211 protein-coding genes and 4 tRNA genes (1 of these 215 running past the window's edge) are annotated in these 230,686 nt (G+C 59.3%); 132 read left to right on the top strand and 83 right to left on the bottom strand.

Annotation, left to right across the window (positions count from 1 at the left end; translation table 11 throughout):
• Positions 1 to 639, top strand: the 3' portion of a protein-coding gene (gene recO / locus L0U79_RS14420) for a DNA repair protein RecO (protein WP_233842963.1). 72 nt of this gene lie to the left of the window's left edge; only the last 639 of its 711 coding nucleotides appear in the window; its start codon lies off the left edge, out of view; it ends in the stop codon at positions 637 to 639.
• 19 nt (positions 640 to 658) lie between these two features.
• Here the strand turns inward: recO and L0U79_RS14415 are convergent, their stop codons facing one another.
• Positions 659 to 1,390 (bottom strand): response regulator, encoded by a 732-nt coding sequence (locus L0U79_RS14415; RefSeq protein ID WP_233842962.1) that lies wholly within the window; start codon positions 1,388 to 1,390, stop codon positions 659 to 661.
• A 48-nt stretch (positions 1,391 to 1,438) separates the two neighbouring features.
• Here L0U79_RS14415 and L0U79_RS14410 point away from each other — a divergent pair, with 48 nt between their 5' ends.
• From L0U79_RS14410 to L0U79_RS14380, 7 genes are all read left to right on the top strand, one after another.
• Positions 1,439 to 3,454, top strand: a complete 2,016-nt coding sequence (locus L0U79_RS14410) for a hypothetical protein (RefSeq protein WP_233842961.1) — start codon at positions 1,439 to 1,441, stop codon at positions 3,452 to 3,454.
• Positions 3,455 to 3,587: 133 nt separating this feature from the next.
• Positions 3,588 to 4,901: a 23S rRNA (uracil(1939)-C(5))-methyltransferase RlmD gene (gene rlmD / locus L0U79_RS14405; protein WP_233842960.1), complete on the top strand. Its 1,314-nt coding sequence runs from the start codon at positions 3,588 to 3,590 to the stop codon at positions 4,899 to 4,901.
• Positions 4,902 to 4,910: 9 nt separating this feature from the next.
• Positions 4,911 to 5,450, top strand: coding sequence for a CYTH domain-containing protein (locus tag L0U79_RS14400; protein ID WP_233842959.1), 540 nt, complete (start codon positions 4,911 to 4,913; stop codon positions 5,448 to 5,450).
• The gene (gene nagZ / locus L0U79_RS14395; protein ID WP_233842958.1) at positions 5,450 to 6,451 is read left to right on the top strand and encodes a beta-N-acetylhexosaminidase; all 1,002 of its coding nucleotides are present in this window, start codon (positions 5,450 to 5,452) and stop codon (positions 6,449 to 6,451) included. Before L0U79_RS14400 ends, nagZ begins: the two co-directional genes overlap by 1 nt.
• A gap of 9 nt (positions 6,452 to 6,460) precedes the next feature.
• Entirely contained in the window at positions 6,461 to 7,024 is a 564-nt protein-coding gene (locus tag L0U79_RS14390) for a hypoxanthine-guanine phosphoribosyltransferase (protein WP_233842957.1), read from the top strand.
• A gap of 150 nt (positions 7,025 to 7,174) precedes the next feature.
• Positions 7,175 to 7,924, top strand: coding sequence for an S-methyl-5'-thioinosine phosphorylase (locus L0U79_RS14385; RefSeq protein ID WP_233842956.1), 750 nt, complete (start codon positions 7,175 to 7,177; stop codon positions 7,922 to 7,924).
• A gap of 163 nt (positions 7,925 to 8,087) precedes the next feature.
• Positions 8,088 to 8,294, top strand: a complete 207-nt coding sequence (locus tag L0U79_RS14380; protein WP_115496080.1) for a cold-shock protein — start codon at positions 8,088 to 8,090, stop codon at positions 8,292 to 8,294.
• A 167-nt stretch (positions 8,295 to 8,461) separates the two neighbouring features.
• Here L0U79_RS14380 and L0U79_RS14375 read toward each other — a convergent pair whose 3' ends face one another.
• Together L0U79_RS14375 and L0U79_RS14370 are read right to left on the bottom strand one after the other, a co-directional pair.
• On the bottom strand, positions 8,462 to 10,234 hold the full coding sequence (locus tag L0U79_RS14375; protein ID WP_233842955.1) for an ABC transporter transmembrane domain-containing protein: 1,773 nt from the start codon (positions 10,232 to 10,234) through the stop codon (positions 8,462 to 8,464).
• Positions 10,235 to 10,299: 65 nt separating this feature from the next.
• Positions 10,300 to 10,896, bottom strand: coding sequence for a YigZ family protein (locus L0U79_RS14370; protein ID WP_233842954.1), 597 nt, complete (start codon positions 10,894 to 10,896; stop codon positions 10,300 to 10,302).
• 76 nt (positions 10,897 to 10,972) lie between these two features.
• Between L0U79_RS14370 and L0U79_RS14365 the strand changes: the two genes are divergently transcribed.
• Positions 10,973 to 11,731 carry a YdcF family protein gene (locus L0U79_RS14365; protein WP_233842953.1) on the top strand — a complete coding sequence of 253 codons (759 nt, stop codon included), beginning with the start codon at positions 10,973 to 10,975 and terminating at the stop codon, positions 11,729 to 11,731.
• Positions 11,732 to 11,782: 51 nt separating this feature from the next.
• On the opposite strand, the gene L0U79_RS14360 is transcribed toward L0U79_RS14365, so the two are convergent.
• Positions 11,783 to 12,844, bottom strand: coding sequence for an NAD(P)-dependent alcohol dehydrogenase (locus tag L0U79_RS14360; protein WP_233842952.1), 1,062 nt, complete (start codon positions 12,842 to 12,844; stop codon positions 11,783 to 11,785).
• A 176-nt stretch (positions 12,845 to 13,020) separates the two neighbouring features.
• Here L0U79_RS14360 and L0U79_RS14355 point away from each other — a divergent pair, with 176 nt between their 5' ends.
• Complete coding sequence (locus L0U79_RS14355) at positions 13,021 to 13,977, top strand: AraC family transcriptional regulator (RefSeq protein ID WP_233842951.1); 957 nt, start codon at positions 13,021 to 13,023, stop codon at positions 13,975 to 13,977.
• A gap of 20 nt (positions 13,978 to 13,997) precedes the next feature.
• Here L0U79_RS14355 and L0U79_RS14350 read toward each other — a convergent pair whose 3' ends face one another.
• From L0U79_RS14350 to xseA, 3 genes are all read right to left on the bottom strand, one after another.
• On the bottom strand, positions 13,998 to 15,428 hold the full coding sequence (locus tag L0U79_RS14350) for an aldehyde dehydrogenase family protein (protein ID WP_233842950.1): 1,431 nt from the start codon (positions 15,426 to 15,428) through the stop codon (positions 13,998 to 14,000).
• Positions 15,429 to 15,430: 2 nt separating this feature from the next.
• On the bottom strand, positions 15,431 to 17,080 hold the full coding sequence (locus L0U79_RS14345; RefSeq protein WP_233842949.1) for an acetolactate synthase large subunit: 1,650 nt from the start codon (positions 17,078 to 17,080) through the stop codon (positions 15,431 to 15,433).
• 90 nt (positions 17,081 to 17,170) lie between these two features.
• Positions 17,171 to 18,538 carry an exodeoxyribonuclease VII large subunit gene (gene xseA / locus L0U79_RS14340; RefSeq protein WP_233842948.1) on the bottom strand — a complete coding sequence of 456 codons (1,368 nt, stop codon included), beginning with the start codon at positions 18,536 to 18,538 and terminating at the stop codon, positions 17,171 to 17,173.
• A gap of 255 nt (positions 18,539 to 18,793) precedes the next feature.
• Between xseA and L0U79_RS14335 the strand changes: the two genes are divergently transcribed.
• On the top strand, positions 18,794 to 20,788 hold the full coding sequence (locus L0U79_RS14335; protein ID WP_233842947.1) for an acyltransferase family protein: 1,995 nt from the start codon (positions 18,794 to 18,796) through the stop codon (positions 20,786 to 20,788).
• Between the two features lie 3 nt (positions 20,789 to 20,791).
• Here L0U79_RS14335 and L0U79_RS14330 read toward each other — a convergent pair whose 3' ends face one another.
• Positions 20,792 to 22,249: a phospholipase D-like domain-containing protein gene (locus L0U79_RS14330; RefSeq protein ID WP_233842946.1), complete on the bottom strand. Its 1,458-nt coding sequence runs from the start codon at positions 22,247 to 22,249 to the stop codon at positions 20,792 to 20,794.
• Between the two features lie 73 nt (positions 22,250 to 22,322).
• Between L0U79_RS14330 and L0U79_RS14325 the strand changes: the two genes are divergently transcribed.
• Positions 22,323 to 24,293, top strand: coding sequence for an acetyl-CoA hydrolase/transferase C-terminal domain-containing protein (locus L0U79_RS14325; RefSeq protein WP_233842945.1), 1,971 nt, complete (start codon positions 22,323 to 22,325; stop codon positions 24,291 to 24,293).
• Here L0U79_RS14325 and aat read toward each other — a convergent pair.
• From aat to trxB, 3 genes are all read right to left on the bottom strand, one after another.
• Entirely contained in the window at positions 24,283 to 25,026 is a 744-nt protein-coding gene (gene aat, locus L0U79_RS14320) for a leucyl/phenylalanyl-tRNA--protein transferase (RefSeq protein ID WP_233842944.1), read from the bottom strand. The genes L0U79_RS14325 and aat overlap by 11 nt on opposite strands.
• Positions 25,027 to 25,301: 275 nt before the next feature.
• Positions 25,302 to 26,447, bottom strand: a complete 1,146-nt coding sequence (locus tag L0U79_RS14315) for a GNAT family N-acetyltransferase (protein ID WP_233842943.1) — start codon at positions 26,445 to 26,447, stop codon at positions 25,302 to 25,304.
• A 252-nt stretch (positions 26,448 to 26,699) separates the two neighbouring features.
• On the bottom strand, positions 26,700 to 27,659 hold the full coding sequence (gene trxB / locus L0U79_RS14310; protein ID WP_233842942.1) for a thioredoxin-disulfide reductase: 960 nt from the start codon (positions 27,657 to 27,659) through the stop codon (positions 26,700 to 26,702).
• A 282-nt stretch (positions 27,660 to 27,941) separates the two neighbouring features.
• Between trxB and L0U79_RS14305 the strand changes: the two genes are divergently transcribed.
• The 3 genes from L0U79_RS14305 (at position 27,942) to L0U79_RS14295 (ending at position 31,768) form a co-directional block, all read left to right on the top strand.
• Complete coding sequence (locus tag L0U79_RS14305) at positions 27,942 to 30,227, top strand: DNA translocase FtsK (RefSeq protein WP_233842941.1); 2,286 nt, start codon at positions 27,942 to 27,944, stop codon at positions 30,225 to 30,227.
• 200 nt (positions 30,228 to 30,427) lie between these two features.
• Positions 30,428 to 31,084, top strand: a complete 657-nt coding sequence (gene lolA, locus L0U79_RS14300) for an outer membrane lipoprotein chaperone LolA (RefSeq protein WP_233842940.1) — start codon at positions 30,428 to 30,430, stop codon at positions 31,082 to 31,084.
• A 9-nt stretch (positions 31,085 to 31,093) separates the two neighbouring features.
• On the top strand, positions 31,094 to 31,768 hold the full coding sequence (locus L0U79_RS14295) for a YoaK family protein (protein WP_233842939.1): 675 nt from the start codon (positions 31,094 to 31,096) through the stop codon (positions 31,766 to 31,768).
• Between the two features lie 26 nt (positions 31,769 to 31,794).
• Here L0U79_RS14295 and L0U79_RS14290 read toward each other — a convergent pair whose 3' ends face one another.
• Together L0U79_RS14290 and L0U79_RS14285 are read right to left on the bottom strand one after the other, a co-directional pair.
• Positions 31,795 to 32,541, bottom strand: a complete 747-nt coding sequence (locus L0U79_RS14290; RefSeq protein ID WP_233842938.1) for a phosphatase PAP2 family protein — start codon at positions 32,539 to 32,541, stop codon at positions 31,795 to 31,797.
• Positions 32,541 to 34,793 carry a TonB-dependent receptor gene (locus L0U79_RS14285; RefSeq protein ID WP_233842937.1) on the bottom strand — a complete coding sequence of 751 codons (2,253 nt, stop codon included), beginning with the start codon at positions 34,791 to 34,793 and terminating at the stop codon, positions 32,541 to 32,543. The genes L0U79_RS14290 and L0U79_RS14285 overlap by 1 nt, the downstream gene beginning before the upstream one ends.
• 497 nt (positions 34,794 to 35,290) lie before the next feature.
• On the opposite strand from L0U79_RS14285, the gene L0U79_RS14280 reads away from it, so the two are divergent.
• On the top strand, positions 35,291 to 36,622 hold the full coding sequence (locus L0U79_RS14280) for a replication-associated recombination protein A (protein WP_233842936.1): 1,332 nt from the start codon (positions 35,291 to 35,293) through the stop codon (positions 36,620 to 36,622).
• A gap of 1 nt (position 36,623) precedes the next feature.
• On the opposite strand, the gene L0U79_RS14275 is transcribed toward L0U79_RS14280, so the two are convergent.
• Positions 36,624 to 38,093, bottom strand: a complete 1,470-nt coding sequence (locus L0U79_RS14275) for an asparagine synthase-related protein (protein WP_233842935.1) — start codon at positions 38,091 to 38,093, stop codon at positions 36,624 to 36,626.
• An 850-nt stretch (positions 38,094 to 38,943) separates the two neighbouring features.
• Here L0U79_RS14275 and L0U79_RS14270 point away from each other — a divergent pair.
• The 9 genes from L0U79_RS14270 to L0U79_RS14230 all read left to right on the top strand — a co-directional run bounded on the left by L0U79_RS14270 (position 38,944) and on the right by L0U79_RS14230 (position 46,947).
• A complete protein-coding gene (locus L0U79_RS14270) occupies positions 38,944 to 39,519 on the top strand; it encodes a hypothetical protein (protein WP_233842934.1) in 576 nt (191 codons plus the stop codon).
• A gap of 84 nt (positions 39,520 to 39,603) precedes the next feature.
• Entirely contained in the window at positions 39,604 to 40,884 is a 1,281-nt protein-coding gene (serS, locus tag L0U79_RS14265; RefSeq protein WP_233842933.1) for a serine--tRNA ligase, read from the top strand.
• On the top strand, positions 40,881 to 41,258 hold the full coding sequence (locus tag L0U79_RS14260; RefSeq protein WP_233842932.1) for an LrgA: 378 nt from the start codon (positions 40,881 to 40,883) through the stop codon (positions 41,256 to 41,258). The genes serS and L0U79_RS14260 overlap by 4 nt, the downstream gene beginning before the upstream one ends.
• Positions 41,259 to 41,481: 223 nt before the next feature.
• Positions 41,482 to 41,571 (top strand) — tRNA-Ser (locus L0U79_RS14255).
• Positions 41,572 to 41,877: 306 nt separating this feature from the next.
• The gene (locus tag L0U79_RS14250; RefSeq protein ID WP_233842931.1) at positions 41,878 to 42,762 is read left to right on the top strand and encodes a DUF2806 domain-containing protein; all 885 of its coding nucleotides are present in this window, start codon (positions 41,878 to 41,880) and stop codon (positions 42,760 to 42,762) included.
• A gap of 50 nt (positions 42,763 to 42,812) precedes the next feature.
• The gene (locus L0U79_RS14245) at positions 42,813 to 43,301 is read left to right on the top strand and encodes a hypothetical protein (RefSeq protein WP_233842930.1); all 489 of its coding nucleotides are present in this window, start codon (positions 42,813 to 42,815) and stop codon (positions 43,299 to 43,301) included.
• A gap of 7 nt (positions 43,302 to 43,308) precedes the next feature.
• On the top strand, positions 43,309 to 43,824 hold the full coding sequence (locus tag L0U79_RS14240) for a DUF6650 family protein (protein WP_233842929.1): 516 nt from the start codon (positions 43,309 to 43,311) through the stop codon (positions 43,822 to 43,824).
• Positions 43,808 to 44,794 carry a restriction endonuclease gene (locus L0U79_RS14235; protein ID WP_233842928.1) on the top strand — a complete coding sequence of 329 codons (987 nt, stop codon included), beginning with the start codon at positions 43,808 to 43,810 and terminating at the stop codon, positions 44,792 to 44,794. Before L0U79_RS14240 ends, L0U79_RS14235 begins: the two co-directional genes overlap by 17 nt.
• 1,649 nt (positions 44,795 to 46,443) lie before the next feature.
• Positions 46,444 to 46,947 carry a nuclear transport factor 2 family protein gene (locus L0U79_RS14230; RefSeq protein WP_233842927.1) on the top strand — a complete coding sequence of 168 codons (504 nt, stop codon included), beginning with the start codon at positions 46,444 to 46,446 and terminating at the stop codon, positions 46,945 to 46,947.
• A 27-nt stretch (positions 46,948 to 46,974) separates the two neighbouring features.
• Here L0U79_RS14230 and L0U79_RS14225 read toward each other — a convergent pair whose 3' ends face one another.
• Positions 46,975 to 48,516, bottom strand: coding sequence for a phospholipase D family protein (locus L0U79_RS14225; RefSeq protein ID WP_233842926.1), 1,542 nt, complete (start codon positions 48,514 to 48,516; stop codon positions 46,975 to 46,977).
• A 358-nt stretch (positions 48,517 to 48,874) separates the two neighbouring features.
• On the opposite strand from L0U79_RS14225, the gene L0U79_RS14220 reads away from it, so the two are divergent.
• The 7 genes from L0U79_RS14220 to L0U79_RS14190 all read left to right on the top strand — a co-directional run bounded on the left by L0U79_RS14220 (position 48,875) and on the right by L0U79_RS14190 (position 57,340).
• Positions 48,875 to 49,033 carry a hypothetical protein gene (locus L0U79_RS14220; RefSeq protein ID WP_233842925.1) on the top strand — a complete coding sequence of 53 codons (159 nt, stop codon included), beginning with the start codon at positions 48,875 to 48,877 and terminating at the stop codon, positions 49,031 to 49,033.
• Positions 49,034 to 49,120: 87 nt separating this feature from the next.
• Positions 49,121 to 50,233, top strand: coding sequence for a hypothetical protein (locus L0U79_RS14215; RefSeq protein WP_233842924.1), 1,113 nt, complete (start codon positions 49,121 to 49,123; stop codon positions 50,231 to 50,233).
• 289 nt (positions 50,234 to 50,522) lie between these two features.
• The gene (locus tag L0U79_RS14210) at positions 50,523 to 50,945 is read left to right on the top strand and encodes a YciI family protein (protein ID WP_233842923.1); all 423 of its coding nucleotides are present in this window, start codon (positions 50,523 to 50,525) and stop codon (positions 50,943 to 50,945) included.
• A 31-nt stretch (positions 50,946 to 50,976) separates the two neighbouring features.
• Entirely contained in the window at positions 50,977 to 51,648 is a 672-nt protein-coding gene (locus L0U79_RS14205) for a dihydrofolate reductase family protein (RefSeq protein WP_233842922.1), read from the top strand.
• A gap of 291 nt (positions 51,649 to 51,939) precedes the next feature.
• Positions 51,940 to 53,439: a GGDEF domain-containing protein gene (locus tag L0U79_RS19315; protein ID WP_233842921.1), complete on the top strand. Its 1,500-nt coding sequence runs from the start codon at positions 51,940 to 51,942 to the stop codon at positions 53,437 to 53,439.
• A gap of 148 nt (positions 53,440 to 53,587) precedes the next feature.
• The gene (locus tag L0U79_RS14195) at positions 53,588 to 54,136 is read left to right on the top strand and encodes a hypothetical protein (protein ID WP_233842920.1); all 549 of its coding nucleotides are present in this window, start codon (positions 53,588 to 53,590) and stop codon (positions 54,134 to 54,136) included.
• Positions 54,137 to 54,343: 207 nt separating this feature from the next.
• Positions 54,344 to 57,340: a glycoside hydrolase domain-containing protein gene (locus tag L0U79_RS14190; RefSeq protein WP_233842919.1), complete on the top strand. Its 2,997-nt coding sequence runs from the start codon at positions 54,344 to 54,346 to the stop codon at positions 57,338 to 57,340.
• 27 nt (positions 57,341 to 57,367) lie between these two features.
• Here L0U79_RS14190 and L0U79_RS14185 read toward each other — a convergent pair whose 3' ends face one another.
• Positions 57,368 to 58,441, bottom strand: a complete 1,074-nt coding sequence (locus L0U79_RS14185; protein WP_233842918.1) for an alkene reductase — start codon at positions 58,439 to 58,441, stop codon at positions 57,368 to 57,370.
• Positions 58,442 to 58,543: 102 nt separating this feature from the next.
• On the opposite strand from L0U79_RS14185, the gene L0U79_RS14180 reads away from it, so the two are divergent.
• The 3 genes from L0U79_RS14180 to L0U79_RS14170 all read left to right on the top strand — a co-directional run bounded on the left by L0U79_RS14180 (position 58,544) and on the right by L0U79_RS14170 (position 60,791).
• A complete protein-coding gene (locus L0U79_RS14180) occupies positions 58,544 to 59,419 on the top strand; it encodes a LysR family transcriptional regulator (RefSeq protein WP_233842917.1) in 876 nt (291 codons plus the stop codon).
• Between the two features lie 122 nt (positions 59,420 to 59,541).
• The gene (locus L0U79_RS14175; protein ID WP_233842916.1) at positions 59,542 to 59,979 is read left to right on the top strand and encodes a YciI family protein; all 438 of its coding nucleotides are present in this window, start codon (positions 59,542 to 59,544) and stop codon (positions 59,977 to 59,979) included.
• Positions 59,980 to 60,173: 194 nt separating this feature from the next.
• Entirely contained in the window at positions 60,174 to 60,791 is a 618-nt protein-coding gene (locus L0U79_RS14170; RefSeq protein ID WP_233842915.1) for a hypothetical protein, read from the top strand.
• 160 nt (positions 60,792 to 60,951) lie between these two features.
• Here the strand turns inward: L0U79_RS14170 and L0U79_RS14165 are convergent, their stop codons facing one another.
• Positions 60,952 to 61,341 carry a hypothetical protein gene (locus L0U79_RS14165; protein ID WP_233842914.1) on the bottom strand — a complete coding sequence of 130 codons (390 nt, stop codon included), beginning with the start codon at positions 61,339 to 61,341 and terminating at the stop codon, positions 60,952 to 60,954.
• 551 nt (positions 61,342 to 61,892) lie between these two features.
• Between L0U79_RS14165 and L0U79_RS19310 the strand changes: the two genes are divergently transcribed.
• From L0U79_RS19310 to L0U79_RS14130, 7 genes are all read left to right on the top strand, one after another.
• Positions 61,893 to 64,220: an EAL domain-containing protein gene (locus tag L0U79_RS19310; RefSeq protein WP_233842913.1), complete on the top strand. Its 2,328-nt coding sequence runs from the start codon at positions 61,893 to 61,895 to the stop codon at positions 64,218 to 64,220.
• Positions 64,221 to 64,501: 281 nt separating this feature from the next.
• Positions 64,502 to 65,878: a serine hydrolase domain-containing protein gene (locus L0U79_RS14155; RefSeq protein WP_233842912.1), complete on the top strand. Its 1,377-nt coding sequence runs from the start codon at positions 64,502 to 64,504 to the stop codon at positions 65,876 to 65,878.
• A 140-nt stretch (positions 65,879 to 66,018) separates the two neighbouring features.
• Positions 66,019 to 66,342 (top strand): AraC family transcriptional regulator, encoded by a 324-nt coding sequence (locus tag L0U79_RS14150; RefSeq protein WP_345778437.1) that lies wholly within the window; start codon positions 66,019 to 66,021, stop codon positions 66,340 to 66,342.
• Between the two features lie 105 nt (positions 66,343 to 66,447).
• A complete protein-coding gene (locus L0U79_RS14145) occupies positions 66,448 to 66,738 on the top strand; it encodes a hypothetical protein (protein WP_233842910.1) in 291 nt (96 codons plus the stop codon).
• Positions 66,739 to 66,951: 213 nt separating this feature from the next.
• A complete protein-coding gene (locus tag L0U79_RS14140) occupies positions 66,952 to 67,596 on the top strand; it encodes a glutathione S-transferase family protein (protein ID WP_233842909.1) in 645 nt (214 codons plus the stop codon).
• Positions 67,597 to 67,675: 79 nt separating this feature from the next.
• The gene (locus L0U79_RS14135) at positions 67,676 to 68,329 is read left to right on the top strand and encodes a glutathione S-transferase family protein (RefSeq protein ID WP_233842908.1); all 654 of its coding nucleotides are present in this window, start codon (positions 67,676 to 67,678) and stop codon (positions 68,327 to 68,329) included.
• Between the two features lie 108 nt (positions 68,330 to 68,437).
• Positions 68,438 to 68,800, top strand: a complete 363-nt coding sequence (locus L0U79_RS14130; protein WP_233842907.1) for a hypothetical protein — start codon at positions 68,438 to 68,440, stop codon at positions 68,798 to 68,800.
• Positions 68,801 to 68,873: 73 nt separating this feature from the next.
• Here the strand turns inward: L0U79_RS14130 and L0U79_RS14125 are convergent, their stop codons facing one another.
• Positions 68,874 to 69,716 (bottom strand): helix-turn-helix transcriptional regulator, encoded by an 843-nt coding sequence (locus tag L0U79_RS14125; protein WP_233842906.1) that lies wholly within the window; start codon positions 69,714 to 69,716, stop codon positions 68,874 to 68,876.
• A 93-nt stretch (positions 69,717 to 69,809) separates the two neighbouring features.
• Between L0U79_RS14125 and L0U79_RS14120 the strand changes: the two genes are divergently transcribed.
• Positions 69,810 to 70,700 carry an SDR family oxidoreductase gene (locus L0U79_RS14120; RefSeq protein WP_233842905.1) on the top strand — a complete coding sequence of 297 codons (891 nt, stop codon included), beginning with the start codon at positions 69,810 to 69,812 and terminating at the stop codon, positions 70,698 to 70,700.
• 54 nt (positions 70,701 to 70,754) lie between these two features.
• On the opposite strand, the gene L0U79_RS14115 is transcribed toward L0U79_RS14120, so the two are convergent.
• The 4 genes from L0U79_RS14115 to L0U79_RS14100 all read right to left on the bottom strand — a co-directional run bounded on the left by L0U79_RS14115 (position 70,755) and on the right by L0U79_RS14100 (position 73,067).
• On the bottom strand, positions 70,755 to 71,099 hold the full coding sequence (locus tag L0U79_RS14115) for a metalloregulator ArsR/SmtB family transcription factor (protein ID WP_233842904.1): 345 nt from the start codon (positions 71,097 to 71,099) through the stop codon (positions 70,755 to 70,757).
• Positions 71,099 to 71,965 carry an MBL fold metallo-hydrolase gene (locus L0U79_RS14110; protein ID WP_233842903.1) on the bottom strand — a complete coding sequence of 289 codons (867 nt, stop codon included), beginning with the start codon at positions 71,963 to 71,965 and terminating at the stop codon, positions 71,099 to 71,101. The genes L0U79_RS14115 and L0U79_RS14110 overlap by 1 nt, the downstream gene beginning before the upstream one ends.
• A gap of 16 nt (positions 71,966 to 71,981) precedes the next feature.
• Complete coding sequence (locus L0U79_RS14105) at positions 71,982 to 72,401, bottom strand: YeeE/YedE family protein (RefSeq protein WP_233842902.1); 420 nt, start codon at positions 72,399 to 72,401, stop codon at positions 71,982 to 71,984.
• 249 nt (positions 72,402 to 72,650) lie between these two features.
• A complete protein-coding gene (locus L0U79_RS14100; protein ID WP_233842901.1) occupies positions 72,651 to 73,067 on the bottom strand; it encodes a YeeE/YedE family protein in 417 nt (138 codons plus the stop codon).
• A 542-nt stretch (positions 73,068 to 73,609) separates the two neighbouring features.
• Between L0U79_RS14100 and L0U79_RS14095 the strand changes: the two genes are divergently transcribed.
• Complete coding sequence (locus L0U79_RS14095) at positions 73,610 to 73,879, top strand: hypothetical protein (RefSeq protein WP_233842900.1); 270 nt, start codon at positions 73,610 to 73,612, stop codon at positions 73,877 to 73,879.
• 188 nt (positions 73,880 to 74,067) lie between these two features.
• On the opposite strand, the gene L0U79_RS14090 is transcribed toward L0U79_RS14095, so the two are convergent.
• Together L0U79_RS14090 and L0U79_RS14085 are read right to left on the bottom strand one after the other, a co-directional pair.
• Positions 74,068 to 75,255 carry a tyrosinase family oxidase copper chaperone gene (locus L0U79_RS14090; protein WP_233842899.1) on the bottom strand — a complete coding sequence of 396 codons (1,188 nt, stop codon included), beginning with the start codon at positions 75,253 to 75,255 and terminating at the stop codon, positions 74,068 to 74,070.
• A gap of 581 nt (positions 75,256 to 75,836) precedes the next feature.
• Positions 75,837 to 76,247, bottom strand: a complete 411-nt coding sequence (locus tag L0U79_RS14085; RefSeq protein WP_233842898.1) for an H-NS histone family protein — start codon at positions 76,245 to 76,247, stop codon at positions 75,837 to 75,839.
• Positions 76,248 to 76,594: 347 nt separating this feature from the next.
• Between L0U79_RS14085 and L0U79_RS14080 the strand changes: the two genes are divergently transcribed.
• Positions 76,595 to 77,095, top strand: a complete 501-nt coding sequence (locus L0U79_RS14080) for a hypothetical protein (RefSeq protein ID WP_233842897.1) — start codon at positions 76,595 to 76,597, stop codon at positions 77,093 to 77,095.
• A gap of 65 nt (positions 77,096 to 77,160) precedes the next feature.
• Here the strand turns inward: L0U79_RS14080 and L0U79_RS14075 are convergent, their stop codons facing one another.
• A complete protein-coding gene (locus tag L0U79_RS14075; RefSeq protein ID WP_233842896.1) occupies positions 77,161 to 78,819 on the bottom strand; it encodes an MASE1 domain-containing protein in 1,659 nt (552 codons plus the stop codon).
• A gap of 589 nt (positions 78,820 to 79,408) precedes the next feature.
• On the opposite strand from L0U79_RS14075, the gene L0U79_RS14070 reads away from it, so the two are divergent.
• Positions 79,409 to 79,720, top strand: coding sequence for a 2-hydroxyacyl-CoA dehydratase (locus L0U79_RS14070; protein ID WP_233842895.1), 312 nt, complete (start codon positions 79,409 to 79,411; stop codon positions 79,718 to 79,720).
• A gap of 133 nt (positions 79,721 to 79,853) precedes the next feature.
• Here the strand turns inward: L0U79_RS14070 and L0U79_RS14065 are convergent, their stop codons facing one another.
• Positions 79,854 to 80,822 (bottom strand): zinc-binding alcohol dehydrogenase family protein, encoded by a 969-nt coding sequence (locus L0U79_RS14065; RefSeq protein ID WP_233842894.1) that lies wholly within the window; start codon positions 80,820 to 80,822, stop codon positions 79,854 to 79,856.
• Between the two features lie 109 nt (positions 80,823 to 80,931).
• On the opposite strand from L0U79_RS14065, the gene L0U79_RS14060 reads away from it, so the two are divergent.
• Positions 80,932 to 81,597, top strand: a complete 666-nt coding sequence (locus L0U79_RS14060) for a response regulator (RefSeq protein WP_233842893.1) — start codon at positions 80,932 to 80,934, stop codon at positions 81,595 to 81,597.
• Positions 81,594 to 82,991 (top strand): ATP-binding protein, encoded by a 1,398-nt coding sequence (locus L0U79_RS14055; protein WP_233842892.1) that lies wholly within the window; start codon positions 81,594 to 81,596, stop codon positions 82,989 to 82,991. The genes L0U79_RS14060 and L0U79_RS14055 overlap by 4 nt, the downstream gene beginning before the upstream one ends.
• Positions 82,992 to 83,173: 182 nt before the next feature.
• Here L0U79_RS14055 and L0U79_RS14050 read toward each other — a convergent pair whose 3' ends face one another.
• The 9 genes from L0U79_RS14050 to L0U79_RS14010 form a co-directional block, all read right to left on the bottom strand.
• On the bottom strand, positions 83,174 to 84,205 hold the full coding sequence (locus L0U79_RS14050; protein WP_233842891.1) for a YncE family protein: 1,032 nt from the start codon (positions 84,203 to 84,205) through the stop codon (positions 83,174 to 83,176).
• Between the two features lie 265 nt (positions 84,206 to 84,470).
• On the bottom strand, positions 84,471 to 87,491 hold the full coding sequence (locus L0U79_RS19305) for an autotransporter outer membrane beta-barrel domain-containing protein (protein ID WP_233842890.1): 3,021 nt from the start codon (positions 87,489 to 87,491) through the stop codon (positions 84,471 to 84,473).
• Between the two features lie 405 nt (positions 87,492 to 87,896).
• The gene (locus L0U79_RS14040) at positions 87,897 to 89,186 is read right to left on the bottom strand and encodes a S8 family serine peptidase (protein WP_233842889.1); all 1,290 of its coding nucleotides are present in this window, start codon (positions 89,184 to 89,186) and stop codon (positions 87,897 to 87,899) included.
• Positions 89,183 to 89,824, bottom strand: a complete 642-nt coding sequence (locus L0U79_RS14035) for a zf-HC2 domain-containing protein (protein ID WP_233842888.1) — start codon at positions 89,822 to 89,824, stop codon at positions 89,183 to 89,185. The genes L0U79_RS14040 and L0U79_RS14035 overlap by 4 nt, the downstream gene beginning before the upstream one ends.
• Positions 89,821 to 90,405: a sigma-70 family RNA polymerase sigma factor gene (locus L0U79_RS14030; RefSeq protein ID WP_233842887.1), complete on the bottom strand. Its 585-nt coding sequence runs from the start codon at positions 90,403 to 90,405 to the stop codon at positions 89,821 to 89,823. Before L0U79_RS14030 ends, L0U79_RS14035 begins: the two co-directional genes overlap by 4 nt.
• 324 nt (positions 90,406 to 90,729) lie before the next feature.
• On the bottom strand, positions 90,730 to 91,425 hold the full coding sequence (locus tag L0U79_RS14025; protein ID WP_233842886.1) for a hypothetical protein: 696 nt from the start codon (positions 91,423 to 91,425) through the stop codon (positions 90,730 to 90,732).
• Between the two features lie 154 nt (positions 91,426 to 91,579).
• Positions 91,580 to 91,930 (bottom strand): c-type cytochrome, encoded by a 351-nt coding sequence (locus L0U79_RS14020; RefSeq protein ID WP_233843912.1) that lies wholly within the window; start codon positions 91,928 to 91,930, stop codon positions 91,580 to 91,582.
• A 68-nt stretch (positions 91,931 to 91,998) separates the two neighbouring features.
• On the bottom strand, positions 91,999 to 93,363 hold the full coding sequence (locus L0U79_RS14015; RefSeq protein ID WP_233842885.1) for a cytochrome C: 1,365 nt from the start codon (positions 93,361 to 93,363) through the stop codon (positions 91,999 to 92,001).
• Positions 93,364 to 93,416: 53 nt separating this feature from the next.
• Positions 93,417 to 94,067, bottom strand: a complete 651-nt coding sequence (locus L0U79_RS14010; RefSeq protein WP_233842884.1) for a cytochrome b/b6 domain-containing protein — start codon at positions 94,065 to 94,067, stop codon at positions 93,417 to 93,419.
• 180 nt (positions 94,068 to 94,247) lie between these two features.
• On the opposite strand from L0U79_RS14010, the gene L0U79_RS14005 reads away from it, so the two are divergent.
• The 15 genes from L0U79_RS14005 to L0U79_RS13935 all read left to right on the top strand — a co-directional run bounded on the left by L0U79_RS14005 (position 94,248) and on the right by L0U79_RS13935 (position 109,246).
• Positions 94,248 to 94,685: an FdtA/QdtA family cupin domain-containing protein gene (locus L0U79_RS14005; protein WP_233842883.1), complete on the top strand. Its 438-nt coding sequence runs from the start codon at positions 94,248 to 94,250 to the stop codon at positions 94,683 to 94,685.
• The gene (locus tag L0U79_RS14000; protein ID WP_233842882.1) at positions 94,670 to 95,335 is read left to right on the top strand and encodes an acetyltransferase; all 666 of its coding nucleotides are present in this window, start codon (positions 94,670 to 94,672) and stop codon (positions 95,333 to 95,335) included. Before L0U79_RS14005 ends, L0U79_RS14000 begins: the two co-directional genes overlap by 16 nt.
• A gap of 7 nt (positions 95,336 to 95,342) precedes the next feature.
• Complete coding sequence (locus L0U79_RS13995) at positions 95,343 to 96,296, top strand: hypothetical protein (protein WP_233842881.1); 954 nt, start codon at positions 95,343 to 95,345, stop codon at positions 96,294 to 96,296.
• Entirely contained in the window at positions 96,283 to 97,215 is a 933-nt protein-coding gene (locus L0U79_RS13990) for a GNAT family N-acetyltransferase (protein WP_233842880.1), read from the top strand. Before L0U79_RS13995 ends, L0U79_RS13990 begins: the two co-directional genes overlap by 14 nt.
• Positions 97,215 to 98,327, top strand: coding sequence for a DegT/DnrJ/EryC1/StrS family aminotransferase (locus tag L0U79_RS13985; RefSeq protein ID WP_233842879.1), 1,113 nt, complete (start codon positions 97,215 to 97,217; stop codon positions 98,325 to 98,327). The genes L0U79_RS13990 and L0U79_RS13985 overlap by 1 nt, the downstream gene beginning before the upstream one ends.
• Positions 98,324 to 99,580 (top strand): O-antigen translocase, encoded by a 1,257-nt coding sequence (locus L0U79_RS13980; RefSeq protein WP_233843911.1) that lies wholly within the window; start codon positions 98,324 to 98,326, stop codon positions 99,578 to 99,580. The genes L0U79_RS13985 and L0U79_RS13980 overlap by 4 nt, the downstream gene beginning before the upstream one ends.
• A complete protein-coding gene (locus L0U79_RS13975) occupies positions 99,577 to 100,503 on the top strand; it encodes a glycosyltransferase (protein ID WP_233842878.1) in 927 nt (308 codons plus the stop codon). The genes L0U79_RS13980 and L0U79_RS13975 overlap by 4 nt, the downstream gene beginning before the upstream one ends.
• Positions 100,500 to 101,663, top strand: coding sequence for a hypothetical protein (locus L0U79_RS13970; protein WP_233842877.1), 1,164 nt, complete (start codon positions 100,500 to 100,502; stop codon positions 101,661 to 101,663). The genes L0U79_RS13975 and L0U79_RS13970 overlap by 4 nt, the downstream gene beginning before the upstream one ends.
• Positions 101,664 to 101,672: 9 nt before the next feature.
• Positions 101,673 to 102,494, top strand: coding sequence for a Wzz/FepE/Etk N-terminal domain-containing protein (locus L0U79_RS13965; protein ID WP_233842876.1), 822 nt, complete (start codon positions 101,673 to 101,675; stop codon positions 102,492 to 102,494).
• 152 nt (positions 102,495 to 102,646) lie between these two features.
• Complete coding sequence (locus tag L0U79_RS13960; RefSeq protein ID WP_233842875.1) at positions 102,647 to 103,498, top strand: class I SAM-dependent methyltransferase; 852 nt, start codon at positions 102,647 to 102,649, stop codon at positions 103,496 to 103,498.
• Between the two features lie 3 nt (positions 103,499 to 103,501).
• A complete protein-coding gene (locus tag L0U79_RS13955) occupies positions 103,502 to 104,737 on the top strand; it encodes an amidohydrolase family protein (protein WP_233842874.1) in 1,236 nt (411 codons plus the stop codon).
• Positions 104,734 to 105,432 (top strand): class I SAM-dependent methyltransferase, encoded by a 699-nt coding sequence (locus tag L0U79_RS13950; protein WP_233842873.1) that lies wholly within the window; start codon positions 104,734 to 104,736, stop codon positions 105,430 to 105,432. The genes L0U79_RS13955 and L0U79_RS13950 overlap by 4 nt, the downstream gene beginning before the upstream one ends.
• A gap of 22 nt (positions 105,433 to 105,454) precedes the next feature.
• The gene (locus L0U79_RS13945; protein ID WP_233842872.1) at positions 105,455 to 106,969 is read left to right on the top strand and encodes a radical SAM protein; all 1,515 of its coding nucleotides are present in this window, start codon (positions 105,455 to 105,457) and stop codon (positions 106,967 to 106,969) included.
• A 4-nt stretch (positions 106,970 to 106,973) separates the two neighbouring features.
• Positions 106,974 to 108,110, top strand: coding sequence for a glycosyltransferase family 4 protein (locus L0U79_RS13940; protein WP_233842871.1), 1,137 nt, complete (start codon positions 106,974 to 106,976; stop codon positions 108,108 to 108,110).
• Positions 108,107 to 109,246, top strand: coding sequence for a glycosyltransferase family 4 protein (locus L0U79_RS13935; protein WP_233842870.1), 1,140 nt, complete (start codon positions 108,107 to 108,109; stop codon positions 109,244 to 109,246). The genes L0U79_RS13940 and L0U79_RS13935 overlap by 4 nt, the downstream gene beginning before the upstream one ends.
• On the opposite strand, the gene L0U79_RS13930 is transcribed toward L0U79_RS13935, so the two are convergent.
• Together L0U79_RS13930 and L0U79_RS13925 are read right to left on the bottom strand one after the other, a co-directional pair.
• Positions 109,207 to 110,442 carry a nucleotidyltransferase family protein gene (locus L0U79_RS13930; RefSeq protein WP_233842869.1) on the bottom strand — a complete coding sequence of 412 codons (1,236 nt, stop codon included), beginning with the start codon at positions 110,440 to 110,442 and terminating at the stop codon, positions 109,207 to 109,209. The genes L0U79_RS13935 and L0U79_RS13930 overlap by 40 nt on opposite strands.
• Positions 110,399 to 111,913: a radical SAM protein gene (locus L0U79_RS13925; protein ID WP_233842868.1), complete on the bottom strand. Its 1,515-nt coding sequence runs from the start codon at positions 111,911 to 111,913 to the stop codon at positions 110,399 to 110,401. Before L0U79_RS13925 ends, L0U79_RS13930 begins: the two co-directional genes overlap by 44 nt.
• Before the next feature lie 201 nt (positions 111,914 to 112,114).
• On the opposite strand from L0U79_RS13925, the gene L0U79_RS13920 reads away from it, so the two are divergent.
• Both L0U79_RS13920 and L0U79_RS13915 read left to right on the top strand, forming a co-directional pair.
• A complete protein-coding gene (locus L0U79_RS13920; RefSeq protein WP_233842867.1) occupies positions 112,115 to 113,167 on the top strand; it encodes a serine kinase in 1,053 nt (350 codons plus the stop codon).
• Between the two features lie 5 nt (positions 113,168 to 113,172).
• The gene (locus L0U79_RS13915) at positions 113,173 to 114,900 is read left to right on the top strand and encodes an ABC transporter ATP-binding protein (RefSeq protein WP_233842866.1); all 1,728 of its coding nucleotides are present in this window, start codon (positions 113,173 to 113,175) and stop codon (positions 114,898 to 114,900) included.
• Here the strand turns inward: L0U79_RS13915 and L0U79_RS13910 are convergent.
• Positions 114,883 to 115,167 (bottom strand): hypothetical protein, encoded by a 285-nt coding sequence (locus tag L0U79_RS13910; protein WP_233842865.1) that lies wholly within the window; start codon positions 115,165 to 115,167, stop codon positions 114,883 to 114,885. The two genes, L0U79_RS13915 and L0U79_RS13910, sit on opposite strands and share 18 nt — an antisense overlap.
• 338 nt (positions 115,168 to 115,505) lie before the next feature.
• A tRNA-Leu gene (locus tag L0U79_RS13905) sits at positions 115,506 to 115,592 on the bottom strand.
• A gap of 581 nt (positions 115,593 to 116,173) precedes the next feature.
• On the opposite strand from L0U79_RS13905, the gene L0U79_RS13900 reads away from it, so the two are divergent.
• Positions 116,174 to 116,824, top strand: coding sequence for a response regulator (locus L0U79_RS13900; RefSeq protein WP_233842864.1), 651 nt, complete (start codon positions 116,174 to 116,176; stop codon positions 116,822 to 116,824).
• 77 nt (positions 116,825 to 116,901) lie between these two features.
• On the opposite strand, the gene rne is transcribed toward L0U79_RS13900, so the two are convergent.
• The gene (gene rne, locus L0U79_RS13895; RefSeq protein ID WP_233842863.1) at positions 116,902 to 120,045 is read right to left on the bottom strand and encodes a ribonuclease E; all 3,144 of its coding nucleotides are present in this window, start codon (positions 120,043 to 120,045) and stop codon (positions 116,902 to 116,904) included.
• A 336-nt stretch (positions 120,046 to 120,381) separates the two neighbouring features.
• Between rne and L0U79_RS13890 the strand changes: the two genes are divergently transcribed.
• Entirely contained in the window at positions 120,382 to 121,350 is a 969-nt protein-coding gene (locus L0U79_RS13890; RefSeq protein WP_255682803.1) for an RluA family pseudouridine synthase, read from the top strand.
• Here L0U79_RS13890 and L0U79_RS13885 read toward each other — a convergent pair.
• Together L0U79_RS13885 and L0U79_RS13880 are read right to left on the bottom strand one after the other, a co-directional pair.
• Complete coding sequence (locus tag L0U79_RS13885) at positions 121,328 to 122,839, bottom strand: CPBP family intramembrane glutamic endopeptidase (RefSeq protein ID WP_233842862.1); 1,512 nt, start codon at positions 122,837 to 122,839, stop codon at positions 121,328 to 121,330. The two genes, L0U79_RS13890 and L0U79_RS13885, sit on opposite strands and share 23 nt — an antisense overlap.
• Positions 122,836 to 123,177, bottom strand: a complete 342-nt coding sequence (locus L0U79_RS13880; RefSeq protein WP_233842861.1) for a 4a-hydroxytetrahydrobiopterin dehydratase — start codon at positions 123,175 to 123,177, stop codon at positions 122,836 to 122,838. Before L0U79_RS13880 ends, L0U79_RS13885 begins: the two co-directional genes overlap by 4 nt.
• Positions 123,178 to 123,322: 145 nt before the next feature.
• On the opposite strand from L0U79_RS13880, the gene L0U79_RS13875 reads away from it, so the two are divergent.
• Entirely contained in the window at positions 123,323 to 123,931 is a 609-nt protein-coding gene (locus L0U79_RS13875) for an NfuA family Fe-S biogenesis protein (RefSeq protein ID WP_233842860.1), read from the top strand.
• A gap of 83 nt (positions 123,932 to 124,014) precedes the next feature.
• On the opposite strand, the gene L0U79_RS13870 is transcribed toward L0U79_RS13875, so the two are convergent.
• The 6 genes from L0U79_RS13870 to L0U79_RS13845 form a co-directional block, all read right to left on the bottom strand.
• The gene (locus L0U79_RS13870) at positions 124,015 to 124,365 is read right to left on the bottom strand and encodes a cytochrome c (RefSeq protein ID WP_233842859.1); all 351 of its coding nucleotides are present in this window, start codon (positions 124,363 to 124,365) and stop codon (positions 124,015 to 124,017) included.
• A gap of 21 nt (positions 124,366 to 124,386) precedes the next feature.
• Entirely contained in the window at positions 124,387 to 124,716 is a 330-nt protein-coding gene (locus L0U79_RS13865; RefSeq protein WP_233842858.1) for a cytochrome c, read from the bottom strand.
• Between the two features lie 133 nt (positions 124,717 to 124,849).
• Positions 124,850 to 126,082, bottom strand: coding sequence for a TraB/GumN family protein (locus L0U79_RS13860; protein WP_233842857.1), 1,233 nt, complete (start codon positions 126,080 to 126,082; stop codon positions 124,850 to 124,852).
• Positions 126,083 to 126,172: 90 nt separating this feature from the next.
• The gene (locus tag L0U79_RS13855) at positions 126,173 to 127,063 is read right to left on the bottom strand and encodes a carbon-nitrogen hydrolase (protein ID WP_233842856.1); all 891 of its coding nucleotides are present in this window, start codon (positions 127,061 to 127,063) and stop codon (positions 126,173 to 126,175) included.
• Positions 127,064 to 127,156: 93 nt separating this feature from the next.
• Entirely contained in the window at positions 127,157 to 128,194 is a 1,038-nt protein-coding gene (locus L0U79_RS13850; protein ID WP_233842855.1) for an agmatine deiminase family protein, read from the bottom strand.
• A gap of 148 nt (positions 128,195 to 128,342) precedes the next feature.
• Complete coding sequence (locus L0U79_RS13845; protein ID WP_233842854.1) at positions 128,343 to 128,687, bottom strand: hypothetical protein; 345 nt, start codon at positions 128,685 to 128,687, stop codon at positions 128,343 to 128,345.
• Positions 128,688 to 128,891: 204 nt separating this feature from the next.
• On the opposite strand from L0U79_RS13845, the gene L0U79_RS13840 reads away from it, so the two are divergent.
• From L0U79_RS13840 to lysS, 8 genes are all read left to right on the top strand, one after another.
• A complete protein-coding gene (locus tag L0U79_RS13840) occupies positions 128,892 to 130,784 on the top strand; it encodes an ATP-binding cassette domain-containing protein (RefSeq protein WP_233842853.1) in 1,893 nt (630 codons plus the stop codon).
• Positions 130,785 to 130,791: 7 nt separating this feature from the next.
• Complete coding sequence (locus tag L0U79_RS13835) at positions 130,792 to 131,709, top strand: phosphoglycerate mutase (RefSeq protein WP_233842852.1); 918 nt, start codon at positions 130,792 to 130,794, stop codon at positions 131,707 to 131,709.
• On the top strand, positions 131,670 to 133,427 hold the full coding sequence (gene recJ, locus L0U79_RS13830) for a single-stranded-DNA-specific exonuclease RecJ (RefSeq protein ID WP_233842851.1): 1,758 nt from the start codon (positions 131,670 to 131,672) through the stop codon (positions 133,425 to 133,427). The genes L0U79_RS13835 and recJ overlap by 40 nt, the downstream gene beginning before the upstream one ends.
• Before the next feature lie 359 nt (positions 133,428 to 133,786).
• Positions 133,787 to 134,152 carry an STAS/SEC14 domain-containing protein gene (locus L0U79_RS13825; RefSeq protein ID WP_233842850.1) on the top strand — a complete coding sequence of 122 codons (366 nt, stop codon included), beginning with the start codon at positions 133,787 to 133,789 and terminating at the stop codon, positions 134,150 to 134,152.
• Between the two features lie 334 nt (positions 134,153 to 134,486).
• Positions 134,487 to 136,157 (top strand): asparagine synthase B, encoded by a 1,671-nt coding sequence (asnB, locus tag L0U79_RS13820; RefSeq protein WP_233842849.1) that lies wholly within the window; start codon positions 134,487 to 134,489, stop codon positions 136,155 to 136,157.
• A 145-nt stretch (positions 136,158 to 136,302) separates the two neighbouring features.
• A protein-coding gene (gene prfB / locus L0U79_RS13815; protein ID WP_233842848.1) for a peptide chain release factor 2 occupies positions 136,303 to 137,428 on the top strand; the annotation gives its coding sequence in 2 pieces (ribosomal slippage) (positions 136,303 to 136,377 and positions 136,379 to 137,428; 1,125 coding nt in all).
• Between the two features lie 41 nt (positions 137,429 to 137,469).
• On the top strand, positions 137,470 to 137,823 hold the full coding sequence (locus L0U79_RS13810) for a hypothetical protein (protein WP_233842847.1): 354 nt from the start codon (positions 137,470 to 137,472) through the stop codon (positions 137,821 to 137,823).
• A gap of 59 nt (positions 137,824 to 137,882) precedes the next feature.
• A complete protein-coding gene (gene lysS, locus L0U79_RS13805; protein ID WP_233842846.1) occupies positions 137,883 to 139,403 on the top strand; it encodes a lysine--tRNA ligase in 1,521 nt (506 codons plus the stop codon).
• A 171-nt stretch (positions 139,404 to 139,574) separates the two neighbouring features.
• Here the strand turns inward: lysS and L0U79_RS13800 are convergent, their stop codons facing one another.
• Both L0U79_RS13800 and sbcB read right to left on the bottom strand, forming a co-directional pair.
• A complete protein-coding gene (locus tag L0U79_RS13800; protein ID WP_233842845.1) occupies positions 139,575 to 140,261 on the bottom strand; it encodes a DUF2461 domain-containing protein in 687 nt (228 codons plus the stop codon).
• Positions 140,262 to 140,277: 16 nt separating this feature from the next.
• Positions 140,278 to 141,723 (bottom strand): exodeoxyribonuclease I, encoded by a 1,446-nt coding sequence (gene sbcB, locus L0U79_RS13795; RefSeq protein ID WP_233842844.1) that lies wholly within the window; start codon positions 141,721 to 141,723, stop codon positions 140,278 to 140,280.
• Between the two features lie 180 nt (positions 141,724 to 141,903).
• Between sbcB and orn the strand changes: the two genes are divergently transcribed.
• From orn to L0U79_RS13770, 5 genes are all read left to right on the top strand, one after another.
• Positions 141,904 to 142,473, top strand: coding sequence for an oligoribonuclease (gene orn / locus L0U79_RS13790; protein ID WP_233842843.1), 570 nt, complete (start codon positions 141,904 to 141,906; stop codon positions 142,471 to 142,473).
• Positions 142,470 to 143,375: a dihydropteroate synthase gene (folP, locus tag L0U79_RS13785; RefSeq protein ID WP_233842842.1), complete on the top strand. Its 906-nt coding sequence runs from the start codon at positions 142,470 to 142,472 to the stop codon at positions 143,373 to 143,375. Before orn ends, folP begins: the two co-directional genes overlap by 4 nt.
• A gap of 211 nt (positions 143,376 to 143,586) precedes the next feature.
• Positions 143,587 to 144,945 (top strand): phosphoglucosamine mutase, encoded by a 1,359-nt coding sequence (gene glmM / locus L0U79_RS13780; RefSeq protein ID WP_233842841.1) that lies wholly within the window; start codon positions 143,587 to 143,589, stop codon positions 144,943 to 144,945.
• Positions 144,946 to 145,109: 164 nt separating this feature from the next.
• Positions 145,110 to 146,063: a 2-oxoglutarate and iron-dependent oxygenase domain-containing protein gene (locus L0U79_RS13775; protein WP_233842840.1), complete on the top strand. Its 954-nt coding sequence runs from the start codon at positions 145,110 to 145,112 to the stop codon at positions 146,061 to 146,063.
• Positions 146,064 to 146,413: 350 nt separating this feature from the next.
• On the top strand, positions 146,414 to 147,121 hold the full coding sequence (locus L0U79_RS13770) for a VIT1/CCC1 transporter family protein (protein ID WP_233842839.1): 708 nt from the start codon (positions 146,414 to 146,416) through the stop codon (positions 147,119 to 147,121).
• Here L0U79_RS13770 and L0U79_RS13765 read toward each other — a convergent pair.
• Positions 147,118 to 147,933, bottom strand: coding sequence for an SDR family oxidoreductase (locus L0U79_RS13765; protein ID WP_233842838.1), 816 nt, complete (start codon positions 147,931 to 147,933; stop codon positions 147,118 to 147,120). The two genes, L0U79_RS13770 and L0U79_RS13765, sit on opposite strands and share 4 nt — an antisense overlap.
• 111 nt (positions 147,934 to 148,044) lie before the next feature.
• Here L0U79_RS13765 and tpiA point away from each other — a divergent pair, with 111 nt between their 5' ends.
• The 3 genes from tpiA (at position 148,045) to L0U79_RS13750 (ending at position 149,380) form a co-directional block, all read left to right on the top strand.
• A complete protein-coding gene (gene tpiA, locus L0U79_RS13760) occupies positions 148,045 to 148,797 on the top strand; it encodes a triose-phosphate isomerase (protein WP_233842837.1) in 753 nt (250 codons plus the stop codon).
• A 27-nt stretch (positions 148,798 to 148,824) separates the two neighbouring features.
• The gene (gene secG, locus L0U79_RS13755; protein WP_233842836.1) at positions 148,825 to 149,280 is read left to right on the top strand and encodes a preprotein translocase subunit SecG; all 456 of its coding nucleotides are present in this window, start codon (positions 148,825 to 148,827) and stop codon (positions 149,278 to 149,280) included.
• A 15-nt stretch (positions 149,281 to 149,295) separates the two neighbouring features.
• Positions 149,296 to 149,380, top strand: a tRNA-Leu gene (locus tag L0U79_RS13750).
• A gap of 208 nt (positions 149,381 to 149,588) precedes the next feature.
• On the opposite strand, the gene L0U79_RS13745 is transcribed toward L0U79_RS13750, so the two are convergent.
• The 8 genes from L0U79_RS13745 to L0U79_RS13710 all read right to left on the bottom strand — a co-directional run bounded on the left by L0U79_RS13745 (position 149,589) and on the right by L0U79_RS13710 (position 156,629).
• Positions 149,589 to 150,509 carry a Kiwa anti-phage protein KwaB-like domain-containing protein gene (locus L0U79_RS13745; protein WP_233842835.1) on the bottom strand — a complete coding sequence of 307 codons (921 nt, stop codon included), beginning with the start codon at positions 150,507 to 150,509 and terminating at the stop codon, positions 149,589 to 149,591.
• Positions 150,506 to 151,087, bottom strand: a complete 582-nt coding sequence (locus L0U79_RS13740; RefSeq protein ID WP_233842834.1) for a hypothetical protein — start codon at positions 151,085 to 151,087, stop codon at positions 150,506 to 150,508. The genes L0U79_RS13745 and L0U79_RS13740 overlap by 4 nt, the downstream gene beginning before the upstream one ends.
• Before the next feature lie 176 nt (positions 151,088 to 151,263).
• Entirely contained in the window at positions 151,264 to 151,920 is a 657-nt protein-coding gene (locus L0U79_RS13735) for a hypothetical protein (RefSeq protein WP_233842833.1), read from the bottom strand.
• A 3-nt stretch (positions 151,921 to 151,923) separates the two neighbouring features.
• Entirely contained in the window at positions 151,924 to 153,597 is a 1,674-nt protein-coding gene (locus tag L0U79_RS13730; RefSeq protein ID WP_233842832.1) for an adenylosuccinate synthetase, read from the bottom strand.
• A 4-nt stretch (positions 153,598 to 153,601) separates the two neighbouring features.
• Entirely contained in the window at positions 153,602 to 154,144 is a 543-nt protein-coding gene (locus L0U79_RS13725; RefSeq protein ID WP_233842831.1) for an AAA family ATPase, read from the bottom strand.
• Positions 154,145 to 154,543: 399 nt separating this feature from the next.
• Positions 154,544 to 155,044 (bottom strand): hypothetical protein, encoded by a 501-nt coding sequence (locus L0U79_RS13720; RefSeq protein WP_233842830.1) that lies wholly within the window; start codon positions 155,042 to 155,044, stop codon positions 154,544 to 154,546.
• Positions 155,045 to 155,509: 465 nt separating this feature from the next.
• A complete protein-coding gene (locus tag L0U79_RS13715) occupies positions 155,510 to 155,779 on the bottom strand; it encodes a hypothetical protein (RefSeq protein ID WP_233842829.1) in 270 nt (89 codons plus the stop codon).
• 622 nt (positions 155,780 to 156,401) lie between these two features.
• Positions 156,402 to 156,629, bottom strand: a complete 228-nt coding sequence (locus tag L0U79_RS13710; protein WP_233842828.1) for a hypothetical protein — start codon at positions 156,627 to 156,629, stop codon at positions 156,402 to 156,404.
• A gap of 226 nt (positions 156,630 to 156,855) precedes the next feature.
• On the opposite strand from L0U79_RS13710, the gene L0U79_RS13705 reads away from it, so the two are divergent.
• Positions 156,856 to 157,188 carry a hypothetical protein gene (locus tag L0U79_RS13705; RefSeq protein WP_233842827.1) on the top strand — a complete coding sequence of 111 codons (333 nt, stop codon included), beginning with the start codon at positions 156,856 to 156,858 and terminating at the stop codon, positions 157,186 to 157,188.
• 219 nt (positions 157,189 to 157,407) lie between these two features.
• Here L0U79_RS13705 and L0U79_RS13700 read toward each other — a convergent pair whose 3' ends face one another.
• Positions 157,408 to 158,361: a right-handed parallel beta-helix repeat-containing protein gene (locus L0U79_RS13700; protein WP_233842826.1), complete on the bottom strand. Its 954-nt coding sequence runs from the start codon at positions 158,359 to 158,361 to the stop codon at positions 157,408 to 157,410.
• Between L0U79_RS13700 and L0U79_RS13695 the strand changes: the two genes are divergently transcribed.
• The 16 genes from L0U79_RS13695 (at position 158,360) to L0U79_RS13620 (ending at position 174,846) form a co-directional block, all read left to right on the top strand.
• Positions 158,360 to 158,629, top strand: coding sequence for a hypothetical protein (locus L0U79_RS13695; RefSeq protein ID WP_233842825.1), 270 nt, complete (start codon positions 158,360 to 158,362; stop codon positions 158,627 to 158,629). The genes L0U79_RS13700 and L0U79_RS13695 overlap by 2 nt on opposite strands.
• Positions 158,630 to 159,401: 772 nt before the next feature.
• Positions 159,402 to 160,880: an NAD(P)/FAD-dependent oxidoreductase gene (locus L0U79_RS13690; protein ID WP_233842824.1), complete on the top strand. Its 1,479-nt coding sequence runs from the start codon at positions 159,402 to 159,404 to the stop codon at positions 160,878 to 160,880.
• 102 nt (positions 160,881 to 160,982) lie between these two features.
• A complete protein-coding gene (locus tag L0U79_RS13685) occupies positions 160,983 to 162,458 on the top strand; it encodes an asparagine synthase-related protein (protein WP_233842823.1) in 1,476 nt (491 codons plus the stop codon).
• Positions 162,459 to 162,637: 179 nt separating this feature from the next.
• A complete protein-coding gene (locus L0U79_RS13680) occupies positions 162,638 to 163,387 on the top strand; it encodes a DUF1080 domain-containing protein (protein WP_233842822.1) in 750 nt (249 codons plus the stop codon).
• Positions 163,388 to 163,443: 56 nt separating this feature from the next.
• Complete coding sequence (locus tag L0U79_RS13675) at positions 163,444 to 164,331, top strand: SGNH/GDSL hydrolase family protein (RefSeq protein ID WP_233842821.1); 888 nt, start codon at positions 163,444 to 163,446, stop codon at positions 164,329 to 164,331.
• Positions 164,332 to 164,438: 107 nt separating this feature from the next.
• A complete protein-coding gene (locus tag L0U79_RS13670; protein ID WP_233842820.1) occupies positions 164,439 to 164,813 on the top strand; it encodes a hypothetical protein in 375 nt (124 codons plus the stop codon).
• A gap of 95 nt (positions 164,814 to 164,908) precedes the next feature.
• Complete coding sequence (locus L0U79_RS13665) at positions 164,909 to 165,133, top strand: hypothetical protein (protein WP_233842819.1); 225 nt, start codon at positions 164,909 to 164,911, stop codon at positions 165,131 to 165,133.
• A 166-nt stretch (positions 165,134 to 165,299) separates the two neighbouring features.
• The gene (locus L0U79_RS13660; RefSeq protein ID WP_233842818.1) at positions 165,300 to 166,958 is read left to right on the top strand and encodes a PQQ-dependent sugar dehydrogenase; all 1,659 of its coding nucleotides are present in this window, start codon (positions 165,300 to 165,302) and stop codon (positions 166,956 to 166,958) included.
• A gap of 115 nt (positions 166,959 to 167,073) precedes the next feature.
• Positions 167,074 to 168,480, top strand: coding sequence for a nodulation protein NfeD (locus L0U79_RS13655; protein WP_233842817.1), 1,407 nt, complete (start codon positions 167,074 to 167,076; stop codon positions 168,478 to 168,480).
• Entirely contained in the window at positions 168,477 to 169,226 is a 750-nt protein-coding gene (locus L0U79_RS13650; RefSeq protein WP_233842816.1) for a slipin family protein, read from the top strand. The genes L0U79_RS13655 and L0U79_RS13650 overlap by 4 nt, the downstream gene beginning before the upstream one ends.
• 99 nt (positions 169,227 to 169,325) lie before the next feature.
• On the top strand, positions 169,326 to 169,487 hold the full coding sequence (locus L0U79_RS13645; RefSeq protein WP_233842815.1) for a hypothetical protein: 162 nt from the start codon (positions 169,326 to 169,328) through the stop codon (positions 169,485 to 169,487).
• A gap of 75 nt (positions 169,488 to 169,562) precedes the next feature.
• Positions 169,563 to 170,834: a bifunctional tetrahydrofolate synthase/dihydrofolate synthase gene (gene folC / locus L0U79_RS13640; RefSeq protein ID WP_233842814.1), complete on the top strand. Its 1,272-nt coding sequence runs from the start codon at positions 169,563 to 169,565 to the stop codon at positions 170,832 to 170,834.
• Positions 170,835 to 170,919: 85 nt separating this feature from the next.
• On the top strand, positions 170,920 to 171,879 hold the full coding sequence (locus tag L0U79_RS13635) for an SPOR domain-containing protein (RefSeq protein WP_233842813.1): 960 nt from the start codon (positions 170,920 to 170,922) through the stop codon (positions 171,877 to 171,879).
• A gap of 28 nt (positions 171,880 to 171,907) precedes the next feature.
• Complete coding sequence (locus L0U79_RS13630) at positions 171,908 to 172,510, top strand: CvpA family protein (RefSeq protein WP_233842812.1); 603 nt, start codon at positions 171,908 to 171,910, stop codon at positions 172,508 to 172,510.
• Positions 172,511 to 172,517: 7 nt separating this feature from the next.
• Entirely contained in the window at positions 172,518 to 173,993 is a 1,476-nt protein-coding gene (gene purF / locus L0U79_RS13625) for an amidophosphoribosyltransferase (protein ID WP_233842811.1), read from the top strand.
• 43 nt (positions 173,994 to 174,036) lie between these two features.
• Complete coding sequence (locus L0U79_RS13620) at positions 174,037 to 174,846, top strand: ferritin-like domain-containing protein (protein ID WP_233842810.1); 810 nt, start codon at positions 174,037 to 174,039, stop codon at positions 174,844 to 174,846.
• Here L0U79_RS13620 and L0U79_RS13615 read toward each other — a convergent pair.
• Both L0U79_RS13615 and L0U79_RS13610 read right to left on the bottom strand, forming a co-directional pair.
• Entirely contained in the window at positions 174,843 to 175,607 is a 765-nt protein-coding gene (locus L0U79_RS13615) for a class I SAM-dependent methyltransferase (protein WP_233842809.1), read from the bottom strand. The genes L0U79_RS13620 and L0U79_RS13615 overlap by 4 nt on opposite strands.
• A gap of 38 nt (positions 175,608 to 175,645) precedes the next feature.
• Positions 175,646 to 176,512 carry a transporter gene (locus tag L0U79_RS13610; RefSeq protein WP_233842808.1) on the bottom strand — a complete coding sequence of 289 codons (867 nt, stop codon included), beginning with the start codon at positions 176,510 to 176,512 and terminating at the stop codon, positions 175,646 to 175,648.
• A gap of 388 nt (positions 176,513 to 176,900) precedes the next feature.
• On the opposite strand from L0U79_RS13610, the gene L0U79_RS13605 reads away from it, so the two are divergent.
• Positions 176,901 to 178,379: a PLP-dependent aminotransferase family protein gene (locus L0U79_RS13605; RefSeq protein WP_233842807.1), complete on the top strand. Its 1,479-nt coding sequence runs from the start codon at positions 176,901 to 176,903 to the stop codon at positions 178,377 to 178,379.
• Between the two features lie 64 nt (positions 178,380 to 178,443).
• Here L0U79_RS13605 and L0U79_RS13600 read toward each other — a convergent pair.
• Positions 178,444 to 178,520 (bottom strand) — tRNA-Pro (locus L0U79_RS13600).
• A gap of 159 nt (positions 178,521 to 178,679) precedes the next feature.
• On the opposite strand from L0U79_RS13600, the gene hisS reads away from it, so the two are divergent.
• Positions 178,680 to 180,053 (top strand): histidine--tRNA ligase, encoded by a 1,374-nt coding sequence (gene hisS, locus L0U79_RS13595; protein ID WP_233842806.1) that lies wholly within the window; start codon positions 178,680 to 178,682, stop codon positions 180,051 to 180,053.
• 89 nt (positions 180,054 to 180,142) lie between these two features.
• The gene (locus L0U79_RS13590; RefSeq protein WP_233842805.1) at positions 180,143 to 182,038 is read left to right on the top strand and encodes an aromatic amino acid ammonia-lyase; all 1,896 of its coding nucleotides are present in this window, start codon (positions 180,143 to 180,145) and stop codon (positions 182,036 to 182,038) included.
• On the opposite strand, the gene L0U79_RS13585 is transcribed toward L0U79_RS13590, so the two are convergent.
• Positions 182,035 to 182,670, bottom strand: coding sequence for a DUF998 domain-containing protein (locus L0U79_RS13585; RefSeq protein ID WP_233842804.1), 636 nt, complete (start codon positions 182,668 to 182,670; stop codon positions 182,035 to 182,037). The two genes, L0U79_RS13590 and L0U79_RS13585, sit on opposite strands and share 4 nt — an antisense overlap.
• Before the next feature lie 165 nt (positions 182,671 to 182,835).
• On the opposite strand from L0U79_RS13585, the gene L0U79_RS13580 reads away from it, so the two are divergent.
• Genes L0U79_RS13580 through hisIE form a run of 9 tightly spaced genes read left to right on the top strand, consistent with a single transcriptional unit; the run spans position 182,836 to position 190,226 of the window.
• Positions 182,836 to 183,171 carry a YerC/YecD family TrpR-related protein gene (locus L0U79_RS13580; protein WP_233842803.1) on the top strand — a complete coding sequence of 112 codons (336 nt, stop codon included), beginning with the start codon at positions 182,836 to 182,838 and terminating at the stop codon, positions 183,169 to 183,171.
• The gene (hisG, locus tag L0U79_RS13575; RefSeq protein WP_233842802.1) at positions 183,168 to 184,061 is read left to right on the top strand and encodes an ATP phosphoribosyltransferase; all 894 of its coding nucleotides are present in this window, start codon (positions 183,168 to 183,170) and stop codon (positions 184,059 to 184,061) included. Before L0U79_RS13580 ends, hisG begins: the two co-directional genes overlap by 4 nt.
• A 10-nt stretch (positions 184,062 to 184,071) precedes the next feature.
• On the top strand, positions 184,072 to 185,379 hold the full coding sequence (gene hisD, locus L0U79_RS13570) for a histidinol dehydrogenase (protein WP_233842801.1): 1,308 nt from the start codon (positions 184,072 to 184,074) through the stop codon (positions 185,377 to 185,379).
• Positions 185,376 to 186,425 (top strand): histidinol-phosphate transaminase, encoded by a 1,050-nt coding sequence (gene hisC, locus L0U79_RS13565; protein WP_233842800.1) that lies wholly within the window; start codon positions 185,376 to 185,378, stop codon positions 186,423 to 186,425. The genes hisD and hisC overlap by 4 nt, the downstream gene beginning before the upstream one ends.
• Complete coding sequence (gene hisB, locus L0U79_RS13560) at positions 186,422 to 187,486, top strand: bifunctional histidinol-phosphatase/imidazoleglycerol-phosphate dehydratase HisB (protein WP_233842799.1); 1,065 nt, start codon at positions 186,422 to 186,424, stop codon at positions 187,484 to 187,486. Before hisC ends, hisB begins: the two co-directional genes overlap by 4 nt.
• Positions 187,486 to 188,076: an imidazole glycerol phosphate synthase subunit HisH gene (gene hisH / locus L0U79_RS13555; RefSeq protein ID WP_233842798.1), complete on the top strand. Its 591-nt coding sequence runs from the start codon at positions 187,486 to 187,488 to the stop codon at positions 188,074 to 188,076. Before hisB ends, hisH begins: the two co-directional genes overlap by 1 nt.
• Positions 188,073 to 188,801 carry a 1-(5-phosphoribosyl)-5-[(5-phosphoribosylamino)methylideneamino]imidazole-4-carboxamide isomerase gene (gene hisA, locus L0U79_RS13550; protein ID WP_233842797.1) on the top strand — a complete coding sequence of 243 codons (729 nt, stop codon included), beginning with the start codon at positions 188,073 to 188,075 and terminating at the stop codon, positions 188,799 to 188,801. The genes hisH and hisA overlap by 4 nt, the downstream gene beginning before the upstream one ends.
• Positions 188,795 to 189,586: an imidazole glycerol phosphate synthase subunit HisF gene (gene hisF / locus L0U79_RS13545; protein WP_233842796.1), complete on the top strand. Its 792-nt coding sequence runs from the start codon at positions 188,795 to 188,797 to the stop codon at positions 189,584 to 189,586. Before hisA ends, hisF begins: the two co-directional genes overlap by 7 nt.
• Entirely contained in the window at positions 189,579 to 190,226 is a 648-nt protein-coding gene (hisIE, locus tag L0U79_RS13540) for a bifunctional phosphoribosyl-AMP cyclohydrolase/phosphoribosyl-ATP diphosphatase HisIE (RefSeq protein WP_233842795.1), read from the top strand. The genes hisF and hisIE overlap by 8 nt, the downstream gene beginning before the upstream one ends.
• A gap of 58 nt (positions 190,227 to 190,284) precedes the next feature.
• On the opposite strand, the gene L0U79_RS13535 is transcribed toward hisIE, so the two are convergent.
• The 4 genes from L0U79_RS13535 to L0U79_RS13520 all read right to left on the bottom strand — a co-directional run bounded on the left by L0U79_RS13535 (position 190,285) and on the right by L0U79_RS13520 (position 193,317).
• Complete coding sequence (locus L0U79_RS13535) at positions 190,285 to 191,313, bottom strand: C13 family peptidase (RefSeq protein ID WP_233842794.1); 1,029 nt, start codon at positions 191,311 to 191,313, stop codon at positions 190,285 to 190,287.
• Between the two features lie 10 nt (positions 191,314 to 191,323).
• On the bottom strand, positions 191,324 to 192,010 hold the full coding sequence (mtnC, locus tag L0U79_RS13530) for an acireductone synthase (RefSeq protein WP_233842793.1): 687 nt from the start codon (positions 192,008 to 192,010) through the stop codon (positions 191,324 to 191,326).
• Between the two features lie 102 nt (positions 192,011 to 192,112).
• Positions 192,113 to 192,673, bottom strand: coding sequence for an acireductone dioxygenase (locus L0U79_RS13525; RefSeq protein WP_233842792.1), 561 nt, complete (start codon positions 192,671 to 192,673; stop codon positions 192,113 to 192,115).
• Positions 192,670 to 193,317: a methylthioribulose 1-phosphate dehydratase gene (locus L0U79_RS13520; RefSeq protein ID WP_233842791.1), complete on the bottom strand. Its 648-nt coding sequence runs from the start codon at positions 193,315 to 193,317 to the stop codon at positions 192,670 to 192,672. Before L0U79_RS13520 ends, L0U79_RS13525 begins: the two co-directional genes overlap by 4 nt.
• Positions 193,318 to 193,471: 154 nt before the next feature.
• Between L0U79_RS13520 and L0U79_RS13515 the strand changes: the two genes are divergently transcribed.
• Positions 193,472 to 193,804, top strand: a complete 333-nt coding sequence (locus L0U79_RS13515; RefSeq protein ID WP_233842790.1) for a high-potential iron-sulfur protein — start codon at positions 193,472 to 193,474, stop codon at positions 193,802 to 193,804.
• 391 nt (positions 193,805 to 194,195) lie between these two features.
• Here the strand turns inward: L0U79_RS13515 and L0U79_RS13510 are convergent, their stop codons facing one another.
• From L0U79_RS13510 to L0U79_RS13500, 3 genes are all read right to left on the bottom strand, one after another.
• Entirely contained in the window at positions 194,196 to 195,665 is a 1,470-nt protein-coding gene (locus L0U79_RS13510) for an amino acid permease (RefSeq protein ID WP_233842789.1), read from the bottom strand.
• Positions 195,666 to 195,740: 75 nt separating this feature from the next.
• Positions 195,741 to 197,225: an amino acid permease gene (locus L0U79_RS13505; RefSeq protein ID WP_233842788.1), complete on the bottom strand. Its 1,485-nt coding sequence runs from the start codon at positions 197,223 to 197,225 to the stop codon at positions 195,741 to 195,743.
• 218 nt (positions 197,226 to 197,443) lie between these two features.
• Positions 197,444 to 198,439, bottom strand: coding sequence for a transporter (locus tag L0U79_RS13500; RefSeq protein WP_233842787.1), 996 nt, complete (start codon positions 198,437 to 198,439; stop codon positions 197,444 to 197,446).
• Between the two features lie 288 nt (positions 198,440 to 198,727).
• Between L0U79_RS13500 and L0U79_RS13495 the strand changes: the two genes are divergently transcribed.
• The gene (locus L0U79_RS13495; protein ID WP_233842786.1) at positions 198,728 to 199,201 is read left to right on the top strand and encodes an NUDIX hydrolase; all 474 of its coding nucleotides are present in this window, start codon (positions 198,728 to 198,730) and stop codon (positions 199,199 to 199,201) included.
• On the opposite strand, the gene L0U79_RS13490 is transcribed toward L0U79_RS13495, so the two are convergent.
• The 3 genes from L0U79_RS13490 to L0U79_RS13480 all read right to left on the bottom strand — a co-directional run bounded on the left by L0U79_RS13490 (position 199,198) and on the right by L0U79_RS13480 (position 203,554).
• Positions 199,198 to 199,719 carry a 3-hydroxyanthranilate 3,4-dioxygenase gene (locus L0U79_RS13490; protein ID WP_233842785.1) on the bottom strand — a complete coding sequence of 174 codons (522 nt, stop codon included), beginning with the start codon at positions 199,717 to 199,719 and terminating at the stop codon, positions 199,198 to 199,200. The genes L0U79_RS13495 and L0U79_RS13490 overlap by 4 nt on opposite strands.
• Positions 199,720 to 199,751: 32 nt before the next feature.
• The gene (gene parE / locus L0U79_RS13485; RefSeq protein WP_233842784.1) at positions 199,752 to 201,641 is read right to left on the bottom strand and encodes a DNA topoisomerase IV subunit B; all 1,890 of its coding nucleotides are present in this window, start codon (positions 201,639 to 201,641) and stop codon (positions 199,752 to 199,754) included.
• 113 nt (positions 201,642 to 201,754) lie between these two features.
• A complete protein-coding gene (locus tag L0U79_RS13480) occupies positions 201,755 to 203,554 on the bottom strand; it encodes an aminopeptidase P family protein (RefSeq protein WP_233842783.1) in 1,800 nt (599 codons plus the stop codon).
• Positions 203,555 to 203,847: 293 nt separating this feature from the next.
• Between L0U79_RS13480 and cyoA the strand changes: the two genes are divergently transcribed.
• The 9 genes from cyoA (at position 203,848) to truD (ending at position 213,343) form a co-directional block, all read left to right on the top strand.
• Entirely contained in the window at positions 203,848 to 204,699 is an 852-nt protein-coding gene (cyoA, locus tag L0U79_RS13475) for a ubiquinol oxidase subunit II (RefSeq protein ID WP_345778452.1), read from the top strand.
• A gap of 3 nt (positions 204,700 to 204,702) precedes the next feature.
• A complete protein-coding gene (cyoB, locus tag L0U79_RS13470; protein WP_233842782.1) occupies positions 204,703 to 206,718 on the top strand; it encodes a cytochrome o ubiquinol oxidase subunit I in 2,016 nt (671 codons plus the stop codon).
• Positions 206,719 to 206,721: 3 nt separating this feature from the next.
• Positions 206,722 to 207,345: a cytochrome o ubiquinol oxidase subunit III gene (cyoC, locus tag L0U79_RS13465; RefSeq protein WP_233842781.1), complete on the top strand. Its 624-nt coding sequence runs from the start codon at positions 206,722 to 206,724 to the stop codon at positions 207,343 to 207,345.
• On the top strand, positions 207,345 to 207,722 hold the full coding sequence (gene cyoD / locus L0U79_RS13460) for a cytochrome o ubiquinol oxidase subunit IV (protein WP_233842780.1): 378 nt from the start codon (positions 207,345 to 207,347) through the stop codon (positions 207,720 to 207,722). Before cyoC ends, cyoD begins: the two co-directional genes overlap by 1 nt.
• Positions 207,723 to 207,943: 221 nt before the next feature.
• Positions 207,944 to 209,614 (top strand): CTP synthase, encoded by a 1,671-nt coding sequence (locus L0U79_RS13455; RefSeq protein ID WP_233842779.1) that lies wholly within the window; start codon positions 207,944 to 207,946, stop codon positions 209,612 to 209,614.
• Positions 209,615 to 209,729: 115 nt separating this feature from the next.
• The gene (gene kdsA, locus L0U79_RS13450; protein WP_233842778.1) at positions 209,730 to 210,563 is read left to right on the top strand and encodes a 3-deoxy-8-phosphooctulonate synthase; all 834 of its coding nucleotides are present in this window, start codon (positions 209,730 to 209,732) and stop codon (positions 210,561 to 210,563) included.
• Between the two features lie 56 nt (positions 210,564 to 210,619).
• Positions 210,620 to 211,918, top strand: coding sequence for a phosphopyruvate hydratase (eno, locus tag L0U79_RS13445; protein WP_233842777.1), 1,299 nt, complete (start codon positions 210,620 to 210,622; stop codon positions 211,916 to 211,918).
• A gap of 19 nt (positions 211,919 to 211,937) precedes the next feature.
• Entirely contained in the window at positions 211,938 to 212,273 is a 336-nt protein-coding gene (gene ftsB, locus L0U79_RS13440; RefSeq protein WP_233842776.1) for a cell division protein FtsB, read from the top strand.
• A gap of 53 nt (positions 212,274 to 212,326) precedes the next feature.
• Positions 212,327 to 213,343, top strand: a complete 1,017-nt coding sequence (gene truD, locus L0U79_RS13435) for a tRNA pseudouridine(13) synthase TruD (protein ID WP_233842775.1) — start codon at positions 212,327 to 212,329, stop codon at positions 213,341 to 213,343.
• Here the strand turns inward: truD and L0U79_RS13430 are convergent.
• Positions 213,340 to 213,885: a Smr/MutS family protein gene (locus tag L0U79_RS13430; protein WP_233842774.1), complete on the bottom strand. Its 546-nt coding sequence runs from the start codon at positions 213,883 to 213,885 to the stop codon at positions 213,340 to 213,342. The two genes, truD and L0U79_RS13430, sit on opposite strands and share 4 nt — an antisense overlap.
• A 167-nt stretch (positions 213,886 to 214,052) precedes the next feature.
• Between L0U79_RS13430 and surE the strand changes: the two genes are divergently transcribed.
• The 4 genes from surE to L0U79_RS13410 are packed head-to-tail and all read left to right on the top strand — an operon-like array spanning position 214,053 to position 217,114.
• On the top strand, positions 214,053 to 214,844 hold the full coding sequence (surE, locus tag L0U79_RS13425) for a 5'/3'-nucleotidase SurE (RefSeq protein ID WP_233842773.1): 792 nt from the start codon (positions 214,053 to 214,055) through the stop codon (positions 214,842 to 214,844).
• Positions 214,845 to 214,882: 38 nt separating this feature from the next.
• Positions 214,883 to 215,533, top strand: coding sequence for a protein-L-isoaspartate(D-aspartate) O-methyltransferase (locus L0U79_RS13420; protein WP_233843909.1), 651 nt, complete (start codon positions 214,883 to 214,885; stop codon positions 215,531 to 215,533).
• Positions 215,533 to 216,141 (top strand): VTT domain-containing protein, encoded by a 609-nt coding sequence (locus L0U79_RS13415; RefSeq protein WP_233842772.1) that lies wholly within the window; start codon positions 215,533 to 215,535, stop codon positions 216,139 to 216,141. Before L0U79_RS13420 ends, L0U79_RS13415 begins: the two co-directional genes overlap by 1 nt.
• Before the next feature lie 28 nt (positions 216,142 to 216,169).
• On the top strand, positions 216,170 to 217,114 hold the full coding sequence (locus L0U79_RS13410; RefSeq protein ID WP_233842771.1) for a peptidoglycan DD-metalloendopeptidase family protein: 945 nt from the start codon (positions 216,170 to 216,172) through the stop codon (positions 217,112 to 217,114).
• A gap of 40 nt (positions 217,115 to 217,154) precedes the next feature.
• Here L0U79_RS13410 and L0U79_RS13405 read toward each other — a convergent pair whose 3' ends face one another.
• Complete coding sequence (locus tag L0U79_RS13405) at positions 217,155 to 217,541, bottom strand: Mth938-like domain-containing protein (RefSeq protein ID WP_233842770.1); 387 nt, start codon at positions 217,539 to 217,541, stop codon at positions 217,155 to 217,157.
• A gap of 9 nt (positions 217,542 to 217,550) precedes the next feature.
• Entirely contained in the window at positions 217,551 to 217,847 is a 297-nt protein-coding gene (gene yhbY / locus L0U79_RS13400) for a ribosome assembly RNA-binding protein YhbY (protein WP_233842769.1), read from the bottom strand.
• A gap of 79 nt (positions 217,848 to 217,926) precedes the next feature.
• Between yhbY and rlmE the strand changes: the two genes are divergently transcribed.
• A complete protein-coding gene (rlmE, locus tag L0U79_RS13395; protein ID WP_233842768.1) occupies positions 217,927 to 218,577 on the top strand; it encodes a 23S rRNA (uridine(2552)-2'-O)-methyltransferase RlmE in 651 nt (216 codons plus the stop codon).
• Entirely contained in the window at positions 218,574 to 220,511 is a 1,938-nt protein-coding gene (gene ftsH / locus L0U79_RS13390; RefSeq protein ID WP_233842767.1) for an ATP-dependent zinc metalloprotease FtsH, read from the top strand. The genes rlmE and ftsH overlap by 4 nt, the downstream gene beginning before the upstream one ends.
• A gap of 89 nt (positions 220,512 to 220,600) precedes the next feature.
• Here ftsH and arsC read toward each other — a convergent pair whose 3' ends face one another.
• The 4 genes from arsC to L0U79_RS13370 are packed head-to-tail and all read right to left on the bottom strand — an operon-like array spanning position 220,601 to position 224,172.
• The gene (gene arsC / locus L0U79_RS13385) at positions 220,601 to 220,951 is read right to left on the bottom strand and encodes an arsenate reductase (glutaredoxin) (RefSeq protein ID WP_233842766.1); all 351 of its coding nucleotides are present in this window, start codon (positions 220,949 to 220,951) and stop codon (positions 220,601 to 220,603) included.
• A gap of 20 nt (positions 220,952 to 220,971) precedes the next feature.
• Positions 220,972 to 222,393, bottom strand: a complete 1,422-nt coding sequence (locus tag L0U79_RS13380; protein WP_233842765.1) for a pseudouridine synthase — start codon at positions 222,391 to 222,393, stop codon at positions 220,972 to 220,974.
• The gene (gene scpB, locus L0U79_RS13375) at positions 222,390 to 223,268 is read right to left on the bottom strand and encodes an SMC-Scp complex subunit ScpB (protein WP_233842764.1); all 879 of its coding nucleotides are present in this window, start codon (positions 223,266 to 223,268) and stop codon (positions 222,390 to 222,392) included. Before scpB ends, L0U79_RS13380 begins: the two co-directional genes overlap by 4 nt.
• A gap of 55 nt (positions 223,269 to 223,323) precedes the next feature.
• Positions 223,324 to 224,172, bottom strand: coding sequence for a ScpA family protein (locus L0U79_RS13370; RefSeq protein WP_233843908.1), 849 nt, complete (start codon positions 224,170 to 224,172; stop codon positions 223,324 to 223,326).
• Between the two features lie 791 nt (positions 224,173 to 224,963).
• Here L0U79_RS13370 and L0U79_RS13365 point away from each other — a divergent pair.
• The gene (locus tag L0U79_RS13365; protein WP_233842763.1) at positions 224,964 to 225,335 is read left to right on the top strand and encodes a PilZ domain-containing protein; all 372 of its coding nucleotides are present in this window, start codon (positions 224,964 to 224,966) and stop codon (positions 225,333 to 225,335) included.
• A gap of 45 nt (positions 225,336 to 225,380) precedes the next feature.
• On the opposite strand, the gene L0U79_RS13360 is transcribed toward L0U79_RS13365, so the two are convergent.
• Positions 225,381 to 227,066, bottom strand: coding sequence for a long-chain-fatty-acid--CoA ligase (locus L0U79_RS13360; RefSeq protein ID WP_233842762.1), 1,686 nt, complete (start codon positions 227,064 to 227,066; stop codon positions 225,381 to 225,383).
• Between the two features lie 147 nt (positions 227,067 to 227,213).
• On the opposite strand from L0U79_RS13360, the gene L0U79_RS13355 reads away from it, so the two are divergent.
• Entirely contained in the window at positions 227,214 to 227,648 is a 435-nt protein-coding gene (locus L0U79_RS13355) for a hypothetical protein (protein WP_233842761.1), read from the top strand.
• 59 nt (positions 227,649 to 227,707) lie between these two features.
• Here L0U79_RS13355 and acnA read toward each other — a convergent pair whose 3' ends face one another.
• The gene (gene acnA / locus L0U79_RS13350; RefSeq protein WP_233842760.1) at positions 227,708 to 230,446 is read right to left on the bottom strand and encodes an aconitate hydratase AcnA; all 2,739 of its coding nucleotides are present in this window, start codon (positions 230,444 to 230,446) and stop codon (positions 227,708 to 227,710) included.
• Positions 230,447 to 230,686: the final 240 nt, after the last annotated feature.

Genomic DNA, 230,686 nt, shown 5'->3' with positions numbered 1-230,686 from the left:
TGCCTGACGCGCGATTACGGGCGTCTCGGGATCGTTGCGCGCGGCGTGCGCAGTGAACGCGGGCGCACGCAGCGATCGCAATTGGAACCTTTCCAGGCGCTGGCGGTAAATCTGCAAATGCGTGGCGAGCTGGCGACATTGCGTGGTGTCGATTCGACGGCATTGCCCTTGCGCTTGACGGGCGATGCCGGACTGGCCGGCCTGTACGTCAACGAACTGGTGGTACGGCTGACCGAACGCCAGGACCCGCATCCAACGCTTTATCTCGCCTACGCGCAGACGCTAGAACGCCTTGCTGGCAGCCAAGCGCTGGCTTGGCATTTGCGACGATTCGAACGCGATCTGCTCGCTGCGTTGGGTTACGCCTTGCAACTGGATATCGACGCGGATAGCGGCCAGCCTTTGATGAGCGATGTGCTCTACGTCTACCGGCCCGAACATGGACCGGTGCGGTGCCGCGCGAATGAACCTTTTGCCGTGCGCGGCGGCGATCTGTCGGCCTTGCTCGAAGATCGCCAGCCGGATGCGCAAGCTTTGCATGCCTTGCGCGGCATGATGCGCGAATTGATCCGCTTTCATCTTGGCGGCATCGAGTTGCGCGCATGGCGCGTATTACGCGGGGCGCTCGCGCGTCGTTAATCAAAAAACGCGGCGGATGCTATCGCGGTTCCAAAGCGTCGATGGTTTGCAGCAACGACCGGCGAAAATCCGTCAATGGCAACATCACGCCACGATGCGCCAGCTTCAGGTGCCGCTGCAACGAAACGATGTGCTCCGACAACGAAGCGGCCCCGCAGAAACCGCACGATGAGCGAAGTTTGTGCAGACGCGCTTCCAATGCCTCCGAATCGGCGCTCAAGTCATCCAATTCTGCAGACACCGTAACCAGTTCCTGCCGCAGCAAACCACGAAGCGCTTGAACCACCGCAGGCGTGCCGCTGGTGGTCAACGCCATGCCATCGTCGAGAAGGGGAAGGCAGCGTTGGCTGGTATTGGCAAGGGTCAGAATGGTCTGCAGATCCTGAAGCGTGCACGGTTTGAGCAATACCGCGTGGAACCCTCGTGCCAGCAATGCCTGTTGCTCGTTGGTATCCAACTCGGCGCTGGTGGCGACAGCGGGGCTGCAGACGGATTGCGAATCTGAATCGTGGCGAAGGTTGTTCAAGATATCCACCGCGCCCGTATTGGGCATCCGGCAATCCAGCACCAGCAGGTCGAACATCTCGTCGCGCGCCAGCGTTTGCGCCTCGCCGCCATCGGAGGCAAGCGCGACGCGCGCGCCGAACTGGCGAAACGCATCGCCGAGAAACCAGCGGGTCGGCGCATCGTCGTCGGCGACCAATACATAGGGCGCGTCTGTGGTGGCGGGGGCTGTTGACGGATACGGCATGGTTCTGTGTCCACATCGTTCAGCTTAGTTTGGCAGAATGGTCGCCCGATGTTTTCATTTAGCCGCCCCTTTGCTGCCTGTGTGTTCCTGACCCTGCTGTGGGTGGCCCCCGCGTGGGCCGACACCGTGGTCGTGGCCAAGCGGATCGATATGCCGGGCGTGAGCCTGCAGGATGTGCGCGCGCAATTGACGCCGGGCCCGGTGCCGGACACGGTGCAAGTGACCTTGCGTGCCGGCAAAGCCGACGTGCCAGGGCTGGGCTGGCGCAAAGTCGGCATCACGCTGGCTGGCAATTTGCACCGCGATCTTCAATTGCGCTGGATGTTCGACGGCACCGTCCAACTCAACGGAGTCCCTGGCGCGGCGCTCGGTAATGCCACGGTCACCGTCGCCGTCGATCCGTCGGCCAATACGCTGGAAGTCAATGCCGACCAGGACGCCACGCACATCGGTGCAGCATTTCCGCTGGATCAGCCGACGCATGCGCAGATCAACGTGCGCAACCTCCCCGCAAGCTGGCTGCAGGGCTTGCTCGCAACGGTGACGCCTGGCCGCGTTACGGGCGGCAAAGTCGACGCGGACCTTGCCTTGGATGTGCGAGACGAAGGCTTCCAATCGTCCGGCGATGCTACCTTCGCCGATCTCAAATACGCGACGCCCGCCGGCGATGTTTCCGGCCAAGGATTGGGTGGACATGCGCGTTTCTCGCTGGACGCCACCGCGCGACCGGCGAAGCTCGAGCTCAACGGAAGCGTGCGCGGCGGCGAGCTCCAGTTGGGCCCCATCGTGGCAAGACTCCCCACGCATGACGTGGTGATGGATGTCGGGGCCAGCACCGAACACAGCGTGCTTACCGTCAGCCATTTGCGCATGGACGACGCCGATGCCCTTCAGCTCGAAGGCGGCATGACGATCGATGCCAAAGGGACCGTGCAGAAATTGCATCTGGATCGCTTCGACGCGCATTTCCCTGCCGCTTACGAGCGCTATGGCCAACCGTGGTTGGACAATCTCGCCGGCCCGCATTTGCAAATTGCAGGACAGCTCAGCGGGCATGTCGATTATGCCGCCGACGCCTTGCGCGACTTTGCGTTTCATACTGAAAAGCTCGATATCGCCGACAGCTCAGGTCAACTGCAAGCCAACGGATTGCGTGGCGATCTCGATTGGTCGGTGCAGGGCGAAAAAACTTCTACGACGTTGGCGTGGAACCAACTGGTTTTGCGTCAATTCGCATTCGGCGCCGAGCAATCGCGTTGGCGCAGCCGCGACGGCGCGCTCAATCTGCAATCGCCGCTGGAGCTGCCGACGCTGAAAGGGCGCACGCGCATCACCAAGCTTGAGTGGCGCCCTGCCGCGCCAAAGGCGGAACGTCTCGACCTTGCGGCAGATGTGCAAGGCATCGACACTGTCGCGCTCAATCAGGTGATGGGTTGGACGTCGTTCGCCGGGACGTTGAACGGCGCCATAACTTCCATGCACTGGACGGGCGATGGTTTTGCATTGGGCGGTGCGCTCACGCTAAAAGCTTTCGACGGCACAGCGTTGATCGATCACATCGCCGTGCAACAACCGTTGAGCAGCAGCCCAGCTTTCAGCGGGAACGTAACGCTTGAACAAATCGATCTCGCGCCATTGGCCGATACCTTCAACTTCGGTCCCATGTCCGGCCGATTGGATGGAACGATCGACAATCTCCAGTTGGTGGGCGGCAACCCCGTCGGATTCAAAGCATCGTTGCTGGCGCAGAACGGTGGACGCATCAGCTTGCGCGCCGCCAACAACTTGTCCATCGTCACCGGCGGAACGGCGGCCAACGGTTTGCAAGGCGCCGTGATGAAGTTGTTCAAGACGATGAACTATAAGCGCATGGGCATACGCGCAGATTTGCAAAACGGCGTCTGCACGTTAGCTGGGCTGGACGGCGACGTCAGCGGCTACTCCATCGTGGAAGGCAGCGGTCTGCCGTACTTGCATGTGGTCGGCGCGCAGACCCGGGTCGATTGGCCCGTGCTGGTTCACCGGCTCAAAGCCGCCTCCCAGAGCACCGTGGCGGACCGCTGACGGCCGTAAGCCGGAACGGGCAGGGTGGCTGGTATCATGGGCCGATCGCCGGGGCCGACAGGCCCGAGTCCTCCTTTCGCGTTATTGCCCGGGTCGCGCGCGATCCGGGTGTCCTATTTTCTCAAGAGTGCCGATGAACGAATTCGAAGCCGCCATTACCGATCTCAGTCACGACGGCCGGGGTGTCGCGCGCATCGACGGCAAAACGGTGTTTGTGAGCGGCGCATTGCTTGGCGAACAAGTGCGCATGCGCATCCGCAAACGCCACCGCAATTTCGACGAAGCGGAAACCGTGGAAGTTCTCACGCGTTCGCCGCACCGGGTCGAGCCGCGCTGCAGTCACTTTGGCCAGTGCGGCGGCTGTTCGTTGCAGCATCTGGATGCAACTGCGCAGATCGAAGCCAAACAACGCGTGCTGGTCGACAACTTCGCGCGCATAGGCAAAGTGGAGCCGGAAACCTGGTTGCCGCCGCTCACCGATGAGGCGTGGGGCTATCGCCGCAAGGGACGTCTCTCGGTGCGCGCCGTCGCCAAAAAGGGGCGCGTGCTGGTGGGCTTTCGCGAAGAAAGCAATCCGCGCTTCGTCGCCGACATTTTGCATTGCGATGTCGTGCATCCCGCGCTCGGTCCGAAGATCGGGCTGCTAGGCGAATTGGTAGGCAGCATGGACGCCGCCGCGGAGATTGCACAGATCGAATTTGCAGCAGGTGACGACACCATCGCATTGGTGTTTCGCCACCTCAAGCCGCTCAGCGACGGCGACCGGGCAAAGCTCGTGGCTTTTGGCCAAGAGCATGGTTTCGCCATCTATCTGCAACCGGGCGGCATCAGCACCGTGCATCCGCTGTGGCCCGAACATCCGCGTCTCGCTTTCCGCGTTCCGGCCGGCGAAGGTGTGCAGGATGTGGAACTCGAATTCCAGCCGCTCGATTTCGTGCAGGTCAATGCCGGCATGAATCGCCGCATGATGATGCGCACGTTGGAACTGCTCGATCCGCAGCCGCAAGATCGCGTGTTGGATCTGTTTTGCGGTTTGGGAAATTTCACGCTGCCGCTGTCGCGGCGCGTGGCCGAAGTGACCGGCGTGGAAGGCGAGCACGGTCTAGTGATGCGCGCGGCTGAAAATGCGGCGCGCAATGGAATTACCAACGCGCAGTTCCAAGTGGCGAATCTCTTCGAAGATCAGCGCGGCACGGACTGGGCGCGCAAACCCTGGGACAAACTGTTGCTCGACCCGCCGCGCGCCGGCGCGGACAAGGTGTTGGACTATCTGCCGCATAAGGAAACGAGCCGCATCGTTTATGTTTCCTGTCATCCCGCGTCGTTGGCGCGCGATGCCGGCATCTTGGTCAATCAGCACGGCTTTCGTTTGAAATCGGCGGGCGTGATGGACATGTTTCCGCATACCGCGCATGTCGAATCGATTGCGCTATTCGAACGCAGGTAATATTCCCCGATGGGCATCGAAATCGAACGCAAATTTCTGCTCGCCAACGATGCATGGCGCGCTGAAGTCGCATCCAGCAAACACATCGCCCAAGGTTATCTGGTGGATGTGCGTGCATTGCGCGAAGGCATGGCGCGCGCGTCGGTGCGTGTGCGGATCAGCGGCGATAACGCGTGGCTCAATATCAAGTCGGTGGAGCTAGGCGTTTCGCGTACCGAATATGAATTGCCGATGCCGCTTGTCGATGCGCAATCGATGCTCGACGGTTTGTGCGACGGCGTGCTCGAAAAGATTCGCCATCACGTCGAGATCGACGGCTGGCTGTTCGAGATCGATGAATTCCTCGGCAGCAACGCAGGCTTGTGGGTCGCGGAGATCGAATTGCCCGATCCGAATGCTTCGTTTCCGCGCCCGACGTGGCTGGGGCGCGAAGTCAGCAGTCTGGCGCGTTATTACAACGTCAACTTAATCGAGCATCCTTATTCCGCATGGAGCGCCGACGAGCGCAACGCGATTGACGCCGGAACAACGCAAGGGGAGAGCGCCTGATGTTGTTGGTGGGTATCGCCGGCAACGAATTGCTGCCGCACGAGCAAGCATGGCTCGCGGCGCCGGGCGTCGCGGGCGTGATTTTGTTTTCGCGCAATTACAAGGACCGCGAACAGTTGCTGGCCTTGGTCGAATCCATTCGCGTCGTCGCGGGCGAGGAGTTTTTGCTCGCGGTCGATCAAGAGGGTGGCCCTGTACAACGTTTCCGCAACGACTTCACGCGTTTGCCCGCGCTGTCGAAAATCGGCGAAATCTACGATCGCGATCCTGGCGAAGCGATCCGGTTGGCTGAAGAACACGCTTGGGTAATGGCCAGCGAGCTACGCGCGAGTGGTATCGATTTCAGCTTTGCACCGGTCGCCGATTTGGCGCGCGGCAATGCGGCGATCGGCACGCGCGCGTTTCACGCCGATCCGGAAATCACCGGCGAATTGATCCATGCCTACGTGCGTGGCATTCACCTCGGCGGCATGGCGGCGGTGCTCAAGCATTTCCCTGGTCACGGATCGGTGGCGGTCGATACGCACAAGGCGCAGGCGATCGACCCGCGCTCGCTCGACGACATCCGCCGGAACGACATGCGCCCGTTTCTGGAAGGATTTTCCGCCCACGCCGAAGCCGTAATGATGGCGCACGTGGTGTATCCGGCCGTGGACGATCAGCCCGCAGGCTATTCGCATCGCTGGATCCACGACGTGCTGCGCAAGCAGCTTGGTTTTCAGGGCGCGGTGATCAGCGACGACATCAGCATGGCTGCGGCCGGCGTTGCAGGCGGCGTCGCCGAGCGCGTGCGTGCGCACCTGCAGGCAGGTTGCGATCTGGTACTGGCATGTTTTCCCGATGTGGTCGAAGAAGCGATTGCCGCCGTGCCGTCGCCGTCGGACGCCACCTTGCAGCGTCTTGCCGCGTTGCGCGGCGCGATCGGCGCTACCTGGGATGGTTTGCTCGACAATCCGCAGCGCGACCGTTTTGTCGCGCGTGTCACCGCACTCGATCATTGAGGCATTCCGATGAGTTCTTCCCCCTCCTCAAAGGCCGCGCCGTCCCTGGCCGAAGCGCTCACCCACGCCGACGTGCTGTTCAAGCAGGGCGAACTGGAAGCCGCCATCGCCGATATCGGGCGCGCCGTCGACGCTGCGCTGGATGGCGAGCGCGCGGTGTTTCTCACGGTCATGAATGGCGCGCTGATGTTCGCCGGGCAGCTGGCGCTAGCCATCCGCACCGATCTGGAGTTCGACTACATCCACGCCACCCGTTACCGCGGTGCGACCACCGGCAACGAATTGCATTGGTTGCGCGAGCCGATGGTCTCGCTGCAGGGGCGCACGGTGTTGCTGGTGGATGACATCCTCGACGAGGGGTACACCCTCAAAGCCGTGCGCGACGATTGCTTGCGTCGCGGCGCAAAACGCGTGCTGGTGGCGACCCTTTGCCGCAAGCTGCACGATCGTTGTGTCGAAGGTATTCACTGCGATTTCAACGGCGTAGAAGTGCCGGATCGCTATGTCTTCGGCTACGGCATGGATTACTACGAGCAAGGGCGCAATCTTCCCGCGATCTATGCTTTGCGTTGATCGTCTTGCAAAGGTCGACGCTGGGCGAGCGATGATCTGTCAGAAAATCGCTTTACTGTGTATGAGTGCCGGCGCATTGGTAACGCTATCTTTTGATTGTTGCGGTGCTTCTTTTACCGTTTTCAAATTCACGCTTTGGGACCACGCATCATGAGTCACGCCATCGACCTCGCCGTAATCGGCGGTAGCGGGTTGTATCAATTCCCCGGTTTGGAGAACGCGACGCGGCAAAGCGTCGATACGCCTTACGGGCCTGCGTCGGGCGATGTCGTCATCGGCGATTTCGTCGGTCGCAAAATCGCCTTCCTGGCACGGCACGGCGAAAGCCACACCTTGCCGCCGCATCGCGTGAACTACCGCGCGAATCTGTGGGCCTTGCATCATCTGGGCGCGCGCAAGGTGGTAGGCGTCAATGCGGTGGGCGGCATTCGCCACGACATGGGACCGCGGGTGATCGTGGTGCCGGACCAGATCATCGACTACACGCACGGGCGCTACACCAGCTTCTGCGATGTCGAGGGCGCTCAGGTCAAGCACATCGATTTCAGCGAACCCTATACCGCATCCCTGCGCACCGCGTTGATCGATGCGGCCGAGCGGGCGGGTATCGACGTTATCGACGGCGGTTGCTACGGAGCGACCCAAGGGCCGCGCCTGGAAACCCGTGCGGAAATCGCGCGCATGAAGCGCGACGGCTGCGACCTGGTCGGCATGACCGGCATGCCGGAAGCCACCTTGGCGCGCGAACTCGAAATCGATTACGCCTGCCTGGCGCTGGTGGCCAACTTTGCCGCCGGTTGCGGCGACGAGGCTGAAATCAGCATCGAAGAGATCTTTGCCCACCTCGCGGCGGCCACCGCTGCAGTGCCTCCGATCCTTGCCGAAGTGCTCAAAGCCTAAGCAGTCGAACCGCCTCCTGGGTCACCCCTGACGCAGGCGCATATTGCGCTTTATGTGAAAACATGCAGATACTTTCTCTGTGCCAGGGGCGGCGGACCTAGGGGTAGAGGTGGTTCTCGCAGAGACTTGGTGCATCCAGTCCTTAGATTCAGAGGTTCACGCAATGCGTTTCGGTACGGTCAAGTGGTTCAACGATGCCAAGGGTTTCGGCTTTATCGCACCTGAGGATGGTGGGGAGGACGTGTTTGTCCACTTCTCGGCGATCAATGCCAAAGGCTTCCGCAGCCTGCAAGAAGGCCAGCGCGTGAAGTTTGAAGTAACCCAAGGTCCGAAAGGCGCCCAGGCTTCCGGGGTCGAACTCGCGAGCTGATAATGCCCTCGTTGTTTCCATGCAGTTCCAAAAGAAAGCCTTGCATGACGCAAGGCTTTCTTCTTTTCGGCGTATGTGGAATACGGTCTGCGAGTTCGATCGGATGATTTCTTTGGATCGATACAAAGCGATGTCGGCGCATTGCCTTTCGCCGTGCGAATGAAAACTCAGGCGACGAACTGCAATCGAGCCAGTTCGGCGTAAAGGCCGCCTTCGGCCAACAGACTTTCGTGCGTGCCTTGCGCCACGATTCTTCCGCCATCCATCACCACGATGCGATCCGCGCGTTGCACGGTCGCCAAGCGGTGCGCGATGACCAGAGTGGTGCGGCCTTTTTCCAGTCGTTCTAGGGCCTGCTGGATCGCCGCTTCCGATTGTGCATCCAGCGATGAGGTGGCTTCATCCAGCAACAGCAGCGGTGCGTTGCGCAGGATGGCGCGTGCGATGGCGATGCGTTGACGTTGACCGCCGGAAAGGCGCACGCCGCGTTCGCCCAGTTCCGAGTCGTAGCCGTTTTGCAGCATCTGGATGAAATCGTGCGCCTCCGCGGCGTGCGCGGCGGCGCGTACTTCGTCGTCGCTGGCGTCTTGCCGACCGAAGCGGATATTGTCGGCCGCGGTGCCCCCGAAGATCACGGTTTCTTGCGGCACCAGCGCAATCGCGCCGCGCAGCTCGGGAAGCGTCATCGCGCGCAGGTCGACACCGTCGAACGAAATACGGCCGCGCTGTGGATCGTAGAAGCGCAACAGCAACGCAAAAACTGTACTTTTGCCGGCGCCCGACGGGCCGACCAAGGCCACTGTTTCGCCTGGTCGAATATCGAGATTGAAATCATGCAGAGCAGGCGCGTCGGGACGAGTGGGGTAGTGGAACGCCACATTCTCGAAGCGCAGTGCACCACGAATCGGTCGGGGCAGGGCGAGCGGCTGCGGTGGATCGGCAATGGTCGCTTCTTCGGTAAACAATTCGCTGATGCGTTCCATCGCGCCCGCCGCACGCAGCACGTCGCCCCACACATCGGAAAGGCCCATCATCGAACCGCCCGACAAAAAGGCGTACACCACGAACTGCGCCAACACGCCGGCATCCAACGTGCCTGCAAGCACATCGCGCGCGCCCACCCACAACACCAGCGTGATCGCGCCGAAAAACAGCACAATCACCGCCGCCGTGAGCCCTGTGCGCGTACCGATGCGACGACGCGCCGTGGCCAAGGCGCGCGCAATGGCGCCGCCGTAGCGATCGCTTTCGATGCCTTCGCGCGCATACGCTTTGACGGCCGGCGCGGCGTTGAGCGTTTCATTGGCGATGGCCGCGGCGTCGGCGAGGCGATCCTGGCTGGCGCGCGATAGCTTCTGCACGCGACGTCCGAAAATCAGTATCGGCAGCACCACGGCGGGAATCACCAATGCAGTGAGTCCGGCCAAACGTGGGCTGGTCCAGATCATCGCCGCCGTCGCGCCAATCAACATCACCGCACTGCGCAGCGCGACGGAAATACCGGAGCCGACTAACGCTTGCACGACTTCCGTGTCGGTGCCGAGGCGGGAAATCAGTTCGCCCACGCGATTGCGTTCGAAAAAGCTGACGTCCAAGCGAATCACATGCGCATACAGCTTGGAACGCAGAGCCGCCAACGTCCGTTCGCCCAGCAGCGAGATGCAATAAAACCGTGCGGCGGTGGCGAACGCCATCACTACTGCGACGGCGAACAAACCGAGAAAGCTGGCGTTGATGGCGGTCGCGTTGGAGTTGCGAAACCCGTGATCGATCATGTGCCGTACGGCGATCGGTAAGACCAGCGTGGCGCTCGAAGAAATCGCCAGAAACAGCAACCAGCCCACCGCCAACATGCGATGCGGTTTAACGAACGGCCACAACAGCCGTAAAGACCCGATGCGTCGACGCGGCTTGGGATCGTTCGCAGGTGTGGTGCTCATGGGGTCTCGTCGCAGTCCTGATCGGTTTCACATGGGGCTGGCGCGGGGCGATTCAATTGTTGGCGCTAGTCGAGCACGTAAGCCTCGCTACGGCCTCGGCTGATGTCGACGACCCTGGCCTTGGCGTCAGCCAGTCGGTCCGCCGGTAGGCGCCAGTGCATGGTGACGCCGGTGGCTTCAAAGTTTTCCTGCTCGATCTCCGCGCCCAGTTCCTTGAGCCGCGCTTTGATCAGGGCCAGGTCGGCAAACTCGCAATGCATGCCCAGTCGGCCCATCGCCACGATCGGCGTGCGTTCGGCGATACGCAGGCATTCCGCCGCCGTGCCGCCGTAGGCGCGCGCCAGACCGCCGGCGCCGAGTTTGATCCCGCCGTACCAGCGCGTGACCACCACGACCACACGGTCCATGCCCTGGCCTTCGATGGCTTGCAGGATCGGGCGGCCCGCGGTGCCGCCGGGTTCGCCGTCGTCGTTGAAGCGGTAATCCTTGCCGATGCGATAGGCCCAGCAATTATGCGTGGCGGAGGCGTCGCCAGCGTTCTGCACATAGGCCAAGGCTTGTTGTGGCGTGTCGACGGGCGATGCTTGGGCGAGAAAGCGGCTCTTGCGAATGTCCTCGCTATAGCGGCAAGGGGCGAGAAGGGTGTGAAGCGTGGCGGTCATAGCGAGCAGGGTAGGCGAATCGGGTGCCGACTGCGACTTGCGCTAACCTTCCTGTTTTTGATCGGGACATGCGTGCATGCTGATTTTGTTGCTACTGCTTTGTGTGCTCGGTTACGTACTGGTCCGCAAACGTCGAACCCGTAGCGGATGGCTGATGTTCGGCTTGGCATTTGTGCTGATGCTTGCGAGCGGGTGCGGACCTTTGCCGGCGTGGTTGCTCGTCCATTTGCAAGCACCGTATGCGACGCGGCCCACGGTGACCTGGGCGCCTCGCAATGCGATCGTGATCCTGGGCGTCGGCACGTCGCGCGTGATCGGCACCAACCAAGTCGGCCCCACGGTGTTCGCGGGCAATCGGCTGGTCGAGGGCTACACGCTGTATCGCCAATGCAAGCAGAGCGGCAACGATTGCAAGGTGATCGTCAGCGGCGGCGATCCGTTCCGTAACGGCGTTCCGGAAGCGACGGCCTACGGCGAACTCTTGCTCGGCATGGGCGTGGACCGTTCCGATCTGCAACTGGAAACACGCAGTTTCAACACCTGGCAAAACGCACAATTTGTGCAGCCGATGCTTAAGGCATATGCGCCGCAGCGTGTGGTGCTGGTGTCGTCGGCGGTGCATTTGCGTCGCGCGCAAATGTATTTCGAACACTTCGGCGTCGATGCGCTGCCCGTGCGCGGCGATTACGCCGATGCGCGAATTTCGTGGTTCCCGAACGGCTGGAACGTCTCGCTTACCGAATTCGCCTTGCACGAATACCTCGGCATACTCACATTTCACGTCTACAACGTCATGGGATGGAACGCGCCGCCCAGCCGATACGGCGCGCCTTGATTCGTTCTTATGAGAATTCCCTCCTCGCCATCGAGGAGGGAATAAATCGCCTTAAGCCCCGTTTTTCAGCGACGCCATATCGATCACGAAGCGATAGCGCACATCGCTCTTGAGCATGCGCTCGTAGGCTTTGTTGATGTCCTTCATATCGATCATTTCGATATCCGCGCTAATGCCATGCTTGGCGCAGAAATCCAGCATCTCCTGCGTTTCGGGAAGACCGCCGATCAGCGAACCCGCCAGCGTGCGCCGCGCGAAGATAAGGCTGCCGGCATGCACGGGCGGATCCACCGGCTCGACCAAACCGACCAGCACATGCACGCCATCGATCTTCAGCGTGGCTAGGTACGGATTCAAATCGTGCTGATGCGGCACCGTGTCGAGAATGAAATCGAATTGGCCAGCCGCCGCTTCCATCTGCTTCGGATCGGTGGACAGCACCACGTGATCGGCGCCGAGGCGACGCGCTTCCGCTTCCTTGCCAGGCGAGCGCGTAAACAGCGTGACATCCGCGCCCATCGCCTTGGCGAACTTCAGGCCCATATGACCGAGGCCGCCCAAACCCACCACGGCGACTTTATGGCCTTTGCCGATTTTCCAGTGACGCAACGGCGACCACGTCGTGATGCCTGCGCACAACAGCGGCGCGGCGGACTTGGGGTCGACGCCTTCGGGCACGCGCAACACGAATTTGTCGGACACCACGATGCGCTCGGAATAGCCGCCGTAGGTCACCGTGCCGTCGTGACGATCGATCGCGTTGTAGGTGAACGTGGGGGATTCTTTGCAGTACTGCTCTAAACCCTGCGCACAGGGTTCGCAGTGCTGACACGAATCGACCAAGCAACCCACGCCCACCATATCGCCGGCTTTGAAGCGCGTAACTTTGTCGCCAACGGAAATGACGCGCCCGACGATTTCGTGACCCGGCACCACCGGATAGCGCGCGCCGCCCCATTCGTTGCGTGCAACGTGGATGTCGGAGTGGCAAACGCCGCAATACAGAATGTCGATGACCACGTCGTCCGCGCGTGGATCGCGTCGTTCGATCCGATGCGGCGCGAGAGGCGCGGTGGCGGATTGCGCGGCATATCCGCGAATGCTGCTAGCCATAGTGTTCTCCAAGGGAAATGACGTGGGCGAAAGCAAAAGTATGCGCATTGGAAACAAGCGGCAGGTAATCGATTCCTGCGAAATGCTTGCCCGATCCTGCAAATCCCGTGTGAAAGGCTCGCCAAGGCCTGCAGGAACAGGCAATCTCTACATGCGTCTGACGACTCCATTTCCGCATGAATACTCAGCTAAAGCCCGTAGAGATGTCCTCCCGCCTGGACCAGGATCGCGAGGAATTGACAGCCATCGTTGAACGATACGCCCGGTCCGAAGGCTTCACGGTCACCGATTGGCCGGCCTTGTCGTTCTTTCGGGCGGACATGCCCAGCGACCGTAGTTGCGCGTTGTACGAACCCTGTTTGGGGCTGCTGCTCCAGGGCAACAAGCACATTCTGGTCGGCGAGGATCGCTACGAGCAGGAGTTCGGCCATTACTTAATCAACTCGATCGATGTGCCGGTTACTGCGCAGGTGATGCGTGCTTCGCCACAGGAGCCGTGTCTGTGCATCACCTTGCGACTCGATCCGGTGCGCATCGGCGAATGGCTGTCCGAAGTGAAAATGCCCAAGCCGTCCACCGCTACCGCGCGAGGCATCGCCTTGAGTCCGGTGAGCGAGAGCGTGATCGACCCTTTGCTTCGCTTGGTGCGTTTGCTCGATTCACCCGACGATCTGCCGCTGCTCGCGCCGCTGATCGAACGCGAACTCATTTATCGATTGCTGACCGGCGAACAAGGCGCGCGTCTGGCGCAAATCGCGGCAGTAGGCGGGCAGGGACAGCAGATTGTGCGAGCCATTCATTGGCTGCGTCAGCATTTCAACAAGCCGTTGCGAATTAGCGAACTTGCCAGCATGGTGAACATGAGTTCGTCATCGCTACATCATCATTTCCGCGAAATCACGGCGATGAGTCCGCTGCAATATCAAAAGGTGCTGCGTTTGCACGAGGCGCGTCGCCTGCTGCTGACGGAAGGATGCGACGTGGCGACGGCAGCTCACCGTGTGGGCTACGAAAGCCCTTCGCAATTCAGTCGCGAATACAGCCGTCAGCACGGCGCGCCGCCGCTGCGCGATGTCACGCGTTTGCGTCAGGTGGGCGCGTGCCCGGTGGTCGAGGTCAGTGGCGTTGTCTAGAAAAGCGAGGCGTGTTCGCCTTACTTTTCCCGCATCACCATCAAGCGAATCTCGGTCATATCCTCAATTGCGTAACGGACGCCTTCGCGGCCAAGACCCGACAGCTTCACGCCGCCGTACGGCATATTGTCCACGCGGAAACTCGGCACGTCGTTGACCACCACGCCGCCTTGCTCCAATTCGTTCCACGCGCGCATCGCGTGATCGAGGCTGTCGGTGAAAATGCCGGCCTGCAATCCGTAGTCGGAATCGTTAACCATCGCGAACGCGTCGTCGATGTTCTTAAAGGGCGCGAGCAAGGCGAACGGCCCAAAGGCTTCGTTGCGATTGACCTTCGCATTGCCCGGAACGTTTTCCATCAAGGTCGCTTCCAGCATATTGCCCTTGCGCTTGCCGCCGCAAAGGATCTTGCCGCCGGCTTGTTGGGCTTCGTTGATCCAGCCTTCGAGTCGCTGCGCCGCCGCTTCGTCGATCATCGGACCGAGAAACACGGTTTTGTCCTTAGGATCGCCGGCTTTCAGCTTCTTCACCGCCTCGACAAAGCGCGTTTTCAATTCATCGTAAATCGACGCATGCGCATAAATGCGCTGAACACTGATGCAGCTTTGTCCGGACTGATAGAACGCGCCGAACACGAGCCGCTCGATCACTTTGTCCAGGTGCGCCTGTTGATCACCGTCCACAATGCACGACGCGTTGCCGCCCAGTTCCAACGTCACCTTCTTGCGTCCGGCGCGCGCTTTGAGATCCCAGCCGATCTGTCCACCGGTAAACGAAAGCAGTTTGAGACGCTCATCTTCCACCAGTGGCGTGGCGTGCTTGCCATCCAGCGTGAGTATGGAAAAAGCGCCTTTGGGCAGATCGGTTTCGGCCAAAACTTCGCCGATGATCAACGCGCCGATGGGCGTTTTTTCCGATGGCTTCAATACGAACGGACATCCCGCCGCAATGGCCGGTGCGACTTTATGCGCCACGAGATTCAACGGGAAATTGAACGGGGTAATAAACGACACCGGACCCAGCGGCACGCGCTTGGTGTAACCGTGATAGCCATCCAAACGCGAGGCGAGTTCCAGATTCAGCGTTTCGCCATTTACGCGCACGGCTTCTTCGGCGGCGATGCTGAAGGTTTCGATCAATCGCGTGACTTCGCCGGCAGCGTCCTTGATCGGTTTGCCAGCTTCGACGCATAACGCCATCGCCAGTTCGTCGTAACGCTCCTGGAAGCGCTTCACACAATGCTGCAACACCGCCTGCCGCGCCCACGGGCGGAAGTTCTTCATGGGAAGCGAAGCTTGCACGGCGGCGTTGATGGCCTTTTCGGTGGCGCCGTCATCCGGCACGGCGACGCGTGTGGCGACTTCGCCGCTGAATTTGTCGTACACCTCCATCATCGTGTCGGAGGTTTGCGGCGCGTTGGCCAGGAAATAGGGATAGGTTTTGTTGAGCATGATCACTCCTGGACCGCTGCGCTAAGGCGACGGATTTCCTCGTCGAGCACGCGATGATTGTCGGAATAGTCGATGGCAAGATCGATCAGATGAACGCCGCCTTGATCGAACGCGCGCTTCAACGTCGGCAAAAATTCGGCGGCGCGTTCGGGGCGATGACCGTGTGCGCCGTGTGCTTCGGCGAACTTCACAAAATCCGGATTATTGAATTGCATGCCGAAGTCGGCAAAACCCATATCCGCCTGCTTCCAGCGGATCATGCCGTACGCGTCGTCGCGCACCAGCAAGATCACCAGGTCTTGCTTCAAGCGCACGGCGGTTTCTAGCTCCTGCGCATTCATCATGAAGCCGCCGTCGCCGCAAATCGCCAACACTTTGCGATCTGGATAGACCATCTTGGCTGCCATCGCCGACGGCAGCCCTGCGCCCATGGTGGCGAGCGCGTTGTCGAGCAGTACGGTATTGGGCTGGCGTGCTTTGTAATAGCGCGCGTACCAAAGTTTATACATGCCGTTGTCGAGGCAAAGTATGGCGTCGTCGGGCATGTATTCGCGCGTGTCGTGCACGATGCGAACGGGATGCATGGGAAAGCGTTCTTCGTCGGCGTATTCGCTGAGCTGTTGTTGGAATGCTTCGCGCACTTTGTCGAAGTAGCGGAAATCCCAGTGCTCCTGCGGCGTCAACGCGTCGGTCAGTCGTTCCACCGTATGCGCGATGTCGCCGACCACTTCGATCTGCGGAAAATAGACGGTGTCCACTTCTGCCGACGAGAAGTTGATGTGAATGACTGTGCGCCGTCCACGTTGCATAAAGAAAGGCGGTTTCTCCACGACATCGTGACCCACGTTGATGATCACGTCGGCCGCATCGATGGCGCGATGCACGAAGTCGCCGTCGGATAGCGCCGCGTTGCCCAGCCACAGAGGATGATCTTCGTCGACCACGCCCTTGCCCATCTGCGTGGTGAAGAAAGGGATGCCGAGCTTGTCGATAAAAGCGCGCAATGCGACGGCGGTGCGCTGGCGATTGGCGGCTGCGCCGATCATCAGGATGGGGCGCTTGGCGCTGCTGATGGCTTCCGCGGCTTGCACGATGGCCGCATCGTCAGGCGACGGACGGCGTGCGTATTCCGTGGGCAACAGGATCGCGCCTTCGACCGTGTCGCGCGCAATATCTTCGGGCAACTCCAGGTGCACGGCGCCGGGACGTTCTTCTTCCGCGCGACGAAACGCTTCGCGGATGCGCGCTGGAATCGTCATGCCGGACACGATCTGCCGCGTGTATTTGGTCAGCGGCTGCATCATGTCCACCACATCCACCAGCTGAAACAAACCTTGCTTGTGGGTGCGGATGGGCTTTTGGCCGGTGATCATCAGCATCGGCATGGCGCCGAGCTGGGCATACGCGGCGGCGGTGACCAGGTTAGTGGCGCCGGGGCCGAGTGTGGATAGCGCGACGCCGCATTCGCCGGTCAATCGCCCCCACGTCGCCGCCATAAAGCCAGCGGCCTGCTCATGACGCGTCACAATCAGGCGAATCGAGGATTCGCGCAACGCGTCGACAAGGTCGAGGTTTTCCTCGCCGGGTACGCCAAAGATGCGATTCACACCTTCCGCTTCCAGGGCTTTCACAAAAAGCTTGGCCGCCTTCATGCACCGTCTCCAGCCAGATGACAGATGCTATATGTACCGCAATGTTCGATTCGTGCGGAAAAATGTTTAATTCGTGTAAGGAATGAATGCCTATTTTTTGGCGACGCGCAGCGGAATTTCGCCATCGGCAAGGCGGGCGCGCAAAGCGGTATCGACGGCAAGGTTTTGGGCCGAACGCAGTACTTTGCCGTCGGCGTCGAACAGAATGGCGTAGCCGCGTTCCAGCGTCGCCAGCGGACTGACCGCGTGCAGCGCGCGCGCGGTCTGCTGCAAGGTCAGGCGTTCGCGTTCGAGTTTGTGTTCGATGATGCGCCGCATATGCAGAGCATGCTGCTCCAGTTGTTGCCGCATCATGACAAGTCGCTGGCGCGGATGCTGCGCAAGCAAGCGTGCTTGCAAGCGATCCAGGCGTACTGCTTTTTGCGTAAGTTGTGCGGTGCGCGCGGCGAGCAGGCGGCGGCGCAATTGCATCAAGCGTTCGCGATCGCGAGCCAGTCGCGCTTGCGGTCGCTGCGCTTGCAAGCGCGCAAGCAGGTGATCGATGCGCTGCACGTTCGCGTGCAGCCGACGCTCTTGGATCGCCGTGATGCGTTGACGCCACTGATCGAGATGTCGCCGCTGCGCCAGGATATCGGGCACCAGCAATTCTGCCGCTGCCGACGGTGTGGGCGCGCGCAAATCGGCGACGAAATCCGAAATGCTGAAGTCGATTTCGTGCCCTACGGCGCTTACCACAGGCACTTTGCTGGCGTGAATGGCGCGCGCGACCTGCTCGTCGTTAAAGGCCCAAAGATCTTCCAGCGAGCCGCCGCCGCGCGTAAGCAGCAATACGTCGTAACGACCGCTGGCCGAGGCTTTGCGCAGCATCGAAACGATTGCGGGCGGTGCTTCGCGACCTTGTACCGGCACGGGTAGTACGTCCACTTCCACCAACGGCCAGCGACGCGCCAGCACGCTCAATACGTCGCGAATCGCCGCGCCGGTCGGTGACGTGATCACGCCGATGCGTCGCGCAAAACGGGGCAGGGCGCGTTTGCGTTCCTGCGCGAACAGTCCTTCGGCATCGAGTTGCGCTTTGAGCCGCTCGAACTCGCGTTGCAGGGCGCCTTCGCCAGCCGGCTCCAAATGTTCGACCACGAGCTGGAATTCGCCGCGAGGTTCGTACAGACCCACGCGCGCACGCGCCAGCACATGCATGCCATCGGCGGGCTTAAAGCGCAACCACGTGCTTTTCGGTTTGAACATGGCGCAACGCACCTGCGCGCCGCTGTCCTTCAAGGTGAAATACAGATGCCCGGAACTGGGTCGTGCGACGTTCGAAAGCTCGCCTTCGATCCACACCAGCGGCAGTGCATCCTCCAGCAGATCGCGCACCAGACGGTTGAGCGTGCTGGGCGTAAGGATGTGCCGAGGCGGCTGGCCGCCGGCATCGTCGCTGAAGTCGTCGGGAGAGTGCATGGAGGCGGGAGACTAGCACGAATTGTTTGAAGAACATTTCATTGGCCGGCAATGTGCAGGCGCAGCGTCACTGATATTTCGTAAGTGGCTGATATAGATATTAAGATGATCAAAAAAATCGGCATTTGGCCGCGTCTTGAATACGGTTGGTTCCTGGCGCTTGCCGTTTCCGCCCCCGCGTGACTGTGTTAGCTTCGCGGGCCATTTTGACGGTTGTTTCCAACAGCCTTATCTGCGATCTCTGGCCTGCCTTCGATGCGTTATCGGAAAGACATAAGTGGCCTGAGAGCCGTCGCCGTCGTGCTGGTGCTGCTGTTTCACGGCCGGCTGGCGGCGTTTCCGTCCGGATTTATCGGCGTCGATGTGTTCTTCGTGATCTCGGGGTACCTGATCACGTCGATCATCCAGTCGCAATTGAACAAGGGCAGTTTTTCGCTCGCGGATTTTTATGTGCGCCGCTTGTGGCGCATCCAGGTCGCGTTGTTGGCCGTCGTATTGGCGACGTTGCTGATGGCCTTCATCTTCTACCTGCCGTCGGATCTGAAGCCGTATCTGAAGTCGGCCATGAATACGGTGGGCTTCGTTTCCAATCGCTATTTCGCGCGCACGACCACCGCCTACGCCGCCACCGATTCGGACGTGTTGCCGCTCTTGCACACGTGGTCGTTGGCGATCGAGTGGCAGTGGTATTTGATCTTGCCGTTGTGGTTGATGGTGCTGCATCGGGTGATGTCGCCGGCGAAAGGCAAGGTTGCGGTGGGCGTTGTCGCGGTGCTGATGACAGCGGTGGGCATGTTGATCGTTCGTCGTAGCGGCAGCGACGCGTATTACTTCTTTACCCCGCGCGTTTGCGAATTTCTATTTGGTGCTACCGTCGCGTTGTTTACGTTGGGCCGCACACCGCCGAGGGCTGGCTTCCTGGCGAACGTCGGTGGCGTGGTGTCGCTGGGCGTCGTGATCGTCGTCGCCATGCTGGGCGGCGTGATTTCTAATTACCCGAACGGCTATGCGGTATTGATCAGCGCCGCCTGCGCTGGCGTGATTTGGGTTGGGGCCAACGAGCGCAGTTGGGTGGCGCGCGGACTGTCATGGCGCGTTCCGGAATTTCTCGGTGAAATCTCCTATTCGCTGTATCTGTGGCACTGGCCCATTTTCGCGTTGGTGCGCTATTTGGGTTTACGCGAAAGCGCATGGCTGCTGGTGGGTTGCTATGCGCTGACTGTGGCGCTTGCTTACGCTTCCTATCGCTACATCGAAGAGCCTTATCGGTCGAAGCGACCCGGGCTGCCGAAATCGTTGCTGTGGCTCGTACTCGTGCCATTGTTGATCGTGTCGGCGATTTACGGCGTCTGCGATCGCCTGAATTTTCTGCCGGGGCGATTCGGTAGCGAGATGGCGCGTATCGATCAGACGCTCCAGCGCTACACACCGGCGAACCGTCAACGCTGCATGCAAAGCGGCGGCGCGCGGATGACGGATATGAGCGGATGCGTGCTGGGCGATACGGCGGCGTCGCAAACCGCGCTGATGATCGGCGATTCCTATTCCAATGAGGGCTGGAATTTCATCGATGTGCTGGCGCGCGACGCCCATGTCGCGGTCACCGCGGTGTCGACGCCTTCGTGTCTGTCATTCCCGAATATCTCGATGGTAGGCTGGTGGAAGATGACCGACGCGCAGTATCAGGTGTGCGTCGATCATGTGAAATCCGACTATCAGCGCATCGAAGCTGGGCACTATCGCTACGTGATCATTGGCGAGAACTGGCGCTATTACGATCCGAACGTCATCGTCAACGCGCCTAGCGATGCGCATTCGCAAACACTGGGAAATGAACGTCTAGAGCGCGCGATACGACAGGCGCTCGATGCGATCACTAAGACGGGCGCCACGCCGGTATTGCTGAAAAGCCCCGCGTTGATGCCGCCGGACTATCTGACTTGCATTTATCGGCACTTCAAGCTGCGTGAATCGCAAGCCGCCAATGCATGCCCCGTTTCGGAGCCGGACGATGACACGACGCGCTGGTTCAATGGATTGTTCGCGCGGTTGAAGGCGGCGTATCCCGCCTTGATTGTGATTGATCCCAAGGATGCGCAATGCGACGCAAATAGCTGTCGATCCAATATCGACGGCATTCCGGTTTACCGGGATGCGGGACATATCACCGATTACGCGGCGTATCGTTTGGGCCAGCTTTACCTGCAACGAAAACCGAATCCGTTCGAATCCACGACGCCCGCGAAATAATCGTCAAATTTCGTCGCTATCGTTTACGTCGCGCATGCGCCGCCGATAGCTCCGGCGCATGCGCCATGCACGAATGCTGGTGTTGACGCCAAACCAAATCGCAAGCGCCGCGATCGGCCAGCCGATAACCGCAGGCCAGAGAATCGCCACCACGGCGAGTGCGGCTAGCAACAACGTGGCGCCGACCAGCGCGCCGGTTTCGGTATCGCCCAAAACACGGCGTTCGTTCAACGCCGCGCCCACCGTGTTGGCGATGCGTAAGGCGCCTGCCGCCGCGCGGCTGGAGCTGCCGCTCGCGTGGCGTGGCGGCGGCGTTCGCGATTCGGCGCTTTTTACGCGATCGCCGCGTCGATAGCGGCGCGGCGTCAGCACGATTTCCGTCGCATTCGCCAAATCTTTTTCGTATTGCTCGGCAAGTTGTGCGGCGAATCCGACATCTTCGATCGCTACGTCGATCTCCCGATTGCTCAACCAGCTCGCCAGGTTGAGATTGGACGACCCCACGCGCGCCCACTGACCGTCGGCGACGGCGGTTTTCGCGTGCAGCATTGAGCCGTTCCATTCGAACACGCGAATGCCAGCCTTCAACAGCGGTCGGTAGCCGGAGCGGGACATACTGGCGACCATTGGTACATCGCTAGTGCCGGGCACAAGCAGCCGCACATCGACACCGTCGCGTGCGGCGGCGCAGAGCGCTTGCACGTAAGGCGCCACGCCGACGAAGTAGGCGTCGGTCAGCCACAGGCTCTGGCGCGCCATCGCCGCGATCAATTGATCGACGCGATACATGCCGGTGGTGGAAGGTTGCGTGGCGATCACGCGCAGCGCAACGGCGCCGGCGGGCGGTTCTTCCGGTTCCAGCGCGAAGGGCGGCGGCGGCCCGCCGGTAACAAACCAACTGTCGGCAAAGGCAGCCTCCAGTTCCAGCACCGCCGGGCCGTATACGGCGACGCCGGTGTCGCGCCAGGGCGGCACATTGCGCTTGGCGTTACCCAACCACTTCGCGCTGATGCACACGCCCGAAAGAAATCCGACTCGGCCATCGATCACCAGTTGCTTGCGATGGTCGCGGCTGATCCAACCCAGGGCTTGCCCGAATTGCGGTGGATTGAAAACGCGTACCTCACCGCCGGCTTCACGCAATGGTCGCCAGAATGACGAACCCGATTGCCCAAGCGATCCCAACCAATCGGCGATGACGGCGACGTAAACGCCTTGACGTGCGCGCTTGATCAGCGCGTCGCGAAAGGCGCGCCCCACTTCGTCGTCGCGAATGATGTAGTTCTCAAGCAGGATGCGCCGTTGCGCGCTGTGAATGGCGGCAAGCCAGGCGTCGAAATGTTGTTGCCCGTCGATCAGCAACTCGACCTTGTTGCCGCCGATTAAGGGGGCGCCGGCGGCGCGGCTCAAGGCCTGTTCGGCCAGCAACCGGCTTGGGGTGGACGGTGGCGAGGTAAGCATTCGGGCCAGTATATCGACGGGGTAAATGAAGGCGACATGCGAAGCGCATGGCGCTTTCTGGCATGATCGGCCCATGTTGCCAGAGCAGCGCTTTACGGACACCGACGCTTGCGCGCAGCTGATTGTCGAGCGGCTGGGCGCGGACTTGCGCGTCGCTGCGCCGCTGGGGCTCGGCAAACCGCATGGATTGCTCAACGCGTTGTATGGTTTGATGCACGCCGACACGTGGCGGTCGATGACCTTGTACACCGCGTTGTCGCTCACGCGACCGCAACCGAGGCCCGGTCTTGAAGCGCGCTTTCTCGGACCGTTTCTCGAGCGCCATTTCGGCGCTGACGCCGTCGATCCGCAGTACGCGGTCGATCAAATGCATGGCAAATTGCCGGCGAACGTCGCCGTGCACGAGTTCTACATGCAGTCGGGTGCGTTGGTCCACGCTGGCGGCGCGCAGCGCAATTACATCAGCCAGAACTACACGCATGTGGCGCGCGATCTGGTCGTGCAAGACATCAATCTGCTGGTGCAGTTGGTTGCGCGTCGCGAAACGCCGACAGGCCCGCGTTACAGTCTTTCGTGCAATCCCGATCTGACGTTGGATTTTCTAGATCGCGTGAAAGCGGCGGGTAAAGCGCGTCCGTTATGCGTGGCGGTGGTTCATCCAGCCTTACCGTATATCGGCGGCGAAGCGGAGGTGTCGCAGGATTTCTTCGATATCGAATTGGCGCCCGCGCTATCGCCACCGTTATTTGCGGTGCCTCGATTGCCCGTCGACGATATCGAATACGCCTTGGGCATGCACGCCAGCGCTTTGGTGAAAGACGGCGGTTGTCTGCAGATCGGTATCGGCGCGTTGTCCGATGCGCTGGTCAAAGGTTTGTTGCTGAGGCATCAGGACAATGTTGCGTGGCGACAGGCACTGGTCGCGCTCGACGCGCGCGGTGCGACGCATACATTGGCTTCACGTATTGGCGGACTCGGCAACTTCAAAACCGGCTTGTACGGCTGCAGCGAGATGATCATGGACGGTTTCATGCATCTGGCGAAAGGAGGCGTGATCAAACGGCGCAGCTGGGACAATCTCGCGCTGGAACGCGCGGCGGCGGCGGGTCGTCTGCCGGGTGATGTGCCGGGCGGACACTATTTGCGCGGCGCGTTTTTCCTGGGATCGCGCGATCTCTACGATTGGTTGGAAACCACAGTCGGCAGCGATGAAGACGCGATCGATATGTGTCGCGTGTCCAACGTCAATCAACTCTATGGCGATCATCAAGCGCTCGCTATGTTGCAGCGACGCGGCGCGCGCTTCTTCAACACGTGCATGATGTCGAGCTTGCTTGGCGCGGCGGTATCCGACACATTGGAAGACGGCCATGTCGTGAGCGGTGTCGGCGGTCAGTACAACTTCGTGGCGATGGCGCACGAGCTGCCCGACGGCCGTTCCGTGCTATTGCAGCGAGCCACGCGGCAGGGCAAGAGCGGCGTCGAAACCAATATTCGCTGGCAATACGGGCAAACCACTATTCCGCGGCATCTGCGCGATATCGTCGTCACCGAGTACGGCATTGCCGATTTGCGCGGCAAGAGCGATAGCGAATGCATCGAGGCGATGCTGTCGGTCAGTGATGCGCGTTTTATCGATGCTTTGGCCGCTGAAGCCAAATCGCACGGTAAGCTGGCCGCGGATTTCAAGATTCCCGACGTATGGCGAAAGCATCATCCCGATGCATTGCGCGAAGCGCTCGCCAAGCCTAAGCGCAAAGGGCACTTTCCGAAGTTTCCCTTCGGTAGCGACTTCACCGAAGTCGAGCAGCGTCTGCTGCCCGCGTTGGAATGGCTCAGTGCATCGAGCACAACCTGGAAAGGTCGGTGGCAGCTGTTCAAAGCGCTATGGAAGCCCGGCGAGCCGACGACCGAAGAAATCGTAGCGTTGGAGCGCATGGGCCTGGTATCTCCGACCAAACTCGGCGATCGATTACAGCGTCGCTTGTTGCAGGCGGCGCTGCGACGAGAGATTTCGCCGCCGCCGCGCGTTCCTACTGCGTAAACGGGTGGCCGTCCAAAATACGCTGCGCGGAAATGGACGGAAGATTGCGCCAGCGATCTTGTGGAAAGGATGCGGTGCTTAGTCGCGCGACGTCGCGAAGAAACAGACTGCGCGGTATTTCTTCCGCGCCTAAGCCGAGCAAGTGCGGGTTGCTTACCTGCGCGTCGATAAGCGGAAAATCCCATTCCCGCAGCAGAGCGGCGAGCGCGCACAGCGCGAGCTTCGAGCCGCCGCTGGAAATGCTGAACATCGATTCGCCGCAAAACAGCCGCCCCAGCGACACACCGTAAATGCCGCCGACCAGACGATCTTGTTCCCACACTTCCACACTGTGCGCGTACCCCATGTCGTGCAGAATGCCGTACGCCGCGATCATCGCGGGGCTGATCCATGTGCCGGCTTGATCGACGCGCGGCGCGGCGCACGCTGCCATCACTTGGCGGAACGCACGATCGATCGTGATTTGCCAGGCCACGCCTTTCAGAGCTCGTCGCAAGCTGCGATTGGGCTGCAGATGATCCGTACGAAAAACGCAGCGCGGATCGGGCGACCACCACAAAATCGGCTCGCCTTCGTTGTACCAGGGAAAGATGCCTTGCGCGTAGGCGGTGATCAGGCGCAACGGAGAAAGATCGCCGCCGAACGCCAGCAAACCGTTGGGTTCTATCAGCGCGGTATGCGGATCAGGGAAGTGATCCGGAGAGTGTTCGTCCAGCCTAGGCAGTCGAATCATATGGGATGCTCTGATTAATTCTGCGCAGGCGTCACCGGTCCTGTCTGTTCGCAGGCCGCAGGGGCATCGGTGAAGGCAGACTGGACGTCTGTCGAGGCGATGGACCGAAGGCATGCGGACAGACAGGACCGGCCCCGGCGCATAGAGTTTAAATGACGGGGTGATGTCCAGAAGGCAGGCAGGCTGCGCCGCGCGGCTTGGCAAGACGGCCAGTCTTCCCGGCGCCGCGCAACACACCCTGCCTGCCTTCTGGACATCATGCCGCCTGCGCAGAATTAATCAGAGCATCCCTTGGCGTAAGGGCTATGACCAAGCAGTTCCTTGGCATAAGCGTCCATATCTTCGCGCTCGTGCGCAAGGGCACGGCTCACAGCGGCGCGAAAATCCTTGTTTACCAAGTAGTGACGCGAATGCGTGCGCACCGGCAGAAAGCCGCGAGCAAGCTTGTGCTCGCCTTGCGCGCCCGGTTCGAAGCGCTGCAAGCCTTGCGAAATCGCGTATTCGATGCCTTGGTAGTAACAGAGCTCGAAATGCAGATCCGGCAGATCCACGCTCGCGCCCCAATAGCGTCCGTACAACGTGCTCGCGCTGCGCAGCATCAGCGCCATCGCGACGATCTCGTCGTCGTGATACGCCAGCGCAAGCTGCACGCTGTTGCCCAATTCCTTGCGCAAATACTGAAAGAACGCCTCGGTCAGCGCGGGATGATTGCCTTTGGCGTCGAACGTGGATGTGTATAACGCATGCACGCGTCGCCAATCGCGGGCGCTCAATTCAGCACCGCCGACCATGTCGATACGCACGCCGTGCGCGGCGACGCGCTTACGTTCGTGTCGGATGTTTTTCCGTTTCTTGTGATTGAGCGCGGCGAGAAACGCGTCGAAATCGGCGTATCCCTGATTTTGCCAATGGAATTGCACGTCGCTGCGCGCCATCCAGGTGTCGTTGAATGCTGAAACATCGGCGTCGCTCAAAAAATTGGCGTGCACGGACGACAGCTGCAAGCGATGCGCTTGCTGTTGCATGGCCTCGACCAGCAGCTCCTGCAACGCGTGCGCCTCTGTCGCATCCGCACCCGCGAGCAGACGCGGCCCTGTAACGGGCGAGTAGGGCACCGCATTGAGCAGCTTCGGATAGTACTGGCCGCCCGCACGCTCCCACGCGCTGGCCCAGCTCCAATCGAATACGAATTCGCCGTGCGAATTGCCTTTTATGTACACAGGCGCGGCGGCAATCAATGCGCCGTTTCGATAAAGCCCCAGGTGATGCGCCTGCCATCCCCATTCGGGACGAACGCAGCCGGTGCGTTCGAGGCCGGCAAGAAAGGCGTGGGAGAGGAACGGATTGTCGTTGGGACGCAGGGTGTCCCAGGCTGCAGCGGGGATGTCGTCGATGCTGTCGTGGAAGCGAGCTTCAATCACGTTCTTTTCAACTTCATATCCGGGATTTTTACATACTTTCCGGAAGAGCTTATTAGTGCCTCACCGTCATTCCGGCGTAGGCCGGAATCCAGTTTGAATATGCTGTGCGAAGCACTCAGCATGAAAAATGTTGTGTCCTTTGGACGCATGTTTAGACTGGATTCCGGCCTACGCCGGAATGACGACAAGGTAAATATCAGCATTGTCGCTCGATGGATTCACCCCTCTTAACGGGGGGCGAGAGCAGAACCGTTACGCCGACTTGTTCTGATCCAACCAACGCTCCGCATCCAGCGCCGCCATGCAACCAAAACCCGCCGACGTCACCGCCTGGCGATACACATGATCGGCCACGTCACCCGACGCGAACACGCCGGGCACCGACGTCATCGTCGCCATACCTTCCAGGCCACTGCGGATCTTGATGTAGCCGTCGTGCATATCGAGCTGACCTTCGAAGATGCCGGTGTTCGGCGTGTGACCGATCGCCACGAAGAAACCGGTCGCTTCGATATCGCGCGTCGCGCCGCTGTTGATGTCCTTCACGCGCACGCCGGTCACGCCGCTCTGGTCGCCCAGCACTTCGTCGATGGTGTGATTCCACACCAGCTCGATCTTGCCGGCGGCGGCTTTTTCGAACAGCTTGTCCTGCATGATCTTCTCGGCGCGCAGCTTGTCGCGACGGTGCACGAGGTAAACCTTGCGACCGATATTGGCCAGGTACAACGCTTCTTCTACGGCGGTATTGCCACCGCCGACCACCACCACATCCTGATCGCGGAAGAAGAAACCGTCACAGGTCGCGCAGGCCGACACGCCCTTGCCTTTGTAGTGCTCTTCGCTGGCGATCCCCAGGTACTTGGCGGTGGCGCCCGTGGCGATGATCAGCGCATCGCAGGTGTATTCGCCCGAGTCGCCCTTGAGACGCAGCGGGCGCTGCTTCAGGTCGACAGTATGAATATGGTCGAACACCATCTCCGTTTCGAAGCGCTCGGCGTGCTCGGCCATGCGTTGCATCAGTTCCGGGCCTTGAACGCCCTTCACATCGCCGGGCCAGTTGTCGACCTCGGTGGTGGTCATCAATTGGCCACCCTGCTGCAAGCCGGTGATCATGGTCGGCTTGAGATTGGCGCGCGCGGCGTACACGGCAGCGGTGTAACCGGCGGGACCGGAGCCGAGGATCAGCAGGCGGCTATGCTTCGGGGTGGTCATTGCTATAATCCTTAAGGGTTTACCGACAATTTGTTAGGGTACTTCTGGGTTGCGCCCGGGGCCTTTGCCGGCCTTCCGGGAGTCCGCAAGGATGGGGAAGTCTGAAGGGCTATTCAAGGTTGACAGAAGCTTCATTTAGGAACCTTACCTGTTGACTGCGTCGGCCCTGGATCGCAGCGGCATCCTTTACACTGCATCGCGCACATTCATTCGAATCCAAGGAAACACACCACGGTGGCAGCGCGTAGCGCAAACGTACGAAAAGAAAAGGAAAAGACGGGCTTGAGCGAAGAGGTCAAGCGCCGCCTGCGCGAAGCCGGCGCCTTACTGCTGTTGCCGCTCGCTTTGTATTTGCTGGTCTGTCTGCTCAGTTACGACGGCTCCGATCCGGGCTGGTCGCACGCGGACACCGGCAACCACGTACACAACCTCGGCGGCACCGTCGGCGCCTATATCGCCGATCTGCTGCGCTATTTGTTCGGCAGTGTGGCGTATTGCTTCCCGCTGTTACTGCTGTTTCTCGGCGTGCAGGTGCTGCGCAATCACGGCGTGCGCAGTGCGCAGCCATGGGAATCGTCGCTGCGCCTGGTCGGCTCGGTGTTCTTTTTCATCACTGCGCCCGGTTTGTGCTGGCTGAACTTTCCCGACAGCACCATGGGGCCGGAAGGCGCGGGCGGCGTGATCGGTCACGCGGTGGGCCACGGCCTGTTGCGCGCCTTCGGCGACCGTGGCGCGCCGTTGCTGCTGCTGGCGCTGTTCCTGGTGGCGGTCACGTTCGCGACGGGCCTGTCCTGGTTCAAGGTGATGGACCTGACCGGGCAGGGCGTGCTCAAGCTGGTGAGCTGGTTCGGCGGCAAATTGCGCGCCGCGCCGGAAGCCATTGCCGCGCATCAGGCGCGTGCCGAGCGCGAAGTCGTCAAGAAAACCGAAGCGATCAAACAGGCCAAGCGCGAGCCAGTGCGGATCGAGGCGGCTGTCGCGCCCGTGGTGAAGAGCGAACGCGCGCGCGTGGAAACGCAGATCCCGTTATTCGTCGGCGCCGCTCAGCCCGGCGAGTTGCCGCCGCTGTCGTTGCTGGACGAAGCGCCGGAGCAGGGTCCCGGCTATTCGGAAGAAACGCTTGAAGTGCTCTCGCGTCAGGTTGAGTTGAAGCTCAAGGACTTCCGCATCGAAGCCAAGGTGGTCGGCGTGTATCCCGGCCCGGTTATTACCCGCTTCGAATTGGAGCCCGCCGCGGGCGTGCGCGGTAGCCAAGTGTCGAGTCTGGACAAAGACATTGCGCGCGGCCTCTCCGTGGTCAGCGTGCGCGTTGTCGACGTGATTCCGGGCAAGAACGTGATCGGCCTGGAAATTCCGAACGCCAAGAAGCAAATCGTTTATCTCTCGGAAATTTTGCGCTCCGACAAATACGATCAGCAGAAATCGCCGCTGACATTGGCGCTGGGCAAGGACATCGGCGGTCGCGCGATGGTGGCCGATCTCGCCAAGATGCCGCACTTGCTGGTGGCGGGCACCACCGGTTCGGGTAAATCGGTGGCGGTGAACGCGATGGTGTTGAGCCTGTTGTACAAGGCCAGCCCCAAAGACGTGCGCATGATCATGATCGACCCGAAGATGCTGGAGCTTTCGGTTTACGAAGGCATTCCGCATCTTCTCGCGCCGGTCGTGACGGATATGAAAGAAGCCGCCAACGCGTTGCGCTGGTGCGTGGCCGAAATGGAACGCCGCTACAAGGTGATGGCCGCCGTCGGTGTGCGTAACCTGGCCGGCTTCAACAAGAAGGTGAAGGACGCGGAAAACGCCGGTCAGCCGCTGTTGGATCCGTTGTTCCGCCCGAATCCCGACATGCCCAACCAGGTGGCGGAGCCGTTGCAACCGCTGCCGTATATCGTCGTGATCATCGACGAATTCGCCGACATGATGATGATCGTCGGCAAGAAGGTGGAAGAACTGATCGCGCGTCTCGCGCAGAAAGCGCGTGCGGCGGGCGTGCATCTGGTGCTCGCCACGCAGCGTCCGTCGGTGGACGTAATCACCGGCTTGATCAAGGCGAATATCCCGACGCGTATCGCGTTCCAGGTGTCTAGCAAGATCGACTCGCGCACGATTCTCGATCAGTCCGGCGCGGAAACGCTGCTTGGCCACGGCGATATGCTGTATTTGCCGCCGGGCACCGCCACGCCCGATCGCGTGCACGGCGCGTTCGTGGACGATCACGAAGTGCACAACGTGGTGAACTGGCTACGTGCGCAAGGCGCGCCGCAATACATCGAAGGCGTGCTGGAAGAAGTGCAAGCCACCAGCGACGGCAAGTTCATCAACGACTCCGGCCTCCCGCAAGACAGCGAGGAAGGTGGCGGGGATGCCGACGCGCAGCTTTACGACCGCGCCGTACGCATTGTCACCGAAACGCGTCGCGCATCGATTTCCGGCGTGCAGCGCCATCTGCGTATCGGTTACAACCGTGCGGCCCGTCTGATCGAACAGATGGAGCAAGAGGGCGTGGTCAGTGCGCCTCAGCACAACGGCAACCGCGAAGTACTCGCACCGCCGCCGCCGAAGCATTAAAGCTTTTCTCCCTCCCCTGCGCGCAGGGGAGGCCGGGGTGGGGTAAAGCAACCTCGCGACGAACTCACCTCGCGCGGCAAGCTCGTACAACCCCGCCCCAACTCTTCCCTGTAAACCGGGGAGAGAGCTATATCATCACCCCTGCATTAAGCCTCCCAGTTGCACACTTTGCACATCCGATACACCAGGAACGGGAATCCATGAAACGCTTCCGCTTCGCAGCCGTGCTTCTCTTGCTCGTCAGCAGCTTTGCCGGCGCGGCCACCGGCCCAGCCCGCACACGCCTCGACGCTTTCGCCCAAGGCTTGCACGCGCTCTCCGGCAACTTTACGCAAACGCTCACTGATCCGAACGGCAAAACCGGCCAAACCAGCAACGGCACGCTCGTGCTGGAGGCGCCGCGTCAATTCCGTTGGGACACGCTGGCGCCGTACAAGCAGACCATCGTCGCCGACGGCAGTCGCGTGTGGTTGTACGACCCGGATCTGGAACAAGTCACCGTCCGCCGACAGGACACGGAAGAATCGCATAGCCCGCTTACCGTGCTGACCGATCTTTCGCAGCTCGACAAAGAATTTCATGTGGTTGAACAAGGCGAGCACGACGGCCTGGTCTGGTTGCGGCTCACCTCTGCAGCCAAAGATCCGCAATTCAGCTACGCCGATCTCGGCTTCGACGCCAACGGTTTGGCGCGCATGCAGTTCAAAGATCAGCTCGGCGCCACCACCGATATCCGCTTTTCGAACTGGAAGCGCAATCCGGATATTCCGCCGCAGGATTTCAATTTCACGCCGCCCAAAGGCGCAGACGTGATCGGCGATCTGCCGGAAATCACCACACAGCCGATCAAGAACTGACACCTTGCCATGATCCGCCAGCTACCGCGTTGGGCATGGATCGGCGGTGGTTTGCTGGCGTTGGGCGCTGGCTGCATCAATGCGGTCGGTTATCTGTGTTTTAGGCATCAGCCGGTGACGCATCTCACCGGCACCAGCACGGTGCTGGGTATTTCGATCGCGCATGGCGATATGCCGGAGGCGCTTCACTGGGTCATGACCATCGCTGCGTTTTTGATCGGCGCGATGGTGAGCGGATTTATTGTCGAACAACGAACGCTGCAGCTTGGACGTCGCTACGGTGTCGTGTTGATGATCGAATCACTACTCCTGTTTGCTGCAGCGCCGTTGATTCATGACGCCAAGGATCTTGGACTTTATCTCGCGTCCGCCGCGTGCGGTTTGCAGAACGCGATGGTGAGCACGTATAGCGGCGCCACGCTGCGCACGACGCATCTGTCGGGCATCTTCACCGATCTGGGTCTTTATCTCGGTCAGCGCTTGCGCGGCTTGAAGGTGGACATGCTGCGCATCCATGTCTGTTTGCTGGTCGCCGGCAACTTTATTCTTGGGGCGACACTGGGTGCGCTGGGATTCGCGACTATCCAGGAGCGTGTGCTGCTCGTTCCGGCAACGCTGACTGGTGTAGTCGGTTTGAGCTACGCCATTTACCGACACTTTTTTCTACAACGACCGGCGAGCTGATTTTCATCAAGCTCGCCGGTTTGTTCTTAGTGTTCTACCACCGTTTCGGCGGCAGCCTTCGGCGCGGTTAGCGTCGCGGCAGGCGTGGCAGGCAGGCCCAATGCATGACGCAATTCGCTACGCACGGCTTCGTAATCCTGTTGCCATTGCGGATCTTGCAGCACTTGCGCGGCAATCACGGTGCCGGCAATCCGACCAGCTTCCACATCGCTAGGGAAATGCACGCCCATCACGATGCGATGCTGCCCGTACAGATCGGCGCGTGCAAAAATCGCGGCGCGCTTTTCCGGCAGCATATTGGCGAGCAGCACCGCGGTAGAGTAGCCGAAGGTGGCGTGTCCGCTCGGATAGCTCCAGTCGTTCGGCTTTTCCTTGGACAGCGGATGTACCTGATCGGAAACCACCGACGGACGCGCCCGCTGCCAGTAAAGCTTGGCGTCTTTTACTTCTGCCTTGTCGAGCTTGGCGACGCGATCGAAAAACGCCGCCGTCTTCGGCAAAGCCGCTGCTTGCATCGACGAACCCAGCACATCCGCAAAGCGGAATACGGAACGCTCCGAATCCGCCTTGGCCGCCGACATCTCGTCGGCGGTGCGTGATTTCTGTGCCGCAAGCACCGCTTGCAGATCTTGCTTGGCCGCAGCCGAACCTGCTGCCGGCGGAGGCGGCAGCAGGTTCGACAACTCGACGGTGGCGTGTGCGGCGCCACCATCGTCGGCCAGTGCGGGCTGGCCGATCAGTAACATCAACAATACAAGTGCGTAGCGCTTCATCAGAACAGGTCGGCCGTAATGGTGAAGTTGAAGTTACGCGCCGGGATTGTGTAATACAACGGCGTGCTATCGGCGCCCGTGGTGCCGGCCAGCGCGTTGATGTGCGTGTTGTTGAACAAGTTGTTGAGCTGCACGCCAATCTTGAAATCCTTCACATTGGAGATGTGCGGATCGAACTTGTAGCTGGCGGCAAAGTTGGTGATCGCGTAGCCGCCGATCGGCGTGTCGTCTTCCGCGTTGGCCGTGTAGTAGGTCTTGCCGACGAACTTGTCGACCAGCGATGCGTAGACGGGGCCGTCGTTGTAGATAAAGCCCAGCGCAGCGGTCTTGTGCGGCGTGTTCGCGTTCCACGCGCCGTCGGTGGTCTGCATGGCGCGATTGAGCGAGCCGTTGGCGTAGACGCTGAAACCGGCGCCCAGCATATACGTGCCTTCCAACTCAACGCCTTTGTAATGCACGCCGCCGCCGTTGTAGAACTCGGTGACGCCTGCCACTTTATGGCTCTGCACGAAGTTGTTGAAGTTGATCTTGTACACATCGCCCGACAGCGTCAGGCGATCGCTGCTCCAGGTCGTGCCGAGCTGGACGTTGGTGGTTTTTTCCGGAGCGACCGCGCTGTCGGAGACCGCCGGATTGGGCACGTACAACAGGTTGAGGTTAGGCGCCAGATAACCCTTGGCCCACTGCGCATACGCCGTCCAGTTCGAGCTGAAGGCATAGTGGAACGAAGCCGACGGCAGCGTGGCGTTCCAGTTTTTGGAATAAACCAGCGGTGTGCCCGTCTTCTGGTTGATCGGAGCGTTCAGATCGCGCTCGAAATTGTTGTACTTCACGCCACCGATGAAATACGCGTTGTCGGTAATGTTCCACTGGTACTCGATAAACGGCTGGATCGTGATCAGCGTGTCGTACATGCGGCGATCGGCTGACGCGTCTGCCAGCGTGGGCGCGCCAGGCGCGATGATCGGGTTCAGCTGCTGGGTCGTGACGTCGTATTCGTACAACCAGCGAATGTCGTCCTGATGGTCGTACCACAAGCCGGTGCGCAATTCGCCCGGGCCGAGTTCCTTGCCAATGCGGAAGATGTCGCCCCACGAGCGGTTCGTGTTGCGCATGTGCTGGCCAGGTACGTCGGTGGGGCTGTAGAACGTGCCGTTCGGCGTTTCGCCGTTCGGATCTTCGCCGTTGTAGCCGAAGTGGTTATAGCCGTAGGTGTAGGCCTTGTTGTCGATCGTCCAGCCGTCGAATTCCGAATGCAGGCCGATATAACCGAGGTTGGTGTTGATGTTGTCTTTGTTGTAGGCGTAGTAGGCCTGGCTGGTCGGGTCGTTGTTCAAGCCATAGTTCACGCCGTATTGCGCGATCTGCGCCTTGGTGGCGCCGAACGGCACGTACTGCGTGAGGTTATTCGCCATCGCGACGAAGGTCAGCGTGGTGTTCTCGCCCAGCGGCTGCACGACCTTGGCGAACACGCTCTGGCGGCGCTGGCCGGAATAGGTGAGATAACCGTCCGACGTGCTGTTCTGCACATTGAGCACCGCACTGGTGCCGCTGTTGGTGAATGCGCCGGTATTGAAAATCGCGCCTTCCACAGCCGTATCCCAGCTGCCGAAGCTCACGTACGGGCTGATGCCGAACTGTTTCTGCGGATTGATCGAATCCACCGAAATCGTGCCGCCAAAGGTGGCGTTACCCAGCGTGCTCGCCGTACCCGGACCGCGATCGACCGTGACCTGGCCGGTTTCCTGATTGGTGAAATACGACGTCGAGTGATGCGTGAAGTCGTTGGAGTCCATCCACGGAATGCCGTCGAACGTCACGTTGTACTGACCGTCCTGGAAGCCGCGAATGGAAACGACCGGCGCTTCCATCAAGCCCGAGCCGTTCGGCGTGACGGTGTACACGCTCGGCGCGATGGACGCGATGTCGGTGTAGTCGCCGGTCGGCGGAATATTTTCCTGGATATACGTGCTGCTGATGATCGACTGCGGTTCCGTGGCGATCGTGGAGCCTTGCGTCGGCGCGATCTGGCTCACGGCGGTATTGGCCGTTACCTGCATGCCGGCCAGGGTTTTCGCGTTTTTCGACGAGGTGCTGTCGTCGGAATTATCGACGGCGCTAGGACCATTGGTCGAAGCGGATACGCTGGGGGCGGTGTCCTGCGCATAAATCGGCAGAGCGCTGGTCAATGCAAGGCAAAGAGCGAGGTAAACCGGCGTGCGGCGGTACAGCGCATGTGTCGATGGCGTCATTGTTTTTTTCCGGTATCGGCAGGGTTGTAGTAAAGGCCGACACCGTAAGGACGCTGTATGACAGTTCTATAACAAATACATTAAATTAATCAAAATTATAATACGAAAGAAATAACGCTAAGGCTGATCTAAGCTTTGAATAATCCATGTAATACGTGGTTCAGAAAACGCTAATGAGTTAATCGAATTAAGCCTGATCTAAGGAATGAATAATTAGCGTAATAAATGATTATCTTGATAATAAACAGCTCGGATGTGCGCTGACAAGCCTTCTTTTTTCGAATCCCATATCGATGCTCGAGATTTACTCCCTCCCCTACGTGCAGTAGGGGAGGGTTGGGGTGGGGTGAAGCCAACCTCGCGATGGCCTAAAAAATGAGGCAAGCGCATGCAACCCCACCCTAACGCTCCCCTGCACGCAGGGGAGGGGATGATGTGCGTAGCGCGGCAGGCTTTCTTGACGAATGCCCTATCATCGCCCGATGGAACGACGCGACATGCACCACACCCCTCAGCTGTTCGCCGCCGAGGCGGAAGATCTAAAGCCGCTGGCCGAGCGTATGCGGCCTAACAGCCTGGACGAGATGGTGGGCCAGCAACGCCTGCTTGCGCCCGGCAAAGCCCTGAGGCGCGCGTTGGAAGCCGGCCGCGTGCACTCCATGGTGCTCTGGGGTCCACCGGGTTGCGGCAAAACCACGCTCGCGTTGTTGGTGGCGCGCTACGCGGACGCCGATTTCCGCGCCATCTCCGCCGTGCTTTCCGGTTTGCCGGAAGTACGCAAGGCGCTGGCGGAGGCCGAGGCGAACTTCGCGCAGGGCAGGCGCACCGTGCTGTTCGTCGACGAGGTGCACCGCTTCAACAAAGCGCAGCAGGATGCCTTTCTGCCGCATATCGAGCGCGGCGTGATCATCTTCGTCGGCGCGACCACGGAAAACCCCTCATTCGAATTGAATTCCGCGTTGCTCTCGCGTTGTCGCGTGCACGTGCTCGATGCTGTGTCGGTGGACGATATCGTCGCCGCCTTGCAACGCGCGCTGGCCGATGCCGAGCGCGGTCTGGGCGAACTGAAATTAGAAGTCGCCGAATCGGCGTTGCGATTGATCGCACAAGCCGCCGATGGCGACGTGCGCCGCGCGCTGACGCTGCTGGAAATCGCCGCGGAACTCGCCGACGGCCACGTCATCGACGACACCACGCTGGAACAAGTGCTCGCCGATCGCACGCGTCGATTCGACAAAGGCGGCGAGCAGTTTTACGACCAGATCTCGGCGCTGCATAAATCCGTGCGCTCCTCCGATCCGGATGCCGCCGTGTACTGGCTCACGCGCATGCTCGACGGCGGCTGCGATCCGCTCTATCTCGCGCGACGTATGACGCGCATGGCCGTGGAAGACGTCGGTCTCGCCGAACCGCGTGCCTGGCGCATGGCGTTGGATGCGTGGGATACCTACGAGCGGCTCGGCAGCCCAGAAGGCGAACTAGGCCTCGCGCAGCTTGCGATCTGGCTGGCGATCGCGCCAAAAAGCAATGCGGCGTACATGGCGTACAACAAGGCGCGCGAGGTGGTCGGCAAAACCGGCACGCTGGAGGTGCCGATGCATTTGCGCAACGCGCCCACCAAGCTGATGAAGGGCCTCGGCTACGGCAAAGGCTATCAATACGATCACGATGCGGAAGGTGGCATTGCGCTCGATCAGCAATGCCTGCCGGATGCCTTGGCCGACATGGAATTCTACGAGCCGGTGGAACGCGGACTCGAATTGAAACTGCGGGAAAAACTGCAGGCTTTGCGCGCAGCTCGAAAGCAAGCGCGCAACAAACATTCGTAACTTACGTCATGCGCTCCGCCGTTTCCGCGAGAACGGAGTGGGGCGTATGCATGCGATTTAGCAGCCAGGGCAGCGTGATCGCTAGCAAGTAAAACTTCGACGCGAAGTACTTGTTGCCCAAACGGTCGCGATGCGATTCCAGCCATTTTGTGGCGCCGGGCATCACAGCGCGCGCTTGCTCGGCAAACGCATACACCTGGTCGAACCGCTTACTGGCCAGGCCGCGCAGATCGAAGCGGAAACAGCCCTTCGATTGCACGTAAGGCAGCTCCTTGAAGCGCCGCGCGATGTACTTGCGCATCAGCACCTTATTCACGCCGCCTGGGCCGATCAGTTCGTCATCGGGAACGTGATGGAAAACCCAGTCGCGCAAGCTTTCGTCGCAATAGGGGTACGCCAGCTTAAGATCCATGGCCTTGGCGGTGTACATGCCTTTGCAGAGGTGAGCCGATTCCACGATGGTGAGCGAAATGCGGCGTATCGCTTCCTTCGATGGCGCCGCTTCGAGATCGGCGCGAAACGGCTGCATGCGTTGTCGTGAGCTGGCGGAAATATCCCAACCGAACAACTCATCCACTTCCGCATCGCTGAAACGCGAGCCGGGAAGGTAGCGCTCGAACGAATCCATTTGCAGTGTAGACAGCACAAAGCACAGCTTGAAGCTGCGGCTTATAAGGCTCGATTTGAACAGAGACTGCGGCACGCGGATGCCGCGCGCCAGCATCGCCAGTAGCCGTTCCCGGCTGTGCACGGGCGTACCGAAATATTCGTCGGCGCCAATGCCGTCGATGATGCCGTCGCCGCCGCGCTCGCGAACTTCCGTCGCTAAATCGGCGTAGGACAGCGCGGCGAAATCGGCCGTAAGCAAGGGCATGCGCGGAAGCATTGCGAGATAGCGATCGTAAGCGCGACCCGGATCGCACACCAGCGATTCGTGACGCAGGCCAAGCTGCTTCGCGACGAAGCGCGCCGACGCCATCTCGTTTTCTTCTCGGCCGCCGAGATAAGTGAGGCAGGTTGCGTCGGGGCGCGTTTCGGCCAGCGCGATAGCCATCGACGTGGAATCTTTGCCGCCGCTCTGGAACAACCATGGCGCGTGCATATTTGCCGTCGAGCGGGCGATCGAATCGCACAGCAGACGGTGATACGTCTCAAGCAGCGCGTTTTCGTCGACCGTTCCGGATGGCGGGCGCGAAGGCGCCATCGCCGACTGATATTCGTAGTGGTACTGCGGACTGCCGTGCATGTCCTGTGTCGGGTCGAAACCGGTCGCCACCACCTTCACGTTGCGATAGACGGAGTGCGGCGGATAGACGAACGTGGTGCGCAACAGATCTGCAATCGACACGGGATCGACCGAGGCATCGCTGCCTTGGAAGCTGTCGAGCTGCGAGAAATCGACTTCGCTTTGATAAGGCGATGTATCGATTTGGACGTTCAACCGACCGGAGGCACCTGATTCCAACTCCACGTTCGTTGCTCGAATTGTGTTCTGGCTAATTTTTGGATTTCTCATGATTCGAATGACTCAACCGTTTCCTTGTTGTTGTCGACTTGGTTGCGTTTGAGGTTGATCCACAACGTTGGATCAGGTCGCGGCGCGAACGAAAGCGCCGACGGCATAAGAAGAACGTACAACAAGACGCGACGTGAGCATGCGGTACTTCATGATCTCTCCCGAATGCATGGCCTTCGGCTACGTCGCGTTCGCGCGTAGCATGCGGCGATGGATGGTTCGCAAGCTCCGCTCGCGTCGCTGTTTTCGATGATGAGATGCATACGAGAGCCACACGACAAGTCCCCGTGAAGAATGCATGCGAAGTTGTGTTCGAAATGTGTGTTGAGCGTTTATGCTGCTCTGCACATACGTGGCCATCCCCGCGAATTTGCGGACAATTTCGCAAGTTTGACGTTAGCTTGAGCGCGCGCACGGCCGATTGCGCAATTGCGACTTGTCCCGACAATGTCTACGCAAAAGCAAAATCAAGTTATACGTCAGCCGAAAACGCCGTGTTTTTCGTTGCATGACGTGTTGTGCGATGACGTCATATAAGGGTCATGCGCGAAAGTGAATGCGCGCTGACAGCATGTGCTCCAGTCATGCGCCATCGCGATGCTCGATGGCGAACTTTCAACGACGCATGACGGGCGAGGGCATGTGAAGAAGGCCGGCGCCGATGGACCGACATGAAGCATAGAGCGCGCCACAACCGTTCGGCGTCAACGCTCGTTGCGTCGATCGCCCGATCGGCAAGCCCATTTGCACCCGCTGCCCACACCCTCTAGATTTCTTCTTCACATCCATCGTCGGGGGCAAGGCCATGCGTGTACTGATCGCAGCGATCTTGGGCGGCATCGTGATGTTCCTCTGGGGCTTCGTCGCGCACATGTTCCTAGGGCTTGGAAATCCGGGCATCCATCAGCCCGCGCACGAAGATGTCGTACTCAGCGCACTGCACGAGGGTCTTGGCGCCACGCCCGGCGTCTACATCCTGCCGTCGCTGGACTTCAACAAATGGAACGACCCGGCCGCCCGCGCTGCGTATTCGCAAAAGGCCAGCGCGTCGCCGTACGCGTGGGTGGTGTACCAGCCGCAGGGCAAGGACATGACCCAGATGACCGGCCAACTTCCGCGCGAATGGGCATCCAACACCTTGTCCGCGCTGGCTTTGGCCTTTCTGATGGGATTGAGCAGCTTCAGCTTCCGCAAGCGCTTGGGCATCGCCGTGGTCGCCGCCTTGTTTGCGTGGCTTAGCGCCTTGGCGCCCTATTGGAATTGGTACCGTTTCCCCGAGGCCCTGGTCTGGGCCGCGCTGGTTGAGCAGCTAATCGGCTGGTTGCTGGCTGGCGCGGCGATGGCCTGGTGGATCGGCCGCCAGGAGCGAAAATCGGCCTGAGGGCAGGGTAGGCGCCGCCGCGTTGCGACCGCGGCGGCCGCACGGCGATAATCCCGTGTTCTTGCCACCGATTTGGACCCCCACATGCTGGACCCCGCACTGCTGCGTTCGCGCCTGGCCGAGACTGCCGCGCGCCTCAAGGAAACCCGAGGCTTCACGCTGGACGTGAGCGCCGTCGACGCGCTGGAAAGCCAACGCAAGCAGCTGTCCACCGAAACGCAGGAGCTGCAAAACCTGCGCAATACACGCTCCAAAGCCATCGGCCAGGCCAAAGCCAAAGGCGAGGACGTCGCCCCGCTGATGGCCGAAGTGGCCGGCATCGGCGACAAGCTCAAAGCCAACGAACACGCCTTGGCCGACGTTCAAGCCAAGCTAGCGGATATCGCTTTGGGCATTCCCAATCTGCCCGATGAATCCGTGCCCGCCGGCAAGGACGAAAACGACAATAAGGAAATCCTGCGCTGGGGCACGCCGCGCCAATTCGACTTTGCCGTGAAAGATCATGTCGATCTCGGTGAGCGCCACGGTTGGCTGGACGGCGAAGCCGGCGCCAAGCTTTCCGGCGCGCGCTTCACGGTGATGCGTGGCCAACTCGCGCAATTGCATCGCGCGCTCGCGCAATTCATGCTGGACCTGCACACGCGCGAACACGGCTATCTGGAATGCAATGTGCCGTTGTTGGTGAACGCCGACACGATGCAAGGTACCGGGCAGCTTCCCAAGTTCGAAGAAGACCTGTTCGCGACGCAAGTCGGCGACACCAAGCGCTACCTTATTCCCACCGCCGAAGTGTCGTTGACCAACTTGGTGCGCGACACCATTCAAGATGCCGATGCACTGCCGTTGCGCCTAACCGCACACACGCCGTGCTTCCGCGCCGAAGCCGGCAGCTACGGTCGCGACGTGCGTGGCATGATCCGCCAGCATCAATTCGAAAAAGTGGAAATGGTGCAAATCGCGCGCGCCGAAGATTCGTTCGCGCAGCTGGAAGAAATGGTCGGTCACGCAGAAAAAGTGCTGCAGAAACTCGATCTGCCTTATCGCAAAGTGATGCTTTGCACCGGGGACATGGGTTTCGGCGCCGCCAAGACGTACGATCTGGAAGTATGGCTACCCAGCCAAAACACCTACCGCGAAATTTCCAGCTGCTCCAATTGCACCGATTTTCAGGCGCGCCGCATGCAGGCCCGCGTTCGCAACCCCGGCACCAACAAGCCCGAACTCGTGCACACCCTCAACGGCTCGGGCCTTGCCATCGGTCGCACGTTGATCGCTGTGATGGAGAACTATCAAAACGCCGACGGCTCCATCACCGTGCCGCAAGCGCTGCGTCCGTACATGGCCGGCGGCGAGACCATCGCATGACCGCACCGGCGAGCCGCACCTGGAGCAACGTGGAGTTTTACTCCAGCTATTTCCTCATGGTCGTGCTCGCCTCCGTCATCGGCACACGCCTGAGTTTTGCAGGCGTGTGGGAACTGCCCACGCTCGACCTCGTACTCAGCACCATCGCACTCGTGCTGGTCGTCGCAAGCTTCTGGATCGCCCGCAAACGCCGCAGCTGGCGCTTATGGATCATCGCCTTCGCCACGGCAACGCAATTGCTGCCGATGGTGCTGCGCCATCCCGCTACGTTGTTTCCGTTGCTGGGCGGTTTGATTCCCGTTGTGATCATGATTTGGGCGCTCGTTTCACTTTCGCGCAAAGGTGCCAATGGCACGCGGATGCGCGGTTCCTGATACGATTACGCCCCTCGCTCGATCGTCTGAAATCTCAGTCATCGAACGCAAAAAATCGGAGAGATGGCCGAGCGGTTTAAGGCAGCAGTCTTGAAAACTTATACTAAGAAAAATGTATTAAAAATCAATAAGTTACAAGTGATCTGAAACTGTCAATTAAACTGCTGACTTAGGTCGATTTTTTCAAGAAATTGCTCAAGTTTTGAGCAGCTGAAAACACCTTGGAAGGGTGGCAGAGTGGTCGATCGCTACGGTCTTGAAAACCGTCGGAAGGGTAACCTTCCCGTGGGTTCGAATCCCACCCCTTCCGCCATAAAACGCAAAAAAGCCCCTGGTTTCAGGGGCTTTTTTGTAGGCTTCATTTGCACTGGTGCGTGAAATGTCGACGCAGCGATGGATGATTTCTTTGCGTAACTCAGAGCGAAGAGTGCCCACACATAGGTTTTTTCAGTGCATCTGCGCAAGTCGAGCCGTCAATCAGGCGTCAATCATTCGAGTTGAACTTTGGTAGACGTAGAGAGACGTCTATGCCCCACCCGATTGACGGCATGGAACGGGTGCGTGTTAATTTTCGTTGCCAACAGGGGCAAAGTCCCGATGCCCAAATCGGAGCAGGGCTATGGCAGACGAAAAAAACGGGTTGATCGTCATTGACGGTAAACACTTCGGCAAAGCAGCCCAAGTGCTTATTGAAAAGGTCTCCCAAGGTATTGGTGGCCTTTATCGTCCAACTCAAATACGCCGGATAGCCAAGGCCGAGGCGGAGGCAGGTCTTATCGCGGCACAAAACAAGCTTGAAATCGACGAACTGCAAATGCGTGCGGCTCAGCGCTGGTTAGCGGAGGAGTCGCGAAAGCAGGAGAATATCGAGTCCATTACTGATAAAGCAATTCCATTGCTCCACGAACAATCTGATGCTTCAAACGTCGAGGATGACTGGATAGCTAATTTCTTCGAAAAAACAAAAATAGTATCGGATGGAGAGATGCAGAAATTGTGGGCAAAAGTGTTGGCCGGAGAAGCAAATAACCCTGGCACCTATTCGCGGCGGACTGTCAATATCATTGCGGATCTTGAAAAATCTGACGCGCAGCTATTTAGCCGCTTGTGTGGCTTTATTTGGAATGTTGCAGGTCGGGTTCCGTTAATTTTTGATACCCAGGCGGATATATACCATCAGCATGGCATAAGTTTCGATACGCTCAGTCATCTAGAAACACTCGGTCTGATTACTTTTAACGAAATGACGGGTTATTCGAAAATTCGGTTGGGCGGGCAGTTTCCGATCGTGTATTTCGGGAAGCCCATTCTCATCACGCCGAGTGCCGGAACGTTAGATATCGGTAAGGTCCTGTTGACGAACGCAGGCCACCAACTGGCCAGTGTAGCGAACGCAAGTCCAGTTGATGGCTTCTTCGAATATGTTGTCCAGCGTTACTCCTCCACCGCGGGCGTAAGCGTAGGTCCTGCGAACCTCGTGACCGTTAAGGTGCCTCAAGCCTGATTGGGTGTTCTGGGCGAATTTGCGGTTGTCATAACTTCGAGCGAGTTCCTATGGGTGAATTCTTAGATCGGGCTCGGCAGCATGAATTGCTTCTGCAATTGCGGGATGAGTATCCCCATTGGAAGGTCTTCGATCTCAAGGGAGACGAAGAAGGGCGTCGCGAGACAGTTAATTTGCACTACTTACTCGAACATAGACTGATCGATGGGCAGCCACGTTTTTCCAGCATGGGCGACAAATCAGTCCTTTGGAAAGTTCGCATAACGCATGACGGGCTCGATTTTCTCGCTGCGGATGGAGGTCTTGGCGCTATTCTTGGGGTGGTCACCGTCAAACTTCATGATGATACGGTGCGTGATCTTTTGATTGCGCGAGTCGAAGAAGATGGCACGAAAGACAACGCAACTAAGGTCAAGCTAAAGGAAACAATTCGCGGCCTGCCAGCAGAGATGTTGAGCACGTTGGTAAAAAAAGCAATGGAAACGGGGCTGGGGCACGTCGGTGATATTGGTGCTTGGATCCATCACGTGATCGGATAGCGATGTCATGAACTTCAGCGAGATTCTTTCCCGCATAACGGGCATCAGCGTCCCGGTGTTTGGTATCCAATGGAACCCACCAGAAGCCGAGATCGTCGTGGCACGAAGAGTGTTGGCATTCTTAGAAGATCGCCGCGTTCTTTATGTGCCGTCTGAAATGGAAGTGCCGGAACATGGCGTTCAGTCGGCTCTTCGGATTCGGGAGTTCCTGACTTCTGAACTGGGCCGATTGACGGGCGAGGGGCAGTTGGCGCAGAGCCTGCGAGCTATGCGCGCCGCATGTCGGAAGTTCTTAGACACCGTTGGACCCGAAGACGGGCCGATCGTCCGGCACGCATTCGATAGAGGACACTACGCCACGTGGGAATTCAACCAGGCTCTCGGAGAGATGAGGGGCGTCTTTGGTATTTACGTTGCCATCTTGGCGGCAACGCACGGCCTAGATGTCGAAGATGGGCTGGCAAGAATCATTCCCGGTTTGGACAGCGAGGGACGCTCGGTTGGTCATGAAGTGGAAAAATAGAAATCTACGCGAGCTTGCGGACATCATTTGCGGGAACGTTGCTCATTTCCACTATCGGTCGAGCAGCTACATCACCGAGTTCTTCGAGGACTGCGATCTGGGCTACGTTCATGATGGTTCGACCCGTTGGGCGTGGGTTGCTGACCGACTGGATGAGGTTCTGGGACAACCGCACCCAAGTCCAGCAGTTCCACCAGACGCATTCATTCGAATAATTCGCGCTGTGCTTGATAAGGGCGAGGCCCAAGAGGGTGATCCGGACCGAAGTAAAGCTCTGGCCGCTCTCAATGTCGTATTGGTTCGTGAGGGTTGGGAGGCTTTCTACGATGAACATGGCATCGGGCAACTTCGTCACATTGCAACTAATTCCGTTGCGCAGGTGGCAAACCCCCATCGCCCGATGACGCCAGCGGAACTCGAACGCCGCGATCAACTCACCGCCTATTTTGACAAATGTTCCGAAGACGAGCTAATTGAAGACGTTCTGCTGCCGCTGTTTCGTCAGTTAGGATTCCATCGCATCACTGCCGCTGGTCACAAGGACAAGGCGCTGGAGTATGGCAAAGACGTATGGATGAAATATACCTTGCCCACTCTTCATGTCCTTTACTTTGGGATCCAAGTTAAGAAGGGCAAGCTGGATGCGGCAGGCGTTGGCAAGAACGGATCTGCCAACGTCGCAGAGATTCACAATCAGGTCAACATGATGCTCGGGCACGAAATATTCGATCCAGAACTAAACCGGCGTGTTTTGGTTGACCACGCATTCATCGTCGCCGGTGGTGAAATTACAAAGCAAGCTCGGAATTGGATTGGTAATAAACTGGACGCGACAAAGCGCTCGCAAATTATGTTTATGGACAGGGATGATCTTCTCAATCTGTTTGTAGTGACGAATCTGCCTTTGCCGAAAGGAGCGGTTCCTAACTCAAATTCTGTCCCTGAGATGGGCGATGACATTCCCTTCTAGGTGATGTGAATTATGAATTCATGGGACCGCTTCAAGGTCGTTGAGAAAGTCAGGATTGCGGCTGACGAGTTTGGCTCGTCGAACCCACAGCAGCAGAGGCAGCTCATATTTGGCTGCCGAAACGCATCATCCCGGGAGGTCTATTTCGGTCTCTTATCGTTCTTCTTTGATGCTCAATTGCAGCAAAATCGATTCGAGAGGCAGAAATTAGCAGGCACAATCTTGCTAAGTGTTGCCCCTCCATCTCCCATGGCCCTGGACGCATCTGTATACGCGACTGCGCAACATTGGGATCTAAGTGTCAGTGAACTTCCTTCGTATTGGTGCAGGACTTTCGGACAGTCTGAGGTTGCGGCTTTTTTGGCAGACCTGGTCGGTGATTGCGTCGAGGCTACGCTAAAGCGTAGTGTCGAAACCATGCTCTTTTGGTCTCGACGATATGAGGAATGTATTCCCGGCGAGCCCGTGTAGTCGGTCCTGCGACCGTTACTTTGCCCTAGACAAAAGCTTCCTTAGCTCGTCCGTCGAAACGGCGATCCGCTCAATGGCTATTTCTTATGCTTCCGATGCACCGCTGTTTCGGTCTCGCGAACAAGATCTGCTGCGTGAACTCCTAACGCCTGGGCGATAACTATAAGCGTGGTTATTGTCGGCTGCCGTATGCCACGCTCAAGCCTCGACACGAATGTTCTGTCCACGTCGGCACGCAGCGCGAGTTCCTCTTGGCTGATGCCCGCATGCGTCCGATGGCGAAGTAGAACTTCGCCAAATAGGGCTGCGATGTCGGGAGGCGGCTGTGTGGTCACGCCGCAAATTTCGTGTCATTGTGGCCTATAGTCCACGGCCTATAGGCACGTAACTGTCATGACAGATATTGACGGGTTCAAGGTCAATCGGCGACGCGGACGTCCTGCAAAGAAGTCACCCGTGATTGAAAGTTCGATGCCCGTTCAAGCGATCATGGTCAGTGAGTCGGACGATGAATTGCTCACGACGACAGAAGCTGTCGCGCTGACGAAGATGAGTGAGTCCTGGTTCAAGAAGCAACGCTGGAAGCGATCAGGTCCACCGTATCGGAAGAGGGGAAGAGTAGTTCGCTATGTCAAAAGCGAATTGCTTCGATGGTTCACTGAGTTCAGAGCGACGGACTTCGGTGGAGCGCCATGACGTAATGCGTTTAAGACATCAGTTCTTTTTGCTTCACTTATGAAGTAACTCCGTCAATCAGGCGTCAATCACGCGAAGCGCAACGGCGGTATACCTAAGTCACCGCTGAGATACCGTGGTATACCAAAATATACCTTGAAAACAGGCGCGTCGATGATCACTCAGCGCTAACTTATTGTTTCGTATGGGCAAGGCAGGAAGTCTTGAAAACTGCCGTAGGTGTAAGCCTACCGTGGGTTCGAATCCCACTCTCTCCGCCAGATATGAAAGCGCCCCCGAATGGGGGCGTTTTCATATCTGAAGGTAAAGACTGGGTGAGAAGCCACTGGGTTCGGCGGGAGATGGACATGTGGGCGGTGACGCCTGATGCTTTGGCGCGGGACGGCTTTCCAGCGACATAGCTTCGGTTTGCAACCAACCGGGCATTGAGCGCATCACTGAAAGATCGTTGCCAGATACTTGGCCTTGAGGACGGGTAGGGAATGAATACGAATATTTTGTTGCCGAGTGTTTTCCTTGCTCTAGCCGCCGCTAGCGCGGGAGCCGCAACATCTACGACTTCGAATTTGCAGAATCCTGCGAGCTCCGATTCGTTGTCCAACACCATCCAGAAATTGGATGCCGAATTCTTCGATTCATTCAATAACTGCAGTGCGCCCGATCAGCTCAAAAAACACGAAAGCTATTTGAATCCCAATGTTGAGTTTTACCACGACAAAAGCGGTGTGACTTGGACAAGACAAGCCTATATGGAGAACACGCGCGCGCATGTATGCGGTAACTTTCGACGCGTGCTGACGGCGGGAAGTCAGGAAATTTATCCGATCAAGGATTACGGCGCGATCGAAGAGGGGCGCCATACATTCTGCGAGATCAAATCCGGTAAATGCTTCGGCGAGGCCAAGTTCTTAATTATTTGGCATCAATTGCCCAATGGGTGGGAAATTACGCGCATCATGAGCTACGCGCACGAAGCCATTCGCTGAATTCGTCTGAGAATTGGGCTGCCTTCGCTACAACAAACTATCGATAGGAAGCTGACGTAGGATCGTCACTTCCGTACGTCGCTTGGTGGTTGCGGCGGGCTCGCTCTGATAGATGACTGGCTTTCCGTCCTCTTCGGTTTGCCACTCGACGTTGTGAGACGCCGGATCGATCGCCACCTGATACGCATTGGAGGGTTGCGTCGCGGTATGGAAGAAGTCGCTGATGGCGCGGGCCAGCCCGGGCGAATCCACGATAACGCCCATTTCGGTGTTGAGCAGCTTGGATCGCTGATCCATATTGAGGGAACCGATAAAGACCTCACGGTCATCCACGACAATGGTCTTGGCATGGAGGCTAGTGCCTGACGATTTGCCGATGGATGTGGTGGGCTGACTCTGGCCCGAAGTCGGTTTGAGTTCGTAAAGCTGCACGCCGCCTTCGACCAGCGCCTTGCGGTAATGCACGTAGCCCGCATGCGCGGCGGTTTCGTCCGTCGACGCGAGCGAGTTCGTCAGTATCTTGATGGAAACGCCGCCCTGAGCGCGGGCCACGAGGTGTTTCGTGCCTTCATCGCCAGGTATGAAATAGGGCGTCGTCGCCAGGATCTCGTGCTGAGCGCCGTCGAGCATCGTCTTGAGCTGCGGACCGATGCGCAATGCCGGCACGTCGCCATCGGCCTCGATCTTTTCAGGCTGGTCGGCGACAAACTTGGCATCGCCCCAAAACCACGCTCCATGCTTGTCGGCAGTCGGCCCATTGGGCAATTCGTCCAGCACGGCCTGTGCATAGTCCGATTGCGCGAATTTGCGCACTTCTTTTTGCAGAATCACCCGAGCCTCGGCGAGGCGCTTGTCAGATTCGCTCGTCTTTTTGAGTTGATCTAGCGGATAGGCTGCATCGCAGTTCCAATACGAATCGAACGCATCGGAAGCCTGCTGCACGACAGGGCCGATGGCGATGACGTCGAGATCGCGGAAGTGCGTGTCGCTGCCGGCGTCGAAATAAGGATCGCCAATATTGCGTCCGCCAATGACGGCTACATCGTTGTCGACGATAAAAGCCTTGTTATGCATGCGACGATTGAGGCGTCGCCACTCCATCATAAACTGCACAGCGCGCGATATAACGGTAGGGTTCCGCGTGCGAAATGGGTTGAATAACCGAATTTCGATGTTCGGATGCGAATTCAACGCCTCGAACAAATGATCCTTGTCGTCGAAATTGTCGTCGTCGATAAGCATCCGCACGCGTACGCCCCGATCGGCCGCGGCAAGAAGATGCTGCATGATCAGGTGCCCGGTCATGTCGTTGGCGAAGATGTAGTACTGCAAGTCGATGGAGTGAGCGGCATGGTCGGCCAGCGCTACGCGACTGAGCAGTGCATTGGTGCTCAGTGTCATTAAGCGGAAGCCCGATTGATTCGGATGCTTGTCCACTTCCGCATGCGTGTATTTCGCCGTGGCCGTATCGGTCGCGGGCGGCAGATGGAGCGTCTGTTCCTTCTCCGCTTTGGGCGGGTGCGTGGAGCACGCCTGAAGGACAAGACAAAAAATTGTGAAGGCAAACACGACGATCCGGCGATCTGTTCGCATGCTCACACCTCAGGTTGACCGATCAGTCCGCGCTCGCGGACGTTTCTCATTCCAATTGTTATCGATGATTTAGCATATCCAAGCCCTATCTCGGCTGACTGTCGGTGTACAGGGCGTCGCCATATTCAGGCTCGTCAGCCCGCCGTGCGTCGCTCACGCGCGTCATGGCGCATACGCGTAGTCAAACGCGAGTCATAAGTGTCATGTCAGTTATCGCCTGCTCGATGGTTTGGGGTGTCGGCGCACGCGCATGCCTTCTCATAGCGCCATGACAAGCGTGAAGGATGCGTCGTCTCGAATGACGTGATGTTTGAAAAAATATTGAGGGGTAGGGATGTCGCAACTGATCGCGTTTTTATTAGGGCAGTCGAGATATGCCTCAGGGACAGGGCGTGCTGTTGTGTTGGTCGCGATCTTCTGGCAAGAAGTCGCGCGGCATCTTCGTCGCGCATCGACGCGCATCTCTGTGCTGCATTTGGAAAACGATTGCTGATGTTGATGTTTATTGACGTTGGTTGATGCATCGACTCCAGAGGGGAGGAGTGGATAAGTTCAAACATTTGCCTACTAGGAGAGAAGAATGCAGTCGAAAATGATTTTTCGCGTGCGCCACGCGGTACTTGCTTCCGCTGTAATGGGTGCACTTTGCTTGGTGGGGCTTACGTCGTCGAACGCCGCGCAGGCGGCAGACAATGTGGCGGCTCAGGCGCACAAAGAAGCATTGAACAACTGGCATGAATCGATCAAGCATTTGCCGCCGCCCACGGAAGGATGCTTCCATGCTTCGTTCCCCAGCACGGTATGGTCGCGCGTCGCATGCGGATCGGCGCCGCGATATCGCTCAAGAATTCATTGGAAGACCGTACGCACCGCAAACGGAACGCTACTACGGCCTGAAACCGCCGGCAACGGCACCGACTACGTGGCGCAAGCGCCATCGACCACGGTCTCTGCGGTGGGTAGTTTTCCTTCGGTGAGTGGCCTGACATCCGAACAAGGTGTCAACGTGCCTTTTGGCGGCGGCGAGAGCGACGGCATTACCGGCAATAACGAATACACGCTGCAGCTCAATACCGATATCAATTCGTCCTCCACGGCTTGCTCCAATTTCGGTTACTCAAGCTGCCAAGTGTGGGAGCAGTTTGTTTATTCGACCAACAACAACGGCACGCCGGCCGAGCCGCAGGTATTTATTCAGAACTGGGTATTTCCGTCGCAAAGCGATTATCAAAATGTCGGCTGTCCGAATGGTTGGAACGACGCCAGCGGCAATGGGCAATACGCATGCTTCACCAATAGCGACGCCACCAATGTGCCTGCCGTTTCAGCGACCGACCTTGGCAATCTGACGCTGACCGGTGCGGTAACGTCAGACGGCAACGACACCGTCACCTTTACCGACGGCTCGGAAGCCTATTCCGCGAGTGAGCCCGATAGCACCAACAGCCTTGGCTCGTGGTGGACGCAGTCGGAATTCAACGTGGTCGGCAATGCCGGCGGTTCCGAGGCGCAGTTCAATAGCGGTACGTCGCTTACCGTGAATCTTGCGGTCAACGATGGCAATGGCGATACGCCAAGCTGTGTTGGCCCGAACAGCTCAGGCACCACCGGCGAAACGAACAATCTGAATCTGGGCAGTTGCAACGCCGTAAGCGGATCGGCGCCGGCCATTCAGTTCACCGAATCGAACTGAAAATAGTCTCGATATAAACCAAAGCCCCGAGGGGATGTCTCCCTCGGGACTTTTTTTACGTTAATGATTGGAATATCGCCGCTGAGCGCGCTGCATTTTTTTACGCCGTCGCTTTTTTGCTGCTTGGAGTAATCTTTCAAGCCGATCGTGCTTGGGGGCGCTGAGCCGTGCGGAGATCAACGCCCAGCGGATCGACATTTAAAAAACGCCGGACCCTGTCGATTTTCGACAACTCAATTCGTCGCTCTCACAAAGACCGGACCTGCCGGTACTGAAAAGGAGACAGACCATGCGTGTGATCGTGATGGGGAAGGCCACTGACGGTACCGAAAATGGCGCGGCCATCGATCCGGCGGCGTTCGAGGCGATGAGCAAATTCAACGAGGAGTTGCTCAATGCCGGCGTCCTGGTCGCACTCGGCGGCCTTACACCGTCTTCGAGCGGCAAGCGCATGGTGATGGACGGCGACCGCCGTACCGTGATCGACGGTCCGTTCGCTGAAACGAAGGAACTGGTCGCCGGTTTCATGATCCTGGAAGTCGAAGACATGGACGAGGCGATTGCCTGGATGATGCGCGCCCCCCATTGCGCACCCGGACGAAGCGAGATGGAAATTCGGCCGCTGATGGGCATGGCCGAATTCGAAGCAGTGCAAACGCCGGAAACCAAGGTCATCCGCGATCGAATCCGCGCAAAGCTCGATCGCGCCTGAGCACATCGAATCCTATCTTGAGGGTGATCTCGTGAGAAAACTCATCGCATCCACATTTGTGTCGCTCGACGGTGTCATGCAATCGCCGGGCGAACCGGAAGAAGACCCCATCGGCGGTTTCGATCACGGCGGTTGGATGTACGCCTTCGGGGCGGATGAAAGTTTAGATTTTTCGGCGGCGGGTTTTGACGGCCATGAACGCGAGCTAGTGCTCGGGCGTCGGACCTACGAGATATTCGATGCATTTTGGCCTTACCAACCGGACGACAATCCCATTGCCAAGACCATTAATGCGGCGAAAAAGCACGTGGCTTCGCGCACGCTGACGAAGCTGGACTGGAACAATTCGACTCTGCTTGGCGACGATGTTGTCGCAGCCGTTTCAGCATTGAAAGCGCAGCCGGGTCTGAATCTCCAGATTATCGGCAGTAGCGATCTGATTCAGACGCTGCAGGCCGCATCGCTGATCGACGAATACGTCGTGTGGACCTTTCCTGTGGTGTTAGGTCATGGCAAGCGACTTTTCGGCGAGAAGGCCAAACCGTCGGCGTTTCGTCTCGTGCGCTCCCAGGTATCCAGCAGCGGCGTCGTGATGAGCACCTACGTGCTGAACGGCGATATTCAGATTGGCACGTTCGCACAAAGCGAACCAAGCGAAAAAGCGTTGGCGCTCCGCAAACGGATGGCGAGCGGCGCCTGGTAAGGCGGCGTGCGTCGCGGGGCCGGCTCGGCTGACGCAGGTATTTCCGCGCGCACAGTCAATGGTTCTTATGGCAGGTGCAATAATCGCCGGCGTGCGGGTTGGCGTTTGGCCGTCCATAGGCGGGGCGGCTTGGGCGGACATTTGGCACATTAAATTCCCCCGCATGTTAAAAAACGCTACCCCCGACGCGATTGAGCTAAGCGTGACCTGCCCCCGAGGTAACGCATGTTGTCCATTGACTCCGTAGACGCCGTGTCGTAGTTCTTAGAACGTGCCCAAGGAGCCGTACGCGTGGTCGTCGCCTTACTCATCATGCTGCTGACGGCCCATTTGGCGCTGGGGTACTGGAGCGGGCATGCGGAGGCCGTGCCACCCCAGCTGGCCATGTTGTTGGTGCAGGGTCTGGCGGTGTGGGCGGTGTTTACGCGCTATCGTCGCAGCCCGTCCCTGATTCGGCTGCCTTGGTTGCTGCTGGCCGTGGCCGTGCTGATGCAGATGCTGTGGGACAGCACGAATGTGCTGGCGGCGGTTGTTGGGGATAAAGGCGGCTATTTGGCCGCGCTCGCCACGGTGCTGTCGGGCTTGTACGTGGTCCCATGCATGTTCATGTCGACGCGCTCGTTTACGCAGCACGAACCGCGCAGCGTAGCGATCATGGATCTGGTGCTGTTGAGCATGGTCGCGGTGCTGGTGTACCAGGTCTTCACCACGCTCCTAAGCGGTCCGCTGGCGTCCGATCCAGGCAGCATCTATGTCGTGCTCCACATGGCGGACGCCATCGATTTTTCACTGGCCGCAATGGCGATTCTGCGCCTGATTGGCGCGCGAAGTTTTCGTTGGCGTTTCTTCTTTTACGTGGCCGGCGCCTATCTGCTGGTGAATGCGACGGCCGCCTATTTTTACAATCGCATCGAATTGCACGGTTTGCCTTGGTGGGCAGGCTCGTTGATCGACGTTCCTCATGCCTTGCTGGTAGTGGTGGCCTTGCGCCAGCCGCCACGATGGTTGCGCTCTTACCATCCGTCGCTGGGCGTCTCGCAAACGATCGCCTCGTTCGCGCCGATCATGCTGGCGACGATGGTCGTGATGCTTTGCATCAGCGCGTCGCGATTCAATTTCGTACCTAGTTTGCTGGTCGGCGCGATGGCCGTGCTGTTTTACGGATTGCGTGTGGCCTTTATCCAAAGCCGTCAAATCGACCAGCAACGTGCTATCGATCAAAGCACTTGGCGATTGCAACAGCAGGTGGGTCGTGACCCGCTCACGGGCATCGCCAACCGCGCCACGCTGGACCAAAGCCTGCGCGAAGCGATGGAAGAGGGGCGTAGGACCGGCCACTACTGTTCGCTGCTGATGATCGATATCGATTACTTCAAGCAGTACAACGATAGTCTTGGACACATCGCCGGCGACGCGTGTCTTGTGCAAGTCGCGGGCGCCCTAAGTCGCAGTCGGGTGCGCGCACACGACATGGTGGCGCGTTACGGCGGCGAGGAGTTCGCGATCGTGCTGATCGACACTAGTGCGGAGGTGGCGCAAGAGGTGGCGCGCCGTTTGATCACCGCGATCGAACACTTGCAGATCGCCCATCCGGCGTGTCCGCTCGGACGACTTTCCATCAGCATTGGATTGGCCACTCAAACCGAGCAAACACCGATCGATCCGGTCGCCATGCTCGCAGAAGCCGATCATGCGCTGTATCGCGCCAAGCGCAATGGCCGCAATCGGTTTGAAGCGGCGGCAGGGGATATCGATCCGCCGATGACGTTAGGCGACGCGAGCAAAGCCTAGCCGACGACGGGATTGCGAAAATTCATCGCGTCACGCAAGATTTGCCAGCGCAAACGAGCACGAATCGCGGCCTTGTAAGGCGCGAACCGAGCGTCGCGACGGATGCGAGCAATAGATTTCAGGTAACGGATTTACACAGGGGAAAAATATGTCCAAACGTAGGCTGTGGCTTTTGCCGCTGGTCATGTTGCTCGCAAGCTGCACGACAGATCCGACCATGAAAGACACGGCGGCGCTGCCCGCTGGGACTGGCATCATGGTCGCAAACGTGCTGGTAACGTCGGTCGGTGGCGTGGCGTATCCGCCGCTCAGCATCAAAGTCGACAAGCTTCATGGCATGTCGATGTCGACGACTCTGAAACTTCCCAAGCCCAACAACCTCATCGTGATCGAGCTTCCAGCCGGCGACTACAGCTGGACGACTTTGGAGTTGGGAACGCACGGTGGAGGCGCAACGATGTCGTATCGGATGCCATTCACTATCGAGCCCGGAAAAATCAACTATGTCGGCGACCTATTGCTTACTCTGAATAATTACTATCGACCGAACGGATCGCCGACTTACCGATTCCGTATTGCCGATCAGTCCAGCTACTGGCTCCCGATCGTCGCGAAATATTATCCCGAGATGTCGCACGCCTATCCCACTGTGGTTCATCTGACGGAAGACCAGCGGCCTATGAATCAGATTCGTTAGCAACGGCTTCGTCTCTCGGTTATAAGTCGTAAACCAGCGGGCGGCGAAAGTCGCCCGCTTTGGCATCTAAGGTGCATGTGACTAATTCGCATAAGCGCACCGTCTATGTTGAGAGTTTGTCGCGGTCCGCCAACGTGACTTACCGCGCTTGATTGCATTTTCATTACGCGCTACACCAGCACGATTGGCAATCGGGTGGAGAACGCGGTGAACAAGCGGTTTGTGTCGTGCATGTTGGCGCTGGTGACGGTGGGTTCGGTTTCATGTCTCAAGGCAGCGATCGAACCCGTGCCGTTGCGCTGGAATGCAGACCGCTTCGGCAACCATCGCTATACCGTGCAAGTGGACAAGCCTGCCAAGGCAGTTCGTGCGTTGCTCCCGTGGCATCGGCGCGATGCGCATCCCGATCAGGTCGCAACCATTGTTGTCGATCCCAGCGGAAAGATCGTCGACAACGTCGCACGCGTGCATATCGAGCAAACGTCGGGCGAGCTGGTATTTGAAGCAAAGACAGCCGGCGTTTATGCCATCTATTATCAGCCTTACCTGGCCAACGGTCGTTCCAATTATCCAACCGTTACCTATCTGGCGCCGCGCGACACCGCCGATGCGGCGTGGTTGCATGCTAGTGGCGCCAACGATCCTTCGCGCGAAGCAAAACTGCCGCAAGCAAAAGTGCTGGGTTACCAGGCAGTCGATGATTTCGACGCGTATACCGATATGGAACGCACGGCTGCGCCAAAAGATATCGACGCTTTGCTATCCGCCAATCCGAACGCACCATGGTTGCTGTTTCCGGAGACGCGCGAACACCCAGTGCGAATGTTCGATCAGATTCCCGAGCGGTGGGCGCAGCGCGGTGCGGGCGGAAATTTGGCCGATAGCGCGCTGCGTGGCGAATATCTGAGCTATCAGGTCGGCGCCTGGGCGGCGCGGCGCGACATCAAAAATGTGCAGGTAAACTTTTCCGATTTAAAAGGCACGGATGGCGCAGTGATTCCAGCATCGGCGCTTACGTGTTTCAACCTGGGTGGCGTCGACTACACGGGTAAATCGTTTGTTGCGCACGTCGATATCCCACGCGGTCGTGTTCAACCGTTATGGATGGGGCTGGATATTCCTGCAACGGCCAAACCCGGCGTCTATCGCGGCAGCATTACGCTCAGCGCCGATGGCGTGCCTGCGCAAGCGATACCGCTTGTGATTACCGTCGGCAGCGAAGAAGCCGTCGCACACGGCGATGACGATCCTTTCAAGCTCAGCCGACTGCGCTGGCTCAATTCGACGCTCGCGCAAGACGATAGCCTCGTCAGACCCTTTACGGCGGTGACCGTGCACGGCGCGAAACTCGGCATACTCGGGCGAGATATCACACTCGCTCGCGATGGCTTGCCGGCGCAGATCGACAGTCATTTCGATGAACGCATGACCGGTTTCGCCAAAACGCCAATGCCGCTACTCACCGCGCCGATGCAACTGACGGTGCAGGATGCGAGTGGTGCGCATGCGCTCACGTCGCCCACCGCGCCGCGTGTTCAGATCGATGGCCCAGCCAAAGTGCATTGGCAAACTGAAGGCGCCGCGGGATCGTTGCAAAGTGTCGTCAATGCCAGCCTCGAAGCCGACGGTACGCTCACGTATTCCATTGCGCTTACGGCGACCAAATCCGTCACGCTGAATGACATTCGCTTGGAAATTCCCTTGCGCAGCGAGGCGGCGCAGTATGAGCTCGGCTTTGGCCGAGCCGGCGACCACGCGCCGCAAGATTTCAATTGGCGCTGGAATGTGCAAAACAATCAGGATGGCGCCTGGATCGGTGCGGTAAACGGCGGCTTGGAATTCCATCTGCGCGACGAACATTACCGTCGCCCGCTCAATACCAACTTCTATCATGACCAGCCATTGGTGATGCCCACCTCGTGGGACAACGGCGGTCAAGGCGGCGTGACGTTCAAGCGCGATGGCGCGCGCTATCTGGTCACGGCATTCAGTGGGCCGCGTACGATGATCGCAGGGCAAACGTTGCATTACGACATCGTTATGCGCGTCACGCCCTTCAAGACGATTCACCCGGATCAGCATTTCGCGGAACGCTATTTCCACGCCTATGACGATCTGGACATGATCAAAGGGCAGGGCGCCAACGTGGTGAACATTCACCACGCCACGCCAATCAATCCGTGGATCAATTATCCGTTCCTTGAGCCTGCAAAAATGCGCGCATACGTGGACGCGGCGCATCAGCGCGGGATGGAAGTGAAGATCTACGACACCATTCGCGAACTCTCCGATCGCGCGCCGGAACTGCCGATGCTGGAAAGCCTGGGCCACGAGATCATCAGCACCGGTCCGGGTGGTGGATTTTCCTGGCTGCAGGAACACTTGGATGGCGATTACATCGCCGCCTGGCATGTGCCGGAGAATCGCGATGCCGCGGTGATCGACGCGGGGCAAAGCCGTTGGCATAACTACTACATCGAAGGTTTGGACTGGCTTGCGCGCAATATCGGCATCGATGGTCTTTATCTCGACGACGTTGCGTACGACCGCGTCACGATGAAGCGCGTGCGCAAAGTGCTGCAAGCGCGACGTCCGCATCCATTGATCGATCTTCATTCGGCGAGCCAGTTCAATCCGCGCGACGGCTATATCAACAGCGCGCTGCTGTATATGGAACTGTTTCCCTATATCGATCGCCTCTGGTTCGGCGAGGAATTCGATTACCAGCACACCTCGCCTTCTTACTGGCTAACGGAGATTTCCGGCATTCCGTACGGCTTGATGGGGGAGATGCTGCAAGGCGGCGGCAATCCGTGGCGCGGCATGGTGTTCGGCATGACCAATCGCTTGCCGTGGACGGGTGGCGATCCGCGCGAGCTGTGGAAGCTGTGGGACAGCTTCGGTATCGAGCAAGCCGACATGATCGGATGGTGGGTGCACGACACGCCGATACAAACGCGTCGTGACGATGTGCTCGCGACCAGCTATGTGCGCAAGGGCAAAACGCTCATTGCGTTGGCGTCATGGGCGCCAGATCAAACGCGCGTCAATCTGCACATCGATTGGAAAACGCTAGGCATCAAACCGGGAACCGCAACGCTGATGGCGCCTGCCATTCCCGGTTTTCAGCCTGCGGCGACGTTCAAGCCTGACGCCGCCATTCCTGTCGAACCTGGTAAAGGGTGGTTGCTGATTCTGCAATAGCCATCCGCCAGGTTCTCACGGCTCTCGTCACGCAACCGCGACTTCGCTCAATACAGGGTAGTCGGTATAGCCTGCCGCGCCACCACCGAAAAATGTTGCGGAATTCGCGGCGTTCATCGGTGCGTTGGTCTTTAGCCTGGCGAGAAAGTCGGGATTGGCGAGGACCATTTGTCCATAAGCTTCCAGATCCGCGAGTCCCGACGTAACGTCCGTGCCAATGTCTTCGCGCAATCGACCGGGGCGACTCAAGATCAGCGAATGCTTCCAAATCTCGCGCAGATCTTCGAGCAAGGTTTCGTTACCCAGATGCATGATGTGAATGTACGCGAGGCCGAGCTTGTCGAGTTCCGTCGTCAGGTAACGATAGAGATCCGGGCCTTCGGCGCCTTCATCGATGCCATTCATGGTCGAGCCGGGCGATAAGCGGATCGCGGTTTTCCCTGCGCCGACTTCGTCGGCAATCGCCTTGACGACCTCGATGGCGAAGCGTGCGCGGTTCTCGAGCGATCCACCGTATTCGTCGGTGCGATGGTTGGCGTTCGGCGCGAAGAATTGTTGAATCAAGTAGGAGTTCGCGCCGTGGATTTCCACGCCATCGGCGCCGGCGTCGATCGCGCGCCGCGCGGCATGGCGGAAATCTTGAATCGTTTGACGCACTTCCTCCGTGCTCAACGCGCGCGGCGCAGGAATATCTTGCATGCCCTTCACGGTAAACATCGGCGTGCCCGGCGCTACGGCGGAAGGCGCGACGCCTTGACGATGATGCGGCGTGTTGTCCGGATGCGACACGCGTCCGGCATGCATCAGCTGAATAAAAATACGTGCGCCTTTGGCGTGTACTGCCGTCGTGACCTTGCGCCAGCCTTCAACATGCGCGTCGGTATAAATGCCCGGCGTGGTGAGATAACCCTGGCCATCGTCCGACGGCTGCGTGCCTTCGGTCACGATCAAACCGAGATCGGCGCGTTGCCCATAGTATTCAGCGGCCAACGGGCCAGGCGTGCCATCGAGCTGCGCGCGGCTGCGCGTCATGGGCGCCATGACAACGCGATTTTGCAGGGTGTATTCGCCAAGACGGACGGACTGGAAGAGCTGATTCACGGGGAAGTCCTCGAAAAGTGGGTCGAGGAAATAATGGGTCAACTCATAATCGGGATAAAGGCGGTATAGTGGATTACATTGATCCACTCGTGGAGCAATTAAATGGAAATCCTGAATGACATGGCTTTATTCGTCGAGGTCGTTAAAGCCAAGGGTTTTCGCGGGGCATCCGAGGTGACCGGCGTTCCCAACTCAACGCTTTCCCGGCGGATCAGTGCGTTGGAAAAAGCCATCGGGCTTCGCTTGCTTCATCGCACGACGCGCAAGGTCGAATTGACCGAAGCAGGGCAGGTTTATTTCGACCGCTGCAAACGCATCGTCGATGAAGCCAAGCTTGCGCATCAGGAATTGGGCGAAATGCTTGAACAGCCCAGTGGCGTGCTGCGTGCATCGTTACCGGTCGATTTTGCGACGATTTACATCGCGCCGTTAATTGCCGAATTTGCGCAGTTGTATCCAGGCATTTCCTTCGACTTCGACCTGACGCCGCGTCAAGTAGACCTTGTCAGCGAGCCCTTCGATGTCGCGATTCGCATTGGTGAGCCGGAGAATTCGCATTTTATTGCACGCCCGTTGGCTTCGTTTGTGCCGCATATTTACGCGTCGCCGCAATATCTCAAGCGCATGGGAAATCCATCGGAACCCACCGAACTCGAAAAGCACGAATGCATGAATATTCTCCGAGACCGGCCTTGGATCTTGCATCAAGGAAAAGAAGCGATTCAGGTGACGACCCGCAGTCGTTTTACGCTCAATAACGTCGGCCTGATTCGCAGGCTTGCAACCCTCGGCATGGGCTTGGCGTTGCTTACCGATGAGTTGGTGGTGGACGAATTAGCCGATGGACGGCTCGTGCGCGTACTTCCGCAATGGCATGGCAAGCCGGTTCCCGTGTATGCGCTCACGGAAACCCGCTTGGTTCCTGCAAAAACGCAACGCTTTATCGAATTCTTGAAAGAACGGCTGGCACAGGCTTAAGGGAGAGCGATCAGCCGTGATTCGGGCAACCTTCGCCCGACGAGACGGCAACGACGGCTTGTTCGCGCGTTTCCACGCGTCGCGCGTATCCAGATAAACCCAACCCATTTAATTCGGACCACGTGTCGATTTCCGGTTTCGTCGTTCGTCCTTATAGTGAGGACTGGGGAACTGGCCCAATCGAATATCACTTTGGGGGAAACATGCCGCAATACCTGATTGCCTTATACCCGTCCGTCAACGACGACCCACGCGTTGATACCGAGGCGATGATGGAAGACATCCACGCGCTCAATCGGGAAATGATCGCGGCGGGCGTAAGAAGGTTTGCAGGTGGCCTGGACCCCGCCGCGACAACGCTGCGGTCGCAACCGGACGGTGATGTGCTTGTTACCGATGGACCGTATTTGGAATCCAAGGAACTAGTAGGCGGTTTATGGATATTGGAAACCGCAGATCGCGACGAGGCGCTGGCATGGGCGCGCAAGGGCGCCAAAGCCTGCCGCGCCGCTGTCGAGCTACGAGAGATTTTCTTTGTGCCGGCGCCCGAAAAGGGCTGAGCGATTCGGCATCACGTTTTTGTGTGCAGACGGAAACGATCGATTCCTAGGAGAAAAAGATGCGTGACGACAAATTTTGCGCAATGGCTTTCAAGTGCCTTTTACTGATCGCTGGGTTCGGTTTGGCAAATCAATTAATGGCGCAGGAAGCTACAAATCCGTATCCGAAAATAGCCCCGATCGATCAATACCTTATGGCCGATCGAAACGCAGAGATAGCGCTGGCGCGCAGCGCAGCGCCGGAATCCATCTCTCGTGATGCAACCGTTCTGGTGTTGGGACGCAAGGGCTACGAGACCGCCGTCGAAGGCAAGAACGGATTTGTTTGCATCGTGGGCAGAAGTTGGTCGGGACCGTTCGATTGGCCCGAATTCTGGAACCCGAAAATTAGGGCTGCCGATTGTCTGAATCCGCAAGCGGCGCGTTCGCTCATTCCCGTCTTTATGCTGCGCGCCAAGATGACGTTGGCGGGTCGTTCGAAAGCGGAGATGGTGTCGGCGCTCCAAGCCGCATACAAAAACAAAAAACTGCCAGACCTCGAAAACGGCGCGATGGATTACATGATGTCGAAATCTTCGTATCTCACCGACCAAGGCGGCCACAATATGCCGCATCTGATGTTCGATACCTTGGTTAAAGACGGCATAGATTGGGGTTCCGGCGCAGAGGGTTCGCCGGTGATGTCCAGCCCTTATTGGTTCTTTTATCCAGAGCAACACACCGAGATGAAAGGACTGCCGGCGATTCTGGTGTTTTTGGTTCCTGCGCCAACGTGGTCCGACGGCACGCCTGCGGAGATGCAGCATCATTGATGGTGAGGTGACTTCGCACCTTTGCGTGGTAACAACCGTGGGCAGCCATCTCAGCGCGACGGCTGCCCAATTCATGGGTCGAAGCGCGCAAAAAAACGAGCATCGACGAGCTGGAAGCCCAGTGGCTCAACCTTCGATCACTTTTTACGTCGTTTGACCGTTAGCGGGAGCGGATGCGTAACCAGTTTAGGCAGAGATTCTGCTCGCGATCCGTCGCTCGCTGGCCTTCGCGTTCTTCGATCACCACGCCGGAGCGCGTTCGGACGCTCTCACCTATCAGGCTTTGCACCTGCACCTCCTCGCCATGCGGCAAGGGGAAGCGGGTTGCCAGCACCATGATTTCATCGGCTTCGCAAAGCAGCAGCGCCGGCTTGCTGGCATTGCTGGCGCTCCACCCGCAGGTGACGCGGATCTGCACTTCCTGTGGAGGCAGATTGTTGCGGTTGTCGATATTCCAGCCGTCGACCTTCTTAAGCAGATCGTTCAGCTCAGGGGCGTTCCAGTCCACATCGCCGACTGAAACGTACGAACGAGTCTTATCGTGTCCCATGCTGCCCCCCTCGTTGCGGTCAGAGCTGGCGTAACCATGGGCAATCCGTGCGGGCAACCTCCAAGCCCTACCGTGCCGGAAAACAGTCGTCCGGTAGGAACGCTCGGCAACCACGCTAGCACGACGGTAGCCCGCGCGCATCTAAAGGGCATCATCCTCGACGTTTGATCACTTTCGACGCGAATAGTGCGAACAGGCCCTAGCCAACGCCGGATCAGTCCTTATTGTTACAGGGGAAGATAATTAACCTCGATTATCTCTGGCGGTGCGGTCTGAAATGGCTTCTCAGCCTCGCCAGGGCGACCTAAACTCCGGCCCTATGTGACCGATAAAGTTCCTGAGGATTTGGAGCAGGGCCAGGGCGAATGACGACACAGGTCATACAGTTAGTGAAAATGCTCGCGCGACTTTGGTGCGCCGCCTTTATGGCAGCCGTGCTGCGCAGCGTCTTCGTTGGCTGGGTGGCGCCTTGGTCGGCTGCGGTCTCGGAAAGGTTGCCGGCTCGACGCTCCGGCTTGCGCTGCATGTCATCAGGATAAGGATGATACGTAGTGCGAGTCGCCACCTCATTTCTGAAGACGCCGGCTTTATTTATCGTTTCCGGCTTTGTCATCACGCTCGCCACCACGGCCGTGATGGCTTTTTCGTTGTATCAAATGCGGCAGGACGCCATGTCGCAGGCAAGCGTCGCCACGCAAAATCTTGCCAATTCGCTTGAGAAGGAAACCGAGCGCAATCTCGATGTGTTCCAGTTGGCGATGCGTGAAGTTGCGACAAGCATCAAGACGCCCGCGCTCCAGCATCTTCCACTGAATGTGCGGGAGCTCGTCGAATTCGGCACGATCAGCGACGCGAAAGAACTCGGCACCCTGTATGCGACCGACGCCGAAGGAAATTTGATTCTCGACTCGCGCTCCGCCGTGCCGCGGAAGGTCAATGTCAGCGATCGGGATTATTTCCGTGTTCACCAACAGAACAAGGATGTTGGCCTGTATCTGAGCAAGCCTTTCTTGCCCAAGGCAGGCGATACCGATCAGCCGACCATTGCATTGAGCCTGCGGCTGAACCAAGACGATGGACAGTTTGCCGGCATTGTCGCCAGTACGCTTCGCCTCAACTACTTCCATGCCATGTTCAAGGACGCGATCCTGGGGCAGCACGGCACCATTACACTGTTGCGCACCGACGGAACTGTATTGATGCGGCAGCCATTCCATCCCACCGACGTCGGGAGCACGCTCGCTCGCGGCAACTCGCTTGCGCCGCTCGTTCAGTCGGATCAGGGCACCTATGTGGGCGTGGCGGTGCTCGACCATTTCCAGCGGCTGTACAGCTTTAAAAGGGTTGGTCAATATCCGCTGATTATTGTGGTCGGCTTCGCGACCGACGACATCTATGCAGGCTGGTACCGGCGCGCCGTCACCATCGGCACCGTGACTATCGTGATCGCCGTGCTGTCGATCTGGTTGTCGCTGATGTTCGCCAGCTTGTTACGTCGAAGAATTGAAATGGAAAGCCAGCTGCAACATCTGGCTTGGTTCGATTCCTTGACGGGCCTTCCCAATCGTATCCAGCTGCAGCGCGAGGCCAGCCGTGTCCTCGCAAACGCAAAGCAGAACGATTCGAACTTTGCGACGCTGTTTATCGACCTGGACCGATTCAAGCGCGTAAACGACACGCAAGGTCATGCGGTCGGCGACGAAGTGCTGCGCGAAATCGCCGAACGCCTGCGCGAATATATCCACGTCGGGGATTCGATCAGCCGCATCGGTGGCGATGAGTTTCTTGCCATTCTGCAAAATTGCGACGTGCTCAAAGCGATGCATGTCGCTGGACGCATTCTACAGACCGTGCGCCAACCAGTTGCCCTCGACTCCAAGCGAGGCACCAGCATCGCCATCAGCGCAAGCATCGGCATCGCGATCTATCCGTACGACGGACTGAACACCGATATTCTTCTGCGCAATGCGGATTTGGCGATGTATCAGGCGAAAAGCGCAGGGCGCAATCGCATCCATTTCTACGCGCCCGAGTACGAGCGCCGAGCCAGAGAACATCTTGATCTCGAAATCGCGTTGCAGCAAGACTTCAAAGCGAAAGCGCTCAGCGTCGCCTATCAGCCCAGAGTCGACGCGAATGGCGATCTGTATGGTGCGGAGGCGTTAGTACGCTGGCACAACGACAAGATGGGCTACGTTGCGCCGGATTGTTTCATTCCCATTGCAGAAGAAAGCGGGCTGATTGCGGAACTGGATGCCTGGGTGCTCGATGAGGCTTGCCGACAACTCGCAGCATGGAGGGCCATGGGTTTGTCGGTACCTAGCATTTCGGTGAATGTCTGCGCCACGGACCTTAAGCGTTCGGGTTATCCCAGCTTGATCGCCCATACGCTGGACGCTCACGGTCTCGCTCCGAAAGACTTGATTCTGGAGATGACCGAACGCGTTATGTTCGACGAGGCTGTCGAAGATATCCGCACATCCATCGATCAGATCCACGCCATGGGCGTTGCGCTCGCTATCGACGACTTCGGCACCGGATATTCGTCGCTCAATTACCTGCATCGGTTCCCCATCAAGGAACTCAAGATCGACAAACGATTTATCCAGGGCATCGGCGACAACGCCAATTCCGAATCTCTTGCGCAAACCATTATCAATATCGGCAAGACCTTGAAACTCATCGTTGTTGCCGAAGGCATAGAAACGCAAGCTCAGAAAGACTTTCTGCGCCTGCAAGGTTGCGACTTATACCAAGGTCATTTCATTTCACCACCCTTGTCGCCGGTTGACTTTGAACGCTGGATATCACCGCAGAGTCTTGCCGGGTCCGAACAGAGCTTTACGGTGGAAATGCGTGGGGGCTTCAAAGCCGAGTAACATGTCGATGCGGAGCGTCCGCTAGGGCGTGACGCGGACATAATGCGGCAGCACCAACCTGCGTACTGCATCCGATCAGTGAGTTGCCGTATCTAAGGGCTCGATACCGCCATGTCGGCGGCTGACCGAGTGAGCCCTTCATGATCGATCGCAACGTTGTCGTTCGAGCTAAGTCCCGCACCCGCTTATTTGCGCCCTTGTGGGCACCCGTCTGGCTGTTTTGTATTGCTGCGCCGTGCATGGCCGCGACACCGCTACACCCACAGTTGCCCGATACACCCGTGGGCCAACTCGCTGGCGACCTGATTCGTCATATCAACGCCGACACGCCCGAACATATCCAGGCGTGGGCGCAAACCATTATGTCGGCGTCTGTCGCGGCGGACGATAAGGCCGCGTTTGCGGCGGAATTGGCTTCGGCGGCGCGTAACAGCGGCGGCCTGGAGGTGTTCGACGTGCGCAGCGATCCGCATCAACCTGGAATGCTCGAAGTCGCCGTGAAAGCACATCGCAATGAGCAAGCGGCTCTGTTCTGGTTGGCCGCCGACACCGCTCATCCAGACCGACTTGCGCAGGCGATGCTGGTTCCGATGGACAATCCGTTATACGACCAGTGGCCGAAAGGCCCCGTTTCGCATGCGCAGATGGGGAAGCAGATACATGCGGTACTGGACAAACTCGTCAGCGAATCCGATTTCTCCGGCTGCGTGACGGTTTCCGATGGCGGCCAGATCGTGTTCGATGAATGCCGTGGCTTGGCGGAGCGTACCTTCAATGTACCGGTCGATCACCAGACGAAATTCCACATTGGCTCGATCGACAAGATGTTCACCGCGGTCGCCATTGCGCAATTGGTCGAGGCCGGAAAACTATCGTGGAACGACACGTTGGCGAAGCTCGTTCCGGACTATCCCGATCAGGCGATCGCGAAGAAAATCACGGTATGGCAACTGCTGCACCACACGTCAGGCTTGGGCGATTTTCTGGTGCCGGAGTTTTTCGAGCACTCCGAACGCTACGTCAACCCGGCGGATTATGTGGGGTTTATCGCCCGACAGCCGGTATTGAGCGAGCCGGGTAAGCAATTGAATTACAGCAATGCGGGTTACATGTTGCTTGGCCGCATTATCGAAAACGTATCTGGCGAAAGTTACTTCGACTATATCCAACGTCACGTCTTTGAGCCCGCGCATATGGTGTCCAGCGGATTCGACAGCGTTGATGAAATTGTTCCCGGGCTTGCCGTCGGCTATTACCGCGATACGGTGTTTTCCCAGACGTGGAAGGCGGATTGGCTGAAGATTGGGTACAAGAGCGGACCGGCGGGTGGCGGCTATTCGACTAATGCGGATTTGTTGCGATTCGCCGCCGCGTTGCACGAAGGCAAGCTGCTCAAGTCGGCGACGTTGGCGAAGATGTTCGACGACGAAATACCCTTCGGCCCCGGCGCTGTGGGAGCCGGATTCGACGAAAGGCTCTCGCACGGCCGACATATTCGCGGTCACCAGGGCGGCATCGCGGGCACGACCGCAAATCTGGAAATGGTTTGGGAAACCGGCGCGGCGGTAGCTTTAACGTCCAACGAAGGACAGTCGCAACATTGGTTGCTGGCCGAGCAAATTGCCGACTTGCTTGCCGTGGAAAACGCGAAAAACTGAGACTCCCAGAGCGCGCCTTGGAGGTCGATATCGTCGACCTCCAATCGCTTGGTAGATCGGGCAATGGCGTGCCAGTCCGGCGCCGTTTGCTGTAAGAATGGCGCGAATCGCTAGAGCGCTGTCGCGTTGCGATTCCTAGAGTGTGCATCACGGTGCGGCCCAAAGAGCGGCCCGCACTTCTCGAACTACTTCCCGGCGGCCAGCCCGGGATCGGAGCGGTCGCCACGCGATTGGCGATGAGCAGCCGCACATTACAACGTCGCCTGGAAGAAGAAGGTGACAACTTCCGAAGCGTCGTCAATCGAACCCGAGAAGACTTGGCGAAACACTACCTGACGCAAACGAAACTTTCGGCAAGCGAGATCGGTTTTCTTCTGGGCTTTGAGGATCCGAATTCGTTCTTTCGCGCCTTCAACGACTGGACAGGGAAAACGCCTGAAGCATTGAGAGAGTCCGGTCCCTAAATCGGATCTTAGTCGTGTCAATGATTAAGTCGGTCGGAGTGCGCAGCTTGACTGATTAAATCCACAAGACGACAGTATTTGCTCGCCCTAAAAAGGGGACTGCTTATGAGCCAGAGCACGTTTACGCATCCCAGCGCGTGGATTCCATTGGCAATGTCGTTGGCCGCATTTTGCGTGGTTGCCGCGCACCTCATTTTTGTGGGTACGGCGCGTGAGGTCGACGAAGGGCCGGCTGCGCATATTTTTCAGCTACTGATGGCAGGGCAGATTCCCATCATTGCGTTCTTTGCCATCAAATGGCTGAGGCCCACGGAAAAATACGCCGCCATGGTTTTGGCATCGCAGATATTGGCAGGCGCCGTGGCTTGCGCGCCGGTTTGGTATTTCAACGTGTAACGCATTGCGTGACCGGCGATGTCCGCTTTAATTCCATGTGGACATTTGCCGCACCGCTGACCGCGAAGCTCGCAGGCCGCTCGCTAACTCGAAGAAAAATAGATGCTTATCTCCAGATTCTCGAGGTGAAACGAGGTTTGTCGATTTCCGACATTCCCGTTCGTCGTTTGTGTGTTGAAGGGACAAAGCCGAATAGCAGAAGGGCTGCGAACGATGATTACCGTTTATGGCGAGGGTAGGGGCTTCCGCGTTGTCTGGCTGCTGGAAGAGATGGGCCTGGCGTATCGGCTGAGGCCGGTCGATCTTTTGGCCGGCGTCGAAAAAGACACGGAATTTTTGGCGATTAATCCAGCGGGTTTTATTCCGGCGATTCGGGACGGCGACGTCACCATGGTTGAGTCCATTGCGATTATGGAATACCTGATGGCGCGTTACGGACCAACGCCGTTAGCGCCGGAGTCGAGCGATCTTGCATTCCCCGCGTATCAACAGTTCCTTCACCTGGGCGAAGCCGGTCTTGCCGCGTCTATTTATTTTGTCGTCGGCGCGCGCAACTTCGCGCCGGAGTCCGCGCGACAGAATTGGAGCGCCGACCAGGCGCTGAGCGTTTTCGAAAGTCGCCTGGGCTTGGTGACGCGACAACTGAGGCGCACGCCGTTTCTTGCTGGCGATAGATTTACGGCTGCCGATATTTCCGTGACTTACGCGCTGGAATTGGCGCAGGCAAGCGCAGGCGTCACCCTAGGCGACATCGAGCTGTCGTATTTGGCCCGCACCAACGCGCGCGAAGGATATCAGCGCGCCATGGATACCTGCGAAGCCAGAAAGGCCTACCTCGCCAAGGCGCGCAATTCGTAGCAGCGCTGAGTGGCATGTAGCGCACATAGAAAACGCGGCTTTTTCTTAGCCGATAATCGTCTACAAACGGAGCATTACGATGACCATCACCATTACCGCATTCGAACGTTCGCCCGATGGCGGCAAGGGATTGGCGCGCGACACGCGCGTGCGCTGGGCGCTGGAAGAGGCTGGCCTGCCTTACGACGTTCGCCTTGTCTCGTTCCAAGCCATGAAGGAACCCACGCATATGCGCGTGCATCCCTTCGGCCAAATTCCCACCTATGAGGAAGGCGACCTTACGCTGTTCGAATCCGGCGCCATCATTCTGTATATCGCCGAGAACAATCCGGGACTATTGCCGAGCGACGCTCACGCCAGAGCGCGCGCGATCATGTGGATGTTCGCCGCGGTCAATAGCGTGGAACCACCGATCTTCGACCTCACAACCGCCAAAATTGTGGAAGGCGATAAACCTTGGGCCGAGCAACGCATAGCACTGGTCAAGGACCGCATTCGTCAACGGCTAGCCCAACTTTCTGATCGCCTGGGCGACGCGCAGTGGCTCGATGGCGAATTCAGCGCGGGCGACCTGCTGATGGTGTCGGTGCTGCTGCGGTCGAGACCTTCGGGCATTCTGGATGAATTTCCGAATCTCGCCGCCTACGTCGCCCGCGGCGAGGCGCGGCCCGCATACAAACGCGCTTTCGCCGCGCAATTAGCGGTCAATACGGCGCCTCTACCAACCACGTGATAATGCTTCGCGTAATTCTACGGATTGTTCGTCCCATCATGGCGTAGCGACATGACAGCACAGCATCTGACCATCGTTCATTACCCGCTGCATCAACGATGGCGTTGCGTGGAAATCACGTCGCCCGACTGGGAGCATGTTTCCGACGCCATTCGAAAAATGGACGACAACGAATACCCTGTTTTGGAAATGAGCTGGGCGGAAGTTGAAACCTGCGGCGACGATGAGGAGTCATTCCACATCGTTGGCGGCAGCAAGGTGGGATTTGCGCTGTCCAATTTCTGCGGCGATTGGCGGTTTGAAGACCCAGACGGAGGCGAAGAAGAAGTTCGACTCTGGCAAAGCGATCAAGGTTATTTCTGCAAGCGCAAAAACATCATCGCCGATATCGATGTAGTGCTGAAATTAGCCCGGATTTATTTCGAAACGGGCTCCTATGACGAAATTCGAAACGCCTGCGTCAAACTTTAATGCGTAGGCTGGGATGCCAATCCCAGCACCAACGAACGCCGGAAAGCTGGGATTGGCATCCCAGCCTGCATAATTAAGGCGACGACGCTTTCGCATCCATCAACGCCGCAACCCGCTCCGCATCCTCGGGCGTCGGGTTATAGACGATCATGCTGAGATCTTGCCGGCCATCCACCGCAAAGGCGGAATATTCAAATTCAATATTGCCGAGAATCGGGTGGCGGATATTTTTGACGCGTTCGCCGTGCGGGCCTTGCACGTCGTTGTCGCGCCACATCGCGCGGAACTCCGGGCTGAGGCGGCTCAGTTCTTCGACCAGAGGTTCAATTTCCGCGGCGGCGCCTGCGCGGGCGGCTTCTACGCGGAATGCGCCCATGACGAAGCGGGCCACGCTTTCCCAGTCGTACTGCGATGCGCGTGCGCGTGGGTCCAGAAAAATGTGGCGAAGAATGTTTCGCTCTTCAGGAGGTAGTGCGTCGTAGTCCATGATCATGGCGGTGGCGGCACGATTCCAGCCGACGACGTACCAGGTTGCGGTGCGAATAATGGCAGGCGTTGGATTTAATGCATCGAGAACACGCTGCAGTCGTGGCGTGATGCCTTCGTTCTTGTGATAGCGCGCTTCTGGCGGGCGACCGAGGCCGAGTAAGAAAAGATGTTCGCGTTCCACCTCTGTGAGCATGAGCGCATGTGCGATGCGATCGAGTACATCGGCTGATGGCGCGCCACCGCGACCTTGTTCGAGCCACGTATACCAAGTGGGACTGATGTTGGCGCGTTGCGCCACTTCCTCGCGGCGCAAGCCGGGTGTGCGACGGCGACCGGCGGGAAAACCAAGCGCGGCGGGGTCGAGTTTCGCGCGGCGGTTTTTTAAATAAGTGCCGAGCTGATTTTCATGCGTTGCCGGCGCGTCCATCCTATTAGCCTTTATAACAGGATAATTTCACTACTTTACTAGCATAATCCTAGCGTAGAGAGTTGTCTCCGGATATTTCTGGAGACTTAAATCATGCGCATATTCGTTACAGGTGCTACGGGCTTTATCGGCATGCCCGTCGTCAAAGAATTAATCGCGGCTGGTCATCAGGTGCTGGGTCTTTGTCGTTCGGAAGACAAAGCGGCCGCATTGGCGGCGACTGGCGCCGAGGTTTATCGCGGATCGATGGAAGACGACGATATTCTTAAAAAGGGCGCAGCCGATTCGGATGGCGTTATCCATTTGGCCTTCAATCACGACTTCTCGAAATTCGTGGCGAACTGCGAAGACGATCGACGCGTTATCGCCGCGCTTGGCGCGGGACTTAAAGGTTCGACTCGGCCCTTGATCGTGACCTCCGGAACCGGATTGGCCAATACCGTGCCCGGCCAACCGGCGAAGGAAGATAACGCGACGATAGGTTCCGATGTTATTCCGCGCGCTGCGTCAGAAGAAGCTGCAGCCGCTCTCGCCACCGAAGGCGTCAACGTATCCGTGGTGCGTCTCCCGCAGGTACATAATCCAGAGCGCCAGGGTCTTATCACGCAAGCCATTGCGATATTCCGCGAAAAGGGCGCATGCGCCTATATCGGAGATGGACATAATCGCTGGCCGGCAGCGCACGTACTCGATGTAGCGCGTCTCTATCGATTGGCGGTCGAAAAAGCCGAGCCGAACGCGAAGTATCACGCTGTTGCGGAGGAGGGTGTATCGCTGCGCGATATGGCGCAAACGCTTGGCGCAAGGTTGAACCTACCGGTCAAATCCATCGCAGCCGATGAAGCGCAAGCGTTCTTCGGATGGCTCGCCATGTTTGCTGGGCGCGATTCCCCTGCATCTAGTGAGCAGACGCGGAGAAAACTGGGATGGCAGCCGAATGGGCCGAAATTGATTGCCGATCTGGAGCAGTTGCAGGTTTCTTGAAGCCCGATCAAAAGCGGTAATCCGTAGGCTGGGATTGTCATCCCAGCCTATCTACTAGTCATCAGCGCAGAAAATAGTAAACAGCGTTTCCATCAAGGCATGCACGCGATGATCGCTGATGGAGTAATAAATCGACTGCCCCTCGCGCCGTCCTTTGATCAACTTGTCCCGACGCAGAACGGAAAGATGCTGGGACACGACGCTTTGCGCCAGGTCCAGCGATTCGGAAAGGTCGTTGACGGAGCGCTCTTCGTCCACCATCTGGCACAACAGCAACAGACGATTTTGGCTGCCGATAGATTTGAGTAGGCCGGCGGCGTCTTCAGAACGGTCTTGCATGGTCTGAATATCCAGCTTGCGCTTTTTGGTTTTGGCGGGGCGTTTTTTTGCGGTAGCCATTACAGCGTATCCATGGGGATCTTGATGTAGCGGATACCGTTTTCTTCGGCGGGCGGAAATTGGCCGGCGCGCATGTTTACTTGGATCGAGGGTAGCAATAGGCGCGGAACGGCGAGGGTTGCGTCGCGGGTGTTGCGCATTTGCACAAAGGCCGCTTCGGTAACGCCTGCGTGCAAATGGATATTGGCGCGTTTTTCTTCGCCAACGGTGGTTTCGTACGCGTATTCGCTGCGTGTCGCCGATTTGTAGTCGTGACACATAAAGAGCTGCGTGTCGTCGGGCAGTGCGTAGAGTTTCTGTATGGAGCGATAGAGGATGTGGGCGTCGCCGCCGGGAAAGTCGCAGCGGGCGGAGCCGCAGTCGGGCATAAATAAGGTGTCGCCGACAAAGGCACAGTTACCGATCAAATGCGTCATGCAAGATGGAGTGTGACCGGGTGTGGCAATCGCGGTGGCTTCGATTTGGCCTACGCGATATGTTTCGCCGTCTTTAAAGAGATGGTCGAATTGGCTGCCGTCTCGTTTGAAATCTGCGTCAGCGTTGAATAGTTTTCCGAAGACGTTTTGAACGGTTTGGACGTGCTCGCCCGTAGCGATTTTTCCGCCGACGAGCGCCTTGATATAAGCAGATGCAGATAAATGATCGGCGTGCACGTGGGTTTCGATTAACCACTGCACGTGGAGGCTGTTGGCATTGATGAACGCCACGATGATGTCCGCAGCGTTGTGTTTGGTGCGACCCGATGCGGGGTCGTATTCCAGTACGCTGTCGATAATGGCGGCTTGTCTTTCTTGCGGGTCCCATACGACATAGCTAAATGTATTGGTCGGTTCGTCGAAAAACGCTTTGATCTCTGGCGCTTTCATGTTCAATAACCTCGCATTACGAAGCGCTGTGGGACGAGATACGGCTTATAAGCCACCATCCGAATGCCATGGCGGCGACGAACAGCCAGACGGATGGCGCACCGCCAGAGAGTGACGTAAGGGCAGGGCCAGGACAATAGCCCGCGATGCCCCAGCCGATACCGAATAGTGCGGCGCCAACGATTAATTTCCGGTCGGCGTTTTTTGATTTGGGTAAATGGAATTCGCGTTCTAGCCACGGTTGTGGGCGGCGTAGAACAAGGCGGTAGCCGATCATGGTGGTGAGTACGGCAGCGGCCATGACAAACAGCAGGCTTGGGTTCCACTGGCCGGCAATATCGAGGAATGCTTGGACGATCGCGGGTTGCGTCATGCCGCCTAGCACGAGGCCAGCTCCAAACAATAGGCCTGCAATGAAAGCCACGATGTGGTTCATAAGTGCGGTGTCCCGAAGAGACGGCCTGATTCGCACTGAGTCTCGGCGCGCGCGTTTTGCTGCTTCCCCTACGTGTAGTAGGGGAGGGTTGGGGTGGGGTGAAGCGGTCTTGCGACGATGCATCGGAGATGCCTTATTCATGGCTTGCTTTGATGAAGGACGCGAGCGTTGCCCGCGTCATCCCACCCTAGCCCTCCCCTGCAAGCAGGGGAGGGGACTGTGCTTCGTGTTGTTGAGAGTTGGTGTTATTCAATGGATATGATGGGTTATGAAAACGGTGGCTATGCCGAAGAGCATGAAAATGAGCGTCGCCACGAGGGAGCGCGCTGACAATCGCGCGATACCGCATACGCCATGACCGCTGGTGCAGCCGCTGCCGAGCCGGGTTCCGACGCCAACCAAAAGGCCTGCCACTACCATCCACAGCCAACTTATGGTGGGTTGGCCGATGCCGTTTTCGCCGATGAAGAAACGCATGGCGAACGGCGCAAGAATAAGGCCGGCCAAAAACGCTAAGCGCCAGCCACGGTCGGATGTTGGAGGCGTGGAAACCAGGCCACCGACGATGCCGCTGATACCGGCGATACGTCCGAGCGCTCCCATAAGGAGTACGGCAGCGAGACCGATCAGAACGCCGCCAAGGCTTGAGGACAGCCAATAAGCCATAATTACATTAATTCGTATATTAGAAAGTATGAATATATAACCGGGAAGGCCAGGCGGGCAAGTGCCTCCCATTGGCGACAAAGGGGTCGGGAAATGCAGCTCTTATTCGGCGATGCATTTCGCTTACACGCGTCAGCTTTCCCGCCGACACAAATCCGCGTCCGCTTACAGATATCCGATTCGCGTTATGCGAAGGTTCGCAAGTCGGGTGTGCCTCCGTGCTAACGATCCCGGCACACCCGACATGGGTGGAGTAGCGCGGATCGCCTGGGTAGCAGCCCAAACGATCCGCTGGCCACAACCGACACTAAGGATGTTGATCATGGTTATCCCCGATCATACGGCACGCTCGCACCCGCGAGCCCCCGCCACGCCGCGTTTAGTACTACTCCACCGCCGTTCATACTGGACGGCGTCGGGACTAAGTGGGCACTAGTTAGGGAATGTAGTCGGATTACCCCTCTAATTAGGCAGGATTTTTCCTGTAGCCCTTCACGCCATGCGCAATGCATGGCGTGACCTACGCGTATGGACTAAAGCCCATGAAACACTTCTTGATCGATCTCCCTTCCGAGGGAGGCTATGTGCTGTCCCAAGGCGACTACAACCAATTGTGCGAGGCGCGGGATAGGTTGTTTTTGATGGCGCAGTTGGCTGGCGTGGCGTCGTGCGATGTCGACAACCAAGCGCTGCTGGTTATTCGGCGCATGCCCTTGGGGCATTTGTTTGGCGATTTGAGTTGTCAAATTGGCGAGGTGTTGGATGCTATTGCGCATGTCACACCGATTGCGAGTTCGGCGCAGTCGCAGTGAACACGCAGGTTGGGGCTAACCCCAGCCTGCGCATTCATTGGCGTAGTAAAGATTGCGAAAGTCGCTGGGTCCCGGCTTGACAAGCATTGCTGTTGAAAAGCACCTCGCCGGGAGGACGAGCAGAAAATGTGGAGAGATGGAGATGAGCGCGTCATCCGATCTCCCTGATCGAGTTTTCGCTTCTTCAACTACTCGTAGATATAGAGCCGTTTGTAGTCGACAAGATCGTTAGAAGTGACGCGACGGCCAATATCTTCGAGCCATGGTTCTAATGCTGCGTCGGGAGCGATGGGATGCATGTCACTTGGGTCTTCTTCGTAGTGTGGCGTGTCGGAATGACGTTCCTGCCAGTCCGCCCATGCTTTGTCGAGCATGCAGTGATGCATCCAAAAGATGGGGTCGTTGGGAGAAGCGTCACCTCCCATGTCGCCTCCAACTACGTTATGAGGGGGATTGTGCAGAATTTGGTTCGCCTGATGGTTGAACCCGCTGTTGTTCTGGTCGACAAATCGGTCGATGGCTAACAACCTCTGTAGTTCAGTCGGCTGGACAATAGTTTGTCCAAATAGCTGGTCCGCTCGCCGCCTCTTGAGGGAAGGTTCGGGGTTGGGGTCAAACATCGTCGGCCGGACAAAAGTATTCCATCGACCTATTTCATACGCGAACGGGCCCGTTAATACATTTCCTTGCTCCCCGTTATCCGGTATCTCGCCGCCGCCGCCGAGGAAGTTGTCGGTGAATGGCAATACACCGTTTTCAAGAGGCTGCGTCCAGTCCCAGTAAGGTACCGTGACGTTCTCGAAACCTGGAAGCGCACGTAGAAGGCTTTCAAAGTGATAGACATAGAGACGATGCCATGGGAGTAATGCATTGCCATGTGCACTCCATGAATGGTCAATCATGGTATCCACGTGCACCCTCACCATATCGTCGTAGCACCCGACATTGATGTTGTAGCGATGCTTCAATTCCAAGACCGCGTTGATGAATTGGTCACGTTCTTCTGCAGTCATCCGCAGAATATTTTTTCGAACTCGCAGTGGGCCTGGGTTATTCAGGTCGGGAAGTCCCTTTGGTAATTTGCCAACCCGGCCTTCGAGAAAAGGAGCTAGCTGCGAATCATCGAGCGCGACCACGGCGGCGTTGGCCGTGTTTTGCAGCGTGGCGAAGGCTTCGTAAAAATTGAAGGCGCTGTAGTAACCGCCGCCGTTTCTTCGACGAACGGCAAGGGGTTGTTCGTCAATGAAGATGGCATCTTTGAACAGTCCTCCGTCATCGGGTAGCGCATTGGGGTGGATTTCCACCTGACGACCCTCGAACTTGTAATTCAACGCTAGTGGGTTTTGTGTTCGGTTTTTCTCAGTGATGTCGTTCATGGACACTCCTTGGTCGTTTTGTTTGTTGCTTCCTGGATTTGTCTTGCTTTGCGCTTCGGGTAAATCGAACCAAAGAACAGACTGCTTTGGCATGCGAATCGCTTCGCACACACATTGGTACCATTACGAAATTGGATTTGAATGTCGTCGCGCGCCGGTTGGTGTGTGGGCGATTTCATTGTGTGCGTAGGCGCGTTGGATGCCTCGCCGAGAGAAGAGATTCGCCGGTGCTATCGCTAAAGCGCGAGATAGGAAGGTTTTGGGGTTGCTCTTAATCGTCATTCCAGCGAAAGCTGGAATCCAGCGTCTTTGCAGCCCGAAGTCACTTGATGATTCGCTTCGCTCCCCCTTCGGGGCCGTCCTTCGGACGTTCTTCGTGCTGCGCACTATGTCCAGCTTTCGCTGGAATGACGATTAGGCAAGTGTTGAGATCTCGGCTAGCAGGATTGGCCGGAATACTCACGGCCAATCCTTCTACCAGCGCGCCGCCATATCGGTGGAATGGCAGGTTAGTCTTTCATCGAACGAATGAAGCAAAAAGCATTTGGGCGTCAATGTGCCGACGCAAGCTTATAGAGCGATCAACCGCGCTTAACCTTACGACGACCCGCTTTTTTAGCGATGCGCTTTTTCGGTCCGGGTTTGGCTTTGGCAACGGCGCCTTCGATCAGCAAACTTTCCGCCGTGACGCCGCGTTTTTTAACGGCGGCAGCGAACCACAGCGGGCGCTTGCCGCGGCCGGTCCATGTTTGCGAGGGGTCTTCCGGGTTGCGGTATTTGGGGGCGACGGCGCCGCGCTTGCCGGTTTTGGCTTTGCCGCCGCGCGTGGGGTAGACGTCGGCGAGGGTGAGGTTGGCGTTGCTGAGCAGGGTGTCGATCTTTTTGCGAAGTTCTTGCACTTGGTTGGTTTTTGCTGCGTGCATCTGCGCTTCCGCGTTGGCGATAAGCGACTGGAGTTCTTTCGGTGAAAGGGCTTTCAAATCAATGGCCATGCGTTGTCCTTATTGTCGATTATTTCTACTGCTCAGCCTAAAAAGGCTAGTAAATATGAACAGGTTTTGCAAACCGCCACCAGTCGGTGCAGCGCCATGTCGTGCGTGGCTTTTTCTTACGTATTGTTAAAAATCGTACACAAGTGTGGGCCTATATAGACAAGTGCGTCGGTAATCGGGCGGAGGTTTTTTCAAAAGAGTGATCGGAGTCGCGATTAATAAATCGCGGCTTTATTTGAATAATGGGTTCGGATGCATACCGACGGTTGTTTGCGCGATTTACACACATGCTGGTGTTAGATGCGAGCTTGCGAGGTACCGCCGCTCGGACAAATAAGGGGGTTTATATGATCCGCAAGCCACTGGGTTTTGCTTTACGCACGGTCGCCGCAACGGCGCTGATGACGGCCATGTTGGCTACACCCGCCATGGCCCACCAAGCTGTCGTGACAGGTTTGGGTCAAGCGTGGCCGAACGCGGCGGATGTCAGCGTCAGCCCGCATTACCATGTTTATGTCTTTGTGCGGGACGGTATTCGTTACTTTCAAATCAATGATGCGAACGGCACGGTGCGTGCCGCGGTGGCGGTGGCGGACAACGTTGTCCTGGTGCTGCCGATCGGCGTGGATGCGGGCAATGTGAGCACGCTGCACGGAAATGGCCTATCCGCCACGCTCGACAATGCGCAAACGGTCTACAGCGACACGACCACGCGTATTACGGTAACGCCGACCGCGACGGGTGCGTCGCAAGTGAATGTGATTACACCGGCAGATTCGTCGGATACCGGCACGTGCACGGACCCGTTCAATTGCACGGGCCAAGTCGTTCGCCAGCCTAGTCATTGATGGCGGCTCCCAAATAAAAAGAGCGGTCGCTTCGCGATCGCTCTTTTTTTGCATTCGGGATTTGCTCAGCGAATATACAGTTCGCGCGGTTCGGGCGATTTATCGAAGGCCCCTTGCGCCCGCTGACTGACGTCGTGCACTAACGCGGTAATCCGCAATTGATTGTTTTCGGTCGCGCTGTGCAGGTCGCCGTTATATAGGCGAACAAAATCGCGCATGGCGACCAGGCCTAATCCGTTGGCGCCCAGTTTCGCCGCCAGATGCTGACTTTCCTGTTTGGTGTGGACGAGCGGCGCTGCGTGCGCATCGTCCCAGCTGCCGCAAATACGCAGCACCGCCCAGCGCTGGCCATGGGTGAAACCGCCGCGCAGCGTCATGGTCATGGTGGTGCACGCCTGTTGCGCGAATACGTGCACGGCTGCCTCGCAGGCCAGGCGATAAATGGCCGCATGCACACCGGGCGACAGCTGGCTCAAGCCACGGCCCTTCAGGTCGAAGCGGTAGGCGATATTGGCTTCGTCCAGCGAACGCCCGATGGTTTCGCGCATCGCCGCCGGCAAGCCGCGCTCGCGCCAGGCGATGGGATGCATGGATTCCACCAGTTGATGAACCTGGTGCTGCGTCGACGCCATTTGCTTGTAATAGGTTTGACCTTCGATCGGCGGCAACATGTGCTTGAACCGATTGAGCAGGCGGGCTTGCGTCAGCTGCAACGTGCCGCCGATTTGTTCCAGCGTTTGCGCAGCTTGGCGCATGCGCAGTTCGCAAAGATAGAGACCTTGCTGTGCGAGTTTTACGGCGGTGTGCGCGTCGAGGCGTTCTTGTTCTTCGGCGGCGTTTTGCACAGCGATACGTGCGCCCAATGCAAACAGACAAGTAGCGGAGAAGCCGACGAACGCTTGCGTGCCAAGCACGTCCAATGCACCGACACGCGATTCCAGATCCATAAAGATGGCGCTCAACACGGCCGCAATGCCTATCGCCGCCGCGCGCCAACCGTGTTTGACGGTGAGCCATGCGACTGGCAAGAACATCGCCATGCGAATCACTTGCTGCGCATCGGGCGAGGCGCGGTGATTCACCCAAAAAAGCACGGCGAGCGTCGGCAACAGCAGCACCAGCGATTCCATCGTCAATTGACTGCGTACCCAGCCCAGCATGCGTTGTCGCAGCGGCGCGGATTTTTGCAGCTTCAACACCAGCACCACCGGAAGCACCGTAAGGATGCCAGCGTATTTACCGAGAAAGACTTGCACCACTTCCAACTTATGGATGTGGTAAGGATGCGCCGCGGCGGACGGCGGCGAAACGGTGGCGAGCACGGCCACCGTGGTGATGGTCCACACCAGCGATACCAGCGCTACGCACAGCAGCAGCGCATTGGCGCGCACCAACCGCTTGGACGGGAACATCGCCAGTTTGTAGCGGCACCACCACACCACCGGCATGGCGAACAAAATCGGCGGGATCGAGTTGCAAATGGTCCAGGTGAGACCGTATTGCGGCAGGCACGGGATATTGTCGTAAATAAGCGGACCGGTGTCGGCCAAAATAAGCGCTGGCCAATAGCGGTAGGGAAGCAGCACCAATGCGCTCAGGCGCAGGCCGCCGGTAATCGCCCAAATACCGTTCGAATACGGACGCAGCAAAAGATAGGCAGCCGTATAAGCGACGAAAACCGCCAGCTGGCGCAACCACTTATTGTTGGCAATGGATGTGAGCATTTGTTGCATCCCTGGGCATTGGCTTACCGCACCCTGCCGTCCTTGGGCGGTATGACTTCCGATGATGCAAGACCATGCAATGCTTAGACCGTGCCATTCGGGCCGCGTCGACAGGCTGCGAAGGGTTACGTGTAGGGAATGATACGCAGCGAGGTGCTTTAAAACGTGAAGATGCGAGCCTAGAACGGGAGTTGCGTCACGCTTTCTTATGCTCCTATGAAAACGTTTTTTCGCCCGGTATTCCAAGGGATGCTCTGATCAATTCCACGTAGGCGGCATGATGTCCAGAAGGCGCGCAGGGTGTGTTGCGTGGCGCAGGGCAGACTGGCCGTCTGTTCAAGCCACGCGGCGCAGCCTGCGCGCCTTCTGGACATCACCCTTCGGGCCGGCTTGTCCGCTTGCATGCCTTCGGCCCATCGTCTCGACAGACAGCCAGTCTGCCTTCGCCGATGGTCCTATGGCCTGCAAACGGACAAGCCGGTGACGCCTACGTGGAATTGATCAGAGCATCCCAAGCAGTCAGCTTGGCGCATGGGTAAGCCATTCGCCGTATGAGATAATCACCAGTCCCGCCGCATCCCCCCACGCCATGAGCCTTCAGAAAGACGCTTTCCGCCGCTTCCAGGAAGAACTTGCCGCCCTCGATCAACAGATCGAAAAGCGCTCGACCGAGCAGCGTTCGACCAAAAAGCAGACGGCCAAACAAGCTGCCATGTCAGCTATGGAGAAGGCGAAAATGGAGTTTCTGGCGTTACGCGAACGGCATAAGTTGACGGTGGCCGACGTGGTGGCGTTTTTCCCTGAGGAAGAGGGCATTGCGTATTTGCAAAGCCTGATCGCCCAGGTGAACGCGAAGCCGAAGCGGGGGCGGAAGCCGAAAAGCAGTGGGTCTGACGCGTAGGGGCAGGTTTAGACCTGGGCGCACTTGCTCGCCGCTTTGCCTAAATGCTCGTCGCCCCGGCGTTCGCCGGGGCGACGGTACTTATATACGTAACCATTTTGGGGCCGCTTTCTGCGCTTAGAGAAATGAGCGCTCAGGGTTCGATGACGACACGCCCCAGCGTCCCCTTCGCCACCATGTCATACGCCTCGCGCGCCTGATCGAGCGCAAAACGATGCGCAATCACCGGCGCTTCGAATTTGCCATGATCGAATCCGCGCGCCACGCCCTGCATCAACGGTGCGGATTCCACCACGCCCAATTTGGCGCTATCGGCGCCGAGCAGTTGCGTTTCGTTGTGATAAAAATCGATAACGTCGAAGTCCACGCGACGTTTCCCGGTGGCGCTGATTTCCACCACACGTCCGCGACGCTTGGCGAGCCCCAGCGCGGTTTCGAACGCGACGCCGCCGACGCTATCGAACACCACATCGACGCCGCCCGAAAGCCCTGACATATCGCGCAGGTGCGTTACGGTGTGCTCATCGAACGGCACGAAACCGGCGATACGCTGGCCGGCAGGCGAGTGCGGATCGACCGGATGTCGATCGATGCCGATGACACGACAACCCAGCGCATGGGCGATCTGCGTGACCGCGCCGCCGACGCCGCCGCCGACGCCGATCACGGCGATGGTTTCGCCTTCTCGAAGCTGCGCGTAATCCATCACGCCCAACCATGCCACCACAAAATTGACGCCGATGGCGGATGCTTGCGCGTGATCGAGCGCGGCGGGTTTGCGCACCAAGGCGCCGACCGGCAGGCTGATGTATTGGGCATGCGTACCGTCGCGCGTAAAGCCGATATCGCCGCCGGTACCCCAGACTTCTGCGCCGATCCACGCCTCGGGCCCTTCTTCCACCACGCCGCTGAAATCCCGTCCGGGTATGCGCGGCAACGTGGTTTGCGGGAAATGGCCGGCGACATTTTTTACGTCGCTGGGATTGACCGAGGCGCCATGAACCCGCACCAAGGCGGAGCCATGGCCAGTGGCGGGCTTGGGCGCATCGATCAACTCCAGTACGTCGGGTGTGCCGTAGCGGCTGAATTGCAGGGCCTTCATGCAGTTCTCTCCCGTCAAAGAGGCTCAATAAGTCCGCCCTAAGCTAATCTCTACACAATACCGTTCTGGAACAATACCTCTTGCATGGTGGGTCGAAGGTAAACGAGGTATGCACATAATTTTGGTCGAAGACGATTTGCAGCTGGGCGGGGCCATTCAGCAGGCGCTGGAGCGGCTCTCCTATGCGGTGACGTGGCTGCGTGACGGCCGCGAAGCGCTGCTCGCCATGCGCGATCAGACGGCGGATTTGGTGCTGTTGGATTTAGGTTTGCCGAATAAAGACGGCCTGGAAGTGCTGGCCGAAGCGCGCCGCTCGCACGTCAACACGCCAGTGATCGTGATGACCGCGCGCGACGGTTTGGAAGCGCGCGTTCGCGGCCTGGATGCCGGTGCGGACGATTATCTAGTCAAGCCCTTTCACGTCGACGAATTGAGCGCTCGCATTCGCTCCTTGACGCGTCGTGCGCAGGGATTGGCGGCCAACCGCATCGACGTGGGTGTGATCAGTTTGGATATCGGCACGTGCGAGGCGGAGTATCGAGGTAAGCGCATCGAACTGACGCGTCGCGAGTTTTCGCTGTTGAGGATTTTGATGGAACGCGCCGGCCGCATCGTGCGTCGCGAGCATCTGGAAAATTCGCTGTACGGATTGGACAACGCCGTGGGAAGCAGCGCATTGGAAGTGCAGATTCATGCGTTGCGACGCAAGCTGAGTTTCGATGCCATTCGTACCATTCGTGGCGTGGGCTACATGATTCCAAGGGACCCGACGTGAGGACATTGAGTCTTAGCGGCCGCCTTCGCTGGATGATTATTGCGGTATTGATCGTCGTGCTGTTGCCGCTTGGTTTGTACAGCTATTACCGCTCGTTGAAGGAAACGCGCGAATTGCTGGATGGTCGTTTGGCGCAATCGGCGCGCACGCTGGATGTGATGATTCAGCACGCCAGTCTCGATGTGCTGCACCGTCCTGAGACAGAATCGTTGGTGGTGCCTATCCTCACCCGCAAGGCCGAAGAGCAGTTAATGCACGGGCGCACGTACGAAGCGGAAGTCGGCTATCAAGTGCTCGACATGCACAATCATGTGCATCTGACGACGGCTAACTTCACGCAATTGCCGTTGCCTTCTACGCCGATCTCCGGTTTTGAAAATCATTTCTTCAACGGCTACGGCTGGCGTATTTTCACCTTGGTCGACGACACCAATAATGTGGTGATTCGTATGGGTGAGCGCGACGACAGTCGGCGCGATATTACGCATGCGTTGTGGCTAGACCTTGGCTTACCGCAAGTGGTGGGTTTGCCGCTGCTTGCGTTACTCGTTGGTTGGGCTGTCCGGCGCGGTTTGCGCCCGCTCAATCGATTGCGACAAGCGTTGGCGTCGCGCGCGCCTGGCAGCCGCGAACCGATTCGTTTGGACAACGCGCCGCGAGAATTGCAACCCGTGGTGGATGCGCTCAATACGCAGCTCGAACGCTGGGAAGACGCGTTGGAACGCGAACGTCGCTTCAGCGCCGACGTGGCGCACGAACTGCGCACGCCGCTGGCATCCACGATGATTCATCTGGACAGCGTGAAGTCCAGCGACGTAACGCCGGAAGCATGGGGCGCATTGACGAGTGCGCATTCCGGTCTTGCGCGTTTGGCGCGACGTATCGAGCAACTGCTCGCCTTGGCGCGGTTGGAAGCAGGCGCTGCGGCAGGTCAACGCAGCGATGTGGATCTGATTGCGTTGGCGATGAATGTCATCGACGAGCTGGCGCCGCTGCTTGGCGAAAGCGGCGTGGATTTCGCCTTCGCCGAGCACAACGATACGTTGATCGTGAAAGGCTACGAAGCCGCGCTGGCTGCCTTGGTGCGAAATCTTATCGAGAACGCCATGCATCACGTACCGTTGGGCGGACAGGTGCAGTTGGCGATGTATCGGTCGAGGGAGTCGACGGTGATTGAAGTGGTCGACAACGGGCCTGGCATTCCTGTCGAACGACGCGCTGCCGTGTTTGCGCGGTTTCATCGCGAAGCGGCCAGCGGCGGCGATGGTTATGGTTTGGGATTGTCGATCGTGCAGCGCGCGGCGCAGTTGCATGATGCGGCGATTGAGTTGCTGGATGCGCCGACTGGGCGCGGGTTGCGGGTTAGGGTGGCGATTCCGGATGGGGGTAGTTAGGTACGCCCTACCATGACCATTCCAATCACCTCACCGTCGTCCCGGCGAAAGCCGGGACCCAGCGGCTTTCGATACACACAAGCGAAGACACTGGGCCCCGGCTTTCGCCGGGGCGACGAGAAATAAACTTTATCGCTAGGGCGGCCCTCTCCCTGCAGGGGAGAGGGAGCATAAGCGGCGGATTACGGCTTGCCGACGGTCAAAATCGCAAAGCTATCCGGCACGGGCTGCAGACGACCTTTCGCATTCTTCTTATCGCTAAGCTGCGCCGACGACAGATAAACGCGGTGCTTCTGCGTATCCAGCGCTTGCGTGCGCGCGCTCACTTGCGTCTTCACATTGGCGACCACGCTGTAGTGATCGGCGTCGTCTTCATGCACAACAGTCAGCGTGCCGCTTTCGCCGTTGGAGCTGTAGACCACGTTTTCGGTGGGATCGAACGTCACCGCGTCAGGGCCGTCGCCGATGGCGACTGTCGCGATGTGATGGCCGTTGGTGGCGTCGGTCACGGCCATCACTTGGTTATCGCACACCGAGAACAAGCGTTGATGCGCCACATCCATCGCTAAGCCGCTGGGCGATTCGCACGGCGCCAGCGTCCAGGTGTTCAACACTTTGTTGGCGCGGCTGTCGATCTGCACGAGTTCGGATTTGTCTTCGAGATTGACGTAGACGTGTCCTGCGCTATCGGTGGCGGCGAATTCGGGGCGGCCGGGCAGGGCGATGGTGGCGATAACGGCGTTCTTGGCCGGATCGATCACGCTGACGTTGCCGCCTTTGCCGTTGAACGTCATCACATGATGCGAGGCGTCGTCATACAGAATGGCGTCGGGCTTTTCGCCGGTGCCTTTGATGGTGGCGACAGTCTTGAGCGAATCGAGGTCGAACACGGTGACCGCGTCGTCCTTGCCGTTGCTGGTGAAGCCGCGATGCAGATCTTGCGCGATGGCGATGCCGTGCACGCCGTTGGTGTTGGGAATCGCGCCGATCTGCTTGTCTTGGTCGACGTCGATCACCAGCACGCGGTCACCGCGGCTCACGAACAAATGACGGCGTTGCGCGTCGAAATTCAGGTAATCCCAACCGCCGGCGCCGCCCAGCTTCAAGCGATGAGTTACCGCCATGGACGACGCAGCGGTATCGGCGGCCAGGGTAGGCGCGGCGGCGAGGCACGCCAGGGATGCGAGTACTGCAGTGGCTAGTGGCCGAAGCATAAGGGTAGGCTCGTGGTGGGAATGGTCTCGCAAGAGTGCCTTCGCTTACTTACTTCTAGCTTAGTGTCGCCAATGTCAGCATCGGGTGGCAAAACATCAGGATTTGCGAGGTTTGCTCCCTCCCCGACGTGTAGTAGGGAGGGTTGGGTGGGGTGAAGCGAATCTTGCGGAGAAGTTGAATAGGGCAGCAAGCGCATGCAACCCCACCCCAGCCCTCCCCTGCAAGCAGGGGAGGGAAACAAGAACGCCGCTTGGTGACTGACTCTCAATGGGGAGCTCCCCACAGCAGGCGTAAGCCCAGATTCGCGGTTGCGCCGCGTCGGTGGAGGCTGTCGATGTTGCGCAGATAGCTGGCGTCCCCGTAAACGCTGAGGCGAGGCGTCAACGTGGCGCTGACGCCCCCGCCGAGCTCGACGGCGGTGCTGGCGAGATTGGCGGGAACGACGTCTTCGCCGGCAAATACGGTGTTGTAGTTGCGATGGAAATTGCGCCAGAGGTTGAGCTTGAGATACGGCTCCAAGGTTTGCGTCTCGTTCGAGAAGCGCCCGAGCAAGCGGCCGCCTAGGCGACCGGTCGCGGCATTGATGGATGAGAATGCGACGCTCGATACAGGATCTTGAAAACCATCCATGGTGATGTGTTGAAAGATCGCTTGCGCTTGCGGTTCCAGCGCGAGGTGCGACGTCAGCGCGATGGGTACGCCGCCTTCCAGCGATGCGCTGAAGGAGCTTCCGTGCATGGCGTCGTCGAAATGCTGACTCGAATCGACATGCGTGTGGAACCAAGTGCCCATCAGCACCACGTCGATATAGGCGCGCGCTTCGGTAACATGCGTCCAATACGCGCCGACGCTGTCGCCGTTGATGTGCAGGCCGCCAGCGCGTACGTTGCTGAAACCATCGTCGCTGCCGTCGACCAAGCCATTGGCGTGCGTGTAGCCCACGAATGCGCCGAAGTGATCGCCTTGCCCGTTTTCGCTTTCGTGCACAAAAATATCGTGCCCGACTTGCGCGCCTTCAATATTGCCGTCGAATCGAGGCGTAGCGCCGCCACTTTGCTGTTGATTGTTGTGGGTGCTAAGCACGCGCGCCCATCCGGCGGGCATCCATCCGTCGCCATCGAGTAGCAGCTGACCTCCCTGGCGTTGATCGAAGGTTCCCAGTTGCGTCACGCCCATTTGCATGGCGACGGCGGGAATGGCCGAATCCATCGCAACTTCCGGACGGTATAGCCGATCGGGTGGCGATCCCGCGGGCAGCGGAGCCGGGAGCGGCGGCGTTCCCAATGCGGGAATAGGCGCGCCTTCGGAGGATGGTGTTGGTGTTCGCGTCGGCGTCGGCGTCGGCGTCGGTGTCGGTGTTGGTGTCGGCGTCGGTGTCGGTGTCGGTGTCGGTGTTGGCGTCGGTGTTGGCGTCGGTGTTGGTGTTGGTGTCGGTGTCGGTGTCGGTGTCGGCGTTGGCGTCGGTGTCGGTGTTGGTGTTGGTGTCGGCGTCGGCGTCGGCGTTGGCGTTGGCGTTGGCGTTGGCGTCGGTGCCGGCGTTGGAGCTGGCGTCGGAGCTGGAGTCGGAGCTGGAGTCGGAGCTGGAGTCGGCGCTGGAGTCGGAGCTGGAGTTGCCAAGGGCGCCGGTGCCGGTGGTAAGGTCGAACGCAAATACCAGTTATTAGAAGTACCAGGCGTCACACCGCCTTCAAACAAGTAGTACGTGTATGCGCCTGCTTCGACCTGTCCACCATTCAACGCGAACGCGGTGATCGGAATCGTTGCGCCATGGGTCGCTTCAACAAGCAGAATGCCGTTCACGACGGTCAGCCCACCGTCGCCACTTGCATTGGTGACATGGATGGTTGTGCTGCCGCCGGCGGTGCCGCCGCTGATGATCAATTTGTCGGATGGCGAGTTATCCGCGCCCAGAACGGTGTTGAGCAAAAGTCTGGCCGGATCGCCGGTGTAATTGCCGGTGATGGTGAATGTGTTGGCAGCGGTCGAACCACCGTTGGTGAGATTGATGGTGCCGGCGTTGGTGACATTCGCAAGTTGCCCGCTCGCGAACGGTGCGATGCCGCCATTTGCGCCGTTTCCCGCTAAAAGCGTGCTGGTCGCATCGATCGTTACATTGCCTGTGCCGGTGCTCGCGTTACCAACGGTCAATACGCCGTCCATGGTTACGGTGCTGTTGTTGGTGACATTCACTTTCGGCCAGTTGGTGAAGCCCGCTATACCCGTGACGGTGGCGCCGTTGAAGGTCAGCGTGTCGGTGGACACGCCCGCACCGCTTACCGTACCGGTGAGATTGAAGATACCTTGGAGTGTTGCGGTATTGAACGCGCCGCTACCGCTCCAGCTCCAATCGCTGCCTTGCCCCAACAAGGTTTTAAATCGCGTAAAAGCATTGGTGACGCTGCCGGTACCTTGAAGAATGACCGTGCTTGGACTCGTGCCGCCGCCGCCATCGGCAGAACCAATGATTGACGAACCGGTTTGCAGAATCAGCGTATTGGCGCCTAACCCCATCTGCACCGCCACGCCGCTGTTGCTTTGAAGCAAGCCGGCATTGACGATGGTGCTGGCGCCGTTGAGCGTGCGTACCGCTGCGCCGGATTGCGCAATGATCTTGCCGCCCGCCAGATTTTGAATATTCGCGGTAAAACTCGAACCCGCCGTATTGGAAAATACGGCGTCAGCGGTTGTGCCTTGCGCTTGAATGGTGCCGCTGTTGATCAGCTTGTCGTTATTGCCTTGCATGTACGCGGTCGTGCTGCTTGCGCCAGTGGTCAGCAACGTACCGGTGTTGGTGATCGTGCCGTTCTGTCCAAGAATCGACATCGCGCGCGCATTGCTACCGGATGTGCTGATCGATCCGTTGTTGATCAACGTGTTGTTGATCTGGCCCACGTTGGTTTGGCCCCACGCGGCGGTCATGCCGTAAGCGTTGGGGCCTCCCGTGGTGATCGTTCCGTCATTGGTGAGCGTATTGCCATTTCCGTTGGCGGCCATGCCGTCGTTGTAAGCGCCAGTGGTGGAGATGCTGCCTTGGCTGCCATTGGTGAGCGTGTTGTTGTCACTCGTGCCGAGCATCACCGCGCCGCGATTGGTGCCGGTGCCGCTGCCGCCCGTCAGCGAAAGAATGCCGTTGTTGGTGATCTGGCTGGCGTGGTCGACGCTGAAGCTGAGCGGATTGACGGTGCGCGTGTTAGCGAAATTGACGCCGCTGACGATGTTGATGATGACATTGGCGCTACCCGCTTGCGCGATCACCGGCGCGATGCCGCTGCCGCTGCATGTCACAGTCGTGCCCGTTGCGGGAGCCGTATTGGTGCACGTCGCGTAAAGCGCGCTAGGGTGGAGCAGCGACAGCAAAAGCGCGGGCGCTGTAGCAAATACATAACGTGGTACGCGCTGTGGATCGTGCCGGTGACGTCTTGTACAAACGTTGCGCGACATGCATACCTCCCCGCCATCCGTTAGCTGGAAATGCTTTGGGCGAGCACACGCTGGACGACGATCCGTCCGCTGGCGCGCAGCTCATGCAAGCTGTACCCCTTTGTTTTGTATAGTCCTTTTTTAAAGATTTGTGTAAAGAATGCGTGAAGGGGTGTCGGAGGTGGTTGCCCGGATGACATCCACGCCGCACTGAATGTACGGGTCATCGACAACGTATTCGTGGGGAATTCGCTCGTGCGAGCTAACCGATCATCCCTTGGTTTTCTGCGCTTCTTGCAGCTTGCCCACCGCGGCTGCGGCATTCACCTGCAGCATGCCGTCGGATACTTTGCTGTTCTGTAGCAGCAAATCGTGGATCGCGTGCGCGTCCAGCTTGGGAGCGATGGAAAGCAATAAAGCGGCGATGCCGCTGACATGGGCCGCCGCCATCGACGAGCCGGAGGTGAAGTCGTAACCACCCCCAGGTTGCGTGGTGAGAATGTCTTTTCCCGGCGCGCTCAACACGCCTGTCGGCGCGTTCGATGCTTCGCTGGTGCGAACCACGATGACGCCCGGATCGTGATCGGGAAAGCCGTTGAGTTTTCCGTCCGGCGGCATCGCCGCGATAATGATGCGGCCTTGATCGAGCAATTGCGTCAGCAGTTTGTCGAGCAAGGGATCGGGTGGGCCGCCCAAACTCAAGTTGATGATGCGCGTATCCGTATCGACAATCGCCGCAAGCGCTTTGGCGAGCGTGAAGGTATTGCAGCGCGCGCCCGCATGCGGCATCTGCGGATACCAGCAGGCTTTGTATACGCTGAGCGTGACCTTGGGCGCGATGCCGACGATGCCTTGATGATTGTCGCCATCCGCCGCGATGATGCCGGCGACTTCGGTGCCGTGGAAATCGTGATCGTAACCGGGCGCGTCGCCGTCGATGGCGTCGCTGGTGTCGTGAATACGGCCTTTCAGTTCCGGGTGCGTGGTGTCGACACCGGTATCGACGATGGCGACGCGTACGCCTTCGCCTTGGCTGATGGTGTGCGCTAGCGCGGCGTCGGTTTCGACAAAGCCGCGTTGCAGATTGGCGTAGGGATCGTTGTAGTGATGCGCATCGGACTGCGCATCCGCGTACACCGAATAATCCTGCAGCGGTTGCGCGAGCTTTACGCGCTCGTCTTTCGCCAACGTTTTGAGCAAGGCGTCGCGATCCGCGCCTGACGGCGGTTCCAATACGACGCAATACACGCCCAGCGCCTTGATCGGCCAGCCGGCGACTTCGTGCAGCTGATAGCTTTGCTTCAACGCGGTCAGTTGCGATATCGCGCGCTGACCGGCGCCGTAAAAACCGGGCGGAATGTAGCCAAGTACGCTGGAACCCGCATGCGTAGCCGGCGGATCGATGGGATTGGCGACGGCGAGCACGATATCGCGCTCGGGATTCATCGTCGTCGCAAGCGGTGCGTTATCGCGACGATCTTCGGATGCGGCGACGGGCGCATGCGCGCACGCGCCCAAGCCCACCATGGTTGCGGCAAACAGAAACGCGCGGTACGTCATGGTGTGCCGCTGACAGGCTCGGCAAGGCGGATGCCGCGTGTTGCGCGCAACTGTTGCAACGCGTGGTCTTGCGCCGACGGCGACGCCGATGCGGCGGGCGCGACGGTGTAAGCGCCGACTTCGTTGGGGCCGCCGACCACTTGCAATTGCAACGTGTGCAGCAGCGTGTTCCAGTCGGTAATCGTCATCGTGGTATCAGGCACCACGCGAATCGCACCCGCCGCCACCGGCGCGGAGACCTGGCTATAAGTGTGATACGCCGGGCTCGGATTGGCCGGCCACAGTTTTACGCCAAGGATGCCGATGCCGAGCGCTTGAATCAGCACCGTCGCGACCAACGCGCGGCTGAGCCAAGGCATTGCGCGCGGACGCACGGGTTGATCCTGCAGATCGGGCATATCCAGGCGGCCGAGCAAGCGTTGCAATCCGGCATTCGCATCGACCGGCACGTCCGACGGCAGCGCGAGCGCAAGGCGCAAACGCTGCTGCTGTTCGAATTCGGCGCGGCAGGCTTCGCAATGCTGCAGATGGTGTTTCAGTTCGTCGCGCTGCGCGGGTGTCGCGGTGTCTTGAATCACCCACGGCATGGCTTCCCACGCGTGCACGCATTCCTTGCTGGAGTCGATGGGGAACGTCATGACACCCGCTCCTTGTAAGTGGATGCGCCTTCAGCTAGTACCGGAAGCACATTGCGCAGTTTTACCCGCGCATGAAATAGACGCGCTTTTACCGTGCCGACAGGACAACGCATGATGGCGGCGACGTCGTCCAGCGAATGACCTTCGCCGTAGACGAGTTCGATCACCACGCGCTGATCCGTGGACAAACGGTCCAGCCCCTTGCTTAGCCAATCGCGCAATTCGCGGTCTTCTTCCGGATCGGTGGCGGGCAGGCGTTCTTCCGGCAGCGGCGATTCTTCCACCGGCTCGTCGCCGTGTTGGCGCAGCGCTTTCAATCCGCAGCGGTAGGCGATGCCCATGATCCACGTGGATACGCGTGAGTCGCCGCGAAAATCGGCGGCTTTCTGCCAGGCGATCCAGAAGCAGTCGTTGATCACCTCTTCCATGATGTCCGCGCGACGCGTGAGTCGCGACAGAAAACGGCAGAGACGTCCGTGATAGCTGTGATACAGCGTCGCCAGCGCCACGCGGTCGCCCTCGGCCATGCGTTGAAGCAGCATGCGATCGGCGGCGTCGGCTTGGTTGTCGGCTTCGTTCATAAGCTCAAGGACACATGGCGCTGTGGATGATCGGTCGGCTAAGGATGCAATGGCTAACGTCGCTTAGGCGACAGGATGTCCAGAAGGTTCGCAGGCTGAATCGCGCGGCACAGGGGAGGCCGGGTGCAGTGCCGGACCGCGTGGCGCAGTCTGCGAGCCTTCTGGGCATCGCTGGTTGGGCCGTTACTGTCTGTCCGCATCCCTTAGCCCCTATGGCTCGCCGAACAGTCAGCTGGTCTGCGAACGGACAGTAACGGTAACACCTAAGCAAAATTGACCAGGGCACTACTAAGTGCCGATCGGGCGCGAAAAGGTTGCCTCGCCTCAAAACGACCAGGAGACGGTGGCCACCCAGGGGGCGGCGACCAGGCCGCCCAACCGGCGCCGCGCCGCGGCATCCACGGCGACCCGGTCCAGTTCTACGCGCCAGGGGCCGTCGGCCCATAGCAGGCCGAACTGGCCGTAGCCGTATAACAGGGTCCCGCGCTCGGCGTATTCGTGCCGGAGATGGTCGTAATAGCCGGACGATGCAAGCGATTGGGTCGCGCCAATGCCGGCGGATAGAGAAAAGTGCCATGCCAGGGGCCAGTGGACATTGAGGTCGGCGGCGCCGCGCGGATGATGATCGCTTCCGTTGCCCGTCACGCAGATCGCCGATAGACCGAAGGTGAGAATGTCCCTGTATATCCAGTTCAACCCCGCTTCGGTTCGATCGAACGCTTTCGCGCGGGGATTATCGGGGTAATCGTAATAAAGCACGCCAGCCTGCATCTGCCAGCTGTTGGACAGCCACCACGCATGCGAGACGTCGGCGATGGTTTCGGTGATATGGCCAAAGGAGCGCGCTTCGGTGCTGCCTGAAAGCCCCAGCGACCAGCCGGACGATGTATTTACGGACGCGGCGGCTTGCACGATCGTCGTGACCGGCGTGACGGCGATGCCACGATCGACGAGTTGCGAACTGAGCGCGACGGTGCCGTTGAAGCTTGTCGATTGCGCATGCGATAACGCAGGAACCACGACGCCGAACCCCGCAAGGAGAGCGCCAACGTATGCGCGTCGATGCCGCATCACGTTCGCATGCATCCGATCAGGGGCCGATGTTTTCTGTCGTGGTGCCGCATTACCAAGGTATCCCTTTTCGTCGTGATTAGACTAAATCAAGGGAATGACCTCAATGAAGCGTGCTGAGATACGAAATAAGGTCGTCCACTTGTTTGGGATCGTCCAGGCCGTCGTACTTCATTTTCGTGCCGGGGTCCGCTTTTTTGGCGGGCTGGGAGATGTAAGTGCGCAGCTGGTCCTCCGTCCAGGTCCAATGGCGACTCCGCAACGCGTCCGAATAGTTGTAATCGGGCAGCGATGCTGATGGGCGCCCCACGATGCCAAACAAGCTCGGGCCTTTCTTGTTGTGGCCCTGCTTGACGGTGTGGCATTCGGCGCATTCGGACTTGAATACCTTTGCGCCGGCATTTGGTTCACCGGCCGCGGCGATCGTTGTCCCGAAGGCAAAGAGCGACGCCACGAGCGCGCCACGCAGGAAAAACCCTGTAATTCCACTCGTCACAACATGACTCCTGTACGTGTTTTTGTTCAGAACGCAATGCTTGCGGTAAACGAAAAGGCATTCAGATCCTTGGCGTTGGTAGCCAACGCGCCGGGACCGACGCCGAAAATATTGGTGGTGCTGCCGTTGAAGCGCGAGAAGCGGAACCACGTGGCGGCGAGTTTCAAATTCGCGATGCTGGTGAACGAATCGTCCTTGCCGAACGGCGTCCAGAACAGCGTCAGCAGATTGCTGGTGGTATTGGGATCGCCATACGGCACGTAGCGAACCGCATCGTGCGTACCTGTGCTTACCAAGTGCGCGTAGACGACGCCATAGCTTTGCTTGAACGTGTACGTGAAGGTAAAGGTTTGATCGTGCACGACGCCGCGCGGCAGCGCGACAAGACCGGGGAGGCCAGGAGCCGGCGGCGTGAATCCGTAGCGGCGTCGCTCGTAGATATTCACGTAGCTCAGCTGGATGATGTTGTCGCGATCACCCAAGTACTGATATGTCGCGTCGTAACCGAGATCCATGATGTCGTCGGCCTGCGCCGAGCGCGGGCGCTGTCGTTTGGTGGTCAACGCAACCACGCCGCCGGAAAAGAATTGCCGCTTCATGTCCTTCATATAGGCGAAGCGACCATAGACCGTGTCTTTGATTCGGCCGGGATCGCCGGAAAGCGAATAACCCAGATCGCTCTGCGTCGACGTTGGCATGGATGTGTACGTGCCGAGTTCGCCGTACCAATTGGAATCATAAAGGCCGTAGACGGTGGTGCCGATCACCCGGTCCGCCAATGCTTCGGTGCTGGAAAGATTGAGCAGCGTGCCTGACGTCGACGGTGGGCCGAGAATGGACGCATCCGGCAAGTCGGCGATCGGATCTTCGAAGCCGGGGCTATTGTTGACGCTCACCCCGAACACCGCATCCTTCTCGCCCACCTTCAAATCTTTGAGCACAAAACGCAGATCCATATTGCTCAACTTGGTGTTGTATTTATCGTTGCCGACGTTATCGGTTTCGACTTTGACAAAGCCGCCGAAGTGTTCGGTAAGACGGCCGGCCAGATAAATATCCGCTTCGGTCAGATCGTTCGTCACTTGCCCGCGCGTGGGGACGTTGTGCGTGCCGATCAGTTGCGCGGCGACCGGAATTTTCAGGCCGTTGCCATCGGTGTCGGTATAGCCGTTGAGTTTGAATTTCATGCCAAACGGCGTTAGCGCCGGGCCGTAAGCGCCCGCGTGGCAATCCGCGCACGATGAGCCGGTTTGTCGCGCAAATGCGGGCACCGCATGCGCACTGGTGCTGGCTAGCATCAATAGCGCCGTGGTTCCGTACCACATATAGGGATGCGTGGATGGCTGCCTCCTTGCTGCGCGCATCATGGGGCGAATCGGCGAAGGTGGCATGACGTCTCCTCGTTTCCTTGGGATGCAACCGCGATACGTGGCGGACGGCGCATTCATGCGCGGCGCCGTCCAGGCAACATGGCCCGCAGTGTTTGGTCGCGCAAAATAAAGTGATGCCAAAGCGCGGCGGCGATATGCAGCAACACCAGGGCGAGCAACACCCACGCAACATTCAAATGCCAGGCGGTCAAGGTGTCGGCGAGATCTTCGTCGGAGTTCACCAGTGCGGGCAGCGTGATGCCGAACAGATGCACCGGCTTGCCTTCCGCATCGCTGAGCGCCCAGCCAAGCAAGGGCTGCGCAAGCAAGATCGCGTAGATGGCGATATGGGTGAGCCCCGCCAGTACACGAAAAATTTTGGGCACGCGGTTGGTTAGCGGCAGCTTGCCGAGCTGGATGCGAATCGCTATGCGCACAAAAAACAATATCAACACGAACAGACCGAAATGGCGGTGTCCTTCCAGCAGCCATTGCCGTACGACGCGGCCGTCCATCTGATCGCGCACGAGAATAAAGGCCACGGCCGTCACCACGCAGAACACCGTGAGCCAGTGCAGATAGATCATCTTTGCGGGGCGTAACGTGGAAACGGGTTTGCCGAGGGAGGCAGTGCCGGTTTTGACGTTGGACGTGGAAGCCGCACCACGATGTCGCCCTGCTTGTGCTTCGTTCTCCCGCGCCATGTTCGAAGTGCTCTTTTGCATGTCATGGTTGGCTGTCTGCTCGCGGCGGAGCAGGGCGAAAGGCAAGGAACCTTATGCGGGTGAGTGCGTTGCGATGCGGGAAAGGTTGCTTTCGCAACGCGATGCACCGACGCAACCTTTGTCGATAGGGCCGGCACTCAAGCGTGTAGGTCACCATCACATTCCACGGCCGGCCCAAACATGGAAATCGAACGAGTCCAGTTGCAACAACATGGCGACAGCCGCGGCATGCTGATCGCGCTGGAGCAGGACCAAAACGTGCCCTTCGAAATCCGTCGCGTGTATTACCTGTTCGCGACGAAGTGCGATGTGCGTCGCGGCCAACACGCGCATCGTCATTTGCATCAATTGGCGATCGCGGTGCGAGGATCGGTGACGTTTCTGCTGGATGACGGCACGGGACCGGTGGAAGTGGTGCTCGACGATCCGACGCGCGGCTTGGTATTGGGTCGCATGGTATGGCGCGAGCTTTTCGATTTCAGCGACGACTGCGTGCTGATGGTATTGGCCGATCAGGTTTACGATCCCAACGACTACATCACCAACTACGCCGATTTCCTGCGTGAGGTCAACGGCGCCGTGTATCGGGAGAACATGGCCGCATGTCTCGCCCGCTAGTCATTATTGGCGCGGGCGAGTTCGCGCAAATCGCCTGCGAATACTTTACGCACGATAGCGACTACGACGTGGTCGCTTTCAGCGTCGAGCGCGAATACCTCACGCAGCCGACGCTCGCGGACCGTCCCGTCGTGCCTTACGAAGATCTAGAGGTGCGTTATCCGCCCGCCGATGTCGACGTGTTCGTCGCGATTCCGGCCAGTCAATTGAATCGGCTGCGTACGCGATTTTTTCTGGATGCCAAACGCCGCGGTTATCGGTGCGCCACGTATGTCAGTACGCGCGCTTTTGTGTGGCGCAATGCCGAAGTGGGCGAAAACAGCTTTATTTTCGAAAACAACGTGATTCAGCCCTTCGTTCGCGTGGGTAACAACTGCGTCTTGTGGAGCGGCAATCACGTCGGGCATCGGGTGGTGGTGAACGACCATGTGTTTATCGCATCGCATGCCGTGATATCCGGCTACTGCGATATCGGCGAGAGCAGCTTTATCGGGGTAAACACCACGTTTAACGACAAAGTGAAAGTGGCGCACGATAACGTGATCGGTTCCGGCGCCTTGGTGACGAACGATACCGAGCCGGGCAAGGTGTACGTCGGCTCGCCCGCCCGCGCGCTGCCCGGTCGATCAAGTTTCGATGTCAGGCTGTAAAACGCCCATGTTCGAATGGACGAAGAAAGGGCTGGTCTTCGAAACCACGCGACACAGCGTCGGCGCCTGGATGCGCCATTCCGCGCTGACGCCCACACCTTATCGCATCGACGAATACCTTATTCGCGTGTACGCGGGATTTCGCGATGACGAAGGCGTCAGCCGTATCGGCTATGTGGATGTAAACGCCGATAATCCCGCCGAAATCGTACGCGTCAGCCAAAGGCCAGTGCTGGATATCGGGCGAGGCGGCTGCTTTGACGATCGCGGAATGATTCTGGGCGACGTCGTGAATACGCCGCACGGCCTGCATATGCTCTATGTGGGTTTTCAGCACGTCGAAAAAGCCAAGTTCCTGGCATTCAGCGGTTTAGCGATTTCCAACGACGGCGGCGAACACTTTCGACGCGTGCAGGAAACGCCGATTCTGGACCGCGCGCGCGGACGCAGCACTATCGCGGCGATTCATTCTGCGACGTATGTGAACGGCCGATGGCGGCTCTGGTACGCCGTCGGCGACGACTGGGAATATATCGGCGGCCGTCCTTTTCCGCGTTATCACATCCGCTATGTAGAAACGGACGACCTTGCCGATATACCTCGCGAGGATCGCATTTGCCTGCTTCCGCGAAACGATGAATATCGCATCGGGCGACCGCGCGTGTACGAGCTTGGCGGGAAATACGTCATGTATTTTACGTGCGGCACTACATCTGGGCACTATTTTCCCGGCGTGGCGTATAGCGAGGACGGCGTCAACTGGGAGCGCCATGACGATGCGCTTGGCATCGCGCTTTCTGAGAAGGGCTGGGATTCGCGCACCCTGTGTTATCCAGCGTTGATCCGTCAGCACGACACGTTGCTGATGTTCTACAACGGCAACGATATGGGCGTGGATGGCTTTGGCGTCGCCGAAGCGGACGCCGCGCACGTACACGGTGACGCCGATGTTCTCGCTTAAGACTTACGCGCCGGCGGATGCGAAAGCGTGGGACGCCGTCGTGCGAAGCTCCCGAAACGGCAATCTGTTGCATCGGCGAAGTTATATGGATTATCACGCCGATCGCTTTGTGGATCGGTCGTTGTTGATCGAGCGAGATAATCGTCTGATCGCGGTATTGCCCGCCAGCCTGCAAGGCAAGACGGTAAGTAGTCACGGCGGACTCACCTATGGTGGTCTGATCGTAACCGAGGCGTTGCAGGCGGAGGCCGCGCTTACGGTGTTTCAGATGATCGGCGCGCATTATCGGGCCCAGGGCGTCGAGCGTCTGATTTACAAGGCGATACCGCATGTTTTTCATCGCTATCCGGCCGAGGAGGATCTTTTTGCGCTGCATTGGCTCGGGGCGCGATTGGTGCGCAGGGATATCTCCTCCGTTATCGCGATGAGCAATCCGCTGGGCTATACGACGATGCGCAAGCGTTCGATCAAGCGAGCCGGGCGTCATCACATGGCGATGCGCACGGTCTCAAATGTCGCGGCGTTTCACAACTTGCTTTCGGACGTACTGCGTCGGCACGATGCGGCGCCGACGCACAGCATGCAGGAATTGCAGCTGCTCCGCGGACGGTTTCCCAACGAAATCGTGCTGTATCAGGCGCATCATGACGAAGACCTGCTCGCCGGAGTCGTGGCCTACGATTTCGGGCATATCGTGCATATGCAATATATGGCCGCCTCGCAGCACGGGCGAGAGCTCGGTGCGCTCGACTTGTTGCTTGATACGCTGATTACGACGACCTACGCGTCCAAGCATTATTTCAGCTTCGGCATTTCTACCGAACGCGAAGGACGGTTTCTCAACGGCTCGCTGATCGCGCAGAAGGAACATTTCGGCGCGCGCGGCGTCGTGCACGATTTCTACGAGTGGAGCCTGTGATGCGCGTTCCATTCCTGAGTCTGCGAGACGTCCATGCGCGTTATGCCGATGAACTGAAAGCCGCTGCATCGCGCGTGATCGATTCGGGCTGGTATGTGCTGGGCGAAGAAGTGCCCGCGTTCGAGCGCGAATTCGCTGCCTACTGTGGCGTTCGCCATGCCGTTGGCGTCGGCAATGGACTGGACGCGTTGTCGCTGATTTTGCGGGGTTACAAGGAACTTGGCTTTCTTCACGACGGAGACGAAGTGCTGGTGCCGGCCAATACGTTTATCGCAAGTTTCTTGGCGATTACGACGAACGGGCTGGTGCCGGTTCCCGTCGAACCGGACCCGGCCAGTTTCAATATCGACGCCGCTTGCGCGAAAGCTGCCATCGGCTCGCGCACGCGCGCGGTCATGGCGGTGCATCTGTACGGTCAGCTGGCTGATATGACGGCGCTGACTGCGCTGGCGAGACGCCATGGATTGCTGTTGATCGAGGACGCCGCGCAAGCGCACGGTGCGATGTGCGATCGGCAGAAAGCGGGCGCGTTCGGCGATGCTGCGGCCTTTAGTTTTTTCCCCGCCAAGAACCTTGGCGCGCTTGGCGACGGCGGCGCTGTGGTCACGAACGACACGGCGCTGGCCAAGTGCGTGGCGGCCTTACGCAATTACGGATCGCAGACGAAATACCACCACTTGTTTCAAGGCCTCAATTCGCGTCTCGACGAGATTCAGGCGGCTATGTTGCGGGTGAAGTTGAAGTACCTGGACGAAGACACCGCGAGGCGCCGTCATGTGGCCTGCCGTTATCGCGAGGGCATACATCATCCGCATATCCAGCTGCCGAGCGCGATATCCGAAGAGCGCCACGTATGGCATTTGTTTGTCGTCCGCTGCGCTTATCGCGATGCGTTGCAGCGTCATCTGCAAGCAAACGGCATTCAGGCGCAGGTGCATTATCCGGTTCCGCCGCATCGGCAACCGGCGTATCCGTCGTTGCATGGATTGTCCTTGCCGCTGACGGAGGCCCTGCATCGTGAAGTGCTGAGCCTTCCCATCAGTCCGGTCATGAGCGAAGACGAGGTCGATGCAGTGATCGACGCGTGCCAAACCTTCGAGCCGCCGACATGAATGTGGTGCGCGCCAGTACGTATTCCGTGATCGCAACCGGCGCACGGCTGCTCGCTGCGCTGGTGGTGATCAAGTTGGTGGCGTGGTTTGCTGGCCCCGAAGGCGTCGGCAAAATGGGGCAGTTTATGAGCCTGATGTCGTTGCTTGCGGTGCTTGCGGGTGGCGGCATCGGCACGGGCGTCGTGAAATATGTAGCCGAGTATCGGCACGATACGGCGAAGCTTGCGCGTCTGCTTTCCGCAGCGTTGTGGTACGCCGTGTGTGCGTCGTGCGCCATGTGCGTGGTCACGCTTATTTTCAATCGCCCGATTACGCAGTGGCTGATGGGGGATCTGCGCTATCAAGGCGTGATCCAGGTGTTGGCGGTGGCTCAGCTTGGTATCGCGTTGGCGAACTACGGGTTGGCGGTGATCAACGGTTTTATGGACGTGCGCCGGTTGGCTTTGGTGCAAGTCGTCGGGTCGATGGGAAGTATCGTCGCGGTCGTGCTGCTTGCCCGCGCGTTTCAGCTCTATGGCGCGTTGCTCGCCTTGATCGTCGGTCAGCTGGCGCTGCTGGTGGTCGGTTTTCCGGCGCTCAAACGCAGCGGTTATTTCTTGCCGGTGATGTTTCGCGCGCGCTACGACCGCGAGATGGTGTCGCGGTTGGCGGCCTTTTCCGTGATGACCTTGGTTTCGGCGCTGTTGCCGCCGCTGGTCGGCATCGGCGTGCGCGACCATCTGGCGGGACAATTCGGTTGGCAGCAAGTCGGCTATTGGCAGGCCGTGAGCAAAGTGTCGGACGCGTATCTGCTGTTCGCGACGTCAGCGATCAATATCTACTATCTGCCCAAACTGGCTTCGACGCACGACCGCGCATCGCTGGTTGCGGAGCTTCAAAAAGCCTATCGCATCGTGCTCCCGGTTGTCGCCGCGTTGGCCGCGGTGGTCTATGCGCAGCGGAGTCTGGTAACTCGCGTCTTGTTCTCGGCGAATTTTTACGAGGCAAAAGCCTTGTACGCGCCGCAGCTGATCGGCGACGTGCTGAAAATCGCCTCGTTCATACTTTCCTACCTAATGCTCGCCAAGGCGATGACGAGACTATTTGTCGCCTCCGAATGCGTATTCGCGATCAGCTACGTGGCTCTCGTGTACGTATTTACGGCTTACTTCGGCCTGATCGGCGCGATGTACGCGTTCGCGGTCAACTATCTTTTGTATCTGACGTTCAACGTGGTGGTCGCACGGCGCTATCTGAGGGGAGTAGAGCGGTGATAGGCGAAACACCATTGGTTTCCGTATTGATTCCCGCGTTCAATCATGAACGCTTTATCGAGCGGTGCCTGGACAGCGTGCTGGAAGAACCCTATCCGAACAAAGAGATCGTCATCATCGATGACGGTTCCACCGACGGGACGGCGGAGCGCATCGCCACCTGGATCGATCGTCATGGCGACGAGATACCTGTCGAATACGTGCGCCGGGACAACCGTGGCGTCGCGGCGACGTTGAACGAGTTGGCGGCGCGCGCGCGTGGCGCATTTCTGCGCCTGGGCGCCAGCGACGATTATCTGCTGCCTGGCGGACTCGACGAGCAGGTTCGCTATTTGATGGCGCATCCGAACAAATGGGCGGTGATCGGCGACTCGGTGGTGGTGGACCAGGATGGCCGAAGGCTGCACGACAGCGGCATGCGCGATCTGCATCATGCCGACAAAGATCTCTATCGCTCGGACGACGGCATTCGTCATGCGGTGATCAGTCAGTGGGCGGTAGGCGGACCGGTTGCATTGCTGAGGAAACGGGCGCTCGATACCGTCGCCGGATGGAATGAGGGATTGTGCATTGACGATTGGGATTTCTTTCTTCGTCTTGCTGCCCACGATGCGGTCGGCTTTGTCGACGTCAGCGTCTGTGCCTACCGTATTCACGACACCAATATGAGTCGGACGCGGCACCGCGCAACGCGCATTCTCAACCTCACCGAGTCCAGGCAGGTAGCGATCCGCCGAATCGCGCTGTTTAGCGAGCCGTACCGAACTCTGCTTTGGGCACAATCACACTTTATCGCCGCGAAGATTTCGTTCTTGCAGCGACGGGCAGGGGCGTTGGCGTTTCATCTGCTGGCTTACGCATCCTTGCTGTTGGTTTCCAAAATCAAACCTTCCGCCTCGCACACGGTGGTGAGGGAAGTATGAGGTGGATGCTGCGGCTGCCGTCGGTATATCTGAGTCTGCCGATGCTGATCGCCTGCGGGTTGACGTTGCTTACCTACGACTTGCCGCAGGGATATGAAGAAGGGCTGCTATTGCTCATCATGGTGGCGTTTCTTTTTGTGGTATTCGATGGGCTATGTGGCATACGCCTTCCACGCGTCAAGGCTTTTCGCATGCGCGACTATGTCGGAACCCGCGAAGCCTTTGTGGCATTGGCGCTCGCTGCGGGTATCGCGGTGTTCTGCCTGCTCGATCTGGTTCTGTTTCCCGTTCCCTTGCTGGTCAATCCCACGCTGTATGCGTCGATGGAAGGCGGGCATGAACATATTCGGCATATTTCCGATATGTGCTGGGTGCTTTGCCCGATCGGGATGCTTTGTGCGGGAAGTCGTTTATTGCGCTATGTATTGATTGCGACGGGACTGTTGTTTCCCATTTTGGTGATCGACCGAAATCGCATCTTTGCATCGCTGTTTTCGTCCGCCTTGGTGATCGCGCTGCGCAGAGACGAGAGCAAACCGCTGCCTTGGAAAATCATCGTATTTCTTGCGGTGCTCGGCGCCACGGTCTTTTCGGTGCTCGGCATGTTGCGTTCGGGCACGTTGGAGTACGTCACACTGCCTTTCAGCGATATGTATCGCAACGCGCCGCAAGGCCTGAAATGGTTGCTGCTTTATATCAGCGCGGGACCTTATAACTTCGGTGCGATGCTGGCCAAGCATTATCACAATGCGAGCTTTCTGGTTAATCAGCTCGTGCCGATGAGCGGTTCGATCGCCACCGCGGGCACCGGCATTCCGCTGGATGCATCCAATATCAATGTAGGGACGGAATATTTCCCGTTCCTATTGGCGTTGGGTCCCTTTGGCGCGGTAGCGGCGATGCTTACGTTGTACGGGTTGCTGTTGTGGAGCGTGCGACGTCTTGGTTCGACGGTTTCGCTGTTCGCGTTATTGATTTTCCTGCGCGTTTCCTACGTATGCGTGATGGCGCCCTTTGCGCCACAGGCGTTCACCTGGACAAGCGGCGGTTTTATCGCGGTGTGCCTGGTGATGCAGGTCGTGGCGGCGTGGTTGCCCAATCGAAAAGCGCGCCGGTCGGATCATACGGTGCCGGCAGGCATCTTTCCTTCTCTTAAGTGAGTCCAAAACATGGAACAGGATGAAATCTATTTGATCGATCTGTGGCGGACGCTGTTGCGGGAATGGAAATGGTTTGTCGCGCTGCTGGTGCTGGTTTTGGCGGTCACGTTCGCGTTTATCCATACGGCGAAACGCCAATGGGAAGCGACCGCGTGGATACAGATCGGTCAGGTGGGATTGGCGCCGCCGGGACAGGACCCGAAAGTGGAACCGCTTGCGCGCGTACTCGAACGTTTGCAGTTGGTGCCATTTCAGAATGACGTGATGAAGCGTATGGGCTATTCGCCCGATACGCCCGAAGCACGGCTGTTCCGCAAGAGCCTGAAGCTGGAGCCGCTGCCTTATGCCGGCCCGCTGATCAAACTCAGCGTGAGAGGCCTGACGCCGCAACAAGCGCAACAGTTCGCGCAAGCGACCGTGGAGCAGCTGCGCGCCGTACATCAAGGTGTCGAGGCGGCGCCGTTGAAACTGGCGCATAAGCGGTTGGATGAGGTGCAGTCCGATTTGCAGAACGCGATGTCGTCGCGCGATCAGTTGCAGCAGTCCACAGGCAAAGGCGCCGGCGCCGATACGGCGCTAATCGAGAGCGCGCTGGCGCGCAAGGACGAGGAGATTCACAAGCTCCAGGAAACACGCAGCGATCTGGCCGCGCGCCTCAGCGCCAATTACACGTACGAGACATCGTTGATGTGGCCTATTTACGTGCCGGATCACCAGGCGTTTCCCAACCCGGTTTTGATGTGGGGCATCGGTCTTCTTGTTGGGTTGCTGTTGGGCGCGTTTGCCGCCGTGGCGAGAAACGCTGCGCGCCGTGGAGGGAGTCGTCCGTAAGGGCATTTTGGCTTCGCTTTACGCAACCAAAGCGGCACGCGCAGGCACTTACCGATTGAGCCGATAAGGATGGACCGATCCGTTGCGGGTTGTCTCCCGGCCCCTTTTTCCGATGCCAGCGTATGCCGCCTTCCGGTGTGACGGAGAGTGAAGTGAAAGGATCGACGAATCGCAAGTTCGAAGGCGACACCGCCGCGGCATTGAGCGATGCTCAATTGCTTCAGACACAGGCCGCGTTCGACAGCGTCGCGGCCGATTACGATGGCCCACGCGGCAACAACGATTTGATCCAACGGATGCGGCTGGCGATGTGGGACGCGGTATCTCGTGAAGTGTCGAAGGGGGCAGCGCTGCTCGACCTCGGATGCGGTACAGGTATCGACGCCATCGAGTTTGGTCGCCGCGGTTATCGTGTGGTGGCGAGCGACTGGTCGCCGCAGATGGTGGCGCGCACGCGTGCTCGTGCGTCATCGACCGGCCTGGATGATCGGGTGACCACGGCGCATGTCGGCGTCCATCAGCTCGCGCAACTGGAGGGACGATTCGACGGCATCTATTCGAATTTCGGTCCGCTCAATTGCGCGCCGGATCTACGTAGCGTCGCAGCCGAATGCATGCGTCTGCTTCGACCGGGCGGTAAATTGGTTTTCTCCGTCATGGGCCGCCTGTGTCCGTGGGAATTGGCGCACTACGGATTTCGAGGACGCTTCAAACGCGCGAGTGTGCGTGCGAAGCGCGGCGCGACGGCCGTGGGCATGAATCGCCACACCATTTGGACGTACTACTACTTTCCGCGCGAGTTCTATCGCGCGTTCAACGATCACTTTACGTTGGAAAGCTACCGCGCGCTGAGCTTGTTTATGCCGCCGCCCTATCTCGTGGAGTACTACCGCCGTCATCGCACATGGTGCGATCGCTTGGGCAGGCTGGACGACCGCTTCGACGGCCTGCCATTTTTTCGCGACATGGGCGATCATTTTCTGATGATCATGCGGCGGCGCTGATCTATGTACCCGCCTGACGCAGCGATGGATATCAGCATTCACGGCGCGGTATCGGTGACGCCCGAATGCGTATTGCGCGCGCCCTTGCCGATCCGGGCAGGGTGCATCGCGCCGAGTGCTCGGGCCAGGGCGTATCGCGTGGACCTACGCGATCATTGTGTGTTCCCAGGGCTGATCAACGCACACGAGCATCTGCATATCAATGCGGTGCCGCCGCTGCCTGCGGCGGAGCCGTTCCCGAGCAGCTACGCATGGATTTGCGCGTTTCAGGCGCACTTCGATACGCCCGGCGTAGTGGAAGCTTTGCAGGTGCCCAAGGCGCTGCGCTATCGCCATGGCGCGTTGAAAAATCTGCTCGCCGGCACGACCTGCGTGGCGCATCACGATCCGTGGCATCCCGCGCTCGACGCGATGGATTTTCCGGTCGCCGTGCTGCGCGACTACGGTTGGAGTTATGCGCTTGGATGGCCCGAATACGGCCCGCCTGCGCGCGCGAGTTTCGCCGCTACACCAGACGAATGGCCTTGGTTTATTCATCTGGCCGAAGGAACCGACGCCGCTGCGCAAGCCGAATTGGAGGCGCTGCATGAGTTGGGATGCCTGGGTCCAAACAGCGTGTTGATTCACGGCGTGGGATTGCGGGAGCAGGATATCGATCGCATTCTCGCGCGTGGCGCCGCCGTGGTGTGGTGTCCTCGCAGCAATCGCGCCTTGCTCGGCGCCACGCTCGATCCGCGTCGGCTGTATGCGGCCGGGAGGCTCGCGTTGGGCACCGATTCACGACTGAGCGGCGCGCGCGATATGTTGGAAGAGTTGCGCGAAGCCGATCGTCTTTCCGAGTTGTCATCCAAACAGTTGCTTGCTCTGGCGACGACGCACGCGGCGCGCATTCTTCGCTTGTCGTGGCGCGGCGATCTTCTGCCCGGAGCGCCGGCGGACCTGGTGATCGTCGAAGATCGTGGCGGCGAGGCGGCGAGCAATCTGGTCGGCATCGAACGCAGTCAAATTCGCGCTGTAGTGAGGGATGGCGTTCCGCGTATCGCCGATCTAGATTTTGAAGAATGGTTTGCATTCGCTGGCATCGACACCGTGCGCGTGTGGTTGGACGGAAAACCGAAATTGCTGGATCGTGCGTTGGCCGATCCTGCGTTGATGGCGCTTGAGCCTGGTTTGGAATCTGTATTCGAGCCCGAACGAAACAGCGAATCGGTTACCGCAGAGGCGAGGTATTGCGTATGACGCGCGTGCCGATTCTGGAGCCCAGCGAGGCTTATGCGTTGTGGGCGCCGAACTATCCGGCGCATGCGCACAATCCCGTGATGCTGGCGGAGCAACGCGCGATGTTGTCGTTGATGCCGACGACCATGCAAGGTCAATCCGTGCTCGATGCTGGATGCGGAAGCGGTCGCTATATGTTGCAGATGCTGCGGCGGGGCGCTACGCGTGGTACGGGAATCGATCTGTCCGAGGCGATGTTGGCGCGTGCGCGTAGCGAGATTGGCGCGCATCCGGATGGCGTACACGTCGCATGGATGCAAGGCAGTCTGATGGCGCTTCCAGTGTTGGACGCTTACGCAGATACGTCCGTGTGCGGTCTGGTGGTGGGGCATCTGGAGAATCTGCACCAGGCGTTGAGCGAACTGCGTCGCGTCACGCGTCCTGGCGGCACGATTTTATGCAGCGATGTGCATCCGATCGGTCACGCGCTGGGCTGGTTGCGCGACTTCAAGGCCGGTGGTCATCGCTACGCGGTACGCCATACGGCGCATCTCTATAGCCATTGGCACGCGGCGTGCGCGGCGCTGCGTCTTTCCATTGAGGATGTTTTGGAGCCGATGCTCGACCCGGCGGATATTCCCGACGGTGCGCGCTTCGATCAGGCGGCGTTGGAGGTTCCTGTCGCCTTGGTTTTTCGACTGAGGCGGATGCCTTGAACTACTTTCTGCGATTCACACCATGAGCCGTACGCCTAATACGCTGCTGATCAATCCCACGATCACGTCGCGCTCCAGCGCGAGGTTTCCGCTATCGCTGCTGCATGTATCGGCCGCGCTGGATAAAACGGGAACCAGCCAGATTATCGACGGCAATGTGGATCGCGATGTCGTCGCCGAAACCTTGAATGCCTTGCGTCGGCAGACGTTCGATGCCGTGGGCATCAGCGTGATGGGCGGACCGCAGATGGCGCCGGCGATTGCGGTATCTCAAACCATACGTGAACACTTTCCACGTATGCCGATTGTATGGGGCGGCTACTTTCCGACGTTGTATACGGATGTCGCGCTAACTGCGCCGTATGTCGATGTCGCGATACGCGGGCAGGGCGAAGACAGCATGCCTGAATTGGTGGCCGCGCTTGGCGGATATTCGGCGCGGCCGTTGGAAACCATCGCCGGATTGTCGTGGAAACGCGACGGCGAGATCGTGCATAACCCGAACCGACGTATTGCGTTTCACCCGACAGCCTCCGTGCTGAACTACGACAAGCTGGGTGACCCGCGGCGTTACTTGGCGCGCACGTTTCTCGGTAAGCGAACGGCGGCCCATCAGGCAGCCATCGGATGTCGCTTTCGATGCACCTTTTGCGGCGTGGCGGCGATGTTCGGCGGCGCGACGGCGTTACCCGCAGCGGCGCAACTCGAGCGAGATCTCGGCTATCTGAAATATCAGCTTGGCGCGGACTCGATTCAGTTTTTCGACCATAACTTCTTCGACCGCGAAGAAGACATGATTCCGCTGCTGGAGGTGATGGCGCGGCTGGAGTTGCCATGGTGGTGTTACGCCCGGTCGGACGCGCTGCTGAAGCTGTCCGAATCGTCGTGGAAGTTGGTGCGCAAAAGCCGATTGCGCATGGCCTACATCGGCGCGGAGTCGCCCAGCGGACAAATGTTGAAGGAAATTCGAAAGGGCACGCGGCCGAATCAGACATTGGAGGTGGCCGAGCTGTGTCGGCGTCACGGTGTGGTGCCCGAACTTTCCTTTATGGTGGCGCCGCCGGAAAACACGGAAGAGGAAACGGAGCGTACGTTCGAATTTATTCGCGAACTGAAGCGGATTAATCCCGCTTCGGAAATCATCGTCTATATCTATACGCCTTTGCCCGATAGCAGCCGACACGAGAAGGATCGCGGCAAGCATCTGTCGTCGCCGCTGCTCGATGTACATGGCGAACCGGTGATCTTTCCCAAAACGCCGGAGGAATGGACACAGCAACGCTGGGTCGATTACGCCTGTCATGCCGATGCGCCATGGCTCACCGACAAACTTCGCCAACGGATCCAGGATTTTGTGACGGTGTTGCGCTGCCGTTTTCCTACCGCGCAGGATATGCGCTCGCCGCCGTGGGCGAAACGCGCGTTAAGCACTGCCGCGTCGTGGCGTTATCGCTATCGTCGGTATGATCGTCCGTGGGAGCTGAAACTGGCGGATCGTCTCGTCAAATTGCGTATGCCTCAGGTATCGGGCTTGTAACGCGATGCCGGCATTGCATATCGCACAGGTGAATTTCTTTCCTGCACCGAGCGATCTCGCACTGGCCGAGGTGCTGGAGCAATGGCCGTCGCTGGGGGATATCGCCGAGGCCGTCGCAAGCGCCGGCATGCGCGTGTCGGTCATTCAGGCCGGCGCGAGCAGCGAACGGCTGACACGGGACGGGATCAATTACCACTTGGTGGATGTTCGCTCGTCGGAGACGGCTGCCGAAAAAGGACATCGGCTTGCCGAATACATCAATGAGATCGAGCCGGATGTTTTGCATGTGCACGGCTTGGGGTTTGCGGAGGAGGCATCGGCGGTATCGCGGTATCTGCCCGAGCTTCCCATTGTGCTTCAGGATCACGCCGACCGGCCATCGCCTTGGTGGCAGCGGAATCAATGGCGAAGCTGGTACAGCTGCGCCTCAGCGGTGGCGTTCACGGCGCCGGATCTCGCTAGGCCGTTTACACGTGCGGGCATGTTCAAAGCGCAAACAAGCGTGTTTGCGATACCGGAGTCCAGCAGTCGTTTTACGCCAGGAAGCCGTGCGCTGGCGCGCGCGGAGACCGGGCTCTATGGTGATCCGTGCGTGCTTTGGGTAGGTCATCTGAATGTGGGCAAGGACCCGCTAGTGGTCTTGGATGGTGTCGCCAGAGCGGCCACGCGCATGCCCGGCATGCGTTTGTGGTGTGCGTTCGGAAGTGGTGCGCTGCTAGACCGGGTGCAGCGACGGATTGATCGTGATCCGCAATTGCAAGGCCGCGTGCATCTGCTTGGCAAGGTGAACCATGCGCGGGTGGAATCGTTGATGCGCGCGGCGGACGTCTTTGTGTCCGCCAGTCGTTCGGAGAGTTGCGGCTATGCGTTGTTGGAAGCGATGGCGTGCGGTCTTCCGCCCGTGGTGACGGATATTCCCTCGTTCCGCGCATTGACGGGTAACGGGCGCATTGGTCGTCTGTGGCCACGCGGCGATGCGGAGAAGTTATCCGAAGCGTTGATTTCCGTGACCAGAAATCGACCGACGTGCAAGCAGATCCGTGCACACTTCGATGCGTCGTTGTCGTTTGCGGCCGTGGGGCGTCAATGGGCGCAGGCCTATGCGCAGGTGCTGGAAAGCCGTTGCGGGAGAGTAACGTGAAGATCGCGCTGGTGGTGCCGGGTGGCGTGGATCGAAGCGGTGAGTATCGCGTGATTCCGGCGTTTCTCGCCTTGATCGAACGACTGGCGCGCACGCACGAGCTTCATGTGTTTGCGTTACATCAGGAGAAGCGCGCCGCGAGCTGGCAATTGCTTGGCGCGACTATCCACAATATTGGCGACACGCGAACGCGGCTGCGTGCGATGCGCGCCATACGCCGAGAGCATTTGCTTGCGCCGTTCGATATCGTGCATGCAATTTTCTCCGGCTCGTGCAGCTTTGTCGCCGTGTCAGCGGCGAAATTGTTGCGCTTGCCTTGCCTGGTGCATGTCGCCGGCGGCGAGCTCGTTGCGCTGCACGATATTGGATACGGTGGGCGTCGGTCCTGGAAAGGGCGCTTGCGTGAGGCGGTGATATTGCGTGCCGCAGACGTAGTGACGGCCGCCAGCTCGCCGATGGTCGACGCGTTGCACGCACTGGGAATTGCGGCGGTGCGTGCGCCGTTGGGTGTGGATCTACGTAGCTGGCCGCCGATGTCTCCGCGCGCTCGGTGCGACACGCAAGCCAGGCTGATTCATATCGCGAGCTTGAACCGCGTCAAGGATCAGGAGACGTTGTTGTTAGCTTTGGCGGCGGTTGCGAAAACCGGCGTTGCCTTTCATATGGACATCGTAGGCGTCGACACCTTGGATGGCGAAGTGCATCGTCGTGTCGCCGAGCTCGAATTGGCAAGGCACGTCCGTTTTCTCGGTTTCAAGACGCAACACGAGTTACGCCCGCTCTTGGAGTCCGCCGATCTGCTCGTGATGTCGTCTTTGCATGAGGCCGGTCCGCTGGTGACGCTGGAAGCGGCGGCAGTGGGCGTGCCAACGGTGGGTACGGAGGTCGGGCATATCGCCGAGTGGTCGCCTTCTGCAGCATTGGCCGTACCTGTGCGCGATTGGGCGGCGTTAGCGAATGCCATCCATCAAGTGCTGGTGGATGAAGCATTGCGATTGAAACTGGCAGAGCGCGCACAACGTCGAGCAATGTTGGAAGATGCCGACTGCACCGCGCGCACGTTCGAAGCGCTGTATCGCCGATGCCTTGCGCGACGCTATACGGACGGAGATTCCAGGGCGGCGCGCACCACGTAAAGCGTATCCATGCGCGGCACGGGCTGTGTCAACCAGGTGAGAATGCGCCGCCGCTGCGAGCTGCGAACCCAGTGTTGTCCTTGCAGCCAGACCTGTGTGCGCATCATGTCGGCGCGCTCTTTCACAGCTTCTTCCGTGGGTCTGACGCGGCGAACGAGGTAGCGGCCGACTTCGCCGAGCGTACGGCACCATTCGATGCCAGGTAACGCTTGCAACCAAAGCGCCGAGCAGGACACCCGCGTCAACGTCTGGCGACGCGAGACGCTGCTCAACACAGGCGGACATTCGTGTTCGAGCCGTGTGAGCAATGCAGCGGGGACGGCATTCTTGTAATAACGCGCAACCAGGCGCAGCGGTGGCAAGGCCCACCAAGGATTGGCGTCGGATTCTTCTTCCCACAACACGTGCCAATCGCTCGCCGCCATGCGGGTTGCCAACAGTGAGATATCGTTCAAGTGCATCAGGCGAAGGCTGCGGGCGCAGATATTTCCGGCGGCATGAAGCAGAAGATGGCTCATCAATGCACCGGTCGATGGGTAGGCATTGATCCCGGGATGAGGTTGCAGCGGATAGATTTTCGCGGTGATGTCGACGATCGATATAGGCAGTCGCTCCTGGATATGCGCGTGGAGTTCGATGTTGACGGGAGTGTCGCGATGCTCGCCCAATCCGGCTTTTGGCTGGCAGTCCGTCGGCGCGAACGTGCGATGTTTCCATTGCGCAAACGACTCGCGATAGCCAAGCTCGTTCAACATGGCTGCCGCGCGATCCATATGGTCTTCGTGAACCAGCAGATCGATATCGGCCATCGGGCGATCGCCGGGTGCGTAGAGCCCCAGGGCGTGCAGCGCGGAACCTTTCAAGGGAACGACGGCGAGCCCCATCGCGTGGGCATGCGTGTCGATGTCTTTCAGCATGGATGCGATGCGCTGATAGCGGCACGCAACATGCTCGTGTTGCGCTTCTAGAAACTGCCGCCACGGCGCGTTTTGCCAGGTGGAAAACCTGGAGAGCAGTGGCGAGATGCCGTGCGCCGTCGCGGCGGCCATCGCCAATCGCCATTCGACGTCGGTCCAATCCGGTGTGGCGCCGCCGGGACGTGCAGCTGCCAGTTCCGCGGCGAGCGCTTCCGTCGTGCGATGCAGGCCGGACCTAACGAATTTGAGCGACGGCGAGACGGGTTGCGGGACGTTCATGATCGGACGCCGTGGTGAGTGATGAGGCGAGGACGGTTTGCGTACGATGTGCTTGTTCATCGGCGATCAGCGCGTCCCATCGCGCATCGAGTTCCGCGAGCTTGCACGCGTAGTCGTCGGGCGATTCGTGTATACGGGCTTGCTGGAGCGTTGTCTGCGCATGCAGAAGATCGCGCACATGACGGTAGAAGTCGGAGTTGTATGCGCCTCGAAACATCATGGAGAGATCGTCGCTGTCCAGCCAATGCGTTTTCTCGCCGAGTTGCGCTTTGACCTGCTCATAGAACTTGGTGCCGGGCAGCGGGTAGGACACGCTGACGCCGATATCGTCCGGCACGGCGCGCGAAACGAGATCGCGTGTCGCAAGCAGATCGTCCAGTTGCTCGCCGAGGTATCCAAGCTGGATAAAGAAACCGACACGAATGCCGTGACGGCCGAGTCGTTCGCGTGCTTCGATAAGGTTGGTGACGGTGGTGCCCTTGTTCATCGCGTTGAGTACGCGCTGACTGCCGCTTTCCGCACCGATCCATGCTTCCTTGCAACCTGCGTGCTTCAACGCAGCGGCCATGCGTTCGCTGATCAGATCGGCGCGTGTCTGAATGGTGAAAGGAATCGATCCGTCTTCGGCTTGTAGCGCGTCGCCGAACGCGGTGACCCAATCGATATGAAAGCCGAAGATGTCGTCGGCCATCCAGACATGGTCGGGATTGAAAGTGCGCTTGAGATAAATCATTTCCGCCGCGAAGTCTTGCGGACTGCGTTGTCGGTAGTGATTGCCCCAGATCGGTTTAGCGCACCAGTTGCAGCGAAACGGACAGCCGCGGGACGCGGCCATGTTGAGGCTGAAGTAGCCGTGCCGTTCCTGCCACATCGCGCGATAGCGTTCGATGTCGACCAGATCCCACGCGGGCGGATCGACCAAACGAAGATCGGGTGGCTGCACTCCAATACGCACCACTTGCGTTTGTTCGTTCTCCAACGTGGCGACGCCTCGGATGTCGGCCGTCCATGCGTTGGTGTCGATCGTCGGATTTTTTTCCAGTCGTTGCATTAGCTCGATCAGCGCTGCGATACCTTCGCCCAGCACAACGGCATGCGCGCCGGCTTTGAGAAACGCGTCGGGAAGATCGGACGCATCGGACCCTGCAACGATGACGCGGCAACCGCGCTTGCGCGCATGCGCAATCATTTCGCACGCGGCTTCGCGCATGCGGGTGAGGCACATCTTGGTGAGGTAATTGAAGTTGTCTTCGTAGATCACGACGACGTCGGGTCGTGCTGCCTCCAGCGACGCCACGTAGTCGTCGACACCTTCGGCAAGCATGCTATCGAAGAGCGACACCGCGTGTCCGCGCCCTCGGAGCAGCGCGGCGATCTGAATGGTGGCGAGCGGGGGATAAGGCTTGCCGCGCTCCCATTGCTTTCGGTCGAACCGCAGAAAATAGGAATGGCTGACCTGTATGTTGAGCATCGGGAATTAAGCCTCAGTCGCTACCGGGGTAAGCGATCGCCGTGCCGCTTCGGGGTAAAACGCGACGGGCGTGCGTTATGTTTGGTGGTGAGTGCCGTGGGGCGCGTGCGAGGTTGCGTCGACTGGTTTTCATGCAGAGCGTGCAACCTTTCGTTATGGCGACAGCACTCACCCGTCACAGATGGCGCTCGCTCAAACACCATGGCCTTGAACTTTCCACGCGACGCCTCGGCCGTCGCGACCGACCCGTTTGGCGAGCGCCGGCGTTACCCGTATGTGATGACGAAGGCGGTATTAGGTGCGCGCTTCCGCTTCGAAAGCACTAGCGTGGCTTTACTGGATTTGGTCGAGGCGGCCTACGGTGGTTTGCCGCCTTATGCGTGGGCGGATACATCGCCCGAATTTCGCATCGAGCTTCGCTTGCAGCACAGGGCGCCTTGTTACGGAAACGAACCGCCGCCGGTGCAGATGCAATCGGGCGGTGGCGCGCTGTGCGGTGTCGTGGATGCTTCCAATTATGTGGTGATGGTGCCCGGCGAGCATCGCGCCGTGATCGTGGCGACGGACGATATGCTCGCGCACGCGTATCACTTGCGGTATGAGCTGATCGAATTCGCCGTCTTTACGCTAGCGACACGAGGGCTTGGCTTGGTTCCGCTGCACGGCGCCTGTATTGGATTGGGCGGACGTGGTTTGCTGCTGTTGGGTGCGAGCGGAGCGGGGAAGTCCACGCTGGCGTTGCATTGTCTGCTGCAAGGGTTCGATGTTCTGGCCGAAGATGCGGTCTTTGTTCGACCCGATCATAGGTTTGCAGTGGGCGTTAGCAATTATTTGCATGTGCAGGCCGACGCGCTTGCTTTGATCGACGACGATGACGCGCGACGCTGGATCGGCGGGTCGCCGGTTATTCGGCGTCGAAGCGGTGTGGAGAAGTTTGAGGTGGACCTGAGGCGACGCCAATTTGCAGATGCGTCGATGGAGATTGCCGGCGCGGTCTTCGTGTCCAGTCGCATGGCGAGCGATCCCAATGTGCTGATGTCATCCATGTCCGCGATCGATGTTTTTCCACGATTTGCCACCGATCAACCGTATGCCGCAGGACAACCTGGATTCGAAGGTTTTGTGAGGCGAATCGAAAAGAAGGGGATTTACGAGCTTTGTCGAGGACGTCATCCGAACGAATCAGTTGAGGCGTTGCGTGAGGTTCTTTGCGATGTTGGCCGAATACCCCTCGAACAATCGGTAGCGAGCTGATGAGTATGTCGAATCGGCCGATGTCCGCGTTGAAGATGTTGCAGTCGCTAAGACGAATGCTGAGTTCGAGCGATGTGTCGAGAGTCGCGATGTATGTGGCGCTTTCTGTCGCGGGAGCGTTTGCGGGAAGCCTCGCCGCCGTATGCCTGGTGCCGCTGGTGCAGCCGGGTCGCGTGCTTGTATTCGGAAGCGGTTTCATCAACGCGCATAGCAGTATAGAGAGACAAATTGCCGTATTTGTCTTGATGACATGCGCCTTTGCTCTATGTCGATGGAAGGCGGCGCGACTTGGCGCCGACTTGGTCAGTCGTTGCGCGATCAACCTGCGCGGCATGGTTCACGCGCGGTTGATCGATGCACCGCTGGCATCGTTGTCGGACGCCACGTCGGCGGAGATTGCGAACGTACTTACTCACAATGTCGAAATCATCGTTCAAGGCTATAGCGCGTCGTTGCAGTTGCTGATTGCGGCGATCACGTCCATGGTCAGTCTCGGCTTCGCATTGTGGGTTTCGCCGCCGTTAGTGCTGGCGACGCCGGTGATCGCCGTGCTCGGCATCGTCGTTGCGCGCGCTTACGGTCGCGAGCAGTCCGAAGTGAGTCGCCAATACGTAACCGATTTGACGCGATTGTTTTGGCATAGCGAAGATTTTCCGCGACGTTTGCGCCATGTTCGCTCCTTCGAGCGGGAAACGGCGGAAAAGGGCAGTTACGGCGCCATATCCGCACGATTGGGTTACGGGTATAAGCGGCAATTGGAGATCGTTGCGTCCGGACGATTGCTACTGGAGCTCTTGGCCACTGTGGGCATCGCCGCATTGTTTGTTCTGGCGCATCGCTGGCGTGGTGTCGATCAAGCGTCGCTCATTGCGGTATGTCTGTTGTTGGGTCGATTGCTTCCGTATCTCGTATCGACAAAGCAAAGCTTTCAACAAGTGCGCTCAGCGGTGCCTGCGTTCGATCTGTGGGCGCGTTATATGCGGTTGGCGTCGGATCGTCCGCATTCGGGTTCCGTGAATGCGAATCGCATACACGAGCCGTTGCGTATGGAGCATATGCGAGTAACGCCGCCTGCGACGGGTCTGGACGTGCGGGACTTGGTGTTGGTTCCGGGCGAGATGACGCTGGTGTCTGGCGATTCCGGTATCGGCAAAAGCAGCCTAATCGATGTTCTGGCCGGGATGGTGAAACCGGACGTGTTCAAGGCACGCATCGGCACGCGATTGCTCGACTTCGACGACTATCGTGAGCGGGTTCGATGCGGTGCGTACGTGAGTCAGCAGGTTCGTCCGTGGCAACGCTCAGTGCGCGAATGCTTGTTGTGGGCGGCGCCGGAAGCGACCGACGATATGTTGCGGGCGGTGTTGACGGATGTCGGTCTCGATCGGCGTTTGGCGAACTCGCAAGATGGGCTCGAAACGGCCTTGCACAGCTCGTCGAGCCGGTTATCGGGCGGCGAGCTGCAACGTCTTTTGCTGGCCCAGACGATTCTGCGAAAACCGTTTATCGCTTTGCTCGACGAAGCAACCAGCGCGCTCGATTCGGCTGCCGAAATAGCGGTGCTTTCGGCGATAAAACGCCGCTTGCCGAATACGATCTTGATCGTCGTATCGCATCGCACCGGCGTGGCGGAGATCGTCGATCAATGCCTGTCGATAAACGGCGATTCGTCGATTGCTATCGCGAAGAGAAATGCAACGCCACGCAGCAATGCGTTAGTGGAAACCGGTTGAATCGGGAGCGACCGCATCGTCGCTAGCCCCGGATGGCAGAAGTTCGCCTTTGTAGGGCATCAGCCGGCAGTCGAAGGCGCGCCATCGGCCGTCGCTGCCTTCGATATTGATGACCGGTTCGCCTTCGGTTGCTCCATCTTGGTAGCAGCGGCGCATGACATACGACAACGCGTCTTTTCGGTTTCGGAAGCGCAATGGCTTCCCATCCGAAACAAGCACACAGCCGCTTGCTTTGTTCCCTGGTTGATGAAGATAGAAGTGGTGCACAGCGTCACCAAAAGAGTGCGGCGTCGTCACCAACTTTGAAGTTGCGTTCGTAGGGAAAGGGTGATGCCCGCGTCACCTCTATTTGAAGGAATTCGAAAACCATCACGGATTTGAAATCGAGGGAGTTTGTCCTCGACATCTGCGTCACGGACAGCTCGTTCAAACCATTGCGAATGCGCGCTCCGAGATCATGCAACAAAGGATTCGCACGAGGGCGCGAACGACGCCATCGAAGTATTTCACGATGCGCATTGGGCATTCGCTGCGGGAGAAGACAGGGTGTTACCGTGCGCCAAAAACGAAAAAACCAACGCCTGTCGGGCATTGGCTTGGTGATTTGGTGCCCGGAGCCGGAATCGAACCGGCACAACCTTGCGGTCGAGAGATTTTAAGTCTCTTGCGTCTACCTGTTTCGCCATCCGGGCTGGATGTAGCTGCCGAATGACCGGCTGCAGGCGCGGGATCGTAACATGCGCCTTAGCGGTAGCGGAGCGGAGTGTCCGCTTTTGTCGAATCGATATCAGGCCACAGCGCTTTCGATCGGCATCCCGGGACGCGCATATTGCGCGAGACGGATGGTGGAACTTGGACCCGGCATTTCCACGCACGTGCTCCGGCCCGAGCGGTTGTGCTCATCGCGGGCGGCTTCGCGCGCCAGTTGAATCGCAGGGCCAAGCCTAAGCTGGCTAAACAACGTCGCCGTATCTCGGCGGATGCTCCAGTCTCCATCCAGAGACTGCCTGAGCGAGTAAATCACCATCGGTACGCTCCATTCGGTTAGGACAGGGCTAGCCTTGCTGGGGTGATCGACGTACGTAACTTGCGACTTCTATTAGGTCAATGATGACATCAAAATTAATACTCGTATGTAGGCAATTTCCTACGGAGCATGTCGGTATTGGAGCAATATGGAAATTCCTTTTCAAACGAGGGTTTACGGACTTGCAATGCGTCAGCGACCCGCCTACTTTGCGGAAGCACAGTTCCTAACCAGGGAGGGCGCTCGATGATCGATGTTGTACTCGTGGATGACCACGAGCTTGTCAGAACCGGCTTCAGAATGATCCTGTCGCAGCCGGACATTCGCATCTGCGGCGAAGCGGGCACGGCCGAGGAGGGACTGCGTCTGATTCGGGCTACCAAACCGCATATCGCGCTGGTAGACGTACATATGCCGGGCATGAGCGGCATCGAGCTCACCGAGCGCGTCGCACGGTCGAACGTGCCGACCCACGTTATTGTGGTGACGGTGGTGGACGATGCGCGCTTTCCGAAACGCTTGCTGGATGCCGGCGCGCACGGTTATCTGACCAAAAGCTGCGCGGCCGAGGAATTGCTCAACGCCGTGCGCCAGGTGGCGGCCGGACGACGCTATCTGGCTCCGGCCGTTGCGCAGCAACTGGCGTTGGCTACGCTCGATGGAGAGGGGTCGCCGTTCGATCAGCTGTCCAGCCGCGAGCTGGAAGTGGCGATGATGCTGGTGCGCGGCAAGGCCCTCACCGCGATTGGCGAGCAGCTCAATCTGAGTCCCAAGACGGTGTCCACCTACAAGCAACGTCTGATGGAAAAGCTGCAGGTGGATCACGTCATCAGCCTTGCGCACCTTATGACGGTGCATGGCTTGCTGGATACGCACAACAATCAGGTCGGGAACTGAAGAGAATTTCCCCATCGCATAAAGCAAAAAAGGCCGGATGAAAAATCCGGCCTTTTTTGTAGTGGTCCGCCTACTTGTTAGGACAGTCGACCGTCGTGCTGCTGGCCGATATGCCGATTTTCTTCGTCAGCGGAGGGCTCGTCGGTTTGACCGTGTACGTCCTGATGCGTAGGCGCAGCGGCGACGGGATGTTGCGAGGGTGTCGACAGCAAGTCGCCTTGCTCTGGCTGATGGAAAATGGGCGTCGGCGTGACGGCGACCGGCTCTTCGGACGTGACGACCGCAGCCGGCTCGACGAAAACGGGTTCCGCCGCGTGCTTGGCTTCGGCCGTGGCGACAGACTCCACCGGAGCAGTCACGTTGGCTTCGTTGGCCGCCGGCGCGGCCTCGTGCGGCACCGTGACGGTGACGACTTCGACCGAAGGCGCAGGCGTCTCGGCAGGCGCATGCGTTGCGGAGACATCGTCATGCGACTCAGTGCTTTCGACTGCCGCTTCGTGCACCGGAATCGGCGGCAGCACCGGCAGATTAAACGACGACGGTACTGGCGCGGACGCAACGATCAGCGGTGCCGAAGTCTCCGTTTCCTGCGCATCGGTATTGCGAATTTCCGGTTCGAGAGACACATGGGTAGGCGCCGTTTCGGCGGCTACATAATGCGTCGACACCGGTTCGCGATGTTCGATCGGCAACGCGGTTGCCGCGGGTTCGCTGGTGAGCATCGCCACGCTTGCAGGCGGTGCGGCATGAGCGGTCGGCTCGAATGCTTTCTCCGGTGCGGCGGTTTCCGATTCGAACGAATCGTCGCGATCTTCATCGTCCAGATCGACGTCATTGTTTTGCTCGTTCTGCACGCCACCGGCGACGGCGCCTTCATGCCGGCGACGGCGACGACCGCCGCGACGACCGCGGCGGCGACGCGATTGACCGCCGGCTTCTGCCGCAGCTGCATCGGCAGCGACGTCGATGCCTTCGTGGGTCACGATCGCTGCGGGCGCTGCGGCTTCCGTTACGGGCTTGAGCGCTTCCGGAGCGGCGACCGGCTTGGCGGCGGCGGGAGGCTGATTCGCCTGTTGCGGCGGCTGCTGCGGCTGCGGACGTTCGCGTTCGGCCTGCGGTTGGCGCTGCTGCTGGCGTTCTTGCTGCGGCTGTTTACCGCCAGCGTTTTGCTGTTGCTTGTTGCGCTGCTCGTTGGCGGCGGCGTCGTTGGCTTGCGCCGGTTTCGGTTGACGCTGCTGTTCTTGCTTGTTGCCTTGCTGCGGCTGACGCGCCTGCGACTGCTGTTCGTTGCGCTGGCGCTGCTGCTGGTTTTGATTTTTGGCTTGCTGCTGCTGCGCGTTGCCGCGACCGTCGCGCTGCTGGTTCTGGCGCTGCTGCTGGCCGTCGCCGCGCGTGCGGTCGTTGCGACGATTGTCTTGCGGCTTGTTACGCGAGGTTTCCGGACGCGACGCAACCGGCGCGGGAGCCGGTGCAGGCGCCGTGACGCCGTTGCCGCGGAACCAGCCAAGCAAGCGCGAAAGAACGCCGCCTTGCGAAGGGGCGCTCGCCGCAGGCGCTGCCGTCGTCGGCTGGCGCTTCACGATGGGCGCGGGCGCCGCCGGTTCGTCTTCGCGCAGCGGGGCTGGGCTGGACGGCACGATGCCAGTGACGGCGGGCTGTTCGCTGCTGCCCAACATCTGGCCCATCTTGCGCACGGCGGTGGTTTCTTCCGCGGTGATGCGCTCGTAACTGGGCTTGCTGTGGTCGCCCATATCCGCTTCGCGGATGCGCTGGATTTCGATATGCGGCGTTTCGAGTTTGTCGTCCGCCACGATCACCACATGCACCTTGTTGCGCAGTTCGATCTCGACCACGCTGGCGCGTTTTTCGTTGAGCATGAAGTTGGCGACGCTGGCCGGCGCCTGCACCAGCACCTGGCCGGTGTTGTCCTTCATGGCGTGTTCTTCGATCAGGCGCAGGGTCGACAGCGACAGCGACTCCACGCTGCGGATGTGGCCGTGGCCTTCGCAACGCGGGCACACAATCTGCGTGGCTTCACCCAGCGACGGGCGCAGGCGCTGGCGCGACATCTCAAGCAGGCCGAAGCGCGAAATGCGACCAATCTGGATGCGCGCGCGGTCGAGCTTGGCGGCGTCCTTCAGGCGTTCTTCGACTTCCCGCTGGTGCTTGGGGCTGTCCATATCGATGAAGTCGATAACGATCAGGCCGCCGGCGTCGCGGATGCGCAGCTGGCGGGCGATCTCTGCCGCTGCTTCCAGGTTGGTGTTGAACGCCGTCTCCTCGATGTCGCCGCCCTTGGTGGCTTTGGAGGAGTTGATGTCGATGGCGGTCAGCGCTTCGGTCTGGTCGATCACGATCGAACCGCCCGACGGCAGGCGCACGGTGCGGTCGAACGCGCTCTCGATCTGCGTTTCAATCTGGTAGCGCGAGAACAGCGGCGTGTCGTCTTTGTAGAGCTTGAGCTTGCGCAGGGCGTTGGGCATCACCTGCTGCATGAAATCGCGCGCGTCGTTGTAGAGCGACTCTTCGTCGATCAGGATCTCGCCGATGTCGGTACGCAGGTAATCGCGCAGGGCGCGGATGAACAGCTTCGATTCCTGATAGATCAGGAACGGCGCCTTCTGCGCCTGGGCAGCGCCGGAGATGGCCTTCCACAGCTGAAGCAGGTAATCGAGGTCCCACTGCAGCTCTTCCGCGTCGCGCCCCATGCCGGCGGTGCGTACGATCAAGCCCATCTCGTCGGGGACAGTGAGGTGTTCCAGAGCTTCCTTGAGAGCCTGACGGTCTTCGCCTTCGATGCGACGCGAAACGCCACCCGCCTTCGGGTTGTTCGGCATCAGCACCATGTAGCGGCCGGCCAAGCTGATGAAGGTGGTGAGCGCGGCGCCTTTGTTGCCGCGTTCTTCCTTCTCCACCTGCACGACCACTTCGATGCCTTCCTTCAGAAGGTCACGAATGTTGGATTTATAAGGGTCCAGACCCGCCGTGAAGTACTCGCGGGAGATCTCTTTCAGCGGGAGGAAGCCGTGGCGTTCTGCACCGTAATCGACGAAGCAGGCTTCTAGCGACGGCTCGACGCGAGTGATGCGGCCTTTATAGATGTTGGCTTTTTTCTGCTCGCGAGACGGTATTTCAATATCGAGATCGTAAAGGGTTTGGCCATCCACGATAGCCACACGCAACTCTTCACGCTGAGTCGCGTTGATCAACATTCTTTTCATTGTGATTCCTCGGCTTGGCCGCGCGTCGCGCGCCGCGGTGGCGCCTGGTGTGGCGGCCTGTCCGGGGATCGCGCCGCTGCGGTAAAGCGGCAAATAAACGGTAACGTTCCCGATACCGGGGTGATTCTTGGCACGCATGCCGCTGTGTCTGGCTAACTGAGACCGGACAAGCGGCTACCCGAACCGTTACGATTAATAGGTGTTTGCAACCGGCTGCCAGAGTGGGCGGCCGGCGCAAACCTCGCCGGCGTAACAGGCGGGCGCCAAGTCCTCAACGTATGTCGGTGGACCCGGCTAAGCGCTGTGCGAGTATCCTCTCAACCCAGGTTTTTTTCAATGCAGACGGCAACTTCCCCCAACGTACCTCAAGGGGTGCGTCAACTCGAGATCGGTCCTGAGCGGGACGGTCAGCGCATCGACAATGCCCTGATGACCCTGCTCAAGGGGGTGCCCAAGAGCATGATTTACAGGCTGTTGCGCACCGGCCAGGTACGCGTGAACGGGAAGCGCGCCAAGCCCGATACCCGTCTCAGCCAGGGCGATATGCTGCGCATTCCGCCGGTCCGGGTGGCTGAACGACCGGCCGAGCAGGGCGCCTCCGAAGGGGCGATCTCGCAGGTCGCCGAGGCCGTGATCTTTGAGGACAAGCACTTTCTGGTCATCGACAAACCCTCGGGCGTGGCCAGTCACGGTGGCAGCGGGGTCAGTTTCGGGGCGATCGAGTTGCTCCGGCAGGCCCGTCCCAACGAGCACCTGGAACTGGTTCACCGCCTGGACCGCGACACGAGCGGCGTGCTGGTGTTCGCCCGCACCCGTGCGGGGCTGACAGGTCTGCAGGCGGCGATCCGCGCCAATGAGGTCACCAAGCAATACTTGTGTCTGATGGTCGGCCACCCGCCCAAGGCGCGGTTCGACGTCAACGCGCCGCTCAAGAAGTCCATCCTGCAGGGCGGCGAGCGGATGGTGCGCGTGTCGGATGATGGCAAGCCCTCGCTGACGTTCTTCCGCGAAATGGAGCAGTACTCCGGCATGCGGCTGATGCAGGCCACGCTAGGTACTGGACGCACGCATCAGATCCGCGTGCATGCCGCGCATATCGGTCATCCGTTGGCGGGAGACACGAAATACGGCGATCGTGACGTCAACAAGCGCTTACGCGAGCGCGGTCTGCACCGGTTGTTTCTGCATGCGTCCCACATGTCGTTCGAGCTTGATGGACGCAGTTACAGTTTTTCGGCGCCGTTGCCTGACGATTTGAAGACGTTTCTCAACGATCTGGGCACTAGTAGAAAAAGCGCGCGCTGACTTCTAGCGAGCGCACCAGTCCGCCCGACAGTCCCGATTCCACCAGCAACGCACACGTCGCATGCGCCAACGCGACAGGCAACACGCTGCGCGAACGCAGAAAACACCAGGCCCACCACAGCTCGCCGACGAAGCAGAGCTGCATCAATACGCCGTTCGGGGTGTGCAAGAGGGCGAAGGTCAGGGCCACCGGCATGATGGCCCACGCCGGCCGGACTAGGATCTGTTCGAAGCGACGCAGCAACATCGTCAGCATCAACCACTGCTGCAGCCACGCCCACGCCAGGTAAGCCAGCACGTGGATCAGCAACAGCGGGCGCAGGGAGTGGCCGTAAAGGATGATCAACATCACTGTGACCGGCACGGTGGCAAGCGGCCATAACCATTCGCGACTGGAATCGGGCAGGCGCCACAGACGGGGCAAGTGATGGCGCTCGATCGCTACGGCGAAGGCGAGCCCGGCGCCGAAGGCCGTGATGCCCAATGGCGTAGCGCGCAGTCCCCAATGCAGATCGGCGATCAGCCATAGGGGACCCGCCAGACAGCCAGCCAGTTCTAGCCAGGGGCGAAGGCGGCTTTTTACGGGGCGAGCGACGAGCCAAATCAGCGCAAGCACATATAAAACGCAAACCAGCCACGCGATGGGCGCGCGAACGGGCTCTGCCGGGCGAGCTTCAGGCATGGCGCCAGAAGGTACGATCAGCGCTGCTGGCCAATGCACGCGCAATCGGTCGCGCAACACCAACATCGCTTCGGCATCCGCGCCTTTCGGCAGCCGGAACAACGGCATGGGCCACGCTAGTGCGCGATCGGTGATGCGTTCGACATCTTGCTCAGTCGCATCGGCGGGAATGTCGACGATGACGTCCTGCAGACGCGGCATAGGCTCGGTTGTCAGCAAACCTGCGGACGAAAGAAACAAGGTCGCATGCGCGGGAAGTTGAACGCGCAACCGCAGCATCTGCGCGATACCGGGCGTGGCGCAGTCGCCTTGTTCAGCGCTTTTCCACGCGAGGCCGCGCAAATCGACGCGCAACGTGTGCACATCTGGCAACAACGTGCCTGCGATGGGCGCGACGCACGCGGGTGTCTGGCTGCCTTGCCATATCAATCCGAGCGATCCGGGCGCGCTGCTGCGCAATTGCAGTTGGAGCGTCGACCAATGCCTCAGATCCAGCGACCACGCAATCGGCAAACCCACTTCGAAGGGTGTGCCGTCGTTGCTGGTGATTCGCAGTGCATCGTCGTCGCTCGTGACGGTTGCGTTTCCGAACGCGCGACTGGCGACCAGATCGTGCGGTTTGCGCAAATCCCATCGCCACAACGGCTGATGGGTTTCAACGCTGGCCAACTGTTGTTGCGCTTGATCGAGCAGGCGATGGCCTGTGATACACGCCGCCAAGCGGCTTAAACCCAGGCAGGCGATCGCGGCGACCAGCACGTAGCCGACAATCGCTCCTGCTTGTCGCGTGCGACGAGCTTCGCTCAATGTTCTAGCAGAGCGTTAACGCGCGCGGCGCAAATGAAATCGTTCAGCGACAAACCGCCCACGTCGTGCGTCGACCAGCGCAGCTTGCAATGACCGTAGCCGGCCTCGATATCGGGATGGTGATCTTCATGGTTCGCCATGAAACCCACCGCATTGATAAAGCCGAGCGTGTGATGAAAGTTCTCGAAGCGGAAATCCTTCAAGAGGGCATCGCCCTCCGCGCTGACCTTCCAGCCGGGCACGAGCGGTAGCAGCGCGGCAACGGCCGCTTCGTCCAAAGCATGCTCCTTGCCCTTGCGGGGTTGGCAATGCTGGGTGGATAGCGGAAGAGCAGTCATGGCGATCTCCATCGTCGGGCGCTAAAGCGCTGAAACTGTACGCGAAAAAAACGGATTCGAACATTCATGACAAAACAGGACTAAAATGGTGCGGTATAGGGCCCGATGCACCAGGGCATAGACGGTTAGTGTTTCCGGAGCAGGCATGATCGAGATTTCCGAACGCGCGCAGCAGCATTTCCTGCGTCTTCTCTCGCAGCAAGGTATCGACGGGCTGGGCATCCGCCTGCGCGTCACCTCGCCCGGTACGCCGGCGGCGGATTGCGAGCTGGAGTTCTGCGAACCGCAAGAGCTCACCGGAAACGAGTGGACGGTGGAGTGCAAAGGCTTCGATTTCCATATCGAAGGCGACAGCGCATCGTGGTTGGAAGGCGCCAACATCGACTACGAACCCAGCCAGACGGGCGGCCAACTGAACATTCGCGCGCCCAAGATCAAGGGTGAATTGCCGGGCGCGGAAGCGGGCTTGGTCGAACGCGTGCGTTATGTGCTCGAAGCCGAAGTGAATCCGCGCATCGCCGCGCACGGCGGACGCGTGAGCTTGTTGGAAATCGACGCCAACGGCGTGGTGTTGCTGCAATTCGGCGGCGGTTGCCACGGTTGCGGCATGGTCGATGTGACGCTCAAGAACGGTGTTGAAAAAACGTTGCGCGAGCGCGTGCCGGAAATCACCGAAGTACGCGATGCGACCGATCACAAAGGCGGCGAGAATCCGTACTACCGCAAGAAGGAAGGGCAATCCGCGATGGGTTGATGCCCGCTTTGCGAGTGCTCAAAAAGAAAACGCCCGCATCCTGGATGCGGGCGTTTTTCGTTATGCGTCAGCGGACGGCGCGTTCAATCGCCCTGAACATGTCCCTTCAACGTATCGAGCTTGGTCGGCAACGTCGAATAGTACGCGGCGATATCTTCGATATCTTGATCGGAAAGCGTTGCAGCGAACCCTTTCATGATCGGATTGGTGCGGCGACCGTCTTTGTATTCGTGCAGCGCCTGTTGGATGTATTCGTTGTACTGACCGGCGAGGCGAGGGTATTGCGGGTCGACGGCGTTGCCGTCGGCGCCATGGCAAGCAAAGCAAGTGGCGGCCTTGGACTTGCCGTTGTCGCCGTTACCGGCGGCCAGCAGCGGCGCCGAAGCCAGCGCAAGAGCCATACCGAACGAGAGCAGCGTGAGCGTGCGTTTCATGCAGATGGAATCCTTGGCCGATTACTTCGAAGCGATGCTGGAGAGGTACGCGGCGATGTCTTCGATCTCTTGATCGGAGAGGCTCTGCGCCTGCGCCACCATGGTCGGATGCGTGCGATCGCCGGACTTGTACCCATGCAACGCGCTGATGATGTATTGCGCGTTCTGTCCGGCGATTTTCGGAACCGGATACTGAGGGTACGCGTTATTGGTGCCGGGAACGCCATGGCAGCCATTGCAGGTGTAGACCAGCGTTCGGCCATTGGCTTTGTCGCCCGTGGCTTGGGCGGCGGTGGAACACAACAGAACAGCGGTAGCTGCAGCCAGGCCAAACAATTGCAATCGAGTCATCAAGAGGATCCCCACGGTTCCAGCGGATGCATGCAACGTATTTGGCCGAGTATAGACGTTGCCCCGGAGTCGTCACAATGGGACGGCCGGACGCAGCAGGGGGAGTGACAAAACGCCGCGCCGTGCGTCGGTGTCAGAGCAGACTCTTGAGAATGTGGAAGCCGGCTGCGTACTCGCCGATGATCGTGCCCACGCTGACCAGGAAGAAATTGAGCAGCGTGCGCGCGACGCGGTTGGTCCACCAGCCGCTCCAATGCACGATGTCGTCGCGCAGGCTTTCGAAATCCGCCACGCGCGGGCGCCGCGCCCACACCTCGACCATCGCGCTGATGCCGCCGGCAGGAATGCCGGGTCGGAACGGCTTGATCGGCGCGGCGATAAATGCCGCAAGAATGCTCAACGGATGCGCACGCGCCGCCAACGCGCCGAGTGCGGCGAAGCCGCCCGTGAACAATACCCAATCACGCAACGCCTGCGCGCCAAGCGCCGCATTGCGATGAAAGGCGTAGCCGATCGCCGCGAATATCAAGAGCACCAAGCCGACCGCAATCCATTTGGGCCATTGCGATTTGGGCGGCGTTTGCGCCAGCTCGGCGACGGTGTTGCTCGGATCGGCTTGCTGGATGCGCAAGTGTTCGCACAAACCTTTCAAATGTCCGGCGCCGATCACCACCAGCACCTTGCACGGATTGGCCGTGACAGAACGTCCGGCTTCTTCGCGCAAACGCGCCGCCATATACGCATCGCGCTCGGCGATCAGGCTGCGATAAAGCGGCGCGGATTCGGTGGCGAATTCGCTGAAGGCGCTTTCCAGCAAATCGCCTTGTTTGAGCTTTTCAATTTCTTTTTCGTCGATCGTCTCGCGTTCGAACACGCTGGCGAGCAGACCGCCGAGCAAGCCGAAGCGTTGCCAAAAGCCCACGCTGTGCCACGCGCGTTTGAGCGTGGTGCCGACTTCGCGATCGATCAGCCACAGCGGCACGTTGCGCGCTTCAGCGCCATCCATCGCCGCTTTCATTTCGGCGCCGGGTTGCACGCCGTATTGATCGGCCAGGCGCTTTTGAAATGTGGAAAGCACCAGGCTCGCCGCCACCATGCCGGCCTTGCCTTGCCGGATGACCTGAAACAAATCCATCTGCTTGAACGCTTCCGGATCGCGCATGCCCTGCGCGCGGCTGTCGCAGAGCTCTACCGCGATGGCGTCGAAGGATTCCGTCGCAAGCAACGCTTGCACCGCTTCCACGCTGGTGCGCGACACGTGCGCAGTGCCCAGCACGATGTATTCGACGCCGTCGCGCTGCACACGCTCGATCGGCTGGCCCTTGAGGTCAGACGCGGAAAGAAGAGTGGAATCGGTTGCGCTCATGTCATCGATGGGTAGCGGTAGGAATCCAGCATGAGGATGCCGGCGGCACGTGGCAAGCCAGCATAGGCCAACTTGCGAACCAAGACTCGATCAATCGCGAAAACGGCGCAGCAAGTCGCTGTACGCGTCGATGCGGCGATCGCGCAGAAACGGCCAGATGCGGCGCACGTGTTCGCTGCGCGCCATATCGACGTCGACGATCAGTAACTCGCGCTTGTCGTTGCCTGCCTGCGCAAGAAATTCACCTTGCGGACCGGCCACGAAACTGTTGCCCCAGAACTGAATGCCTGCGCCGACGCCGGCGGGGTCCGCTTCGTAACCGGTGCGATTGCACGCGAGCAAGGGCAAACCGTTCGCGACCGCGTGACCGCGTTGCACGGTAATCCATGCTTCGCGCTGGCGATCTTTTTCCGCCTGTTCGTCGTTGGGATCCCATCCGATGGCCGTGGGATAGAGCAACAGTTCCGCACCGGCCAAGGCCATCAGGCGCGCGGCTTCGGGATACCACTGATCCCAGCACACCAGTACGCCGAGACGGCCGACGGACGTCTCGATCGGCTCAAAGCCCAGATCGCCCGGCGTGAAATAAAACTTTTCGTAGAAGGCCGGATCGTCCGGAATATGCATCTTGCGATACTTGCCGGCGATCGCGGCGGAGCGATCGAACACGACGGCCGTATTGTGGTACAGCCCGGCCGCCCGCTTTTCGAACAGCGAGGCCACGACAACCAGCTTCAATTCTTCTGCCAACTTGCCGATGCGCGCGGTGCTGTGACCCGGAATGCTCTCGGCCGTATCGAACTCGTTTACCGATTCGTGCTGGCAAAAATACGGGCCGTTGTGCAGCTCCTGCAACAACACGAGTTCAACCCCGGCCGCCGCGGCTTCGCGCAGGCCGGCTTCAATGGCGTCGAGATTGGCGTCGCGGCTGCCGCGGTGAGTTTCCTGCAGCAGCGCGACCTTGAGCGTCTTACGGGTCATGCTGGAGTCCTGTCCGCCGTGATGGCGAGGTGGGCTCCATAGTGTAGCCGTAGCCCGGCCGGGATCGGTGACGGTTGCGTGGCAAGCCTCGGTTTAGCCCAGCAAACCTGCCGGCAACTGCATGGTGATGCAATGCAGGCTGCCGTTCTGCCAGATCAACGGGCGGCAAGGAACCTGCACGACGGTACGCCCCGGATGCGCCTCGCCAATGATGCGCGCCGCCTCGTCATCGGCGTCGTCGCCATAAGCGGGTACCAACACGGCGCCATTGACGATCAAATAATTCGCATACGACGCGGCCAGACGACGTCCTTCGTCGAGGATCGGCTCGGCCCACGGCAACGGATACAACGTGTAGGGCGTGCCGTCCGGCGTGCGCAACGTAGCGAGTTCGCGGCCCATGCGCTGCAATTCGGTGTGATGTACATCGCTGGCGTCGTCGCACGCCTGATAAACGATACGTTCGCCCGGCGCAAAGCGCGCAAGCGTATCGATATGCGCGTCGGTATCGTCGCCTTCCAAATAACCGTAATCGAGCCACAACACGCGCTTGGCCTGAAGGCCGTCGCGCAAGATCGCACTCATCTCATCGCGCGATTGGTCTGGATGACGCTGCGTGAGGCATTTCCACGTGGTGAGAACGGTGCCGCGACCGTCGCTTTCGATGCCGCCGCCTTCCAGCGCCCAATCGATGCGCTTGTGTGCGGCCGAACCGAAAACGCCGGCCTCCACCAAGCCCGCAATCAACGCATCGTCCTGTTCCGCGCCGAATTTGCCGCCCCAGCCGGTGAAGCGAAAATCGGTGAGTTGGAAGCGATCGCCGTCGCCGCGCAGCGTGATGGGCCCGGAATCGCGCAGCCACGTGTCGTCGTAGGGCAGTTCTACAAAACGGATGCGCGTGAGGTCCGCATTCGCCGTTTTCAGTTTCGCAACCACATGTGCATGCAGCGTCGCATCGGCGACTACGATGATCAGCGGCTGAAAACGCGTCACGGCCGCCGCGAGCGCCACGTAGGTGGACTCGACGGCGTCGAGCCGATCGGCCCAATCGGTGCCGGCGTGCGGCCAGGCAATCAGGACGGCGGCCTGCGGCTCCCATTCGGCCGGCAGGCGCAAGCTGGATTCGGTCATGGGGATGACACTCGCGCTAAACAGGGGGATGCCCGGAACGAGCCGGGCGGGTCAGTGCGCAAGTTTACAGGCAGAGGCGGAAGACGAGTAGCGAGACGCGATGTCAGACAAAGGCGCGCGCGGACGCGCGCCCACTTCGTTTTATCGATCAGTTCACCGAGCCCGGATTGCGGTTGTTGCCCGCCGGCGTGTTCAACACCGAATGGATCACGTGGTTGTTTTCGAAATACACGATGAAATCGCTGTATTCCCAGCGATTGATCGTCGGGTGCTTGGCCGAATCGCCGCCGCGCGGCGAGAGCTTGCGCACCGGGGCGCCGTAACGCTTTTCCACTTGCGCCATGCTCATGCCGCGCGTGGGCAAGTTCATGCCCTTTTCTTCCTGCACGCGCTGAGACAGCGATTGTTGAGCGTGGGCGGTCTGCGACGACGCCAGTGCGGCGCCGAGAGCGACGGCTGCCAGCAAGGGCAGGGTGTGACGGTGCTTGAACATGATTCCCCTCTCCGCACGAAGCGTTGCCGCGTCGTTTTAACAGAACTGTTCCTGGCACGCCATGAGCAAACACGGCAGATGTGATGGAAGGCCGCTCTCGTCCGTGCGGCCTCGGTCGGCCTGCCCAGCATGAATCAAAGCGCCCCGGACCGTTATCATGTGCGGCTACGGGCGCTTTCTGCCCGGGTTTTAAGTGGAATCCCCATGATCGCGTTTCGCCATTTCGCCCTGCGCCGAGGCAGCCGGCTGCTGCTTTCCGATATCGACCTGGTTATCCAGAGCGGTTGGCGGCTAGGCGTGGTGGGGCGCAACGGTTGCGGCAAGTCCAGTCTGTTTGCGGCGTTGCAGGGGCACCTCGAATCCGATTCGGGCGAGCTGGATATGCCGTCCAAGCTGCGTCTCGCCTCCGTCGCGCAGGAAACGCCGGCCTTGCCCGACCCCGCCATCGAATACGTGATGGGCGGCGACGTGGAGCTGGCCACCGCATTGCGCGACGAACTGGATGCCCAGGCGCGCGGCGACACCGAAGCGATGGCGCGCGCGCATCACCGCATCGAAGAACTGCACGGTTACGACGCGCGTGCGCGCGCTGGCCGCTTGTTGCACGGTCTGGGTTTCAGCCCGGATACGCACGAGCGCGCCGTGTGCGAATTTTCGGGCGGTTGGCGCGTGCGTCTGAACCTTGCGCGTGCGCTGATGGCGCCGTCGGAATTGTTGTTGCTCGACGAGCCCACCAACCATCTCGATCTCGACGCCGTGTTGTGGCTCGAAGAATGGCTGCGCCGTTATCAAGGCACTTTGCTGGTGATTTCGCACGACCGCGAATTTCTCGATGGCGTGATCACCCACACCCTGCATCTCAACGAAGGCAGGGCGAAGCTTTACGCCGGCAACTACAGCGCGTTCGAGCGGCAGCGCTCCGAACAATTGCGCTTGCAGCAAATCGCGCACGAGCGCGAGCAGGTGGAACGCGCGCATCTGCAATCGTTTATCGACCGCTTCAAAGCCAAGGCCAGCAAAGCCAAGCAAGCGCAATCGCGCATGAAGCGTTTGGAAAAAATGGCCGGCACTGAAGCCGTGCGCGCGGAGCGGCCGTTCCGCTTTCAATTCGCCGTGCCGGATCGATTGCCCGATTCGATGCTGCAGCTGGAAGAGATCGAAGCCGGATACCCGGGCGAAAACGGCCAGCCGCCCGCGAGCATTCTGCGTGATGTCCGCTTTCGACTGGAGGCTGGCGAGCGCGTCGGTCTGCTTGGTCCAAACGGCGCTGGTAAATCCACCTTGGTGAAAACGCTGGTGAGCGAACTTGCGCCATTGAACGGCGAACGCAAAGCGCACAAGGATCTGAAAATCGGCTACTTCGCGCAGCACACCGTGGAAAGTCTGCGCGAAGGCGCCAGCCCGTTCGATCACCTGCAGGATAAAGCGCCGGGTGTCGGTGCGCAGGTGTTGCGCGATTTTCTCGGTAACTGGAATTTTGCCGGTGACCGTGCGTTCGAATCCGTCGACGGTTTTTCCGGTGGCGAGCGCGCTCGTCTCGCGCTGGCGTTGATTGCCTGGGACAAACCAAACCTCTTGCTGCTCGACGAGCCGACCAACCATCTCGATCTCGATATGCGCGAAGCTTTGGCCGACGCGCTGGCGGATTTTGACGGCGCACTCGTGCTCGTATCGCACGATCGCCACTTGCTCGGCATGGTTTGCGACAGTTTCTGGCGTGTCGCGGATGGCAAGGTCGAGTCGTTCGATGGCGACTTGGACGACTACGCACGCTGGTTGCGCGCGCGCGGCAGCGCGCCGAAAAAAGCAGAAGCGGAAGCCAAGCCCGTCGAATCCGCCGCGGATCGCCGCCGTGCGGCGGCTGCACAGCGCGAGACCGAGAAAGCCTCGCGTCAGCGCGTCAAGAAAATCGAAACGCGTGTTGCGGCCATCGACGACGAACTCGGCAAACTGGAGCAGAAACTCGCCGATCCCGATACCTACAACGGTTCGACCGCCGAATTGATGAAGCTCGGCCAGCGACAGGCGGAGCTGCGCAAGGAAAAGGAAACGCTCGAGGCCGAATGGCTCGAGTTGTACGAACTGCTTGAAGCGTGAGCCGCCGATGGACCTCGCATCGCACGTCGTGGAATGTTGGCTGCCGGATCTGCAACGCTTTGGTTCTGACCACCCCATTCGCACGCTAATACGGCGCGGCGATCGGTTGACGGATGGCGCCAAGGGTTATCTCGGTGGCTTGTCTTCCAACTTCTCATGCGACGGCGCTCTACCCGTGGCGGCGCTAACGCGTCAACATCTGGTGGGCGACGCCGGCGATGCCTGTTGGCTTAGCGCCGATCCCGCCTGGGTGCAACCGGATATGAGCGGCGCGCGATTGATGGCGTGCGGCCAATTGCTCTTGAACATGCACGATGCGAGGGCACTCGCCGATGCGCTGAAGCCCATATTCGACGACGCCGGCATGACGCTTTGCGTTTCCTCTCCCGATCGCTGGCATCTGCGGCTTCCGGCGGACATCGCCTTGCCCGACTTCGATGCGCCTGAGCAGGCGCTTGGCGAAGACCTCTACGAACATTTGCCGCAAGGCGAGCACGCGCGCACCTGGCGCATGCTTTTCAATGAAGTGCAGGTCTTATTGCACCAACATCCGATCAATACGGAACGACGCGAGCGCGGCCTGCCGCCCGTCAACTGCTTGTGGTTCTGGGGCGGCGGCGTGCTGCCGCCGCGTGTCGCGACGGCGTTGAAAGGCGTTATCGCCGACGATGTGCCGCTGCTTGCCGTGGCGCAACGCGCCAACATCCGAACGCGAGCGCGGGACGCGTCGTCGATCATGACGGCGAACGCTGGTTGGCTGATCGACTTGCAAGACGAGTCGCCGGACAACATCGCCACTACGTGGTGGCCTTCATTGCAGGCGCTGTCTCGACGCCAGTCGTTGATCTTGGCGTTTGCCAGCGGCGAGCGATGGCTTTGCAAACCATGGCATCGCTTGCGCGTCTGGCGGCGGTCCGCCTCGTGATTCGTCAAATATTGAAGCGACGTCCGCTCGCCGGTGAACCGACGGGTTGGGGCGATGCGGTACATCCGCTTTTGCAACGCATCTACGCTGCGCGCGGTGTCTTGGGGCCGGAGCAAGCCGAACATCGCTTGAATCGTCTGCTGTCACCGCAGCAATTGAGCGGCATGCAGCAAGCAGTGTCCTTATTGGTCGAAGCGATTCGCAACGATATGTCCGTCGTCATTGCCGGCGACTACGACTGCGACGGCGCGACGGGTACGGCTGTCGCCGTGCGCGGGTTGCGCCTGCTCGGCGCGCGTCGTGTGGATTACGTGGTGCCGAATCGTTTTGTGCATGGCTACGGACTGACGCCGGAATTGGTTGCTTCGCTGCCATCGCATGCGCAAATCGTGGTGACGGTCGATAACGGCGTCGCCAGCGTGGCAGGCGTGGCGGCGGCGCGGGCGCGCGGCATGCGCGTTATCGTCACCGATCATCATCTGCCCGGCGATCGCTTGCCGGATGCGGACGCCATGGTCAATCCCAACATGCATGGCGACGATTTCCCAAGCAAAGCGCTCGCCGGTGTGGGAGTGATGTTCTACGTGCTGCTTGCCTTGCGTGCGCATCTGCGCGAGCAAGGTTGGTTCAACGGAAAACCCGAACCGGATCTGTCTGCCGTGCTCGATCTGGTCGCGCTTGGAACCGTGGCCGATCTGGTGCCGCTCGATTTCAACAATCGCGTACTCGTCGAAGCGGGCATGAAACGCTTGCGCAGCGGACGTGGCTGTGCCGGCATCATGGCCTTGATCGAAGCCAGTCAACGCAATGCTGTCGCGTTATGCACGAGCGATCTCGGATACGCCATCGGCCCCCGTTTGAACGCCGCGGGTCGACTGGAAGATATGCGTCTTGGCGTGGAGTGTTTGCTGACGGATGACGCTGCCCAGGCGCGGCGTTATGCCGAATTGCTTAGCTCGATCAACCAGGAGCGACGCGATCTTCAAGCGTCGATGGTTGCGGAAGCGGAACTAATGGTCGCGAGCGCCGCGCAAGTCGATGCGCAAACGGTCGGCGTCACATTGTTCGAGCCAAGTTGGCATGCCGGCGTCGTCGGGCTGGTGGCGTCCAAATTGAAGGAGCGTCTGCATCGGCCTGTGATCGCCTTCGCGCCGGCCGGAGAAGACGATCCCGACCATCTGCGCGGCTCGGCGCGGTCCATCGCCGGTTTTCATATTCGCGATGCGCTGGCGGCAGTGGATGCGAAATTTCCGGGATTGATTGAACGCTTCGGCGGACATGCCATGGCGGCGGGTCTGAGTCTGCCCACCGATCACTACCCCCGTTTTGCGGAAGCCTTCGACACCGTGGCGCGCGAATGGCTGAGCGAAGAACAGCTGCAGTCGGTGCTCTATACCGACGGCGAAATGGCCGCCGGCATGTTCACCTTGGATATGGCGCGCATGTTGCGATTCGCCGGTCCGTGGGGGCAGGCGTTTCCGGAACCGGTATTCGAAAACCGCTTCGAATGTTTCAGCTGGCGCCCGATGGGCGAGCGACATCTCCGGCTCAGTTTGCGCGATCCACGCGACGATGCGGTGTACGACGCAGTCATGTTCAACGCCTACGACGGACAGCCGCCGCCGTCCATCTTGCGCGCCGCGTTCGAACTGACCATCAACGATTGGCAGGGCAGGGAATCGCCGCGGTTGCTGCTGCGTTATATAGAGCCCGTGTAATCGCGAATCGTCTATTCACGTTTGCTTACTTGCTTCGCGACAAAAATGGCGCTTGGATAGAGACCCGCCTCTTCGTTTAGGGATGCTCTGACCCATTCTACGTAGGCGGCATGATGTCCAGAGGGCTCGCAGAGTGTGTTGCGTGGCGCAGGTCAGACTGGCCGTCTGTTCAAGCCACGCGGCGCACTCTGCGAGCCCTCTGGACATCACCCTCCGGGCCGGCTTGTCCGTTTGCATGCCTTCGGCCCATCGTCTCGACAGACAGCCAGTCTGCCTTCACCGATAGTCCTGTGGCCTGCAAACGGACAAGCAGGTGACGCCTGCGTAGAATGGGTCAGAGCATCCCTAGGAGCGTCGCCATGATCGAGCAACTTCCGACTTTGCCCGCCGGTGTCCTTGGTTTTCGCATGCGCGACCTGGTGACCGCGCAGGACTATGAGAGTGTGATGGTGCCGGACATCGAGGCAGCGTTTGCCTTGAATCCCAAACTGCGCCTCGTGGTGCATGTCGGCGACGACTTCGTGGGCTTCGCGCCTGGGGCGATGTGGGACGACGTCAAACTCGGTTTCCGCCATATCAGCGGCTGGGAACGCACCGCACTGGTCACTGACGTGGGCTGGATTCGCGTGATGTCGAGCATGTTCGGCTTTGCGATGCCCACTCAGTTCAAATTGTTTACCAATGCCGAGTTCGAAGAGGCCGTGCGTTGGGTTGCGTCGCCCTGAGTTCAGGGCGCCCGTATTCCGCTGTTTTGGCGTTATGACCAGATGGCCTTACTGAGCGGCGGAATTGTGCGAATTTCGGCTTGCGCGCCGCGTTGCCTTGTGATGTAGTCGAGCCATGAACGCTTTCGCCGCCAGCTATCTTGCAACCAACGCCGCTTTTGCGGCCGGTGTTGCTGCGGCGCTGAATAACAACGCGAATAACAATACCTGCAATCGCAGGCGGGTCCGCGTGTAGGCGAAAGAAACAACCATACACACGCAAAAGGGCCCGCCAAGTGCGGGCCCTTTTGTTTTTCAACGTTTCACCACCGAGCGAGCAAAAGGAAAATCTGTCATGTGCGCCATCTTTGGAATGTTCGATCTGCAGCCGGGCGACGATTTCGCCGCGTTACGACTGCTGGCCCTGGAGCTGTCGCAGCGTCAGCGTCATCGCGGGCCGGACTGGAGCGGCGTGTTCGTCGACGCGGGCGCCATCCTGGTGCATGAACGCCTCGCCATCGTGGACCCGGCCAGCGGCGCGCAGCCGTTGCGCTCCCGCGATGGTCATCTCGCGTTGGCGGTGAACGGGGAGATCTACAACCATCGCGAGCTGCGCGCGCACAGCAGCTACGATTTCACGACCGGTTCGGATTGCGAAGTGATCAACGCGCTTTATCGCGAACACGGCACGGATTTTCTTACCAAGCTCAACGGCATTTTTGCGTTCGCGCTGTGGGACGGCGACGCCAAGCGCTATGTGATTGCGCGCGACCCGATCGGCGTTTGCCCGCTGTATTGGGGACACGATGAGCATGGTCGATTGTGCGTAGCGTCGGAAATGAAAGCGTTGGTGGGCGTCTGCGCGGATGTGGCGCCGTTTCCGCCGGGGCATGTTTACGACAGCGAAACCGGGCAATTGCAGAGTTACTACAAGCGTCCGTGGCGCGACTACGCGGCGACCAAAGGTCATCAGCCGCAAGCATTGCGCCAGGCATTCGAACAAGCGGTACATCGTCAGTTGATGACGGATGTGCCGTATGGCGTGTTGTTGTCCGGCGGTTTGGATTCCTCCTTGGTGGCGGCTTGCGCGGCGCGCTTCGCACGCGAGCGCGTGGAAGACGACGACCGCAGCGAAGCGTGGTGGCCGCGTTTGCACTCCTTCGCTATCGGCTTGGAAGGTTCGCCCGATCTCGCCGCCGCGAAAGTGGTGGCCGATGCGCTCGGCACGGTGCATCACGGTTTCGTCTATACGTTTGCGGAAGGTTTGGACGCGCTGCCGGAAGTGATTCGCCATATCGAAACGTATGACGTAACTACGATTCGCGCATCCACGCCGATGTATCTGCTGGCCCGTCGCATCAAGGCGATGGGCGTAAAGATGGTGCTGTCGGGTGAAGGTTCGGATGAAATCTTCGGCGGTTATCTCTATTTCCACAAAGCGCCGTCGCCCGAAGCGTTCCACGAAGAAACCGTGCGCAAGCTCGACGCCTTGCACAGCTACGATTGCCTGCGCGCGAACAAATCCATGATGGCCTGGGGCGTGGAAGCACGCGTGCCGTTCCTCGATCTGGAATTTATGGAAACGGCCATGAGCATGGACGCCGCACACAAGATGGCGGGCAATGGCCGTATCGAAAAAGCCGTGCTGCGCGAAGCGTTTGTGGGCGCGTTGCCGGAATCGATTCTGTGGCGACAAAAAGAACAGTTCAGCGACGGTGTCGGTTACGGCTGGATCGATGGCCTGAAGGCGCACGCCGAGCAAGCCATCAGCGACCGCGAATTCGCCGCTGCCGCGTCCCGCTATCCGTTCAACACGCCGGCCACGAAAGAGGCGTATTTGTATCGCCGGATTTTCGAGAAACATTTTCCGGGCGAAGCCTGCGCGGCGACCGTGCCCGGTGGCAAGTCGATTGCGTGCTCGTCCCCGGCGGCGTTGGCGTGGGACCCTGCGTTTGCGGCAATGGCCGATCCGTCCGGCCGCGCGGTGCGTGGCGTGCATGAGCATGCGCTCCAGGCTGCGCCGTGACGCTGTTTACGCTTTTTGTCTGAATTGAGCCCCGCCGGAGCCCGCTGGCCGCAAAGCCGGCGGGTAGGCGCGTTCGTACCCGGTTTGCTACGATAACCGTTTACCTCGCGCCGTCTCGGCGACGACCTATCAGGCTCATTCGAACATGATCGAAACCAATCCGATCCTTGCGCAGATCGCGGACCTTACGGCCCGCATCGAATCGCTTAGGGGGTATCTTTGACTACGACGCCAAACGCGAGCGTCTGGAAGAAGTAAGCCGCGAACTGGAAAGCCCCACCGTGTGGGACGATCCGCCGCGCGCGCAAGAACTGGGCCGCGAACGCGCCCGCCTCGACACCATCGTTAGCGGTATCGACCGCATCACGGCGGGTTTGACGGATGCCGGCGAGCTGCTGGACATGGCGGCCGAAGATGGCGACGACGCCACCGTGCAATCGGTGCAAACCGATGTGGCCAAACTCGACGCCGACGTGAGCAAGCTGGAATTCCAGCGCATGTTCTCCGGCAAGATGGATCCGGCCAACGCCTTCGTCGACATACAGGCCGGCGCCGGCGGCACCGAAGCGCAGGACTGGGCGGAAATTCTTCTGCGCATGTACTTGCGCTGGTGCGAATCGCGCGGTTGGAAAGCCGAATTGATGGAAGTGAGCGCGGGCGATGTGGCCGGCATCAAATCCGCCACGTTCCGCGTGGAAGGCGATTACGCCTACGGCTGGCTGAAAACCGAAATCGGCGTGCATCGTCTCGTACGCAAAAGTCCGTTCGATTCCGACAATCGCCGACACACCAGCTTTACCTCTGTATTCGTGTCGCCGGAAGTGGACGACGATATCGATATCGAAATCAATCCGGCGGATCTGAAAACCGACGTGTACCGTTCGTCCGGCGCCGGCGGCCAGCACGTCAACAAAACCGAATCGGCCGTGCGTATCACGCACGTTCCGTCCGGCGTGGTCGTGGCGTGCCAGACCGAACGCAGCCAGCACGCCAACCGCGACCGCGCCATGAAAATGCTGGCCGCCAAGTTGTACGAGCTGGAAATGCAAAAGCGCAATGCGGAAAAGGATGCGTTGGAAGCGACCAAATCCGACATTGGCTGGGGCAGCCAGATCCGCAACTATGTGCTGGACCAGAGCCGCATCAAAGACCTGCGCACCGGCATCGAACGCACGGATACGCAGAAGGTGCTGGACGGCGATCTGGACGAATTCGTGGAAGCCAGTTTGAAAGCGGGCCTGGATGCCGGCGCCAAGCGTCTTGATGCGTAATGATGTGGATGTACCCGACGACCCGAGCGAGGAATCACCGCATGAATCGCAAGACCCTCTGCACAGCCCTGTTCGCGTTCGTGACGCTCGCGGTTTTTAGCGGCGTGGCGAGCGCCGGTAGTTTCGGCCAAACCGTCAAGGACGACACGAAAGCGGCCGGACACGATATCGGCAATGGCGCACGCGATGTCGGGCACGCCACCAAGCATGCCGCCACATCCGTTGGACATGGCGCAAAAGAGGCGGGCACGGGCATCGGCCACGGCGCGAAGAAGGCGGGTATCGCTGTCGGTCACGGTGCCCGCGATGCCGGCGTCGCCATTGGTCACGGCGCAAAGGAAGGCTGGGAAGCCACCAAGAACGCGACCAAAAAAGTTTTCGGCAAAGGCAATTGAGCAAGGCTGAGCGACGCCAAGCCCTCATTCAACAATCACCACAAGACACCCGCAGACTCATGAGCGAATCCACCGACACCCCGATCATCGACGAGAACAAGCTGATTGCCGAGCGCCGCGAAAAACTCAGCGCGCTGCGCACGCAAGGCATCGCGTTCCCGAATGATTTCAAAGTCGACAATTTCGCGGGCGACTTGCAGACCGAATTCGCCGATAAAGAAACGCATACCGCCGAAGCGATCGAAGCGGCTGCGCGCATTGTAAAAGTGGCCGGACGCATCGTGCTCAAGCGCGTGCAAGGCAAAGTCAGCTTTGTGCAGATGCAGGATTTCACCGGCCGTATCCAACTCTTTATCCATCAAGGCACGGTTGGCGAAGCCACCTACGAAGCCTTCAAGGGTTGGGACGTCGGCGATATCGTGGGCGCGGAAGGCGTATTGATGCGCACCAAGACCGGCGAATTGTCGGTGAAGGTGCGCGAGCTGCGTCTGTTGACCAAGAGTCTGCGCCCTTTGCCCGACAAGTGGCATGGCCTCGCCGATGTGGAGCAACGCTATCGCCAGCGTTACGTCGATCTGATCGTGACCGAAGAAGCGCGCAGCGCCTTTATGACGCGCTCCAAGATCATCGGCTACATGCGCAAATGGCTCGAAGCCGAGCCGTACCGCTTTATGGAAGTGGAAACGCCGATGATGCATATCATCCCCGGCGGCGCCACGGCGCGTCCGTTCATTACGCATCACAACGCGCTCGATATCGATTTGTATCTGCGCGTGGCGCCCGAGTTGTACTTGAAGCGTCTGGTGGTCGGCGGCTTCGACCGCGTCTACGAAATCAACCGCAACTTCCGCAACGAAGGCGTGTCGACCCGGCACAACCCCGAGTTCACGATGCTGGAGTTGTACCAGGCCTACGCCACGTATCACGAGATCATGGATCTCACCGAGAACGTGATTCGCGACACGGCCAAAAACGTGCTGGGCACCACCAAGCTGGCATGGGAAGGCGCGGAGATCGACGTCGGCCCCGCATTCCGTCGCTGGCGCATGGAAGACGCAGTGCTTGAGCTCAATCCCGATATCAAGCGCGAAGAACTGCGCAATCGCGACGCCATGGCCGCGCACGCCGCGCGCCTAGGTGTGCATGTAAAGCCGGGCTACGGCTGGGGCAAGTTGCTGCTGGAAATCTTCGAGAAGACGGTAGAGCACACCTTGGTGCAACCCACCTTCATCATCGATCATCCGGTGGAAGTGTCGCCGCTGGCGCGCGAGAACGATGTCGACAAGGGCATCACCGATCGTTTCGAGCTGTTTATCAACGGCAAGGAACTCGCCAACGGCTTCTCCGAATTGAACGATCCGGAAGATCAGGCCGCGCGCTTCCAGGCGCAGGTGGATGCGAAGGAATCGGGCGACGACGAAGCCATGCATTTCGACGCCGACTACATTCGCGCGCTGGAAGTAGGCTTGCCGCCGACCGGCGGTCTTGGCATCGGCATCGATCGTCTGGTGATGTTGTTCACCAATTCGGCGTCGATTCGCGATGTGTTGTTGTTCCCGTATATGCGCCCAGAGGCGTAATTCGCTCGTCATTCCGGCGAAGGCCGGAATCCAGTACAAACATGTCGTGCGAAGCACTCAACATAAAAATGTTTCGGGTGCTTCGCACAGCGTATTTGAACTGGATTCCGGCCTTCGCCGGAATGACACTGTGGCGTGATTTGCCAGGGCGGCAACGATTGAATCGTAGATCTAAAACTCCAACTCCTGCGCCGCGCACAAATAATCGATCATCGGCGCAAGTCGCTTATACGAAGCCACCATAAACGGCAGCAATTCCGACGAACACGCCAACGCTTCGTCGAACTGTTCGCCCGCCGCAAAATCCTTGCGCTTGATGTCCTCGATCAATTCGTGAGCCGGATCGAATCCGCGCGGCGGACGCGTAAGCGATTCACCCCAAAACGCAAAGTGATCACGGAACGCTTTGCTCTGCACGGCGCGTTTCCACGCAGCCGGGTTGTCCGACAGAAACCCGCGAATATGCTTCAGCGCATCCGATTCCGGATGCCAAATCCCGCCGCCGACAAAGCAATCGCCCGGCTTGATATGCACGTAAAACGACGGCGCCGGAATTTCATGCCGACGTTCATGGAAAAAGCGCGCGCTGGCCCAGGGCTTGTACGGTTCTTTGTCGTTCGAAAATCGCGTGTCGCGATAGATGCGAAAGAGCGACCCGCCACTCTTTCGTGGATCGGCGCGATAGTGCTCGCTGATTTTCGCCAACGGCGCCTGGATATCGGTGATCAATTCCAGGAATGGGTCGCGCACGTCGCGCTCATAGTCGGCCTTGTGCGCCAGAAACCATTCGCGATTGTTGTTGCGGGCAAGCGCTTTGAGAAAGCGAAACGTGGCAGTGGAAAAATAAGCACGCGGCATGGATCGAAGGTCCTTGTCAGGCGGTCACGCCAGCCTCGGCGGCAAGTTGTTCGCCCCAGGCTTGTAGTTGATCGAGCAGTGCAACTTTACCTTGTCCCAGCGGATCGTTGCGCAACAGCGCCAGTTTGGCGAAGTAGTCCGACAACGTGAGCGTGGTGAGAGGCGTCGCGTGAGTGAGTCGTTGAGTGCGAAACGATTCCCAGTGCGCGCGCTCGTCGGGCGTGAGCGTGTGGGGCCAATTTCGCGCGCGATAGCGGAAAAGCAAATCCGGATAGCGCCCGTCGCGAAAGCGGAAGTTGCGAGGATCGAGTTGCTCGGGTGGCGTTGCGCGAACCTCGCGCAGTAGTCGTTTATCAGCGTCGGGCAGGAATCCGCCGTAAAGCGCGAGCTCGGGATCTTCCGGCGGTGGCAAGTTGGCGGTTTGTTGAAAAATACGGCGTAGTTTTTCGCCTAAGCCGGCGGCAGTGCGCAGCTTTTCGGCGTGCGCGAGGCAACGGTCGACGTCCAATTGCAGCCGCTGCAAATCCACGCCTTTCAGTACCGACATTGGCGCAAGCGCGGGCGAGCGGTTCGCGTGAATGGTGCGCAGCGGAATGCGTTCGACGCCTTCGGGCAGATCGGCGCGCGCCGTAAACATGCGGTCGAGGATTTCATCCACATCCAACGCGAGCAACTCGGCAGGGTCTTGCGCCAGGTCGTAAACAATAATTTCGCCGGCGCGCGCGGGATGCACCGCCAACGGTGCAATCAGCGCCAGGCAGCAACGGCTGGCCGGATAGCGGGACGAAACGTGCACCAACGGCGTCATCGCAGTCGTGTCGAGCAGTTCGAATACGCGCTGTTTGCGGCGTAGTGCGAAATGCCATTCCCACAACTTTGGTTGGCGTACGCGAATCAATCGCGCCAGATCGATCAACGCTTGCACATCCGACAGCGCATCGTGCGCACGCGCCTGCTGAAGATGATTGGCGGTGGCCAAATGTTCCAGCTTGAAGCTGAGCGCGCCGTCTTCATGCGTCGGCCACACGATACCTTCGGGGCGCAAGGCGGCGCACATGCGCACGAGGTCGATCAGGTCCCAGCGCGAATTGCCGTTTTCCCATTCCCGCCCATACGGCTCGAAGAAATTTCGGTACAGCAGCTGCCGCGTGAATTCGTCGTCAAAGCGCAGGGAGTTGTATCCCACGCCGCAGGTTCCTGGCGTGGCCAGTTGTTCGTGCACGCGCGCAGCGAAGTCGGCTTCGATCAATCCGTCGCGGTCGGCCTGCTGCGGGGTAATGCCGGTGATCAGGCAGGACTCCGGGCTGGGCACCATCTCGCGGGGCGGCTTGCCGTAAAACATCACCGGCTCATCCACGATTTCCAATTCGAGGTTGGTGCGGATACCGGCAAATTGGATGGGGCGGTCGCGGCGCGAATCGGTGCCGAAGGTTTCGTAGTCGTGCCAGAAGAGGGTTTGCATGGGGTCGATGATAAGGGCAGGGCGGGGCGGGGAACAGGGAACGGGGGAGTGTGGTGTACGCAAGAAAGCCTGGATTTAAGGCTCTTTTCAGCGGATGGGATATGGATAGGCCGTACGCGTTGGTAAAGAAAGGTGCATGCCCCGTTCCCTGTGCCCCGTTCCCCCCTTTACACTGCGCGCATGAGCCAAGCCAACGAAGACAACCTCATCTGGATCGACTTGGAAATGACCGGTCTGGATACCGACCGGGATTCGATCCTCGAAATCGCCACCATCGTTACCGACAAAGACCTGACCGTTCTGGCCGAAGGTCCTGTCTTTGCGATTCACCATGAGGTGGAACGCCTGGAAGCGATGGATGCATGGAACCGCAATCAGCATCGTCGTTCCGGTTTGTGGGATCAGGTGGCGATGTCTACCGCCACGCACGCCGATGCCGAAAAAGCGACGTTGGAATTTCTCAAGGCGTGGGTGCTGCCGGGCAAGTCGCCGATGTGCGGCAATTCGATCTGTCAGGATCGACGCTTTATGCATCGCCAAATGCCGCAGCTCGAGCGGTTTTTCCACTACCGCAATCTCGACGTTTCCACGTTGAAAGAATTGGCGCGTCGCTGGGCGCCGACGATTGGCCGCGGCTTCAATAAGGAATCCGCGCATACCGCGCTTTCGGATATTCGCGATTCGATCGACGAACTGCGTTATTACCGCCAATTTATGGGCGCGCTCGGAGGCGTGGAGCAAAGCGCATGATGTCGGACCTGTTCGCCACCGTGCTCGATTGCAACGGTCGCTCGTTGACCTTGGATCAAACACGCGTGGTGGGCATTATCAATGTCACCCCGGATTCGTTTTCCGACGGCGGACAATTCGCCCATGTCGATGACGCCGTAGCGCACGGCCTGCGTCTGGCGGAAGAGGGCGCGGATATGCTCGACGTCGGCGGCGAATCCACGCGCCCCGGCGCCGCCGATGTTTCCATTGACGACGAACTTCGTCGGGTGATTCCGGTGATCGAACAACTGGTCGCGCGTACGTCGTTGCCGATTGCCGTCGACACGTCCAAGCCCGAAGTGATGCGTGCGGCGGTCGCGGCCGGCGCGGGCATGATTAACGATGTCTACGCTCTGCGACGCGAAGGCGCGATGGATGCCGCAGCGGAATTGCGCATGCCCATTTGCCTGATGCATATGCAAGGCGAGCCGCGCAGCATGCAAGACGAACCGCATTACGACGATGTCGTCGGCGAAGTACATCGCTTTCTTACCGATCGATTGTTTGCGTGCGAATTGGCCGGCATCGATCGCCGCAAAGTGATGGTCGATCCCGGCTTCGGCTTCGGCAAAAACATCGAACACAATCTTGCCTTGCTGCGCAAACTGGAACGTTTCGCGGACTTGGGCAGCGGCGTTTACGTCGGGTTGTCGCGCAAGTCGATGATCGGCGCACTCACCGGCCGCAAAGAGCCGTCCGAACGCGCGGCCGGTTCGGTCGCCGCCGCGCTTATTGCGGCTCAGCGCGGTGCGCGCATGGTGCGCGTGCACGACGTCGCTCCCACTGTGGATGCGCTGAAAGTGTGGCATGCGGTGAAAGCCGGCGATGTGCCCGAGCGGCGTGATACGCCGAAGGCGCCGCGCTGGCCCGATGACGAATGAATAAACGGCGTGCCGCCTTCACTTTTCCTTGCGAGAAAATGCGCTCTTCTTTGGCCGTTTTCCTACTTATAAAACCCGTAGTACACCCGCATCCTTGCGCAAGGGCGGGCAGGACTGGGTAACCTATTAATAAAGCTTGCCTCACCTTCGTCTTTCCCTATGCGACGAAGACGAGACAAGCCAACGGCGACAAGCCTGGGCAGGACCTTCCATGAATCAACGCAAATATTTCGGCACCGATGGCATCCGCGGTCAGGTCGGGCAATGGCCCATCAGCGCGGATTTCGTGTTGCGCCTGGGGCGCGCGCTGGGCGTGGTGCTTGGGCGGCAAAAGAAAACGCCGGGTCGTCCGCTGGTTTTGATCGGCAAAGACACGCGCGTTTCCGGTTACATGTTCGAATCCGCGTTGGAAGCCGGTTTGGCCGCGGCGGGTGCCGACGTGCGTTTGTTCGGCCCGATGCCCACGCCGGCCGTGGCCTATCTCACGCGTAGTTTGCGCGCGGATGCGGGCATTGTGATCAGCGCATCGCACAACCCGCATTACGACAACGGCATCAAATTTTTCTCCACGCATGGCGAAAAACTTTCCGACGAAATCGAAGAGGCGATTGAGCGCGAAGTCGATGCCGAGTTCACCACCGTGGATTCGGAGCATCTGGGCAAAGTGGTGCGCGTCACCGATGCCGTAACGCGTTACGCCGAATTCTGCAAATCCACCGTACCGGAAGATTTCAGCCTTGCCGGCATGAAGATCGTGCTCGACTGCGCACATGGCGCGACGTACCAGGTCGCGCCCAAAGTTTTTGCGGAGCTTGGCGCGGAATTGCATGTACTCGGCGACAAGCCCGACGGTTTCAATATCAATCGCGATGTCGGTTCCACCCATCCACAATCGTTGCAACGCGCCGTCGTGGAACACCATGCCGATATCGGTTTCGCCTTCGACGGCGACGGCGATCGCGTGCAAGTGGTGGATCGTAACGGTGTGCTGGGCGATGGCGACGATATGCTTTACGTGCTCGCGCGCAGCTGGCACGCGCGCGGTCAATTGAAGGGCCCGGTCGTAGGCACTTTGATGAGCAATTACGGTTTGCAGCAGGCGCTGGCCGGTTTGGGCGTGGAGTTGATCCGCGCCAATGTGGGCGATCGTTTCGTACTGCAGAAACTGAAAGAGCATGGCGGCGTGCTGGGCGGCGAAACATCCGGCCATTTGCTGTGCCTGGACCGCGCCACCACCGGCGACGGCATTGTCGCCGCGCTGGCGTTGCTCGAAGCGTTGAAGCACTCCGGTCAGGATCTGGCCACCGCACGCCAGGGATTGAAGAAGACGCCGCAATTGATGATCAACGTCCGCGCCGCCGGTGCGCGCGAAGCGCTCGATAGCGACGCGGTGCGCCAGGCGCTTGCCGAAACCGAAAAATCCCTGCTGGGACGCGGCCGCGTGGTGCTGCGTGCGTCCGGCACCGAACCGCTCGTGCGTGTGACAGTGGAAGCGGCCGACGAGGCGGAAGTCAGGCTGATGGCCGAACGCCTCGCGGACGTCGTAAAATCCGTAGCCGAACGCTCGTGAACCAGTAGCGTCGACCTTTCCCGGTTGGCGCTGCACATAGGTCCCCAGGTCGCCATGGAGTGGAGCCTGTCTAACGATTATCTAGACAGACTTCGAGGCCCGACGTGCACCGCCCCTGCGGTGGCGGAACACCAAATAGACCGCACGCCAACCTGGAAGAAATCATGGACACGTCTGCCCACGGCAAAAAGGTTCCCACGCTCGACATTCGTCGTTACGACACCGATCGCACGGCGTTTGTCGCCGAGCTCGGCGCGGCCTATCGCGAATTCGGTTTCTGCTGCATCAGCGGCCACGGCATTTCATCGAAGCTGATCGACGGCGCCTACGACGCTTTCGAGCGCTTTTTCGCGCTGCCGACCGAAACCAAAATGAAGTACCACGTGCCCGGCACCGGCGGCGCGCGCGGCTACACGCCTTTCAAGGTGGAAACGGCCAAAGACAGCCGTCACCCGGATTTAAAAGAGTTTTGGCACGTCGGCCGCGACATCAACCGCGATTCGCCGTTCGCCGATCTGATGCCGCCCAATTTGTGGCCGGCCGAAGTGCCGGGTTTTCGCGAATACGGTTACGAACTTTACCAATCGCTGGATTGGCTCGGCAGTCGCGTCTTGCGCGCGCTGGCTTTGCATATCGATCTGCCGGAGGATTACTTCGAGAACAAGATCGACCAAGGCAACTCGATTCTGCGCCCGATCCATTACCCGCCCATCACGGAAAAAAATATTCCCAACGTGCGTGCGGGCGCTCACGAAGATATCAATTTCATTACGCTGCTGGTGGGCGCGAGCGCCGAAGGTTTGGAAGTGCTGACGCGCGAAGGCGAATGGCTGCCCATCACCACCGAAGGCGACGCCATCGTCGTGAATATCGGCGACATGCTGCAACGCCTTACCAACCATGTGTATCCGTCGACGACACATCGCGTGGTGAATCCGCAAAACGACAACGCGCGCAAGCCGCGTTATTCGGTGCCGTATTTCTTGCATCCCAATCCCGACGTGGTGCTCGATCCGCTGCCGCAGTGCATTACCGCGGACAATCCGCGTCGCTACGACAGCTCGATCACATCGCACGATTACCTGATGCAGCGGTTGCGTGAGATCAAGCTGATTTGATCTTTTCCTCGTTGTTTTAGTAGTTATTAAAGCTATCACCCTGGCCGCGATTGATCGCGTCTCCTCATCGTCATCCCAGCGAAAGCTGGACGGAGCGCGTAGCGCGGAGAACGTCCGCAGGACGGCCCCGGAGGGGTGAGCGAAGCGAATCATCCAGCGTCTTTAGTTGCGACGAAGTCACTGGATCCCAGCTTTCGCTGGGATGACGAGCAAAAAAACTGAGGAAGTGTCGGGTGACGCGTCCTCGCCGATAGTCACGCATTGCAAACGCCAATACGTGCGTTTCTCATTGCCGCGTCTTAAACCGATAACCGGTTAAAGTGCGCGGCGAACCTCAGGGAGTTCATCGCATGTCCCACACGCACCGCCACACGCACAAAGAGCGGCATTTCACCTTTTCCGAAACGGTGCGCGATGTCGTGCTCGGCATGGCCGATGGACTCACCGTCCCGTTCGCGCTCGCGGCCGGCCTTTCCGCGGCGAATGTCGCTAGCCGCGTGGTCGTCGTCGCCGGCGTCGCGGAAATTGCGGCAGGCGCCATCGCCATGGGATTGGGCGGCTATCTCGCAGCGCGCGGCGAAATCGATCACTACCATTCCGAGCGCAGTCGAGAGTTCCGCGAAATCCGCGATCTGCAGCGCGAAGAAGAACGCGAGATCGTCGACATCTTCAAAAACTACGGTCTGGATCGCGCGGCCTGCGAACCCATCCTCACGCACTTCCGCAAGGATCACGATGCGTGGGTGGATTTCATGATGCGCTTCGAATTGGGACTGGACGAACCGCAGCCCGGCCGCGCATTGCGCAGCGCGCTCACCATCGGTGGCGCGTACGTTGTCGGCGGATTGGTTCCGCTGGCGCCCTACATGTTGATCGATCAACTCAAGCCCGCGTTGATGGCATCGATCGTTTGCACGGGCATCGCCTTGGCGATATTCGGCACGGCGAAGAGTCGCTTCACCGGTATGAGCCCGTTGCGTAGCGCCGTGCAAACCGTATTGATCGGTGGCCTGGCATCGGCCACCGCGTTTCTATTGGCGCATTGGATCGGCGGTTAGTGCGCCGAATCCTGCGCGCGATAACGATGCGATTGGCGCGCCGATAGCTTCAGTGCAAGCCGATCCGGCAACAGCTTGAACACGCTCTTGACGGTTCGATTAAAGCGCCCGGTGACATGCACGGCGTCGCCGCGTTCGACGGCGTCGATGCCTTCCTGCACCACATCCTCCGCGCTCTGCCACATAAAATCCGGCATCTTGCTCACCAGCGGGCGCGTGCCGGTGACGTCGTGAAATTCCGAGCGCGTAAAGCCAGGGCAGAGCGCGCAGACGTTGACGCCGATGTTTTGATTTTCCAGCGCAAGCGATTGCGAGAATTTGATCATGTACGCCTTGCTCGCTGCGTAAAGCGTGTGGCCCGCACTGCCGGGTACATGGCCGGCCAACGACGCAACATTCACAATGCGCCCATAACCACGCGCGCGCATGCCTGCGATCAAACGCCACGCCAGTTCCGTGGGCGCGGTCACCAGCACGCGAAGAAAATCCGCGTGAACCTGCCAGTCGTTCGCATCGAATCGACCCGGCACGCCGTAGCCTGCGTTATTGATCAGCCAATCGACCTGCAAGCCGCGCTCATTCAACGTTGAACACAAATGCTCAACTGCATGCGCGTCGGCCAGATCGCTGGTGAGCACGGTCGCGTTGATGTTGTGTGTGTTGCGCAGCTCGGTCGCCAGTGTTTCCAGGCGCTCGGTGCGTCGTGCGGTAAGCACCACATCGTGACCGCGAGCGGCGAGGGCGCGGGCAAAAGCGGCGCCGATGCCGGCGGATGCTCCCGTTATCAAACTGAGCGGGCGGGCTTGCGTCATGAAAAGTTTCCTTACTAGATCGATATAAATTCAAATACTCATCGCGCATGCGTTGCCGCGCGTTGGGACGGTCGTTAAGCTTGCCAGCTTTCGTTGCAGCGGACGCAAACCATGCGCAAAAAAATCGTCGCTGGAAATTGGAAAATGCACGGCAGTCGATCGATGGCCGATGGGCTGGTCGCGGACATCGTCAAAGGCGGTCCTGTCGGCGACGTCGACGTACTCGTTTTTCCGCCTTATCTCTATCTTCCTCAGCTTATCGCCACCTTCGGCGATTCCGGTTTGGGCTTCGGGTCCCAAGACGTGAGCGAGCACGCGGGGCCGGGCGCGCATACCGGCGAAGTGTCGGCGTCCATGGTGGCCGACGTCGGCGCGCATTGGACCCTGGTGGGTCATTCCGAACGGCGGCACCACCACACCGAGAGCAACGAGATGGTGGCGCGCAAGTTCGCCGCGGCGCGCGCCGCCGGATTGACCCCCATTTTGTGCCTGGGCGAAACCCTGCATCAGCGTGAAGCGGGGCAGACCATGGAGGTTATCCATCACCAGCTGCAGGCCGTTTTGATGCTGAATGGCATCGCCTGCTTCGATACGGCCGTGATCGCGTATGAGCCGGTCTGGGCCATTGGAACGGGCAAAAACGCCACCCCGGAACAGGCGCAGGAGGTGCATGCCTTCATCCGTAGCCAACTCGCGGAGCAGGATGCTATGATTGCCCGTCTGACCCGGCTGCTTTATGGCGGTAGCGTCAAGGCGTCCAACGCAGCCGACCTGTTTGGGCAGCCGGACGTGGATGGTGGTTTGATTGGAGGTGCGTCGCTTATCGCGTCCGACTTCCTCGCCATCTGCCAAGCCGCCCGTTAAGCGATACCGACCTCTACGCGAGACACCATGTTCGTCATCTTCAGCGTGTTCTACATCTTGATCGCTGCCGCGATGATCGTGCTGATCCTTATGCAGCGCGGCGCGGGCGCCGATGCAGGCTCCGGTTTCGGCGCCGGCGCGTCGGCCACCGTGTTTGGCGCGCGTGGTTCGGCCAACTTCCTGTCGCGTTCCACCGCTGTGCTCGCCGCATTGTTCTTCGTGCTCAGCATCGGCATGGGCATCTACTTGAAGGCCAACGGCGGCGCGATCCATCAGCAGCAGCAAAATAGCGATCTTGGCGTGATGTCGGGTCTTGGCAACAAGGCCGCAACCAAGCAAAATGCGCAGCCCGCAGCGCCGGCTCCCGCCGCTCCGGTAGGCAACGGCGAAGTACCCGCCGCCCAGCCGGCTCCGGCCAAGGCGCAGCAAGGCGAGGTTCCGGCACCGACGGCGCCCGCAGCAGCATCTACAAGCAAGCACTAAAATCGAAAGACACCAGCCCAGGTGGCGGAATTGGTAGACGCACTACCTTGAGGTGGTAGCGACGCAAGTCGTGGGGGTTCGAGTCCCCCCTTGGGCACCATTAAGAAGTCCGACGCGGTCTGATAGGGATCAAGAGGACCAAAAAACCCGCCATCTAGGCGGGTTTTTTTATTGCCCGGTCGTGTGACAGAAAAAGGCTCTGATCCCTTTTTCTAGAAGTTAAGTGACGGAAAGTGCACTCTGACCCCTGTTTCGGACCCCAAGCGTGCATCGCAGGTCAAATCCGCCCATCACAAAACGTGTGTTGACTACTGAACACGTATGCCCTCAGGCACGTCATACATGATTTGCGTGATTTCGCTAAGCAATCGTTGATCAAGAAGAATTTTCATGATCAGCGATGCTGTATTGGCGGTGGGAATGATGCGATTGTGTGCATCGAATTGGATGCCCCACTGACGCTTTGTGTTGACTTGTTGCACGGCATCCATAAATCCAGGTTGAGCGTAAAGGCACTTTTCTTGAATTACAGCCATTCGACGAAGATGCGTCGAATTGGTTCCTACGTGGTCGATCAATGGTTGTAAATCCGTGAAAAGCGAAACGAACTGTTGTTGCTGCTGCAATTCTCCGAAGGCTGCCACATACCCCATTCGGTATTGCATAACTTGTTCAAATCCAGCCTTGTTGGCGATCAAGATGCTATTGTCGAGGCAGAACAAATCAAAATTGGGCTCCAATGTGAACTCGTCTCCCTTAACTGCCGACAGTTGACCATTCTTGAAGAAAACATTGACCACGCCCTTCTTTCGGTATGCGGACGTCCATGTGGTGGGTGAGCGTCGAGTGGCATATACCGTCCGGCCATTGTGCGAGAACTTCACCACATAGCCCACTACGCCCCGAAGTTTCTTAACGTCACCGATAGCGTGCTCGGCTTCTGGGCGGTCCACGAGAATCTTCAACAAATGAAAATTCGTTTGATCCACTTCGACGGACAAACATCCATTCTCGTGGGTCTGCGCGAGATAGGTATACGGCGCCCACTCGGTTATTCGCTCCTTTTCGTGAATAGCGAACCCTTTTAAAGCGGCATTGAGGTCGGCATCGGTTCGTAGGTAGTTAGCGACGTATTTGGCAGCGGTCATACTACGTTTGAAGACCCACAGATGGACATCGGCTTCGTCAAAATCGAAGCCCCGAAGATCGTCAAAAGCTTGCTGAGTCATTGATCCCCCATGAAATAAAAGTCCTGAACTTCTTCGGCGCGCTGCATGCCTGGTCGAAGCTTGCCTTGCTTGATCACTCGCGTGATCCGCGTTTCCTTATTCTGTCCAATCTGCATCTTCACCTCGTAAATCTTCCACCCGAAGATTATGAGAAGTGGATTCATCAAAATCTGGCCAGATCGGTAGGTGATGGCGAATAGAACGATTAGGAAGACGAGAAACCCCCACAGCTTTCCCGCGTCATCGAAGCTCAAACCCATAAACGCCACCACGTAGGGAAAGACATAGTTGATCCAATCGTTGGATATCGTCTTTGCCTCAATAACCTTCGCATCAAACCTCAGCGTCACCCGTCTCAGTGCCCAATGGGTAATCAGCAACGCGATCCCACTCATGAGAACGCTGATCAGCGCCGGCACAGGATGCGCAAAGATCTGAATAGTGCAGTTCGAGCGCCCTAATTTACAGAACGGCGCATCGAGATATTTCTTTGGAATGTCTTGAACGAGCAAAATGAGCGCTAACGGGAAGTAAGACCCGATAAATAAAACCACTGCAGACGTCAACCGGAACTGCATCTCTCCCCCAAGTCCTTCAATAGCTAAGTCTCAGGCCAAAACTTTTGGCACTCCTGAAATGCTATGCCTGGATGGTCTCAAATCCAAAGATTGCTGTATTGGCTCATGTGCGACTCCTTTTAGATTGCATCCTGTGAACGTCTCGCATGACGGATCGCAAGCGGTGGCTCATGGGATTAACGCGACCATAGTTCTTGAAGCACTTTGTCGCCGCGCATGCGATGGACTGAGGTCACGTGGCGGGAAATGTCGGAGACCCCGTAGTCGACAACCAGCTCAACCACCGGTTTCTCGGGCTTACCGTTTCGCTTTGCGGGATAGTCTGGAATTCGCTTGAAGATATCGACACCACGTCGATGCGGAACTGGAAGCGTGTTGCCCGAGTTCATATGGCAGAGCCAGATAAGGGTCTCATGTGCGGTTACGAGGCTGCGTGTGTCTATAGTCAACACATCGTGTTCGATGTTGCGATACCATCGCGCGCCTAATAGGCGCAACAAACGCGCTCGTTCTGCCCAGAAGAACACCTTCCCGTTTATAAGCCGATACCACTCTTGCGGAGTGGTGCCACCAGTTAGCGCCTCTCTGAGCCGATCGGGTGACATGGGCTTTTGGTCGCGTAACAAGATGTGGTTAGGATCGCCCGGTAGGACGGCCATCATTTCTTTGCGCTGCTCAGTTTCAAATTTCTTGCGCGCGGTGCCCCTAACGTTAAATAAGTCCAACACGGCGGTTGTAGAAAGTAGGCCTCTTTCGTTGATACTTGGCCAAGTGCCTTGTTCGGCCATATGAAACAAGGTGGGGTAACACTCAATAAGTTTGTTTACGTCCATGAATTACCTAATGTCGGAGCGGCCGTTCCAATTGCGACGGTCGATGATCGAACGAAGATCTCTAAAATCGTCGTCCTTTTTTGGGAAGCGCGTGTTTATCAACGATACGGGCGCTTGTGCGACCCGTTCCAGTTCTTCGATGAACTTGATCGTATTTAAATCGAGCTGCTCAAAACGACGGGCGTTTTGGTTGTCCTTAGATAAGTAGTCAACGAAGGTCAGAACGATGTCCGTCGGGGCATTGAGATCGCAGGCTCGGCGAAACTGTTCCCATTCAAACCAGCCGACTCGACGTTTTCGTTTGGTCGTTGACGTGATTTCCGCGCCTTCTACTTCCTTAGGGTCCAGGCCGGCACGTTTAGCGATGATCTCGAACGATGTTTCATGTTTGAGAAAGCCCGAAATGTTTCCCTCGTCCCCATCTGGATTAGCTACACGGATGGGAGTGGTTCGGACAACCATCAAAATCTTTCTAACGCGGCTGGGTGAAATTCCCGCTTCTGCGAGGCATCCGGCCACGTTGGTATCGCGAGACGTTACGTATGGATAGCGACCGTGGTAGAGGCTCAGCAGGCTCCCTTGTGTCCCTTCGAGGAGAATGGATTTACCATTTCGATAGGCGAGTTCTAGCTGATCAGCGGTCGACGCGATGAATGGTCCAAGTTCAGGCACGTCCTGAGCCAATAGAACTTGAGTTTTCTTATTTCCACGGTGCGTAATCCTTCGGGCTTTGGCGGAGCCGCTGCCGCTGCCAGTTGACGCAATCGCGCCTACGACGCCTTGTTGTTCGGTATCGATGTCGTCCTGTTCGATGATGCTAGCTTGTGGATCGATGAATAGTCGGTCGGAGCCAATACCGAGGCCATTTATTTCTTCAAGCAGTCCTTTGACGTTGATCGTCATGCCTGGTCCGAGCAACAACTTGCCCGCGGTAAAACCAGAGCCAGAGGGTAAGAGGTGATGAATAAACTTGCCTTTCGCGCTCACGACCGTGTGACCCGCATTGGGTCCCCCTACTCGAACTAATACGTCGTATTCGCGAGCGAGGTAGGCGACAATATTTCCTTTCCCTTCACTCCCATATTGGCCGCCTACCAACACATCAACACAGCGCACTTCGGGAGAGGAAAAAAGATGAAGTCGGGCGGCAACGCGAACCAACGTATCTCTGTCGTCGGTTCGATCTGTGTTGATGCGAACATCTGCGTCGTTCAGCAATTTCAAGATGTGTGCTTGATTAGTGAGGTGATCAATTTCTTCGTAAACTGGTGCGTCTTTGCGTTGCCCTTCTGAATTCGAATACCGTTTATGCAGCGTGTCAGTGGACGCGTATAGATGGACGTGCACCAAATTTGGGCCAAACTGCGTTCGAAATGCTTCGATTTGGTCCGGGGAGCTCACGTGATCAACGACGACACCTTGTTCCTCTGGGAGGTTCTTAATGCGTTCCGCAACGCCTTCGGCCACCCACTTGGAATTTGTGTCTCGATCGAGCTTAATGCCCTCTGCAATGAGCTCTTCACGATTTGCAGTGTCACCGGCTTTACCAAGGTGATCGCGAAGAATTTCACGTGTTGCGATGATTTTAAACTGATATTGCGAGCGTAGTAACTTGGCCAGTCCAGTTTTGCCGCTACATGTTTTGCCGCTGATGATGACAATCTGACGATTGGACATGCGATCACGCCTCCAAATCCAACACTATGCGATTTGCGATCGTATGCGGATCCAACACGCTAGTATCGATCAACACGTCTGCAATCTTCCCCAGCTGCCTGGCATTCACTTCATTGGGATGATCGACGGCTTGGTCGTAGCTGATGCCGCGTCCGGTATAGCGAGCTCGTAACAAAGCATCGGGCGCGGTGAAGTGCACGTGGCGAACGGATGCCCCGAACTGTTGGCGGAAGTGTTCGACCTGTCGTTCCTTTCGAACGGCATCAATCAGCCAACGCGTGACCGAGGCCTGTTTTTGAATGGTGGAGATGGCGACAGGGTCCACGATCCATAGATAATCCGTCTGCTCATCTAAACGGTCACCCAACTCTTGAAGCTGCAAGCGAAGCTCGTCACCTTCTTTGAGTTCGTCGGGCGGGATCAGCGATTTGAGATAGTCGCTGGAACCCACTTTGCGAAACGCATACCTATTCATCAGTGCGCACGCGACCGACGTTTTACCCGCGCCAATCGCGCCGCTGAGAAGAAGCAACCTTTCCACGGCCATGTTTCCCCCTGTGGCGCGTCATGCGCCGGAACTTAATCCGCTTCTTGTTTCCGCCTGTTTATGAGGATTGCATCACATATAGGACGCTATTGCGGACAAACACATGTGAAGGAAATGTGAATAAGACGTACTGGACCCACTCAACCGCTGACAGGTTAAAGGTCAAGGCAATGAGAGGGATCTGACCAATTTGTTCTGCAACGCCGAGATCAAAGTGAAAGGGAGTCCGCCGGGGCCTACGAGTATTTGGCCAACGGTAAGCCAGATCTGGACTAGGTAATAGAGTGCCAGTGTGTGAAGGAGGACAAGGATTACGGCATCGTCAATAGCGCCAATGACTGAGCAAAGCTCGGCATGTCAAAGTCGAATATGGTCCGCGCTTATCAGCTACGGTCCGGCCTAATGCTTCGATTGGCCGACCCAAATCACGTTGCCATCTTCATCCCGGGCAATAGCAGAAAGGCGATCAGTTACAGCCGCACGATCAGATACGCCCACGCAGACGCGGTTGAGAAAAGATAAAACGTAATCCTTGTTCGTTGAGTTTGGCGCGAGCCTGACTTCGATGATGCCGGCTTTGTCGGCAACCAGCCGTGCGCCCGATTGGAGGCCAACCGGCGACACCAAGATGCCTCCTGACGCTCCGGTGTCTTGAATGCGCCAGGCGAGGGATGCGGCAACGTCCTGAGCAACGCCCCTAGCGCTGTAGCGCTTGCACTCAACAACGATGAAATAGCTTCGGCCCTCCGTGAACCCTTTCGCATCGATTTCCCATTGCGTGCCGCTGTCACCTGTAATCAGTTGTTTGCCATCAAAACGCCCGACACCGAACTGAGTGGCGAATTGATTGAGCAGATAAGCTGCGACTTCTTCATAGGTCTTCCAAGCCTGTTCCTGCATGAATCGCCCTCATCGATTTGTTTGCTGTTTAACATCGGAAATGTCTGAGTTTCCTACCCGATACCACAAGCCCAGCTTGCTAGCGTAAGCACATCACTCGTTCGACCCGGAGGTCATGATGCGTTAACGAACAACTACGGATGCTTTGACCTTGATAAGGAGATATACCGATTTCCAAGTCACTTGGAACGTTACTACACGGGAAAGGAAAGTCTCGTACCCTTTTCCAAGGTCTCATCAAGGCTTGTGGCAGATAGGATGCAGTCGGCCCTCAAGGCAACGGGCGACTACATATTGTTTCTTCGATAGCCATTGCAGATATTTCATGTGTAGCTATTTGCAAAAGAAAGGCAGAACCCTTTTTTTGCGTCAAGCTCGTACGCTGGGATGACAATCCAGCGCCTTGCGTGCTTCGGATGCTGGGATTGTCATCCCAGCCTACGCAATAACGGTAGCGTCGTGTTGTCAGTGTGCCTGCACTTTGTCTTCGTGTTTCACGCCTTTTGCAACTTCATCCAACACATCCGAGATTTGGAAGCACAAATCGGAAAAGAGTTGGCCGAGCAAATTGCGGCGAATAATCAGCATCGTTTCGCTTTCGCCGTTGATGGTGGCGTTGCCTGTCAGTTGGGCGAGCAACAGCAGTTTGTCGTAGACGGCGCAGAGGTCGTCGTAGTTGTTTTTGGATAAGAAAAGGATTTCAGTTTCGGGCAGGTGGGGAAGGGGTATATGCATGACGTTCGTCCAATACCGTAGGTCACGCCACACATTGCGCGTGGCGTGAAGGGCCTCAGGAAAATCCTGCCTATAAAGTCGGAATTAACCGACTACAATTTTCGATAGGTGCCCAATTTAGCCCGACGCCGTCCAGTATGAGCGGCGGTGGAGTAGGGGTAAGCGCGGCGTGGCGGGGGCTTGCGGGTGCAAGCGTGCCGTATGATCGGGGATAACCATGATCAACTCTCTCTTAGTTGTTTGTGGCCAGCGGATCGTTTGGGTTGCGCCCCAGGCGATCCGCGCTACTCCACCCATGTCAGGTGTTCCGGGATCTGTAGCGCAGCAGCACACCCGACTAGCGAACCATCGCATACTCGAATAACGTTCTCTGTCAGCGAATGCGAACTTGCATCGGCGAATTAGCTGATAAGCCGTGAAAGGGGATTAACGTACGTGGGCCGCAATGGGTCGCGTAGGCTGGGATGATAATCCTGGCATGTCGCATGCAACGTCGACGGAAGAAGGCGATTAGCGAGATCCGGTTTGACGGTCGCATTCGCAGCGACGTCGTCGCGATATCGGTATGCCATTGCCATCGCTTCGCACCGATTCGCTCACACATTCGAGCGGACTTCTTCCGCTATTTCAAAATTTGCAGTGCCGGGACTTGCAGCACGCTGCATCGGATAAATTTCCAGTAGCCCTGGATCTTGCCGACTTCTAGAACCGTGGCGAGCTCGTCTTCGTTGTAGTCGATTCCGGTGGTGCGGATATCGGTTTCCAGGTGGTGAAGCGGTACTTCGGCGCCTGCGTATCGGCCGTTCGCATTCAACACGTCGCGCACATACATCACTGTCAACTTGCACATTTCCGGTTCCAGCACCTTCACGCGCCCAGTCTTTTGGACGTCAGTTTCACGAAAGGTAAGGGAAACTACCAAAAATGAGCCAAATATGGAAATCGCGTCGGCTTCCAGGTTTGAGCTGATCCACGAGGCATTGACCTGTTAAGCACCCGCCATTGATCACGCCACCGAGAAACTGAGCGTCGCGCAATGCAAATGCACACCGTGGCGACGGAATAGGAGTCCGTGCATGTTCAAGCTTGTCGGAAAATATTTGGTGGCGGCGAACTGGCACCGCACGACCGTCGATGGCGTGACGTACCGATTTGGAGAATGGCGGGTCTATAAGCCCACGGGGGACGACAATTGCCCTTGGCAGATGCTTGAGCATGGATCGACGGCCGCACTGGGGGCGTCCAATGACTACGAAGCCGGTGAGCATGGCCTTAAAGCAGCGGTCACGCGGGCGAGGGTGTTGCTTGGCGATCCTGACGCGCCGATTGATGAGGTGACGAAGGGATCGCTTAAGCGCGACGCAGGGCAGACGCCGAGCCTGACGCCACCAAGTAATCGTCGCGCGTAGCTGCAATCTAAAGTCGACCCGCTTTCTGATTTCACGCGTGTGTCGATCGATGCCTGGCGAAATATCGATGGAGGCATATGCGCAGCAAAAAGAAACCCGCCGTTTGGCGGGTTTCTTTTTGCTTAAAGAACATCCGGCGAGAGTCAAAGAAATTAACTCCAACCACGTTGTTCAAAAAGCCGCATGGATCGCTTCCCGGCCATCGATGCGGCCTTCCTTTTACTTCTGCGGAGAAATAACGTTGTTCGACTGCGTTACATGTCCTGCCGTGCTGGCGACTTCAATATCGCGCGGGTCCCAGCCTTCCGTAAAGATCGACACGCCGTGGTCGTAGAACCAGGAGTCGAAGTTGTAGTTGATGGTGTTGTTGGCAATGGTCACGTAGTTGGTGACGCCGGCAATGTCCACGCCGAACAGATAGTTCTGGCTGAGATTGCTGTTGGTGATGCTGACGTTGGTAGGACCGCTAGTGAATACGCCAAAGCCCTTATTGTTTTGCGCCGTCACCTTATAGAGCGTAACGCCGTTAACGTTGTTGTGTACCTCAAGACCGTTGCCGGCGTTATTCGACAGAACGGTATTCTCGATACGCACCTGCGAGGTCACGCCTTGCGTCTGCGGCTCGATGTCGATGCCTCCCTGCGGGGCCGCACCGTTGCTGTTGGTGAAGCTGCTGTTCACCACATACACCTGGTTAGCCGGGCAAATGCTCAGGCCCTGGCGGCGGTTGTTGTCGGCTTTGACGCGGTTGAGTGTCACGCTGGTCGAGGGCGTCACGGCGCCGTTATCCCAATTGATGCCGCGGACGATGATGCCGTCGCCCCACGAATTGGTCACGGTGATGTCGTGAACGTAGACCTTGCTCGATCCCTGGATAAGAAGGCCGTAGCCCCACTCGCCGACCGTGCCGTGGTGGCTGGTGCGGTCGCCGACGATATGGCCGCCGACGATCTCAACGTTGTTCACCTGGAACGCCTTGATGATCCAATAGCGGTCGGAACTGTTGGGGATGGCCTTGATATAGGCGTTGCTCGCCAACGACAGACGCACATGCGAGCGCAAGCTCACGCTCTTGAGTGCGTTGATCATATACGTGCCTGTGGGCACGATCACGGTGCCGCCGGTCGACGGCAAGGCATTGATAGCGGCCTGGAAGGCGTTGGTATCGTCCATGGCGCCGTTGCCCGATGCGCCAAAATTGACAACGTTAACGACGGCGGAGCCGATCGACACGCTCGGTGTCTGTGTCCACCAGTTGGTTGCGAAAGCCGGAAGTGTCACTGCCGATAACGCTAACGAGGCGGCGGCAGCCAAAACTTTGCGGCGAGAAATGGAATTGAAGCGATTAAGGATGAATGCGCCCGTTTTCGGGTTGAAGTTCCCCTGTGCACTTTGCAGTGCAGTCGTATTTTTCACGTCTGAAACAGCCTCTGTTTTGTGAGCGGTCCGCGTAAGGTGCGTCATTCGAACGTGAAATTGCAAATGTGAAATTTTGTTCCGGTTCACGATAGTGAAAATAACAAAATGGCAACTTATCCTCATGTAACTTCGGCCAGTTTTTCTGCCAATTCTCGGAAAAAGAGGCTAATAAACGCATGCTTGTGTGCTTTAAATCGATGTAAAAATGAAATTCATATGGACGTCCAAATGACTAAGCGGTGCGTATATTCGCGAATATCGTGTCCGATCTAGAAAGAACGATTAGCGTGGACGTATACGCAAAAAGACGCTCATGCGCGGATCTTGGCGCGCAAAGCGTCGACGCGTTTTTCATTTGAAATAGGTTGTCGCGTTGCGCGCATGTCATGTCGACGAAAAGTAGTCGATGACGTTCATGGTCGAGATCATGACGCGTGCGAACTCATGCACAGCAAAGCGAAGCGTTGTGGTTTTTATTCATAACGCTCTATGCAATGTTGTTTGGCTTTGATCGCCTGTTCGGCGCTTTCACACGATGTGATCAAAGCGTTGAGGACGCAAAATGTCATCAAGAATCAAGAAGCATCGATTCGGTTCAATGGATGGACTGCCTTGACGCTCATTTATTGCGAAGCGCAGAGGCGCGCTCGTGGAAGAGCTTATTTATGAATCGTAAATAAGACGACGTCGTTCCAATCACGACTAGTTCATGCGCTTTTGATCTTTGGGCTGAGATTCTCTTTCGCCAAGCCGTCGTTCCTTTTTATTCGATGGCATCCGCCCAAGGAGTCTGCGTGACCAGGCAAGCCATTACCCTGATCGGCGGTGGATTGGTAGGCGCATTAGTTGCCCAGCTTTTAGCCAAACGTGGTTTTTCTGTCGAAGTTTTCGAAAAGCGCCCCGATCCGCGACGGATTGGTCACATTCGTGGACGCACGATCAATCTCGCCTTGGCCGAACGTGGTTTGCAGGCATTGCGAACAGCGGGGCTCGCGGAGCGCGCATTGCAGAAGTCGGTGATGATGCGTGGCCGGATGGTGCATCCGTTAGACGCAGACCCCGGACTGCAACGTTACGGCGTCGATGACAACGAAGTCATTTGGTCCATTTCGCGTAGTGGGTTGAACTCGCTTTTGATCGATGCCGCGGAAGCCGCTGGCGTCACGTTCCACTTTGGCCAATCGCTGGCCGCCGCCGATCTCGATTCGCAACGCATTGCGTTGACGGACGAACACGGCGTACGCCGTGAGCACAATGCATCCTTATTGATCGGCGCCGATGGCGCCGGTTCTGCATTGCGTGCCGCCATGAATGCGTATCAGCCGCTCGGCATTTGCGTCGAGCCGCTCGGGCATGGATATAAGGAATTGGAAATTCCGGCGATGGCCGGCAGCGAGCGCTTTGCGATCGAGCCGCATGCTTTGCATATCTGGCCACGCGCCAGTTATATGAGCATCGCCACGCCGAATATTTCGGGCAGCTTCAATGTCACGTTGTTTTTGCCACTGCATGGGCCGCATCCGAGTTTCGACACCTTGCCGGATGCGGCGGCAGCGAGCGCGTTCTTTCGGCAGGAGTTTCCGGATCTGTACCCGCAGATGCCGCGCTTTGCCGAGGACTACGACAGCCATCCGGTCGGCACCATCGCCACGCTTTATCTGGACAGTTGGCATATCGACGGCCGCGCCGTGTTGCTGGGCGATGCGGCGCACGCGATCGGTCCGTTCCATGGGCAGGGCATGAATTGCGGTTTTGAAGATGCCGTGGTGCTGACCGACCTGTTAGCGGCTTCCAAGCGCGATGCCGCCGATGCGTTCGAGGAATTTCAGCGCATACGCAAACCGAACTCGGACGCGATTGCGGCGATGACGCAGGAAAACTATATCGAAATGCGCGATTCGGTTGCCGATCCGCATTATCTGGCCAAGCTCGAACTCGGCAAGCAATTGGCTCGGCTCGCGCCACGATATTTTATGCCGCGCTATCGCTTGGTGACTTTCACGCTGCTGCCTTATGCCTATGCATACGAACGCGGTCGCGCGCAGGATCAGTTGCTGGAGCAATTGCTGCGCGATGCGCCCAATCCCCATGACGTGTCGCTCGACGCTGCCGTGGCCACGTTGAAAGCCACGCTGCCTCGGTTGCCGCCGCTTCGGTCCGTGGATGCGGCGGAAGTGGCTCTTCGTCCGACCACGCAAGAGCAAAAGTTACCCATGTCGCGCTTTGCTTATCCCGGACTGGCGTCCGCCGGTCAGGCGAGGGGCAACCAATGAAGATGCGTTTGCCTGCCTAGTCTGGCGAATGTGATGTATGGGATATGGTTTCTTATGGTCTGAAAATCAATTTGCACGACGGAATCAACGGCTGGTGCTTGCATGAATACATCTATTTTTGAGCAGTCGGAGTGCGAGCCGATCGTTATGTCGGAAACGCATCTCCATACCAGCCCCTATGCCGGGGCCGTCGATTTCTCTCCCTTGGATCGGCATATTGCGAATGGCGCATCGATTGATCCCATTTCGCTTGCCGATCTACTGCGCAATGCGTTTGTTTATCCGCCGCACACCATTTATCGCGACGTAAAGAATATTGCGACGGGTTTCGCGCTGCCGCAGGGTTTGAATGACGAGCCCAGGTTTCATTTTGCGCATCTGTCGACGTCGTCCGCGTCGCGGCCGGCTTCCAATGCGGTGAGCGATGAGGCGTTGCTCAACACCTACCACGAGCTTCTCGTTCGCGCGGTGCATCGATGCACCGCGGATATAAAGTCCCCGTGGTTATTGCAAAGCGGCGGTAAGGATTCCACGTCCTTGGCAATCGCCATCGCCGACGCGCGGCCGGATACGACATGTGTGACGTATCTCGGCGGCAAAGAAGAGAACGAGGTCGAATCGGCGCGTTTCGTGGCGAATCGGCTAGGTTTGCGTCATGAAGGGTTGGTCTGCGATCCGGGACGCGCTTACGACCGCTACCTGGCGATGGTCCCGCGCATACCGTTATTGACGGCGGATTTCGCCACTCTTTCTTGCGCGGACCTGGCCGCGGAGATCGGTGAACATCACGGCGACGGCATCATGGACGCCTTGGGCGTCGATCCGTATTTCGGTTCGCCGTTGGGTCTGAAGCAGCATTTGATCGGCTTTATGGCGCGAGACGCGCGGATTCCCGGTGCGCTGCTCAAAAAGCCTTTTATCAATCGCAGTTTCAAGCTTTGCTACGCGCTGGGCACGCTGCAAATGAATCCGTTCGAGCGCCACTTTCCGGGTTCGCGTTTCAGCGACGGAGAAGTGGACGAGCTATTCGGTTGGAACGTATCGAAGTGCTCGCGCAAGCGCATGGAAGCGTTTCACGACGACATGGAAGCTGCGGAGTCGGCGGAGGCCCTGCATCGCATGGTTCTGGTCGTACTTGAGGCAGCCGGATTCGCCAAGGGCATGTATACCGCCAAAGCGATGGGTTTGAAGCTTGCGTACCCCTATTGCGACGTGCCGTTCTGCGAATGGGTTTTCAACAGTTTGCCTAACGACCGCCTTATCGGGCCTGGCGGCGTCAATAAGGTGTTGATGCGCCGGTATATCGCGCAACGCTTCGACAAGCTGCCTTACGTGCAGAACAAAGGTTCATTCCGCTTCGACGTATTGGGCTTGGCCAAGCAACGCTACGAACAAGTCCACGCATTTGCGTTGCTGGCGCAAGGGCTTTTGCCTGGCGCATCGAAATGGCTCGAAGAACATCGTCATTGCCTGGACAACAAGTTCTTCGCGTCCAAGTTTTACTTGCTTGCGGTGACGCTGCCCTGGCTGCTCAGTCGCCTTCGCGGCCATGAAGGCGTGTCGTCGCTGACGACATAAGCCGACCAGCTCGTTTTCGCAAAAACTTTGAACTAGCCCGGTTCCATGGAATCGGGCTTTCATTTTGTCGCGGCTACATCGACTGACCCATCGTGCGCTTGACCCATCCAGTCGCGAACTGGGCTATAAGGCCTGGTCGCTTCATTTTTTCTACACGCTACCCAGGCACGAGAATGCACATGCTTCATACGAAAGGGGCCAAAAGTGTTGTGATCGCCATGGGCCTGGTCGCCTGCGGCCTTGCGCATGCGCAACAGCACAACACGTTGACGGCGCAAGAGAAGGCGCAGGGTTGGCAATTGCTTTTCGACGGTAAAGACCTGGGCGGTTGGCATTCCTATTTGGAAAAGACGCCAGGAAAGGATTGGAAAGTCAGCGACGGCGCGATTCTGTTGGAAAAGCGGCCGAACGATCCGGCGGCCGATTTTCAGGATCTTGTGACCGATGCCGAGTTTGCGAATTTCGACCTGAAACTCACGTGGAAGATGACTCCGTGCGCGGACAGCGGCGTGATGTTTTACGTGCATGAATCGCCTAAATACCAAAACACCTATGAAACCGGCCCGGAAATGCAGATCGCGGATCTGACGTGCACCAAGCCAGATAGCCGCGTGCTCTACGAGCGTTCGGGCGATCTGTTCGATCTGATTTCTTCCAATGTGGAATGGGTGAATGAAGCAGGGCAGTGGAATGCGTTCGAAATCATTGCCGACAAGGGCCATGTGCAGTTCTTTCAGAACGGACACAAGGTGATCGACACGCAATTGTGGACGGACGATTGGAAGCGCCTGGTTGCGCAGACCAAGTTCACGGCGTGGCCGGACTTCGCCACCTTCCGCGAAGGTCATATTTCCCTGCAGGGAACGGAAGACAAAGGCGAAACGCCGATTCGAATTTGGTTTCGCGATATCAAGATCAAGAAACTTTGAGCGCGTTGCACTGATTGCTTGGATAATTTGACGATCAACGACGGGGAAAGCAGTTGATGAATGCAAAAATATGGATGGCGTCTGCCGTGTTGGGTGTATTCGCGTGCGCAGCGGCCGTAGCGCAATCCTCGTCGAAAACCGGCGCGCAGCCTGTCGAAACCGTGGGCGTCGTGCACAATCCCTGCGCTGCATTACCGCCGGAGCCGGCAATCGTGCAGGCGTTCATGGCGCAGGTGGATCAAGCAAAAGCGCATCATCAATCGGAGCCGCAGGCAAGCGCCGAGGTAAACGCTGCGTCGAAGGCCTGGAACGACAAAAAAGCGCTGGAGGATTTCGGCAACCTGTGCCGCTACCGCGACGCCAACGCCGCACTCGCTCCGGCGACCTCGCATCGCGTGGTCTTTATGGGCGACTCGATTACCGAATTTTGGGGTGCTGGCGACCCGAAGCTTTTTACTAACGATGTTGTCAATCGCGGCATCAGCGGACAAACCACGTCGCAAATGGTGTTGCGCTTTCAGGCGGATGTGATCGATCTGCATCCGGCCATCGTGCATATTCTCGCCGGTACGAACGACATCGCGGGAAACACCGGTCCGACGTCGCTCGATGCGATCGAAAACAACATCGCGGCGATGGTGGATATGGCGCGCGCTCACCGTATTCGCGTCGTGCTCGCGGCGCTGACGCCGGTGGCGCGCTATCCGTGGCGACCGTCCGTGGATTCCATCCCAACGATCAAGGCGCTCAACGACTGGATCAAAACATACGCAGACAAAGAAGGGCTGACATACGTGGATTACTTCACGCCGCTTGATGACGGTCATCGCGGCTTCAAAGCGAAGCTTGCGAATGATGGCGTTCATCCTAATCCGGCCGGTTACGCCGTGATGAGCCGGCTCGCAAAAGCGGCGGTGGTTCAGGCGCAGTCCAAGACGCCGTAACGCCGTCGAAAAAGTCTAAACAAACGTGAAGACAACCCGCGGCGCTCGCGGGCACAAGATATGCATGTTCACTGCAAATGATGCAGTCGATCCGCAGGAACATAAATATGACAACGTCGCGTTTGGAGGACATCGCTCGGGAAGTGCTTTCATTCTCGCTATGGCTCGCCGCCGTGGTGTTGAACATGGCGTCCGTGCTGTGGCTGGGCTTTCAGGGCCTGAAATGGCTGCACGACGGGTATTGGACCAAGCAACCGCCGGTTATCGCCTGGATTCGCGATATGTGCCCGGGCGCGTGCTCCTTCGTGAACAACCCGCATTCCTGGTACGGCGCTGCGAAAGTCGCGCGCTTTCTTTCCGAAGTGCCCTCCGGCGTGGCCCTCGCATTGCTGGGCATCGCGCTCGGTGTGCTCAGTGTGTCAATTTCTGACCGTAGGCCGGTGGCGCCCAGCGTCACACGCGTACGCGCCAGGGCGTTCTGAGCGTCAATCGGCCGACGGGTCGAAACCTGTCGGCGTCATCGCCGCATTCTTTTACACTTGTCCGCCGACCCTCCATTTTCGGCAGGACAACACGCATGCAATCCGATCAGCAATTCGGCGAATACCGCGGTATCAAGTTCGAGCATGAGTACAACGGCGGCGCCGATTCCCGCAGCGGCGTCATTCAATTTCCGGATGATCCGTATCGCCATGTGGTCGCGGGCGGCGGCGCCGCGCATTGGGAAGAAGAAGCGAAACGTCTGATCGATCGCTACTTTCGTGAAATCGATGTGGAGCCGGACGACGACTCCGAAGCCTGATCGCCACGATGAGCTATGACCTATGGCATGGGTCAGGCAATCGGGCAATGTTTCCGTAGCATCATGCATCACCTTGCAACATCTCAGGTCTGACAATCCGTTGGGCGTGCACTCATTCGCGGAATGAGCGACGCGGCCGCCCATTTACCGCGATCCGAGGCAGATCATGGCGAATCGTTCTTTCGTAATGTCGGCATCACGTGTCGTTCCGTTCGTAGTGATGGGTTGCCTGGCGATGGCGATGTCGGTTGAAGCCGCCGACACGTTTCACGATGCGCCGAGTAGCGCATCGTCCGTGCCCAATCCGTATCACGGTCAAGCCGATGCGGTTCGCGCAGGTGGTCAGTTGTACGCGACGCGTTGCGCGAGTTGTCATGGCATTACGGGGCAGGGCAGCGGCAATATTCCCGATCTCGTGCACGGGCCTGCGCAACAGGCATCGGAAGGCGCGCTGTTCTGGTTTATCACCCAAGGTTCGGTGGCGAACGGCATGCCATCGTGGGCGAGTTTGCCGGAAAAGGATCGCTGGCAGATTGTTGCGTACGTCAAAGCGTTGCCGACTGTGAAGCCAGTCGCTGCTGCGCCTAGCGCCGGCATGCATTCGACGATCAACACACCGCCGCCGACGCCGCCCTTTACGGATTTCCGTTACGAAGCGCCGGGCAACGTACGCAAGATTACGCTCAACGATTTGCCGCCGCCGTATGCCACGCATTCCGCCAGTAATGGGCCGGAAATGACGTCGCGCCCCGAAGGCATGCTGCCGAAGGCGCCTGCGGGATTCAAAGTGAATCTCTACGCGGAAGGGCTCGACGAACCGCGCGTGATTCGCACGGCGCCGAATGGCGACATGTTTGTCGCCGAAAGCAGCGGCGGCCAGATTCGCATTTATCGCGGCATGACCGCCGATGGAAAGCCTCAACAGACTGCGGTGTTCGCCACGGGACTCGACCGGCCTTACGGCATTGCCTTTTATCCGTTGGGGCCGAATCCGCAATGGGTTTATATCGGCGACACCAATGCGGTGGTTCGATTCCCGTATCACGTCGGCGATTTGAAGGCGCAAGGACCCGCAGAACATATTGCCGATCTGCCGCACGGCGGCGGGCATTGGACGCGCGATCTTGCGTTTTCGCTCGACAATAAAACCTTATTTGTGGCGGTGGGTTCGGCTTCCAATGTCGATGATCCCGACACCACGCCCGGCGAGAAAAATCGCGCGAATATTCTCGCGTTCAATCCCGACGGTTCCAACCAACGCATCTATGCGTCGGGCATACGCAATCCGTCGGGCATTGCGGTTGATCCCGCGAACGGACAACTGTGGACCACCGTCAACGAGCGCGATGGCTTGGGCGACAATTTAGTGCCCGATTACATCACCTCCGTACGCGACGGCGGTTTTTACGGATGGCCGTGGTGGTATATGGGCGGCCATCAAGATCCGCGTCACGTTGGCAAGCATCCCGAGCTGAAAGATAAAGTGATTACGCCGGACGTAATTTTGCAGCCGCATAACGCTTCGCTGCAGATTACGTTTTACCAAGCCGATCATTTTCCCAAGGAATACGACGGCGATCTGTTCGCCGCCGAGCACGGTTCCTGGAACAAGGCGACGCGCGTGGGTTACGAGGTGATTCGTATTCCGCGTCATCACACCGGCAAAGCGAGCGGCGAATACGAGGACTTTCTAACCGGCTTCGTGTTGCCGGACGGACGCGCTTGGGGACGCCCGGTAAGCGTCGCCACGGCGCCGGATGGATCCTTGTTGGTCACCGATGACGGTTCCAATTCGATCTGGCGCGTGGATTACGTCGGGCACTAAGCGCGCCTTGGAAGCGCTGCGGCAAGCGAGCCGCAGCGCATCAGCGTAATATTCATTCCGTTGCCGCCGTCCATAACGGCTGCGTGGTGAGCATGTCGGCCGGGAGGCCAAGGTCATGTCACGGAAAGGATGGATCGTCCTGGGTGCCGTTTTAGGCGCAGCGTTGACGCTTGCATGGACGCGTTCAACCGCGCAGGCGCCCGTCAATGAAGCCTTTGTAGCGCGCATCGAACTTACCGGCCCGATTGGCCCGGCCGCTGCCGAATACGTGGACAACGCGATAAAGCGCGCGACCGACGATGGCGCGAAAGCCATCGTGTTGCAGTTGGATACGCCGGGCGGATTGTTGGAATCGATGCGCGACATCATCGCCGGCATTCTTGCGTCGAAGATTCCCGTATTGGGTTATGTCGCACCGAGCGGCGCACGCGCGGCATCGGCGGGTACGTACATTCTCTACGCGTGTCCCGTCGCCGCGATGGCGCCAGCTACGCATGTCGGTGCGGCTACACCAGTGACGATGGGTGGTACGACACCTATGCCGTCTCCGTTGGGCGGCGGTGCGCCTGCTTCCAGCAAGTCGAGCGACAAAGCGGTCGATCACGGTGCGGACGATGCAGAAACCAACAAAATCCTCAACGACGCCATCGCCACCATCCGGTCACTGGCGCAAATGCACGGACGCAATGCCGTCTGGGCGGAACAAGCCGTGCGCGGCGCGGCGACGTTGACGGCGAGCGAAGCGGTGCAGCAGCACGTCGTCGATTTTGTTGCGGTCGACACCGATGCTTTGCTCGCGCAAGCCGACGGTCGCAGCGTGCACGTGGACGGCGGTACGGTCACGCTCGCGTTGCGTGGACTTCGCGTTCGCGATTACCCGCCGGACGGACGCGCGCGCTTTCTCGGCATCATTACCAATCCGACCATCGCGTACGTGCTGCTGCTGGCGGGCATTTACGGTTTGATCCTGGAAGCGTTTCATCCGGGTTCGTTCTACCCGGGCGTCACGGGCGGTATTTGTCTGCTGATTGGTTTGTACGCGTTGCAATTGTTGCCAGTGAGTTATGCGGGATTGGCGCTGATGGCGCTGGGTGTCGCGCTATTGCTGGCGGAGGTTTTTATTCCGACCGCAGGCGTGCTGGGCATCGGCGGCGTGATCGCTTTTATGCTGGGTTCGATCATGCTCTTTCGCACCGGCGTACCGGGGTATGCGGTGAACCTTGGCGTGATCGCCGGCATCGGTTTTTGCGGCATCGTGATCTTGGCGATGTTGTTGCGACTGGTGATGCGCGCACGACGCGCGCGCGCCTTTAACGGCGACGATGAGATGCTGCAGGACACCGGCGAACTGCTGCAGGCGGTTGCGGCCGGCGGCGAAGGTTGGGCGCGGATCGGCGGCGAACGCTGGCGCGTGCAAAGCGCCATGGCGCTGCCTGCCGGCGCGCGTATTCAGGTGGTCGATCGTCAAGGATTGCTGTTGAAGGTATCGGCCATGCGTACAGGCGAAGGAGAGACTACATGATCGGTTTTGCGGGCGTTATCGTGATCTTCGTGATCGCGTTGCTGTCGTCGTCGATCAAGGTGTTGCCGGAATACCAGCGCGGCGTGGTGCTGACGCTTGGGCGTTACACAGGCACCAAAGGACCGGGGTTGGTCGTTTTGATTCCCATGGTGCAGCGGATGATTCGCGTGGATTTGCGCGTGACGGTGATGGACGTGCCGCCGCAGGATGTGATTTCGCACGACAACGTGTCGGTACGCGTCAACGCAGTGGTGTATTTCCGGGTGATGGAGCCGGATAAATCGGTATTGAAGGTGCAGGATTTTTACCAGGCCACCAGCCAACTGTCGCAAACGCGCTTGCGTTCGGTGCTTGGTCAGCACGAATTGGACGAAATTCTCTCGCAACGCGATTCCATCAATCACAGCCTGCAACAGATACTCGACGAAGCCACCGATCCGTGGGGCATCAAAATCACCAATGTCGAGATCAAGGATGTGGATCTCAACGAAACCATGGTGCGCGCCATTGCACGGCAAGCCGAGGCCGAACGCGAACGTCGCGCGAAAGTGATTCATGCCGACGGCGAGCTGCAAGCGTCGGAAAAACTGCGCGACGCGGCGGCCATGCTGGCGCAACAACCGCAAGCCTTGCAGCTACGTTATCTGCAAACGCTGGCGAGCATGTCCAACAGCGGGCAATCCAGCACGATCGTCTTTCCGTTGCCGCTGGATTTGCTCAAACCGTTGCTCGACAAGGGGTCATGACGCTTGTCAGGTGCGATGGATGACGCCGGAATCTGCCTTGAATTACATGGCAGGAGGATGATTTCTCTCGCACCACAGCGGTGCGGGAGGACATACGTCATGCAAGTCGCAAACAACGCACGTGGTTCGTTGGACAAATACATGCCATGGTTGCTAGGTCTGCTGACCGCTTGGCTGGCCGGCAAGATGTTGAAGCGTATGTTCTGGACGGCGTTCGGCATGTATTGGGCGATTCATGCGAGCGGAATGCATCTCTTTTAATCGCACTTAAGCAAAGAGGATTGTGCGATTGCGCTAGTGCGTTTATGTTGCGCGAGCTCAGAGACGGAGTTACGCGTGAAGCCTCGCACCCTCGACGAATGGTTGGATTATCAGCAACGCGTCCATGCCGTTGGCGTGGATTTGGGGTTGGACCGAGTGCGCGCCGTGTGGCAACGCATGGGCGCACCGGCCATCGCCAAACGGGTGATCACCGTCGGCGGCACCAACGGCAAAGGATCGACCGTCGCGTTCCTCGAATCCATGTTGGCGGCGGCGGGGCAGCGCGTGGGTTGCTACACCTCGCCGCATCTTATTCGCTACAACGAACGCATTCGCATCGCAGGCATCGACGCCGACGATGCGACCCTGGTCGACAGCTTCGAGCGCATCGAGTTGGCGCGCGCTGAAATTTCGCTGACGTATTTCGAGTTCGGTACGCTGGCGGCATTCGATTTGTTCGCACGCGCCGGTTTGGATGTGGCGGTGTTGGAGGTGGGCCTGGGTGGTCGCCTCGATGCCGTCAACATCATCGATGCGAATGCGACGATCATCACCAGCGTCGACCTGGATCATGTGGAATGGCTGGGACCGGATCGCGACAGCATTGGTCGCGAAAAAGCGGGCATCGCGCGTCGCGATCGACCGACCATCGTGGGCGAAACCGATCCGCCAAAAGGATTGTTGGACGCGCTGACAGCGCAGGGCGCGCATATCGAGCGCGCAGGGCGCGATTTTTACGTCGAGCGCGAGGCGCGCCGCTGGCGTTGGCATCATCGCGACGGGACCGTGCTTGATCTGCCCGCGCCGGAGTTGGCGGCGCCGGTGCAATATGCGAATGCATCCGCGGCGATTGCCGTCTTGCATGCGTTGCACGCGGTCAATGCAGTGGAATTGCAGCGCATCGCCGCGCTGGGCATGCAGTTTCCGCGGGCGCCGGCGCGCCTGCAGTCGCTGGGTGGCGATCCGTTGCTGATCGTCGATGTCGGCCATAACCCGCAGGCCGCGCGAGCACTGGCGGAATGGCTCGATGCGCAGCCTGGTGGTCGCGTTCATGCGGTCTATGGCGCGCTGTCGGATAAGGATGTCGGCGGCGTGATGACGGCGTTGGGGACACGCATCGCGCAGTGGCACTTGGCGAGTCTGGATGGCGATACGCCGCGCGGGCTTCCGGCTTCGGTGCTGGCCGGCGTGTTGCACCAGGTTTTGCCGCGCGCCAGCTACGACACGCACGATTCGGTGCATCAGGCGCTGGTCGCCGCGCGCACCACGGCACGGCGCGGAGAGAGGATTCTTGCGTTCGGTTCGTTTTTCGTGGCGGCGGCCGTCTTGACCGAAGCAGGCCGTTAAAGCCGACGATGGAACAGAACATCCCTGCGCCAGGGGCGGGTATAATCCGCCGGGTCACGCATAAGCTGTTTGTCTGGAGTCCATCTTGAACACACGCCTATTGGGAGCCGCCGTACTCGTTGCGCTGGCCATCCTGTTCGTGCCGATGTTCTTCTCAAGCAAGGTGCCGTCTACCTCGACCGATCAATCGGTAAGTCTGGCTATTCCCCCGGCGCCCGATCGCGATTTGCAAACCAAGACGGTCAGTCTTTCCGGCCAAGGCGCAGCCCCGGCATCCAGTGTGGCGCCTGCGACCACCTCGGCGCCCAGCGCGCAGGGTATGACGCCGGTAAACCTGACTAGTAGCGCGACGCAGCCGGCAGGCAACAGTTCTGCGGCGCCGGTCATTCCGACGCCAGAGCAGCCGGCGATTCCGGCCACGCCGCCCAGGTCCGTGGCGACCACGAGTCGTCCCGCCATCGCACCGCCGACGCAGCAACCCGCAGCGCCGGTGGTTCCAAGCACGCCGCCGGCCACGGCCGCGCAGGGTATCTATTCGGTCAATCTCAGCGCCTATGCGGCCCCGGGAGCCAACCGTCTGATGCAGAAGGTGCGCGCGCTGGGCTATCCGGTAAGCAGCGAGCCGATTCAACGCGCCGGCAAAACGCTGACATTGGTCAGCGCGGGACCGTTCGAAACGCGCGCACAGGCCGAGACCGCGCGGTTAAAGATTGCTCAGACCGTGCCTGGCATTCCAGCCCGTCTGGAAAGCGGCGCCAACACGCCGCAGGGCGATGCGCCGGCCCCGGCGGCAGGCGCTCCGGTCCGTGCTGGCGGTTGGGCCGTGCAGGTGGCGGCGATGGGTAGCCAATCCGATGCCGTGGCTTTGCGCGACAAGCTGCGCGCCAACGGCTTCGACGGTTTCGTTGACACGGTCAATGCCGGGGGCAAGCAGTTGTGGCGCGTTCGCGCCGGCCCGCAGACCCAGCGCAGCGATGCGGTGTCGCTGCGCGATCAGATCAAGGCCAAGCTGGGCCTGGACGGCAATGTCGTCAGCGCCAAATGAACAACGTTAACGGGCCGGACACGCCGCCATGAACGTGATCGACCTCATCATCATCGCGGTGCTGGCACTTTCGGTCCTTGTAGGTTTGTGGCGCGGCCTCATATCGGAGGTGCTGGCCCTGGTCACCTGGATCGCCGCCTTTTGGGTGGCGTGGACGTACGGTCCGGCGGTGTCGGCGCATTTCGAACATTCCATCGAGATGCCGGTATTGCGGATTTTGGTGGGCTACGGCCTATGTTTTATCGCCGTGCTGATCGTCGGCGCCCTGGCGCGATTTGCGCTGGGGACGTTGGTGGACAGCACGGGACTGGGCGGCACGGATCGCCTGCTTGGGATGATTTTCGGTTTCGCGCGCGGCGTGCTGCTCGTAACGCTGGCGGTGTTTCTAGGCAATTTGACGGCGTTGGCGCACGAGCCGATGTGGCAACAATCGACTTTGCTGCCGCAGTTCCAAAACATGGCGACGTGGTTGGAACACGACATGCCGCCGAGCGTCCGCGAGCATTTGCGTCCGGAGAATCTCTCCGCGCATCTGCCCACTGTGCTGCCAGGTCATACGCCTGCGCACAGCTCCACTTCTCCGGCTGCAGCTTCGAGCGCGGCCGATACAACGCATCACACTAACGGGTAGCAACACCATGTGCGGAATCATTGGCATAGTCGGTACCACCGAGGTGGCATCGGCGCTCTATGACGGCCTCACCGTCTTGCAGCATCGCGGGCAGGACGCCGCCGGCATCGCCACCGTGGACGGTGCGCGCTTGCGGCTGCACAAGGAAAACGGACTCGTGCGCGACGTCTTCAATCAGGCGTCGATGAGCCGGCTGCGCGGCCGCGTCGGCATCGGTCATTGCCGTTACCCGACGGCGGGTTCGGAAGGCTCCACCGAAGCGCAGCCGTTCTACGTGAACTCGCCGTATGGCATCGCTTTCGCGCACAACGGCAATCTGGTGAACACCGAAACGCTGCGGCGCGAGATGTTCGAAGACGATCGTCGCCACATCAACACCGATTCGGACTCCGAAGTGCTGCTCAACGTGCTCGCGCACGAGCTGCAGATTCAGGACCGCATGGCGTTGACGCCGGATCACATCTTTAAAGCCGTAGCAGGCATGCACGCGCGTGCGCGTGGCGGTTATGCGTGCCTCGCGCTGCTGCTGGGTTACGGCTTGCTGGGTTTCCGCGATCCGAACGGCATCCGTCCGCTGGTGCTGGGCGAGCGCGTCACGGCTGAAGGGCGCGAATACGCGCTGGCGTCCGAATCGGTCGCGCTGGACGTGCTGGGCTTCAAGCGTCTGCGCGATGTGGCGCCGGGCGAAGCGGTGTTCATCACCAACGACGGCCAGCTGCATTCCCGCATGTGCGCGGATGGCGCGACGCATGCGCCGTGCATTTTCGAATACGTGTATCTGGCGCGTCCTGATTCGATGATCGAGAACGTGTCCGTGTACAAAGCGCGTTTGCGCATGGGCCAAAAACTCGCCGAGAAGATTTTGCGCGAGCGTCCGGATCATGGCATCGATGCGGTGATTCCGATTCCCGACACCGCGCGCACCGCGGCCAGCGCGTTGGCCGAAATGCTGGGCGTGCCGTTCCGCGAAGGCTTTGTAAAGAATCGCTATATCGGCCGCACCTTCATCATGCCGGGGCAGGGCGAGCGCGTGAAATCCGTGCGCCGCAAACTCAATCCGGTGGAGCTGGAATTCCGCAAAAAGAACGTGCTGCTGGTGGACGACTCCATCGTGCGCGGCACGACTTCGCGTCAGATCATTCAGATGGCGCGCGATGCGGGCGCCAAGAACGTGTACTTCGCCTCGGCCGCGCCGCCGGTGCGTTATCCGAACGTCTACGGCATCGATATGCCTGCGGCATCCGAACTGGTGGCTGCGGGCCACACCGTTCCCGAAGTGGAAAAGATGCTCGGCGCCGATTGGTTGATCTACCAGGATCTGCAAGATCTGATCTGGGCCGTGCAGGACGGCAACGAAAGCTTGAAGCACTTCGATACCTCGTGCTTCTCCGGCGAATACATCACCGGTCTGGATCAGCAATATCTGCAGCAGATCGAAATGCTGCGTTCGGACGACGCCAAGGCTGCACGCCGCAGCGCGTGACGGCAGCGATCCTTCTCTCGAAAGGGGGAAGGATCGAACACACATGTCCGATCTCCACGCCGCCGCCAAGCAGTGTCTCGACGCAACCGATCCGGCGGAAAAACTTCGCCTTACGCAGGCGGCGTGGCAAGCGTTGATATCCGGCGCGTTGCGCGCCGATGCGGCATCGCCGCCGCCTGAACCCATTACTGCGCCCGGACGACCATTGCGTCCGGCGCTGGTTCCGCAACGTCAGGTTCCACATCGCGGTTTAGGCACGCCCGAAGGGCGCGCCGCGCTTGTGCACGCGGTGGCGCATATCGAATTCAACGCCATCAATCTGGCGTGGGATGCGGTGTATCGCTTTCGCGGCATGCCCGACGACTATTACCGCGATTGGGCGAGTTGCGCGCACGACGAAGCGCGTCATTTCGCGCTGTTGTCAGAGCGGCTCACGCAATTGGGTTATGCCTACGGCGACTTCGACGCGCACAACGGTTTGTGGGAAATGGCCGAGAAAACCGCGCACCACGATACCGCCCGCATGGCCTTGGTGCCGCGTGTCTTGGAAGCGCGCGGCCTCGACGTCACGCCCGGCATGATCGAGCGCCTGCGCGGCGTCGGCGATGAAAGCACGATAGCGATACTGGAAGTGATCCTGCGCGAAGAAGTCGCGCATGTCGCCGCCGGCACGCGCTGGTTTCAGTGGTGCTGCGAGCGCGATGGCCTGGACCCGCGCGAAACGTTTCTGGATTTCGTGCGCGATTACATGGGGCGCAATTTGCGCGGCCCCTTCAATCGGCCTGCGCGCTTGCGCGCAGGCTTCGACGATGTCGAACTCGATCGACTGACGGCGTTGGCCCTGGCGCCTTAAGGCTTGCGGAACTTGTAAATAAACTTGTCCGTCTTGCCTTTGATGGCCTTGTCGAAGATCGCAAGCTTGTGATCGTCCGACGCATTGCGCAGCACATCGCTTTCGCCTGCGAATTCAAAGCCTGCCGCGGTGACTTCGGTCTTTACCGTTGCCGGATCGATTCGATGCAACGTATTCGTCTGCGACGCACCCGTTCCTGCTGCGGCAGCGTGGTCGAGAACGACATAAAGGCCGCCAGGCTTGATCGCGTTGTAGATCGCCTTGTTGACCTTCGCCATATCTGGCGATCCCATCATGGGGTTGTGCAAGTCGTGATAGTTCTGCGACGTCCAGATTATGTCTACGTCTTTGGGCAACTGCATGGAAGCGATGGGCTGAACCAGAATCACGACATTGGCGTAGTCCTTAGTGCCGGCAAAACTGCGCACGGCTTTCAAACGTTGCGGTACGACTTTGTCCATCTCCGTGGGTTGCAGCGCATACACCACGCCTTTGGGACCGACGATCTTGCTGAAGATGCGCGTGTAGTAGCCCGAGCCCGGCATAAGGTCCACCACTTTGTCGCCGGGTTTGATGCCGGAAAACGCCATGACTTCGGCGGGCTTGCGATTGGCGTCTTGCGCTTTTTCATCGGCGGGACGCGCGGAATCCGCGACCGCAGCAGTGATATAGGCAGGCACGTCTTGCGCGGCGACGTTCACCGGCGACGCGGCGAGCATCGTGCATGTCAAAGCGGCGAGGAGCAAAGCTTGGGTCTTCATCGATGGTTCTCCCATGGGGGAAACGGTGACCATCTACCTCAATACACGTAGTTGATGGCGATGGCGGGCGTTACGGTGCCGACAGCGTTGTGCCCACCAAAGATAATACGCGTGCCAAGCAATACGCCGATAGCCGGGGTCCAGCTGTATTCGATCGCCGGCGCAACGCCGAACGACGAGCTGGTGCCGGAATTCACGTGAATGTTTTGCGGAAACGGCAGATTGATCGGATCGACAAAATCCAGGCCTGTGACGCGCGTATTGCCGTTGTGGTTATAGACGAGGTCGGTTGCCAGCACCCATCGCTCGGTAAGGCTGTATTCGAAGGCGAGATCGGCTTCGAATTCGTTGCCAGGCTGGACATTACCGCGGAATGCGTTGTCCGTGCCGTACACGCTTACGCCTTTGACATGCGCATGTTGCGAAAAGGATTCGGACACGTCGAAGCGTGTGCGAAGAATGCGGCCGTTCGGCAACCAGAAATACATCTGCGAGTTGACGGCGACCGTCGTGCTGTATGCGCCGCTGCCCAAGCCATCGCTGGGTCGGTTACCAAGTTGATCGTATTTGCCCGTGGGCAGCGTTTCTTGCAATTGAATCGCCGTGGTCGGCATCCAGCTGCCTGGCTGAAACTCGGTAAGCCGATATTGCGCTTGCACGGTGATATCGCCGACGCCGACGCCGGAACTGTTCGGGCCGTTGCTGACTTTGTTGTAACCGAAAACGGGGATCACACCCACGGACAGTCGATTGACGAGTCCGTAAAGAATGTACGTGCGCGAGCCGAAGCTGTCGTTGTGCGGGCTGCGGATATCGTAGAGGTAGGGTTCGAACAGAAAATGTCCGGGCGGCAACGTTTCGGCGGAATTGGCGAGCATCGGGCCGGTCCACCACGCATCGCTCATCGGCTGTTGCGTGGAAGGAGCGGGCGGCAGCGCCGGCTCTGATTGCGCGTATACGGGGAGTGGCTGAGTCAGGCAGCCAAATACGCACAATAGGGAGAAGAGACCGGCGCGCCGCCTCGCATTCATGAATCCGTCCGTATCCGATGAGCCACAACATGTCGCAAGCGTCGGCGATGCGCAGGATTTGCGCTTCCCGAAAATTGCGCAGGAGCATGGTTGGGCGTTGTTCCCATGTGCAGAGGGTTGCCGCGAAGCGAGTTTGGCCAGAGCGATGTCATAAACGTTGCCTCCTGGCGGTTTGGCCGCGTGGGGCGTAAATTAAGCCCGCGAGTGGTTTGCAGAAATAACCACTTTGTCACACTTAGATATGACCACTTTGGGGCATGGCATGAAGCGATTACCCGCGGGCTTTCTACCCTCCGTCGCGCTCGATACCGGCAGCGATGTGCCGATGTACGACCAGTTATCCGAGTGGTTTCGTCGCGCCATCATCGACGGGCGATTGCGTCCCGGTCAGCGCGTGCCTTCAACACGCAGTTTGGCGAAAGAGCTCGATATCTCGCGCATTCCGGTGCTGAGCGCTTACGAGCAATTGTTTGCCGAAGGCTATTTGGAAACCTTCATCGGCGCCGGTACGTGTGTGGCGCGGGCGATTCCCGACGAAGTGCTTAAACCGGCGAACGCAGCGGAATACGCGTCGCCCAAACATGCTTCGCAAAGCGCGCCACGAAAAGTGGCGCAACGCGTCGACGGCTTGCGCACGCCGCCGCAAACATGGGCTAACAACCAGGGCGCGTTTCGCGTGGGATTGCCGGCGATCGATCATTTTCCGATCACGTCATGGTCCAAATTTATCAACCGGCACGCACGCAGGCCGCCGATCGAACAAATGGTGTACGGCGATCCGATGGGACATCTCCCGTTGCGCGAAGCCATCGCCGAATATCTCGGCACCGTGCGCACCGTGCGCTGCGATGCGTCGCAGATTCTGATCACCACCGGTTCGCAGCAAGGTTTGCAAATTTGCGCGCATGCATTGGTCGAGCCGAACGATCCGGTATGGATGGAAGACCCGGGCTATCCCGGCGTGCGGCAGGCTTTTCGCACGGTCGGCGCGGATATCGTTCCCGTTCCCGTCGACGAAGAAGGTTTGAATGTCGACGAAGGCATCCGTCGAAACAGTCACGCGCGCGCTGTCTATATTTCGCCCTCGCATCAATTTCCGCTGGGCATGACCATGAGCGCCGCACGGCGCTTGCAACTGTTGAACTGGGCGGCGCGTACCGGCGCGTGGATCATCGAAGACGACTACGACAGCGAATATCGTTTCGGCGGTCGTCCCCTGGCATCGCTGCAAGGCATGGATACCGACGATCGCGTGATCTACGTTGGCACGTTCAGCAAAGTGATGTTTCCCGCCTTGCGCGTGGGATATATCGTCGTTCCGAAAGACCTCGTTCCCGCATTCGCCGCGGTCCGCGATGCATTCGATACGTTCTCGTCCACGCTGTATCAGGCCGCGCTCGCCGACTTTATTCGCGAAGGTCAATTCGCGCGCCATATCCGCCGCATGCGCATGCTTTATCTCGAACGACGTACGGCGTTGCTGGAAGCGATCGATCAATACGCGGACAACCGTCTCGAAGTGGTCGGCACGCACGCTGGCATGCAGCTCGCCGCGCTGCTGCCGCCGGGCGTGGACGACGTAGCGCTGTCGATCAAGGTCGCGAAGAAAGGCGTTTCCGCGCGGCCGCTATCCCTCTGCTACGCGGAGCCACCGAAGCGGGGCGGGGTGATTCTGGGCTACTCCGGCGCGAACGTTCACGAGATTCGCGAGGGCACGCGCAAGCTCGTGGCCTGTCTATAACGCGCTCAATGCCGATTTGGGCCAACAAAAAAGCCGGCGCAAGGCCGGCTTTCTCTAAAAACATTGGTCGGGGTGACATGATTCGAACATGCGACTTCTACGTCCCGAACGTAGCGCTCTACCAGGCTGAGCTACACCCCGTGGGAGCCGCGCATTTTAACGGGCCCGAATGACCTTGGCAACAGGTGCAGTGGCAGGCCGGTGGAAATCGTGATGGCCGGAAAGCTAAGCAGGCGGATGCATCTGTTAATCTAATGGGCTGCCGTTACGCGGCTTTTTCCATCGTTAGCGGAGGATTCCATGGCGCTTACCCAGGCCCGCACCATGCCCGGCGTGCTCGAGCTGTTGCCGCTCGACCAGATTGCCTTTCAACGCATGCTCGACGTGATCCGTCGCAATTACGAGCGCTTCGGTTTCCTGCCGGTGGAAACGCCGGTGATGGAGTACTCGGACGTGCTGCTGACCAAGACCGGCGGCGAGACGGAACGGCAAGTGTATTTCGTGCAATCCACCGGCGCGCTGGAGCAAGGGGAGAAGCCCGAGCTGGCCCTGCGCTTCGACCTCACCGTGCCGCTCGCCCGTTACGTGGCCGAGCACGAGCACGATCTGAGCTTCCCGTTTCGCCGTTACCAGATGCAGCGCGTCTACCGCGGCGAGCGCGCGCAACGCGGTCGCTTCCGCGAGTTCTACCAGTGCGACATCGATGTGATCGGCAAGGACAGCCTGTCGGTGCGCTACGACGCCGAGCTACCCGCCGTGATCTACAGCGTGTTTCGCGAGCTGAACATCGGCGCGTTCACCATTCAATTGAACAACCGGAAACTGATGCGCGGTTTTTTCGAAAGCCTGGGCGTCGCCGATCCGGAGCAACAGACGCTGGTGCTGCGCGAGGTGGACAAGCTGGATAAGCGTGGCGCCGACTATGTGCGTGACACGCTCACAGGCGCAGCGTTCGGCCTTAGTGCGGACGTGGCGCAAAAGATTCTCGACTTCGTGCAGGTGCGTTCTACGTCGCTGCAGGACGCGCTCGCCAAGCTCGACGCCCTTGGCGCTGGTCCGGAAATCATGGAGCAGGGCCGCGCCGAGCTGAAAGAAGTGCTGGGCCTGATCCACGATTTCGGCGTCCCGGAAACGCACTACGCGCTCAATCTGTCGATCGCGCGCGGCCTGGACTACTACACCGGCACCGTCTACGAAACCACGCTCAACGATCATCCGCAGATCGGCTCGATCTGTTCCGGCGGTCGTTACGAAAACCTGGCGGGCCAGTACACCAAGTCCCATCTGCCTGGCGTGGGCATTTCTATCGGTTTGACGCGCTTGTATTGGCAGCTGCGTGACGCGGGTTTGATCAATACCGCGCACAGCACGGTGGACGTGCTTGTCACGCAGATGGACGCCGCACAGATGCCGGCCTATCTCACGCTGGCGAGCGAGCTGCGTTCGGCCGGCATCGCCACCGAAGTAGTGCTGGAAGGCGGCAAGCTGGGCAAGCAATTCAAGTACGCCGACCGCGCCGGCATTCGCTTTGTGATCGTGCTGGGCGAAGACGAATTGGCGAAGGGCGTGGTCACTGTGAAAGATCTGCGTCGCGAAGATCAATTCGAAGTCGCGCGCACCGAGTTGATCAAAACGCTGCGCGTCGAGCTGGCGCAAGCAGAAGTAGGCGGCTAAGCCGCGAACGCACAAAACACCACGCACGGTTGTTTCCCCGCATCCGTGCGAACGACAACACGACTTGCCCATTCGGGCGCGGAGCATGCATGACCGCTAACTCGATTTTGCTGGATGGCAACAGCCTCAGCCGTCAACAACTTATCGCCGTGGCGCGCCGCGGTTACGGCGTACGGCTCGATGCCGAACAACTGAAGCGCGTTCAGCGCGCCGCGGATTTCCTGGCCGAGAAAGTAAGCTGCGGCGAGCCCACTTACGGTGTCACCACCGGCTTCGGCAGCAATGCTGATAAGTTGCTTGGCGCGTACCGCTTGCGCGACAAACTGCCTGGCGGCAATCCGCACAAGCCGGAAGGCACCTTGCTGGAAGAGTTGCAGCACAATCTCATCACCACGCACGCTGTGTGCGTAGGCAAACCGTTCTCCGCCGAAGTCGTGCGCGCGATGCTGGTGATCCGCATCAATACGTTGATGCGCGGCCACTCCGGTATTCGCGTCGAAACGCTGGAGGCGTTGACGGCGCTACTCAATCACGACGTGATTCCCGTGGTGCCGGAAAAAGGTTCGGTGGGCGCGAGCGGCGATCTCGCGCCCCTGTCGCATCTGGCGATCGTGCTGCTCGGCGGTGGCGAAGCGTTCTATAAGGGCGAGCGCTTGCCGGGTGCGGAAGCCTTGAAGCGCGCTGGCCTGCAACCGATTCGTCTTTCCTTCAAGGAAGGTTTGGCGCTCAATAACGGCACCGCGCAGATGTTGGCGACGGCGGTGCTGGCGCTGGATACGCTGGAATACTTGCTGGATGTCGCCGATCTCGCGGCGTCGATGACGTTGGATGCGTTCGCAGGCCGCAGCGGGGCGCTTCGACCGGAAGTGCATGCGCTGCGTCCGCATCCCGGCCAGGTGCAGGCTGCCGATCACGTGCGCGATCTGTTGTCCGGTTCCACGCTGGTCGATATTCCGTATCACCTTGTGCCACGTTTCCGTCCGTGGTCGGTCGAGGCGTGGAGCACCCCGCAAGATCAGGCGCTCAGTTTCGACATCGGTTGGGATTGGGTTCCCGCCGATCAGCGCCACGGCCGCGAAGCGTTCTATAACCGCTTTTTGCCGTTCAAGGGCGGCAAGAAACATCAGCCGCAAGATGCCTATTGTTTGCGGTGCATGCCGCAGGTGCATGGCGCCGTGCGCGATGCGTGGGCGCAGGCGTGCCGCGTGATCGATATCGAATTGAATGCGGTTACCGACAATCCGCTGATCTTCCCCGACAACAACGACGCGACGCATATCGAAGAGCAAGTCATCTCGGCCGGCCATTTCCACGGTATGCCGCTGGCGTTGTCGATGAGCTACGTCAAGGCCGCCATTCCGGTGTTGGCGTCGATTTCCGAGCGTCGCCTCAACAAATTGGTCGATCCCGCCACCAGCGACGGCCTGCCAGCCTTTCTTACCGGCAATGAAGACGGCACCGATTCGGGTTTCATGATCGTGCAGTACACCGCAGCGGCCTTGGTCAACGATCTTGCCACGCGTGCGCATCCGGCTAGCGTGTATTCCGTGCCGACCAGCGCGAATGCGGAAGATCACGTCTCGATGGGCGCGAACGAAGCGCGTCATGTGCTGGAAATGACGGAAGACTTGAGTCATGTGCTGGCGCTGGAGCTTTACACCGCTGCGCAGGCGTTGGATTATCGCCAGGAGATGCTCAACGCCGCGCGACGCCTCGCTGCACGTGGCGACTGGCAGGCGCTGGCTTCGAAGATCTCCAACGCGCCGCGCGAAGATCACCCGCATTACGCACAGTTTGTCGAAGAGGTAAAGCAACTCACGGCCGCGTTGGCGGAAGTGGGCGATTTCCATGCGGGCACATCGGTGCGTAAGGCGTACGAATCCTTGCGTGAACGAATCAGCTTTATGCATCGCGACCGTGCGATGGATGGCGATGTGCGCTCGGTGTGCGAATGGGTGCAGCAACGCGCGCTCGCGAACGGCTAAACGTTCTCGCTCGTCGTCTGGGGCGCGCGCAATAACTGGCGTGCGCCCCAGGCGAGCCAAAGCAATATCGATACGATCAGCAGCTTCTGCATGAGCCCATGCGGAAGCGCGGGCATAAAAGCTTGCAGCCACATAACGCACGTGGCCAGCCAGGCAAGCGCCCATCCAGCGCGGCGGCTTGCGCTCAGGCGCGAATCGCTCCGCCAGCGACTCGATAGCAACAACATGCCGAAACTCAACGCGAGAAAGGTCGCTTGCGCGGCGAGTCCGTGAATCAGCGCAGCCAGATTTTCGTAGACGCTGCCTTTGAACAACTCCGTCGCCGCGACCACGGGTAGCAACAACCCTGATGCGGCAAACAGCAGGGAAGCCAGCACACTGCGCTGTGCGGTCGATGTCGCCCCATACGCGCCCAGCGCAAAGGCGAGCAGGGCAACACCCATGACGTCATACGCGGTACGCACGTAGAACCCGCCGGGGCCGGTGAGATAGATGCTCAGCGGTACCGCGATGGGGTCAAGGTCTGTGCGCCAGAACTGCGCGCCGCCGCAAACCACCGTGAAGACGACGACTGCGCTGAGCATCAGTCCGGCTGCGGGGCGCACGGCAAGGTTTGGAAGTGCTTGAGTCATAGGTGTTTTGATCCGCGCGTTGTCAAGAATTTGCGGTACGGCCGCGCATGATACGGAGGCTGAACCCTTCGTGCAGGTGCCTCAGGTCACATCCAGGCGAACGGGTTGCGCGACTGCGGGCGGGCCACTACAATGCGATCCACTGTGTTAATGCGTTAGTACATTATGAAGCGCCGATCGATCGACCCGGAAATGCCGGATGAGTCCGCCAAGCTCAGTCTCTGCCGCGCCTTGCTCTCGTTGAAGAATGCGGAAGAGATGGACGCCTTTCTCAACGATTTGTGCACGCCCGCCGAGCTCGAGGTGCTGGTAGATCGCTGGCGCGTGGTGCCTTATCTGCTGGAAGGCGTGTCGTACCGCGAAATTCACGACCGCACTGCCGTCAGCATCACCACCATCGGGCGCGTGGCGCGCTATTTGAATCAGGGCAGCGGCGGCTACCTCGCGGCGGCGGCACGTGCTTCGCGCGCTCGCGCGACGGCGAAAAGGACACGCGCATGAAACCGAGGGACCGACTACGTATCGCCATGCAGAAATCCGGCCGGCTCACCGAGCCGGCGTTGGAGCTGCTCAATCGCTGCGGCCTTACCTTTCGTCAGAGTCGGGACAAGCTGTTCTGCTTCGGCGAAGGCGAACCGGTAGACCTCTTGCTGGTACGCGACGACGATATTCCCGGCTTGATCGCGCAAGGTGTTTGCGACCTCGGCATCGTCGGGCGCAATGTGCTGAACGAGTTCAAAGGAATGGCAGGTGAGGGCGCCGCGGCACTGACCGAGTTGCGTCCGCTCGGTTTCGGGCGTTGCCGCCTGTCGATGGCGGTGCCGCAGGAGATGGATTATCGCGACGCGACGGATCTCGCCGGTTTGCGCATCGCCACGTCGTATCCCGGTTTGCTCGGTAACTGGCTGCGCGAAAAGGGTGTCGACGCCAAGGTCGTGACGTTGGCGGGTTCGGTGGAAATCGCGCCCAAGCTCGGTACCGCCGACGTGATCTGCGATCTGGTACAAAGCGGCGGCACGCTTGTCGCCAACCAATTGCGCGAAACCGATGTGCTGCTGCAGAGCGAAGCTGTGTTGGCCGGCCCCGAGGCGCTTCCCACGGACGAGCGTGGCGACATGATCGATCTTCTGCTCAAGCGCTTGGACGGTGTAATCCAAGTGCGCGAATCGCGCTTGCTGTTGCTGCAAACCTCAGTGACGTCGCTCGACGCCGTTACGCGCTTGTTGCCCGGCGGTCCGCAACCGACCTTGCTGCCGGTGGCCGGGCAGCCCGATCAACTCATGTTGCAGGCGCTGTGCGCGGGCGAAGTGAGTTGGCGGCAGCTGGAGGAAATCAAGAAGGCTGGCGCACGCGAAATGTTTGTGCTTCCGGTCGAGAAAATGCTTGCCTGAGACGCGTCGAATGAAACGGATCACCTGGAATACGCTGAGCGAAACCGAGCGCAATGCCGCACTGGCGCGACCCGCGCAATCGCGTGCGGACGAATTGCGCCGCGGCGTCGAAGGAATCATCAACGAAGTACGCAACAAGGGCGATGCGGCCTTGCGCGAACTTTCCGCCCGTTACGACCGTTGCGCGTTGGATGTGCTCGAAGTCGGCGAAGCGGAATTTTCCGCAGCGGAAGCGAAACTGGCGCCGGAGTTGAAAGCGGCGATTCGAGAAGCTGCGGGCCGTATCGAAGCCTTCCACACGGCTGCTGCGCCACAACCCATTGGCGTGAACACCGCCGTGGGCGTGCGCGTGGAGCGCGTATTGCGACCGATTCAACGCGTCGGTCTATACGTGCCGGCCGGCAGCGCGCCGTTGCCTTCTACCGCCCTGATGTTGGGGGTTCCTGCGCGTATTGCAGGTTGCCGTGAAGTGGTGCTGTGTTCGCCCGCGCGTGCAGATGGCACTTGCGATGAAGCGGTGCTGTTTGCGGCGTGCACGGTAGGCGTACATCGCGTGTTCAAGCTCGGCGGCGCGCAAGCGATTGCCGCGATGGCGTACGGTACCGAAAGCGTGCCGCGTTGCGACAAGTTGTTCGGGCCGGGCAATGCATGGGTGACGGAAGCAAAGCTGCAGATTTCCTCCGACCCGAACGGCGCCGCCATCGATATGCCTGCCGGTCCCTCGGAGGTCTTGGTGATTGCCGATGCGCAGGCCAATCCCGCGTTCGTCGCTGCGGACTTGCTCTCGCAAGCCGAACACGGGCCGGATTCGCAAGTCGTGTTGGTGAGTTCTTCTACCAGTTTGCTCGATCGCGTGGCGGACGAAGTGGCGCGACAATGCGCGCAATTGCCGCGCGAGGCCATCGCCGAGCAGGCGCTTGCGCAGAGCCGCCTGATCGAAGTGGAATCGCTAGCGCAAGCCGTGCAAGTCAGCAATCGCTATGCGCCGGAGCACTTGATTCTTCAAGTAACGGGCGCGCGTGATCTGGTGGCGGATATCGAAAGTGCGGGCTCGATCTTTGTCGGCGCGTGGACGCCGGAATCGGTCGGCGATTACTGCAGCGGCAGCAACCATGTGCTACCGACGTATGGGTATGCGCGAAGCTACAGTGGCGTGTCCGTGGCGAGTTTTCAAAAGCAGATTACGGTGCAGGAGCTGGACCCCAATGGCTTGCGGGCGATCGGCCCGTGTACTGCGACGCTGGCGGCTGCCGAGCAGCTTGAGGCGCATCGTCGAGCGGTGACGCTTCGTTTGGCGGCGTTGGGAGTGCGTCTATGAGTGTGTTGGATTTGGCGCGCCCCGAAATACGCGTTTTGCAGCCGTATTCCTCCGCGCGCATGGAAGCGGGCGGCGGACAGATTATGCTCAACGCGAACGAATCGGCGTGGGAGCCGGTCGGCGACGCCGGGCTCGGATGCAACCGTTATCCAGACCCGCAACCGAGCGCCTTGTTGCAATCGCTGGCGACGCTCTATGGCGTGCGTCCCGATCAATTGTTCGTCGGTCGTGGCAGCGACGAAGCGATCGATCTGCTGGTGCGCGCGTTTTGCCGCGCAGGGCAAGACGCCATCGTGATTCAGCCGCCGACATTCGGTATGTATGCCGTCTGCGCGCGCATCCAGAATGCGGCCGTGATCGAAGTGCCGTTGGCGGCGGATTTCAGCGTGGACGTGCCGGCATTGTTGTCGGCAATCACGCCAGCGGTGAAGCTGATGTTTCTTTGCACGCCGAATAACCCGAGTGGCAAGTCTATTCCGCGCACGGATATCGAGCGTGTTGCGCAAGCAATCGCTGGCAAAGCGTTGCTTGTGGTGGATGAGGCGTATATCGAATTTTCCGATCAACCCAGTGCCATCGATTTGATCGAGCGGTATGAGCATGTGGCGGTGCTGCGCACGTTGTCCAAGGCCTGGGCGCTGGCTGGTGCTCGTATCGGCAGTTTGCTGGCTCATGCGGATGTGATCGCGCTGATCAGGCGAATCATGCCACCGTATCCATTACCGACGCCTTGCGTGGCGGCGGCGTTGGCGGCGCTATCGTCGTCCGGTCAAGACGCGGCGCGCGAACACATTGCGCTGGTCCGCGAGCAGCGTGCAGTGATGCGCAATGCATTGACAAAATTGCCGGGCGTACGAGAAGTGCTCCCCTCGGATGCCAACTTTCTCGCCGTGCGTTTCGATCAGGCCGGAACGATTTATCACCAATTATTGCAAGCAGGCATCGTCGTGCGCGATGTTCGCCGCTATCCGAAATTAGAGGATGCACTGCGCATTACGATCGGTACGCCGGAAGAAAATGCGCGAGTAATTGAGGTCATTAAATGAGTCGCAAGTTGCTTTTTGTCGATCGCGACGGATGTTTGATTGAAGAACCCGCCGATGAGCAGATCGACAGTTACGAAAAATTGTCCCTGCTGCCGGGCGTTATCGCGGCGCTGCAGCGCATTGTGGCTGCCGGTTATGAACTGGTGATGGTGACTAATCAAGATGGCCTTGGTACGGAGCGATTTCCGCAGGCGCACTTCGACGGTCCGCACGATTTGCTGATGCGCATTTTCGCGTCGCAGGGCGTTCGCTTTCACGAGGTATTGATCGACCGCAGCTTTCCGCACGAAGGACTGGATACACGCAAGCCCGGCATCGGCATGATGCGCCAGTATCTCGCCGACGATAGCTGGGCGCGCGCCGAGTCCGCGATGGTGGGCGACCGCGAAACGGATCTTCAATTTGCAGCGAATATGGGCGTGCGAGGTTTTCGCGTCGGCACTAGTGGCATGAGCTGGAGCGATGTCGCGCACCAGTTGCTGGATCGCCCGCGTATCGCGGAAGTGGTGCGTAATACCAAGGAAACGCGCATCAAAGTGCGCGTCGATCTGGATCGGCAGGCCGAGCCGGTTGCGCATACGGGGCTTGGCTTCTTCGACCACATGCTTGAACAGATCGGCAAGCACGGCGGGTTCGCGCTGACCGTTGAGTGCGACGGCGACACCAAGGTCGATGAGCACCACACGATCGAGGACTGCGCGCTGGCGCTCGGTCAGGCGTTGCGCCAAGCCCTGGGCGACAAGCGCGGTATCGGCCGTTACGGTTTTACGTTGCCAATGGACGAATCGCAGGCAAGCGCGGCGCTGGATTTGTCCGGTCGCCCGTATTTCGTATTCGAAGGCCAATTTCCTCGGGAACGTGTGGGTGATATTCCGACCGAGCTGGTGCCGCATTTCTTCCGTTCGTTGTGCGACACGCTGGGTGCGAATCTGCATCTGGCCGTGAAAGGCGACAACGCGCACCACATGGTGGAAGCCTGCTTCAAAGTGACTGCGCGGACCTTGCGCCAAGCCATCCGTCGCGAAGGTGACGAATTGCCGAGCACAAAAGGAGCGTTGTAATGAGCGTGGTGCTGGTCGACGCCGGCGGCACCAACATCGGCTCGGTGCGTTACGCCTTGCAGCGACTCGGTGTCGATGCGGCATTGACGTCCGATGCCGATGCGATTCGTGCGGCGGATAAAGTCATTTTGCCTGGCGTCGGTGCGGCAGGTCCTGGCATGGCGCGCTTGCGCGAGCTCGAACTGGTCGACGTTATTCGATCGCTGACGCAGCCGGTGCTGGGCGTTTGTTTGGGAATGCAATTGCTTTGCGAGCATTCCGACGAAGGCGACACGACATGTCTCGGCGTTGTTCCGGCGCGCGTTTCCCGCTTCGATGAAGCGCCCGGACTATGCGTTCCGCATATGGGATGGAATCGCCTTTCGCCCGTTGGCAAGCACCCGTTGTTGAAAAACGTGGAAGAGGGCGATTGGGCCTATTTTGTGCACAGCTACGCGGTGCCAAGCGGCGATTACACACTCGTCAATAGCGACTACGGCGGCGCTTTTTCGGCGGTTATCGCCAACGGCAATTTCCATGGCATGCAATTTCATCCGGAACGCTCCGCCAGTGTCGGCGCCAAGCTTTTGAAGAATTTTCTGGAACTATGAGCTTCGAAGTCATACCTGCAATCGATCTACGTGGCGGACAAGTCGTGCGCTTGCGGCAAGGCGACTACGCGCAAGAAACGCAATACGGTTCGACACCGGTCGAACTCGCCACGCGTTATGCGCAAGCCGGCGCGCGCTGGCTTCACGTTGTCGATCTCGACGGCGCGCGTGCGGGCGATTTGGCGAACTTGTCCATGATTGAATCGCTTGTGAAAGCGGGTATGCATGTGCAAGCCGGTGGCGGCGTACGCGTGGAAGAGGACGTTCACAGATTGTTTGGCGCTGGCGTATCGCGCGTCGTGGTCGGCAGCGTCGCAATCCGCGCTCCCGATATCGTTTCGACATGGCTTGAGAAATACGGCGCCGAACGCTTCACGATCGCGCTGGATACGCGGCGTCGCGATGACGTGTGGACGTTGCCCAGCGCCGGTTGGATCGAAGACGAGGCGCGCACGCTGGATGAATTGGCGCCGTGGTATGCCGCGCGCGGCGCCAAGCATTTGTTGTGCACCGATATCGAGCGCGACGGCATGTTGGCCGGTTTCAATCTCGATTTATACGGTCACTTGGCGAAAACCGTACCGCAGCTTGCGGTGCAAGCATCGGGCGGCGTTCGATCGTTGGAGGATATTCGCGCGGCGCGCGACGCGGGCGCACGTGGTGTGATCCTCGGGCGCGCATTGCTGGAAGGGCGCTTCAAGCTGGAGGACGCGCTGGCATGTTGAGTCGTCGCATTATTCCTTGCTTGGACGTGCGCGACGGCAAGGTTGTCAAAGGCGTACGTTTTCGCGATCACGTGGTGATGGGCGAGATCGTCGATCTCGCTTTGCGTTATCGCGATGAAGGCGCCGACGAACTGGTGTTCTACGACATTACCGCCAGTCCGGAAGGTCGCAGCGTGGACCGTAGCTGGGTCGAGCGCGTGGCGCGGGAAATCGATATTCCATTTTGCGTAGCCGGTGGTATTCGTTCGGTGGCGGATGCGCGCGCGGTGTTGCATGCCGGCGCAGACAAAATTTCCATCAATTCTCCGGCGTTGGAACGCCCTGATCTGATCGACGAATTAGCGGCGGCGTTTGGCGTGCAATGCGTGGTCGTCGGTATCGATTCCATGCGCGACGCAGATGGCGAATGGCGCGTGCGCCAATACACCGGCGATCCGTCTAAGACACGTTCATTGACGCGGCGTACCTTGGACTGGATGGTCGAAGCGCAACAGCGTGGCGCGGGCGAGATCGTTCTCAACTGCATGGATACCGACGGTGTGCGCCAAGGCTATGATCTGGCGCAACTTTCCCAAGCGCGCGCGGTGTGCCGCGTGCCGTTGATCGCATCGGGCGGCGCTGGAACGGTTCAACATTTTCGCGATGCGTTCACGCAATCTCGTGTTGATGGAGCCTTGGCGGCGAGCGTTTTCCACAGCGGTGCGATCGCCATTCCGGATCTCAAACGCTACCTCCAGCAAGAAGGCGTTGTGATTCGTTTACAAGAGATGGCTAGCGATGACTGAAACGGCGAAGACTGAATTGGTGAATGGTTTCGATCCGCTCGATTTGAATCAAATCGACTGGGAAAAAACGGATGGTCTGGTGCCCGCGATCGTGCAGCACTGGCTGACCGGCGAAGTGCTGATGCTTGGCTTTATGGATGCGCAAGCGCTTGCACTCACGCGAACCAGCAGCAAAGTGACGTTCTACAGTCGCAGCAAGCAGCGTTTGTGGACGAAAGGTGAGAGTTCCGGACATGTCTTGCACATGAAGTCGATCCGCGTGGATTGCGACGGCGACACCTTGCTGGTGCTCGCCGATCCGCACGGACCGACGTGTCACTTAGGATCGCGCAGTTGTTTCGGCAATGCGGTGCGTCCACCGCTTGGATTTTTGGCGCAGTTGGATGCGCTTGTGGAAAGTCGCAGGGAACAGCTACCCGACGAGAGCTACACCACCAAACTGTTCCACAGCGGCACGCGCCATATCGCGCAAAAGGTCGGCGAAGAAGCGGTGGAAACTGCGTTGGCTTCGGTCGCGCAAGGAGACCAGGAACTGCTGGAAGAAGCGTCCGACTTGGTCTTCCATCTCATCGTGCTACTGCGTGCGCGTGGCTTCGGTTTGGCGGATGTCGCGGACGTGCTGACGAAGCGGCATGGATAAGGAATCGAAGACTTTCTCGGTGTGAGAAAGTCTTCAGTCTTGCGACGGCGCTGCGCGACTACTGCGCCGTGACGGCCACGCTGCTCGCCGATGCGGGCGGCGGCATAAACGGCACAGCCGGTCCCTGAGTGACTTCTTTGCGCCACACCGCCAGTTGCTGCGCGATGCCTTGGCCGACATCGATCTGCGGTTCGGACGGTGTAAGTTTGTCTTGTTGTTCCCAGTCCGCGATATCGTGTTTGGCGAGCTGAAATGCATCGACGAAGTCGTCGGTCTTGTTCAGCGCATCGACCAGCCACGCTTTGCCGAAATACGTGACATTGGAATCGCTGCCGCAGCCGAATGAACTGCGATCCGCGCGCGCCGCCGTCAGCACCAAGGTGCCGGGACCGCGCAGTTCCGGAACGAAACCGCCTGAGTAACAGGCATTCACCACCACCACTTTCCACTTGAACGGACGCTTTTTCAGGATGCCGCCAAGATCGGGCGCACCGATCTGATCCAAGGGCAGCGGGTCCATGTCGACCAGCAAGTTGTGGTCTTCGTCGCCGTGCGAAGTCATGTACAACACCAGGACGTCTTCGTCCGGCTTCATGACGTTGCTGAGTTGATCGAGGGTGGCTTCGAGATTGCTCCAGTCCGCCAGTGGATGGCTCTGCAGTGTGCTCGGATTGTTTTCCAACACCACGGCGTGCGCAGTGGGGCCGAATCGCTGCGTAAACAATTGTCCGGCGTATTCGGCTTCGTTGCGAAACACGTCTTCGCCGCCGTCGCCACCGAAGGCGACCAGATACAAATTAGTTTTGCCGGGTACTCGCGGCGACAGTTTGGAGATGGACTGGCGCACCAACGATGGCTGCGCGTAAATCACTTGCTCGGGCGAAGGGCCTTGATTGGGCCAGTTGTCCCCGCTGTCGCTGTCGTCCGTATCGGTGGTGGACGACGAAGCCGCCGGCGCTGCGCTTGTGGCGCTGGCCGGCAAAGCGCTTGCCGTTTGGTCGTTATGCGATGGACCGTGGCGCGTGATCAGCAGCATCAACAAGACGCCGGCGGCGAAGGCGAGCAGGGCGGTCAATAAGGTGCGCATGAGATCGGGCTCAGAGCTCGATCGCGTCGAAATCGGCGTACGCCGGATGCTTGGGCTGGGCAGGAACATTGAGCGGCGGGCGCAGCAGCCACCCGGTGCGCAGACCGGCGGCGCGCGCGGCGTCCAACTCTTCGGCCACATCGGAAAGGAACAACACGTGCTCCGGTCGTTCGCCGATTTCTTCGAGGATGCGCTCGTAGGATTGTTGCTCGCGCTTAGGGCCGGTCTCGGTATCGAAATAACCAGCGAACATGGGCGTGAGATCGCCGGCCTCGCTGTAACGGAAGAACAGCTTCTGCGCGGGGACCGAGCCGGACGAGTACACGTACAGATGCAGCCCTTCGCCGCGCCAGGCGTGCAGGCGACCGGCGACTTCGGGATACATATGAGCGCGGTATTCGCCGGCCTCGTAGCCTTCGCGCCAGATCATGCCTTGCATGGCCTTCAAGGCGGTGGATTTGCGATCTTCGTCGATCCAGCGCAGCAGAAGTTCGATCACTTCCTGCCGGCTCGCTTCGACGTATCCGGCCTCTTTGGCGGCCTCATGCAGCCAATGTTGCACCTCGGGCTTGTCCCCGTGCGTCTCGACAAAGGCGGGCAGCCGTTTACGGGCGTACGGAAACAGTACGTCCTTCACGAAGCTGATCGAGCTGGTGGTTCCTTCGATATCGGTGACGATGGCGCGGATGGCGGTCATGGGGGCAGCAGAGGAGATGGGCTCCCAAGCTTAACCCGCGCGTGTGCCAGCGCAAGCGGCTAAGTGCTTGAAATGAGAAAAGGTAACGTGCCCGAGAGGCGCTCAGGCCACCGTTGCGAGGGGCTGCATGCGCGGAAACTGGCTGGCGATGTCCGAATCGGTGAAATTCGCGACCCAGCCGTCCTTGTTCGTGAACAGGCGGATCGCCACGAAGTACGGAGCTTCGCTCATGTCGAACCAGTGGCGGGTGCCGTCCGGCACGCCGATCAGGTCGCCTTGCTCGCAGAGCACGTCGTAAACCTTGCCGTCGATGTGCAGGGTGAACTGGCCTGCGCCGGCGACGAAAAAGCGCACTTCGTCCTCGCTATGGGTGTGTTCGCTGAGAAATTTCTGGCGAAGAGCTGCGCGATCGGGGTGATCGGGTTTCAGGCTGATCACGTCGACGGATTGATAGCCTTCTTCGCGCATCAGGCGATCGATGTCGTGACGATACGCCGCGATAACCTCATCCTGGCTTGCGCCTGGCGCGATCGGCTGGCCGGCCTCCCACTGTTCAAAGCGCACGCCCACTTCGCCGAGTTCGTGGGCGATGTCGGCATGAGTGTCGTGCACCGAGAGCGGATGCTGCGGACGTTGTTCGTCGAAAATGCGTAAGCGACTCATGCGTTCAGCCTCCTCAAATCGAGTTCGCAGCCAAGCAGAAATTCCAGCGCTTCCAGATGACGACGCGCTTCGGCCATGTCATGACCCCACGTATAGATGCCGTGGCCGTTGATCAAGTAGGCATGCAAGGGTTTGCCGGCGTCGATCCACTCATCGACCTGCGCCACCAGATCCGGCATATGTTGCGTGTTGGGAAACACGGGAATGTTCAACACGCTTTCGTGCGTGGTGTGACCGCGAATGGCTTTTTGCAATTCCCAACCTTCCAGCCGAATCACGCCGTCTGCGGCGAACAATCGCGACGCGACGCTCTGCGTGCGTGAGTGCGTATGCAACACCGCATTCACATCCTGCCAACGGCGATAAATCTGCGTGTGCAGTTCCGTTTCCGCGCTGGGACGCGATGCGGTGCCAACGGCTTTGCCGTGCATATCCACCAGCATGATGTCGTCGCGCCCAAGCTTGCCTTTGTCGCGTCCGGAAATCGTGATCGCGGCGTGATCGGCATCGACGCGCATCGAAAAATTGCTGCTCGTAGCGGGCGTCCAGCCGTGTTGCGCAAGTTCGCGCGCGGCGTCGGCGATCGCGTCTGCGCGCTCGTTATAAAGCGCAGCGGGAATGGAGGCTGGCAGGTCTTGGCTCATGGCAAATGGACGTCCAAACGAGAGGCGACTATAGCATGGGTGAAAAAACGCGAAATGCGAGTTATTCGCGAAAAGGCGTTCGTGCGATTCGAGGAGTTAGGATGGAGAACCACTCGCCGCGTTCCTGCGGCGCCCCACCGTGATGAGGATGGTTATGTCAGGGCATCAAGATATCGAGTCACGTCGTCGTTTCCTCAAGCTTGCCACCGGCACCGCGGTCGCAACCATGTTGGTGAGCGGTTTGCCGCGCATCGCGCGCGCGGACGATCTGCCGCATGTTTCCGAATCCGATCTCACCGCCAAAGCGCTGAGCTACGTGGAAGACGCCGCGACAACCAAAGATCCCAAACGTAAACCTGGCGACACCTGTGCGAACTGCCAATTCTATACAGGCGCTGCCACAGGATTCGGTCCGTGCCAGTTGTTTCCGGGCAAAGCGGTGTCGGCCAAGGGCTGGTGCATCTCGCACAGCACGAAACAAGCCTGACAAGCGTTGCAATGATTTACAAAGGCCGGCCATGTGCCGGCCTTTTCGTTTTCGTAAAAAAGAAAACGCCTGCACAAGACAGGCGTTTGATGAAAAACGAAGGGGTGTTGCTGAAAAGTGCTACCCGGACGCGTCAGGTCGAGGAGCTAACTAGCCTGACGCGCCGGGTGGCGATCCGGGGCCCACTGCCAAGTGATCAACCCACGGGCTGTTGATGATACTCCGGTTGACCGAAATACGGCGGGCCAGGGTTCGAAATTTGTGGCGGTGAAATTATTTCTTTTTAAATTTCAATAATTTGCGATGAAAATCGAAACTATCACTTTCGGCTCATTAAAAAGCCGTTAGCAACAGGTTGTCGCGTTTTCACCGTAGTTGCTGGGAATTATCGTCAGATCGGCGACGTTTGACCCTTGGCCGTACCATTGGCAAGACGCAGGCGACTATGGCGTATTCCATAGGTGAAATAAATCGCAAAGCCAAACAGGGTCCAGACCACCATTAGCGCCCAGTTGAACCAGTCGAAGGTGATCAGCAGGGCCAAGCAGCTCAGGACGCCGGCGATACAGACGAAATGCGCTGCGGGCACGCGGAAAGTGCGGGGCAACTCAGGCGAGGTGTAACGCAGGATCAACACGCCGGCGCACACGGCAACGAAAGCAATCAGCGTGCCCATCGAGGTGAGATTCGCGAGCAGATCGAGCGGAAATACGGCAGAGAGCGCAGCAATGCTGGCGCCAGTGATCAGCGTGTTGATATGCGGCGTGCGGTGTTTCGGGTGGATGCGATTGAACACGCGCGGCAACAAGCCGTCGCGCGACATGATCATAAAGATGCGCGGCTGCGCGATGATCATCACCAGGATTACGGACGACAAACCGATAAGCGCGCCGACCTCCACAATCGAGCGCAGCCAATCGAGTTCGGGATGCGCCTTGATCGCCGTGACGACCGGTTCGTCCGTACCAAGCTGCGTGTACGAAATAAGACCGGTGAGTACGGCCGCCATCGCCAGGTAGAGCACCGTGCAGATCACCAGCGACACCAGCGTGCCGAACGGAAGATCGCGTTGCGGATTTTTGCATTCCTGCGCAGCTGTCGACGTGGCCTCGAAACCGATATACGCAAAGAACACCATGCCGGCGCCGCGCAAGATGCCATCCCAGCCGTATTTATGATTGCCTTGCGCCGCGGGAATGAACGGATGCCAGTTGGCCGGATCCACGTAGCGATAACCGGCCACCACCACGATGATGATCAAGCCGACTTTCAGCGCCACCATAAACAAGTTGATGCCGGCCGACTCACGAATACCGATGTAGCAGATCCAAGTCAGTGCCATCACGATCGCGACGGCAGGCAGGTTGAAGAGGTGACCCGTCAGGACCAGTGCGCCATTGGTATACGAGAACGGCGCGTCAGTCAGTGAAGGCGGTAGATGGATGCCGACATGATCGAGCAGGCTGACGAAATAGCCTGTCCAGCTTGTCGCCACCGCCGATGCAGAGATGCCGTATTCCAGCACCATGTTCCAGCCGATAAACCATGCGACGAGTTCGCCGAGCGTGGCGTATGCGTAGGAATAGGAGCTGCCGGAAATCGGAATCAGCGTGGCGAATTCGGAATAGCACAGCGCCGTAAAGCCGCTGCAGATCGCCGCAAGGATGAACGAGATAAGTACGGCAGGCCCAGCGTGATCCGCAGCGGCCTGACCCGTCACCACGAAAATGCCGGTGCCGATGACCGCGCCGATGCCCAGTGCGGTAATGCCCCAAGGACCCAATGTTCGGCGCAAGCTCGGGCCGTGCGAGGATTCGTCGTCGGAAAAATCGGACTTGCGGGCGAACAGCTGTTTAAGCATAGGGCTTCCGGAAATGAAACCGGCACGACGTCGTCGTGCCGGCTGCGTAACGTTTGGAGTGCGCGTGTGCGGTAATCAATCCGCCTCGACACCGCGAGCCAAGTTGCTCCGGCGGTAGCCATACAGGAAGTACACCACAAGACCGATCAGGCCCCACACGAAGAACGTGGCCTTGGCTTCCTTCGACAGGTTGAGGAACAGCAACAGACAGCCAATGACAGCGAGCGGGCAGATCAACCAGGGCATCGGCGTGCGGAACGGACGCGGACGATCGGGCTGCGTGCGACGCAGGATCAGCACGCCAATCGCCACCATGATGAACGCGAACAGCGTGCCCGAGTTGGTGATGTCGGCGAGGATGCCGACCGGGAACAGCGCACCGAACAGCGATACGAAAGTGCCCGTGATCAGCGTAATGATGTGCGGCGTGTGGAAGCGCGGATGGATCTTGGCCAGCGAGGTCGGCAGCAGACCGTCGCGCGACATGGTGAAGAAGATGCGGGTCTGGCCGTACGTCATCGTCAGGATCACCGACGGCAATGCGATGCCGGCGGCAAAAGCAATGAAGGCGGCGACGGTATTGTGGTTGAGCAGGCGAACCACATGGGCGAGCGCCTCCTTGCTGCACACCAGCGCTTGCGAACCGTCGCAAGCAGCAGCGAACGCCGGCGTGCCGGGTTCAAGCGCCAAGCCATTTGCGTCCAGCATAGGCTGCGCACCGACTGAACCCACGGCGCTGTAGCTCACCAGCAGGTAATAGATAGTGCAAACGGTCAGCGAGCCGATCAGGGCGATCGGGATGTTGCGATTCGGGTTCTTCGTTTCTTCGGCCGCCGTGGAAATGGCGTCGAAGCCGATGTAAGCAAACACGATCGAAGCGGCTGCACCCAGTACGCCGATGCCGCCCATCGGGCTACCCCAGCCGTTCGGCACGAAAGGCGTGAAATTCTGATCCTTCACCGCCGGCAGCGCGATGAAGATGAAGGCGGTGAGGGCGGCGATCTTGATCAGCACCAGCACGGTGTTGACCTTCGCCGACTTCGAGGTACCTATGACCAACAAGCCCGTGATGGCCAGGCCAATCAGGCATGCGAGCAGGTTGAAGGTGCCGCCGTCCATCGGGCCCACCTGCAGGAAGTGCGGCAAGCCGAATCCAGCGTGCGAGAGGAGACCGTTAACGTAGCCGGCCCAGCCCACGCAGACCGTGCTCGCTGCGATGGTGTATTCCAATACCAGCGCCCAGCCGACGATCCACGCCGTGCCCTCGCCAAGCACACCGTAAGTATATGTGTATGCCGAACCGGCAACCGGCACCATCGAAGCAAGTTCCGCGTAGGCCAACGCGGCGAACGCGCAGACCACCGCAGCGATCACGAACGCAATCATCATGCCGGGACCGGCTTTCTGTCCGGCTTCCGCCGTGAGTACGAAGATGCCGGTGCCGATGATTGCGCCAATGCCCAACATCGTGAGCTGGAACGCGCCAAGTTGTCGGACGAGGCTCTTCTTTTCGGCTGTTGCAATAATCTGATCGAGTGGCTTGACTCGCTTGAAAAACATGTAGGTGGGCTCCCTGAGTTAACGAACATCACGCCCATCAAGCGTCTATGCAAGCAATGGCGCATCGATCCGAAGTGACGCGCAACCATAGCCCAGCGGAGGCGGGGCGTACAAGTTGCATTGCGGCTAGATTCGAGGCGGGGCGTGTGGTTGGGCCGCCCCCCGCCGAGCTCCCGAAAAGGAACCGGCAAAAGGGCGACGCGTTGAGGTTGAATGGTTCAAAAAACGACGTTAAGGGCGATTTGCGGCGTGATAAATGCGTCGCTGTTACGGCCGGTCGCACTGAATTCCACGCCCCCGATCAGGCCAACGCGATCGTTGAAGTTGTATTCGACGGCAGGCGCCAAACTGACGACCTGGCTGGTAGGCGAGCGGCTTGTCATTGGAACAAGCGTCGCGCCAACCATTTGCACGCCGCTCACTTGCGAGGCATAGACGCGGTTGTACGCGACGTCGAATGCTGCCACCCACGCGGAATTGAAGCTGTATTCCGCGCCGGTCGAGACACCGAACGCACTTCCGAGCCGCGCCCGGCCATGAAAATCTTGCGGCGTGCCGTAAACGCTGATGCCGTTAATGTCGACCTGGCGAGGCGGCAAGGAGTAGGAGATCGCCGCACGGATGCGCAACGGTCTGCCATTGGCGAACCACACATATTGCTGCGCAAGTAGCGAGAAGGTGTCGGTGGACGCGCCATTGCCCGTTCCGTTGAGCGGATTCGAGCCGAGGCGATCATAGGCGCCCGTCGGGAACTGGTGCGAATACTTCACCGATACGGCAGGAGTCGTTTTGTCCTTGTTGGGCGCAAGTATCATGTATTGCGCGGAGACAGTCGTGTCGGTGATGCCGAGGCCGTCAGTATGCGAGCCGCCGGCATCCGTGCGCGCAACACCCGCGGTGAGCTGCAGTTGCAGGCGGTCGGTCACGCCATAAAAGAGCGGAACGATGGTCAGCCATTGGCCAGTTCCTTCGTCTTTGGCGTAGCGGTCCCATTGATCGTTATAGGCATCGCTGCTGCTGTTGTGGATCAAATACGGTTCCACCAGCCAAACCCCGGCGGGAAGATTTTGCGGGTTCGACGTTAGCAGTGGGCCGGTAAAGTTGACGGCGGACGTCGACGAATCGGATGTATCAGCCGCAACGGCGACGCTGCAGCACATTGCTGGAATCAGAAAAAAAGCAAGTTGACCAAATGCTCGGCGGGGGCGTGTCATGGCAGGCACCTTGGTAGTCCATTGATAAGGTGTCGCCGCGTTCGGTGGTATTCGAAGACGGCGTTCGTGGTTTGACGATAGGGACTGCCGTGAACGCGATCTATGGTACAAACCTGAAATTGGTGTGCGAGCGATCGATCACTTCGCTGAAACACCGCAACTCGAACGCAATCATTCGTGTGGGCTATGGATTTATCGAATTCTTCTGAGCGCAGCTCGCTTTTTTTGTATGAATCGCTTCGCATCTATGCGTCGAATTTTCCGCGCGATACGCACGCAATCGCGTGCATGGCGTTTCTCGACGAAGCGGAGCGTCCTTTCCATCGTGAAAACACGGCAGGGCATTTCACCGGTTCGGCGTGGCTCGTCGATTCGGACGGTGAGCATGTGCTGTTGACGCACCATCGCAAATTGAATCGATGGCTACAGCTTGGCGGTCATGCGGATGGCGATAGCGATCTTGCCGCCGTGGCGTTGCGCGAAGCGTGCGAGGAGTCGGGGCTGGCCGAATTGGTTGTCGATCCCGAAATTTTCGACGTCGACAAACATTGGATTCCAGCGCGCAACGATGAGCCGGGTCACTGGCACTACGATGTGCGCTACGTGGTGCGTGCACGCGTACGCGATGCGTTCGTCGTCAGCGACGAATCGTTGGAGCTGGCCTGGGTGTCGATTCGTACGCTGGCGGACGAACCCGAAACCGACGAATCTCTGCAGCGCATGGCGCGCAAGTGGCTTGCGCGCGCGGTGAATGCGATCTAGCCGTATTTCGCCGGCGCGCTATTCAAATGCCCGCACTGGTCGCACGTTCGCGCATCGCGCGATGCGTAAAAGCGGTCGAACACGGGCGGAAAATCGGTTTCGATGTCGTGCAACACGAAATATTCTTCGTAAAGTTTGTGATTGCACTTTTCGCAGAACCACAACAGGCCATCTTTTTCGTGCCCGAGCCGACGACGTTCGATGACCATGCCGATCGAGTCCGGCATGCGCTGCGGTGAGTGAGGCACGCGCGCGGGCAGGTAGAAAATTTCGCCGGCGCGGATCGGGATGTCGCGCGCAACGCCCTCGTCCTGCACCTTCAGCACCATCTCGCCTTCGATCTGGTAGAAAAATTCCGGGCCTTCGTCGTAGTGATAGTCGGTGCGCGCGTTCGGGCCGCCGACAATCATGATGATGAAGTCGCCGTCGACGATGCATTTGTTGCCGACCGGCGGCTTGAGCAGATGACGGTGCTCGGCAATCCAGCGTTGCAAATCGAAGGGTGGTGTCAGGGCCATGTATTCGATCCGTTGGAATCCGCTTTCGCGGGTCAGACCTCAAGCGTTGCCAGATCGCCTTTTTCTTCCAGCCAGTTCTTGCGATCCGACGCACGTTTTTTCGCCAATAACATATCCATCAACTTGGCGGTGCCGTCGCCTTCGTCGACCGTAAGCTGCACGAGACGGCGCGTGTCGGGATAGATGGTGGATTCGCGCAGCTGCGACGGATTCATTTCGCCGAGGCCTTTGAAGCGCGTGACGGTGACTTGGCCTTTGATTTTTTCGCGCTCGATGCGCTGAAGCATTGCGGCCTTTTCGTTTTCATCCAGGCAGTAGAACACCTGCTTGCCCACGTCGACGCGGAAAAGCGGCGGCATCGCCACGAACACGTGACCTTCGCGCACTAAAGCCGGGAAGTGGCGCAAGAAGAGCGCGCTGAGCAACGTTGCGATATGCAGGCCGTCAGAATCGGCGTCCGCAAGAATGACCACTTTGCCGTAGCGCAAGCCGCTCAAGTCGTCCTTGCCCGGATCGCAACCGATCGCGACGGCGAGGTTGTGCACTTCTTCGGAAGCAAGCACTGAGGTGGATTCCACTTCCCACGTGTTGAGGATTTTGCCGCGCAACGGAAGGATGGCCTGAAATTCTTTGTCGCGCGCCTGCTTGGCGCTGCCGCCGGCCGAGTCGCCTTCCACCAGAAACAACTCGGTGCGCGTGAGGTCGGTGGCGGTGCAATCGGCGAGTTTGCCGGGCAGGGCGGGACCTTGCGTGATTTTCTTGCGCACTACTTGTTTGGCGGCTTTGAGTCGCGCGCTGGCGCGCTCGATCGCAAGCTGCGCAATGCGCTCGCCCAAATCGACGTGCTGATTAAGCCACAGGCTGAAAGCATCGTGCACAACGCTCTCAACCAGCGCTGCCGCGTTGCGCGAGGAAAGGCGTTCTTTCGTCTGACCTGCAAACTGCGGATCTTGGAGTTTGGCTGAGAGCACGAATGCCAGCCGCTCCCACACATCTTCCGGCGCGAGTTTCACGCCGCGCGGAAGCAGGTTGCGAATATCGCAAAACTCGCGCACGGCGTTGGTAAGTCCGGTGCGCAAACCGTTGACGTGCGTGCCGCCTTGCACGGTGGGAATGAGATTGACGTAGCTTTCCTGCACCAGCTCGCCTTCGGGCAGCCAGGTGAACGCAACATCCAGCCCTTCCGTATCGCGCGCGACGTGATGCACGAACAAATCGGCCGGCAGGCATTCGGCGCCGTCGAGTTCGCCGCGCAAGTAGTCGCGCAGGCCGTCTTCGTAATACCACTCGCTGACTTCGCCGGTGGCCTCGTCAGTGAGTTTGACGTTGAGGCCCGCGCAGAGCACCGCTTTGGCGCGCAGCAGATGCTTGAGTTTGGATAGCGAAATTTTCGGCGAGTCGAAATATTTCGGATCGGCCCAGAAGCGCACGGTGGTGCCGGTTCTTTTCTTCGGGACCGTACCGATGGTTTCCAGCGGGCTAGAGCGATCGCCGTCCGCGAAACTCATGCGGTATTCGTTGCCGTCGCGACGAATGGTGACGTCGACCCTATTCGACAGCGCGTTCACCACCGACACGCCCACGCCGTGCAGACCGCCGGAGAAGTTGTAGTTCTTGCCGGAGAATTTGCCGCCCGCGTGCAAGCGCGTGAGGATCAGCTCTACGCCCGGAATGCCTTCTTCCGGGTGGATATCCACCGGCATGCCGCGGCCGTCGTCGCTCACTTCCACCGAGCCGTCGGTGTGGACGATCACTTCGATCGATTTGGCATGGCCGGCCAGCGCCTCGTCCACCGAGTTGTCGATCACTTCTTGCGCCAGATGGTTCGGGCGCGACGTGTCGGTGTACATGCCCGGCCGGCGTTTGACGGGGTCTAGGCCAGAGAGGACTTCGATATCGGCGGCGTTATAGCGGCTGCTCATGCTTAGGCGATTTGCGTGCTGAGTGAGTGGTTAGACGCGGGAGGATGGGCGGTGGCGTGGTGGAGGTCAAGGGTTGGACGACGGACGTGGGGATTCCGTTGTCGCAGTTGCGTTCACAGTGGCGCGCAATGTTTCTCCAGCCACGCCAGATCCGCGTCTTCCAACAGCGGGGAAAGCGCAGCGCGCACGGTTGCGTGGTAGTCGTCCAGCCAGGCGCGTTCGTCGGGGCTTAGCAGGCTCGGCTCTAGCGCACGCCGATCGAAGGGGCACAGGGTCAATGTTTCGAAGGCGTAGAACTCGCCGAATTCGGTTTGTTCGGCCTCGACGACGACAGCCAGGTTTTCGTGACGGATGCCGTGGCGCGCTGGCTTATACAAGCCGGGTTCGATCGAGGTGATCATGCCGGGCTCCAGCGGCACCAGCGGCGCGCCGGAAATGGGTGGGCGAATGCTTTGCGGTCCTTCGTGCACATTCAAAAAGTAGCCCACGCCATGACCGGTGCCGTGACCGTAATCCATGCCGCTTGCCCACAGCGGCGCGCGCGCGAGCGCGTCCAGTTGCGGACCGCTGGCGCCTTTGGGAAAGCGGGCGCGAGAGAGCGCGATCATGCCCTTCATCACAAGCGTCGCATCGCGGCGTTGCTCAGGCGTCGTCGGGCCAAGTGCAAGCACGCGCGTGATGTCGGTGGTGCCGCCAAGGTATTGACCGCCCGAGTCCACCAGCAACAGGCCGTGACGCTGCAAGGTGTTGTGCGATTCCTGCGTAGCGCGATAGTGCGGCAGCGCGCCGTTTTCCATATAGCCGGCGATGGTGGAGAAACTTTCGCCGACGAAGTTGGGTTGCGCCGAACGCTCGTCGCGGAGCAGGGTATCGACGTCCAGCTCGGTTTGCGTCATGCCTGCGGCAAGGCGTTCTTCCAGGCGACGGAACGCGCGCGCGAGTGCGACGCCGTCGCGACGCATAGCTTCGCGGATATGCCCGAGTTCGGCCTCGCTCTTGATGGCTTTGAATGCCGTGGACGGATTGGCGCCTTCGATGCGTTTGACGTCCAGCGCCACAGATTTCAACACCTCGCTGACCACGCGACTCGGATCGAACAACAAGGTGTCGCTGACTTTCAATTCGCTCAGCGCGTCGCCGAGCGTCGCGTAGTTGGCGATGCGAATACCGTCGCCGGTGAGTGCGGCGACGACGTTGTCGCTAAGTTTGCTTCGATCGACGAACAGGGTCGACGCGCCGGCTGTTTCGATCAATAAATGCGCGAGGAAAACCGGATTGCACTCGACGTCGCTGCCGCGCAGGTTGGTGAGCCACGCGATGTCGTCCAGGCTGGAAATCAGATGATGCGTGGCGTGCTGTTTGCGCAATGCATGGCGCAACTTTTCGAGCTTCTCCGCGCGCGACGCGCCTGCATAAGCGGAAGGATGTTCGAATACCGGCGCATGAGGCAGAGCGGGGCGATCGGTCCACACGGCGCCAGGCAAATCCAAATCCACGCGCACATGAGCACCGACGCCGCCGAGCTGGCGCTCGATCTGTCGTTGCGTGGCGATCGATACGCTGTCGCCAGCGACGGCAATCGCATCGCCTTGGTGCAGAAGCTGCTGCAGCCAGGTCAGGTGTTCTTGCGCACCGCCGGCGCGTTGCTTTTTCAGCGCAATACCACTGCCGGCAAGCTGCTGTTCGGCCTGCGAGAAGTAACGCGAGTCGGTCCACAATCCCGCTTCTTTCGCTGTAACGATCAAGATGCCGGCCGAGCCGTCGAAGCCGGAGAGCCATTGGCGTGCTTGCCAACGTGCAGGCAGATATTCAGAGAGATGTGGATCGGCGGTGGGAACAATGCAGGCGGCGATGCCGTGTTTGGCCATCGCTTCGCGCAGGCCAGTGATGCGGGCGGAATAGGGTGTGCTCATCGGTGCATGGTAGCAGGCCGCGCCGACCGACTTGACATGAAAGCGCGCTTGCTGCACGCGCGAAATTTTTCAGGGTCGTGACAGCGATATTGCGTATTTTGAGCGGTACGTATAGGGCGCGGCATTATGTCTCGGACTAGTCACGCCTTGCTGCGACGCGATATTCTATGCAGGTCGTCCCCACGACAAATCCCATTAGCCTGTCTTAAGAGTCGTTTGTGAACAAGCGTTCCCTTGTGTCCGCTTTGCGCTGGTCGTGCGCAAGCGTTGCGGTGTTTCTCAGCGGTTGCAATATGGATGTCCTGTCGCCCGAGGGCGACATCGGGAGTCAGGAGAAATCTCTGATCCTGATCGCCACGGGCTTGATGTTGCTGGTCGTCGTTCCGGTCATTGCGATGATCTTCATCTTCGCCTGGCGCTATCGCGCGTCCAACACCAAGGCCACATATGCGCCGAAGTGGTCGCATTCGACGGCGATCGAAGCGGTGGTGTGGACCATTCCGTGCATCATCATCGCCATTCTCGGCACGATCACGTGGCGTTCCACGCATGCGCTCGATCCGTACAAGCCGCTGGTATCGCAGACCAAGCCGATCACCATCCAGGCTGTGTCAATGGATTGGAAGTGGGTCTTCATCTATCCCGATTACGGTGTCGCGAGCGTCAACGAATTGGCGCTGCCGACAAACGTGCCGGTGCATTTCGAGATCACATCCGACTCGGTGATGAATGCGTTCTTCATCCCGCAGCTCGGCAGCCAGATCTACGCGATGGCAGGCATGGAAACGCAGCTCAATCTGATTGCGAACAAGCCGGGCACCTATGCCGGCATCTCCAGCAATTACAGCGGCGCGGGTTTCTCCGACATGCACTTCAACGCGGTCGCGACCTCGCAGCAGGGCTTTCAGGATTGGATCAACAAGGCCAAGGCCAGCACGACCCATCTCGATGCGCAGACCTATCACGCGCTGACGCAGCCCAGCGAGAAGGTGCCGGTGACGTACTACGCGAACGTCAAGCCGGGCCTGTTCGACAGCATCATCGCTCAGTACATGGGCACGATGCAGATGGACAAAATCGGCACGGAGCCCAAGCAGGCGAGCGCCATTCCCTCGCATAACGATCACGCCAAGGCTTCGGAGTAGGCCATGTTCGGAAATCTTTCTTTATCGGCCATTCCTTTCCATGAGCCGATCATTATGGGCACCCTGCTGATGGTGTGCCTGGGCGGTGCGGCGCTGCTTGGCTGGGTGACGCAACAGCGCAAGTGGGGTTATCTGTGGAGCGAGTGGTTCACCACCGTGGACCACAAGCGCATCGGCATCATGTATGTGATTCTTGCGTTGCTGATGCTGCTGCGCGGCTTCGCCGACGCACTCATGATGCGCGCTCAGCAGGCGATCGCTTCGGCGGACGCAGCCGGTTATCTGCCGCCGCATCACTACGATCAGATCTTCACCGCGCACGGCGTGATCATGATCTTCTTCGTCGCGATGCCGTTCGTGGTCGGCCTGATGAACCTGGTCGTGCCGCTGCAGATCGGCGCGCGCGACGTGGCGTATCCCTTCTTGAATTCGCTCAGTTACTGGCTTACCGCGTCGGGCGTGGTGCTGGTGATGATGTCGATGTTCGTGGGCGATTTCGCCGCGACCGGCTGGTTGGCGTATCCGCCGCTGTCGGAGTTGAAATTCAGTCCTACGGTAGGCGTGGATTACTACATATGGGCGCTGCAGTTATCTGGTTTGGGCACCACGCTTAGCGGCATCAACTTCATCGTGACCATTCTGCGCATGCGTACGCCAGGCATGAAGATGATGCAGATGCCAGTGTTCACCTGGACGGCGCTGGTCACCAACATCCTGATCGTCGCGGCCTTCCCGGTGTTGACGGTGGCGCTGGCGCTGCTTGCCGCCGACCGCTATCTGGACATGCATTTCTTCACCAACGAGCTTGGCGGCAACGCCATGCTGTACATCAACCTGATCTGGATCTGGGGTCACCCTGAGGTGTACATCCTGGTCCTGCCGTGCTTCGGCGTGTTCTCGGAAGTCGTGGCGACGTTCTCGGGCAAGCCGCTGTTCGGCTACAAGTCGATGGTGTACGCCACCGCGGGCATCGGCGTAGCGTCGTTCCTGGTGTGGTTGCACCACTTCTTCACCATGGGATCGGGCGCGGACGTGAATGCCTTCTTCGGCATAACAACGATGATCATTTCGATCCCGACCGGTGTGAAGCTGTTCAACTGGCTGTTTACCATGTATCGCGGCCGCATCCGCTTTACGTTGCCGATGTTGTGGACGGTGGCGTTTATGGTCACGTTCACCATCGGTGGCATGACCGGCGTGCTGCTGGCCGTGCCGGGTGCGGACTTTGTGCTGCACAACAGCCTGTTCCTGATCGCGCACTTCCATAACGTGATTATCGGCGGCGTGTTGTTCGGCTTGTTCGCGGCGATGAATTACTGGTTCCCGAAAGCGTTCGGCTTCAAGCTGGAAGAGCGTTGGGGCAAGGCATCGTTCTGGTGCTGGGTGGTCGGTTTCTATCTCGCCTTTATGCCGCTCTACGTGCTCGGCTTGATGGGCATGACGCGTCGCATGAATCACTATGCGAACCCCGCGTGGCAACCGTACTTGATCGTCGCTGCGGTCGGCGCCGTGTTTATCGCGCTGGGCATCGGCTTCATGCTGCTGCAGATTGTGGTGAGCGTGCGTAATCGCGCCGAGAATCGCGATCTCACGGGCGATCCGTGGGGCGGTCGTACGCTGGAATGGGCGACGAGCTCGCCGGCGCCGTTCTACAACTTCGCCGTGTTGCCGCAAGTCGAAGAGCTGGATCAGTTCTGGGCCGACAAGGAACACAAGCGCGCCTATCCGCGTCACGCGCACTACGCGGATATCCATATGCCGCGCAACACCGGCGTTGGCGTGGTGATGGCTGCGTTCGGCACGGTGCTGGGCTTCGCGCTGGTGTGGCATATCTGGTGGCTGGCGATCGCCGGTTTGGTAGGCATGGTGGCTTCGTTCGTCAGCCGCGCCTATGACACGGATGTGGATTACTACGTACCGGGCGCCGAAGTTGAAAAGATCGAGCGCGCACGCCTGGTGCCGCTGCACAAGCTGATCGAAAACGTGGATCCGGCGTCGGCCGGTCAGAAGGTGGCTTAACCCATGAGCAGTTCCGTTATCACTGCCAATCACGACGTCGCCGCGCACGGCGCCGATCACGAGCATCACGACGATGGATCCAAGACCCTGCTCGGGTTTTGGATCTACCTGATGAGCGACTGCCTGATCTTCTCGGCGCTGTTCGCTTCGTTCGCGGTGCTCTGTAACGCCACAGCCGGCGGCCCGACCAGCAAGGAGCTGTTCGATCTGCCGTACGTGTTGGGCGAAACGATGTTGCTGCTGTTCAGCAGCTTCACCTTCGGCATGGCGATGCTCAACATGCACGCCGCCAAGCGCAACAAAGTGATGGGATGGTTGTTCATCACCTTCTTGTTCGGCCTCGGCTTCGTGGCGATGGAAGTGCGCGAGTTTGCGCATCTTATCCATGAAGGCGCGGGTCCGAGCCACAGCGCGTTCCTTTCTTCGTACTTCGCGCTGGTGGGTACGCACGGTCTGCACGTTACCTCGGGTCTGATCTGGATCGTGGTGATGATCGACATGGTGCGTCGCTTCGGTTTGAACGATGCCGTGACGCGCCGTCTGTCCTGCCTGAGTTTGTTCTGGCACTTCTTGGACGTGGTCTGGATTTGCGTGTTCACCATCGTTTATCTGCGGGGAGTGCTCTGATGTCCGCTCATCACAGTCATGCGCACGCGGCGGATCATTCGCACGCCGATCACGGTTCGCTGAAGTCCTACATCGTCGGTTTTGCGCTTTCCATCATCCTGACGTTTATGTCGTTCGGTTGCGTGATGTCGGGCGCGGTGCCGCATCAGCTGGTGATGCCGGGCATCATGGTGCTGTGCGTGGCGCAGGTGCTGGTGCAGCTGGTGTTCTTCCTGCATCTGAGCAGCAAGCCGGGCCAACGCAGCAATCTGTCGATCGGTGTGTTCACCTTGCTGATCATCGCGATCATCGTGGTGGGCTCGATCTGGGTGATGCACAACATGAATCTGTACATGATGCATCCCGTCTCGCAGTCCATGTCCTCGAGCATCGGCTAAAACGCCTGTTCGCCGTCCCGCCCACGGCAGTGGGCGGGGCCGGATCGTCCGCTGAGATGCCAGTCCCGGCATCTGGACATTGCCCAAAAGGCTGGAGTTGGCGCTCCAGCCTGCCGCGCCAGCGCCGCCGTAACTGAATTTTTTCGGCCGATGTCGATGAAGCATCTCGCAGCTGGAAGCATCTGCCGCTAAAATGCCGATTTCCAGCACGGCTGCTTTCCATGACCCCCCTGATTTTCGTCACTGGCGGTGTGGTGTCCTCACTTGGCAAGGGCATCGCGGCGGCGTCGCTTGCGTCCATTCTTGAGGCCCGCGGCCTCTCGGTCACCATGATGAAGCTCGATCCCTACATCAATGTGGATCCGGGCACCATGAGTCCCTTCCAGCACGGCGAGGTCTATGTGACCGACGACGGCGCGGAGACCGACCTCGATCTGGGCCATTACGAGCGCTTCGTCCACACCCGTCTCACCGGCAAAAACTCCATCACGACCGGCAAGATTTACGAGTCGGTGATCCGCAAAGAGCGTCGCGGCGACTACCTGGGCGCCACCGTTCAGGTGATTCCGCATATCACCGATGAGATCAAGCACTGCATTCACGAGGCCACCCGCGGCTTCGACGTGGCCCTGGTCGAGATCGGCGGCACGGTGGGCGATATCGAGTCCCAGCCGTTCCTGGAGGCCATCCGTCAGCTGCGCATCGAGCACGGCCCGGAAAAGTGCCTGTTCATGCATCTGACCCTGGTGCCGTACATCAAGGCTGCCGGCGAGATCAAAACCAAGCCGACTCAGCATTCGGTGAAGGAACTGCGCTCCATCGGTATCCAGCCGGACATCCTGTTGTGCCGTTGCGAGCAGCCGCTGCCGGACAGCGAGCGCCGCAAGATCGCCCTGTTCACCAACGTGCCGGAGCAGGCGGTGATCAGCGCGGCCGACGTGGACATCATCTACAAGCAACCGCTGTGGCTGCACCAGCAGGGCCTGGACGACATCGTTGTGAAAAAGATGGGCCTGGATGCGAAACCGGCCGATCTGTCCGGCTGGCAGCGCACGGTCGACGCGGTGGAACATCCCAAGGATGAAGTCAACGTCGCCATCGTCGGCAAGTACGTCGAGCACAAGGATGCGTACAAGTCCTTGGGCGAGGCGTTGCGTCATGGCGGCATCAAGCAACAGGCGCGCGTAAATCTGCAGTGGATCGATTCCGAGCAGATCGAAGCGGAAGGCGCAGCCAAGGTGCTGGGCACCGTCGACGCGATCCTGGTTCCCGGCGGTTTCGGCAAGCGCGGTTTCGAAGGCAAAGTGCTGGCGGCGAAATACGCACGCGAGCATGGCGTTCCGTATTTCGGCATCTGCTACGGCATGCACGCGGCGGTGGTCGATTTCGCCCGCAACGTGGCTGGCCTGAACGACGCCGATTCCAGCGAAAACGATCGCCATACGCCCAATCCGGTGATCGGCCTGATCACCGAGTGGACCACGTCCACCGGCGAAATCGAACAGCGCAACGAGCGTTCCGATCTCGGCGGCACGATGCGCCTGGGCGCGCAGGAATGCCGCCTCAAGGCGGGCACGCTGGCGCGTCAGCTGTATGGCCAAGACATCGTGCGCGAGCGTCATCGTCATCGCTACGAATTCAATAATCGCTATCGCCAATCCTTCGAGGATCTGGGCATGGTGATTTCCGGCAAATCGATGGACGACTTGCTGGTGGAAATCGTCGAGCTGCCGATGCAGAAGCATCCGTGGTTCCTGGGTTGCCAGGCGCATCCGGAATTCACCTCCACGCCGCGCGACGGTCATCCGTTGTTTATCGGCTTCGTGCGCGCCGCGCGCGAATACAAAGCCGTGCGCGACGGTCAGAAGCTTGCGAAGGAGTCGGTAGCATGAGCGCGTTTCACGTCCCTGTGACTGGGTCCCGGCCAATCCCTGGCCGGGATCGCACAGCGCCGTCATTCCCGCGCACGCGGGAATCCAGCGCCTTTTCCGCTACAAAGGTGAGCTCATGAGGCTGTGCGGTTTCGAGGTCGGTCTGGATCAACCGTTTTTTCTGATCGCCGGTCCTTGTGTGGTGGAATCCGAACAACTTCAGCTCGATACCGCCGGCACGTTGAAAGAAATCACCGGCAAGCTCGGCATCAATTTCATCTTCAAATCCAGCTTCGACAAAGCCAACCGTTCCTCCGGCGGCAGCTTTCGCGGCCCGGGCCTGGAAGAAGGGCTGCGCATTTTGGGTGAAGTGAAACGCCAGATCGGCGTGCCGGTGCTCACCGACGTGCACGAATACACGCCGATGCATGAAGTCGCTGCGGTGGTGGATGTGCTGCAGACGCCGGCGTTTCTGTGCCGCCAGACCGATTTCATCCAGAACGTGGCGCGCGCCGGCAAGCCGGTGAATATCAAGAAGGGCCAGTTCCTCGCGCCGTGGGATATGAAAAACGTCGTCGACAAGGCCAAGGCCGTCGGCAACAACGACATCCTGGTATGCGAACGCGGCGCCAGCTTCGGTTACAACAATCTCGTGTCGGATATGCGTTCGCTAAGCGCGATGCGCGATACGAATTGCCCGGTCGTGTTCGACGCCACGCATTCGGTGCAATTGCCGGGCGGGCAGGGCACGAGCTCCGGCGGTCAGCGCGAATTCGTTCCGGTGCTCGCGCGTGCGGCGGTGGCAGTCGGCATTGCCGGTCTGTTCGCCGAAACGCATCCCGATCCGAGCAAGGCGCTCAGCGATGGGCCGAACGCATGGCCGCTCGGCAAGATGGAAGCGTTGCTGCACACCTTGCTGGAGCTGGACACCGTCACCAAGCGTCACGGTTTCCTCGAACAGACTCTCTGAATTGCCGCGCGGATCGCGCGACGGCGGTTTTTTCTCACCCTTGAACTGGATTGGAAATGAGCACCCAAATCACCCGCATCCATGCCCGCGAAATTCTCGATTCCCGTGGTAACCCGACGCTCGAAGCCGAAGTCACGCTAGCCAGCGGCGCTTTAGGTCGTGCAGCGGTACCCAGCGGCGCGTCGACCGGCACACGCGAGGCGGTGGAGCTGCGTGATGGCGACAAGTCGCGCTATTTGGGTAAGGGCGTGACCAAGGCCGTAGGCAACGTCAACGGCGAAATCGCCAAAGCACTGAACGGCTACGATGCCGTCGATCAGAAAGGTCTCGACAAAAAGTTGATCTACCTCGACGGCACGCCGAACAAGGGTCGCCTCGGCGCGAACGCGCTGCTCGGCGTTTCCATGGCCGCCGCGCATGCCGTGGCGGCGTCGCGTCACGAACCGCTGTGGAAATATCTTTCCAACGGCAAGCCGGGCGCGTTGCCGGTTCCGATGATGAACATCATCAACGGCGGCGCGCACGCCGACAACAACGTCGATGTGCAGGAATTCATGGTGCTGCCCGTGGGTATGCCCACTTTCGCCGAAGCGCTGCGCGCAGGCACGGAAATTTTTCATGCTTTGAAGAGCGTGCTGAAGGGCAAGGGCCTTAACACGGCGGTTGGCGACGAAGGCGGTTTTGCGCCGAATCTGCGCTCCAACATCGAAGCGCTGGACACCATTCTCGAAGCGGTGAACAAAACCGGCTACAAGATTGGTAGCGAAATTCTGCTTGGCCTTGACGTCGCGAGCTCCGAATTTTTCAAAGAAGGCAAGTACGATCTCGAAGGCGAAGGCAAGGTTTACACGCCGGCGCAATTCGTCGATCTGCTGGCGAGCTGGGCGCAGCAATATCCGATCGTCACCATCGAAGACGGCATGGCCGAAGGCGATTGGGACGGCTGGAAGCTGCTTACCGACAAGATCGGCAACAAGGTGCAGCTGGTGGGCGACGATTTGTTCGTCACCAATCCGGCGATCTTCCGCGAAGGCATCGAAAAGAAAATCGCCAACGCGATCCTGATCAAGGTGAACCAGATCGGCACGTTGTCGGAAACGCTGGAAGCCATCGCCATGGCCGATGCCGCCAAGTACGCCGCGATCGTCTCGCACCGTTCGGGCGAAACCGAAGACACCACGATCTCCGATATCGCCGTCGCTACCACGGCGACGCAGATCAAGACCGGTTCGCTGTGCCGCACCGACCGCGTGGCGAAGTACAACCAGCTGCTGCGCATTGAAGAAGCGCTCGGCGCGAACGCCCGCTATGCTGGTCGCAACGCGTTTCCGAATCTGACCCATCTGCCCGGCTGAGCGAGGCTGACGCCATCCTATGTTGCGTTGGATCGCCTTGATCCTGCTGCTTGCATTGATTGGACTGCAGTTTGAGCTGTGGTCCAATCATGGCGGCATGTCCGAGGTTACGAGTTTGCGCACTGCGGTGAAAAAGCAGAGCGACGAAAACGACAAACTCACCCAACGCAACCAGGCGCTCGCGGCCGACGTTCGCGATCTCAAGCACGGCGAACAAGCCGTCGAGGCGCGAGCGCGCGGCGAGCTGGGTTTGATCAAGCCCGGCGAAACGTTCTATCAAGTCGTCGAACAACCGGCTAACGCCGCCAGTGCAGCAGCGCCGGCGGCATCCAGTTCCAGCAGCGATAGTCGTTAAACGCTTCTCTCGCGTTGCAGCGAGCAACGCCGCATCTTCAGGTAATGCATGTCATGACAACGACGGAAACCGAGTTGCCTCGCGCCTACGGAACTCCGCCGTTGGCGGCGGTGTTGCGCCAATCGCCCGAAGATTTTCGCGTGGAAGAAATCCTCGGCTACGAAGCCGATGGCGAAGGCGAGCACGCGTTGCTGTGGGTGGAAAAACGCGACGCAAACACCGATTGGGTCGCGCGCGAGCTGGCGCGTTTCGCCAGTACATCGCCCATGAATGTCGGTTACGCCGGTCTGAAGGATCGTCATGCCGTCACGCGCCAGGCGTTTACCGTGCAATTGCCGGGTAAAGCCGATCCCGATTGGAGCGCGTTTCCGCACGATGGCGTCAAGGTGCTGAGCAGCGCGCGCCACAAACGCAAGCTCAAGCGCGGCGCATTGCGCGGCAATCGCTTCGTGTTGGTGTTGCGCGACGTGCAGGGCGATCGCGCGCAGGCGGAACACGTTCTGCAGGCTATCTCCAAGCGCGGCGTGCCCAACTATTTCGGCGAGCAACGTTTCGGTCGCGAAGGCGGCAACGTAGCGCAAGCGCGCGCGATGTTCGCGGGACGTCGCGTCGATCGCGACAAACGTTCGATTCTGCTTTCTGCCGCGCGCTCGCAAATTTTCAACACCGTGTTGGCCGCGCGTGTCGAACGCGACGCATGGGACAAACCGCTGGAAGGCGATATCTGGTCGTTGGCCGGTTCGCGTTCGTGGTTCGGCCCCGAGCCGTTCGACGATGTGCTGGCCGCGCGATTGGCGCAGGGCGATATCCATCCATCCGGTCCGTTGTGGGGGCAGGGCGATCCGCCCACGGCTGCTGCGGCTGCGGATTTGGAACGGAGCATTGCCGCGTTAAATGCCGATCTCGCCGACGGTCTCGCAGCCGCAAGGATGGACCAGGAACGCCGCCCATTGCGACTGATGCCAAACGATTTGCGTTGGCGTTGGATCGATAACGAAGCGCTGGAATTGAGCTTCGAACTGCCAGCCGGCGCCTATGCCACGGTCGTTGCGCGCGAGTTGATCGCTTAGCCTTTCAATAACACGACCACCGCACCGGTGCCCCCTTGCATGGGCCGCGCCGACGCAAAAGCAATCACGTCATCGCGACGACGAAGCAGACGATCCGTCAGCATTTTCAACACCGGTCCCGCCGCTTTCGAGCGCAAGCCTTTGCCGTGCACGATACGTACACAGTGCAATCCACGCTCCGCGGCTTGCGCAAGAAAATCGGCAATCGTCGCTTGCGCCGCAGCGGCGTTCATCTGATGCAGATCGATATCGTCCTGCACGCTGTATTGGCCGCGTTTGAGCTGGCGCAGCAGCTTTGGCGGATAGCCGTCGCGCAAGTAGCTGAGTTCCTCGCCGACTTCTATCAAACCCGGGTCGAAGGCCATATTCATCAACTCACCCGGCACGGCGGCCTCGTCCGCCTCCAGCATGTGCGGGTGCGGTTCCGGCTTTGGGGTCGCGGGTGGCGGCGCTACCGGGTCGAGCCGACGGATCTCGCCGATCGCGTCGCGAAACAGGCGGCTGTCCTCGTCATTCACGGTGGCGGGCGGACGGCGTTTCATAAGCGCCATCGTAGCGAATGACGCGCGCCTGCGGTGAAGGTTTGGTTACTGCCGATCAGGCAAATCTGCCGGTGAAACAAACACTCGGCTCGGTTAGACTCAGGTATTCAGGGTGCATGCGGAAGTCTTGGGGCCGCATGCGAACCATTAGTTTCGAACGGATGATCATGCGAGTTTTGGTAAGCAACGACGATGGTGTGGATGCGCCGGGCATCCGCATGCTCGCCGAGCGTCTCGGCGCGGTGGGCCAGGTAACGGTGGTGGCGCCGGATCGGGACCGTTCCGGCGCGAGCAACTCGCTCACGCTCGACGCGCCGATACGCGCCACGCGCATGGACAACGGTTATTACCGTGTGGTCGGCACGCCGACCGATTGCGTGCATCTGGCGCTGGCCGGCATGCTCGACGAAGAGCCCGACATCGTGGTGTCCGGCATCAACAATTCCGCCAATCTCGGCGACGACGTGATTTATTCCGGCACCGTTTCCGCTGCGATGGAGGGGCGCTTTCTCGGTTTGCCTGCTATCGCGGTGTCCCTGGTCAGCAAGGATCACAAGGGCGAGCATTACGAATCCGCCGCAAACGCCGTGTTGCTGTTGATGGAACGTCTGCTGATCGATCCGTTGCCGGCCGACACCATTCTCAACGTCAACGTGCCGGATCGCCCGTGGAAAGATATCCACGGGTTCGAAACCACGCGCTTGGGCCGGCGTCATCGTTCCGCGCCGTGCATCAAACAGACCGATCCGCGCGGCAAAACCATTTGGTGGATCGGTCCGGCCGGCGAAGTGGATGATGCCGGCCCCGGCACCGATTTCCACGCCGTCCAGCGCGGCTACATTTCCGTGACGCCCATTCACGTGGATCTCACCCGATTCCAGGCGTTGGAAAAAGTCGGCAGCTGGGTGAGCGCGTTGTCCAAGGGCATGAATAACGAAGCGAACGGTGAGGCAGCGTGACCCATCCATTGCCTCCTTCGGTATTGAAAGGCGAGGGCATGACCTCGCAACGCGCACGCGATCGGCTTATTTCGAAATTGAAAGAAGAGGGCATTCGCAATCAGCGCGTGCTCGATGTGATGCGCAATCTGCCGCGCCATCACTTCATCGATCAGGCGCTGCATTCGCGCGCTTACGAAAACACGGCGCTGCCGATTGGCCACGGCCAGACCATCTCGCAACCGTGGGTCGTCGCACGCATGACCGAAGCGTTGTTGGAGTTGTTCGACGCAAAATCGGGACGTCCGCAGAAGGTGTTGGAGATCGGCACCGGTTCCGGTTACCAGGCCGTCGTGCTCGCGCAACTGGTGCCGCAGTTGTATACGGTCGAGCGTATTGAAGAATTGTTGCGCCAGGCGCGGCGGCGTTTCCGTCAGCTTGGTATCGAAAACATTCGTTCGCGCCACGACGACGGCAAACTCGGTTGGGCGGCTGAGGCGCCGTTCGATGCGATCATTCTCACCGCGGCGGGCGATGCGATTCCCAGCCAGATTCTCGACCAATTGAGCCCCGATGGCGTACTTGTCGCGCCGGTCGGTTCTCCCAGCAGCCAAACCTTGATCCGCATGCGCGGCGACGGCCACGGCGATTTTGTGCAGGAAGAATTGGCGGCGGTGAGTTTTGTTCCCTTATTAGGCGGTATCGGCTGATGCAGCTTTTCGGAAAGCTTTATGCGCGCGTTTTGGTTTGGGCGCGCGACCGCAGAGCGGTCTATTACTTGTGCGGCCTGAGTTTCGTGGAGGCCTTCATCTTTCCGATCATGCCGGAAGTGATGTTGGCGCCGATGATGCTGGGCAAACGGCACAAGGCGTTTTTCTTCGCCAATATCAGCCTGCTTTTTTCGTTGCTCGGTTCGCTGGTTGGTTATTCGCTGGGGCACTGGGCCTTCCACGCATTGACGCCTGCGCTGCAATCCTTGCATCTGTACGATTCGATCGAACGCGGCGTGGAAAGTTTGCGCGCGCAAATGAATCAGCATTGGCTGGAAATGATGCTGGTGCTGATCCTGGCGGCGCTGCAGCCGGTCGTTCCGATGAAGTTCGTCACTTGGGCGTCGGGCATTGTCGGCGTGCCCGTTATTCCGTTTTTGATCTGCATGCTGCTCGGACGCGGCAAGCGCGTTTGGTTGTTGGCGTTGTTGATTCGCTTGTTCGGCGAACGCGCAGAGCGAATTCTGCACAAGCATATCGAGTGGATCGGTTGGGCGGCCCTGGTGGCGTTGGCGGCGCTTGCCGGGTGGTGGTGGATCAAGCATTAACGACGTGCGAGTTTTCTTCGAGGACCGTATGAAAACTCCCAACGACCCCGTTATGCTGGCGCGTATGAATGGATTGATGCGCTGGTCCGCCGCTGCCGCAATAACATTGATCATGACCGGTTGCAGCACGGTCGTGGTTCAACCGACGCCGACTGCTAACACGTCGGGCGGTGCGCTGCGTCCTGTGCCATCGGCCGCGCAACTCGCCGGCACGTATACGGTGGTCAAGGGCGACACGCTTTATTCCATCGCATTTCGCAACGGCGCGGATTTTCGCGATGTGGCTCGATTGAACGGCATCGCGTCGCCGTACACGATTTGGCCCGGTCAGGTTTTGAAACTCCCGGGGCATGGCGCAGAGCCCGTTCATGCCGCGCCGCCGGTCGTGGCGAAGGCTCCGCCGTCGCCGCCCGCCACATCCGCGCCAGTTTTCAAATCGGCCGATACGACACCGACTCCGAATAAGGTGCCATCGCCGCCTTCGCCTGCGCATGCAAGTTCTGCGGCGCCAATTGCGACGGTCACGCCCGTTGCACCGGCAAACCCGACACCTGCGGTCGCCGCGACACCGGTTGCCGCTGGCGGCAGTACCCGGACGGCGGGCGGCGTGAAATGGCGTTGGCCGGCATCCGGTTCATTGGCTGGCCGCTTCCAAGCCAATGCTGCGATACCGGGTATCGATATCGAGGGCAAAGAGGGTCAACCGGTGGTCGCCGCGGCGGATGGCGTGGTCGTGTACAGCGGTAACGGTTTGGTGGGCTACGGCGAGTTGATCATCATCAAGCACAACGACAGCCTGCTTTCCGCGTATGGCCACAACCGCAAGCGCTTGGTCACCGAGGGGCAGCAGGTGAAGGCCGGGCAGCAAATTGCTGAAATGGGTTCCGGCAGCGGCTCGCGCGATGAGCTGCAGTTCCAGATTCGCAAAGACGGCAGTCCTGTCGATCCGCTCGACTATTTGCCGTCGCGTTGAGCGTCGTTTCTCGCGACATCTCGCGAGACGTTCGCATGCATCAACTTGCGTTGCCGGATGGAAGAATGAAGGCGGCGACAACGCGCCTTCCTTCGCCCGCAAGTAAATCGTAAGTGCGCGCGGCGGCCGCGTTGTCCATCACTTCGATGCCGATCCCACGCTTCAGAAAGCCCGCCATAAACGCGGCCGGCGGAAATTGCTGACGCGTGCCGGTGCCAAGTAGCACCACTTCCGGATTGAGCTCAAGCACCGCGTCGACATTGCGGTCGGTAAGCGCAAGCGCGCTGCTGACAGGCCATTGCTCCACGACGCGCTCGGGCGACAGCAGAAAACTTGTGTTCAGTTCGCGGTCGACAACGGTAATGGCGTGGGGAGCGACGCGACGTACGAATAAATAGTCGCCAGGACGGTCTAGCGAGAGATCCATGGCAATTTCTCAGCGCGGCAGGGCGAGCCGCGGATCGTCTTCGTTGCGCCGGAACAGCACCACGATGTGGCCGATTTGCTGCACGCTTTCCGCAGCAGTGCCATCGATCAGGATCTGGATCTGCTCGTCGCGCTCGTCTTTGTCGCCGCCGGACAGTTTCACCTTCACCAACTCGTGATGCGACAGCGCGAGGTCTAGTTCTTTCACCACCGCCTCCGTCGCGCCCTTGGCGCCCAGCAAGATCACCGGGGACAGGTCGTGGGCAAGGCTGCGCAGATAGCGCCGCTGCGATGGGGAGATGGCCATGCGTTCAGTCTCGGATTCGCGACGAGGGGACCGTAAAGGGTATCATGGTCGCCCCTGTTCCCGGTCCGTTTGCCGACCTATGCCTCGCAGCAAAAGCAGTTCCCGCTGGCTTCGGGAGCATTTCGACGACGTCTACGTCAAGAAGGCCCAGGCCGAGGGCCTGCGCTCGCGCGCCGTCTTCAAGCTGGAAGAGCTGATCGAGCGCGATCATTTGCTCAAGCCCGGCATGCGCGTGGTCGATCTGGGCGCTGCGCCCGGCGGATGGTCGCAGCTTGTACGGCAGCGTCTGGGCGATAGTGGTACCGTGGTGGCGCTGGACATTCTTCCCATGCAAGGTATTGCCGGGGTGGACTTTTTGCAGGGCGATTTCCGTGAAGAAACCGTTTTGCGGATGCTGGAATCGCGCCTCGATGGTCAAAAGCTCGATCTTGTCCTGTCGGACATGGCCCCCAATATGAGTGGTGTGGCACTGGCCGACCAAATCCGGGCTATGGATTTGGCGGAGCTGGCGCTTGATTTCAGCAGACACTGGCTCAAACCGGGCGGAGCGTTTCTAATCAAGCTGTTCCAGGGAACGGGCTTCGATGATTACCTACGCACCTTGCGCGCGGAGTTTTCGCGGGTAAGTATGCGTAAACCTAAGGCCTCACGCGCGCGTTCGCGGGAGGTATATGCGCTGGCTACCGGGTTCAAACCGGCGGGCCGGCAAACTGGCGAGAACCGCGCATGAACGAAACATGGAAAACTTTGTTGCTCTGGTTGGTGATCGCGGTGGTCTTGATCACCGTGTTCCAGAGCTTCAACCCGCACGGTGGCGCCTCCTCGGACCTGCCATACAGCAGCTTCGTGCAGAGTGTGGATAGCGGCAACGTCGCTACCGCCAACATCAGCGCCGAAAATCCCGCCACCATCAGCGGCAAGCTGAAGGACGGCAGCAACTACCGCACCGTCGCGCCGGTCCTCGGCTTCTCCACCAACTCGGTGGTGAAACAGATGCAGGACAAGAGCGTCACCGTCACGCAGGATTCCGGCACCGGTTTCTCGCTGATCGGCCTCTTGGTCAACTGGCTGCCGGTGATTCTGATCGTCGGCGTGTTTATCTGGTTTATGCGCCAGATGCAGCAAGGCGGCGGTGGCCGCGGCGCGATGAGCTTCGGCCGTTCGCGCGCCAAGTTGCAGGGCGAAGATCAGGTCAAGGTCAACTTCGGCGACGTCGCTGGTTGCGACGAAGCGAAAGAAGAAGTCGGCGAATTGGTCGAGTTCTTGCGCGATCCCGGTAAATTCCAGCGCCTGGGCGGCAAGATTCCGCGCGGCGTGCTGATGGTCGGCCCGCCCGGCACGGGTAAGACGCTGCTCGCCAAGGCGATCGCCGGCGAGGCGAAAGTGCCGTTCTTCTCGATCTCCGGTTCCGACTTTGTCGAAATGTTCGTTGGCGTGGGCGCGTCCCGCGTGCGCGACATGTTCGATCAGGCGAAGAAGCACGCGCCGTGCATCATCTTCATCGACGAAATCGATGCAGTGGGTCGTCATCGCGGCGCAGGCCTGGGCGGCGGTCACGACGAACGCGAGCAGACGCTCAACCAGTTGCTGGTCGAGATGGATGGCTTCGAAGGTACCGAAGGCATCATCGTGATCGCAGCGACCAATCGTCCGGACGTGCTCGATCCTGCGCTGCTGCGCCCGGGTCGTTTCGATCGCCAGGTGGTGGTCGGTCTGCCGGACGTGAAGGGTCGCGAGCAGATTCTCAAAGTGCATCTGCGCAAGGTGCCGACGGCGAGCGACGTGGATGCGATGGTGATCGCACGCGGCACGCCGGGTTTCTCGGGCGCAGACTTGGCCAACCTCGTCAACGAAGCAGCCTTGTTCGCCGCGCGTGAGAATGCGCGCGAAGTGCGCATGAACCATATGGACAAGGCGCGCGACAAGATCTTGATGGGCACCGAGCGTCGTTCGATGGCGATGAGCGAGGACGAAAAGAAACTCACCGCCTATCACGAAGCCGGTCACGCCATCGTCGGTCGCCTGGTGCCCGAGCACGATCCGGTCTACAAGGTGACGATCATTCCGCGCGGTCGCGCGCTGGGCGTCACGATGTATTTGCCGGAAGGCGACAAGTACAGCATGAACAAGATCGCGATCGAATCGCAGCTGTGCTCGCTGTACGGCGGTCGCGTGGCGGAAGAGTTGATCTTTGGCAGCGACAAAGTCACCACCGGCGCTTCCAACGATATCGAGCGCGCCACCAAGATGGCGCGCAACATGGCCACCAAGTGGGGCTTGTCCGATGAATTGGGTCCAGTGACGTACGGCGAAGAAGAAGACGAAGTTTTCCTCGGCCGTTCGGTGACGCAGCACAAGAACGTCTCCAACGAAACTGCGCGTAAGATCGACGAAGTGGTGCGCGAAATCCTCGATCGTGCGTATGCGCGCAGCAAGCAATTGCTGACGGAAAACATCGAGAAGCTGCACGTGATGGCCGATGCGCTGCTGCAATACGAGACCATCGATGCGCGTCAGATCGACGACATCATGGCTGGCCGCGTACCGGGTCCGCCGGCGGATTGGTCCAAGAACACGCCCGCTGGTCCGTCAGTGCCGCCGCCGCCGCCGCGTGGCGATGCGGGCGCCAAGGTTGGCGATCCGGCGACGCAAAGCCGCGTCTGAGCCGCGACATCGAAGAACAAAAAGGCCGCCCCTCGAGGCGGCTTTTTTATTGGTGCCTGGTTGAATTTTCGATTCGCTTGAAACGCCAACTAGCGACGTAAAAATGCGAGCAATGTTTCGGGTGGGCGTGCGATCACCGCTTTGCCATCGACGACCACGATTGGGCGTTCGATTAAGCGCGGATGTTCGGCCATCGCAGCAATGAGCGTTTCCTCATCCAGCGATGGATTTTCCAAACCAAGCTCCTGATAGACATCTTCGCCAGTGCGCAGTAACTCACGCGCACTGATGCCAAGTTGCGACAACAGCGTCTTCAACTCGATGGCGCTCGGAGGCGTTTCGAGATAGTTGACGATGTCGAAAGGCTTGCCGTGCTCTTCAAGCAAGGCCAGAGCGCTGCGCGATTTCGAGCAGCGACTGTTGTGGTAGATGCGGATCATGCAACGAACCGATGCGACGCTCAGCGATTACCCGAGCGATTGCCGCCACCGCCGCCATGCGGACGGCCGCCGCCGCGCTGCGGGCGACCGCCGGGACGGTTTCCGCCGCCGCTCGGACGATTGCCACCGCCGCTGGGACGGTTGCCACCGCCGCTGGGACGGTTGCCGCCGCGACTGTTGCGATTCGCGTTTCCGCCGGCATTGAAACCGCCGTACGGATTGGCGTTGCCGGCGCCACCACCACCGCCGCCACGGCGATTGCCTTGCGACTGGCCGCCACCGTGCGCGCGTCCGCCGCCACCACCTTCGCGGGATTCGCCGGCAAACCAGGTGCGTGCGGGCGGCAGCTCCTGACCGGGGCCGATACCGCGCTTTTTCTTGTTGTTGCGATTGTTCTGCGGACGATCCGGGCGAGCGACGTTGCCGTTCACTTCGCGATTCGGATTGGCGCGACGACGTTGCTGCTTGCCGCGCGCAGGTTCTTCGCGAATGCGGTCGAAGGCGCGCAGTTCGCGCGCTTCATCGTGATACCCGCCGCTCCACGAGGTCGACGTACCTTTTTCGGGACGATATTCCGTGACATTGCGGGGGGCGCGACGTTGATGCAGCACCGGGCTCAGCGTGAGCACCGGTTGCGGCGCGCCAAGGCCTGCTGCCTGACGCAGTTCTTTGACGGCTTCTTCGCCCATCGCTTCGCAATCGCCGCGGCGCAGTAGGCGCGGCAATTCGATGCTGCCGTAGCGAATGCGCTTGAGGCGGCTGACCAGGAATCCTTGCGAATCCCACAGACGACGGACTTCGCGATTGCGACCTTCGCGGATCACCACACGGAACCAGCTATGGCTGCCGCCGCGGCTGATGATGGCAATTTCGTCGAAGCGCGCGGGGCCGTCTTCGAGTTCCACGCCGGCTTTGAGTTTTTCGATGATTTCGTCGGGCACTTCGCCGTGCACGCGGCATAGATATTCGCGTTCCAGGCCGCTGCGCGGATGCATCAGCGCGTTGGCGAGATCGCCATCGGTGGTCAGCAGCAGCAGGCCCGTGGTGTTGATATCCAGGCGACCCACGGCGACCCAGCGCGCGCCTTTCAGTCGCGGCAGCTGTTCGAACACGGTGGGGCGGCCTTCGGGGTCTTCGCGCGTGGTCACCACGCCTTCGGGCTTGTGATAAACCAGCACTTCGGCATCGTCGCGGTTATCGGTGGCGACAACGAACTGCTTGCCGTCGAGGACGACGCGATCGCCGGCGCGAACGCTGGCGCCAATGGTGGCGGGGCTGCCGTTGACTTCGACTTCGCCAGCTTGGATGCGTTGCTCCAGCATGCGGCGCGAGCCGAGTCCGGCGTTGGCGAGCACCTTGTGCAGGCGCTCTTCGATTTGGGGTGCGGTCTCTGGCGCTGCGGCGCGCTTGAGGCTCAATACGGATTTTTGCGGCGCATTCATGCGCGGTACTCCTCGGTGTCTTGCGTGGCGGCGCCTTCTGCGGCGTCCGCGGGGTCCGCTGCCTCGTCGGCAGTGGAAGGATGGGTGTCGGCGACGGGTTCCGCTTCAGCGGCGGCTTCGTCGTGATGAGATACAGCGTCGCCAGTGTGCGGCGACGATTCGTTGCTTTGTGTGTCTTCGTCGGAAGGTGTTTCGTCCGTCGAGGCTTCGTGGTGCGTGCCGTCGACGAGTTCTTCGTCGTTGGATGCTTCGTCAGCGGATTCGTCCAACTCCGCGTCCGGATCGATCGGCAAATCGCGAATCGGTCGCGGCGGGAAGGAATCGTCGTCCAGCCGAAGCTGCGGATCTTCCATATCGCGAATCTCGGAGAGCGGCGGCAGCTCATCCAGCGATTTGAGATTGAAGTAGTCGAGGAAGATGCGGGTGGTGCCGAACAATGCGGGTTTACCGGGGACGTCGCGGTGGCCGACGACGCGGACCCATTCGCGCTCTTCCAGGGTTTTGATGATGTTGGAGGAGACCACCACGCCGCGGATCTGCTCGATTTCCGGTCGTGTGATCGGCTGTCGATACGCGATCAGCGCCAAGGTTTCCAGCAAGGCGCGCGAGTATCGACTGGGTTTTTCCGTCCACATCCGCGAAACCCACGGATGGACGCCCTGACGCACCTGGTACCGGAAGCCGGTGCCGACTTCTTTCAGCTCCACGCCGCGACCGTTGCATTCCTCGGCCAGCGCTTCCAGCGCCATGGCGATGTGCGACCGGTCGACCTCGTCTTCATCGACGAACAGCTCGCCCAGTTGCGCCACGGTCAACGGTTGGCTGGCGGCCAGCAGTGCGGCTTCGATAATCGGTTTGAGTTGCTCGATCTGCATAGCCTTAGGATCGGGTGACCAAAATAGGGTGGTGCGTTTTTGATGTCGGCTGGCGTTATTCGCCGCCGGATGCTGCATTCCGTTCTTCGAAGGCGTCGTCGCCCGCGGCCACGTCGGCTTCTTCTTCGGCGGAGGATGCATTGGCTTTGACGTAGATCGCCGCCAGCGGTTCTTCCTGCACGATGTTGATCAGGAACTCCTTGGCCAGCTCCAGCATGGCCAGAAACGTGACCACGACGCCAAGTCGTCCTTCGGTGACGTCGAATAGCGATTCGAAGCGATGGAACTGATCGTCGTTCAACCGGCTCAGCAACTCGCCCATGCGTTGACGCACGCTCAGCGCTTCGCGCTTGATGGCGTGATGCCCGAACAATTCGGCCCGATGCATCACATCCTTGAGCGCCAGCAGCATTTCCTTGAGGTCGAGCGGCGGCGGCAGCTTGACCACGTTGCGCTCGCCGACATCGGCCTGCACGACCACCGTATCGCGTTCCAGGCGGGGCAGGGCGTCGATATCCTCGGCCGCCTTCTTGAAGCGTTCGTATTCCTGCAACCGACGCACCAGTTCGGCGCGGGGGTCTTCTTCCAGTCCTTCTTCCGATGGCGGACGCGGAAGCAGCAGTCGCGATTTGATTTCGCCCAGGATGGCGGCCATGAGCAAATACTCGGCGGCCAGCTCCAGGCGCATCGCATCGCGCATCATCTCGATGTATCCCATGTATTGCCGGGTAATTTCGGCGATCGGAATATCGAGAATGTCCAGGTTCTGCCGACGGATCAGGTAAAGCAGCAGATCCAGCGGTCCTTCGAACGCTTCCAGAATAACTTCCAGCGCGTCCGGTGGAATGTAAAGGTCCTGCGGCATCTGCAGGATCGGTTCGCCGCGCACGATCGCCAGCGGCATTTCCTGCTGCTGCGGAACCCCGGCGAACGCGTCGTGCGTTGCTTGTACAGGCTGAGACTCGGTTGGCTCAGTGCTCATCAATGCGTGTCATTGGCCTGCCCGGCGTGGGCTGGCGCTTCGTTCTGTTGACGATCAGAACCCTTCCTCCCGATACACGATCGAAGAAAGGGTCCATGCCTGGAATGCCCGGGTTCTTTGGGGCCACTCCCATGAAGCCAATCTGCGCAATGCCCAGCCGGGCTGCGGGTTCCCGCTTTTGCTGGCCCTGATGAAGCCACTCGGCGTGGTTCGGTCAGGCTGGCGGTCGCTGGGTGCCGGGTCGGTAATGGATACGATCAGGCGGAACCCGGCGTGACGGCGTTGGCGTCGCCCGCGATTCGTAAGGTCGGCTGAGTACATCGGGTGGAGGCCATTTCAACCGGGGATCCCGGCGATCTTCCATGCATGGCTCCACGCGCACGAACAGATTAGCGGCAGCGCCTCGGCATGTCCAGCGAGGGCTTCAGCTGCCATAGAGGGTAGTGAACAGACGCGTTCACGTTGCGGCAGCATGTGACCCATTGCGTCTGACGCAATGCACACGAAAACGTTCAATCGAGCCTAAAGTTAAGCGCTTTAAGATCGATATAGCCCTGGCATGTGGCTTGCTTCATGATATGCCCACACGAGGGGGACACCGGCAGGACTATGCTGGTTATAACGAAAAGCGGATCTGCTGCCGGCTCATTCCGACAGCGCACGCTGATCGGGCTGAGGCGTCGTCTTGGCGACGCATGCGGGAGAGGTAAAGCATGACGACAAAAGGTGACGATGCCATGGACGGTACCGACAAAGAGCATCTGCGTCCGGCGCGCATGCGCATCAAGACCACGGTGCTGATGAGTCAGGGCGACCGGTCGCATCCGACCGACCTTATCGATATCTCGGCCACCGGCGTGTTGCTGCGTCGCCCGCGCGACTGGGGCGGTCAGCCTGGGGAGAGCTGGGTGCTCGACATGATCTTCGGCGAGGATCTGCACATCCACCTGGAAGCGAAGGTGGCGCGCGTCTCCGAACGGCATATCGGCTTTGCCTATACGCACATCCCGGAAGACAAACAGGTGCCGCTTTGGAATCTGCTGGGCGGCTATGCCGACATCCTGGAGATGTGGCACGACGAGTAAATCGTCGAATCGGGGAATGGCGCATCCCATTCCCCGGGAAATCGATTAGCTGGCGACGGCCTGTTTCTTTTCGTCGCGCAATTCGCGCCGTAGAATTTTACCCACATTGCTCTTGGGCAGCGCATCGCGGAATTCGATCACCTTCGGCCGTTTGTAGCCGGTGAGGTTCTCGCGACAGAACTCTTTGAGTTGCTCGACCGTCAGGCTCGGGTCTTTGCGCACCACGAACAACTTCACCACTTCGCCGGAATGTTCGTCCGGCACGCCGATGGCGGCGACTTCGGCAACGCCCGGATGCTTCATGACGGTGTCTTCGATTTCGTTCGGATAGACGTTGAAGCCCGAGACGAGAATCATGTCCTTCTTGCGATCGACGATGTACACGTAGCCGTTTTCGTCCATCTTGGCGATATCGCCGGTGTGCAGCCAGCCGTCGTCGGTCAGCACTTTTGCGGTTTCGTCGGGGCGATTCCAATAACCCTTCATAACCTGCGGGCCATGCACCATCAGTTCGCCGACTTCGCCGATGGGCAAAGGCTGATTCTCTTCGGACCAGATGGCGACGTCAGTGGAAGAAATCGGCAAGCCGATCGAGCCGTTGTATTCCTTCAAATCCAACGGATTGATGCAGGCGGCCGGGGAGGTTTCGGTAAGCCCGTACGCTTCGGCCAAGGTGCAGCCGGTCACTTTTTTCCAGCGTTCGGCCACCGCGCGCTGCACGGCCATACCGCCGCCCAGGCTCAAACGCAGACTCGAAAAATCCACGCTCTCGAAACCCGGCGTATTGAGCAAGCCGTTGAACAAGGTATTGACGCCGGTAATGACCGAAAAATGCGAGTTGCGCAGCTCTTTGACAAAGGCAGGCATATCGCGCGGGTTGGTGATGAGAATGTTCAACCCGCCCAATCGCAGAAACACCAGACCGTTCGCGGTAAGCGAAAAGATGTGATACAGCGGCAGCGCGGTGATAACGATCTCGCGTCCCACTTTCAGATTCGCGCCGATCCACGCGCCGGCTTGCATCATGTTCGCCACCATATTGCCGTGGGTAAGCATGGCGCCCTTGGCCACACCGGTGGTGCCGCCGGTGTATTGCAGGAAAGCGATATCGTCGTGCGTGATGGAGGGCGCGGTCGGCGTGTACTTCGCGCCAATGGCGAGCGCATCGTTAAAGCGCACGGCGTGCGGCAGCGAATAAGGTGGCACCATCTTCTTGACGTGCTTGAGCACGAAGTTGATTGCCAACCCTTTCGCGCCGAGCAAATCGCCAAGACCCGTGGTCACGATGTGCTTGACGTGCGTTTCAGTCACGACTTGCTGCAGGGTCGCCGCGAAGTTGTCCAACACCACAATCGCCACCGCGCCCGAATCTTCGAGCTGATGCTTAAGCTCGCGCGCCGTGTACATGGGATTGGTGTTCACGATCACCATGCCAGCGCGCAGCGCGCCGAACAGCGCGATCGGATACTGCAAAACATTCGGCAGCATGATCGCAACGCGATCGCCCTTGGAAAGTTTCAGCTCGCCGGTCAGGTAGGCGGCGAATTGCCGGCTCAGCGCGTCGATTTGAGCGTAGGTCAGGCGCTTGCCGAAGCTCGAGAAAGCGTCGCGTTCCTGGTAGCGTTCAAACGCTTCTTCCAGTACGGCAACCACCGACGCGTACTGGGTGATGTCGATCTCTGCAGGTACGCCATCCGGATAATGACTCAGCCACGGACGCTGATTGCTCATGTTCGATCCCAAGCTCCATGAATACATGCCGTGGTGGCAAAGACGCGCATTCGGCATCATGCGGGCAAAGCATTGGAGCATACGCCAGCGTACAGCGGCAAGCCGCGACGCAGCGAGATGCGCAAGGGGAGTTCACAGGTGCGGACCATGACAAATCTGTCCCGACTTTCGCTATTGGTTTTGTTGACGGTACTCGTTGCCGCGTGTCATCGCGTGCCGGACGAGGTGTTGATCCGGCAGGCCATCGACGCGACCGCCCATGCTGCTGAGCAGGTCGATCCGTCAGGCGTAATGGGGCAACTTACCGATGATTTCGACGGCGACCGTGGCGCCATGACCAAGCAAGACCTGGGCAACATGTTGCGACTGGCGAAACTTCGCGGGGAGACGCTCCACGCCGTGTTGGGACCAGTGGATGTGCAACCGCGCGGCGACCGGTACGTGGCGGATTTCACGGTGACGCTGACCAGCGGCGGAAAATTGTTTCCGTCGCAACTGGGCGTCTATCAGGTGGAAACGGCTTGGCGTCGAGAGGGCCGCGATTGGCGATGTTACGAAGCCACCTGGACGCAACAGCTTTAATGGCGACAGCCGTTCGAGGCTCCTTCGGTTAAATCCAAAGGAGCCTCGGACATGATGGATCAAGCCGCTTTCTTGCTCGCTAATTGACGCAGCACATATTGCAGGATGCCGCCGTGGCGGAAGAACTCGCGCTCTTTGGGCGTGAGCAGCAGCACTTTTACGGTGAACGTTTTTTCGCCTTTGTCGCTCTTGGCGACAACTTTCGCTTCTTTGGCGTTGCCATCGTCGAGCCCGGTGATTTCGAATGTCTCCTTGCCGGTCAGGCCAAGCGATTTGGCGCTTTCGCCATCTTTGAATTGCAAGGGCAGCACGCCCATGCCGACGAGGTTGGAGCGATGGATGCGCTCGAAACTCTCGGCGATCACGGCTTTGACGCCCAACAGCAGCGTGCCCTTGGCGGCCCAGTCGCGGGAAGAACCGGTGCCGTATTCCTTTCCGGCCAGCACGATTAACGGCGTGTGGTCCGCTTTGTATTTCATCGCCGCGTCGTAGATGGCCATCTGTTCGCCCGAAGGCACGTACTGCGTGTAACCGCCTTCCACGCCATCCAGCATCAGGTTTTTAATACGGATGTTGGCGAACGTACCGCGCACCATCACGTCATCGTTGCCGCGACGCGATCCGTACGAATTGAAATCCTTCGGCTCCACGCCTTTGGAAATCAGGAAGCGCCCTGCGGGACTGTCTTTCTTGATCGAGCCGGCAGGCGAAATATGATCGGTGGTGATCGAGTCGCCGAACAAGCCCAAGACACGCGCGCCATGAATGTCCGCGATTTTGCCCGTTTCCATGGTCATGCCGTCGAAGTAGGGCGGGTTCTTGATGTACGTAGAGTCGTTCCACTTGTAGACCGAACCTTCGGGCGATGCGATCTGGTTCCAACGACTGTCGCCTTTGAACACGTCGGCGTAGTTCTTGGTGAACATCTCGGGATTGATCGCGCCGGCAATCACGTCCGAAATTTCCTTGTTGCTTGGCCAGACGTCTTTCAAATAAACCGGTTTGCCATCGCTACCCGTACCGAGCGGATCGTTGGCTAGATTCACATCCAGCGAGCCCGCCAACGCATATGCCACCACCAACGGCGGCGACGCCAGATAATTCATCTTTACTTCCGGATGCACGCGGCCTTCGAAATTGCGATTGCCCGACAGCACCGATGCAACGGCGAGATCGCCTTCAGCAATGCCTTTGCTGATTTCCTCAGGCAGCGGGCCGGAGTTGCCGATGCAAGTGGTGCAGCCGTAGCCCACGAGATAGAAGCCGACTTTTTCGAGCTCCTTCAGCAGGCTGGTTTTTTCCAGATAATCCGTCACCACCAGCGAGCCGGGCGCCAGCGATGTCTTTACCCAAGGCTTGGCTTTCAATCCTTTTGCGGCGGCTTTCTTGGCGACCAGGCCGGCAGCCAGCATCACGGCGGGGTTCGATGTATTCGTGCACGAGGTGATCGCCGCGATCACCACCGCGCCATCTTGCAAATGAAATTCTTCGCCCTTCATCGACACATGCGGGCCTTTGGCCAACGCGCTCATGTCGTGGCCGACGGCGGTGCCGCCGCCTTCGTTGGCGAAACGCGCTTCGCTGCCGTTCTTCCGTCCTGCGGTGAGCGTGCTGAGGCTCTCGTGGAAGCTCTTTTTTACGTCTTCCAGCAAGACGCGATCTTGCGGGCGCTTGGGGCCGGCCATCGAGGGTTTGACGTCGACGAGATTGAGTTCCAGCGTGGCGGAGAATTGCGCATGCGGCGTGTGTTCGTCGTGCCACAAACCTTGTGCTTGCGCGTACGCTTTCACCAACTCGATGTGATCTTCGCTGCGGCCGGAAAGGCGCAGATAATTCAACACTTCCTGATCGATCGGGAAAATGCCGCAGGTCGCGCCGTATTCCGGCGCCATGTTGCCGATCGTCGCGCGATCTGCCAGCGGAAGATGCTTGAGACCTTCGCCGAAGAATTCCACAAACTTGCCCACCACGCCGTGCTTGCGCAGCATCTGCGTGACGGTGAGAACCAGATCGGTTGCGGTGACGCCCTCGGAAAGTTTGCCGATGAGTTTGAACCCGACGACTTGTGGGATCAGCATGGATGAAGGCTGACCCAGCATCGCCGCTTCCGCTTCGATACCGCCAACGCCCCAGCCCAGCACGCCGAGGCCGTTGACCATCGTGGTGTGCGAGTCGGTGCCGAATACCGTATCGGGATACGCCCAATCCGCGCCGTCTTTCTTGCCGGTGAACACCACGCGTGCAAGATGCTCAAGATTCACCTGATGCACGATGCCGGTGCGCGGCGGCACTACTTTGAAATTGTTGAACGCTTTTTGTCCCCAGCGCAGGAACGAGTAGCGCTCGTGGTTGCGCTCGAACTCGATTTCGACATTTTTCTCAAGTGACGACGGCGATCCGAACGCATCCACTTGCACGGAATGATCGATCACCAGTTCGGCTGGCGCGAGCGGATTGATCTGTTTCGCATCGCCGCCCAGCTTCACCACGGCGTCGCGCATCGCGGCCAAATCCACCACGCACGGGACGCCGGTGAAATCTTGCAGCACCACGCGGGCGGGCATAAAGGAAATTTCCGTATCCGGCTCGGCCTTTGGGTCCCACTTGGCGACCGCCTCGATTTCCTTTTTGGTGACGTTGACGCCGTCCTCGTGGCGCAACAAGTTTTCCAGCAGGATCTTCATCGAGTAAGGCAGATGCTTCAGATCGAAGCGCTCGCCGAGCTTCGTAAGGCTGGCGATGTGATACGAGCTGCCTTTGACCTTGAGCGTGTCGCGGGTGGCGAATGAGTCCAGCATGGGAGTTGCTCCTGTTGCTTGAAATCTGGAGGACGCGCGCTGCGTAACAGATCAATGCTAAAGCAGCGAACGTTAGGGGAATTGAAAGGCGGGTCGTCGTCCGTCGTGGGGATGTCGCGGAGTTTGGGCCAAATCGAATCCGCCGCAAGGCGCTTCCCGGCCATTTCGCCACGATTGCATTGCAAGATTTCGAACGCAGCCGGAAACACCGTATTGGATTGCGGCAACGGCGGCGCGGCT

It is taken from the genome of Dyella sp. 2HG41-7, assembly GCF_021390675.1.
Taxonomy (GTDB): Bacteria; Pseudomonadota; Gammaproteobacteria; order Xanthomonadales; family Rhodanobacteraceae; genus Dyella_B.
Note: the sequence above shows the minus strand (reverse complement) of the source record. Positions and strands in the feature narration are given on the sequence as shown.

Coding starts and splice junctions, on each gene's coding strand:
- L0U79_RS14415 (WP_233842962.1), bottom strand. CDS start 1,390: ATGCCGTATCCGTCAACAGCCCCCGCCACCACAGACGCGCCCTATGTA.
- L0U79_RS14410 (WP_233842961.1), top strand. CDS start 1,439: ATGTTTTCATTTAGCCGCCCCTTTGCTGCCTGTGTGTTCCTGACCCTG.
- rlmD (WP_233842960.1), top strand. CDS start 3,588: ATGAACGAATTCGAAGCCGCCATTACCGATCTCAGTCACGACGGCCGG.
- L0U79_RS14400 (WP_233842959.1), top strand. CDS start 4,911: ATGGGCATCGAAATCGAACGCAAATTTCTGCTCGCCAACGATGCATGG.
- nagZ (WP_233842958.1), top strand. CDS start 5,450: ATGTTGTTGGTGGGTATCGCCGGCAACGAATTGCTGCCGCACGAGCAA.
- L0U79_RS14390 (WP_233842957.1), top strand. CDS start 6,461: ATGAGTTCTTCCCCCTCCTCAAAGGCCGCGCCGTCCCTGGCCGAAGCG.
- L0U79_RS14385 (WP_233842956.1), top strand. CDS start 7,175: ATGAGTCACGCCATCGACCTCGCCGTAATCGGCGGTAGCGGGTTGTAT.
- L0U79_RS14380 (WP_115496080.1), top strand. CDS start 8,088: ATGCGTTTCGGTACGGTCAAGTGGTTCAACGATGCCAAGGGTTTCGGC.
- L0U79_RS14375 (WP_233842955.1), bottom strand. CDS start 10,234: ATGAGCACCACACCTGCGAACGATCCCAAGCCGCGTCGACGCATCGGG.
- L0U79_RS14370 (WP_233842954.1), bottom strand. CDS start 10,896: ATGACCGCCACGCTTCACACCCTTCTCGCCCCTTGCCGCTATAGCGAG.
- L0U79_RS14365 (WP_233842953.1), top strand. CDS start 10,973: ATGCTGATTTTGTTGCTACTGCTTTGTGTGCTCGGTTACGTACTGGTC.
- L0U79_RS14360 (WP_233842952.1), bottom strand. CDS start 12,844: ATGGCTAGCAGCATTCGCGGATATGCCGCGCAATCCGCCACCGCGCCT.
- L0U79_RS14355 (WP_233842951.1), top strand. CDS start 13,021: ATGAATACTCAGCTAAAGCCCGTAGAGATGTCCTCCCGCCTGGACCAG.
- L0U79_RS14350 (WP_233842950.1), bottom strand. CDS start 15,428: ATGCTCAACAAAACCTATCCCTATTTCCTGGCCAACGCGCCGCAAACC.
- L0U79_RS14345 (WP_233842949.1), bottom strand. CDS start 17,080: ATGAAGGCGGCCAAGCTTTTTGTGAAAGCCCTGGAAGCGGAAGGTGTG.
- xseA (WP_233842948.1), bottom strand. CDS start 18,538: ATGCACTCTCCCGACGACTTCAGCGACGATGCCGGCGGCCAGCCGCCT.
- L0U79_RS14335 (WP_233842947.1), top strand. CDS start 18,794: ATGCGTTATCGGAAAGACATAAGTGGCCTGAGAGCCGTCGCCGTCGTG.
- L0U79_RS14330 (WP_233842946.1), bottom strand. CDS start 22,249: ATGCTTACCTCGCCACCGTCCACCCCAAGCCGGTTGCTGGCCGAACAG.
- L0U79_RS14325 (WP_233842945.1), top strand. CDS start 22,323: ATGTTGCCAGAGCAGCGCTTTACGGACACCGACGCTTGCGCGCAGCTG.
- aat (WP_233842944.1), bottom strand. CDS start 25,026: ATGATTCGACTGCCTAGGCTGGACGAACACTCTCCGGATCACTTCCCT.
- trxB (WP_233842942.1), bottom strand. CDS start 27,659: ATGACCACCCCGAAGCATAGCCGCCTGCTGATCCTCGGCTCCGGTCCC.
- lolA (WP_233842940.1), top strand. CDS start 30,428: ATGAAACGCTTCCGCTTCGCAGCCGTGCTTCTCTTGCTCGTCAGCAGC.
- L0U79_RS14295 (WP_233842939.1), top strand. CDS start 31,094: ATGATCCGCCAGCTACCGCGTTGGGCATGGATCGGCGGTGGTTTGCTG.
- L0U79_RS14290 (WP_233842938.1), bottom strand. CDS start 32,541: ATGAAGCGCTACGCACTTGTATTGTTGATGTTACTGATCGGCCAGCCC.
- L0U79_RS14285 (WP_233842937.1), bottom strand. CDS start 34,793: ATGACGCCATCGACACATGCGCTGTACCGCCGCACGCCGGTTTACCTC.
- L0U79_RS14280 (WP_233842936.1), top strand. CDS start 35,291: ATGCACCACACCCCTCAGCTGTTCGCCGCCGAGGCGGAAGATCTAAAG.
- L0U79_RS14270 (WP_233842934.1), top strand. CDS start 38,944: ATGCGTGTACTGATCGCAGCGATCTTGGGCGGCATCGTGATGTTCCTC.
- serS (WP_233842933.1), top strand. CDS start 39,604: ATGCTGGACCCCGCACTGCTGCGTTCGCGCCTGGCCGAGACTGCCGCG.
- L0U79_RS14260 (WP_233842932.1), top strand. CDS start 40,881: ATGACCGCACCGGCGAGCCGCACCTGGAGCAACGTGGAGTTTTACTCC.
- L0U79_RS14250 (WP_233842931.1), top strand. CDS start 41,878: ATGGCAGACGAAAAAAACGGGTTGATCGTCATTGACGGTAAACACTTC.
- L0U79_RS14245 (WP_233842930.1), top strand. CDS start 42,813: ATGGGTGAATTCTTAGATCGGGCTCGGCAGCATGAATTGCTTCTGCAA.
- L0U79_RS14240 (WP_233842929.1), top strand. CDS start 43,309: ATGAACTTCAGCGAGATTCTTTCCCGCATAACGGGCATCAGCGTCCCG.
- L0U79_RS14235 (WP_233842928.1), top strand. CDS start 43,808: ATGAAGTGGAAAAATAGAAATCTACGCGAGCTTGCGGACATCATTTGC.
- L0U79_RS14230 (WP_233842927.1), top strand. CDS start 46,444: ATGAATACGAATATTTTGTTGCCGAGTGTTTTCCTTGCTCTAGCCGCC.
- L0U79_RS14220 (WP_233842925.1), top strand. CDS start 48,875: ATGTCGCAACTGATCGCGTTTTTATTAGGGCAGTCGAGATATGCCTCA.
- L0U79_RS14215 (WP_233842924.1), top strand. CDS start 49,121: ATGCAGTCGAAAATGATTTTTCGCGTGCGCCACGCGGTACTTGCTTCC.
- L0U79_RS14210 (WP_233842923.1), top strand. CDS start 50,523: ATGCGTGTGATCGTGATGGGGAAGGCCACTGACGGTACCGAAAATGGC.
- L0U79_RS14195 (WP_233842920.1), top strand. CDS start 53,588: ATGTCCAAACGTAGGCTGTGGCTTTTGCCGCTGGTCATGTTGCTCGCA.
- L0U79_RS14180 (WP_233842917.1), top strand. CDS start 58,544: ATGGAAATCCTGAATGACATGGCTTTATTCGTCGAGGTCGTTAAAGCC.
- L0U79_RS14170 (WP_233842915.1), top strand. CDS start 60,174: ATGGCCGATCGAAACGCAGAGATAGCGCTGGCGCGCAGCGCAGCGCCG.
- L0U79_RS14165 (WP_233842914.1), bottom strand. CDS start 61,341: ATGGGACACGATAAGACTCGTTCGTACGTTTCAGTCGGCGATGTGGAC.
- L0U79_RS14145 (WP_233842910.1), top strand. CDS start 66,448: ATGAGCCAGAGCACGTTTACGCATCCCAGCGCGTGGATTCCATTGGCA.
- L0U79_RS14140 (WP_233842909.1), top strand. CDS start 66,952: ATGATTACCGTTTATGGCGAGGGTAGGGGCTTCCGCGTTGTCTGGCTG.
- L0U79_RS14135 (WP_233842908.1), top strand. CDS start 67,676: ATGACCATCACCATTACCGCATTCGAACGTTCGCCCGATGGCGGCAAG.
- L0U79_RS14125 (WP_233842906.1), bottom strand. CDS start 69,716: ATGGACGCGCCGGCAACGCATGAAAATCAGCTCGGCACTTATTTAAAA.
- L0U79_RS14120 (WP_233842905.1), top strand. CDS start 69,810: ATGCGCATATTCGTTACAGGTGCTACGGGCTTTATCGGCATGCCCGTC.
- L0U79_RS14115 (WP_233842904.1), bottom strand. CDS start 71,099: ATGGCTACCGCAAAAAAACGCCCCGCCAAAACCAAAAAGCGCAAGCTG.
- L0U79_RS14110 (WP_233842903.1), bottom strand. CDS start 71,965: ATGAAAGCGCCAGAGATCAAAGCGTTTTTCGACGAACCGACCAATACA.
- L0U79_RS14105 (WP_233842902.1), bottom strand. CDS start 72,401: ATGAACCACATCGTGGCTTTCATTGCAGGCCTATTGTTTGGAGCTGGC.
- L0U79_RS14100 (WP_233842901.1), bottom strand. CDS start 73,067: ATGGCTTATTGGCTGTCCTCAAGCCTTGGCGGCGTTCTGATCGGTCTC.
- L0U79_RS14095 (WP_233842900.1), top strand. CDS start 73,610: ATGAAACACTTCTTGATCGATCTCCCTTCCGAGGGAGGCTATGTGCTG.
- L0U79_RS14090 (WP_233842899.1), bottom strand. CDS start 75,255: ATGAACGACATCACTGAGAAAAACCGAACACAAAACCCACTAGCGTTG.
- L0U79_RS14085 (WP_233842898.1), bottom strand. CDS start 76,247: ATGGCCATTGATTTGAAAGCCCTTTCACCGAAAGAACTCCAGTCGCTT.
- L0U79_RS14080 (WP_233842897.1), top strand. CDS start 76,595: ATGATCCGCAAGCCACTGGGTTTTGCTTTACGCACGGTCGCCGCAACG.
- L0U79_RS14075 (WP_233842896.1), bottom strand. CDS start 78,819: ATGCTCACATCCATTGCCAACAATAAGTGGTTGCGCCAGCTGGCGGTT.
- L0U79_RS14070 (WP_233842895.1), top strand. CDS start 79,409: ATGAGCCTTCAGAAAGACGCTTTCCGCCGCTTCCAGGAAGAACTTGCC.
- L0U79_RS14065 (WP_233842894.1), bottom strand. CDS start 80,822: ATGAAGGCCCTGCAATTCAGCCGCTACGGCACACCCGACGTACTGGAG.
- L0U79_RS14060 (WP_233842893.1), top strand. CDS start 80,932: ATGCACATAATTTTGGTCGAAGACGATTTGCAGCTGGGCGGGGCCATT.
- L0U79_RS14050 (WP_233842891.1), bottom strand. CDS start 84,205: ATGCTTCGGCCACTAGCCACTGCAGTACTCGCATCCCTGGCGTGCCTC.
- L0U79_RS14040 (WP_233842889.1), bottom strand. CDS start 89,186: ATGACGTACCGCGCGTTTCTGTTTGCCGCAACCATGGTGGGCTTGGGC.
- L0U79_RS14035 (WP_233842888.1), bottom strand. CDS start 89,824: ATGACGTTCCCCATCGACTCCAGCAAGGAATGCGTGCACGCGTGGGAA.
- L0U79_RS14030 (WP_233842887.1), bottom strand. CDS start 90,405: ATGAACGAAGCCGACAACCAAGCCGACGCCGCCGATCGCATGCTGCTT.
- L0U79_RS14015 (WP_233842885.1), bottom strand. CDS start 93,363: ATGCCACCTTCGCCGATTCGCCCCATGATGCGCGCAGCAAGGAGGCAG.
- L0U79_RS14010 (WP_233842884.1), bottom strand. CDS start 94,067: ATGCAAAAGAGCACTTCGAACATGGCGCGGGAGAACGAAGCACAAGCA.
- L0U79_RS14005 (WP_233842883.1), top strand. CDS start 94,248: ATGGAAATCGAACGAGTCCAGTTGCAACAACATGGCGACAGCCGCGGC.
- L0U79_RS14000 (WP_233842882.1), top strand. CDS start 94,670: ATGTCTCGCCCGCTAGTCATTATTGGCGCGGGCGAGTTCGCGCAAATC.
- L0U79_RS13995 (WP_233842881.1), top strand. CDS start 95,343: ATGTTCGAATGGACGAAGAAAGGGCTGGTCTTCGAAACCACGCGACAC.
- L0U79_RS13990 (WP_233842880.1), top strand. CDS start 96,283: ATGTTCTCGCTTAAGACTTACGCGCCGGCGGATGCGAAAGCGTGGGAC.
- L0U79_RS13985 (WP_233842879.1), top strand. CDS start 97,215: ATGCGCGTTCCATTCCTGAGTCTGCGAGACGTCCATGCGCGTTATGCC.
- L0U79_RS13980 (WP_233843911.1), top strand. CDS start 98,324: ATGAATGTGGTGCGCGCCAGTACGTATTCCGTGATCGCAACCGGCGCA.
- L0U79_RS13970 (WP_233842877.1), top strand. CDS start 100,500: ATGAGGTGGATGCTGCGGCTGCCGTCGGTATATCTGAGTCTGCCGATG.
- L0U79_RS13965 (WP_233842876.1), top strand. CDS start 101,673: ATGGAACAGGATGAAATCTATTTGATCGATCTGTGGCGGACGCTGTTG.
- L0U79_RS13955 (WP_233842874.1), top strand. CDS start 103,502: ATGTACCCGCCTGACGCAGCGATGGATATCAGCATTCACGGCGCGGTA.
- L0U79_RS13950 (WP_233842873.1), top strand. CDS start 104,734: ATGACGCGCGTGCCGATTCTGGAGCCCAGCGAGGCTTATGCGTTGTGG.
- L0U79_RS13945 (WP_233842872.1), top strand. CDS start 105,455: ATGAGCCGTACGCCTAATACGCTGCTGATCAATCCCACGATCACGTCG.
- L0U79_RS13940 (WP_233842871.1), top strand. CDS start 106,974: ATGCCGGCATTGCATATCGCACAGGTGAATTTCTTTCCTGCACCGAGC.
- L0U79_RS13930 (WP_233842869.1), bottom strand. CDS start 110,442: ATGAACGTCCCGCAACCCGTCTCGCCGTCGCTCAAATTCGTTAGGTCC.
- L0U79_RS13925 (WP_233842868.1), bottom strand. CDS start 111,913: ATGCTCAACATACAGGTCAGCCATTCCTATTTTCTGCGGTTCGACCGA.
- L0U79_RS13920 (WP_233842867.1), top strand. CDS start 112,115: ATGGCCTTGAACTTTCCACGCGACGCCTCGGCCGTCGCGACCGACCCG.
- L0U79_RS13915 (WP_233842866.1), top strand. CDS start 113,173: ATGTCGAATCGGCCGATGTCCGCGTTGAAGATGTTGCAGTCGCTAAGA.
- L0U79_RS13900 (WP_233842864.1), top strand. CDS start 116,174: ATGATCGATGTTGTACTCGTGGATGACCACGAGCTTGTCAGAACCGGC.
- rne (WP_233842863.1), bottom strand. CDS start 120,045: ATGAAAAGAATGTTGATCAACGCGACTCAGCGTGAAGAGTTGCGTGTG.
- L0U79_RS13890 (WP_255682803.1), top strand. CDS start 120,382: ATGCAGACGGCAACTTCCCCCAACGTACCTCAAGGGGTGCGTCAACTC.
- L0U79_RS13880 (WP_233842861.1), bottom strand. CDS start 123,177: ATGACTGCTCTTCCGCTATCCACCCAGCATTGCCAACCCCGCAAGGGC.
- L0U79_RS13875 (WP_233842860.1), top strand. CDS start 123,323: ATGATCGAGATTTCCGAACGCGCGCAGCAGCATTTCCTGCGTCTTCTC.
- L0U79_RS13870 (WP_233842859.1), bottom strand. CDS start 124,365: ATGAAACGCACGCTCACGCTGCTCTCGTTCGGTATGGCTCTTGCGCTG.
- L0U79_RS13865 (WP_233842858.1), bottom strand. CDS start 124,716: ATGACTCGATTGCAATTGTTTGGCCTGGCTGCAGCTACCGCTGTTCTG.
- L0U79_RS13860 (WP_233842857.1), bottom strand. CDS start 126,082: ATGAGCGCAACCGATTCCACTCTTCTTTCCGCGTCTGACCTCAAGGGC.
- L0U79_RS13855 (WP_233842856.1), bottom strand. CDS start 127,063: ATGACCCGTAAGACGCTCAAGGTCGCGCTGCTGCAGGAAACTCACCGC.
- L0U79_RS13850 (WP_233842855.1), bottom strand. CDS start 128,194: ATGACCGAATCCAGCTTGCGCCTGCCGGCCGAATGGGAGCCGCAGGCC.
- L0U79_RS13845 (WP_233842854.1), bottom strand. CDS start 128,687: ATGTTCAAGCACCGTCACACCCTGCCCTTGCTGGCAGCCGTCGCTCTC.
- L0U79_RS13840 (WP_233842853.1), top strand. CDS start 128,892: ATGATCGCGTTTCGCCATTTCGCCCTGCGCCGAGGCAGCCGGCTGCTG.
- L0U79_RS13835 (WP_233842852.1), top strand. CDS start 130,792: ATGGACCTCGCATCGCACGTCGTGGAATGTTGGCTGCCGGATCTGCAA.
- recJ (WP_233842851.1), top strand. CDS start 131,670: ATGGCATCGCTTGCGCGTCTGGCGGCGGTCCGCCTCGTGATTCGTCAA.
- L0U79_RS13825 (WP_233842850.1), top strand. CDS start 133,787: ATGATCGAGCAACTTCCGACTTTGCCCGCCGGTGTCCTTGGTTTTCGC.
- asnB (WP_233842849.1), top strand. CDS start 134,487: ATGTGCGCCATCTTTGGAATGTTCGATCTGCAGCCGGGCGACGATTTC.
- L0U79_RS13810 (WP_233842847.1), top strand. CDS start 137,470: ATGAATCGCAAGACCCTCTGCACAGCCCTGTTCGCGTTCGTGACGCTC.
- lysS (WP_233842846.1), top strand. CDS start 137,883: ATGAGCGAATCCACCGACACCCCGATCATCGACGAGAACAAGCTGATT.
- L0U79_RS13800 (WP_233842845.1), bottom strand. CDS start 140,261: ATGCCGCGTGCTTATTTTTCCACTGCCACGTTTCGCTTTCTCAAAGCG.
- sbcB (WP_233842844.1), bottom strand. CDS start 141,723: ATGCAAACCCTCTTCTGGCACGACTACGAAACCTTCGGCACCGATTCG.
- orn (WP_233842843.1), top strand. CDS start 141,904: ATGAGCCAAGCCAACGAAGACAACCTCATCTGGATCGACTTGGAAATG.
- folP (WP_233842842.1), top strand. CDS start 142,470: ATGATGTCGGACCTGTTCGCCACCGTGCTCGATTGCAACGGTCGCTCG.
- glmM (WP_233842841.1), top strand. CDS start 143,587: ATGAATCAACGCAAATATTTCGGCACCGATGGCATCCGCGGTCAGGTC.
- L0U79_RS13775 (WP_233842840.1), top strand. CDS start 145,110: ATGGACACGTCTGCCCACGGCAAAAAGGTTCCCACGCTCGACATTCGT.
- L0U79_RS13770 (WP_233842839.1), top strand. CDS start 146,414: ATGTCCCACACGCACCGCCACACGCACAAAGAGCGGCATTTCACCTTT.
- L0U79_RS13765 (WP_233842838.1), bottom strand. CDS start 147,933: ATGACGCAAGCCCGCCCGCTCAGTTTGATAACGGGAGCATCCGCCGGC.
- tpiA (WP_233842837.1), top strand. CDS start 148,045: ATGCGCAAAAAAATCGTCGCTGGAAATTGGAAAATGCACGGCAGTCGA.
- secG (WP_233842836.1), top strand. CDS start 148,825: ATGTTCGTCATCTTCAGCGTGTTCTACATCTTGATCGCTGCCGCGATG.
- L0U79_RS13745 (WP_233842835.1), bottom strand. CDS start 150,509: ATGACTCAGCAAGCTTTTGACGATCTTCGGGGCTTCGATTTTGACGAA.
- L0U79_RS13740 (WP_233842834.1), bottom strand. CDS start 151,087: ATGCAGTTCCGGTTGACGTCTGCAGTGGTTTTATTTATCGGGTCTTAC.
- L0U79_RS13735 (WP_233842833.1), bottom strand. CDS start 151,920: ATGGACGTAAACAAACTTATTGAGTGTTACCCCACCTTGTTTCATATG.
- L0U79_RS13730 (WP_233842832.1), bottom strand. CDS start 153,597: ATGTCCAATCGTCAGATTGTCATCATCAGCGGCAAAACATGTAGCGGC.
- L0U79_RS13725 (WP_233842831.1), bottom strand. CDS start 154,144: ATGGCCGTGGAAAGGTTGCTTCTTCTCAGCGGCGCGATTGGCGCGGGT.
- L0U79_RS13720 (WP_233842830.1), bottom strand. CDS start 155,044: ATGCAGGAACAGGCTTGGAAGACCTATGAAGAAGTCGCAGCTTATCTG.
- L0U79_RS13715 (WP_233842829.1), bottom strand. CDS start 155,779: ATGCATATACCCCTTCCCCACCTGCCCGAAACTGAAATCCTTTTCTTA.
- L0U79_RS13710 (WP_233842828.1), bottom strand. CDS start 156,629: ATGTGCAAGTTGACAGTGATGTATGTGCGCGACGTGTTGAATGCGAAC.
- L0U79_RS13705 (WP_233842827.1), top strand. CDS start 156,856: ATGTTCAAGCTTGTCGGAAAATATTTGGTGGCGGCGAACTGGCACCGC.
- L0U79_RS13695 (WP_233842825.1), top strand. CDS start 158,360: ATGGCGCCGTTGCCCGATGCGCCAAAATTGACAACGTTAACGACGGCG.
- L0U79_RS13700 (WP_233842826.1), bottom strand. CDS start 158,361: ATGGACGATACCAACGCCTTCCAGGCCGCTATCAATGCCTTGCCGTCG.
- L0U79_RS13685 (WP_233842823.1), top strand. CDS start 160,983: ATGAATACATCTATTTTTGAGCAGTCGGAGTGCGAGCCGATCGTTATG.
- L0U79_RS13680 (WP_233842822.1), top strand. CDS start 162,638: ATGCTTCATACGAAAGGGGCCAAAAGTGTTGTGATCGCCATGGGCCTG.
- L0U79_RS13675 (WP_233842821.1), top strand. CDS start 163,444: ATGAATGCAAAAATATGGATGGCGTCTGCCGTGTTGGGTGTATTCGCG.
- L0U79_RS13670 (WP_233842820.1), top strand. CDS start 164,439: ATGACAACGTCGCGTTTGGAGGACATCGCTCGGGAAGTGCTTTCATTC.
- L0U79_RS13665 (WP_233842819.1), top strand. CDS start 164,909: ATGCAATCCGATCAGCAATTCGGCGAATACCGCGGTATCAAGTTCGAG.
- L0U79_RS13660 (WP_233842818.1), top strand. CDS start 165,300: ATGGCGAATCGTTCTTTCGTAATGTCGGCATCACGTGTCGTTCCGTTC.
- L0U79_RS13655 (WP_233842817.1), top strand. CDS start 167,074: ATGTCACGGAAAGGATGGATCGTCCTGGGTGCCGTTTTAGGCGCAGCG.
- L0U79_RS13650 (WP_233842816.1), top strand. CDS start 168,477: ATGATCGGTTTTGCGGGCGTTATCGTGATCTTCGTGATCGCGTTGCTG.
- L0U79_RS13645 (WP_233842815.1), top strand. CDS start 169,326: ATGCAAGTCGCAAACAACGCACGTGGTTCGTTGGACAAATACATGCCA.
- L0U79_RS13630 (WP_233842812.1), top strand. CDS start 171,908: ATGAACGTGATCGACCTCATCATCATCGCGGTGCTGGCACTTTCGGTC.
- purF (WP_233842811.1), top strand. CDS start 172,518: ATGTGCGGAATCATTGGCATAGTCGGTACCACCGAGGTGGCATCGGCG.
- L0U79_RS13620 (WP_233842810.1), top strand. CDS start 174,037: ATGTCCGATCTCCACGCCGCCGCCAAGCAGTGTCTCGACGCAACCGAT.
- L0U79_RS13615 (WP_233842809.1), bottom strand. CDS start 175,607: ATGAAGACCCAAGCTTTGCTCCTCGCCGCTTTGACATGCACGATGCTC.
- L0U79_RS13610 (WP_233842808.1), bottom strand. CDS start 176,512: ATGAGCGATGCGTGGTGGACCGGCCCGATGCTCGCCAATTCCGCCGAA.
- L0U79_RS13605 (WP_233842807.1), top strand. CDS start 176,901: ATGAAGCGATTACCCGCGGGCTTTCTACCCTCCGTCGCGCTCGATACC.
- hisS (WP_233842806.1), top strand. CDS start 178,680: ATGGCGCTTACCCAGGCCCGCACCATGCCCGGCGTGCTCGAGCTGTTG.
- L0U79_RS13590 (WP_233842805.1), top strand. CDS start 180,143: ATGACCGCTAACTCGATTTTGCTGGATGGCAACAGCCTCAGCCGTCAA.
- L0U79_RS13585 (WP_233842804.1), bottom strand. CDS start 182,670: ATGACTCAAGCACTTCCAAACCTTGCCGTGCGCCCCGCAGCCGGACTG.
- L0U79_RS13580 (WP_233842803.1), top strand. CDS start 182,836: ATGAAGCGCCGATCGATCGACCCGGAAATGCCGGATGAGTCCGCCAAG.
- hisG (WP_233842802.1), top strand. CDS start 183,168: ATGAAACCGAGGGACCGACTACGTATCGCCATGCAGAAATCCGGCCGG.
- hisD (WP_233842801.1), top strand. CDS start 184,072: ATGAAACGGATCACCTGGAATACGCTGAGCGAAACCGAGCGCAATGCC.
- hisC (WP_233842800.1), top strand. CDS start 185,376: ATGAGTGTGTTGGATTTGGCGCGCCCCGAAATACGCGTTTTGCAGCCG.
- hisB (WP_233842799.1), top strand. CDS start 186,422: ATGAGTCGCAAGTTGCTTTTTGTCGATCGCGACGGATGTTTGATTGAA.
- hisH (WP_233842798.1), top strand. CDS start 187,486: ATGAGCGTGGTGCTGGTCGACGCCGGCGGCACCAACATCGGCTCGGTG.
- hisA (WP_233842797.1), top strand. CDS start 188,073: ATGAGCTTCGAAGTCATACCTGCAATCGATCTACGTGGCGGACAAGTC.
- hisF (WP_233842796.1), top strand. CDS start 188,795: ATGTTGAGTCGTCGCATTATTCCTTGCTTGGACGTGCGCGACGGCAAG.
- hisIE (WP_233842795.1), top strand. CDS start 189,579: ATGACTGAAACGGCGAAGACTGAATTGGTGAATGGTTTCGATCCGCTC.
- L0U79_RS13535 (WP_233842794.1), bottom strand. CDS start 191,313: ATGCGCACCTTATTGACCGCCCTGCTCGCCTTCGCCGCCGGCGTCTTG.
- mtnC (WP_233842793.1), bottom strand. CDS start 192,010: ATGACCGCCATCCGCGCCATCGTCACCGATATCGAAGGAACCACCAGC.
- L0U79_RS13525 (WP_233842792.1), bottom strand. CDS start 192,673: ATGAGTCGCTTACGCATTTTCGACGAACAACGTCCGCAGCATCCGCTC.
- L0U79_RS13520 (WP_233842791.1), bottom strand. CDS start 193,317: ATGAGCCAAGACCTGCCAGCCTCCATTCCCGCTGCGCTTTATAACGAG.
- L0U79_RS13515 (WP_233842790.1), top strand. CDS start 193,472: ATGTCAGGGCATCAAGATATCGAGTCACGTCGTCGTTTCCTCAAGCTT.
- L0U79_RS13510 (WP_233842789.1), bottom strand. CDS start 195,665: ATGCTTAAACAGCTGTTCGCCCGCAAGTCCGATTTTTCCGACGACGAA.
- L0U79_RS13505 (WP_233842788.1), bottom strand. CDS start 197,225: ATGTTTTTCAAGCGAGTCAAGCCACTCGATCAGATTATTGCAACAGCC.
- L0U79_RS13500 (WP_233842787.1), bottom strand. CDS start 198,439: ATGACACGCCCCCGCCGAGCATTTGGTCAACTTGCTTTTTTTCTGATT.
- L0U79_RS13495 (WP_233842786.1), top strand. CDS start 198,728: ATGGCGTTTCTCGACGAAGCGGAGCGTCCTTTCCATCGTGAAAACACG.
- L0U79_RS13490 (WP_233842785.1), bottom strand. CDS start 199,719: ATGGCCCTGACACCACCCTTCGATTTGCAACGCTGGATTGCCGAGCAC.
- parE (WP_233842784.1), bottom strand. CDS start 201,641: ATGAGCAGCCGCTATAACGCCGCCGATATCGAAGTCCTCTCTGGCCTA.
- L0U79_RS13480 (WP_233842783.1), bottom strand. CDS start 203,554: ATGAGCACACCCTATTCCGCCCGCATCACTGGCCTGCGCGAAGCGATG.
- cyoA (WP_345778452.1), top strand. CDS start 203,848: ATGGATGTCCTGTCGCCCGAGGGCGACATCGGGAGTCAGGAGAAATCT.
- cyoB (WP_233842782.1), top strand. CDS start 204,703: ATGTTCGGAAATCTTTCTTTATCGGCCATTCCTTTCCATGAGCCGATC.
- cyoC (WP_233842781.1), top strand. CDS start 206,722: ATGAGCAGTTCCGTTATCACTGCCAATCACGACGTCGCCGCGCACGGC.
- cyoD (WP_233842780.1), top strand. CDS start 207,345: ATGTCCGCTCATCACAGTCATGCGCACGCGGCGGATCATTCGCACGCC.
- L0U79_RS13455 (WP_233842779.1), top strand. CDS start 207,944: ATGACCCCCCTGATTTTCGTCACTGGCGGTGTGGTGTCCTCACTTGGC.
- kdsA (WP_233842778.1), top strand. CDS start 209,730: ATGAGGCTGTGCGGTTTCGAGGTCGGTCTGGATCAACCGTTTTTTCTG.
- eno (WP_233842777.1), top strand. CDS start 210,620: ATGAGCACCCAAATCACCCGCATCCATGCCCGCGAAATTCTCGATTCC.
- ftsB (WP_233842776.1), top strand. CDS start 211,938: ATGTTGCGTTGGATCGCCTTGATCCTGCTGCTTGCATTGATTGGACTG.
- truD (WP_233842775.1), top strand. CDS start 212,327: ATGACAACGACGGAAACCGAGTTGCCTCGCGCCTACGGAACTCCGCCG.
- L0U79_RS13430 (WP_233842774.1), bottom strand. CDS start 213,885: ATGAAACGCCGTCCGCCCGCCACCGTGAATGACGAGGACAGCCGCCTG.
- surE (WP_233842773.1), top strand. CDS start 214,053: ATGCGAGTTTTGGTAAGCAACGACGATGGTGTGGATGCGCCGGGCATC.
- L0U79_RS13420 (WP_233843909.1), top strand. CDS start 214,883: ATGACCTCGCAACGCGCACGCGATCGGCTTATTTCGAAATTGAAAGAA.
- L0U79_RS13415 (WP_233842772.1), top strand. CDS start 215,533: ATGCAGCTTTTCGGAAAGCTTTATGCGCGCGTTTTGGTTTGGGCGCGC.
- L0U79_RS13410 (WP_233842771.1), top strand. CDS start 216,170: ATGAAAACTCCCAACGACCCCGTTATGCTGGCGCGTATGAATGGATTG.
- L0U79_RS13405 (WP_233842770.1), bottom strand. CDS start 217,541: ATGGATCTCTCGCTAGACCGTCCTGGCGACTATTTATTCGTACGTCGC.
- yhbY (WP_233842769.1), bottom strand. CDS start 217,847: ATGGCCATCTCCCCATCGCAGCGGCGCTATCTGCGCAGCCTTGCCCAC.
- rlmE (WP_233842768.1), top strand. CDS start 217,927: ATGCCTCGCAGCAAAAGCAGTTCCCGCTGGCTTCGGGAGCATTTCGAC.
- ftsH (WP_233842767.1), top strand. CDS start 218,574: ATGAACGAAACATGGAAAACTTTGTTGCTCTGGTTGGTGATCGCGGTG.
- arsC (WP_233842766.1), bottom strand. CDS start 220,951: ATGATCCGCATCTACCACAACAGTCGCTGCTCGAAATCGCGCAGCGCT.
- L0U79_RS13380 (WP_233842765.1), bottom strand. CDS start 222,393: ATGAATGCGCCGCAAAAATCCGTATTGAGCCTCAAGCGCGCCGCAGCG.
- scpB (WP_233842764.1), bottom strand. CDS start 223,268: ATGCAGATCGAGCAACTCAAACCGATTATCGAAGCCGCACTGCTGGCC.
- L0U79_RS13370 (WP_233843908.1), bottom strand. CDS start 224,172: ATGCCGCTGGCGATCGTGCGCGGCGAACCGATCCTGCAGATGCCGCAG.
- L0U79_RS13365 (WP_233842763.1), top strand. CDS start 224,964: ATGACGACAAAAGGTGACGATGCCATGGACGGTACCGACAAAGAGCAT.
- L0U79_RS13360 (WP_233842762.1), bottom strand. CDS start 227,066: ATGAGCAATCAGCGTCCGTGGCTGAGTCATTATCCGGATGGCGTACCT.
- L0U79_RS13355 (WP_233842761.1), top strand. CDS start 227,214: ATGACAAATCTGTCCCGACTTTCGCTATTGGTTTTGTTGACGGTACTC.
- acnA (WP_233842760.1), bottom strand. CDS start 230,446: ATGCTGGACTCATTCGCCACCCGCGACACGCTCAAGGTCAAAGGCAGC.